This is a genomic window from Enterobacter cloacae complex sp. Mu1197, assembly GCF_040059225.1.
In the GTDB taxonomy this organism is placed as follows: Bacteria; Pseudomonadota; Gammaproteobacteria; order Enterobacterales; family Enterobacteriaceae; genus Enterobacter; species Enterobacter quasiroggenkampii.
On record NZ_CP157375.1, the window covers coordinates 4,517,308 to 4,704,681 of the forward strand.

Sequence of the window (187,374 nt, forward strand, 5' to 3'; positions counted from 1 at the left end):
ACCGCGTAATCGTCGTCGTTCAGGTTAAGAAAATATGCTCAGCTCCACCTCGCTTTATGCAGCAATCGATCTCGGTTCGAATAGTTTTCATATGCTGGTTGTGCGCGAGGTGGCAGGAAGCATACAAACGCTGACGCGCATTAAGCGCAAGGTCCGCCTCGCGGCGGGCCTGAGCAGCGACAATCACCTCTCACCTGAAGCCATGGAACGTGGCTGGCAGTGTCTGCGACTCTTTGCCGAGCGTCTGCAGGATATCCCGCATGCCCAAATCACCGTCGTCGCCACCGCGACACTCCGCCTTGCGGTTAACGCCGTGGATTTTATTGCCAGAGCGCAGGAAATTCTCGGTTGCCCGGTTCAGGTTATCAGCGGTGAAGAAGAAGCTCGCCTGATTTATCAGGGGGTTGCACATACCACAGGGGGTGACGATCGCCGCCTGGTGGTGGATATCGGCGGTGCCAGTACCGAGTTGGTGACCGGCACCGGCGCGCAGGCAACCTCGCTGTTCAGCCTGTCGATGGGCTGCGTGACCTGGCTTGAGCGCTATTTTACCGATCGTAATCTGGGTAAAGAGAACTTCGACGAGGCAGAAAATGCGGCGCGCGAGGTGTTACGTCCCGTCATGGACGAGCTGCGCTATCACGGCTGGAAAGTCTGCGTGGGTGCGTCGGGTACCGTGCAGGCCCTGCAGGAAATCATGATGGCGCAGGGAATGGACGAGCGGATTACGCTTGCCAAGCTTCAGCAGCTAAAACAGCGCGCCATTCAGTGTGGACGCCTTGAAGAGCTGGAAATTGAAGGCCTGACGCTCGAACGCGCGCTGGTTTTCCCGAGCGGGCTGGCTATTCTGATCGCTATTTTCACCGAACTGAACATCCAGTGTATGACCCTGGCCGGCGGCGCGCTGCGTGAAGGTCTGGTCTACGGGATGCTGCATCTGTCGGTCGATCAGGACATCCGCAGCCGTACCCTGCGCAACGTGCAGCGTCGTTTTCTGGTTGATATCGATCAGGCAGGACGCGTATCGCAGCTGGCGTCACGCTTCGCCGATCAGGTCGCTAACGTCTGGGATCTTGAACCACTGAGCCGCGATTTACTGCTGAGCGCCTGTGCGCTCCATGAAGTGGGGCTGAGTATTGATTTTAAGCAGGCTCCTGCTCATGCAGCGTATCTGGTGCGCAACCTGGATTTACCGGGCTATACACCCGCACAGAAAAAATTGCTGGCAACGCTGCTGCTGAACCAGACCAATGCCGTTGATCTCTCGTCTTTGCATCAGCAAAACGCCGTACCGCCGCGCGTGGCCGAACATCTGTGCCGCCTGCTGCGTCTGGCGATTCTGTTTGCCAGCCGCCGTCGCGATGATTTGCTGCCTGCGATCGGCCTGGTGGCCGATGACGAAAAACTGTCGCTGACGCTGCCGGAAAACTGGATTGAACGTCACCCGCTTGGGGCAGAGATGATCGAGCAGGAGTGCCAGTGGCAGAGCTATGTGCACTGGGTGCTGGAAGTGAAGTAATACGCTGAACATTACCGGGTGGCGGCTTCGCCTTACCCGGCCTACTCATCATTATCCTTTCTCTTTGGCTTTTGCCAGCATGGCGCGAATGTTCGCCACGTTAGCCTGCCCCTTGTGCATCCGCTCTTCCGCAGTAATTACTTTGCGTTCCTGCTCCCAGATCAGGTCATCCTGCGGCAGTTCCAGCAGGAAACGGCTCGGCTCCGGGCGGACAAGTTCACCATACTGACGGCGCTCTTTACACAGTGTGAACGTCAGCTCTTTCTGCGCGCGGGTGATCCCCACGTAGGCCAGGCGGCGCTCCTCGTCGACGTTGTCTTCATCAATGCTGCTCTGATGCGGTAACAACCCCTCTTCCATACCAACCAGATAGACATACGGGAACTCCAGACCTTTTGACGCGTGCAGCGTCATCAGCTGTACCTGATCGGCCTCTTCTTCGCTCTCGCCACGCTCCATCATGTCGCGCAGGGTAAAGCGGGTGACGACCTGCGTCAGGGTCATCGGCTCGTCGATTTCAGAGCCCTCCAGCATTTCGGTCATCCAGCTGAAGAGCTGGTTAACGTTCTTCATACGCATCTCAGCGGCTTTCGGGCTGGCCGAGGTTTCGTACAGCCAGGACTCATAATCGATGCCGTGAATGAGATCGCGCACCGCCGCCACCGGCTCGCGCTCCGCGAGACGCTGCACTTCGCCGAGCCAGTGGGTGAATCGCGTTAACGAATCATAGCCGCGACCGGTTAACGTCTGGCTTAGCCCCATGTCGAAGCTGGCGGTAAACAGGCTTTTGTTACGCGTCATCGCCCACTCGCCGAGTTTTTGCAGCGTCGCCGGGCCAATCTCGCGTTTTGGCGTATTCACAATACGCAGAAACGCGCTGTCGTCATCCGGGTTAGTGAGCACGCGCAGATAGGCCAGCAGGTCTTTGATCTCTGGCCGTGAGAAGAACGAGGTCCCGCCCGAGATTTTGTACGGAATGCGGTTCTGCATCAGCATCTTTTCAAAGACGCGCGACTGGTGATTCCCGCGATAGAGGATCGCGTAATCCTTATATTCGGTTTTATTGACGAAGTGATGGGCGATCAGTTCACCGGTGACGCGCTCCGCTTCATGCTCTTCATTATTGGCGCTGAGCACTTTCAGCTCCGTCCCGTAGCCCAGCTCGGAGAAGAGACGCTTCTCAAACACGTGCGGGTTATTGGCAATCAGGATGTTTGCGGCCTTCAGGATACGCCCGGAGGAGCGGTAGTTCTGCTCCAGCTTAATCACCTGCAGCGCCGGGAAATCTTTGCTCAGCAGCACCAGGTTTTGCGGACGCGCGCCGCGCCAGGAGTAAATTGACTGGTCATCATCGCCGACCACGGTGAAACGCGCGCGCTGCCCCACCAGCAGCTTCACCAGCTCGTACTGGCTGGTGTTGGTATCCTGATACTCATCCACCAGCAGGTAACGGATTTTGTTCTGCCAGCGCTCGCGAACCTCTTCATTACGCTGCAGCAGCAGCGTCGGCAGCAGGATCAGGTCGTCAAAGTCCAGCACGTTGCACGCTTTCATGTGCGCGTCGTACAGACCATAGCAGTGGGCAAAGATGCGATCCCGTTCGCCTTTGGCGATCGCCGCGGCCTGGGCCGGGGTCATCAGATCGTTTTTCCAGTTTGAGATCGTCGAGATCAGCTGCTGCAATAGCACCTTGTCATCTTCGATCAGCCCCTCGGTGAGCTCTTTGAGCAACGCCACCTGGTCGGTGTCATCAAAGAGGGAGAAGTTGGACTTCATGCCCAGCGCCGCATACTCGCGCTTGATGATATCCAGCCCCAGCGTGTGGAAGGTGGAGATCATCAGGCCCCGGGCCTCTTTGCGCCCCAGCGTCTGACCGACACGCTCTTTCATCTCACGCGCCGCTTTATTGGTAAACGTCACCGCCGCAATGTGCCGGGCCTGATAGCCACAGCCGCGGATCAGGTGCGCAATTTTGTTGGTGATCACGCGGGTTTTACCGGATCCAGCCCCCGCCAGCACCAGACACGGTCCGGTGACAAATTCGACGGCTTGTTGTTGTCCGGGGTTTAAACGCATAAATGATCACTCAATGAAAGTCAGGAGGGGAGAATAACAGCGTGGTAGTATAGCGAGCCTAATCCATACCACTCAAGGCACGATCATGGCAAAAACAGCAGCAGCACTGCATATTCTTGTTAAAGAAGAGAAACTGGCTCTGGATCTTCTGGAGCAGATCAAAAACGGCGCCGACTTCGGCAAACTGGCGAAGAAGCACTCCATCTGTCCGTCAGGCAAACGCGGCGGCGATCTGGGTGAATTCCGCCAGGGTCAGATGGTACCGGCGTTCGATAAAGTGGTCTTCTCCTGCCCGGTGCTGGAGCCAACCGGCCCGCTGCACACGCAGTTCGGCTACCACGTGATTAAAGTGCTGTATCGCAAATAAAAAAGCCGGGTGGCGGCTACGCCTTACCCGGCCTACATCTTACGGTTTTGTAGGTCGGGTAAGCGAAGCGCCACCCGACAAAGTTGTTAACCCGCTACCGCGATACGCTTCATATCGGTCATGTAGCCACGCAGTTTGTGGCCCACTTTCTCGATCTGGTGGCTGCGAATCGCTTCATTCACATCGCGCAGCTGCGCGTTGTCCACGGCACCTTCTGCAATCGCTTTGCCCAGATCGCCCGTCTGCAGAGTGGTCATAAACTCTTTCAGCAGCGGTACGCAGGCGTAAGAGAACAGGTAGTTACCGTATTCTGCGGTATCAGAGATCACCACGTTCATTTCGTACAGACGCTTACGAGCGATGGTGTTCGCAATCAGCGGCAGCTCGTGCAGTGATTCGTAGTACGCAGACTCTTCGATGATGCCGGAATCCACCATGGTTTCGAACGCCAGCTCAACGCCCGCTTTCACCATCGCGATCATCAGCACGCCTTTATCGAAGTACTCCTGCTCGCCGATTTTACCTTCATACTGTGGCGCGGTTTCGAACGCGGTTTTACCGGTCTCTTCACGCCAGGTCAGCAGTTTCTTATCGTCGTTCGCCCAGTCCGCCATCATGCCGGAAGAGAACTCGCCGGAGATGATGTCGTCCATATGTTTCTGGAACAGCGGCGCCATGATGGTTTTCAGCTGTTCAGACAGCGCGTAAGCACGCAGTTTTGCCGGGTTGGACAGACGGTCCATCATCAGCGTAATACCGCCCTGCTTCAGCGCTTCGGTGATGGTTTCCCAGCCGAACTGAATCAGTTTTTCCGCGTATGCCGGGTCGGTACCCTCTTCCACCAGCTTATCGAAGCACAGCAGAGAACCGGCCTGCAGCATGCCGCACAGAATGGTCTGCTCGCCCATCAGGTCAGATTTTACTTCGGCAACGAAGGAAGATTCCAGCACGCCCGCACGGTGACCGCCGGTCGCCGCTGCCCATGCTTTGGCAATCGCCATACCTTCGCCTTTCGGATCGTTTTCCGGGTGTACCGCGATCAGGGTCGGCACGCCGAAACCACGCTTGTACTCTTCACGTACTTCGGTACCCGGGCACTTCGGTGCCACCATCACCACGGTGATGTCTTTACGGATCTGCTCGCCCACTTCAACGATGTTAAAGCCGTGGGAGTAACCCAGCGCGGCACCGTCTTTCATCAGCGGCTGTACGGAACGCACTACGTCAGAGTGCTGCTTGTCCGGCGTCAGGTTAACCACCAGATCCGCCTGCGGGATCAGCTCTTCGTAGGTACCCACTTTGAAGCCGTTTTCGGTCGCTTTACGCCATGAAGCGCGCTTCTCGGCAATCGCTTCTTTGCGCAGTGCGTAGGAGATATCCAGACCGGAATCACGCATGTTCAGGCCCTGGTTCAGACCCTGTGCGCCACAGCCGACGATGACCACTTTTTTACCCTGAAGGTAGCTTGCGCCATCGGCAAATTCGTCGCGCGCCATGAAGCGGCATTTGCCCAGCTGCGCCAGCTGCTGGCGCAAGTTCAGTGTATTAAAGTAGTTAGCCATGGGTGATACCTCGTGATGTTGTGTGTCTTATTGTTCGGTTCGCGTTTCAGCGAGAATGTACTCACATTACAACAGGAAATTTATTGCGGAAATTGATATATTCACAACGTCACATTGCAATTTTTGCAATGTAAAAAGAGGGAGTGGAATCGGTGGATTTACGCGATCTGAAAATGTTTCTTCACCTGGCGGAAAGCCGTCATTTTGGCCGCAGCGCGCGGGCGATGCACGTTAGCCCCTCCACGCTTTCACGCCAGATCCAACGCCTTGAGGAAGACCTTGGCCAGCCGCTGTTCGTGCGCGATAACCGCACCGTCACCCTCACGGAAGCGGGCGAAGAGCTGCGCATTTTTGCCCAGCAGACGCTGTTGCAGTACCAGCAGCTGCGGCACTCGATTGATCAGCAGGGGCCGTCACTCTCCGGTGAACTGCATATTTTTTGCTCCGTGACCGCCGCCTACAGCCATCTGCCGCCCATCCTTGACCGCTTCCGCGCGGCGCATCCGTCAGTTGAAATTAAGCTCACCACCGGCGACGCCGCCGACGCAATGGAAAAAGTGGTGACGGGCGAAGCGGATCTCGCCATTGCCGGGAAGCCGGAAACCCTGCCGGGCGCGGTAGCGTTCTCGATGCTGGAGAATCTGGCGGTGGTGCTGATTGCCCCGGCGCTGCCCTGCCCGGTGCGTAACCAGGTGTCGGTGGAAAAACCGGACTGGTCGACGGTGCCGTTTATCATGGCCGATCAGGGGCCGGTGCGTCGTCGTATTGAGCTGTGGTTCCGCCGCCAGAAAATCAGCAACCCGTCGATTTACGCTACCGTCAGCGGTCATGAGGCGATGGTGTCGATGGTGGCGCTCGGCTGCGGCGTGGCGCTGCTACCGGAAGTGGTGCTGGAAAACAGCCCGGAACCGGTGCGCAATCGCGTGATGATTCTGGAGCGCAGCGACGAGAAGACGCCGTTTGAGCTTGGCGTGTGCGCACAAAAAAAGCGGCTGCATGAGCCGCTTATTGATGCGTTCTGGACGATATTGCCGAACCACTGAAGCCGGGTGGCGCTACGCTTACCCGGCCTCCACTAGCCTGCCAGGAAGAACCGGAACGCCGGGTTATGGGTTTCGTCGTGACACTCATAGCCCAGCTCGTTCAGCCGCGTTTCGAAATCCGGCTCGTGCTCGCCCAGTTCAAACGCCGCCAGCACGCGGCCGTAGTCGGTGCCGTGGCTGCGGTAGTGGAACAGAGAGATGTTCCAGTGCGTGCCCAGCGTGTGCAGGAACTTGAGCAGCGCGCCCGGCGATTCCGGGAATTCAAAGCTGAACAGGCGTTCTTTGAGCGGCTTCGAAGGACGGCCACCGACCATGTAACGCACGTGCAGCTTCGCCATCTCATCGTCGGAGAGATCGACCACGCTATAGCCGCCTTCATGAAGCAGGTTGAGGATCTCTTTGCGCTCCTCCACGCCACGGCTCAGACGCACGCCGACAAAAATGCAGGCATCTTTGGCATCGGCAAAACGGTAGTTAAATTCCGTCACCGAACGGCCGCCCAGCAGCTGACAGAACTTCAGGAAGCTGCCCTTCTCTTCCGGAATGGTCACCGCCAGCAGCGCTTCACGCTGTTCGCCCAGCTCGCAGCGCTCGGACACGTAGCGAAGACCGTGGAAGTTCACGTTGGCACCGGAAAGCACGTGCGCCAGACGCTCGCCGCGAATGTTGTGCTGTGCGATGTATTTTTTCATGCCCGCCAGCGCCAGCGCGCCGGACGGTTCCGCCACCGCACGCACGTCTTCGAACAGATCTTTCATCGCCGCGCAGATGGCATCGCTATCCACCGTGACGATATCGTCAAGATATTCCCGGCACAGGCGGAACGTTTCGTCGCCAATACGCTTCACCGCCACGCCCTCGGCAAACAGACCGACGCGCGGCAGGTCGACCGGATGCCCGGCATCCAGCGCCGCTTTCAGGCAGGCGGAGTCTTCCGCTTCCACGGCAATGACTTTGATCTGCGGCATCAGCTGTTTGATCAGCACCGCCACGCCTGCGGCTAAACCGCCGCCGCCAACCGGGACAAAGACGCGGTCGAGATGGGCATCCTGCTGCAGCAGTTCAAGCGCCAGCGTCCCCTGCCCGGCAATCACCATCGGGTGGTCGAACGGCGGCACCCAGGTGAACCCCTGCTGCTGCGCCAGCTCAATCGCTTTGGCTTTGGCTTCGTCAAAGTTGGCCCCGTGGAGTAAGACTTCGCCGCCGAAACCGCGCACCGCGTCGACCTTGATGTCTGCGGTAGCAACCGGCATCACGATCAGTGCTTTCAGACCCAGGCGAGCAGATGAGAACGCCACGCCTTGCGCATGGTTACCTGCCGAGGCGGTAATCACGCCGCGCGCTTTTTGCTCGTCGGTCAGGCCGGCCATCATCGCGTAGGCGCCGCGCAGCTTAAAGCTGTGCACCGGCTGGCGGTCTTCGCGCTTCACCAGAATGACGTTGTCGAGGCGCGAAGAGAGTTTTTCCATTTTCTGCAGGGGGGTGGCCTGCACGGCTTCATAGACCGGCGCGCGCAGCACCGCTCTCAGGTATTCCGCCCCCTCAGGGGCGGCGGATAAGGGTTGAGACTCGGCCATCGTTAGCCCCCAAGTTTCGATTTATCGCGCACCGCGCCTTTATCTGCACTGGTGGCAAGGCTCGCGTAGGCGCGCAGGGCGAAGGAGACTTCACGCTGACGGTCTTTCGGCGTCCAGGCTTTGTCGCCGCGCGCTTCCTGCGCTTCACGACGGGCCGCGATCTCCTGGTCGCTCAGCTTGAGCTGAATGCCGCGATTCGGAATGTCGATTTCGATCAGGTCGCCGTCTTCGATGATGGCGATGTTGCCGCCGCTTGCCGCTTCCGGCGAGACGTGACCGATGGAGAGACCGGAGGTGCCGCCGGAGAAACGCCCGTCGGTGATCAGCGCGCAGGCTTTACCGAGGCCCATCGATTTCAGGAAGGTGGTTGGGTAGAGCATCTCCTGCATACCCGGGCCGCCTTTTGGCCCTTCATAACGGATGACAACCACATCGCCTTCCACCACTTTACCGCCCAGGATAGCGTCTACCGCTTCATCCTGGCTTTCGTACACTTTAGCCGGACCGGTGAATTTCAGGATGCTGTCGTCCACGCCAGCGGTCTTCACGATGCAGCCATTTTCCGCAAAGTTACCGTACAGCACGGCCAGACCGCCGTCTTTGCTGTAGGCGTGTTCCAGCGAGCGGATGCAGCCTTCGGCGCGGTCATCGTCCAGGGTGTCCCAGCGGCAATCCTGCGAGAATGCCTGCGTGGTACGAATACCGGCAGGACCGGCGCGGAACATTTTTTTCACCGCGTCGTCTTTGGTCAGCATCACGTCGTACTGGTCCAGCGATTCTGGCAGCGTCAGCCCGAGCACGTTTTTCACGTCACGGTTCAGCAGCCCGGCGCGATCCAGCTCGCCGAGGATACCGATGACGCCACCGGCACGGTGCACGTCTTCCATGTGGTACTTCTGCGTACTTGGCGCGACCTTACACAGCTGCGGCACTTTACGGGAGAGCTTGTCGATGTCGCTCATGGTGAAGTCGATTTCGGCTTCCTGCGCGGCGGCCAGCAGGTGCAGAACGGTGTTGGTGGAACCGCCCATGGCGATATCCAGGGTCATGGCGTTCTCGAATGCCGCTTTACTGGCGATGCTGCGCGGCAGCGCGCTGGCGTCGTCCTGCTCGTAGTAGCGCTTAGTCAGTTCAACGATACGTTTACCGGCATTGAGGAACAGCTGCTTACGGTCGGCATGGGTCGCCAGCAGCGAGCCGTTGCCCGGTTGAGACAGACCCAGCGCTTCGGTCAGGCAGTTCATGGAGTTCGCCGTGAACATACCGGAACAGGAGCCGCAGGTCGGACACGCGGAGCGTTCCACCTGATCGCTCTGCTCGTCAGAAACCTTCGGATCCGCCCCCTGAATCATCGCATCGACCAGGTCGAGCTTGATGATTTTGTCGGAGAGCTTGGTTTTCCCCGCTTCCATTGGGCCACCGGAGACGAAGATCACCGGAATATTCAGGCGCAGGGAGGCCATCAGCATCCCCGGGGTGATTTTATCGCAGTTGGAGATACAGACCATCGCATCGGCGCAGTGGGCGTTAACCATGTACTCCACCGAGTCGGCGATCAACTCGCGCGACGGCAGTGAATAGAGCATGCCCCCGTGGCCCATCGCGATACCGTCATCCACCGCAATGGTGTTGAACTCTTTCGCCACGCCGCCGGAGGCCTCGATTTGCTCGGCAACCAGCTTACCCAGATCGCGCAGGTGCACATGGCCCGGGACGAACTGGGTGAAGGAGTTCACCACGGCGATAATTGGCTTGCCGAAATCGGCGTCGGTCATTCCGGTGGCGCGCCACAGTGCGCGGGCACCCGCCATGTTACGGCCGTGGGTGGTGGTGGCTGAACGATACTTAGGCATGCTTTATTTACTCCCGTCTGACTATGTAATGGGACGGTGCGTGCCGTCCCAAATTTATATTTAGTGATTAACCTGATCCAACCAGCCGTATTTATCTTCTGTTTCGCCGGTGAAGAGACCAAAGAACGCTTGCTGAATGCGTTTGGTGACCGGGCCACAGCGGCCTTCGCCCACCTGGATACCGTCTACGCTGCGTACCGGCGTGATTTCAGCCGCAGTACCGGACATAAACACTTCATCAGCCAGATAGAGGGATTCGCGGGACAGCACCTGCTCGCGCACTTCGATACCGAGGTCTTTCGCCAGCTTGATGATGGCGTCACGGGTGATGCCCGGCAGCGCGGACGAGGTGAATGGCGGCGTAAACAGAATGCCGTCTTTCACTTCAAACAGGTTTTCACCTGCGCCTTCGGAGATGTAGCCATTTACATCGAGCGCGATACCTTCCTGGTAGCCGTGACGGCGCGCTTCGCTGCCGACCAGCAGGGAAGAAAGGTAGTTACCGCCTGCTTTCGCGGCGGTCGGGATGGTGTTTGGCGCAACGCGATTCCAGGAAGAGACCATTGCGTCGATCCCCTGCTCCAGGGCTTCTGCACCCAGGTAGGCACCCCACGGGAACGCGGCAATGATCACATCCGTGGTATAGCCCGCTGGCGGGTTCACGCCCATACCGACGTCGCCCACGAAGACCAGCGGACGAATATAGGCGCTGGTCAGGTTGTTCTTACGGATCACGTCGCGGCAGGCTTCCATCAGCTCATCCACGCTCTGAGATACCGGGAAACGATAAATTTTGGCTGAGTCATGCAGACGCTGCATGTGTTCGCGATGGCGGAACACCACTGGCCCTTTGTGAGAATCGTAGCAGCGGATGCCTTCAAACACGGAGGTACCGTAATGCAGTGCGTGGGACATCACGTGGACCTTCGCGTCCTCCCAGCGAACCATCTCACCGTTGAACCAAATGTAATCAGCTTTTTTTGTCGTCATTTTTTCGTCCTGTCACGCTTAAGCGCGGATTTGTTGTGATGTGGTTGTGCTCTGGCAGATGGCAACATGGGCAACGTCTACCAGCTTTGATAACTGACTAAACAGTAAGTCGACCGACCGCGGGCTGGCAACGGTTAATTCGATACTGATGTTTTGGGCGTCAGTGGCCGTCTCCATATTCATAGAGCAAATCTGAAAACCACGATGACGCACCACACGCAAAACGCGCTCTAAGGTTTCCGGGTTGAAGCGAGCCTGTACGGCGACCTGATGCTGCATCATGATAATTTCTCCATCATTTGTGAGTTACTGGCACCGGGCGGTACCAGCGGCCAGACGTTCTCGAGTTCGTCGATTGAGACATGAAGCAGGTAAGGCCCCTCGCTGTTCAGCATGGTGTCGAGCGCCGCTTCAACCTGATCTTTACGGGTGATGTGCTGACCAGGGATGCCAAAAGCGCTGGCCAGCGTGAGGAAATCGGGGTTATCGGTAAGGGTCGTTTCGCTGTAACGCTCCTGGAAGAACAGCTGTTGCCACTGGCGAACCATCCCTAAACGCTGGTTGTCGAGCAAGACGATTTTCAGCGGCAACTGCTTGCGCTTAACGGTGCCGAGCTCCTGAACGTTCATCATGAAGGAGCCGTCACCGGAGATACAGATTACGGTATCGTTCGGGCGGGCAACCTGTGCGCCAACGGCGGCTGGCAGACCGAAGCCCATCGTCCCTAACCCGCTGGACGTGATGAAATTCTCCGGACGGGTGTAGGTCATGTGCTGCGCTGACCACATCTGGTGCTGGCCGACATCGGTCGTCACCACGCTGTTTGCCGGTTTACGGTCGGACAACTGCTTCAACAGCAACGGCGCGTAGATGGCCTCGCCCGGGTGATCGTAACGCCAGGCGTGTTCAGCGCGCATATCGGCGGTGTGCTGACGCCATGCGTTGATATCCAGCGGCTGCTGCAATGCCGGTAACAGCGCGTTGAGATCGCCCTGCAGCGCGACGTGCGCCTGACGCAGCTTGTTCATCTCCGCCGGGTCGATATCCATATGGATGACTTTGGCGTTCGGCGCAAAGGTATTCAGTTTGCCGGTAACGCGGTCGTCAAAACGGGCACCGACGGCGATGAGCAGATCGCACGCCTGCACCGCCAGGTTTGCCGCTTTAGTGCCGTGCATCCCGAGCATACCCAGATAGTACGGGTAGTCTGCATCTACCGCACCCAACCCTTTCAGCGTGCAGGTGGCAGGCATTTGCGTTACCGCAATAAATTCATGCAGGGCGGGAACGGCCTGCGCCATGCCTACGCCACCGCCCACGTACAGCATCGGCTGTTTTGCCTGCGCCAGCATCTGACGCGCCTCTTCAACTGCCGCATGCGGAAACGCGTCGTCGCTTCGAACGGTGGAGAAGTGCGGCTCCAGTTCGCCGAGTGCGACCTGGATATCTTTCGGGATATCCACCAGAACCGGGCCAGGGCGGCCGGAGCTGGCTACCTCAAATGCTTCAGCCATGACGCGCGGCAGCTCTTCCAGAGACTGAACGAGGAAACTGTGTTTGGTGCAGGCCAGCGATAAACCCAGTACATCGACCTCCTGAAAAGCGTCGGTACCGATGAACGGAGACGCCACCTGCCCGGTGATGGCGACAACGGGAACAGAATCCAGCAGCGCGTCAGCCAGGCCGGTGATCAGGTTAGTTGCGCCAGGGCCTGATGTCGCCATACACACGCCGGTTTTACCGGTCGCGCGGGCGTAACCAATGGCCGCCATCACTGCGCCCTGCTCGTGTCGGCACAAGAGATGTTCCACGCCGCCGTCATACAGTGCATCGTAAATCGGCATAATTGCGCCACCCGGATAACCGAATACTGTCTCGACTCCCTGCGCGCGCAACGCATGTACTACCCACTGTGCCCCATTCATAGTTAGTTCCCCGTCATAAATCGGGAGAAACAGAATTTTGTGCTAGTCGTCATTCTCTGCTCCTCATTTGCTTTTTTTAGTCATAAAAAAACCCCCGGACCTTTCGGTGCGGGGGTCTTAGTTCGTTAAGGCTTGATTTCTAAGCCTTTCCTCGTCCAAGTGCAGCCCCGCACGGTGGGATAATAATCACCACCACGCTAATCACGACCAGGCTAATCACTCGTAGAAGGGCTGTCATTTTCAGTTCTTTTTGCATCTTGTTCGAAGGAATACCTAAAGAGTTATCACAGTTTTCAAATTAAACACAAGATTTATTTATGACGGATTTGGTTAGCCCGCGAATCATATTTCTTAAAAGCGTTGTTTTATATACGGAAATTAGAAAATGAATATTTTTCATTTTTTTACTGTGGTGCTAACCGTCAAAACAGGATTTTTTCGTTGTGCGAGGAGCTTTCCACGATTATGAAATTGTTGCAATGCACCATTAAAATCCCTGAACAAGCGGCGTAGATTCACGAAATGGCACTAAACAAACATAAAGAGCACTGACATAGTCACACCAGGAGGTAGTGCAAATGTCACTGTCAGTTGTTTATACGCGTGCGGCCCTCGGGGTAAAGGCACCGCTTGTTTCCGTAGAGGTGCATTTGAGTAATGGGCTGCCCGGACTCACGCTTGTCGGGTTACCTGAAACGACGGTTAAAGAAGCCAGGGATCGCGTCCGTAGCGCAATAATAAATAGCGGTTATACCTTCCCTGCGAAGAAGATCACCATCAACCTTGCTCCCGCCGACCTGCCTAAAGAAGGGGGACGATACGATTTACCTATCGCAATTGCCCTTCTCGCGGCTTCTGAGCAGCTTAATACGACAAGGCTAGGCTCGTATGAGTTCGTGGGTGAACTCGCGCTCACAGGCGCGCTGAGAGGCGTTCCCGGCGCGATATCGGGAGCGCTGGAGGCCATACGAGCAGGCCGGCAAATCATTGTGGCCAATGAAAATGCATCAGAAGTGAGTCTTATCGCGGAAAAAGGATGCCTCATCGCGGGACATTTACAGGAAGTTTGTGCCTGGCTGGAAGGACGACATGAACTGTCCGAACCGGAGGAGTGTGACGAGGTTATAGCCGACGTCCCGGAGGATCTCAGCGAGATTATGGGACAGGAGCAAGGGAAGCGGGCGCTGGAGATTACGGCCGCAGGTGGACACAATCTTCTGTTGATTGGCCCGCCAGGTACGGGGAAAACGATGCTGGCGAGCAGGCTGAGCGGGTTACTTCCACCGCTCAATAACCATGAAGCGCTGGAAAGCGCCGCCATATATAGCCTCATCAGTTCTGCATCGTTGCAAAAACAGTGGCGCCGTCGTCCTTTTCGTTCCCCACATCATAGCGCTTCACTGACGGCGATGGTCGGCGGCGGGTCTATCCCCGGCCCGGGAGAGATCTCACTGGCGCACAATGGCATTCTGTTTCTCGATGAGCTGCCCGAGTTTGAGCGCCGCGTGCTGGATGCGCTGAGAGAACCTATTGAATCTGGCGAAATACATATCTCGCGCACACGGGCCAAAATAAGCTATCCCGCGCAGTTTCAACTGGTCGCTGCGATGAATCCCAGCCCGACGGGCCACTACCAGGGCAACCATAACCGCTGTACGCCAGAGCAGACGCTACGCTATCTGGGAAAGTTATCCGGTCCGTTCCTCGACCGTTTCGATTTATCTCTCGAAATCCCGCTTCCTCCTCCGGGCCTGCTCAGGCAGACGGGCATCACGGGTGAAAACTCTGCGAAGGTACGCGAGCGGGTGATCGCCGCCCAGGCACGACAGTACACTCGCCAGAACAGGCTAAACGCGCGGCTGGATAATGCCGGGATCCGGCAGTTTTGTGCCCTTAACAGTGAGGATGCAGTATGGCTGGAGGAGACGTTGACGCGCTTTGGGCTATCTATACGTGCGTGGCAGCGTTTGCTAAAAGTGGCCAGAACCATTGCTGACGTGGAGGGATGTACTGACATTGAGAGAAAACACTTGCAGGAGGCGCTGAGCTATCGCGCTATCGATCGTTTGCTACTGCATCTGCAGAAGTTGCTGGCATAAAAAAAGGGGCCGTAGCCCCTTCTTATCATCTTAGTCATCAGACTCGGTGTAGTCTTCTGCACCTTCCATCTGCGGCTTACCGCCAGACAGCGTATGGAAACGCTTTGGACGCTTAATGCGTGCCATATACTTGATCCACACACGTTCCGCTTCAGACTGCGGCTCACGCTCACCACGGCAAACAGAAACAAACTGTTTTTCGTCTTCGGTTGCAGGTTCACGCTTACCCAGATCCAGCTCGTTAAAGGCATAACCATGGCGCTCAAGCAGTTGAGCTTCTTTGATGGTGAAATCGCCGTGACGAGAGAACCCGCGCGGATAATGTTTATTGTCGAAAAAACGATTAGTCGTCGTAAAGCTTTCCGCCATCCTACACGCTCCTAATTCTTTGGCCGAGCTATTTATGGCGCGGAGTATTAGTTACGCTTGACAGAGTGTAAAACAAAACATTTAAATCATAACGACAAATAATTTTGCGGAGAAAGATGTGGATACGGAATTGCTTAAAACTTTCCTTGAAGTGAGCAGAACACGCCACTTTGGGCGAGCAGCGGAAGCCCTTTACCTGACGCAGTCAGCAGTCAGTTTTCGTATTCGACAGCTGGAAAATCAACTGGGTGTGAATCTTTTTACCCGCCATCGCAACAATATTCGCCTCACGCCCGCCGGTGAAAAACTGCTGCCGTACGCAGAAACGCTGATGAATACCTGGCAGGCGGCACGCAAAGAGGTTGCACATACTTCGAGGCATAATGAGTTCTCGATAGGGGCCAGCGCTTCCCTGTGGGAATGTATGCTAAGTCAGTGGCTTACCCGGCTTTATCAATCTCATAGCCACCTGCAATTTGAAGCCAGGATTGCGCAACGGCAGTCGCTGGTTAAGCAACTTCATGAGCGTCAGCTTGATCTTCTGATCACAACCGAAGCCCCCAAGATGGACGAATTTAGCAGCCAGATCGTCGGTCAGTTTGGCCTGGCGCTTTATGCCTCTGAACCGTCGATGATGAAGGCAGACCTGACCTATTTGCGCCTCGAATGGGGGCCAGATTTTCAGCAGCATGAGACGGGATTGATTGCACCTGATGATGTTCCACAGTTAACAACCAGCTCTGCGGAGATCGCCTGTCAGCAACTGCCCTTGCTGAGAGGTTGTACCTGGTTACCTGTTCGCTGGGCAGACACTAAAGCGGGGCTGCATACGGTGTTGGATTCCACCACGCTTACCAGACCGCTGTATGCGATTTGGCTGCAAAACAGTGATAAGCAGTCACAGATAAAAGATCTGTTAAAAACCAATGTAATGGATTGATACATCAGCCAGCAGGAATGCTGGCTGAATAGTAAGAAGAGGCGTTTTTACAGAATTACAGGCAAAAAAAATCCTTTGCCGAAGCAAAGGATTATATATGGCAGGGGCGGAGAGACTCGAACTCGCGACACCCGGTTTTGGAGACCGGTGCTCTACCAACTGAGCTACGCCCCTAAAGTTTTTTGCCATTAAGCCTGCCAGTAAGGCAGGCTTAATGTCTTAATAAGTGGCGGAACGGACGGGACTCGAACCCGCGACCCCCTGCGTGACAGGCAGGTATTCTAACCGACTGAACTACCGCTCCACCGAAGACTGCTTGTAACCACCGGATTAATGCACCGGCTTACTACTTAATTTGATGCCTGGCAGTTCCCTACTCTCACATGGGGAGACCCCACACTACCATCGGCGCTACGGCGTTTCACTTCTGAGTTCGGCATGGGGTCAGGTGGGACCACCGCGCTAAAGCCGCCAGGCAAATTCTGTTAATCTGTATCAAGGCTGAATTTTGATTGTTCGTCTCTTCGCCAAAACAGCTTCGGCGTTGTAAGGTTAAGCCTCACGGTTCATTAGTATCGGTTAGCTCAACGCATCGCTGCGCTTACACACCCGACCTATCAACGTCGTCGTCTTCAACGTTCCTTCAGGAGACTTAAAGTCTCAGGGAGAACTCATCTCGGGGCAAGTTTCGTGCTTAGATGCTTTCAGCACTTATCTTTTCCGCATTTAGCTACCGGGCAGTGCCATTGGCATGACAACCCGAACACCAGTGATGCGTCCACTCCGGTCCTCTCGTACTAGGAGCAGCCCCCCTCAATTCTCCAGCGCCCACGGCAGATAGGGACCGAACTGTCTCACGACGTTCTAAACCCAGCTCGCGTACCACTTTAAATGGCGAACAGCCATACCCTTGGGACCTACTTCAGCCCCAGGATGTGATGAGCCGACATCGAGGTGCCAAACACCGCCGTCGATATGAACTCTTGGGCGGTATCAGCCTGTTATCCCCGGAGTACCTTTTATCCGTTGAGCGATGGCCCTTCCATTCAGAACCACCGGATCACTATGACCTGCTTTCGCACCTGCTCGAGCCGTCACTCTCGCAGTCAAGCTAGCTTATGCCATTGCACTAACCTCCTGATGTCCGACCAGGATTAGCTAACCTTCGTGCTCCTCCGTTACTCTTTGGGAGGAGACCGCCCCAGTCAAACTACCCACCAGACACTGTCCGCAACCCGGATTACGGGTCTACGTTAGAACACCAGCCATTAAAGGGTGGTATTTCAAGGACGGCTCCATGCAGACTGGCGTCCACACTTCAAAGCCTCCCACCTATCCTACACATCAAGGACCAGTGTTCAGTGTCAAGCTATAGTAAAGGTTCACGGGGTCTTTCCGTCTTGCCGCGGGTACACTGCATCTTCACAGCGAGTTCAATTTCACTGAGTCTCGGGTGGAGACAGCCTGGCCATCATTACGCCATTCGTGCAGGTCGGAACTTACCCGACAAGGAATTTCGCTACCTTAGGACCGTTATAGTTACGGCCGCCGTTTACCGGGGCTTCGATCAAGAGCTTCGCGTTGCCGCTAACCCCATCAATTAACCTTCCGGCACCGGGCAGGCGTCACACCGTATACGTCCACTTTCGTGTTTGCACAGTGCTGTGTTTTTAATAAACAGTTGCAGCCAGCTGGTATCTTCGACTGATTTCAGCTCCACCCGCAGGGGCTTCACCTACATATCAGCGTGCCTTCTCCCGAAGTTACGGCACCATTTTGCCTAGTTCCTTCACCCGAGTTCTCTCAAGCGCCTTGGTATTCTCTACCTGACCACCTGTGTCGGTTTGGGGTACGATTTCGTGTTACCTGATGCTTAGAGGCTTTTCCTGGAAGCAGGGCATTTGTTACTTCAGCACCGTAGTGCCTCGTCATCACACCTCAGCGTTAATAAGGTACCGGATTTACCTGGAACCTCCGCCTACATGCTTAAACCGGGACAACCGTCGCCCGGCTAACATAGCCTTCTCCGTCCCCCCTTCGCAGTAACACCAAGTACAGGAATATTAACCTGTTTCCCATCGACTACGCCTTTCGGCCTCGCCTTAGGGGTCGACTCACCCTGCCCCGATTAACGTTGGACAGGAACCCTTGGTCTTCCGGCGAGCGGGCTTTTCACCCGCTTTATCGTTACTTATGTCAGCATTCGCACTTCTGATACCTCCAGCATGCCTCACAGCACACCTTCAACGGCTTACAGAACGCTCCCCTACCCAACAACACATAGTGTCGCTGCCGCAGCTTCGGTGCATGGTTTAGCCCCGTTACATCTTCCGCGCAGGCCGACTCGACCAGTGAGCTATTACGCTTTCTTTAAATGATGGCTGCTTCTAAGCCAACATCCTGGCTGTCTGTGCCTTCCCACATCGTTTCCCACTTAACCATGACTTTGGGACCTTAGCTGGCGGTCTGGGTTGTTTCCCTCTTCACGACGGACGTTAGCACCCGCCGTGTGTCTCCCGTGATAACATTCTTCGGTATTCGTAGTTTGCATCGGGTTGGTAAGCCGGGATGGCCCCCTAGCCGAAACAGTGCTCTACCCCCGAAGATGAGTTCACGAGGCGCTACCTAAATAGCTTTCGGGGAGAACCAGCTATCTCCCGGTTTGATTGGCCTTTCACCCCCAGCCACAAGTCATCCGCTAATTTTTCAACATTAGTCGGTTCGGTCCTCCAGTTAGTGTTACCCAACCTTCAACCTGCCCATGGCTAGATCACCGGGTTTCGGGTCTATACCCTGCAACTTAACGCCCAGTTAAGACTCGGTTTCCCTTCGGCTCCCCTATACGGTTAACCTTGCTACAGAATATAAGTCGCTGACCCATTATACAAAAGGTACGCAGTCACACCACAAGGGTGCTCCCACTGCTTGTACGTACACGGTTTCAGGTTCTTTTTCACTCCCCTCGCCGGGGTTCTTTTCGCCTTTCCCTCACGGTACTGGTTCACTATCGGTCAGTCAGGAGTATTTAGCCTTGGAGGATGGTCCCCCCATATTCAGACAGGATACCACATGTCCCGCCCTACTCTTCGAGTTCACAACCTGTGTGTTTTCGTGTACGGGACTGTCACCCTGTACCGTGCGACTTTCCAGACGCTTCCACTAACACACAAGCTGATTCAGACTCTGGGCTGCTCCCCGTTCGCTCGCCGCTACTGGGGGAATCTCGGTTGATTTCTTTTCCTCGGGGTACTTAGATGTTTCAGTTCCCCCGGTTCGCCTCGTTAACCTATGTATTCAGTTAACGATAGTGTGACGAATCACACTGGGTTTCCCCATTCGGACATCGCCGGGTCAAAGGTTCATATCACCTCGCCGGCGCTTTTCGCAGATTAGCACGTCCTTCATCGCCTCTGACTGCCAGGGCATCCACCGTGTACGCTTAGTCGCTTAACCTCACAACCCGAAGATGTTTCACTTCTGATTGCGAAAATTTGAGAGACTCGAACACACCTTAAAGATGTGTCGTTTCAATTTTCAGCTTGATCCAGATTTTTAAAGAGCAAAACTTCGCAGTGCACCTTTTCAGGTTCACTCTGAAGTTTTCTTGGGTTCGCAGTAAAAGATGGTGGAGCTATGCGGGATCGAACCGCAGACCTCCTGCGTGCAAAGCAGGCGCTCTCCCAGCTGAGCTATAGCCCCATCGTTTTGCAATCTCTGTACCGGTAATTTTTCCTGAGACAAGGCGTGGTAACGCGAAGCATACATCAGTATGTGAGCGTTGCCGCAACGCAGTATCAGGGAAAATTTGGTAGGCCTGAGTGGACTTGAACCACCGACCTCACCCTTATCAGGGGTGCGCTCTAACCACCTGAGCTACAAGCCTGCAGAGATTTTTACTGCTGTTTTTTCATCAGACAATCTGTGTGAGCACTGCAAAGGCAGGTTCTTTAAGGTAAGGAGGTGATCCAACCGCAGGTTCCCCTACGGTTACCTTGTTACGACTTCACCCCAGTCATGAATCACAAAGTGGTAAGCGCCCTCCCGAAGGTTAAGCTACCTACTTCTTTTGCAACCCACTCCCATGGTGTGACGGGCGGTGTGTACAAGGCCCGGGAACGTATTCACCGTAGCATTCTGATCTACGATTACTAGCGATTCCGACTTCATGGAGTCGAGTTGCAGACTCCAATCCGGACTACGACGCACTTTATGAGGTCCGCTTGCTCTCGCGAGGTCGCTTCTCTTTGTATGCGCCATTGTAGCACGTGTGTAGCCCTACTCGTAAGGGCCATGATGACTTGACGTCATCCCCACCTTCCTCCAGTTTATCACTGGCAGTCTCCTTTGAGTTCCCGGCCTAACCGCTGGCAACAAAGGATAAGGGTTGCGCTCGTTGCGGGACTTAACCCAACATTTCACAACACGAGCTGACGACAGCCATGCAGCACCTGTCTCAGAGTTCCCGAAGGCACCAATCCATCTCTGGAAAGTTCTCTGGATGTCAAGAGTAGGTAAGGTTCTTCGCGTTGCATCGAATTAAACCACATGCTCCACCGCTTGTGCGGGCCCCCGTCAATTCATTTGAGTTTTAACCTTGCGGCCGTACTCCCCAGGCGGTCGACTTAACGCGTTAGCTCCGGAAGCCACGCCTCAAGGGCACAACCTCCAAGTCGACATCGTTTACGGCGTGGACTACCAGGGTATCTAATCCTGTTTGCTCCCCACGCTTTCGCACCTGAGCGTCAGTCTTTGTCCAGGGGGCCGCCTTCGCCACCGGTATTCCTCCAGATCTCTACGCATTTCACCGCTACACCTGGAATTCTACCCCCCTCTACAAGACTCTAGCCTGCCAGTTTCGAATGCAGTTCCCAGGTTGAGCCCGGGGATTTCACATCCGACTTGACAGACCGCCTGCGTGCGCTTTACGCCCAGTAATTCCGATTAACGCTTGCACCCTCCGTATTACCGCGGCTGCTGGCACGGAGTTAGCCGGTGCTTCTTCTGCGGGTAACGTCAATTGCTGAGGTTATTAACCTCAACACCTTCCTCCCCGCTGAAAGTACTTTACAACCCGAAGGCCTTCTTCATACACGCGGCATGGCTGCATCAGGCTTGCGCCCATTGTGCAATATTCCCCACTGCTGCCTCCCGTAGGAGTCTGGACCGTGTCTCAGTTCCAGTGTGGCTGGTCATCCTCTCAGACCAGCTAGGGATCGTCGCCTAGGTGAGCCGTTACCCCACCTACTAGCTAATCCCATCTGGGCACATCTGATGGCAAGAGGCCCGAAGGTCCCCCTCTTTGGTCTTGCGACGTTATGCGGTATTAGCTACCGTTTCCAGTAGTTATCCCCCTCCATCAGGCAGTTTCCCAGACATTACTCACCCGTCCGCCGCTCGTCACCCAGGAGCAAGCTCCCTGTGTTACCGCTCGACTTGCATGTGTTAGGCCTGCCGCCAGCGTTCAATCTGAGCCATGATCAAACTCTTCAATTTAAGTTTGATGCTCGTGAATTAAACTTCGTAATGAATTACGCATGTTCACTCAGAGACTTGGTATTCATTTATTGTCCGAAGACATTAAGAATCCATGTCACTTTGAGTGCCCACACAGATTGTCTGATAAATTGTTAAAGAGCAGTGCAACGCGGCTTTCGCTCACCGTTGCGAGGTCCCGTATATTACGTTTTCCTCATTCAGAGTCAAGTGATTATTTTCGCTTTTCTCTGTTGGCGTTCATCTCTGAACCCCGCTAACCCGGCGGCCTGTAAGCCGTTGTTCCGTGTCAGTGGAGGCGCATTATAGGGAGTTCTCAGACGTTGACAACCCCTCTTTTAAAAAAAACTTTCAACCGTCTCTTTTTTGCTCAAAACCGTGCTATAGCGCCAGTTTTTCGAGCGTTTCAAAGCCATAACGGTGTAAAACGGGTAAAAGTTGTTCAGTTTCTTTTGTTAACGCCATACAAAACGCGATATTCGCATCGGTAGATTTCGCATCCGGGGCTTCATGCTCCAGCAACCATGCCGTACGACGGGCAATAGCCGCTCCGGAATCCACCAGACGCGTCCCCTCCGGCAGGACCTCTAATAGCTCTTCCTGGAGTAGCGGGAAGTGGGTACAGCCCAGCACAACGGTATCCGGGGGTTCGGGCATCCTCAGCCACGGACGAAGAATACGACGCAGCTCGTCGAGTGATACCGACTTGCCATGCAGCTTCGCTTCCGCCATCTCCACCAGCTCAGCCGAACCGAGCATCGCAATCTGGCATTCATTAGCGAAACGGTCGATCAGCTCGCGGGTATAAGGACGCTTTACCGTGCCTCGCGTGGCCAGCAAGCCCACAATGCCGTTCGCTGTCAGACGCGCGGCAGGCTTTATTGCAGGGACGACGCCCACAACCGGGAACTGGAATTTTTCACGCAGGGCGGGAAGAGAAACGGTGCTCGCCGTGTTACACGCGATGACGGCCAGCGCAAGGGGATAGCGCTTTTGTACCGCAGTGACGATTTCCACCACGCGCTCGACAATAAAATCTTCGCTCTTTTCCCCATACGGGAAAGCGACGTTATCGAAGGCGTAGATGTAATGGAGATCCGGCAGGAGATGCCGAATCTCATCATAGACCGAAAGCCCACCGACGCCGGAATCAAACACCAGCACGGTGGGACGCGGATTAGAAGGTGTAGCTGCCAGACAAGGTGTATTCCCGTCCTGCAGTTTGGTAGCCATAAACTGTCTCGTAATCTTTATCGAACAGGTTGGCTATTTTACCACGAACTGTAAGGTGTGAGGTGACAGGATACGAAACTGCGACATCCCACAGGCTTACACCGCCCATTTTTACTTTCTCAGACGGGTAAGTACCAAAGTCAGTGTCGTAACGCGTACCGAGATAGTGATAAGTCAGGCTCCAGTCGAAATCATAGATCTGCGTGTCGAGCTGATATTTCACCTGCTGCTTAGCACGACGGTCCAGGAGTTCGTTGGTTGCGGCATTGCGGGCATCCACGTAGTCGTAGCCTACAGTATGCGTCAACGGCCCCGTGTCAAACGATGCTGTTGCTTCCACACCTTTAATGCGTGCTTTACCGACGTTGTAATATTGCTGGAGGTTATTATCGAAGTCGATGAGATTATCAACGTCATTACGGTAGCCAGATACGCGCCAGCTCACGCCTGCCGTCAGGCCTTCAAACGCACCTTCCCACTGTTTGCTCTCTTCTGGATCAAGATGGTCATTGCCATAGAAACCATAGAGTTGACCCAGATTCGGTGCTTTATAGGCCGTACCATAAGAAGCAACGAAACGGTAACCCTCCACGAACTCCCAGGCCGCACTGCTTTGCCAGGTGCCATGACGACCGAACTGAGAGTTGTCATCGCTGCGAACCGCCCCTTCCAGGGTGAAGTCACCAAACTGCTGCAGCCCGGTCAGGTAGACGCCGGTGTTACGCAGGTCGTAGCCGTTGGTCACGTAGTTTGTACCCGGCTCGGTGCTCTGCTTCTGCCAGTCAACGCCCGCGCCAATGTTCCCTTGGCCAACATCAACGGAGTTGAGCCACTGGACATTGTACTGCTTGATTTCATCCAGTGTGGCTGTCGAATCGTAGCGGCCTAAATTCGGGTCGTAGTTATAGTCCTTGCTGTGGCTATAGCTGGTGAGCAGCTGTGAATGGAAGATGTCATCGTTGAAGCGCAATCCTGCATCCCAGGTCTGACTATAGAGCTGACGGGTATCAACCAGTACGTCAGGGGTAAAGGAGCTGTAGTAACCGTCGTAGGCAGTACGGTTGCTGTAGCCAAAGCCGCGAACAAAACCGCTCCACTGGTCTGAGAATGCGTGATCCAGTGCGCCGTAGAGCGTTTTATTCATAAAGCCGTCGCGATCGGTCTGGGCAAGGCCACCATTGTTGCCATCCGCAACCACATCAAACCCTTTGGTATAGGTGTAATCACCCGCAAGCGTGACGCGCGTGCTGTCGCCCAGTGTTTGCTGAGTACTGCCACCATAATTCTGGTAGCCGTGCGAGCCTACGCCAGCATTCAGCGTGGTACCGTCCTTCGCGCGAGTGGTAATAATGTTTACGACGCCGCCGATCGCGTCCGAGCCGTATACCGCAGAACGCGGTCCACGAACATATTCGATTCGCTGTACCAGGGAGATTGGGAACTGGCTGAGATCGGACGACCCCGTGACGCCCGCCTGGTTAAGGCGGATCCCATCAACAAGGATCAGGACGTGGCTGGAGTTGGTGCCACGGATAAAGAGAGAAGAGAGTTGCCCCATCCCGCCATTTTGCGCCGTATCCACGCCGGGCAGGCGACGCATAACATCCAGGAGCGAGGTTGACTGCCAACGGTCAATATCGGCACGCGTAACAACCGTGTTTGCAGCCAGAATAGTTTTTTCAGGTTGTTCAAAACGATTTGCCGTCACCACCAACGAGTCTGCGCTATCCTGCGCCCAGCCCGAAAATGCCGTGACGGACAACGCCGTCAACAGCGATACTTTTTTAATCATTGTTAAAGCATCCACAATATAAGAAGGATGCCGCAGGCCTCATCGATAGCACGCGATGATGAAACCAAATGCGACGTGATCCCGGCAGGTCTTCGGGCTAGGTGGCTATATAAGGATGAAGACTTCCCATTTTCACAGTGTCTACAACGCTCATCCCGCCAGTCTTTACCGCTGCGCGTCAGCTCCAGATTTACACTGGATTCCCTTTTCACTCTCAGGAGACCGGAAACAGAATGCTACAATTAGACACGTATGGATGTCCAGACAGCTATTGGCCATTAAATCTGGACATCCCCTGAACAATCCCTACAATCGCCGCGTAATTCTTTATCACTCAGGACGCATCATGACCCCAGAACACCTCCCGACAGAACAGTACGACGCGCAGCTGGCAGAGAAAGTTGTCCGCCTGCAAAGTATGATGACGCCTTTCAACGCGCCCGTTCCCGAGGTGTTCCGCTCTCCTGTCAGCCACTACCGCATGCGTGCCGAGTTTCGCATCTGGCACGACGGTGACGACCTGTACCACATCATTTTCGATCAGCAGACGAAGTCCCGTATCCGCGTGGACAGCTTCCCGGCAGCGAGTGAGCTCATTAACCAATTAATGACGCTGATAATGGACGGCGTGCGTAACAACCCGGTACTGCGTAACAAGCTTTTCCAGATTGACTACCTGACCACGCAAAGCAATCAGGCGATTGTCTCCCTGCTGTACCACAAAGCCCTGAGCGACGAGTGGCGCGAGCAAGCAGAAGCGCTGCGTGATGCGCTGCGTGCGCAGAACATCAACGTTCACCTGATTGGTCGCGCGACAAAAACCAAAATCATGCTGGATCAGGACTACATCGACGAGCGTCTGCCGGTGGCGGGTAAAGAGATGGTGTATCGTCAGGTCGAGAACAGCTTCACCCAGCCGAACGCTGCAATGAACGTGCAGATGCTGGAGTGGGCACTGAAGGCGACGGAAGGATCAACGGGCGATCTGCTTGAGCTCTACTGCGGTAACGGCAACTTCTCGCTGGCGCTGGCGCGTAACTTCGATCGCGTCCTGGCAACGGAAATCGCCAAACCGTCGGTTGCCGCCGCGCAGTACAACATTGCCGCCAACCATATCGACAACGTGCAGATCATTCGTATGGCCGCAGAAGAGTTCACGCAGGCGATGAACGGCGTTCGCCAGTTTAACCGTCTGGAAGGCATCGCTCTGAAGAGCTACCAGTGTGAGACAATTTTTGTCGACCCGCCGCGCAGTGGCCTGGACAGCGAAACCGAGAAGATGGTGCAGGCGTACCCGCGTATTTTGTACATCTCCTGTAATCCGGAGACGCTGTGCAAGAACCTGGAAACGTTAGGCCAGACGCACAAGGTTGAACGTCTGGCGCTGTTCGATCAGTTCCCGTATACGCACCATATGGAGTGCGGTGTACTGCTCACGGCGAAGTAATGTGGCCTTGTAGGGCAGGTAAGCGAAGCGTCACCTGCCAAAAAAGCCGGATGGCGCTTCGCTTATCCGGCCTACAATGACAAAAACCTTTACTCCGGTAACTGGCTTTTACGGCTACGCATGCGCGAGCCAATCCAGAACACCAGCGCCACAGACAGTACCGCAGGGAAGAAGTTAGAGCCGATATCCGGATACTCCGCGCGCACCACCGTGCTGTACAGCAATACGCCCAGAATAAAGCAGGCGGCGGCCAGCCCCGGTAACCCCACCGGCATGGTGCGGTTCAGGTAGCGTTGATGCAGGCAGTACACCGTCAGCACCAGCGCAATCAGCGGGAAAATCGAAAACGGCACGATGGAGCTAAAAATAGCGGCGAACGTACCATTAATGGATAAGCCAGCGATCAATGCCAGCAACAGCGTCCCTTTATCCTGACCTGACTGTTTCATTACTCACCTTCACTCTTCGGTTTGATGTGCCAGTTTCTCTTGTTCACGGCGATACCAGTAGTACGCGCCTTTGGAGATCATCCTGAGCTGCAATACCAGTCGCTCTTCAAGCTGCTTGCGTTGTTCAATGCTGACATCCAGCGCTTCGGCACCTGCGCTGAAAACAATCGTCACCATCGCCTCGGCCTGTGCTTCGGTAAACGCACGCGGCATATGGTTTTCGAGTTCAAGATAGTCGGCAAGTTCCGCGATGAAGTGCTGAATTTCGCGCGCGACGGCGGCACGAAACGCCGCCGACGTGCCCGAACGCTCGCGCAGAAGCAGACGAAACGCGTTGGGGTTATTGCCGATAAATTCCATAAAGGTCGACACGGAGGTACGGATCACGCTGCCCCCTTTGGCGATACGCTGACGCGCCTGGCGCATCAGCTGGCGCAGCATCAAACCGCTCTCGTCGACCATGGTCAGGCCCAGTTCATCCACATCACGGAAGTGACGATAGAAGGACGTTGGCGCAATCCCGGCCTCGCGTGCGACTTCGCGCAGGCTCAAACTGGCAAAACTTCGCTCAGCACTCAGTTGACTGAATGCTGCTTCCACCAGCGAACGCCGGGTTTTCTCTTTTTGTTGTGCTCTTACGCCCATCACGATAGTTGAATCCTTCCAAAGGCCTGATGGCACTATACCAGAGAATAAAATTAATCTGTTTGCCTGGCTTTGTGAATGATTGTTTACGTGCGGTTTGTGCTCCACTGCCGGAAAAAAGCACAACGATAATTGGGTTACTCTGGCAATGATGTTATGATTCTGTTGCTTTTATGTATAAGAACAGGTAAGCCTTGCCATGCCACATTCCTACGATTACGACGCAATAGTTATTGGTTCCGGCCCCGGCGGCGAAGGTGCTGCTATGGGTCTGGTGAAACAGGGAGCCAGAGTAGCGGTCATTGAGCGCTACCATAATGTCGGCGGCGGTTGCACCCACTGGGGCACCATCCCTTCGAAAGCCCTCCGCCACGCCGTTAGCCGCATTATCGAATTTAACCAGAACCCTCTTTACAGCGACCACTCCCGACTTCTTCGTTCCTCCTTTGCCGACATCCTGAACCACGCGGATACCGTCATTAACCAGCAGACGCGCATGCGTCAGGGGTTTTATGAGCGTAACCACTGTGAAATTTCGCAGGGCAACGCGCATTTTGTGGATGAACACACCCTGGCACTCGAATGCCACGACGGGTCGGTTGAAACCATCACCGCTGAAAAATTTGTGATTGCCTGCGGTTCACGCCCGTACCATCCGGCCGACGTGGACTTCTCGCACCCGCGCGTCTACGACAGCGACTCGATTCTCAGCCTGCACCATGAACCCCGCCACGTCATTATCTATGGCGCAGGGGTCATTGGTTGCGAATATGCGTCGATCTTCCGCGGAATGGACGTCAAAGTAGACCTGATCAACACTCGCGACCGCCTGCTGGCCTTCCTCGATCAGGAGATGTCGGACTCCCTCTCCTACCACTTCTGGAACAGCGGCGTGGTCATTCGTCACAACGAAGAGTACGAGAAGATCGAAGGCTGCGACGACGGGGTGATCATGCACCTCAAGTCCGGCAAGAAGCTGAAAGCGGACTGCCTCCTGTACGCCAACGGCCGTACCGGCAACACCGATTCCCTGCAGCTGGAAAATATCGGGCTTGAAACCGACAGCCGCGGTCAGTTGAAGGTCAACAGCATGTATCAGACCGCCCTGCCGCACGTTTACGCGGTCGGCGACGTCATTGGCTATCCAAGCCTGGCCTCAGCCGCTTACGACCAGGGCCGCATTGCGGCTCAGGCGCTGGTGAAAGGCGAAGCGACGGCGCATCTGATTGAAGATATCCCGACGGGCATCTACACCATCCCGGAAATCAGTTCCGTAGGTAAAACCGAGCAGCAGCTGACGTCAATGAAGGTGCCTTACGAGGTGGGTCGTGCGCAGTTTAAACATCTGGCGCGGGCGCAAATCGTGGGGATGAGCGTGGGTACGCTGAAAATTCTGTTCCACCGCGAGACGAAAGAGATCCTCGGGATTCACTGCTTTGGTGAACGCGCCGCGGAAATCATTCATATCGGCCAGGCCATCATGGAGCAGAAAGGTGGTGGTAACACCATTGAGTACTTCGTCAACACCACCTTTAACTACCCGACCATGGCGGAAGCCTATCGGGTCGCGGCACTAAACGGCCTGAACCGCCTGTTTTAACGCGCTGTCAAAATGGCCATCCATCGCACCACGGATGGCCTCTGCCAGCTGCTCATAGCGGCTGCGCAGCGGTGACCCAGGGCGATAGACCAGGCCAATCGTACGACGCGGCTCTGGTTTAATGCACGGCAAGTAGACCACGCCATCACGTTTACGCTCGTGCGGTACCGCCAGCGCAGGCAGCAGCGTAATACCGCTTCCCGCCGCGACCATATTACGCAGCGTTTCCAGGCTGGTTGCGCGGAAATGGGTATCCTCATCCGCACCCGCTTCGAAGCAGAAGCCCATCGCCTGGTCGCGCAGGCAGTGGCCATCTTCCAGCATCAGCAGCTTTTCACCCGCCAGATCGGCCATCGGCACGCGATCGCGGTTCGCCCACGGGTGATCTTCATAGATCGCCAGCATCATTGGCTCATCGAACAGCGGCACTTCAATAAAGGCTTCACTCTCTTTTACCAGTGCCAGAATGGCGCAGTCGAGCTTGCCGCTGTCCAGCTGTGCCAGCAGCTGATGGGTTTGCGCTTCGTGCAGGTACATTTCGAGTTTCGGGAACGTCTGGTGCAGCATCGGAATGATGTGCGGTAACAGGTACGGGCCAACGGTTGGGATCAGGCCAATATGCAGCGGGCCGGACATGGCCTCCCCCTGCTGGCTTGCCATTTCCTTGAGCACTTTGACCTCGCGCAGCACGGTGCGCGCCTGATCCACCAGCAGAAGACCTGCCTGTGTGAACAGAACCTTACGACTGGTGCGCTCCAGCAGCATCACGCCCAGCTCGTCTTCCAGCTTGCGGATCTGGCCGCTCAGCGTGGGCTGGCTGACGTGGCAGGAATCTGCCGCGCGGCGAAAGTGACGATGCTCGGCTAACGCTACCAGGTATTCAAGATCACGAATATTCATTATTCATCCTCCGTCGCCACGATAGTTCATGGCGATAGATAGCATAGCAACGAACGATTATCCCTATCAAGCATTCTGTTGAATAATACACCACATAGACGAGGCGGCACGTGTTTGACCCTTGACGTCCCCGCACTGTCAGCGAGTTTCTCTCAAAACTCGAACAACTAAAGCCAACGTGAACTTTTGCGGACCCCGTGGTCCGCTTTTTTTTGCGTAAAAAAGCCCAACTCAGGGTTGGGCTGGGGTTTTGTAGGTCGGGTAAGGCGAAGCCGCCACCCGACGTTTCAGGCATCAAATCAGGCGGTTTTTCGCATCCGCAATCGCCTGCGCCACCTGCTTAGGCGACACGCCGCCTTTCGCCGCACGCTTATCCAGGCAGGACTGCAGCGCCAGTATTGGATACACATCATCCCCGATAACCGCGCTGAATTTCTGTAGATCGGCCAGCGCCAGATCTTCCAGCGGTTTACCCTGACGAATGGCTTCCACCACCGCTTCACCGACAATATGGTGCGCTTCACGGAACGGTACGCCCTTCGCCACCAGGTAATCTGCCAGCTCGGTCGAGTTCGCATAGCCCTGCTGCGCCGCTTCCTGACAGCGCGGACGCTTCACCTGAATGCCATCCAGCACCAGCGCGCCCATATGCAGACAGTCCAGCCAGGTGTCGAGCGCGTCGAACAGCCCTTCTTTGTCTTCCTGCATATCTTTGTTGTACGCCAGCGGCAACCCTTTTAGGGTCATCATCATGCCGGTCAGCGCGCCCTGCACGCGGCCACATTTCCCGCGGATCAGCTCCAGCGCGTCCGGGTTTTTCTTCTGCGGCATCAGGGATGAACCTGAGGTCACGCGGTCGGACAGCTCAACAAAGCCCGCTTCGCCAGAGTTAAAGAAGATCAGGTCTTCGGCAAAGCGCGACAGGTGCACCATACCGATAGACGCGTTAGAGAGCAGTTCCAGCACGTGGTCACGATCGGAGACGCTATCCAGGCTGTTGCGGGTAGCGGAGGCAAAGCCCAGCCAGCCTGCCAGCTGTTCACGGTCGATTTCGTAAGCGGTACCCGCCAGCGCGCCGCTGCCCAGCGGGCTGACGTCCAGACGCTTCAGGGTATCCTGCAGACGGCTTTCGTCACGCGCCAGCATCTCTACATAGGCCAGACACCAGTGCGCAAAGGTCACCGGCTGCGCGCGCTGCAGGTGGGTATAACCCGGCATCACCGCGTCCTGATTGTTCTGTGCGGTCTCCACCAGCGCGGTCTGCAGCTGACGGTTAGCCGCCAGCAGTTCGCCAACGGTATCCTTACACCACAGCTTCAGATCGGTGGCGACCTGGTCGTTACGGCTCCGGCCGGTATGCAGCTTTTTACCCAGTTGGCCGACCTTGTCGATCAGTTTACCTTCCACCCAGCTGTGAATATCTTCGGCATCGCTCTGCAGAATTTGCTGCGGATCCAGACGCACTTCTTCCAGCAGATTGTTCAGCGCCTCTTCCAGCTGCAGCTGTTCCTCTGGGGTCAGCACGCCCACCGTCACCAGCGCTTTGGACCAGGCCACAGAGCCGACAATATCCTGTTCGGCCAGGCGGTAGTCGAAGCGCAAAGAGTCGTTGAACTGTTTGAACCGCTGATCCGCTGCCTGTGTAAAACGCCCACCCCAAAGTGCCATAACATGCTTCCTTAATATCTTTGAATTTCATTGCCCGGTGGCGCTGCGCTTACCGGGCCTACAAAACTTTAAATCGATTACGCTAAAATACGCGTGCCAATCGGCGTGCCGTTAAACAGCGCCGGGAGCTGCTCCGCGTGACGCCAGGAGGCGATATCTACCGGGCGACCCAGCGTGCGCGCCGCATCCAGCGCGGCGTTAACTTTGACGATCATGCCGTCGGTGATGATGCCCTGCGCAATCAGCTGCTCGGCTTTCTCTGCCGTCATTTCTGCGATGCGCTGGCCTTTACCGTCCAGAATGCCGCTCACGTCGGAGAGCAGGATCAGGTCCGCACCCAGCGTTGCCGCCAGTGCGGTTGCCGCCTGGTCAGCGTTAACGTTCATCAGCTCACCCTCTTCGGTCACGCCGATAGAGCTCACCACTGGCAGGAACCCGCCTTCCAGCAGCGTGTTAATCAGCTTAGGCGAACCCGGCTGCGCCAGTCCAACATGACCGAGCGCTTCGTCGAGCTGGGTCACTTTTACGCTGTCGCCATCGCCCAGATAGAGGCCAACGGAGGCAATGTGGTGTTTCTTCGCCCAGGACAGCAGGGTTTTGTTCGCCGTACCCGCCAGCGCACCGGTGATAATGTCAATCTGATCCGCAGGCGTCACGCGCAGGCCGTTCTTCTTGATCACCGGCAGGTTGAGCCCTTTCATCAGCTCATCCACCACGCAGCCGCCGCCGTGCACAATCACCAGTGGACGTTGGTGTGATTCGCGATAGTTCACCAGCGCGGTAAACAGACGCTCCAGCGCTTCTTCGCTGTCCAGCAGTACACCACCGAGTTTGATAATTAATGGGTTCATCATCACACCTTAAATAAGAGCCTGCGTTTCCGGGAAACCGAAACGAATATTTGCACACTGCATTGCCTGTGCGGCAGCGCCTTTCAGTAAGTTATCTTCTGCGGCCACCACGATGAGATGCTCACCCTGAACGGCAAAGCCGATATCGCAGAACGGCAGACCGACCACGTTTTTCAGCGCCGGCACGCCTTTGTCGTACAGGCGCACCAGCGGTTTGTCCGCATACGCCTGCGTGAAGACCTCGCTCACCTGCTCTTTGGTCACGCCCGGTTTCAGGCGGCAGGTAATGGTTTCGAGGATCCCACGCGGGAAGCTGCCCAGGTGCGGGGTGAAAATGACGTCCGCGCCCAGATGCGTCGTGATTTCAGGGTGATGACGGTGATTAAACACGCCATACGGCTGAAGGCTCACTTCGCAGAAGCTATTAGAGATCGCCGCCTTGCGTCCTGCACCGCTCACGCCGCTGGTGGCATTGATCACCGGCCACTGGTTCAGATCCAGCAGACCCGCGTCGATCAGCGGCTTCAGGGCAAGCTGCGCCGCCGTCGGGTAGCAGCCCGGAACGGCAATCAGATCCGCTTCTTTCAGTTTATCTGCGCTCCACTCCGCCAGGCCGTACACCGCTTTTTCAAGCAGATCCGGATGCTGATGGGTGAAACCGTAATATTTTTCGTAGAACGCGCCGTCGTTAACGCGGAACGCGCCGGAGAGGTCGAAGACCACGCAGCCAGCCGCCAGGAACTGCGGCGCCAGGTCGTGGCTGACCTCGTGTGCGGTGGCTAAAAACACCACGTCGACGCCGTCAGTAAACTCGCTGATGTCAGACATGGGCTGCAGCGGCAGATCGACCAGGCCCTTAAGCTGCGGATGCAAATCGGAAATTAACTTTCCTGCATCATTGCTTTGCGCTGACACGGTCAAAGCGGTTATGGTCATATGTGGATGGCGATTCACGTAGCTTACAAGCTCTGCGCCCGCATAACCGCTAGCGCCTACAATCAGCGTATTCAACATCGGGTTCCTTTATGCTCAACGTTAATGTATTTTTATTCACATTTATTGCATGAATATTGATACTATCACGACCTAAGGTGTGTCAACAATGAAAATGAACTTACCGCCATTTATCGAGATCTACCGCGCCCTGATTGCCACACCGTCTATCAGCGCAACGGAAGAAGCGCTGGATCAGAGCAATGAGTCTTTAATCAATCTGCTGGCGGGTTGGTTTAGCGATCTTGGGTTTAACGTTGAGGTTCAGCCCGTCCCCGGCACTCGCCACAAATTTAACCTGCTCGCCAGTACCGGAACCGGTGCGGGCGGCCTGCTGCTGGCCGGTCATACCGACACCGTGCCGTTCGACGATGGCCGCTGGACGCGCGATCCGTTCACCCTGACCGAGCACGACAACAAGCTCTACGGTCTGGGCACCGCCGACATGAAAGGCTTCTTCGCCTTTATCCTTGACGCGCTGCGTGACGTGGACGTGACAAAGCTGAAAAAACCGCTCTACATTCTGGCGACCGCTGATGAAGAGACCAGCATGGCAGGCGCGCGCTACTTCTCTGAAAACACGTCAATTCGCCCGGATTGCGCGATCATCGGCGAGCCGACGTCTCTGCAACCGATTCGTGCGCATAAAGGCCATATCTCTACCGCCGTGCGCGTGCTCGGCCAGTCCGGCCACTCCAGCGATCCGGCGCGCGGCGTGAACGCCATTGAGCTGATGCATGATGCCATCGGCCGCATCATGACCCTGCGTGACGATCTGAAAGCACGCTATCACTACGACGCGTTCACCGTGCCGTACCCGACGCTGAACCTCGGCAGCCTGCACGGCGGCGATGCCTCCAACCGCATCTGCGCCTGCTGCGAACTGCACATGGATATTCGCCCGCTGCCGGGCATGACCCTGAGCGATCTCGACGGCCTGCTGAATGAGGCGCTGGCCCCGGTGAGCGAACGCTGGCCGGGTCGCCTGACGGTCTCCGAACTGCATCCGCCCATCCCGGGTTACGAATGCCCGCCGGACCATCAACTGGTCGACGTGGTAGAAAAGCTGCTCGGCCAGAAAACCGACGTGGTGAACTACTGCACCGAAGCGCCGTTTATTCAGACGCTTTGCCCGACGCTGGTTCTAGGCCCTGGGTCCATCAACCAGGCGCACCAGCCGGATGAATATCTGGAAACCCGCTTTATCAAACCCACCCGCGAACTGATTACCCAGGTTGTGCATCACTTCTGCTGGCATTAAAAACTGCCCCTCACCCTAACCCTCTCCCCAAAAGGGAGAGGGAATTTGAACACCCTCTCCCCTTTGGGGAGAGGGCAGAGTGAGGGGGAGTAAATCCCGCGATCTCCGTCACATTTCCATAAGCATCTCTTATCTGACGCAATGCGAATTAAATTTCGTAAATTGCCCACATTTATTCGTTTGCTGAACCGTTTTCGCAGCAATTGACGACGGGGGTTTTACGTGGCTTTATAAAGGGAGATGACAAAATAATGTCCAGAAGATTTTCGCCTGGGCATAAACAAAAATGATGGGGTGACTGGGTTTTTATGAACGAACAATATTCCGCGTTGCGTAGTAATGTCAGTATGCTCGGCAAAGTGCTTGGAGATACCATCAAAGATGCGTTGGGGGAGAACATCCTCGACCGCGTTGAAACCATCCGCAAGCTGTCTAAATCTTCCCGTGCCGGTAACGAGGCCAGTCGTCAGGAGCTGCTCACCACCTTGCAGAACCTCTCTAACGATGAGCTGTTGCCCGTTGCGCGCGCCTTCAGCCAGTTCCTGAACCTGGCCAACACCGCTGAGCAATACCACAGCATTTCGCCAAACGGCGAAGCGGCCAGCAACCCGGAAGTCATTGCCCGCACCCTTCGTAAACTGAAAGACCAGCCCGACCTCAACGAAGCCACCATCAAAAAAGCGGTGGAGTCGCTTTCGCTGGAGCTGGTACTGACCGCTCACCCAACCGAGATCACCCGTCGCACCCTGATCCACAAAATGGTGGAAGTGAACAACTGCCTGAAGCAGCTGGATAACAAAGACATTGCCGACTATGAACGCAACCAGCTGATGCGCCGTCTGCGCCAGCTGATTGCCCAGTCCTGGCACACCGATGAAATTCGTAAGCATCGCCCAAGCCCGGTCGACGAAGCCAAATGGGGCTTTGCGGTGGTGGAAAACAGCCTGTGGGAAGGGGTACCAAACTACCTGCGCGAGCTGAACGAACAGCTGGAAGCGAACCTGGGCTACCGTTTGCCGGTTGATTTCGTGCCGGTTCGCTTCACCTCCTGGATGGGCGGCGACCGCGACGGCAACCCGAACGTTACCGCGGAAATCACCCGCCACGTCCTGCTGCTGAGCCGCTGGAAAGCGACCGACCTGTTCCTGAAAGACATTCAGGTGCTGATCTCCGAGCTGTCGATGGTTGAAGCGACGCCGGAACTGCGCGCGCTGGCCGGTGAAGAAGGCGCCAGCGAGCCGTACCGTTTCCTGATGAAAAAGCTGCGTGGTCAGCTGATGGCCACTCAGGCCTGGCTGGAAGCGCGCCTGAAAGGCCAGCGCCTGCCAAAACCAGAAGGCCTGCTCAGCCAGAACGAACAGCTCTGGGAGCCGCTTTACGCCTGTTATAAATCGCTGCAGGCCTGCGGGATGGGCATCATCGCCAACGGCGAACTGCTCGACACCCTGCGTCGCGTGAAGTGTTTCGGCGTGCCGCTGGTGCGTATCGACGTGCGTCAGGAAAGTACCCGTCATACCGAAGCGCTGGGCGAGCTGACCCGATATCTCGGCATCGGTGACTATGAAAGCTGGTCCGAAGCCGACAAGCAGGCGTTCCTGATCCGCGAGCTGAACTCCAAGCGCCCTCTGCTGCCGCGCAACTGGGAGCCAAGCAACGATACCCGCGAAGTGCTCAACACCTGTAAAGCGATCGTGGACGCACCGAAAGGATCGGTCGCCGCCTATGTGATCTCCATGGCGAAAACCCCATCCGACGTGCTGGGCGTCCACCTCCTGCTGAAAGAAGCGGGAATCGACTACGCCCTGCCGGTCGCCCCGCTGTTTGAAACACTCGACGACCTGAACAACGCCAACGACGTGATGAGCCAGCTGCTGAACATCGACTGGTATCGCGGCTTTATTCAGGGCAAACAGATGGTCATGATCGGCTATTCCGACTCCGCGAAAGATGCGGGCGTGATGGCGGCATCCTGGGCGCAGTATCAGGCGCAGGATGCACTGATCAAAACCTGCGAAAAAGCCGGTATCGAGCTGACCCTGTTCCACGGACGCGGTGGCTCAATTGGCCGTGGCGGTGCGCCAGCACACGCGGCGCTGCTGTCACAGCCGCCGGGAAGCCTGAAAGGCGGCCTGCGCGTGACCGAGCAGGGTGAGATGATCCGCTTCAAGTACGGCCTGCCGGAAGTGACCATCAGCAGCCTGTCGCTTTATACCAGCGCGATCCTGGAAGCGAACCTGCTGCCACCGCCGGAGCCGAAAGCCTCCTGGTGCCACATCATGGACGAGCTGTCGGCTATCTCCTGCGATCTGTACCGCGGCTACGTGCGTGAAAACAAAGATTTCGTGCCTTACTTCCGTTCAGCCACGCCTGAACAGGAGCTGGGTAAACTGCCGCTGGGCTCACGTCCTGCCAAGCGTCGTCCGACCGGCGGCGTAGAGTCTCTGCGTGCAATCCCGTGGATCTTTGCCTGGACGCAGAACCGTCTGATGCTGCCCGCCTGGCTGGGTGCCGGTGCCGCACTGCAAAAAGTGGTGGAAGACGGCAAACAGAGCGAGCTGGAGACCATGTGTCGCGACTGGCCGTTCTTCTCTACCCGTCTGGGAATGCTGGAGATGGTCTTCTCGAAAGCTGACCTCTGGCTGGCGGAATACTACGATCAGCGCCTGGTGAAGCCAGAGCTGTGGGCGCTGGGTAAAGAGCTGCGCGAACTGCTGGAAGGCGACATCAAAGTGGTGCTGGATATCGCCAACGACTCACACCTGATGGCGGACCTGCCGTGGATTGCCGAGTCTATCCAGCTGCGTAACATCTACACCGACCCGCTGAACGTCCTGCAGGCAGAGCTGCTGCACCGTTCGCGTCTGGCGGAAGAAGAAGGGAAAGAGCCGGATCCACGCGTTGAACAGGCGCTGATGGTGACGATTGCGGGCGTTGCGGCGGGTATGCGTAACACCGGCTAATGCTTTACGCCCGGCGGCGCTACGCTTGCACGGGCCTACGATAAGTAGGCCGGGTAAGCGTTAGCGCCACCCGGCAAATTTCGGTAGTCTCCTTATGCATTCCGATATCACCCAGATTTTGACTGACCTGGTGAACCGCACGTTACCGCTGGGTCAGATTCGTTTCTCAGCGCTGGCTGAACACCATCCCCGAACCTCTCCCTGCCTCGGCATTACCCTTGGCACTCCCTGCGAGGCGTTTTTTTCTTTTTTTGGACAAATCACGCATCCTGCGCCTCACGTCCTGCGCATACATTTCGGTAAGCAGCAGCTTACAATCGAGCTACAGCGTGACAATGTGCTCTTACAACAACTCCAGGTTGCCCGACGTGGTCCGCGAACGGGGGCTTTTCTTCTGCAAACGCTCACCGAATTACAGATGCAGCCTGAGGAACAAGACACAGCAAGGCTGGTAGTTTTAAGCCTGCTCAGCCACTGCCGGGATCTGCTTGGCAGTGAAATTCACACCGACAGCCGCAGCCGGGCACTGTTCGAAGCCGTTCGGAGCTATATCGAAGAAAATTATGCCTCTTTGTTAACTCGCGAATCCGTGGCACAGGCGTTCTACATCTCCCCAAACTACCTTTCCCATCTATTCCAGAAAGTCGGCAGCGTCGGATTCAATGAATACTTAACAAAAACGCGCCTGGAACATGCGCGTCAGCTGCTGAAAGGCTACGATCTCAAAATTAAAGATATCGCCACACGCTGCGGATTTACGGACAGCAACTACTTTTGCCGTCTCTTTCGCAAGCACACCGAACGTTCCCCTTCCGAATATCGACGCCAGTACCACAGCCAGCTGATCGCCAAAAAGTAGCATTGTGATCGCTCTCTCACTTCTCTAAGGACATTACATTTGTCCAGTATTTGGCAAAATTGACCTGTATTCGCCGCGCCTGGGTGCGCCGTATCCTTTATTCAACCTTTCTGACTTAAGGAAAAATAATGGAACTGTACCTGGATACCGCCAACGTGGCGGAAGTAGAACGCCTGGCGCGCATCTTTCCCATCGCGGGCGTCACCACCAACCCGAGCATCATTGCCGCCAGCCGTGAATCCATCTGGGACGTGCTGCCGCGCCTGCAACAAGCCATCGGGCCGGAAGGCACGCTGTTTGCTCAAACCATGAGCCGCGATGCCGAAGGCATGGTGGCAGAAGCCAAACGTCTGAGTAACGCCATTCCGGGCATTGTGGTGAAAATCCCGGTGACGGCTCAGGGGCTTATCGCAATTAAAGCGTTGAAAAAAGAAGGGATAACCACGCTTGGCACCGCCGTTTACAGCGCGGCGCAGGGCCTGCTCGCCGCACTCGCAGGGGCGAAATATGTCGCGCCGTATGTAAACCGCGTCGACGCGCAGGGCGGTGACGGCATTCGCATGGTTCAGGAACTGCAGTCCCTGCTGGAACTGCACGTGCCGGAAAGCAAGGTGCTGGCCGCCAGCTTCAAAACGCCGCGTCAGGCGCTGGACTGCCTGTTGGCAGGATGTGAAGCAATCACGCTTCCCTTAGACGTAGCGCAACACATGCTCGGCACACCGGCGGTAGAGTCAGCCATAGAGAAGTTCGAGCAAGACTGGAAAAACGCGTTTGGTAACCTCAACCTCTAAGGGAGAACTGTTATGGACCGTATCATTCAATCGCCGGGGAAATATATCCAGGGCGCTGACGTACTGACCCGTCTCGGCGACTATCTGAAACCGCTGGCCAACCGCTGGCTGGTCGTCGGCGATAAATTTGTGCTGGGTTTTGCCGAAGAAACCCTACGACAAAGTTTTAAAAAAGCTGAACTGCATGCCGAAATCGCGCCATTTGGCGGTGAATGTTCACAAAATGAAATCGATAGGCTGAAAAGACTGGCCGACAGCGCCGACTGCCTGGCGGTGCTGGGTATTGGGGGCGGGAAAACGCTGGATACCGCCAAAGCGCTGGCCCACTTTATGAACGTGCCGGTCACCATTGCGCCGACTATCGCCTCCACCGATGCTCCGTGCAGCGCCCTTTCCGTTATTTACACAGACAGCGGCGAGTTCGATCGCTACCTGATGCTGCCACACAACCCGAACATGGTCATTGTGGATACGAAAGTGGTAGCAGGTGCGCCTGCACGTCTGCTGGCCGCCGGAATTGGCGACGCGCTGGCGACCTGGTTTGAAGCACGCGCCTGCTCGCGCAGCGGTGCGACCACCATGGCCGGGGGTAAATGCACCCAGGCGGCACTGGCGCTCGCGGAGCTGTGTTACAACACGCTGGTTGAAGAGGGTGAAAAAGCGATGCTGGCGGCGGAACAGCATGTGGTGACGCCTGCGCTGGAACGCATTATCGAAGCCAACACCTATCTCAGCGGCGTCGGCTTTGAAAGCGGGGGGCTGGCGGCGGCACACGCTATTCATAACGGTATGACGGCGGTACCGGACGCGCATCACTTCTATCATGGGGAGAAAGTGGCGTTTGGTACCCTGACGCAGCTGGTGCTGGAAAATGCGCCGGTAGAAGAAATTGAAACCGTCGCGGCGCTTTGCCACAGCGTTGGGCTGCCAATCACGCTGGCACAGCTGAACATCAAAGAGGATATTCCGGCCAAAATGCGTCTGATTGCCGAAGCGTCCTGTGCGGAAGGAGAAACCATCCACAACATGCCCGGCGGCGTCACGCCGGATCAGGTGTATGCGGCACTGCTGGTGGCCGACCAGTATGGACAGCGATTCCTGCAGGAGTGGGAGTAATAAAAAAAAGCCGGGTAGCGCTGCGCTTACCCGGCCTACATGGCACTTTAATTTCCAGGCCGGGTAAGGCGTAGCCGCCACCCGGCACAAAGGTTACTTCACGTCAAACCGATCCAAATCCATTACCTTCGCCCATGCGGCAACGAAGTCGCGAACGAACTTCTCATGCGCATCATCGCTGGCGTAAACCTCTGCCAGCGCACGCAGGACGGCGTTAGAACCGAAGACCAGATCGGCGCGGGTGGCGGTATATTTCACTTCACCGCTGGCGCGATCGCTTCCGGCAAACAGCTCATTGGATTCGTCGGTCGCCTTCCACTGGGTGTTCATATCCAGCAGATTCACGAAGAAATCAGTGCTCAGCACGCCCTCACGATTGGTGAACACGCCGTTCTTGCTGCCATCAAAGTTGGCACCCAGCACGCGCAGGCCACCAATCAGCACCGTCAGCTCCGGCGGGGTCAGCGTCAACTGCTGGGCTTTATCAACCAACAGCGACTCCGTGGTGGACACATCCACCTGCGCACGGTAGTTGCGGAAGCCATCGGCAATCGGTTCGAGCAGGTTAAACATCTCGATATCCGTCTGATCCTGACGCGCATCCACACGGCCCGGCGTGAACGGCACGGTGACGTACACGCCCGCCGCTTTTGCGGCCTGCTCAACGCCTACCACGCCCGCCAGGACGATGATATCGGCCAGAGAGGCTTTGTTGGTGGTGCGCTGGATAGCTTCGAGCGCCGGTAACGCGCGAACCGCCGCGGCGTTCACATCCCAGTCACGCTGAGGCGCCAGCGCCAGACGCGCGCCGTTGGCACCGCCACGCTTATCGCCGCCGCGGAAGGTCGATGCCGATGCCCAGGCCACAGACACCAGTTCGCTCACGGAGAGACCCGAGGCCGCAATTTCCGCCTTCAGGCTTTCAATGTCTTCTTTCGTCGGGTTGAACACCGCCTGCGGCAGCGGGTCCTGCCAAATCAGATCTTCTTTCGGCACTTCCGGGCCAAGGTAACGCGATTTTGGCCCCATATCACGGTGGGTCAGTTTGAACCACGCGCGCGCGAAGGCTTCGTTGAAGGCCTGCGGATCGTTCAGGAAACGGCGGGAAATCTTTTCGAATTCCGGGTCAAAACGCAGCGTCAGGTCGGTGACCAGCATGGTCGGCTTGCGTTTTTTTGACGGGTCGAACGGATCGGGCATGATTTCCGGCGCATCAACGGCTTCAAACTGAATCGCCCCTGCCGGGCTGCGGGTCTGCACCCATTCGTATTTGAACAGGTTCTCGAAGAAGTAGTTGCTCCACTGCGTCGGGGTTTGTGACCAGATGACTTCCAGACCGGAGGTAATAGCATCAGCGCCCACGCCCGTGCCGTGCGTGCTGGCCCAGCCCAGGCCCTGCGCTTCAATTGGTGAGGCTTCCGGGTCGGTACCCACGTGGGTGGCTTCACCCGCGCCGTGAGTCTTGCCGAGGGTGTGGCCGCCTGCAATCAGCGCTACGGTCTCTTCATCGTTCATGCCCATGTTGCCAAAGGTAGCGCGAATCGCTGCCGCCGCTGACAGTGGTTCACCGCTGGCGTTTGGCCCTTCCGGGTTCACGTAGATCAGGCCCATTTCGGTGGCGGCCAGAGGACGCTTCGCCAGCGCTTCCGGATCGCGGTGGGTCAGCCAGGCTTTTTCATCACCCCAGTTCACGTCCAGATCCGGTTCCCAGACGTCTTCACGCCCGGCACCGAAACCAAAGGTGCGGAAGCCCGAATTCTCCAGCGCCACGTTACCCGCGAGGATAAACAGGTCAGCCCAGGAGATTTTTTGTCCGTATTTTTTCTTGATGGGCCACAGCAGACGGCGCGCTTTATCCAGGCTCACGTTATCCGGCCAGGAGTTCAGCGGCGCAAAGCGCTGTTGACCGCGTCCTGCCCCGCCGCGCCCGTCAACGGAGCGATAGGTACCCGCGCCGTGCCACGCCATGCGGATAAACAGACCCGCGTAGCTGCCCCAGTCGGCTGGCCACCACGGCTGAGAGTCGGTTAAGAGTGCTTTAAGGTCGCCTTTAAGGGCAGAGTAATCAAGTTTGCTGAATTCTTTGCGGTAGCCGAAGTCTTCACCCAGCGGGTTCGAACGATTGGAATGTTGGTTAAGAAGATCGATACGGAGTTGTTTTGGCCACCAGTCGCGGCTGCCTGTACCTGCGCCCGCGCTGTGATCGACGCCGCCCTGATGGAACGGGCATTTGCCGACTGATGCCGCTTTATTGGTCTCGTCTGACGTGCTCATCGCTATGCTCCCTTTTACAGTGTTACCGTTACGATATACGCCCTTGTTGATAAGGTATAGTTGAGATAATCCACAGATTCGATAGTTAAATCCGTTTAATTTCCCATGGAAAATACATGAGTTTTGTACGTCAAAGGCAGCATTGCTGATATGGCAGGAAAATAAAACCCTTATAAATCAAAAAACCCTCCGAAGAGGGCTCTTTTTTGTTACACGCCTGGTCTAACGCCGAGCGTGTGGCATATGGCGTAACTCATCTCAGCACGGTTCAGCGTGTAGAAGTGGAAATCCTTCACCCCTTCACGACTTAAGATCTTCACCATGTCCATCGCGATGTTTGCGCCCACCAGCTTGCGTGTTTCCGGGTCATCGTCCAGCCCCTCGTACATTTTAGACATCCAGAGCGGAATACGCACATTGGTCATATCAGCAAATTTCTTCGCCTGTTTGAAGTTAGAGACCGGCAAAATACCGGGGATAATTTCAACGTCGATGCCCGCGGAGACGCAGCGGTCACGGAAGCGCAGATAGCTTTCGACATCAAAGAAGAACTGGGTAATGGCGCGGTTCGCGCCGGCATCCACCTTACGCTTGAGGTTAAGCAGATCCGCCTGGGCGCTTTTCGCTTCCGGATGAACTTCAGGATAAGCGGCAACGGAAATATCAAAGTCAGCCACGCCCTTCAACAGCCCGACCAGATCGGCGGCATACATGTCCGGCTTACCGCTGCCCGGCGGCAGATCGCCGCGCAGCGCAACAATATGCCGAATGCCGTTATTCCAGTAATCCTGGGCGATGGCACGCAGCTCGTCGCGGGTGGCGTCGATACAGGTGAGATGCGGCGCCGCTTCCAGACCGGTACGATCTTTGATGCCTTTAATGATGCTGTGGGTACGGTCACGCTCGCCGGAGTTCGCACCATAGGTCACGGAGACAAACTTCGGTTTCAGGCTGCTGAGACGATCGATAGAGCTCCACAGGGTTTGCTCCATTTCACTGGTGCGCGGCGGGAAAAATTCAAAAGAGACGTTAATCTGGCCGTTTACTTCGGCCAGGCTCTGGTTCAGTGCTTCCCGCTGGTTGGCGTGAAAAAAGCTCATACACTACCCCTATCAATCGCGTGTCATTGTCTGTTGTGTTGTGAACTTCTATACGTTTAGACGTCCAGATGTAAAAATGACGGAAAAGCGGAGGGACGTCAATAGAAATAATCAACAATAACGGTGAGGTTTGCTCAGGGAAGATGAGAGAAATTCATGATGGGGGTGAGTGCAGTCTGATGCCCTCACCCTAACCCTCTCCCATAGGGAGAGGGAAATTGATTTTTTACAGCAGCTTAGCCAGACGGTTGATGTCGGACTGGATGGCCCCGGCGGTAACGTCACGCCCGGCGCCCGGGCCGCGGATCACCAGCGGGTTATCGCGGTACCAGCGGCTTTCGATGGCGAAGACGTTATCGCACGGCAGCAGCGCCGCCAGCGGATGTTCAGGACGCACCGCCTCGACACCGACTCGCGCTTTTCCGTTGGCCTCGAAACGCGCCACGTAGCGCAGCACCAGCCCCATCTCGTTCGCGGCTTCCAGACGCTGCACCATCTGCTCGTTAAGTTCTTCGCCATTTTCAAAGAAATGGTCCACAGAACCTTCTTCACAGCCGGCAGGCACCAGCGACTCGACGCGGACGGAATCCGGTTCGATGTCATAACCCGCTTCACGCGCCAGGATCACCAGCTTGCGCATCACGTCTTTACCGGAGAGGTCAACGCGCGGATCGGGTTCCGTTAAGCCCTGCTGCCACGCCTGATCCACCAGGTCGGTGAACGGTACGGTGCCGTCAAACTGCAGGAACAGCCAGGAGAGCGTGCCGGAGAAGATACCGCTCAGCGCCAGAATGCTGTCGCCGCTTTCAATCAGATCGCGCACGGTGTGGTTTACCGGCAGGCCCGCACCCACGGTGGCGTTATACAGCCAGTGACGGCCGGTTTTTTCAAACGCGTCGTGGATCTGGCGGTATTTGTCGGTGCTGCTTGCCCCCGCCAGCTTGTTGGCGCTGATGACGTGGAAACCGTGGCTGGCGAAATCCAGATACTGATCGGCAAGCTGTTCGCTGGCGGTAACGTCCAGCACCACCAGATCGTCATACGGGTGCGCACGCATCCACAGGAACAGCGACTCTTCATCCTGCTCGACGGCTTCATCATTAAAGAAGGCAAGCGCGCGGCTGGCATCCAGTCCTTCGTAGTTCAGCAGGCTGCGGCGGCTGTCCACCACGCCTGCGAGAATGAATTCGAACCCGGTACGCGCCGAAAGCGTGACCTGTTCGCGGGCAAACAGCTCCAGCCAGCGGGAACCGATGTTGCCTTTACCAAACAGCACCAGGCCGATGCGTTTTTCCGCGCGGAACAGGGAGGTATGCAGACCCTGAATCAGGCTTTCGGTTGGCCCTTTGCGCAGAACGGCCACCAGGCTAATGCCCTCTTCCGATTGCCAGGTAAATTCCACCGGCTGGCCTTTCAGCTGCTGCCAGAAGCGGTGGCAGTGCAGCGGGTTACGGGTGACGCCCGCGCCCACCATCGCCACCAGCGCCAGCCCCTGACGCAGGCGAAGCTCGCCCGGCAGGCCTGCTTCATCCAGAATTTTCAGGGCGCTGTCCGCCACTTCTGCGGTATAGCAGAACTGCAGCAGCTGGCGGTCATTGTGAACACCCACGGCCAGCGGACGCACCTGGGCGCGTTTCAGGATCGTGTCGATCTCTTTATGCGCCAGCCTGAAGTCCTGGCCCGCAGGAACCTGGAATTCAATCAGGCAGATGTCGTCGTGGCTGGTGACAATACGCGCCCCGGTACCGGACGCCAGCACGCGCTCAATGCGCGTGGAGCCTTGATCCGGGGTGTAGCTGCAGCGCAGCTGGAGGTCAATATCACTGCCGGAAACCGGCTGCAGGGTGCGCGCGTGCAGCACTGGTGCGGCCAGACGCGCCAGTTCGCTGGCTTCATCCAGGCGCAGCAGCGGCAGCAGGCAGGCATCTTTTACTTTGCGCGGGTCCGCGCTGTAAACACCGGCCACGTCGCTCCAGATGGTGACGCGGGACACGCCCGCCAGCGCACCGATTTGCGTTGCCGAGTAGTCGGAGCCGTTACGGCCCAGCAGCACGGTTTCACCCGCGTTGCTGCGGCTGATAAAGCCGGTAACCACAATGCGTTTACCCGGATGCTGCACCAGCAGCTGTTGCAGCAGCGGGTAGGACAGACCTTCATCCACCTGTGGCTGCGCGGCGCGTTCGGCGCGCAGGAAATCACGCGCGTCGAGCCAGGCGGCGTCCACACCCAGGTGTTGCAGAACCGCAGCCATCAGGCGCGCGGACCACACTTCACCGTGCCCCACCACTTCGGCATACACCGCATCGGTAATGCCGCTATCCAGCAGGGCGGCCAGACGCTCAAGGTCATGCGTGAAGGCGCTGATCAGCCCGTCCGCTACGTCCGCAGGCAGCAAGCCAGCAATCAGCTCGCTCTGGTAACGACGTAAGGACTGTTGCACCTGATGCGCAGAAAGGCGATCGGTCTGGCTCAGTTTCAGCCAGCTAATCAACTGGTTGGTGGTACTGCCCGCCGCCGAGACAACCATCATGTCACCCGGCTGTGAATATTCCGTCATGATCCCTGCGACACGCAGGTAACATTTCACATCAGCAAGACTACTACCACCAAACTTGTGCAGTTGACGACCCTTCGCCCCTGCCTGCGCTATCACACTCATGATTACCCCTTGGCTGCGATCCGGAAGCCATTTTCCAGATCGGCAATTAAATCTTCAGAATCTTCAATACCGGTTGAGATCCGCAGCAGCGTCTCAGAAATACCGGCGGCGGCACGTGCTTCGGGTGCCATTCCTGCGTGTGTCATGGTCGCGGCGTGGGAGATCAAGCTTTCAACCCCACCTAAAGATTCCGCCAGCGTAAACAATGACAGCCCGCTCAGGAAGCGACGCAGCGTTTGCTCGTCACCGTCCAGTTCAAAACTTAACATCGCGCCAAACCCTTTCTGCTGGCGCGCGGCAATATCGTGCCCCTGATTTTCCGGCAGCGACGGATGATACAGCTTCTTCACCAGTGGCTGGGTTTTCAGGAAGTCGACAATCGCCTGAGCATTGCGCTGCGCCACGTCCATGCGCGGCGACAGCGTGCGGATGCCGCGCAACAGCAGGTAGCTGTCGAAGGCGCCTGCGGTGACGCCAATATTATTGGCCCACCATGCCAGTTCGGTGACAACATCCGGATCTTTGGCAATCACCACGCCTGCTACCACGTCAGAATGGCCGTTCAGATATTTAGTGCATGAATGCAATACCAGATCGGCACCCAGTGCGAGTGGGTTCTGAAGGGCCGGACTGAGGAACGTATTATCCACTACACTTATCGCTCCCGCATCCCTTGCGAGCTGACAAATTTTCGCAATATCGACAACGCGCAACAATGGATTGCTTGGACTTTCTACCAGAACCAGCTTCGGTTTCTCTGCCAGCGCCTGTTTCAGGGCCTGTTCGTCGTTTTGATCGACAAACAATACGCGATAACAGCCGCGTTTCGCCAGGCTATCAAACAGGCGATAGCTGCCGCCGTAGCAATCGTGCGGCGCAACCAGCAGGTCGCCAGGTTTCAGGAACACGGTGGTCACCAGGTGAATGGCGGACATCCCCGTGTTGGTTAACACAGCACCTGCGCCACCTTCCAGTTCGGCCAGCGCACGCTGGGTCACGTCACGCGTAGGGTTGCCACGACGCGAGTAATCATGCGCGCGGGGTTCATTAAATCCGGTGAAGTTGTAAGTACTGGAAAGATGAATGGGCGGGACAACGCAGCCGTACTGCTCGTCATCATTTAATCCGCTACGCACTGCGATAGTGGCCTGTTTACGCGTCATGGTGAGGGCTTCCTGGCGAATGAGGTGAAAAGTCAGGCACCAGAGTAAACACTGAAAGTATGGACGTCAATACATCTGGACATCTAAACTTCTTTGCGTATAGATTGAGCAATGCGCAAATAGCCGTTAAAATTATATGCTTTAGTGCACGCTGCAGCGGCAATATCCGTGCCACGGTATCGTCTCTACGGTAAACTAGGCAAGATTGCGGTTCAAAACGGGTGGTTACCGGTTTTGCACCTTTAAATAAATGACTGAGAGGATTAAAGGTATCTCATGGCTGAATGGAGCGGCGAATATATCAGCCCATACGCTGAGCACGGTAAGAAGAGTGAGCAAGTAAAGAAAATTACGGTTTCCATTCCTCTGAAGGTGTTGAAGATCCTCACCGATGAACGTACGCGTCGTCAGGTGAATAACCTGCGCCACGCAACCAACAGCGAACTGCTGTGCGAAGCGTTTCTGCATGCGTTTACCGGTCAACCGTTGCCGAACGATGACGATCTGCGCAAAGAGCGTAGTGACGAAATCCCGGAAGAGGCGAAAGTAATCATGCGTGAACTGGGTATTGACCCGGAGACGTGGGAATACTAACTGCGGTGTGATCCCGCTGAGGTGACTCAGCGGGATAGTTTTTAGAAGTTGTAGCCTAAACCCACGCGCAGACGCGTCTGGCGATCGTCGCTGGTGGCGGTGTTATAGCCGGAAGAGACATTGCCCACTTCGATAAACGGGATCCACGAGTCGATGTTATACGCCACGCGGAAGTTATATTCGTAATCTTCTTTTTTATTGTTATACAGGTCTTCGTTGTCGGCGAATTTATAAATGCCGTTTAACTCGAACATCCAGCTATCAATATTATAACCCAGCCACACTTCCGGACGATAAACCATACGGTCATCTTTACCGTCAGCATTACGGCGAGTGTACTCCGAACGATAACGAAACGCCGTCCACCAGCTGTCATTAATATTATACTGTACGCGCAGATAAGGCTTATAGATGGCCATGTCATCACCCATTTCAACGGCGACGCCCGGCTGCCATATAAAACCTTGCCAGGTAAATTGATAGCTTGCGGTATATTCGTTGCTGTTACTTTCCATATTATTAAGCGCGTCGTTAGACTGCTTGTTATCGGAGCGCGATACCGCCTCAACCGCTACGCCAAAGCCGGTGCCAAAGCGGTGTGACATGTATACACGGTCATAGTTACGCCCATCGTCGTAATACTCGTGTCGGTAATCCACATATCCCGCCTGCGCCGCGCACGATATTAACGGAAGCACAAATAAGACTTGCTTCAATTTCATAACAGTTCCCTCGAAGTAAATGCGCCCTGAAAGCCACCTTGTCGTAATGGCGAATAAGAATGTATGACGGGCGAAGTGTAATTTTACGAAACGAGAGAAACCTTTTAATTTTTGACACACTCATTAAAAGGTGGCAAAGAATTAAAGAAATGAGAGATGCAGTTCACTATCCGTTAAAGAATACATCAGACAAATATTTTAATACAATGATGCGTAATTAGTTATTTTAGATAGAAATATCCAGGTGTGATTTATTCAGAAGGGATATAACAGGCACAAAAAAACCGCCCGTAGGCGGTTTTTTCTGGATGCTTATTTAGCGCCCGGGATGCTGAAACGCTTGTTGAAGCGGTCAACACGGCCACCGGTTGCAACATCACGCTGCTTACCAGTGTAGAACGGGTGGCATTTGCCGCACACGTCCAAGTTCAGATCGTGACCCACGGTAGAGCGGATCTGGATAGAGTTACCGCAAGAACAGTTTGCAGTAATCATTTCGTATTTCGGGTGAATATCTTTTTTCATGGGAGAACCTCAGTTAAGGCCGCGTCGCTCTTCCAGCCCTAACGCCAGACACCACGCGATGTTGATTGTAAGTTCTTTGGCGTAAAGTACACCAAAGGCGGCGAATCATACAGAATTTGACCAACGTATGCAAACTGATCCGCACGCCGCTTTTACTAATGTGTATACTAACGCGCCACTTTTCAAGTCAGGAAGATTCGATGCCCGTCGCTCACGTTGCCCTGCCCGTTCCGCTTCCCCGCACCTTTGACTATCTGCTGCCCGACAGCATGAACGCCAAAGCGGGCTGCCGCGTGACCGTGCCATTTGGCAAACAGCAGCGCGTGGGGATCGTTGTCTCCGTCAGCGATAAAAGCGAACTGCCGCTTAACGAACTGAAATCGGTCGTTGAGGTGCTGGACAGCGAGCCCGTTTACTCCACCAGCACCTGGCGACTGCTGCTGTGGGCGGCAGATTATTATCATCACCCGATTGGCGACGTCCTGTTCCACGCCCTGCCAATGATGCTGCGTCAGGGCAAAAGCGCCAGCCACGCGCCGATGTGGTACTGGTTTGCCACGGAGGAAGGCCAGGCCGTCGACATCAACAGCCTGAAGCGTTCGCAGAAACAGCAGCAGGCGCTGGCGGCGCTGCGTCAGGGGAAAATCTGGCGGCATCAGGTCGACGAGCTTGAGGTCAGCGAAACGGCGCTACAGGCATTAAGAAAGAAAGGGCTGAGCGACCTGGCAAGCGAAGCGCCTGCCCTCAACGACTGGCGGAAGAGTTTTTTCGTTTCAGGGGATCGCCTGCGTCTGAATACCGAGCAGGCCACCGCGGTAGGCGCGATTCATAGCGCCTCCGATCATTTCTCTGCCTGGCTGCTGGCGGGCGTCACCGGTTCCGGCAAGACCGAAGTTTACCTGAGCGTGCTGGAAAACGTGCTCGCTCAGGGCAAACAGGCGCTGGTGATGGTGCCGGAAATTGGCCTGACGCCGCAAACCATCGCCCGATTCCGCGAGCGCTTTAACGCGCCGGTTGAGGTTCTGCACTCCGGCCTGAACGACAGCGAGCGCCTCAGCGCCTGGCTGAAAGCGAAAAACGGCGAAGCGGCGATTGTAATTGGCACCCGTTCGTCGCTGTTCACGCCGTTTAAAAATCTTGGCGTAATCGTGATCGACGAAGAGCACGACAGCTCCTATAAACAGCAGGAGGGCTGGCGCTATCACGCCCGCGATCTGGCCGTCTACCGCGCGCACAGCGAGCAAATTCCTATTGTTTTAGGATCCGCCACGCCTGCGCTGGAAACGCTGCACAACGTGCGCCAGCGTAAATACCACATGCTGCGCCTGACGCGCCGGGCGGGGAACGCCCGTCCGGCCATTCAGCACGTGCTGGATCTGAAAGGCCAGCAGGTCCAGGCGGGGCTAGCGCCTGCGCTGATTACCCGCATGCGCCAGCATTTGCAGGCGGGGAATCAGGTCATTCTGTTCCTCAACCGTCGTGGATTTGCCCCCGCCCTGCTCTGCCACGACTGCGGCTGGATTGCCGAGTGCCCGCGCTGTGATCACTACTACACCTTCCATCAGGCCCAGCGGCATTTGCGCTGCCACCACTGCGACAGCCAGCGTCCGGTGCCGCGCCAGTGCCCGTCATGTGGTTCAACGCATATTGTGCCGGTCGGTCTGGGGACGGAACAGCTGGAACAGGCGCTTGGGCCCTTCTTCCCGGACGTGCCGATTTCGCGTATCGACCGGGACACCACCAGCCGCAAAGGCGCGCTGGAACAACAGCTGGCGGAAGTGCATCGCGGCGGCGCGCGCATCCTGATTGGCACCCAGATGCTGGCCAAGGGCCACCACTTCCCGGACGTGACGCTGGTCGCTCTGCTGGACGTGGACGGCGCGCTGTTCTCGGCAGATTTCCGCTCCGCCGAGCGCTTCGCCCAGCTTTACACCCAGGTTGCCGGACGTGCAGGACGCGCCGGTAAACAGGGCGAAGTGGTGCTGCAAACACACCACCCGGAGCACCCGCTGCTGCAAACCCTGCTGCACAAAGGCTATGACGCCTTTGCCGAGCAGGCGCTGGCCGAACGCCAGACCATGCAGCTGCCGCCGTGGACCAGCCACGTCATCATCCGCGCGGAAGATCATAACAACCAGCAGGCGCCACTTTTCCTGCAGCAGTTGAGAAACCTCCTGCAGGCCAGCCCGCTGGTGGATAACCAGCTGTGGATTTTGGGCCCGGTGCCTGCCCTCGCGCCAAAACGCGGCGGCCGTTTCCGCTGGCAGATCTTGCTCCAGCACCCCTCGCGTATTCGTCTTCAGCATATCGTCAGCGGCGCGCTGGTACTGATAAACACCCTGCCCGAAGCGCGAAAAGTGAAGTGGGTCCTGGACGTCGACCCTATCGAAGGCTGAAGCTGGATCGAAAAATTTAACGCTCCTCACACTTTTTATGAAAATTCTGTAACCGATTCCATTAACTATCTGTAAAAATGGTGATGTCAGAAGTTCGGTGTTCAGGCGAGGAGAAGACGTTGAAGTCCAGGAAAGAGGTTGCGACTGCGACCATGAAAGACGTTGCCCAGAAAGCACAGGTCTCTACGGCAACAGTATCCCGCGCATTAATGAACCCGGATAAAGTCTCCCAGGCGACCCGTAACCGGGTGGAGCAGGCTGCGCTTGAAGTGGGCTATTTTCCGCAGGCAATGGGGCGTAACGTCAAACGCAACGAGTCGCGCACCATCCTGGTGATTGTGCCGGACATCTGTGACCCTTTCTTTAGCGAGATTATCCGCGGTATTGAAGTCACCGCGGCGGAACAGGGGTACCTGGTGCTGATTGGCGACTGCGCCCACCAGAACCAGCAGGAAAAAACCTTCATCGACCTCATTATCACCAAGCAGATCGACGGCATGCTGCTGCTTGGCTCTCGCCTGCCGTTTGATGCCAGCATCGAAGAGCAGCGTAATTTACCGCCGATGGTCATGGCCAACGAGTTTGCGCCAGAGCTGGAGCTGCCGACGGTTCATATCGATAACCTTACCGCCGCGTTCAACGCCGTAAACTATCTCCAGGAGCTGGGGCATAAGCGTATTGGCTGCATCGCCGGGCCGGAAGAGATGCCGCTGTGTCACTACCGTTTGCAGGGCTACGTTCAGGCGCTGCGCCGGACCGGCGTCACCGTCGATCCGCACTACATTGCACGCGGTGATTTTACCTTCGCTGCGGGTGGACAGGCGCTGGAGAAACTTCTGGACCTGCCTGAGCCACCAACCGCCGTATTTTGTCACAGCGACGTGATGGCGCTGGGCGCATTATCGTATGCCAAACGCCGCGGTCTTCGCATACCGAAAGATTTATCCATCATCGGATTCGATAATATTTCGCTTTCGGAATTTTGCGATCCGCCGCTCTCAACGGTCGCTCAGCCGCGCTACCAAATCGGCCGCGAAGCGATGCTGCTTCTGCTGGATCAGCTTCACGGTCAAACAGTTAGCAGCGGCTCACGGTTGCTGGACTGCGAACTGATCGTCCGCGGCACGACCCAGGCATTGACTTAAAGTAAACGTCTTTCGGATACCCTTATCTGGTCAAAGCCCCGCCGCTTAAGTAACATGGCGGACTGACGAACGAATAAATACAGCGAAACGATAGTGGCACAACGAGATTATGTACGTCGCGGCCAGCCGGCACCTTCGCGACGCAAAAAGAGTAGCTCAAGAAAAAAGCAACGTAACCTGCCTGCTGTCTCGCCAGCAATGGTCGCTATTGCTGCGGCTGTAGTCGTCGCCTTTATTGGTGGCCTGTACTTTATCACGCACCATAAAAAAGAAGAGTCCGAGGCGCTTCAGGCCAGTAAAGTCGCCGGAAATGGCCTCCCTCCGAAGCCTGAAGAGCGCTGGCGCTATATCAAAGAGCTGGAGAGCCGTCAGCCTGGGGTGCGTGCGCCAACCGAACCTTCTGCGGGTGGTGAAGTGCAGAATGCGAATCAGCTGACGGATGAACAGCGTCAGCTGCTGGCACAAATGCAGGCCGATATGCGCCAGCAGCCTACGCAGCTGAACGAAGTGCCGTGGAATGAGCAGACGCCGGAACAGCGTCAGCAAACGCTGCAGCGTCGCCAGGCACAACAGCAGATTCAGCAGCAACAGCAGTGGGCACAAACTCAGCCGGTACAGCAGCCTAAGGCACAGCCGCGGGTCACGGAACAGCCGTATCAGCAGCCGACGCGTACGGTGCAGTCTCAGCCTGTCCAGCAGCAGCCGAAAACGCAGCCGCAGAAGCAGGCGGCTCAGCCGTATCAGGATCTGCTCCAGACGCCAGCGCATACCACCGCCCAGCAGCCGAAAACGCAGCAGGCCGCGCCGGTAACGAAAGAGACCGAAGCGCCGAAGCAGACGGCGGAGAAAAAAGACGAACGTCGCTGGATGGTACAGTGCGGTTCGTTCAAAGGTGCGGAGCAGGCGGAAACGGTGCGCGCGCAGCTGGCCTTTGAAGGGTTTGATTCGCGTATTACCACCAATAACGGCTGGAATCGCGTGGTGATTGGTCCGGTCAAAGGCAAAGAAAATGCCGATGGCACCCTTTCTCGTTTGAAAATCGCCGGTCACACAAACTGCATTCGACTCGCCTCCGGGGGTTGAAACCCCCAAATTCCCCCCCATCTATCATTTAATTCAGCCCTGAGCACAGGCTCAGGGCTTCTGTTTCCCGATTCTGTAACCAGGGGGTCTGCTCGTGACAACAATAGTAAGTGTACGCCGTAACGGCCATGTGGTAATCGCCGGTGATGGCCAGGCCACGCTGGGTAATACCGTCATGAAAGGCAACGTGAAGAAAGTGCGTCGTCTCTACAACGACAAAGTGATCGCCGGTTTTGCAGGCGGCACGGCGGACGCCTTCACGCTGTTTGAACTGTTTGAACGCAAACTGGAAATGCACCAGGGTCATCTGGTGAAAGCCGCCGTTGAGCTGGCAAAAGACTGGCGTACCGACCGCATGCTGCGCAAGCTTGAAGCGCTGCTGGCGGTCGCTGATGAGACCGCATCGCTTATCATCACCGGTAACGGTGACGTGATTCAGCCGGAAAATGACCTGATTGCCATCGGCTCTGGCGGCCCTTATGCCCAGGCTGCAGCCCGCGCGCTGTTGGAAAATACCGACATGAACGCGCGTGATATCGCGGTGAAGGCGTTGGATATTGCAGGCGATATCTGCATTTATACCAACCACAACCACACCATCGAAGAATTGACCTCCAAAGCGTAAGGATCTCCCATGTCTGAAATGACCCCACGCGAAATTGTCAGCGAACTGAACAAACACATTATCGGCCAGGATAACGCCAAGCGCTCCGTGGCTATCGCCCTGCGTAACCGCTGGCGTCGTATGCAGCTTGACGAAGAGCTGCGCCACGAAGTTACGCCGAAAAACATTCTGATGATCGGCCCGACCGGCGTCGGTAAAACCGAAATCGCCCGTCGTCTGGCGAAGCTGGCTAACGCGCCGTTCATCAAAGTCGAAGCCACCAAGTTCACCGAAGTGGGCTATGTGGGTAAAGAAGTGGACTCCATCATCCGCGATCTGACCGACTCGGCGATCAAAATGGTGCGCGTCCAGGCGATTGAGAAAAACCGCTATCGCGCGGAAGAGATGGCCGAAGAGCGCATTCTCGACGTGCTGATCCCACCAGCAAAAAACAACTGGGGTCAGGCTGAACAGCAGGCGGAACCGTCTGCTGCACGTCAGGCGTTCCGCAAAAAACTGCGTGAAGGCCAGCTGGATGACAAAGAGATTGAGATCGATCTCGCTGCCGCGCCAATGGGTGTGGAAATCATGGCGCCTCCGGGCATGGAAGAGATGACCAGCCAGCTGCAGTCCATGTTCCAGAACCTGGGCGGCCAGAAGCAAAAAGCGCGTAAGCTGAAAATCAAAGACGCGATGAAGCTGCTGATTGAAGAAGAAGCGGCGAAGCTGGTGAACCCGGAAGAGCTGAAGCAGGACGCTATCGACGCGGTTGAGCAGCATGGTATCGTGTTTATCGACGAAATCGACAAAATTTGTAAGCGCGGCGGCAACAGCTCCGGCCCGGACGTGTCCCGCGAAGGCGTTCAGCGCGACCTGCTGCCGCTGGTTGAAGGCTGCACCGTCTCCACCAAGCACGGCATGGTGAAAACGGACCACATCCTGTTTATCGCATCAGGTGCCTTCCAGGTTGCCAGCCCGTCGGATCTGATCCCGGAACTGCAGGGCCGTCTGCCTATCCGCGTTGAGCTGCAGGCGCTGACCACCGAAGATTTCGAACGTATCCTGACCGAGCCAAACGCCTCAGCCACCGTACAGTACAAAGCGCTGATGGCGACCGAAGGCGTGAACCTCGAGTTCACCGAAGACGGTATCAAACGTATTGCCCAGGCTGCATGGCAGGTGAACGAAACCACCGAAAACATCGGTGCGCGTCGCCTGCATACCGTGCTGGAACGCCTGGTCGAAGATATCTCTTACGACGCGAGCGACCTGAACGGTCAAACCGTTACCATTGACGCAGAATATGTGAGTAAACATCTGGATGCGTTAGTGGCAGATGAAGATCTGAGCCGTTTTATCCTATAATCGCGGTTACTGGATTCTCATCACGTTTAATGGGGGCTAATGCCCCCATTTTTATTGGCTAAATACTTATGACTGACATCAGCCGTACGCAGGCGTGGCTCGAAAGTCTGCGCCCTAAAACACTTCCTCTGGCCTTCGCCGCGATTATCGTCGGTACGGCGCTTGCCTGGTGGCAGGGTTATTTCAATCCGCTGGTCGCCGCGCTTGCATTGATTACCGCCGGCCTGCTGCAAATCCTCTCCAACCTCGCCAACGACTACGGCGACGCGGTGAAAGGCAGCGACAAACCTGACCGTATCGGGCCGCTGCGTGGAATGCAAAAAGGGGTGATTACCCAGGCGCAGATGAAGCGCGCGTTAATTATCACCGTGGTGCTGATCTGTTTATCGGGTCTGGCGCTGGTGACGGTGGCGTCTAAGACTCCCAGCGATTTCATTGGTTTTCTGGTGCTGGGCTTATTGGCCATTATCGCGGCCATCACCTACACCGTCGGCACGCGACCTTACGGTTATATTGGGCTCGGTGATATCTCCGTCCTGGTTTTCTTCGGCTGGCTGAGCGTCATGGGAAGCTGGTACTTACAGGCGCATACGGTGATTCCTGCCCTGTTCCTGCCTGCGACCGCCTGCGGCCTGCTGGCGACAGCGGTGCTCAACATCAACAACCTGCGCGACATCGACAGCGATCGCGAGAACGGTAAAAACACCCTGGCGGTCCGTCTGGGGCCAGTGAATGCGCGTCGCTACCATGCCTGCCTGCTGATGGGGGCCCTGGTCTGCCTGGCGTTGTTTAACCTGATTTCCCTGCACAGTCTGTGGGGCTGGCTGTTTGTGCTTGCCGCGCCGCTGCTGATTAAGCAGGCCCGTTTTGTGATGCGTGAACGTAGCCCGGCCGCCATGCCGCCGATGCTGGAGCGCACCGTAAAAGGCGCGCTGCTGACTAACCTGTTGTTCGTCATCGGGATTGTCTTAAGCCAGACGCTCAGTTAGCTGACAAATATCAATTAACAATTGATGATTTTGCCAACAACGCATTTCGCACGATATACTGAACACATTCGCAGCAACTGAGCGTTAAACCTATGAAATACGATACCTCCGAGCTTTGTGACATCTACCAGGAAGATGTCAACGTCGTTGAACCGCTGTTCTCCAACTTTGGTGGGCGGTCGTCGTTTGGCGGACAGATCGTCACGGTGAAATGTTTCGAGGATAACGGGTTGTTGTACGATCTGCTCGAACAGAACGGCCGCGGCCGCGTACTGGTGGTCGATGGCGGCGGTTCCGTGCGGCGCGCATTGATTGATGCTGAGCTGGCCCGTATTGCCGTGCAGAATGAGTGGGAAGGCCTTGTGGTGTACGGTTCCGTGCGTCAGGTGGACGATCTGGAAGACCTGGATATCGGGATTCAGGCCATCGCGGCCATACCGGTAGGGGCAGCGGGTGACGGTATCGGCGAAAGCGACGTGCGCGTTAACTTCGGCGGCGTGACCTTCTTCTCCGGCGACCATCTTTATGCCGATAATACCGGCATTATCCTTTCCGAAGATCCGCTGGATATCGAGTAATAAAACCGTAAGCGTGGACCATAAAAAAACCGCCAACAGCAATGTGGCGGTTTTTTTGTCCCTCGGGATTCGCGGTCCGTTGGGAGGATTTACAGCTCCACACCAGGGACTTTTATCATACCTCTCAATAAATGGCAGGCAATCCCTTAAACCCTTTATAAAATCCTAATTTTATTTGCACATCTTAACGGCGAGGCTGATGTTAACTATGATGCTGCGTCCCTTTCCGCCATCTCGCAAATGGGCATCGGTCCAGGGAAAGGTGTATTCACAACCGTAAAACAGCCCACACCAGGGCTTGTGTCCACCGACTTATCACCGGTGGTGAACGGTGGAGCGGTTAGCTGCAGGGACCGCATAATGAAACGCTATTTATGTATCGCGTTCATTGTCGCCAGCGTACTCGTTGTAAAGAGTGATGAACCGAATGTGTTCGTTGCTTTTGCTATGACAGCGCAGGACAAGTAGCGTTAAGGCCGCCTCTGGCGGCCTTTTTTATAACTGGCATAAAAAAAGCCGGGTAGCGGCATCGCCTTACCCGGCCTGTTCAGTTCACCCCAATGGGAATCAGACTTCTTCCATACGTCCCAGCAGCGCCTGCAGGCGATCCTGCCAGCCGTTCTGCTGTTCGCGCAGCTGGTTGTTTTCGCGCTCCAGTTCTTCGCGGCCGTGCTGCGCGTTCTGTACTTCCTGCGCCAGGCTGTTGTTCTTCTCTTTCAGCTCTTCAATTTCCATCTGCAGCAGGGTGATGGTGTCAATCGCCTGCTGTACTTTCGATTCCAGTTTCTCAAACACTTCTAAAGACATGATGCTACCTCTCCTGAATTGCAAGGCGACGCTTTAACATAAACGCGCACGACATATACCGTCGATTGTATGGAGCGCGGCGCTCTGTGTCCAGCGACACACCGCGCAGATCGCGGTTTGCAACACTTTTAGGTCTGGTCCTGGTGCGTTCGCGTCATATCCCCCTAAATTGTTAACTCATTCGTTAATGAAATGATTCAGCTCTCATTCCTGTACCGATCCTGTACTGCTGTAAAAATGTGCTTTATGGCGCGAAAACGCTCATTTTATTGACACAGACCACACATTTTGATTTCGATATTTCTCGTTTTTGCTCGTTAACGATAAATTAACACTATGTCTACAGGGCATCGTGGCTGTCACGGGCGGCCATGCTAACAATAAACATCAATTTCTTCAGGATTCCGATTATGAGTCAGACATCAACCTTAAAAGGCCAGTGCATTGCCGAGTTCCTTGGTACCGGGTTGTTGATATTCTTCGGAGTGGGCTGTGTCGCTGCACTGAAAGTGGCGGGTGCCAGTTTTGGTCAGTGGGAAATCAGTATCATCTGGGGTCTGGGCGTGGCGATGGCCATCTACCTGACTGCAGGGGTTTCTGGTGCACATCTTAACCCGGCGGTGACTATCGCACTGTGGCTGTTCGCGTGCTTCGACGGACGCAAAGTTGTTCCTTTCATTCTTTCTCAGTTTGCCGGCGCGTTTTGCGCAGCGGCGTTAGTTTACGGGCTTTATTACAATCTTTTCATCGACTTCGAACAGACGCATCATATGGTGCGCGGCAGTGTCGAAAGTCTGGATCTGGCTGGCATCTTCTCAACCTATCCGAACCCGCATATCAATTTTGTGCAGGCGTTCGCAGTTGAAATGGTGATTACCGCTATTCTGATGGGCGTTATCCTGGCGCTGACCGACGACGGAAACGGCATTCCGCGCGGCCCGCTGGCCCCTCTGCTGATTGGCCTTCTGATTGCGGTGATTGGCGCTTCCATGGGCCCGCTGACCGGCTTCGCGATGAACCCGGCACGTGATATCGGACCTAAAGCGTTCGCCTTTATCGCAGGCTGGGGCGACGTCGCCTTCACCGGCGGCAAAGACATTCCTTACTTCCTGGTACCGCTGTTTGCGCCAGTTGTCGGGGCTGCGCTGGGTGCGTTCAGCTACCGCAAATTAATTGGTCGCCATTTACCGTGCGACACCTGTGTGGAAGAGGAGAAGGAAACGACTTCTACCGCACAACAAAAAGCTTCGCTGTAATCTGACTACGGGACACATACCATGACCGAAAAAAAATATATCGTTGCGCTCGACCAGGGCACTACCAGCTCCCGCGCTGTCGTAATGGATCATGACGCGAACATCGTCAGCGTGTCACAGCGCGAATTTGAGCAAATTTACCCTCGTCCAGGCTGGGTCGAACACGACCCAATGGAGATCTGGGCGTCACAAAGCTCCACGCTGGTCGAAGTGCTGGCGAAAGCCGATATCAGTTCCGACGAGATTGCCGCGATTGGTATCACTAACCAGCGTGAAACGACGATTGTCTGGGAACGTGAAACCGGTAAGCCTATTTACAACGCCATCGTCTGGCAGTGCCGCCGTACCTCTGAGATTTGCGAACAGCTGAAGCGCGACGGCATGGAAGAGTACGTGCGCAGCGCCACCGGCCTGGTGGTTGACCCGTATTTCTCCGGCACCAAAGTGAAATGGATCCTCGACCATGTGGAAGGTTCACGTGAGCGTGCAAAGCGCGGCGAGCTGCTGTTCGGTACCGTTGACACCTGGCTTATCTGGAAGATGACCCAGGGACGCGTTCACGTCACCGACTACACCAACGCCTCGCGTACCATGCTGTTCAACATCAACACCCTGGAGTGGGATGACAAGATGCTGGACGCGCTGGATATCCCACGCGCGATGCTGCCTGAAGTGCGCAAGTCTTCTGAGGTATATGGCCAGACCAACATCGGCGGTAAAGGCGGCACCCGTATTCCTATCGCCGGTATCGCCGGTGACCAGCAGGCGGCGCTGTTCGGCCAGCTGTGCGTCAAGGAAGGGATGGCGAAGAACACCTACGGCACCGGCTGCTTTATGCTAATGAACACCGGCGAGAAAGCGGTGAAATCAGAAAACGGTCTGCTGACTACCATCGCCTGCGGCCCGCGCGGCGAAGTGAACTATGCCCTGGAAGGTGCGGTGTTCATGGCCGGCGCGTCTATCCAGTGGCTGCGTGACGAGATGAAGCTGATCAGCGATGCGTTCGACTCCGAGTACTTCGCGACCAAAGTGAAAGACACCAACGGCGTGTACGTGGTGCCTGCGTTCACCGGTCTGGGCGCACCGTACTGGGACCCGTATGCACGCGGCGCGATTTTCGGTCTGACGCGCGGCGTGAATTCTAACCACATTATTCGCGCCACCCTGGAATCCATCGCCTACCAGACGCGCGACGTGCTGGAAGCGATGCAGGCGGACTCTGGCATTCGTCTGCACGCCCTGCGCGTGGACGGCGGTGCGGTCGCGAATAACTTCCTGATGCAGTTCCAGTCCGACATTCTGGGCACCCGCGTTGAGCGTCCTGAAGTGCGTGAAGTGACGGCGCTGGGCGCGGCGTACCTTGCCGGTCTGGCGGTAGGCTTCTGGCAGAACCTGGACGAGCTGCAGGAAAAAGCGGTGATCGAACGCGAATTCCGCCCGGGCATCGAAACCACCGAGCGTAACTTCCGCTACAGCGGCTGGAAGAAAGCGGTCAAACGCGCCCTGGCGTGGGAAGAGCACGACGAGTAAGACAAACTTACCCCTCTCCCCTTTGGGGAGAGGGGACTTAAAACCCCCCTCCCCACTCTGTGATAAACTTCGTGCAATTCTTTTGATTGCACGAGTACCTCATGAAACGTGAACTTGCTATCGAGTTTTCCCGCGTCACCGAAGCGGCCGCCCTTGCAGGCTATAAATGGCTGGGTCGTGGTGACAAAAATACCGCCGACGGCGCAGCCGTCCATGCCATGCGCATTGTGCTTAACCAGGTCAATATCGACGGCACTATCGTGATCGGCGAAGGCGAGATCGACGAAGCGCCAATGCTCTATATCGGTGAAAAAGTCGGTACCGGCAAAGGTGATGCTGTGGATATCGCCGTCGACCCGATCGAAGGTACGCGCATGACGGCAATGGGTCAGGCCAACGCCCTCGCGGTGCTGGCCGTAGGCGATAAGGGCTGCTTCCTTAACGCGCCGGATATGTACATGGAAAAGCTGATTGTCGGTCCTGGCGCAAAAGGCGCAATCGACCTCAGCCTGCCGCTGGAAGAGAACCTGCGTAACGTCGCCAGCGCGCTGAACAAACCGCTGAGCGAACTCACCGTCACCATTCTGGCAAAACCGCGCCACGACGCCACCATCGCGCAGATGCAAAAGCTCGGCGTGCGCGTGTTTGCTATCCCTGACGGTGATGTTGCCGCCTCGATCCTGACCTGCATGCCGGACAGCGAAGTAGACGTACTGTACGGCATCGGCGGCGCGCCGGAAGGCGTAGTCTCTGCGGCAGTGATCCGCGCGCTGGACGGCGATATGCAGGCTCGTCTGCTGCCCCGCCACGAGGTGAAAGGCGACAGCGAAGAGAACCGCCGTATCGGGGAAAACGAGCTGGCACGCTGCGAAGCGATGGGTATCGAGGCCAACAAAGTGCTGGCGCTACATGATATGGCCCGTAGCGATAACGTGGTCTTCTCGGCGACCGGTATCACCAAAGGCGATCTACTGGACGGCATCACCCGCAAGGGCAATATGGCGACCACTGAAACGCTGCTGATCCGCGGCAAATCGCGCACCATTCGCCGCATCCAGTCTATCCACTATCTCGACCGCAAAGACCCGGACGTACAGACGCACATTCTGTAAAACCGTTTGATCGATAGAGCTTTCCGGCCCAAATGGGCTGGAAATCTCCCCGTTAAGTACGGAAGATAGAACAGAGAAACAGCACAGGAGAAGATCATGGCGGACTGGGTAACAGGTAAAGTCACAAAGGTACAGTTCTGGACCGATGCGCTATTTAGTCTCACCGTGCATGCTCCCGTACACCCGTTTAAAGCCGGGCAATTTGCGAAGCTGGGGCTGGATGTCGACAGCGAGCGCGTGCAGCGCGCCTACTCTTACGTTAACGCGCCTGATAACCCGGATCTCGAGTTCTATCTGGTCACCGTTCCTGGCGGTAAACTCAGCCCGCGCCTTGCCGCCCTTAAGCCCGGCGACGAAGTGCAGATCGTGAGTGAAGCAGCAGGCTTCTTTGTGCTCGAAGAGATCCCGGATTGTGACACGCTCTGGATGCTGGCAACCGGCACGGCCATCGGTCCTTATCTCTCTATTTTGCAGTACGGCAAAGACCTCGAGCGCTTTAAAAACATCGTGCTGGTGCACGCCGCGCGCTACGCTGCAGATCTGAGCTACCTGCCGCAGATGCAGGCGCTGGAGCAGCAGTACGGCGGAAAGTTAAAGATCCAGACGGTGGTCAGCCGTGAAACCGTAGCAGGAATGCTGACCGGCCGCGTGCCGGCGCTTATTGAGAGTGGTGCCCTGGAAGAGGCGGTGGGTTTGCCGCTGAACGCTGAAACCAGCCACGTCATGCTGTGTGGCAACCCGCAGATGGTACGGGACACGCAGCAGCTTCTGAAGGATACCCGGCAGATGACGAAACATCTTCGCCGCCGGCCAGGCCATATGACCGCCGAACACTACTGGTGATCAGCGGTATTTCACCTCAACGGTATCTTTACCGTATTTGTTTTCACTCTGGGTGCCAATAAACGCGCCCAGATCGACAATCATCATCACGAAGATGACCGACGGCAGCAGCCTGCCCACAACCCACGGCAGGATGGACGGCAGCATCGCCCAGTTTCCCGCCACCAGCATCCACGCCAGAATAATCAGAAATGCCCACGCGCCAGATCGTCCGCGATCGTGCAGGCGTTTCACGACGACAGCCGCCGTTGGCCAGAGCAGGCAGACCAGCGCGAAGGCCGCCGTTTGCGTGCTTAGCCATGCGTTATAGGCAACGAAAAACAGAAGCAGCATGGCGACAACCCACGTCACCATCCAGATCCAGAAATCACGGCGTCCAATACGCCCTTTGAATGAAAACAGCCACTGCTGTATGGTCATGTAAGGTTCCTTATTATCATATCGCGCGCATTTTACCCTGGAGTTGTGACCTTTTGACAAGCCGACCAGATATCGTTTTAATCATGAGCACTTACGGCCAGGGGTAATGTTGATGAAAAGTTCGACACATTCTCTTTTCCTGTGTTTAGCGCTGCTCAGCGCGGGCTTTACCCTGCACGCCGCCGAAACCACAGCCCCGACCACCGCACCGTATCTGCTGGCGGGCGCACCGTCGTTCGATCAGTCCATCAGCCAGTTTCGTGAAGCCTTCAATCAGGCCAACCCCACGCTGCCGCTGGATGAGTTTCGTGCCATTGATGGCCCCCGCGACACGCCTACCCTGACCCGTGCGGCAAGCAAGATTAACGAGAATTTGTATGCTTCCACGGCGCTGGAACGCGGGACGTTAAAAATCAAAAGCATGCAAATCACCTGGCTGCCAATACAGGGGCCAGAGCAGAAAGCCGCGAAGGCAAAAGCCCTGGAGTACATGAGCGCGGTCTTGCAGGCGTTTACCCCTGCGCTGACGAAAAAGCAAAGCCAGCAAAAGCTGCAAAAACTCCTCACCGCCGGTAAAAACAAGCGTTACTACGCCGATACCGAAGGCGCGATCCGCTATGTTGTGGCGGACAACGGCGAAAAAGGACTGACCTTCGCTGTTGAACCGATTAAGCTGGCACTATCAGACACCCTTGGCGGGGCGAATTAATGACAAAAAGCAAAGCCTTTCGAGGGAAAATCTCTATACTGATTCACAGACCATGCTGCCCGACAGGGTGGCCATATTCCTTAATTCGCTTATTGAGCGTGGAGAATTGAAATGCGACATCCTTTAGTGATGGGTAACTGGAAACTGAACGGCAGCCGCCACATGGTAAACGAACTGGTTGCGAACCTGCGTAAAGAGCTGGCTGGCGTGACCGGCTGCGCGGTTGCTATCGCTCCGCCGGATATGTACCTGGATCTGGCTAAACGTGCCGCTGACGGCAGCCACATCATTCTGGGCGCGCAGAACGTTGACGTTAACCTGTCTGGCGCGTTCACCGGTGAAACTTCCGCTGAAATGCTGAAAGATATCGGCGCGAAATACATCATCATCGGCCACTCCGAGCGTCGCACCTATCACAAAGAATCCGACGAGTTCATCGCGAAGAAATTCGCCGTGCTGAAAGAGCAGGGTCTGATCCCGGTTCTGTGCATCGGTGAAACTGAAGCAGAAAACGAAGCGGGCAAAACCGAAGAAGTGTGCGCACGTCAGATCGACGCAGTGCTGAAAACCCAGGGCGCGGCAGCGTTCGAAGGCGCGGTAATCGCTTACGAGCCAGTCTGGGCGATCGGTACCGGCAAATCAGCAACCCCTGCGCAGGCTCAGGCGGTTCACAAATTCATCCGTGACCACATTGCGAAAGCTGACGCCAACGTCGCTGAGCAAGTGATCATCCAGTACGGCGGTTCCGTTAATGCGTCTAACGCTGCTGAGCTGTTCACCCAGCCAGACATCGATGGCGCGCTGGTTGGCGGTGCATCCCTGAAAGCGGACGCTTTCGCGGTGATCGTTAAAGCGGCAGAAGCGGCTAAACAGGCGTAATTGCCTTTGTGGCGGGTGGCGCTTCGCTAACCCGCCCTACGGTTCTGTAGGCCCGGTAAGCGTCAGCGCCACCGGGCTTTTTTACAGCCGTCCCAGCAGGCTAAACCACAAGTAATCCAGCGGCAGCAGCACCAGATAGGTCGCTATCGCCAGCGCCAGACAGAGCACCATCCCCGCCCTGGCAGGCACCTTTCCTAACCCCATCGCCACCACGATCGGCGACGCCTGATACGGCAGCAGCGGCGTGGAATAGCCGAGCACCTGAATCATGATCACCGACAGCAGCGGGAAGCCGGTCGCATCCGAGAAGCTTTGCGCCAGGGTGGTATACAGCGCAGGAACGCCGTTGGCGGTCATAATGAAGTTGAGTGCGGTGGTGATCCCGGTCAACGCCAGGAAACTGGTGAACGGCCGGTCTGCATCCAGCGGCATAATGCGGAGCAACGCCTCGCCCACCGCCGTTCCGATACCGGTTTGCGTCACGACGATCGCCAGCCCAAGAATGCCCGCGACGTAAATGCAGGTACGCATATTCACCCCCGCTGAAAATTCTTCCCCGGAGATAAAGCCAACGCGCGGCAGCATAACGATGATTGACGCCGCCAGCCCGGTCCAGGCGGGCCCCACGCCGTGCCAGCTCTCCGTCACCCACATCCCCAGCACCACCGCCAGCAGCCAGGCAAGACGCTTTTCGTCCCGCCCCATAGGCTCAGACGGCGCCTGTTCCTTCGGCGATTTTGGGCTGCCGGGAAAAAGCCAGCAGATCAGGCCAATCAGAATCAGGCCTTTGAGAATGCCCAGCACCGGCGTGTGCAGCAGCAGATACGGGACATAGTTCAGATGGATGCCGTACGAGCCTTCCGCCGCACCGCTCATCACCAGGTTAGGCACGTTAGCGGGCAGAATCGTCGCCGAAAGCTGGAACGTCCCGAACCCTACCGCCAGCGCCAGACCAAACCAGGCGCGGGAGCCGTCGGCGATACCGGCGCGTTTCGCCATTGCGGCGACAATCGGCATCAGCAGCGCAATACGTCCCATATTCGACGGCATCACAAACGCCAGCGCATAGCTCAGCAGCACCACGCTCGCTACCATTAATACCCAAGAGTCGGTGAGCTTTGCCGACAGCGCCCGGGCGGCCCGGTCTGCCAGACCGGTTTTACGGATCGCCACGCCGAGCACGAATCCGCTGAAGACCAGCCAGAAGGCCGACGAAGCAAAACCGCCGAAAATCACCTCCGGCGGGGCAATCTTCGCGGTCATTGCCGCCGTAAAGAACAGCAGTGCGGTGATGAATTCCGGCAACAGCGACGTCGCCCATAGCACGATAGTGACGCCAACGATCAGTGAAGGCAGCAGCAGAGGATACGTTGACCAGAGCGACATACCTGTCTCCTGTAGAATTTTTCAGCAAGTCTACGGCGACAGGCAGGGCGAGTAAACGCTATTTATGGTGGGGTCAATTCAGAATAGCGCATTGATGATCCTGCAGTTCCTCAGCTGACGCGCGGTTAAGCATCAGCAGGTTACGTTCGGTTGCCAGCAACACAAACGAACCATCGGACTGCTGCGCCATCGCCAGGGCAAAGCGCCCCATATGGTCGCGCGCTTCCGGCAGCTCTTCAGCCAGCATTATGAACGGGCTGCGCTGCACCAGTTCATTCTCCGTCACCCGACGAGCAAGATACTCATGCCCTTCCAGCCCGCCGGGAAGCGGCAGCCACTGAGTGCTGATTTCTCCCTGCGCGGCGTTGAGTTTCTCGCGCACGTCCGGGCGCAGACAGGAGATATGAATGTGAAAATGGTTCTGCGTACGCCCTGTCGGCGAGTTAATCGTCAGCGAAATGGCGCTGTCGGGCACCTCGGATCCGCGCTTCAGGGTCATAAAGCTGCGCGACTGCCAGGCCAGCCAGAAAAAGTTCGGCGTGTGCGCTTCGGTCAATAGCGGGCTCTCGGTGCCGTTGATGCGATATGTCGGCATCAGCAGATATTGCAGCGGCCCGTTGCGGTCTTTAAAGACTACATAGCCTGCATCCGTTTTCACCTGCGCACACGGTGCCGGGTTACGATTCTGGATCTGATTCGGCACGCACTGGTCGAGAACGATATGTCGCAACGCATTCGGATTACCCGCTTTCATCCAGTACACGCCGCCAGCGGCAAGGGCGATGACAATGAGGATCAATAAGATAATTTTTTTCACAACGCGTTCCCTGTTTTCAATAGAGGCAAAAGAGTAACGCAAAATGATGACCAAATAAAAAACCCGGCGGATTTCTCACGCCGGGTTACCGTGTCATTGGCTAATGGTTAGCGCTGGCTGATCTGATCGAACGTACCGCCGTTAGAGAAGTGCTCTTTCTGCGCTTTCGTCCAGCCGCCGAACTCGTCATCAATGGTGAAGAGTTTCAGTTTAGGGAAGACGCTTTCGTATTTCTTCGCCACCGCCGGATCGCGTGGACGATAGAAGTTTTTCGCCGCAATTTCCTGGCCTTCTGGCGAGTAGAGATACTTCAGGTAGGCTTCTGCCACCGCTTTGGTGTCTTTCTTCTCAACCACTTTATCGACAACAGAGACGGTCGGCTCAGCCAGAATCGATTCGCTTGGGGTCACGATCTCGAACTTGTCTTTACCCAGCTCGTTAGTGGCCAGCAGGGCTTCGTTTTCCCATGCGATCAGCACGTCGCCAATCCCTCGCTCGACGAAGGTATTGGTGGCGCCACGCGCGCCGGAGTCCAGCACCTCAACGTTTTTATACAGCGCTTTCACGAATTCCTGCGCTTTGGCCTGGTCGCCGTTGTTGTGGTGCAGCGCGTAGCCCCACGCGCCCAGGTAGTTCCAGCGAGCGCCGCCAGAGCTTTTCGGGTTAGGGGTGATGACGGACACGCCTGGCTTAATCAGGTCATTCCAGTCATGGATCTGTTTCGGGTTGCCTTTACGGACCAGGAAAACGATGGTCGAGGTGTATGGCGCGGAGTTATCCGGCAGGCGTTTGATCCAGTTTTTGTCGATACGGCCACGCTCGGCGATCGCGTCAACATCGTAGGCCAGCGCCAGGGTCACCACGTCAGCTTCGATACCGTTGATGACGGAGGTCGCCTGCTTGCCAGAACCGCCGTGAGACTGGCGAACCACGACATTGTCGCCGGTTTCCTGTTTCCAGTGTGCCGCAAACGCTTTGTTGTATTGCTCGTACAGTTCACGCGTCGGGTCGTATGACACGTTCAGTAACTGGATGTCCTTAGCCAGAACGCTGGTCGATGCCAGCAATAATGTTAAACCCACGCCCCATTTATTCATCGCCCAGCTCTCTTGTGTAGTGTTTTGATGAATGCAGCGTGCCAGAAAGCGAATCGAGGATTAAAGAATAAAAAAAGATTGGCTATAACGTAGTGGAATAAAAAAGCGTGCACGCATAAAAAAGCTGGGTGGCGGCTACGCCTTACCCGGCCTACGAGTCGTGCTTTTGTAGGCCCGGTAAGCGCAGCGCCACCGGGCAACAGAGCCAATCAGTACAGTTTTTTCGCGCAGTCCAGCCAGTCACCTTTGAACGGACGCTTCATGTTTTCAATCGCGTCGATGATGTCATGGTGAACCAGTTTTTCGTTCTGAATACCGACGCAGCGGCCGCCGTGGCCCTGCAGCAGCAGTTCGATCGCGTACGCGCCCATACGGGACGCCAGAATACGGTCGTACGGGCCAGGGGAACCGCCACGCTGGATGTGCCCCAGTACGGTGGCACGGGTTTCACGTTTGGTTTCGGTTTCGATGTACTTCGCCAGCTCGTCTACGTCACAGATGTGCTCGGTGATAGCCACGATCGCATGTTTCTTGCCTTTCGCGATGCCAGCTTTGATTTCAGCCACCAGATCTTCACGGCTGAATTCCACTTCCGGAACCACGACAAACTCACAGCCACCCGCAATCGCCGCAGCCAGGGTCAGGTCACCGCAGTAACGCCCCATCACTTCAACGATTGAGATACGCTGGTGAGAAGAAGAGGTGTCACGCAGGCGGTCAATCGCTTCAACAACGGTTCCCAGCGCGGTGAAGTAACCGATGGTGTAGTCGGTGCCTTTGATATCGTTGTCGATAGTGCCTGGCAGACCGATGCACGGGAAGCCCATTTCAGTCAGACGTTTTGCACCCATGTACGAGCCGTCACCACCGATAACCACCAGGGCGTCCAGGCCACGTTTTTTCATGTTCTCGATAGCCACTTCACGAACGTGTTCATCACGGAATTCCGGGAAGCGTGCAGACCCAAGGAAGGTACCGCCACGGTTGATCATGTCAGACACGCTGTAACGGTCGAGCTGAACCATACGGTCTTCATACAGACCCAGGTAACCATCATAGATACCAAAAACTTCCAGACCTTCCGTCAGCGCCGCGCGAACAACCCCACGAATTGCCGCGTTCATGCCCGGCGCATCACCGCCGCTTGTCAACACACCGATTTTCTTAATCATGACTACCTCTGAACTTAGGAATGCAAAATTGAAATCTGTTGCCGGAAGAAACTTATCGACCAACGAATACTGCAAATAGTATATCAATCCCTTCCAGCTGAATTGATTCAGGTCAGACCAAATGGCGGTAATTTATACACAAAATGCTGGCCTGGCTCACTTTTTTACAACGAATTACGAAAGCCCAACATGTCCGGGTACAACCGAGCAGGGATCCTGGTGAATGATGACGTCTGAACCAGGAAAACGCTGCAAAATCGCCTGCTCAACCTGCTCAGCAATCACGTGAGCCTGAACCAGTGGCAGGTTGTCTTCCATTTCAATATGAATCTGAATAAAGCGGGTCGGCCCTGACTGCCGCGTTCGAAGATCGTGCGCACCGCTGACGCCGGGCCAGGCGGTCACGATAGAAAAAATTTCATTGCGTTCTGAGTCCGGGAGGGCGCGGTCAAGCAGTGATTGCACCGCTTCATACCCCATCCGCAGGGCGCTATATAAAATATAGATACCAATCCCTAACGCAAACAACGCATCGGCCCGATGCCAGCCATACCAGGCCAGACCGAGCGCAATAAGAATAGCCCCATTCATCATAACATCAGATTGATAATGAAGCATATCCGCCCGTACGGCCTGACTTTGCGTTTTGCGAACGACCCAGCGCTGGAACGTTACCAGAACAAGTGTGCATATAAGCGCGACAATCGTCACAACGACGCCGACGCCGGGATCGTTCATCGGTGTCGGCGAGACGAGATGCTGAATGCCGGTGAGAAACAGGAACAGCGCAGAACCGGATATAAACATGCTCTGCGCCAGCGCGGCCAGCGACTCCGCTTTGCCGTGCCCAAACGTGTGCTCTTCATCCGCTGGCTGCAGCGAGTAACGCACCACCAGCAGGTTGGTCAGCGAGGCGGCAATATCGACCAGCGAGTCCACCAGCGCCGCCAGAATACTGACCGAACCGGTATACCACCACGCAAAAACCTTAATGACCAGCAAACACGACGCCATGATCGTCGCGGCCATGGCGGCCCGGTTTACCAGTCTTCCATAGGATTGATTCATAAACGCTCCTGTCATGTCATGCCGCTAGTATAACGGAAGCATGGGGAGTCGAAGGGTGAATAAACGGTTAACAAATCAGAATATGGTGCAGAGCCCCCCCTTATGTGGGAGAAGGCAGGAACAGAGAAGAAAGAAAAACAATAACCACTTGTATTAAAAGAATTTTATTTCACCAACCCGTTACATCCAGACTACACATCCGGTTTGATTGTTACGTTGATATGCACCATCGACGACACTGTCACTGCGACTTAGAAAATACTGAATGGATAAGTTGTTTCCGTATCCAATCGCTCAACAGATGCTATTGCATTGTGTCAAACAATAAAAACCTACCACTACTCTGAAAAACCACCACACCATCTAACTCATTGTTCTTTATTAGATTTATAGGATAAGTTAATATTGTTTAATTTCAGCGATATAGTACACTTGATGCTATACATGTTGTACTGGAAAAATTTATCTTAAGAGAATATATATGTCTAATGAACCACTAAAAATTGCGTTTACTGGCGTTTATGATATCGCAAACTATGGAGATCATTTATTTCCGATTATTTTCGATAAAATCATGAAAATGAAAGGTCTGAATATCAAGCTTTATCTTTTCTCACCGGTGGGGGGAACACAAAGCCTATCATTAAATGAGATTGTCTACCCATTAAATGAGATGGAATCATTGCATCTAAAACATAATTTCGATGCAATTATCGTTGGTGGTGGTGGAATATTCCACTATGCAAGCGGGCAACAAAAAATAAAAAGAGACTCGGACGAGTTCGTAGACTACCCGGTGTTTGAAACATGGGTTATTCCTTCGATAGTTGCATACAAACACAACATAAAACTAATCTGGAATCTACTTGGCGGCTACCATGATTTCTCACCATTTTATCAGAAACTTACTCAGGCCTTATGCGACCCAATTGACTATATATCAGTCCGGGACAACTATACTAAAAAAATCCTGACAGATAGTGGCATAGAGGATACATTAATTAACGTATTTCCTGATTCTGCATTTATGATGACAGAATGTATTCCTCATGAACTTATTGAAAAATCGTTAAATAATTTAAGAAACAGCGATAAAGAATACATTGTTTATCACGCAAATAGATTCCTACCCAAAAGTGCAATCCCAGATGTTGTAAAGTCATTAGACTATTTTTACAACTTAGGCTTTGAAATCATCCTGTTACCACTGGCATATACCCATGATGATGAAAGCATTCTTAGAGAGATAAATCAAAACGCAGATTCCCGATATACTCTTTATGAAAAAGAACTCAATATGTACGAAATTATGAGCATGCTGGCAGGTTGCCACGCTTATATTGGTGTGAGTTTCCATGGCGCAATTACCGCAGCCTGTCATGGGAAAAAAGTTGTGGCCTTTGATTATATGCTGAACGGGAAAACTAAAGATCTCTTCAAGATGTTAGATCTTCAGGATTATTACGTAACTGATTCGAATTCCCTATACGAGCGTACAGTACAATGTCACAAAAACATGTCGCCAGTTATTTTAGATGATAAAATAGCATCTCTGCATCAGCACTTTGACACTATTATTGAATTACTCGTATCAACTAAAACGAGAGAAAAAGGAAGTGATAATTTCCTTATTAACTTTTCTAATACCATATCCAATATAAACAAATCTTTCAGTACATTACAATCCGAGTTCAGTCAACTGGATAATCTCAGTAGAGACACCCACATAAAGTATGTAGAGCTACAGGATAAACACGCCGAATTATGTAAGTTGAATATTGAACTGAAGGATAATATCAATACCTTTAGTAGCGCCAACAATGAATTGCAGGATACATTCAACGCCCTTCAACTGCAAAACAAAGAATTATTTAAACAAAAAACCGATGCTGAAAAATGGATTGATGAAATGAAAAAATCAAGGACCTATAATTTTATTAAAACCATTAATAACATAAAATTAAAAATCAAAAAGGCACTCATAAAATAATACAGGGACATGAAAACTCCCTGTAATAGCAACGAGGAACGCTCAATACCATTTTCTCATGATCTGAAGAATCAACAGGCAAAAAAAACCCCCACATCATGTGGGGGAAGACAGGGATGGTGTCTATGGCAAGGAAAACAGGGTTTACTGGTTACTACGGGTACTGCTATTGCTACTGAAAAACGTCGTTTCTGAGCTTCGCTGCATCCGTGCAACCTCACGCAGCTGATCCATACGCTGCTGATGTCTGGTGTTCAAAACCGCTTGCTGCTCGGGCGTTAGCAGGTGGAACATCTGGTTGCGGACCTTCGCCATTTCAACCTGGCGAGCAACCTGTTCCTGTGCCATTTTTTCGGCCTGAGCGCGCACAGCGCTTTCGTCAAAATTTTCTGCGGTGACAAGGCGATGCATTGTCTCCATTTCGCTAACATTAACAGGGGGCTGGTCGTGTCTCGCCCTCTGCATCAGATCTCGCATCTGTTGACGCTGATGTTCGGTTAAACTTATGCCGTCAAACATATGGCTTTGGCTACTGTGCTGCGTTGTGTCCTCTTGTGAGGAACCGTTATCGCTGATGATAGCTACAGCAGCCTGGCTAAACGCACTGAACGCCAGCGTTGAGGCCATGACGGCAGCGGTAACTTTGCGCATCACTTGCTCCCAAAATCTTTCGTGTCGCGATTCAACGAGAGACAGTCTACGATTCAGGCTGCAAACATGCGTCAGGGGGTGTAAAACAACGTAAAGTCATGGATTAGACAGCCTTGATGTCGTAATTTCTGCCTCGGAGGTATTTAAACAATGAATAAAATCCTGTTAGTTGATGATGACCGAGAGCTCACATCCCTTTTAAAGGAGTTGCTCGACATGGAAGGTTTCAACGTCCTGGTTGCCCATGATGGCGAGCAGGCGCTGAGTCTCCTTGACGACAGCATCGATTTACTTTTGCTCGACGTGATGATGCCGAAGAAAAACGGTATTGATACGTTGAAAGAGCTTCGCCAGACACACCAGACTCCCGTTATCATGCTGACCGCTCGCGGCAGCGAACTCGATCGCGTACTCGGCCTTGAGCTGGGCGCGGATGACTATTTACCGAAGCCGTTTAACGACCGCGAACTGGTCGCCCGTATTCGCGCGATCCTGCGTCGTTCCCACTGGAGCGAGCAGCAGCAGAATACCGACAACAGCTCACCTACCCTTGAAGTCGACTCCCTGAGCCTGAACCCGGGCCGTCAGGAAGCGAGCTTTGATGGCCAGACGCTGGAACTGACCGGCACGGAGTTCACCCTGCTGTATCTGCTGGCGCAGCACCTCGGCCAGGTGGTTTCGCGTGAACATTTAAGTCAGGAAGTGCTGGGCAAACGTCTGACCCCGTTTGACCGCGCCATCGACATGCACATCTCTAACCTGCGTCGTAAGCTGCCGGAGCGTAAAGACGGTCACCCATGGTTTAAAACCCTGCGTGGTCGCGGTTATCTGATGGTTTCCGCTTCATGATAGGAAGCTTAACCGCCCGCATCTTCGCCATCTTCTGGCTGACGCTGGCACTGGTTTTAATGCTCGTACTGATGTTGCCAAAACTCGACTCACGCCAGATGACGGAGCTTCTCGACAGCGAGCAACGTCAGGGCGTGATGATCGAGCAGCACGTGGAAGCCGAGCTGGCAAACGATCCGCCAAACGATTTAATGTGGTGGCGCAGGCTGTTTCGCGCTATCGACAAGTGGGCGCCGCCCGGACAACGCCTGCTGCTGGTGACCAGCGAAGGCCGCGTGATTGGCGCCGATCGCAATGAAATGCAGATCATCCGCAACTTCATTGGCCAGGCAGATAACGCCGATCACCCCCAGAAGAAAAAATATGGCCGCGTAGAAATGGTGGGGCCGTTCTCCGTCAGAGATGGCGAGGATAACTATCAGCTCTACCTGATTCGCCCCGCGAGCAGCTCCCAGTCCGACTTCATCAACCTGCTGTTTGACCGCCCTCTCCTGCTGCTGATTGTTACTATGCTGGTCAGCTCGCCGCTGCTGTTATGGCTGGCGTGGAGCCTGGCAAAACCGGCCCGTAAGCTGAAAAATGCGGCTGACGAAGTGGCCCAGGGTAACCTGCGACAACACCCTGAACTGGAAGCCGGACCGCAGGAGTTCCTTGCCGCCGGGACCAGTTTTAACCAGATGGTGAGCGCTCTCGATCGCATGATGACGGCACAACAGCGTCTGCTGTCGGATATCTCGCACGAACTGCGCACCCCGCTTACGCGCTTACAGCTTGGCACCGCGCTGCTTCGCCGCCGCAGCGGGGAGAGCAAAGAGCTGGAGCGTATCGAAACCGAAGCGCATCGTCTGGACAGCATGATCAACGATCTGCTGGTCATGTCGCGCAATCAGCAGAAAAACGCGCTGGTGAGCGAAACGGTGAAAGCCAATCATCTGTGGCATGAAGTGCTGGATAACGCGGCGTTCGAAGCGGAGCAGATGGGCAAATCCTTCACCGTCAACTTCCCGCCGGGTCCATGGCCGCTGTACGGTAACCCCAACACGCTGGAAAGCGCGCTGGAGAATATCGTGCGTAACGCCCTGCGCTACTCGCACACGAAGATTGAGGTGGCGTTCTCGGTGGATAAAGACGGGATCACCGTCATTGTCGACGACGACGGTCCTGGCGTCAGCCCGGAAGACCGCGAGCAGATTTTCCGTCCGTTCTACCGTACCGACGAAGCGCGCGACCGGGAATCGGGCGGTACGGGACTCGGTCTGGCGATTGTGGAAACCGCCATGCAGCAGCACCGCGGCTGGGTGAAAGCCGACGACAGCCCGCTGGGTGGGCTGCGGTTAACGCTGTGGCTACCGTTGTATAAGCGTTCGTAGCTGTTAGTGCCGGGTGGCGGCTTCGCCTTACCCGGCCTACGCTTTACGGAGGACTATTTACCCCACAACCTCCGCGAATTATCCTCGATCTTGCTGCTTAAACGCCGCTTCTGCATCGTTCTTGTCCAGCTGGTCGATAGCCCCGCCGCCGACAGCAGGCGATGATACTGCTCGTCATCAAACGGCATATGCCAGGCAATGGCGCAGGCGTCGTAAACAGACACTTCACTCAGGCGTGATGCCAGCTCAAGCGGCGCATCCGCTGACACCTGCCCAGCCAGCACCACACGGTACAGCCAGCCGGTTTTACCCGCGCTTTGCATCTGAGCCGACATGTCATGAATACCGAAATGGAAGTTGAGCTTGAAGCACGGCGAGCGCGGCTGCGTCACCTGAATCAGGGCATCGCCCCAGCGGTAGATATCACCTATAAACACGTTCTTTTCGGTGAGCCCTTCGGTGGAGAGATTCTCGCCAAACGCGGGGGCGACGAAGAGGTCCGCCTGCTCGGGGAACTCGGTTTTCCAGTGCTGATAGTGCTCGCGCGGGTAGTGGCACAGCGCGCGCTCGGGCCCACCGTGGATCTTCTTTTCGGCCTGCTCGTCGCCCGCAAGCCCAAGGTCGGTTAACGTCAGCTCACCGTCGACCTGAATTTTGGCGATGGCGCTCGGGCGGCTGCCGTCGTACTCCCTTACCTTGCCTGTAAATACATTCACCGGGTAATGCATCGCTGCCTCCATTACGCAGATACAAAAAAAGCGAGCCATCAGACTCGCTTCTCACAGGCGTCAATGCAACCTTATTTTTTAGCGGCGAAACGCGCTGCTGCTTCGTCCCAGTTCACCACGTCCCAGAACGCTTTGATGTAGTCCGGGCGACGGTTCTGGAATTTCAGGTAGTAAGCGTGTTCCCACACGTCCAGACCCAGGATTGGGAAGCCGGATGCGCCAGAGATCGCTTCACCCATCAGCGGGGAGTCCTGGTTCGCGGTAGAAACCACCGCCAGTTTGTCACCTTTCAGAACCAGCCACGCCCAGCCGGAGCCGAAGCGGGTTGCAGCGGCTTTTTCGAATTCCGCTTTGAAGTTGTCAACAGAACCGAAGTCGCGCTCGATAGCCGCTTTCAGGTCGCCCTGCAGGGTGGTACCAGTTTTCAGGCCTTTCCAGAACAGGCTGTGGTTTGCGTGGCCGCCCGCGTTGTTACGCAGCACGGTTTTCTTGTCCGCTGGCAGCTGGTCCAGCTTGGTGATCAGCTCTTCAACAGGCAGGTTAGCGAACTCTGGCAGGCTTTCCAGCGCGGCGTTCGCGTTGTTCACGTAGGTCTGGTGGTGTTTAGTGTGATGGATTTCCATCGTCTGCTTGTCGAAATGCGGTTCCAGTGCGTCGTAGGCATACGGCAGGGATGGCAGTGTATAACTCATAATCCTCTCCATTATTGTCGGGCGGCACAGCTGTTAATGCCGCGTAAGCAGTTGGTTCATTATAGTTAATTAAATGATATTGAAAATGATTATCAATGCCGTAGTTTTTATAAGGTTATTCAGTTTTCGATTAATAGCGGAAATGTGAGTCTGCTCACGCGGTTAACGTGCTGATTGCCATCCAGAACACCTGTGCGGCAACCTTCTGAAGGTTCCCGGACTGCCTAATTTTTACACTCCTCAAGTCGAAGAGAAGCCACTGACGATAAAAACGATGAGGGTGTAAAAATGAATCATGCGATTACGATGGGTATCTTCTGGCATTTGATAGGCGCTGCCAGTGCAGCCTGTTTCTATGCTCCGTTTAAAAAGGTGAGAGGCTGGTCATGGGAAACCATGTGGTCCGTTGGCGGGGTCGTGTCCTGGCTGATTTTGCCCTGGACCATTAGCGCCATGCTGCTGCCCGATTTTTGGGGCTACTTCTCCTCCTTCAGCGCCTCCACCCTGCTGCCGGTGTTCCTGTTCGGCGCGATGTGGGGCGTCGGTAACATCAACTATGGCCTCACCATGCGCTATCTCGGCATGTCGATGGGCATTGGTATCGCGATTGGCATTACGCTGATCGTCGGAACCCTGATGACGCCAGTTCTCAACGGCAACGTCGAGGTGCTTATTAATACTCAGGGTGGGCGGATGACGCTCCTGGGCGTGCTGGTGGCGGTCGTTGGCGTAGGAATTGTGACTCGCGCGGGGCAACTGAAAGAGCGCAAGATGGGCATTAAAGCCGAAGATTTTAACCTGAAGAAAGGTCTGCTGCTGGCGGTGATGTGCGGCATCTTCTCGGCCGGTATGTCGTTCGCGATGAATGCTGCCAGGCCTATGCATGAAGCCGCCGCCGCGCTGGGCGTCGACCCGCTGTACGTTGCGCTGCCAAGCTATGTCGTGATTATGGGTGGCGGCGCGATGGTTAACCTGGGCTTCTGCTTCATTCGTCTCGCAAAAGTAAAAAACCTGTCGGTAAAAACCGACTTCTCGCTGGCAACATCGCTTATCATCACCAACGTGTTACTCTCCGCGCTCGGCGGGCTGATGTGGTATTTACAGTTTTTCTTCTACGCCTGGGGCCATGCCAGCATTCCGGTGCAATACGACTACGTCAGCTGGATGCTGCACATGAGTTTCTACGTACTGTGTGGCGGGCTGGTCGGTCTGGTGCTGAAAGAGTGGAAGAACGCCGGACATCGTCCGGTTGGCGTACTGAGCCTCGGCTGCGTGGTGATCATTATCGCTGCCAATATCGTCGGCCTCGGCATGGCAAACTGATCACGACCCCTTTCGACTGCGATGACGCCACTGTACCGGCGTCATCCCCACCTCACGATTGAACACCACTGAAAAGTAGTTACTGTCTTCAAAGCCGCAGCACATCGCCACATCACTGACCATCCACTCCGTATGCTGCAGGAGATATTGTGCATGGCAGATGCGCAGCTGGCGCAGATAGTGGTTGACCGTCATCCCGGTCAGGGTGCGGAACTGCTGGCGCAACGCGCGCTCGCTGCACTGCTCCTGCTCGCAGAATTTCTCCAGTATAAAGTTTTTATTCAGGCTACCCGCAAGCGTGGTGATGAGCTTATCCAGCAGCGCTTCCTGCGTCGTGGCAGAGGGGTTATCAGTGGCGTAACGATGGCGCTTTAACGTCACCACCAGTTGGGCGAAAAGCAACTCCGCTAGCTGGTTAGAAACGGGGTCGTTCTTCTGGCTCTCCTGCTCCAGTTGAGAAATAACCTGCCGTACCTGAGCCATGCCGTTACTGCTTAAGCGCCAGTGCGGAGAACCCTTAGCATCAAGAAAACCCGGAATGCTTGCGGCCCAGTCTACGTTAAGCCTGAGCCTGTCCGGACAGTAAATAACGTTCTGCAATACCAGGTCATTAACCGAGGCGTAGGAGTGTTTATCCTCCGCGCGAATGTAGAACAGATCTCCGCGCGTGATGCGGTAGGGACGGTCGTTGAGGATGTGCAGGCCGTTACCGCGCCATACCAGCACCAGCTCGCAAAACTCGTGGGTATGTTCGGCAAAGACATCTTGCGGGTAGCGGTCGGCCACCGTCACGGCCTGGCTCGCGGAGGCATAAAAATCATCTTTGCGAAGGATTAACTGAGCAGCCACACCACGACCTCTACACCGAATAACCTGACACTATTAGCTTTTTTGCGGAAATAAAACGGTGACTGCCTTCGCGTTACTGAAGCATCGCGTCTTTCCCCTGACGAATATCACGCGGCGACCAGTTAAATTCCCGGCGAAACAGCGTTGAAAAGTGATTGCTGTCACCAAAACCGCAGCAATAGGCGATATCCGTGACGCTTTCGTCGGTATGACGTAAAAGATGACGCGCTTTGATCAGGCGCAGACGGTTGAGATATCGCTGCGGCGTCATACCGGTATGCTGTTTAAGCTGGCGATGCAGGGTGCGCAGCGACAGTGAAAAATCATCCGCAAGCGTTTCCCAGCAGACATCCTCAGCGAAATGATCTTCCAGCCAGGCCATCAGATGGTTGAGGCGCGCGTTGTTATCTTCCAGCCCTTCCACCAGGCTGCTGCGGCGCAGCAGCACCAGAAGCTGCATAAACAGCAGTTCGCGCGTGGCAATGGCGTGCGTCTCCCGCCCGTCCTCGCTCTTCTCCATTTGCTCCACCAGCTGACGCACCTGCTGCAGGGTGGACTGATTCACGCGCCAGTGCGACGGATAGTGTCCGTCTTGCTCCTGGGGCAACAGCTGATTCAGGCGCGAAAGAAACTGGAACGCATCCGGGGAACGGTAGAGCACATTCGTCAGATACAGGTTGTCGGTATGCTCATACAGGTGCCGATCGTGGTCGCGCACGAAGCACACCGTACCGCCGCTGATGGTATAAGGCTGGCCATTGAAGACATGAATACCTGTCCCGCGCTCAACAATCACAATTTCATGAAAATCATGGTGATGCTCCGGGAACGCGGCCTGTGGAAGCCGTGGCTCAATCGCGACAGGCGCCCCTCCTGAAGGAAAAAAATCCACGCTGTGCAGTACGGTCATAACGGCCTCCACCAATGAAAAATGTTCTCAAAATAGTAATTAAGGCCTTCCGCACTCACCTTCAATTTTTGGCAGTAAATCTCGCAAATGCTGTCCATTTTTCAAGAAACAGGGGGAAAGATCGGGAAATGCGGTCAGCGTCACACTGCCTGAAAATCCCGCCACCACTGGAAACTGTGAACTCCCTCACATTCACCTTTGCTTTCTTGCCAGCGCGAGATTTGGCCTGTCAGTGGTGAGAAGGTGACTTTTTCTTCCCTTTTTTACACTCACCGCTAATGACTTAAGAAAGGACCCGACTATGACTTTTCGCCATTGTGTGGCTGTCGATTTAGGCGCATCCAGCGGGCGCGTAATGCTCGCGAGCTGGGACCGTGAGCAGCACACGCTTGCGCTTCGCGAAATGCACCGTTTCGCCAACTGCCTGCAAAAACAGGACGGTTTTGTGGCCTGGGATATCGATGCCCTGGAGGCGGAGATCCGTATCGGACTGAACAACGTCTGCAACGATGGCATTCGCATCGACAGCATCGGCATTGATACCTGGGGTGTGGACTACGTTCTGCTTGATAGCCATGGCGAACGCGTCGGCTTGCCGGTTTCTTATCGCGACAGCCGCACCGACGGCCTGATGGCGCACGCTATCGCCCAGCTTGGCAAGGACAACATCTACAGACGCAGCGGCATTCAGTTTCTGCCGTTTAACACGCTTTATCAGCTGCGCGCTTTGGTCGAGCAACAGCCAGAGCTGGTCGCGGACGTGGCCCATGCGCTGCTGATCCCGGACTACCTGAGCTATCGCCTGACCGGCAACATGAACTGGGAATATACCAACGCCACCACCACGCAGTTGGTCAACATCAACTCGGATAACTGGGATGAACATCTGCTGGCCTGGACGGGAGCGTCGCCTTCCTGGTTCGGAACACCAACCCACCCGGGTAATGTGATCGGTCACTGGATTTGCCCACAGGGGAACGCAATTCCTGTCGTTGCCGTCGCCAGCCACGATACCGCCAGCGCGGTGATTGCTTCCCCACTTGCGAGCAAAGACGCGGCTTACCTCTCTTCCGGTACCTGGTCGCTGATGGGCTTTGAGAGCAAAACCCCGTACGCCAGCGATGCTGCCATGGCCGCAAACATTACCAACGAAGGGGGTGCCGAAGGCCGCTATCGCGTACTGAAAAACATCATGGGGCTGTGGCTGCTCCAGCGGGTACTGAAAGAGCAGAACATTACCGACCTGCCTGCGCTTATCGCCGAAACCGAGAAGCTGAAGGCCTGCACGTTCCTGATCAACCCGAACGATGAGCGCTTTATCAATCCGGCGCACATGAGCGCCGAAATTCAGGCCGCCTGCGTCGAGGTCGGGCAGCCGGTGCCGTCCAGCCCTCCCGAACTGGCGCGCTGCATTTTTGACAGCCTCGCCCTGCTGTATGCCGACATCCTCAGCGAGCTGGCGAGCCTTCGCGGAAAACCCTTCAGCCAGCTGCATATCGTGGGCGGCGGCTGCCAGAACCAACTGCTGAACCAGCTCTGCGCCGATGCCTGCGACGTCACCGTGGTGGCAGGTCCCGTGGAGGCCTCCACGCTCGGCAATATCGGCATTCAGCTGATGACTCTGGACGAACTTTCCAACGTTGACGACTTCCGTTCGGTGGTGACGGCGAACGCCAGTCTGACCACCTTCACACCCAATCCCTGCCATGAAATTGCTCGCTTTCGCGCGCAGTTTCAGCAAAACCGACTGACTAAGGAGCTTTGTGCATGACAACTCAATTAGAACAAGCCTGGGATCTGGCTAAACAGCGTTTCGCCGCCGTCGGCGTGGATGTCGAAGAGGCGCTGCGCCAGCTCGACCGTCTGCCCGTCTCCATGCACTGCTGGCAGGGCGATGACGTCGCTGGCTTCGAGAACCCAGGCGGTTCCCTGACGGGGGGTATTCAGGCCACGGGTAACTATCCAGGCAAAGCGCGCAACGCGACCGAACTGCGTGCCGACCTTGAACTGGCGCTGAGCCTGATCCCGGGGCCAAAGCGCCTGAATCTGCATGCAATCTATCTCGAATCCGATGAGCCGGTGGCGCGCAACGAAATCAAACCGGAACACTTTAAGAACTGGGTAGAGTGGGCCAAAACCAACAGGCTGGGCCTGGACTTTAACCCGTCCTGCTTCTCACATCCGCTGAGTGCGGACGGTTTTACTCTCGCCCACGCGGACAACGACATCCGCCAGTTCTGGATCGATCACGTGAAGGCCAGCCGCCGCGTTTCGGCGTATTTCGGCGAGCAGCTCGGCACACCGTCGGTGATGAACATCTGGATCCCGGACGGCATGAAGGATATCACCGTCGATCGTCTGGCTCCGCGCCAGCGCCTGCTGGCCGCGCTGGATGAGGCTCTCAGCGAGAAGCTGGACCCGGCGCACCACATCGACGCCGTCGAGAGCAAGCTGTTCGGCATAGGCGCCGAGAGCTATACCGTTGGCTCAAACGAGTTCTATATGGGTTACGCCACCAGCCGACAGACCGCGCTGTGTCTGGATGCTGGCCACTTCCACCCGACCGAGGTGATCTCCGACAAAATCTCCGCCGCCATGCTCTACGTGCCGCGTCTGCTGCTGCACGTCAGCCGTCCGGTGCGCTGGGACAGCGACCACGTGGTGCTGCTGGATGACGAAACCCAGGCGATTGCCAGCGAAATCATCCGCCACGATCTCTTTGACCGCGTACACATCGGCCTCGACTTCTTCGATGCCTCCATCAACCGCATCGCGGCGTGGGTTATCGGCACCCGCAATATGAAGAAAGCCCTGCTGCGCGCGTTGCTGGAGCCTGTCGCCACGCTGAAACAGCTGGAGGCTAACGGTGACTACACCGCACGTCTGGCGCTGCTGGAAGAGCAGAAATCCCTGCCGTGGCAGGCAGTGTGGGAGATGTACTGCCAGCGTAACGATGCCCCGGCGGGCAGCCAGTGGCTGAACAACGTGCGGGCATATGAGAAAGACGTTCTCGCCGCTCGTCAGTAAAAACATCGCCCGGCAGCACGTTGCCTGCCGGGTCTACAGGTAAGAGTAGGCCGGGTAAGCGTAGCGCCACCCGGCATTTTCAAAGGAACCACAGTATGCAGACTATCACCCACTCCTGGTTCATCCAGGGCATGATCAAAGCCACCTCCGACGCCTGGCTGAAAGGCTGGGACGAGCGCAACGGCGGCAACCTGACGCTGCGCCTGGACGACGCGGATATCGAACCTTTCGCGGCCGATTTCCACGCGAAGCCGCGCTATATCGCGCTGAGCCAGCCGATGCCGCTGCTCGCCAACACGCCGTTTATTGTCACCGGTTCCGGCAAGTTTTTCCGTAACGTCCAGCTCGACCCGGAGGCCAACCTCGGCGTGGTGAAAGTGGACAGCGACGGCGCGGGTTACCACATTCTGTGGGGGCTGACGGATGAAGCGGTGCCCACCTCCGAACTGCCGGCGCACTTCCTCTCCCACTGCGAGCGCATCAAGGCGACCAATGGCAAGGACCGCGTGATCATGCACTGCCACGCCACCAACCTGATCGCCCTGACCTACGTGCTGGAAAACAGCGCCGATGTCATCACCCGCAAGCTCTGGGAAGGCAGTACCGAGTGTCTGGTGGTATTCCCGGATGGCGTGGGCATTCTGCCGTGGATGGTACCGGGTACCGACGAAATCGGCCAGGCAACCGCCGTTGATATGCAAAAACATTCTCTGGTGTTATGGCCGTTCCACGGCGTGTTCGGCAGCGGTCCAACGCTGGATGAAACCTTTGGCCTGATCGACACCGCCGAGAAATCAGCGGAAGTGCTGGTGAAGGTGTACGCCATGGGCGGCATGAAGCAGACCATTCCCCGGGAAGCGCTCATCGCCCTCGGCAAGCGCTTTGGCGTGAGCCCGCTGCAATCCGCGCTGGATTTATACGCATAACGCCTTTTCAGGACAAACGTTGATCGTTAAGGAGAATTATCATGAGCTTTATGTTGGCGCTTCCAAAAATCAGCCTTCACGGCGCGGGCGCAATCGGCGATATGGTCAATCTGGTAGCGAACAAGCAGTGGGGAAAAGCGCTGATTGTCACCGACGGCCAGCTGGTGAAGCTGGGCCTGCTCGACAGCCTGTTTACCGCGCTGGACGTCCATCAGATGTCGTATCACCTGTTCGATGAGGTGTTCCCGAACCCAACAGAAGCGCTGGTGCAAAAAGGATTTTCGGCTTACCGGGACGCAGAGTGTGATTACGTCATTGCCTTTGGCGGCGGCAGCCCGATTGATACCGCCAAGGCGATTAAAATCCTCACCGCTAACCCCGGCCCATCAACCGATTATTCCGGCGTCGGCAAGGTGAAAAATGCGGGGGTGCCGCTGGTGGCGATCAACACCACCGCAGGGACGGCGGCGGAGATGACCAGTAATGCGGTGATCATCGACTCCGCGCGTCAGGTGAAAGAGGTAATCATCGACCCGAACATCATCCCGGATATCGCCGTGGACGATGCCAGCGTCATGCTGGATATTCCGGCCTCCGTGACCGCCGCAACCGGTATGGACGCATTAACCCACGCCATTGAAGCCTATGTGTCCGTTGGCGCGCACCCGCTGACCGATGCCAACGCGCTGGAGGCGATTCGCCTGATCAACCTGTGGCTGCCGGAAGCGGTTGATAACGGTCATAACCTTGAGGCGCGCGAGCAGATGGCGTTTGGCCAGTATCTGGCGGGCATGGCGTTTAACAGTGCGGGTCTGGGTCTGGTACACGCCCTGGCGCACCAGCCGGGCGCGACGCATAACCTGCCGCACGGCGTGTGCAACGCCATTCTGCTGCCGATCGTCGAAAGCTTTAACCGCCCGAACGCCATCACCCGCTTCGCCCGCGTGGCGCAGGCGATGGGCGTCGATACCCGCGGCATGAGCGATGAAGCCGCCAGCATGTCCGCCATTCAGGCGATTCGCGACCTGAGCGCTCGCGTCGGCATTCCTGCGGGCTTCAGCCAGCTCGGCGTCACTAAAGCCGATATCGAAGGCTGGCTGGATAAAGCCCTCGCGGATCCGTGTGCGCCATGCAATCCGCGCACCGCCAGCCGCGATGAAGTCCGCGAGCTCTATCTGGAGGCATTATGATCCGCAAAGCGTTTGTGATGCAGGTGAACCCGGACGCGCACAAGGAGTACGCGCGTCGCCACAATCCAATTTGGCCCGAGCTTGAAGCGGTGCTGAAAGACCACGGCGCTCACCACTACGCCATTTATCTCGACAAAGCACGTAACCTGCTGTTTGCGACCGTGGAGATTGAATCGGAGGAGCGCTGGAGCGCGGTAGCGAATACCGACGTCTGCCAGCGCTGGTGGAAACATATGGGCGACGTCATGCCGTCGAACCCGGATAACAGCCCGGTGAGTGCGGAACTTAAAGAGGTCTTTTACCTGGACTGATGTGTTAGCGCTGCCGCCCCCGCGGCGGCGGCAATCTCCTGCCTGCTGCTCAGCGTAAACGCCGACACCACCGTAATCGCCAGCACGAAACAGCCCAGCATCAGATAGGTCTCCTGGAAGCCGATCCGGTCATACATATTCCCGGCAAAAGCGGAGAGAATAATCGCCGCCGACTGTTTGGCAAACTGGAAGCCGATCAGATAGATCGTCGCCGACAGTCGGGTATCAAACACCCCGGTGATGTACTTGAAGGCGCCCACCAGCAGGAACGGGACTTCCAGCGCGTGCAGCATCTTGAGGGCAATCACCTCCACGGCAGTGGTGGCGAACGACGAGCCGATAATGCGCGTCGCCATAATCACCCCGGCGATCAGCAGCGTGTTCTTCGCGCCGATGCGGTTAATGATCCACGGCGAACAGAACATAATGATGGCATTACAAATCTCCCCGGCAGTCGTTGCGAAACCAAAGGCGCGGGTCCCCTCTTGCGGCGTGGCGAAGAAGGTTTTAAAGAAGGTGGCAAACTGCTGATCGAAAACGTCATACACGCAGGCCACGCCAATCACGTAGAGGATAAACATCCACATTCTGCGCTGGCGGAACAGGTTGAACACGGTTTTTGCGGTGATTTGCGGCTGGTTCGCGCCCAGGGCATCCATGACCTGCGCCGTCTGGTTGGGCTTCGGCTTCGCGACCACCAGCAGCAGCATCAGCAGCAATGCCGCTCCCGATCCCATCCAGAAAACATACGACGGATCGATGCCGAACAGGATGCCGCCCGTGGAGGCGCACAAGCCCCAGCCGAGACAGCCAAACATCCGCGCCTTGCCGTATTCAAAGAAGCTGTTGCGGCTCACGCGTTCGATGTAGGCCTCAATCGCCCCCGATCCGGCCGAAAATACAAAACCGATATACAGCCCGCCGCTCAGCGCGCCCAGCCAGATATTGGCTTTCAGCAGCGGCGCGAAGACGTACAGGAAGAACGGTGCGAACAGAACCAGCAGCACCGCGATGATCCACAGAAGGTGTTTTTTCAGCCCCAGCTTGTCCGAAATAACGCCCAGTAGCGGCTGGAACGCGATGGCCGACAGCGAGATGCAGGAGAAGACAATCCCGGTATGGGTTTTATTCAGGCCGATGATGTCCGACAGCCAAATCGGCAGGAACGGAAAGCAGGTGGCCATGATGAAGAAGTAGAGAAAGAAGAACAGCCCGAAGATCCAGAAGTTAGGGTTATCTTTGTGGGTACAGGTTGTTGTGTTCATTATTTTTATCCTCAACGGAGGGCCGGCTGCCCGGCCCGTCGCCTTTACACGCGTTCAACGCCAATCAGAACGGCGGTTTCCGGATCCAGAATCGGCAGCGCAATGCCCGCCTGCATCAGCCACTCGCCGCTCACCGTTTGCGGCGTTTCCATCCACGCTGGCAGCTTGCGCATGGTGTGCCCTCCCTCGCCCGTAATCTGAATATTCGGATGATCGAGCAGCATGACGCGGTACCGCGCGCTAGCCTCCAGTCCCGCCATGCGCAGCGGCATCATCAGGCTGTAATCCGGCATCGCGAGCTGGCTGACCATAAACAGCCCCTGCGCCTTATCTTCGCTCACCATCCCCTGCGCCAGCGTGGTGGCATCCGGCATATCAATACGCCACTGGGTACCATGGTGGATCACCTCTCGCCACTGCTTGTGCAGCGCGGCGTAATGGCGATAGCCTTCGCGCTCCTGTGCGTCCACGGTGAGCGGATCCAGCTCCAGCCCCATATGGCCAAACAGGGCCGTCAACCCGCGAAACTGGATGCTATGCTGGCGGAAGGTGGCGTGACATTTATGATGACCGATATGCGCGCCCATCACCTCCGGCGGGAAGAAGTAGCTCATGCCGCGCTGGATGGTGCTGCGCTCCAGCGCGTCGTTGTTGTCAGACGCCCAGAAGCGGTGGCTGCGGGTCAGTACCTCATAATCAATGCGCCCACCGCCGGAGGAGCACGATTCAAACTCAATGTGCGGGAAGCGCTCGCCCAGCACGTCCAGCAGGCGGTAAAACTGGCGGGTCTGCGCGTCGGCAGCGGCTTTACCGTTGTGTCCCGGCTGCACCAGCTCGCGGTTCATGTCCCACTTCACATAGTCGACCGCATGCTCGCCCAGCAGCCAGCTCATGCGCTCCACCAGGTAATCAAAGGCCTCCGGGATGTTGAGATTGAGCACCAGCTGGTGTCGTCCGGTCGCCTGGGGATAGCCCGGCAGCGCCAGCACCCAGTCAGGATGCGCGCGGTACAAATCGGAATCCGGATTGATCATCTCCGGCTCTACCCAGATGCCAAACTCCATGCCGAGCCGCTTGACGTGGTCGATCACTGGCGTCAGGCCGTTCGGGTATTTTTTCTCATCCAGATACCAGTCGCCCAGCGCCGCATGGTCGTCATTACGGCCTTTGAACCAGCCATCATCAATGATGAAGCGCTCCACGCCCAGCGCGGCAGCCTCGTCGGCCATGCGCATGATGTACTCCGGATCGTGGTTGAAGTAGATCCCTTCCCAGGTATTGAGGTGCACCGGGCGCGGTTTGTTTTCCGGGAAGCGGATGACGTTGTTGCGCAGGTAGCGATGGAACGGCTGGCTCATGCCGTTCAGACCCTGCGTGGAGTAGCTGGCATACAGGCGCGGCGTCCAGAGCGTATCGCCCTCCTCAACCGCCATTTCACCCGGCAGGTAGAGCGCTTCGGCCTGCAGGTAGCGACGACCATCGGTTTTCGCTTCCGCGCGCAGGCGGTGATTACCGCTCCAGCCCAGATGCACGCCCCAGACGTCACCCTGCATTTCGCTGAACGACGGCGTACCGACAATCAGCGCCGGGAAGTGCTCGTGGGAGGTTTTACCCCGGCGGTTTTCAATCACGAAGCTGTCGTGTTCAAGCTTTACGCGGTGCGGCTGGAATTCACGGATCCAGCGTCCGTGGAAGGCCATCACTTCCTGCGCGCGCTCGGCCACCGGCAGCGTGACGGCGAAACGGTCCACCTGCCAGGGGATCGCTTTCAGATTCGTTAAACCGTGACGAACCACCAGCACGCCGCTGGCATCCAGCACCAGCTCGCTGGTCATGCGCAGTCCCGCATGCTCATCTTCGGCGGTTATCGTCAGGGTGTTTACGTCCTGCTGCACCTGGGTGGTTTTGAACACCGGGGAACCGTCCAGCCCCTGGCGATGCCCCTCAATGCCCGGCGAGCCAAACAGGCCATGCCCCAGCTCGGCCATCAGCGTGACCGGGGAGTCGACGTCAAGCCTGCCGTTGGCAACAGGACGCGCGAGCAGAGCAACATCCTGCGGCGAAAAGTGCCGAAGGTGAGGCCCCCAGTAGAGAATTTCGGCGAACGGATGGGTTTTAATCACCACGTCTACCGTCGTGGTTTCGAGACGTAAAACGGAATCTTGCATCAGACATCTCCTGTCATCGGGATGCTCTGAGTGTTGATCCGAAACGTTTCGGATACAAACCAAAACGTTTCGGTTCTGTGATCGGGTTTAAAATTTTGCGCTATTTAAGCCGTCTGGCCCGGAGAGAATTCTGGCTGCCAGAGCACCTGAAGCTGTTCAATATCGTCGCCGTTAATCAGCTGGCGCACCATATCGGCAATCTGTTTCCCGACGCCCTGGCGGGTGGACTGGATCACCGACGCCACGTCAATATCGACGATGCTGTCCTGGGGTAGTCCGTCATAGACCACCAGTGAGACGGCGTTGTCGCCGGATAAACGCCCCATCTGCGCCAGCGCCATCGCCGCGCCGTCGCCATGGGTGTTGCAGTCGGTGATGATGGCCGTGGGCGGCTGCGGCAGGGCAAGCAGTTCTTTCGTGGTGGCATACCCGACGCGGCGCGAAGGCGGCATAGCGCGCAACCATTCGCTGGAAAGCCCGGCTTCCCGCAGGGCGTCCAGATAACCCTGACGGCGCTGGGTGATAAACGCCTGATTGTTGCTTTCGCCAAGTAGCGCGATACGCTGATGGCCTTTCTCGATCAGCCAGCGGGTAGCCTGATGCGTACCGGCGTAGTTGTCGAAATCAAACCACGCGTACGGCTGCGGGAGATGGCTGCGCCCGAGCGCCAGGAAAGGAAAACCGGCCGCCTGCAGTTGCTCAAGACGGGGATCGTGATCCAGCGTGTGTGCCACGATCAGCGCATCCACGCGGCGGCTTTGCACCATGCGCATATAGCTGTGTTTATCGGCCAGATCGTCATCGGCAATCAGCAACAAATCGATTTCATGTCGCGCCAGTTCGTGGCTAATTTCGCCGACCATGTCCATAAATACGCTGTTATTGAGCGGAACAGGATGGACCGGGAACACCAGCCCAACGGCGTCAATTTTGCCCATCTTCAGGCGCCGGGCGAAGGTGTTCGGTCGGTAACCACGGCGCTGGGCCTCTGCTTCCACGCGTGCGCGCGTCTCGGCGGAGACGTCGTCATATCCGTTGAGGGCGCGGCTGACAGTGGTGACTGACAGCCCCAGTTCTTTGGCAATGGCTTTAAGCGACATGAGTTTCCGTATCTCTGTTAGTTTTGTTCCGCCACCAGCAGCGCGTAAGTGTCTGGCTCCAGGGCCTTGAAGATATGCGGCTGATCGGCGGGATAACAAATGTAATCCCCTGCCCCGAGCTCTTCCGCCGCGTCGAGCAGACCGACCAGCGCCCGCCCCTGCGTCACAATAATATGTTCAACCGAGCCCGGTGGATGCGGCTGTGAAATACGGTCTGCTCCCGGTTGGGTCATCAGAAGATAGACATCGCGGCGCGCGCCGGGGGGGCATGCCGCCAGTAAAATGGCTTCATAGTTAGCCTGTCCAGCCACCACTTTTGTCCCTTCACCACGGCGGATCACCTGCGTGGTCGGCAACTGTGGCTCAAGCAAACGGGCGAAAGGAATATCCAGCGCCACGCAGAGCGACCACAGCGTTTCCAGGCTAGGGTTACCGTTGCCGGACTCCAGCTGGGAAAGCGTGGATTTTGCGATCCCGGCACGGCGGGCAATTTCCGCCAGTGAAAGCCCGGTTCGCAGGCGTTCTCGCACCAGACTTTTGGCGATCAGGCTGATCGGCTGCGTCATATAACGGCCTCGCGTTCTATAAAACGAACAAATCGTTCGTCTTGAAAATCAGTTTCGTTGCGTTCATTATAATGGATACACGTTCGATATGGCTAAAAATGTATGAAGCATCATCTCTCTTGTCTGAAAGGCGACACCATAAAAGCAATCATTCTGGTCTGCCTCGCGGTGGGCGTGGTCGGGATGTCCTACGGCTCGCTGGCGATGGCCTACGGTTTCCCGGTCTGGGTGCCGTTTGTGCTCTCCATTACCGTGCTGGCGGGCGCGTCTGAGTTCATGTTTATCGGCATCGTGGCGAGCGGCGGCAATCCGCTGGCGGCTGCGGCGGCAGGTTTGCTGGTCAACGCGCGGCATGTGCCGTTTGGCGTGACGGTGCGTGAGCTGGTGGGCAAGCGCGGTATGAGCCTGCTGGGCTGCCACATCATGAACGATGAAAGCGTGGTGTTTGGCCTGTCGCAAAAAACCGCCGAACAGCGTAAAGCCGCCTACTGGCTGTGCGGCTTAGGCGTTGCCATCATCTGGCCGCTGGGCGCGCTGCTGGGTGCCATGGTGGGCAAACTGTTGCCCGACCCGGAAACCATCGGGCTGGACGCGGTATTTCCGGCCATTCTGCTGGCATTAGTGGTTCCCGCATTTAAAAACCGTACCACGCTGATCCGCGCCTGCAGCGGCGCCGTGTTATCGCTGGCCGCCGTGCCGTTTGCCCCGGTGGGATTACCGGTACTGCTCTCTTTACTCGGTCTTGCCGCGAGGAAAAAATAATGGAAAACATGACGGTCTTTATTCTCGGCATCGCCATTCTTTCTGCCGGAACCTATTTAATGCGCCTTGGCGGCGCCAAACTCGGCAACCGGCTGGCGTTGTCGGAGCGTTCTCAGGCGCTGCTGTCAGATGCGGCAACGGTATTGCTGTTCTCCGTCGCGCTGGCGACCACCTTTTATGAGGGAGAACACTTCGCAGGCATGGCGCGCGTGCTGGGCGTGGCGTTTGCGGTGTTTTTGGCCTGGCGGAAAATGCCGTTAATCGTGGTCATTGTGGCCGCGGCGGTGGTGACGGCATTGCTGCGCGTGGCGGGCATAAACTAAAAAAGCGCCCCGGGGGCGCTCTTTCGACGGTGTGACTCGCTTATTTGTTCAGTTCAGCAGTCATGTGTACGCGGTTACCGGAGAATGCCTGGGTAATTTTGTACGATGATGCGCCCGCTTCCTGAGCCTGAGCCGCGATTTTCGCTTCTGCACCATCAATGGTAGAGGCGGTTGCGGTCACAGTCTGCGCAGCGAAAGAACCGAAAGAAGCAGCCAGAGCGATTACAGCGACAAAAGTTTTGATGCTTTTCATGATTTAAACCCTTTCATTAAGTTGTTTAGGTAAGGCACCGTGCCTTGATGAGATAAATACTAGACCTCATCGCGAACAACTAAAAGCGGAAGGATTTGCTAATATCATTCAAAATTACTGATCAACTATTAATCGCTGAGGATGGGTATAAATCGTCGCCCTTCCCGGCTTGCAGAAGCCCACCAGCGTCAGGTTACAGCGCTCCGCTACCTCTACCGCCAGCGTGGTCGCCGCCGACACCGCGAACAAAATTTCCACACCGCACATGGCGGACTTTTGCACCATCTCGTAGCTGGCCCGGCTGGAAACGAGCGCCGCGCCCTGCTGCCAGACCTGACTTTCACGCGCACGACGACCGAGCAGCTTATCCAGCGCCACGTGGCGACCCACGTCTTCATGCCCACCGGCAATCTCTCCCGACGGCAATACCCACGCCGCCGCGTGCGTACAGCCGCTCAGTTGGCCGATGGGCTGTACGTCGTTGAGATGCTCAAGGGCGGGGTCGAGGTGCGCCAGATTAAAGGTCTGAGTAAACGGCAGTGGCGCAACGGGCTTGCCAATATCGTTAAGCTGCTCAACGCCGCACACGCCGCAGCCGGTACGCCCGGCCAGCGCGCGACGGCGCTCCTTGAGCCCCATAAAGCGGCGGGTGGAGAGTTCGATTTGCACTTCAAGACCGTTGCAGGCCTGGACCACGTCCATGCCGTAGATCTCTTGCGGATGCTCGATGATGCCTTCCGAGAGGGAAAAACCAATGGCGAACAGCTCAAGATCTTTCGGAGATGCCATCATCACCACATGCGAGATGCCGTTGTAAACGAGCGCAACGGGCACTTCTTCCGCCAGAAAATCGGGCGTGGCATCGGTTATGCGGGGCGGTCGGTGTACCGACAGTTCCACAATGCCGGCAGGCAGGGGTGACGAGTGGGGATCACGGTTTTGTTTAGACACAGCGGTATTCCTGAACAACCACGGAAGCGAGCGTGCTATTGCAGCATAAACCACAGGCTGTACGCATAGTATGGATCAACTTTTCGACAACCATTCTCCTACTCATTTAGCAGGGGTGCAACCTGACACCGGCTACATCGCTTTAACATGCAGAGCTGTTAATGTGATCGGTATCACACTTTATAATCAACATGGTGATAATACGTTCACTTTGTATTAACGCCATTAGAACAGCGGTACCGACAATGTGGTATTCTGATGATACCCCTCGTGGAATTGAGGGATTAACGCAAATTTTTCTCCTTTGCGGTCATTCTTCAACCGCGAAGTCAAAACTACATATGTAAGCAATGTCGAAACAAGGAGTGACCCATGCAGGTCAGCAGAAGGCAGTTCTTTAAGATCTGCGCTGGCGGTATGGCAGGCACCACGGCAGCGGCACTGGGCTTTGCGCCCGGCGTAGCGCTGGCGGAAACGCGGCAGTATAAACTGCTGCGCACCCGTGAAACCCGTAATACCTGTACGTACTGCTCTGTCGGTTGCGGGCTGTTAATGTATAGCCTCGGCGACGGTGCTAAAAACGCCAAAGCGTCTATTTTCCATATCGAAGGCGACCCGGATCACCCGGTTAACCGCGGCGCATTGTGCCCGAAAGGGGCCGGTCTGGTGGACTTTATCCACTCCGAAAGCCGCCTGAAATTCCCTGAATATCGCGCGCCGGGTTCCGACAAATGGCAGCAAATCAGCTGGGAAGAGGCGTTTGACCGCATCGCTAAACTGATTAAAGAAGACCGCGATGCCAACTTTGTTGAGAAGAACGCCGACGGCGTCACGGTCAACCGCTGGCTCTCCACCGGGATGCTGTGTGCTTCTGCTTCCAGTAACGAAACCGGTTATTTAACCCAGAAATTTACGCGTGCACTCGGTATGCTCGCGGTCGACAACCAGGCGCGTGTCTGACACGGACCAACGGTAGCAAGTCTTGCTCCAACATTTGGTCGCGGTGCGATGACCAACCACTGGGTCGACATCAAGAACGCCAACCTCATTGTGGTGATGGGCGGTAACGCCGCTGAAGCGCACCCGGTCGGGTTCCGCTGGGCGATGGAAGCCAAAATCCACAACGGTGCGAAACTGATTGTGATCGATCCCCGCTTTACGCGTACTGCGTCAGTGGCGGATTTCTACACCCCTATTCGTTCAGGTACTGACATCACTTTCCTGTCAGGCGTACTGCTGTACCTGATGACCAACGAAAAATACAACCGCGAATACACCGAAGCCTATACCAACGCCAGCCTGATCGTGCGTGAGGATTACCACTTCGAAGATGGCCTGTTTAGCGGTTACGACGCTGAAAAACGCAAGTACGACAAAACCAGCTGGAACTACGAGCTGGATGAAAAAGGCTTTGCGAAGCGCGACACCACGTTGCAACACCCGCGCTGCGTGTGGAACCTGCTGAAAAAGCACGTCTCCCGCTACACGCCGGACGTTGTCGAAAACATCTGTGGTACGCCGAAGGCGGACTTCCTGAAGGTGTGCGAGCTTATCGCCGAAACCAGCGCGAAAGACAAAACCGCGTCGTTCCTGTACGCCCTCGGCTGGACGCAACACTCCATCGGCGCGCAGAACATCCGCACCATGGCGATGGTTCAGCTCCTGCTCGGCAACATGGGGATGGCAGGCGGCGGCGTGAACGCCCTGCGCGGTCACTCCAACATTCAGGGTCTGACCGACCTCGGCCTGCTGTCTCAGAGCCTGCCGGGCTACATGAACCTGCCAAGCGAGAAACAGACCGACCTGCAAACCTACCTGACGGCCAGCACGCCTAAACCGCTGCTTGAAGGCCAGGTGAACTACTGGGGCAACTATCCGAAGTTCTTCGTCTCGATGATGAAAGCGTTCTTCGGGGATAAAGCGACGGCGGAAAACAGCTGGGGCTTTGACTGGCTGCCGAAGTGGGACAAAGGTTACGACGTTCTGCAGTATTTCGAGATGATGCACCAGGGCAAAGTGAACGGCTATCTGTGCCAGGGCTTTAACCCGGTTGCCTCGTTCCCGAACAAGAACAAGGTTGTTGAGTCGCTGTCAAAACTGAAGTTCCTGGTGACGATTGACCCGCTCAATACCGAGACCTCGACCTTCTGGCAGAACCACGGCGAATCGAACGACGTCGATCCGTCGAAGATTCAGACCGAAGTGTTCCGTCTGCCATCGACCTGCTTTGCGGAAGAGAACGGGTCTATCGTTAACTCCGGACGCTGGCTGCAGTGGCACTGGAAAGGCGCGGACGCCCCGGGCATCGCCATGAACGACGGCGAGATCCTGGCCGGTATCTTCTTGCGCCTGCGTAAGATGTACGCGGCAGAAGGCGGCGCGAACCCGGAACCGGTCCTGAACATGACCTGGAACTACTCGACGCCGGAAAACCCTGCGCCAGAAGAAGTGGCGATGGAGAGCAACGGTAAGGCACTGGCGGACGTTATCGACCCGGCCACCGGCACCGTGCTGGCGAAGAAAGGCGATCAGCTCAGTACCTTCGCCCACCTGCGCGATGACGGTACCACCTCCAGCGGCTGCTGGATCTTTGCCGGTAGCTGGACGCCGAAAGGCAACCAGATGGCCAACCGCGATAACGCCGACCCGTCGGGTCTCGGCAATACGCTGGGCTGGGCATGGGCGTGGCCGCTCAACCGCCGCATCCTCTATAACCGTGCGTCCGCTGACCCGCAGGGCAACCCGTGGGATCCGAAGCGTCAGCTGCTGAAGTGGGACGGCGCGAAATGGGGCGGCGTGGATATTCCGGACTACAGCACTGCCGCACCGGGCAGCGACGTTGGGCCGTTTATCATGCAGCCTGAAGGGATGGGGCGTCTGTTCGCTATCGATAAGATGGCGGAAGGTCCGTTCCCGGAACACTACGAGCCGTTTGAGACGCCGCTGGGCACCAACCCGCTGCACCCGAACGTGGTCTCTAACCCGGCTGCCCGTATCTTCAAGGGCGACTTTGAAGCGCTGGGTAAAAAAGACAAGTTCCCGTACGTGGGTACCACCTACCGTCTGACCGAGCACTTCCACTACTGGACCAAGCACGCGCTGCTTAACGCCATCGCGCAGCCGGAACAGTTTGTGGAGATCGGCGAGAAGCTGGCGAACAAGCTCGGGATTGCCCATGGCGATACCGTGAAGGTCTCCTCTAACCGCGGCTACATTAAGGCCAAGGCGGTGGTGACCAAGCGTATTCGCACGCTGAACGTTCACGGTCAGCAGGTGGATACCATCGGTATTCCGATTCACTGGGGTTATGAGGGCGTGGCGAAGAAAGGGTTCATTGCGAACACCCTGACGCCGTTCGTCGGTGATGCGAACACGCAGACGCCGGAGTTTAAGGCCTTCCTCGTGAACGTGGAAAAGGTGTAACGGAGACGACTTATGGCTTATCAATCTCAAGACATTATCCGTCGTTCCGCGACTAACGGTTTCACGCCCGCGCCTCAGGCGCGGGACCACCAGCAGGAAGTGGCGAAGCTTATCGACGTGACGACCTGTATCGGCTGTAAAGCTTGTCAGGTGGCCTGCTCTGAGTGGAACGACCTGCGTGACGAAGTGGGTCACAACGTCGGGGTGTACGACAACCCGGCAGACCTGACCGCCAAGTCCTGGACGGTGATGCGTTTCTCGGAAGTGGAGCAGAACGACAAACTGGAATGGCTTATCCGCAAAGACGGCTGTATGCACTGTGCGGATCCGGGCTGCCTGAAGGCATGTCCGTCAGAAGGGGCTATCATTCAGTATGCCAACGGCATCGTCGACTTCCAGTCCGAACAGTGCATCGGCTGCGGCTACTGCATCGCGGGCTGTCCGTTCGACGTACCGCGCCTGAACCCGGAAGACAACCGCGTCTACAAATGCACCCTGTGCGTGGACCGCGTTACCGTCGGCCAGGAGCCTGCATGCGTGAAGACCTGCCCAACCGGCGCAATCCACTTTGGCTCCAAAGAGGATATGAAAACGCTGGCGGCAGAGCGCGTGGGCGAGCTGAAGACCCGTGGTTACGACAACGCAGGCCTGTACGATCCGGCCGGGGTTGGCGGTACGCACGTGATGTACGTGCTGCACCACGCCGACAAGCCGAATCTGTATCACGGCCTGCCGGAGAACCCGGAAATCAGCGCTACCGTGAAGTTCTGGAAAGGCATCTGGAAACCGCTGGCAGCGGTGGGCTTTGCTGCCACCTTCGCAGCGAGCATCTTCCACTACGTCGGCGTCGGTCCGAACCGCGCGGAAGAGGAAGACGACAACCTGCATGAAGAGAAAGACGAGGTGCGCAAATGAGAAAACGTGACACCATCGTGCGCTACACCGCGCCGGAACGCATCAACCACTGGGTCACCGCCTTCTGCTTCATGCTGGCGGCGATAAGCGGGCTGGGGTTCTTCTTCCCGTCCTTCAACTGGCTGATGCAGATCATGGGGACACCACAGCTGGCGCGCATCCTGCACCCGTTTGTGGGCGTCATCATGTTCGCGTCGTTCATCATTATGTTTTTCCGCTACTGGCACCATAACCTAATCAATCGGGATGATATCTTTTGGGCGAAGAATATTCGTAAGATCATCGTCAACGAGGAAGTGGGTGACACCGGGCGTTATAACTTCGGCCAGAAATGCGTATTCTGGGCGGCGATTATCTTCCTGGTCCTGTTGCTGGTGAGCGGCGTGATCATCTGGCGTCCGTACTTTGCGCCTGCTTTCTCAATCCCGGTGATCCGATTCGCGCTGATGCTGCATTCATTTGCCGCAGTGGCGTTAATTGTGGTTATCATGGTGCATATCTACGCCGCCCTTTGGGTGAAAGGCACCATTACCGCGATGGTGGAAGGATGGGTAACCAGTACGTGGGCGAAGAAGCATCACCCGCGCTGGTACCGTGAAGTCCGCCAGAAACAGGAAAAGTCATCTGAATGAGTATTCGCATAATCCCGCAAGATGAGCTGGGGTCGAGCGAGAAACGCACGGCGGATTATATTCCGCCGTTGTTATTCCCCAGACTCAAGAACCTCTACAACCGCCGCGCAGAGCGTCTGCGCGAGCTGGCAGAGAACAACCCGCTGGGCGATTTTCTGCGTTTTGCCGCACTGGTCGCCCACGCGCAGGAAGTGGTGCTGTATGACCACCCCTTGCAAATGGATCTGACCGCGCGCATCAAAGAAGCCAACGCGCAGGGCAAGCCACCGCTGGACATTCACGTCCTGCCGCGCGACAAGCACTGGCAAAAGCTGCTGCATTCGCTCATTGCCGAGCTGAAGCCGGAGATGAGCGGTACCGCGCTGGCGGTCATTGAAAATCTGGAAAAAGCATCCGAACAAGAGCTGGAAGAGATGGCGAGCGCGTTGTTTGCCTCTGACTTCTCGCTGGTCAGTAGCGATAAAGCGCCGTTTATCTGGGCTGCGCTGTCGCTTTACTGGGCGCAAATGGCGAGCCTGATCCCGGGTAAAGCGCGCGCCGAATACGGCGAGGCGCGCCAGTTCTGCCCGGTCTGCGGCTCTATGCCGGTCTCCAGCATGGTGCAAATCGGCACCACGCAGGGGCTGCGCTACCTGCACTGCAACCTGTGTGAAACCGAGTGGCACGTGGTGCGCATCAAGTGCAGCAACTGCGAACAGACCCGCGATCTGAACTACTGGTCGCTGGAAAATGAAGACGCGGCGGTGAAAGCCGAAAGCTGCGGCGACTGCGGCACTTACCTGAAGATTCTGTATCAGGAAAAAGACCCGAAAGTCGAAGCGGTGGCCGACGATCTCGCCTCGCTGATTCTGGACGCGAAGATGGAGCAGGAGGGCTTTGCCCGCAGCTCGATCAACCCGTTCCTGTTCCCGGGTGAAGGGGAGTAATTCCCTGTGACAGTGCCGGGCGGCACGTGCTTGCCCGGCCTACAATTGATAAGGTAAAACCACCCCGGCAATCCCCTGAAAGTCTTTGGTATTCCGGGTGATTAACGGGCAATTTCTGCTTTGGGCAGTCGCTAAAATAATGGCATCCGGCAGTTTCATGCCATGCTTCTCACGGAGCACGACGCTTCTTTCTGCGATCTCTCGGGTTACATCGATAACCTCAAATGCGCCCATTACCGCCGCGGTTTTCGCTTCGTGGCCATGTTTGCGCGCCCCTACCATGACTTCCATCCATGTGATTAGACTGATTGACCGGTGCGATGCTGTGTTTTCGATCGTATTTGCTGCCTCGACGCGATTGTTGAAAAGGTCGATCAGGATATTGGTATCAAAAACCGCCATGTGTTCCATCACTACCACTCCTCACGCAGCTTGCGCTCATACTCTAAACCATCTTCTTGCTGGTTCCCCCAAAGACCAAGCGCATCACGGATAACGGACGAGCTTTGCTGATCGAGATACTGCTCAATTGCTTCACGCAGTAATTCGGCACGAGGTTGGTTACGCAGCTGTTTGAGGTTATCGAGACGTTGAATAACGTCATCCGACAAATCGATCAGAATTCTGCCCATGTTAAGCTCCGCCAGTAAACTCATATATCACCTCAGTATATCACCATTGTCTATTTTCAAGGCAACATACGCTTTCTCTCAGTAGGGTTAAAGTCCCTGGCAATAGTTAGCCTTCCATTTGCGAGCCGCTTTCCAGATTGTTGCCCTCAACACTATTCTTGTTTTCTTTTGAATCAAACCAGGCTATAAAACTGTTCATCCATACAGTAAAAGGGATTATTCATGGCGCTGGAACAGGGTATTGCACAGCTGGTTCAGGGGTTTATCGCTGCAGGTCGGCCCTCGTCACGTCGCCAGAGCATTGAGGTGCGACGAGCAGGCTATATTGCCAGCACGAGGCTTGCCGGGGAGACCGAAACGCGCGTTCAGGTGGAGACGCTTGTTCTTGAAGGTCTTACCATTCGGGTATTTTCACCTCTCAATGCACCTGAACTATTGCCTGCTGCCATCTACTACCACGGCGGATGCTTTATCAGCGGCGGCTTTGATACCCATGACAACCAACTCCGTCAGTTAGCCTGCTACGGCAACTGCCGGGTGATTGCGATTCAGTACAGGCTGGCGCCGGAGCATACTTTCCCCGCCGCACATGACGATGCGGAAAGAGGTGCCGATCTGGTCTGGCACTATGCGGACAAACTGGGCGTGGATAAAAACCGGATCACCCTTTGCGGAGACAGTGCAGGGGGACATCTTGCGCTGGTAACGGCGCTGCGGCTTAAGGTTAAAGGGCTGTGGCAACCTGCGCAGCTCATTCTCATCTACCCCATGCTCGACGCCACGGCCAGTTTTGAAAGCTATGCCCTCAATGGCACGGATTACATCATCACCCGCGATACCCTACTCAGTGGGTATGAAATGTACCTCGCTGACACCGACCGCCAGCTCCCCGAAGCAAGTCCGCTGTGGCGCGATGATTTTTACGGTCTTCCGCCTGTGCACATTATTACCGCAGAGTACGATCCGCTCTGCGATGAGGGCGAAATGTTGTTCCAGCATCTGACGGAGCAGGGTGTGAAGTGTACCGCTCAGCGCTGGCTGGGCGTCATCCATGGCTTCTTTCAGCTTGGCGGCGTTAGCCAGTCAGCGCGAGACGTTATGCGGGATGTCGCCGGGCGGATTCAGCACGCCCGGGAAGCGTGAACAGGAGATTACTCCTCCTCGTTCCCACCCTCTTCATACGCGCCAAAAGGCTTCGCCGGAAGAACGATATAGGTGCCTTCAAACACCGCGCCCGGTGTTTTATCGCCAAACAGTTCAACCTGCATTTGTACGCGAGCCTTGCGGCCACGAGCCAGACGGTCCAGATCGCCGCCCAGCGACCCCAGATCGGCCACCGCACTCGGCTTGCCGCTGATCGGTGCGCTATAGCGGATGTGAGCATCGGCAAGAATGATGGTGCCACCCAGATGGCGCTCGCGCAGCATCAGCCAGATCAGTCCCCAGCCGGTGAGCGTGGCCAGTGAGAACAGGCTGCCGGCAAACAGCGTGTGGTGCGGGTTCTGATTGCCGGTTTCCGGCATGGTGGTAATAAATTTTTGTCCGGTGTACTGCTGAATGCGCACGCCCATTTTTTCACTGAGCGGGATGTGCTGATACCAGGCCTGCTGGAGCTGTCCGCACCAGTCGGCGCGATGCAGAATATCGTCCAGGGTGGCGATGGGTTTGATCATCAAAAAATGACGAATCGGCGTGGTTTGCGGGGTCGTGATTTCCCCCTGATTCACAAAACCGAGTTTAGCGAAGAACTCAACGGCATCTTCGCGGGCGCTACAGGTGACGCGCTTAACGCCTTCCTGACGGGCGACGGATTCCAGGGTCATCGCCATTAGCGTACCCAGACCTTTGTCCTGCACGGAGGGATGAACCGCCATAAAGCGAATAGACGCTTCGTTATCGGCGTTGATATACAAACGCCCGACGGCCACGAGGTTGCCCTCTTCGTCCATCACCATCTGATGGTGGGCCATTGCGTCCCAGGCGTCGCGTTCAGAGCCTTTTGGCTGATGCAGTGGCTTGCGCAGCATTTCCCAGCGGAACTGGTAATAAGCGTCTAACTCTTCTTCCGTTTGCGGTACTCGAAGGTGATACATAGCTGTACTCTCTCTTGTTACCCGCGGCCATGCCGTAAGTATGCTCATACCTGGAGCCAGAATGTGACGGGGCCATCGTTCACCAGCGATACCTGCATATCTGCAGCGAATCGTCCGGTTTGCGTATTCATTTCCTGCTGGCGACAACGCTCAACAAAGTACTCGTAAAGTGCTTCTGCACGATCCGGCGCGGCCCCTTTGGAGAAACTCGGGCGCATACCGCGCTCGGTATCCGCTGCCAGCGTAAACTGGGAAACCACCAGCACGCTGCCGCCTGCCTGCTGGACGTTCAGGTTCATTTTGCCTTCCGCATCGCTGAAAATACGGTAGCCCAGCACGCGCTCACACAAGCGGTTGGCCTTTTGTTCGTCATCATCCTTTTCGACACCTAACAACACCAAAAGTCCTGGGCCAATTTCACCCGTCACCTCTCCCTCCACGGTGACGCTGGCACGGGTTACGCGCTGTATCAATGCAATCATGGTTGGTCTGCTTCTTGTTGTTTTTCAGCTGCTGCTGCTTTTTTAAGTTCGCGGTATACACCGAGAGTGACAGTTATTTCAGCACCAAGCAAGACGATACACCAGGTCCAGTAGACCCAGACAAACAAAATGGGGATCACCGCCAGCACGCCGTAAATCAGCTGATAGGACGGAAACATGGTGATGTAGAGGGCAAACCCTTTCTTACCGAGCTCAAAGAGCAATGCCGCCACCAGCGCCCCCACGACCGCATCGCGGTTAGGCACGCGCGTGGTCGGCACGACGCTATAGAGCAGCCAGAACGAGAGCCACGACAGGATCAACGGAAAGATGCGAAGCACATTATCAATAGCGCCGTTTAAATCACTCGCCCAGCGCAGGGAGAGCAGATAAGAACTGATTGCAAGGCTCGCCCCGGCCAGCAGCGGCCCCAGCGTGAGGATCATCCAGTACACGGCAAAGGAATAGACCTTTGGCCGCGCTTTTTTACTCCGCCAGATCGTGTTTAGCGCGTTATCGATGGCATACATCAACAGCAGCGCGGTGACGATAAGACCGCACGCCCCCACTGCCGTCATCTTGCTGGAATTGGCAACAAACTGCTCAATGTAGTTCTGGATAACATCCCCGGTTGCCGGAATGAAATTCGCAAAGACAAAATGACGAAGCTGCACGCTGACGTCCGCAAACATCGGAAAGGCGGAGAACAGGGCAAAGATGACCGCCACCAGCGGCACTAACGAGAGCAATGACACGTAGGCAAGGTTACCCGCCAGCGTGGTCATATTGTCCTCATCAATCCGGTGCCAGAGCAGTTTCAGCCAGGCCCGCAGCGGGCGAGTATGGTGCGTGGCTTTTTGATGAACGGTTTTTAGCATAGCTGCTTCGCAAAGTAGTCAGGTATCGTCTCTTTTCCGGTCACCAGAATTGACGTAATACCCAACTGGTTAGCTCCCTCTATATTATCGGCGTTGTCATCGAAAAAGACCGCATCGGCCGCGGTGAATCCCTCTGCCTGCAGAACAGCCTGATAAATTCGCGCTTCAGGCTTACGCATCCCCATCTCCTGCGAGAGATAGATCTTATCCGCCGCCGCCTTAACTTCAGGGTACTCCTCAGGCCAGAACGTGGTGTGCAGACGGTTGGTGTTTGACAGCACAACGACCCGATGTCCCTGCTCGCGAAGCTTATGCATGATGTCGATCACCTCAGGCCGGATGGCGACAAATACGGCCTGCCAGCCGTGTGAAAACTGCTCGTAGCTTAACGGTAGATCCATCTCCTGACAGAAACGTTCAGCGAATTCTTCATCACTAATCTCGCCGCGTTCATGCTGATGGAAGGTCTCACCCATCGCGAAATTTTGCTTTAACGTTGCCAGCGGCACGCGGCTAAAGTCGCTCCATGCACCCAACACGCGATTAAAATCGATATCGACGATGACGTTTCCTAAATCAAAGATATAAAGCATGTTTATCTCCTGCTCGCCGTGGAGAAGTAACTGTAGCGGGAATAAAGAGATTTGACTATGCGTGCGCTCTAAGGTGTGCGATCGATTTTTACGGCGCGTTTTTACGACAGTAAAGTGAAGGGACGTTTGACGCGGCAAAAAGCCAGGCCCCCCGGTACTCATCAATCATCAGGCTCAGGTCCCGACCCGGCGTACGGTAAAAGCCCGGTAGCGTTGCGTTGATATCAGCCTCATCCGCATTATCGGCGAAGGTTTTAACAATACGATCGTTATTTAACACGCGCGCATTCTGATGGTAACTGTAGTGAAAATAGATGGTCCGGTTAACTTCAGACACCGTCTGACCAAATAATTTACCGTTAATGATGGTCGCGCCCTCCCGATGCTGCATTCGCCAGGAAACCGTACCCACAAATCGGTTTTTACCAATCGTCCATTCCACATTTCCCGTGCAGCGTATCGGCGTACTCGACAAATTCGAGTACGCTAACCAGCCGCTGGTAATAACCGCCACCAGAATCGCCCCCAGCAAAATAATACGGTTTCGAAGAGTCATCATTGCTCGTGTGCCCAAAAATAATGGGTGGTACAAAACGCGGCCGCGTCGCGACGTGGATCCTTATTACAGGCAAACGCCGCGATTCGCTCCGTTTTACTGTAGCCGATGAGAAAAACATATCGCTTTTCGGCACACAGGCCAGGGTTATTGTTTAACAAGCGCAAGTAATGGTCCTGCATAGGTTCGTTAGGCGCATAAAAAAGCTGGCAGGCACTGCTGCCCGTAGAAAGTGGAATGTAGTGACTAAACGGCATGTTCTGGTGCTGTTTGTATAATATCCCCCCGTTGATAAGCGCGATCAGCAAAAGCGTTGCGGTCGTTATTATCAGCCAGGCCGGACTCTTCACCGCGGTGCTATCGGCAACGACTGCGTCTTTATTGGCTATTACCGGCTCAGCGCCTGGGATAAATCGTTCAACCTGGGTGGCTTCGGAAAGCATAAGCCCACGACGCGAAATCGTTTTTACCGTATCGCGCGGTAACCCCACCTCAGCCAGGGCGTTGCGTAATGTCAAAATAGCCTGATAAAAGGTATTCGGGGTGGTGACGTCATTGCGCTCACCCCATCCCACTATCATTAACTTATTTTGCGAAATTATTTCTCCGGGATGGGTGACGAGATAGAGAAAACAGAGGTTGGCAGGAAGCTGCAATTGTATCGAGCGCCCGGAAATATGATTTACCAGGGTTTTGTTTTCTGGATCATACTCGACCAACTTGTTAATGAGATACAATTTTCCTTTCCTCAGCAATAACAATACTTAACCATACACACCAAAAAGACATACGTATATTTAACAAGAGTATAGGTCAGAAGGATCAGGACGCGATACCATTCCAACTAAGATTAAAAATAACACATTTGTTTTCAATAGGTTAAGAGATGCTTTTCTTAGGTTTTTCTCATCTAAAACGACATAATGAGATTTCATTACACTTCGCCAGACCAAATAATTATATTGAGCCACAACAAGAGAAAAGACGGTCGTTGCGGCAGAGTAAATAAACGAATCTTTAGCTTTTAGTGCTATTTCGTGAATCTTCCCCTGGGATTTTTTTTGTCGAATAATCTTAAGGGACTGACGAATATTCCTGGAATACGTTGACCAACATATGTCCTTTCGCGATGGCTATGGCCTGACAGAATAGGCATCACCAGGAATTTATATTCTTTATCACTATTTTTCATAAACAAGAGAGGGCCACTGGATATGTTTCAAGATTGACACATTTGCATGGCAGTGAAATATTGACGGTGAAAATAAGACAGGAGTGGACTGGATGATAACATCGTCGCATAAGGTTGTCCGCTGTATAAGCTGTGAATTGTCCTGTCAGTTATATCCAGATAACACAGTACGTTCACAATATTGTGGAAACGCCTCGTTCGCAGTTTGGCCAGGTGATAACCATTTCCTGCAGATTGCAGTAGAAAATAAAATAGTGCGAGGAAATAAGAATCACTTATTACGCGGATTTATATTTGTAGACTTTTCGATGTACAACCTGCGCGCACTTGCCGATCCGCAATGGATTGAACGTCTGGCGAGAACTAACATGAACATTGTGATTATCTCAGACCGCAAGCTGGAAGCATTGGCCAATTATTTTCTCACTCACCGCAGTGAAATAAAGGGAGTTATTTATTCGGATGACAGTGACATTATATTAAAAGAAAAAATTAGCCATCTATTCACCGGGAGACGAGTGAATAGCAGACGCGGCAGTATCTTAAATGCTGTTGAATTCACGTTGCTTAACAGATTTTTGTCAGGAGCGTGCCTTCAGGAGATTATAAAAACAGACGGCATTGATGTTAAAAAAATTTACGTCCATAAAATACGACTTGAGAGGAAGTTAGGTACCAGCATTCATAAAATTCTCGTTTCTATTTTGTAATTTCAACCTGTTTACCTACCCACATTTAATGGTGTGGAGGATGTTCTACGCCTGAAAGAAAGGGGGCAGTCATGCCATATTTAATGAAACACTCACCAGTCGCCGCTGCGATTTCGCTGGCGTTATCGTCAGCGCTATTTACCGCACATGCAGCGATAATAGATTTTGCTAATTTACCCGCTTCCGGAGCGGTAACGGATTTGCCTGCAGAAATACAGGCGATGATACCTGCAACGGCAAACACGAACTTTAGCAAAAATACCGGCGATCCTAACTATGTCTACCAGTACAGCGCCGGTAATATCCCGATCTACGGAGATGGGATCACCCTCGAAGGGCCTGGGGCGGAAGCCTTTGAGCATTCCGTTACCGTTATTCAGAACTCCACGTCCGGCAGTCCGGGGGTGATATTTGGTGACGATCTGACTATTCGCACCCAGTCAAAAGTGGCTGCCAATAATGGTAAAGACGTCGACGGTATTCGTACCCACGGTATGAACACGCCGGACAACCCGGTATTTATCATTACCGGCGACCGCACCCACATTTACGTTAATGGCCAAAGCGGTGACGGCATCAATGCCGGCTACAGCTCCTTCAGCCAGGGATCGCTTGGCTCCGCCAATATTTATGTGGGGGACGATCTTTATATCGAAACCACGGGCAGCACAGGACGCGGGATTAGCGCCTATGCACTGAATGATGCGTCGAAGGCAAAAAATAACGTTATCGTCGGCGATCGTGCCCATATTGTGACGCGTGGTACCTACGCCGAAGGGATCCGCACCAACCAGAGCGGCTCTTACGTTCGTCTGGGAAATGAGGCGACCATCGAAACGTACGGCACATCGGCCTATGGCCTGTATGCGGGCTCTGCGTCAAAAATTGAGCTAGGCAAAAGCGCGACGATTACCACCGACGCGGCCAGTGCCTCCGGGGTTTATTCTACCGGCTCGTCAACTATCACCCTTGATGAAGGTGCCACCATCACGACCAACGGTGCCAGCGCGCATGGCGTCTATGCTTACACCGGTGCGGTGAATCTGGGAGATAACGTCACCATTGCGGTAAACAGCAGTGAGAAAACCAGTAGCTCCGCGCAAGCGCCGCACGGGATGCATGCCTGGTCACGCGGCGTGATAGCCCTCGCGGGTGGTGCAACCATTAGCACCGCAGGCCATCGCGACAACGGTAGCTACGCCCTGAACGCCAGTAACGGCGGGGTAATTGACGCGTCCGCTGGAGGCAAATTCATCCTCAACGGCGATGTCCTTTCCGCGGGCGGCGTCGCGGCCACCAGCACGCTTCCGGCACAAAACAGTACCATTACGCTGACGATGGATGACAACTCCCTGTGGAATGGGGCGTCCTTCATTGAGGGCAACGCCGCGGGTACCGGTACTATCGCACTGACGATGAATGATGCCGTCTGGAATCTGCGCGACAGCTCCACGCTAACCAGACTGACGCTGAATGCGGGCGGTACGATTAATTTTCAGCATGCAGAGGACGCGGCGTGGCAAACGCTGACCATCAAGGATGATTTTATCGGCAACGGCGGCAAGCTGGTTTTCAATACCGTCCTGTTTGACGACACTTCGGAAACGGACAAGCTGATTGTTGAAGGCAACACGTCCGGTCATACCGGGGTGGAAGTGAACAACATTGGCGGTACTGGCGCACAAACCGTAGAAGGGATTGAAATTGTCAGCGTTGGCGGCAACTCTGACGGGACGTTTGAGAAGGCCAGCCGTATCGTGGCGGGCGGCTATGACTATAACGTTGTGCAAAAAGGTAAAAACTGGTTTCTGACCAGCCTGGCCGAGCCCGTTGATCCAGTTGACCCACCGGTCGACCCCGTAGACCCGCCTGTTGACCCCGTGGACCCACCAGTCGACCCGGTAGATCCGCCCGTTGACCCGGTGATTCCGCCGCAAGAGCCGGTCCCACCGCCTGCACCACCGAAAAGCGAGCATCAGTATCGTCCGGAATTTGGTAGCTATCTGGCAAACAGCTATGCGGCAAATACGCTGTTTATGACCCGCCTGCACGATCGTCTGGGTGAAACGCAGTACACCGACATGCTCACTGGCGAGCAGAAAGTGACGAGCCTGTGGATGCGTAACGTCGGCGGTCATACGCGTTTCAGAGACGGCAGCAGCCAGTTAAAAACCACTGCCAATCGCTACGTGCTGCAGTTGGGTGGCGATGTCGCCCAGTGGAGCACCGACGGTCTGGACCGTTGGCATCTTGGCCTGATGGCGGGCTACGGCAACAGTCAGAGCCGGAGCGCTTCCAGCCTGACCGGCTACCACTCACGCGGTGAAGTGAATGGCTATAGTGTCGGTCTGTACGGTACCTGGTACGCAAACGACGCGGATAAAAGTGGCACTTATGTTGATAGCTGGGTGCTGTATAACTGGTTCGACAATAAGGTGATGGGACAGGATCAGGCCACTGAAAACTATCGCTCCAGCGGCGTGACCGCCTCTGTAGAAGCAGGCTATAGCGTTAAGGTGGGCGAAAGCGGCCGCAACAGCTACTGGCTCCAGCCGAAAGCGCAGGCCGTTTGGATGGACGTGCAGGCTGACAACCATCGTGAGCGCAACGGCACGCGGGTGAAAGACGAAACCCAGGGGAACCTGATGACACGTCTCGGCGTGAAGGCCTACATCAGCGGACATAACGCGATTGACGACGGTAAATCACGGACCTTCCAGCCGTTTATCGAAGCGAACTGGATCCACAACACCCAGACCACGCGTATCCGCATGGATGACGTTAGTAATGAGATGCGTGGTACGCGCAATATCGGTGAACTCAAGACAGGCGTAGAGGGGCAGATTACGCCGCAGCTTAGCGTATGGGGCAACGTGGCTCAGCAGATAGGCGACAAAGGCTACAGCGATACGCAGGGGATGCTGGGGGTGAAATACAGCTTTAAATAACAATGTTCAAGCCGCTGTTTACTCAGCGGCTTTTTTTGCTTCAGGCGATATCATCGCCGGTGCTGGCCAGGACGATTTCAACTTTACTGGATTTTAGATGATTTTGCAGAGCCGAGCCAGGCATCTCGTCGGTGAAGAGTGCAGTGGCCTGCGCCACGTTGCCAATTTCCACCGCAGCGGAGGCGGTAAATTTCGTATGATCGGCCGCTAAAAGAATGTGCCGGGAGTGGGCGATCATGGTTTTCACCACGCTGGCTTCATTGACGTCAAACTCCATCATCGCGCCGTCGTGCTCAATGGCTCCCACGCTCGTCACGAGATAATCCGCCCGAAAACCAGACACAAACGCCGTCGCCGCAGGCCCGATAATCCCGCCATTGTGCGGGCGCAGCGTGCCACCTGGCACCATCACTTCAAAACGCGGGTTCTTATACAGAATGTGTGCCACCCGCAGGCTGTTGGTGATAATGCGCAGATGATTATGGTTCAGCAGCGCCCGGGCAACGTGCTCTACGGTCGTGCCGATGGTGATGAAGATGGTGGAGCCATCGGGAATATAGTCCGCAATGGCTTCGGCAATCGCTCGCTTCTCTTCGGTAAGCGAGACTTCGCGCTGTTCGAACGCCATGTTCACCACGCTGGACGCCCTGCCCGCCCCGCCATGATGGCGCGTGATCAGCCCCTGCTCACTCAGCTTGCGGATATCCCGGCGCACCGTTTGCGTGGAGACATCCAGCAGTTGCGCCAGTTCATCAATGTTCATATAGCCGCGATCGGCAATCAGCGTCAGCAGCTGATCGTGACGCGGGTTGCCGGTCAGTTCGGTAAGACTCATGGGCTGTCCTCTGAAAACCATCTCGCCCCGCATTTTATACAAAAAGTGACAAAAAAGAGCGGGTTTGATCACAGTCGGGTATACCTGCACGCCCACCGGGCTTCGTGCATTTCAGCGCTGCGACGGCGCTGGCAAAGCGGACGGCGTCTGTAGTGGACGATTGTTGCCCCAGACTGAAAGCCAGCGCGCCATGGAAAACGTCGCCCGCCCCGGTGGTATCCACCACGTTCACCTCAAAGCCGGGCTGATGGCACAACGTGCTGTCTTCCAGCCAGAAACAGCCGCCTCGCCCCTGCGTAACATACACATGTCCATTTGTGAGCGTTTGTGCTTTTTTCAGTGCATCTTCGGTTTTATCCAGCTGCGTTAAACGCCGCAGCCCCGGCGCGGAGAAGGCCGCGTGGTCGCTTAAGGTAATCAGCTCCGCAATATCCTGTGGGGTAACATCCGCATCCAGCAACGTCGGCACACCTTGCTTACGGGCCAGGGTAAACGCCTGTTTCGCCCCGTCATGCCAGCGCACGTCTGCTAAAACAATATCCCACTGCGAGAAGTCGATTTCATGCAGCCAGTCTGCCGCCGCAGGGAGATCGGGGCTGGGGTAGTTGGCAATCACGCGTTCTCCGCCTGCGTCCACCAGCACCGCCGATTGTGACGATCGGGCACCCTTAAATACGCGCGTGTAACGGGTCTTCACCCCCAGGGATTCCAGCTCCGCGAGCAGCCGTCTGCCGGTATCGTCGTCCCCCACCCGGCCAATAAAATCCACTTCCGCGCCCAGTTTCGCCGCCGCCACAGCCGCAGTTGCCGCCGGGCCGCCCCCCACTTCCGTATAGTCCTTTGCGACATATTTCCCACCTTCCTTTGGTAAGTCATCGAGATACCAGATGCGATCCAGCACGGTAATACCGACACAAACGATGCGAGCCATGGTGATTCCTTCTGCGATTTCTGATGCTTTCATTTTAATTTCATCAAATGTTTAAAAAGTGACCCGTGTCAATTTTTTGACTATAAATTACAAATACGATCAAAAACAGACAACATAAACGCGCAAAAATTGACACGATGTGACAGGAGAGAGGCATGTCAGCAATCGCATTTATCGGTTTAGGACAGATGGGCGCGCCAATGGCGAAGAATCTGTTGATACAAGGTCATCAGCTTAACGTCTTCGATGTGAACCCGCAGGCGGTTCAGGCGCTGGTAGAGAGCGGCGCACGGGCGGTGACAACACCCGCGCAGGCCGCCACGGACGCCGAATTCGTCATCACCATGCTGCCAAACGGCGACCTGGTACGCAGCGTGCTGTTTGGCGAAAACGGCGTGTGCAAAGGATTGTCCCGCGACGCGCTAGTCATTGATATGTCCACCATACACCCACTGCAAACCGACGCGCTGATCCGCGACATGGCTGAACGCGGCTTCAGCCTGATGGATGTGCCTGTCGGACGCACCTCAGATCATGCCATCGCCGGCACGCTGCTCCTGCTGGCAGGCGGCACGGCGCAGCAAATTGAGCGCGCCACTCCGGTATTAATGGCGATGGGCAATGAGCTGATTAATGCCGGCGGGCCGGGCATGGGCATCCGCGTGAAGCTTATCAATAACTACATGAGCATTGCCCTGAACGCTCTCTCGGCGGAGGCGGCCGTGCTGTGTGAAGCACTGGGGCTCTCATTTGATGTAGCGCTGAAGGTCATGAGCGGTACGCCTGCGGGTAAAGGCCACTTCACGACCTCATGGCCGAACAAGGTGTTGAAAGGGGATCTTTCACCCGCCTTCATGATCGACCTTGCGCATAAAGATCTGGGGATCGCCCTCGACGTGGCTAACCAACTCCACGTTCCGATGCCACTGGGCGCGGCCTCCCGCGAGGTTTACAACCAGGCACGCGCCGCCGGGCGCGGGCGCGAAGACTGGACGGCCATTCTTGAACAGGTTCGCGCATCTGCCGGGCTGAAAAAAACACTCTGATACGAAAGGACTGAGGAATGACGATGTACACCCTGAAAGATATCACCCGACCTTCCGGCGGTTTTGCGATGCTGGCCGTGGATCAGCGCGAAGCGATGCGCCTGATGTTTGCTGCAGCAGGCGCGCCGGTTCCGGTAACCGACCAGCACCTGACCGATTTTAAGGTCAACGCGGCAAAAATTCTGTCACCGTACGCCTCTGCCATTCTCGTCGACCAGCAGTTCTGCTATCGCCAGATTGTCGAGCAGCAGGCCGTAGCTAAAAGCTGCGCAATGATTGTGGCCGCCGACGAGTTTATCCCGGGGAATGGTCTTCCGGTCGACAGCGTAGTGATCGACAAGAACGTCGACGCGCAGGCGGTCAAACGCGATGGCGGCAAAGCACTGAAGCTGCTGGTGCTGTGGCGCAGCGATGAAGATCCGCAGCAGCGCCTTGAGATGGTGAAAGCGTTCAACACGCTCTGCCACGATAACGGTCTGCTGAGCATTATCGAGCCGGTGGTGCGTCCGCCGCGTCGCGGTGCCGCGTTTAACCGCGAACAGGCAATTATCGATGCGGCCAAAGAGCTGGGCGACAGCGGTGCCGACCTCTACAAAGTGGAGATGCCGCTGTTTGGCAAGGGCACGCAGCAGGCGCTGCTGACGGCCTCGCAAAAGCTGAATGAGAACATCGCCATGCCGTGGGTGATCCTCTCGTCCGGCGTGGACGATAAGTTATTCCCGCGCGCCGTCAGCGTCGCCATGCAGGCGGGGGCCTCAGGCTTTTTAGCCGGTCGTGCCGTCTGGTCCTCTGTGATTGGCCTGCCGGACACCGAGCTGATGCTGCGTGATGTTTCCGTACCCAAACTTCAGCGTCTGGGTGAGATCGTCGACGAAATGATGGCTCGCCGTTAAGAAAGGACCCGAACATGAAATGGTTTAACACCCTGAGCCATAACCGCTGGCTCGAGCAAGAGACCGACCGCATTCTCGATTTCGGTAAAAACGCCGCCGTACCGACCGGCTTTGGCTGGCTGGGCAATAACGGCCAGGTGCGTAGCGATATGGGCACGCATCTGTGGATCACCGCGCGTATGCTGCACGTTTACGCGGTGGCGGCGAACATGGGGCGTCCCGGTGCGTATGCCCTGGTTGAGCACGGTATTAACGCCCTGAACGGCCCGCTGCGCGACAAGCAGCACGGCGGCTGGTACGCCTGCGTTAACGATGAAGGCGTGATTGATGCGTCCAAGCAGGGTTATCAGCACTTTTTCGTCCTGCTGGGTGCGGCGAGCGCCGTCACCACTGGCCATCCGCAGGCGCGCAGGCTGCTGGACGATGCCATCGAGGTGATTGAGCGTTACTTCTGGAGCGAACAGGAGCAGATGTGCCTGGAGTCATGGGATGAAGCCTTCAGCAAAACAGAAGATTACCGCGGCGGTAACGCCAACATGCACGCCGTAGAAGCCTTCCTGATCGTTTATGACGTGACCCACGACCGCAAATGGCTCGACCGCGCCCTGCGCATCGCGTCGGTGATTATTCATGACGTGGCGCGCAAAGGTGAGTACCGCGTTAACGAGCATTTCGACACTAGCTGGAATCCGATCCGCGACTACAACATTGATAATCCCGCCCACCGCTTCCGCGCCTACGGCGGCACGCCGGGACACTGGATTGAATGGGGCCGCCTGATGCTGCACCTGCGCGCCGCGCTGGAAGCGCGCTTTGAGACCCCGCCGGAATGGCTGCTGGAAGATGCGAAAGGACTGTTCCACGCCACCATCCGCGACGCCTGGGCACCCGACGGGGCCGATGGATTTGTCTACTCCGTGGGCTGGGACGGCAAGCCTATTGTGCGTGAACGCGTGCGCTGGCCAATCGTCGAGGCGATGGGCACGGCCTATGCCCTCTATACCGTGACCGGCGAAGCGCAGTACGAGGCCTGGTATCAGAAGTGGTGGGATTACTGCATCAAGTACCTAATGGATTACGAAAATGGTTCCTGGTGGCAGGAGCTGGACACCAATAACGAAGTGACGACCAAAGTCTGGGACGGCAAGCAGGATATTTACCACCTGCTGCACTGCCTGGTGATCCCTCGCCTGCCGCTGGCGCCGGGCTTAGCGCCTGCCGTCGCCGCCGGATTACTGGACAGTCAGGCTAAATAATAAAGACGGAGTGTTTATGCGTACCCTACACAATATTGACCTGAAAAATAACGAAAGTGGTTTCACCCTGCGCTGGCAGGACCGTCTGATTTTATCCCACTCTGCGGATGTCCCTTGCCTGTGGATTGGCGCAGGTGAGGCGGATATCGAGATGTTTCGCGGCAACTTCAGCATCAAAGACAAGCTCAACGAAAAGATTGCCCTGACGGACGCGACCGTCACGCAGCAAAGCGCGGGCTGGGCGATCCGCTTTACCCGCGGCGATGCGGTAAGCGCGACGCTGCTGGTAGGCGTGGATGCGGAAGGCCGTCTGGAGCTGAAGCTGAAAAATGACGCCGCCAGCCATAACCGCATCTGGCTGCGGCTGGCAGCACAGCCGGAAGATCATATCTACGGCTGCGGCGAGCAGTTCTCTTACTTCGACCTGCGCGGCAAGCCGTTCCCGTTGTGGACCAGCGAGCAGGGTGTGGGCCGTAACAAGCAGACCTACGTCACCTGGCAGGCCGACTGCAAAGAGAATGCGGGCGGCGACTACTACTGGACCTTCTTCCCGCAGCCTACCTTCGTGAGCACCCAGAAGTACTACTGCCACGTGGATAACAGCTGCTATATGAACTTTGACTTCAGCGCGCCAGACTTCCACGAGCTGGCGTTCTGGGAAGATAACGCCACGCTGCGCTTCGAATGTGCGGAAACGTACGTCGATCTACTGGAAAAACTGACCGGACTGCTGGGGCGTCAGCCAGAGCTACCGGACTGGGTGTACGACGGCGTGACGCTGGGCATTCAGGGCGGCACCGAGGTGTGCCAGCAGAAGCTCGACACCATGCGTAACGGCGGCGTAAAGGTGAACGGCATCTGGGCGCAGGACTGGTCCGGCATTCGCATGACCTCCTTCGGCAAGCGCGTGATGTGGAACTGGAAGTGGAACAGCGCGCTCTATCCGCAGCTTGATGCGCGGATTGCGAAGTGGAAAGAGGAAGGCGTGCAGTTCCTCTCCTATATCAACCCGTACGTCGCCAGCGATAAAGATCTCTGCGAAGAGGCATCGAAGCGCGGCTATCTGACCAAAAACGCCGACGGCAAGGACTACCACGTTGAGTTCGGGGAATTCTACGCGGGCGTTATCGACCTGACCAACCCGGAAGCCTACGACTGGTACAAAGAAGTCATCAAAAAGAACCTGATCGAACTGGGCTGCGGCGGCTGGATGGCCGATTTCGGGGAGTACCTGCCGACCGACACCTTCCTGCATAACGGCGTGAGCGCGGAGATCATGCATAACTCCTGGCCTGCCCTGTGGGCCAAATGTAACTACGAAGCACTTCAGGAGACCGGCAAGCTCGGCGAGATCCTGTTCTTCATGCGCGCGGGCTACACCGGCAGCCAGAAGCACTCGGTGATGATGTGGGCGGGGGATCAGAACGTCGACTGGAGCCTGGACGACGGTCTGGCGTCCGTCATCCCTGCGGCGCTGTCGCTGGCGATGACCGGGCACGGCCTGCACCACAGCGACATCGGCGGCTATACGACCCTGTTCGAGATGAAGCGCAGCAAAGAGCTGCTGCTGCGCTGGTGCGACTTCAGCGCCTTTACGCCGATGATGCGTACCCACGAGGGCAACCGTCCAGGCGATAACTGGCAGTTTGACGGCGACGCAGAAACCATCGCGCACTTCGCGCGCATGACCTCCGTCTTCACCACCCTTAAGCCCTACATCAAAGCCGCAGTCGCGCAGAACGCGAAAAGCGGCCTGCCGGTGATGCGTCCGCTGTTCCTGCACTATGAAGACGATGCGCGCGCCTACACGCTGAAATACCAGTACCTGTTTGGCCGCGACCTGCTGGTGGCGCCGGTTTATGAAGAGGGGCGCCGCGACTGGTCGTTCTATCTGCCGCAGGACAGCTGGGTGAATGTGTGGACCGGGGAAACCTGCCAGGGCGGTGACGTGACCGTTGATGCCCCGCTCGGCAAGCCGCCGGTCTTCTACCGCCAGCACAGCGAATGGGCAGATCTGTTTAGCACCTTACGTGATATCTGATAAGGCTCGCCCGCAGGGAAACCTGCGGGCAGACGGAGAACAATAATGAGTCAACATACTTCCGATCCGGCAACCCTACGCCTGCCGTTTAAAGAAAAACTCGCCTACGGGATGGGCGATCTCGGCTCAAACATCCTGCTGGATATCGGCACGCTCTATTTGCTGAAGTTTTATACTGATGTTCTGGGGCTGCCGGGTACCTACGGCGGAATCATCTTCCTGATTGCGAAGTTCTTTACCGCCTTCACCGATATGGGCACCGGGATCATGCTCGACTCCCGGCGCAAGATCGGCCCGAAAGGAAAATTCCGCCCGTTCGTGCTCTATGCAGCGTTCCCAGTGACCCTCCTGGCGATTGCCAACTTCGTCGGCACGCCGTTTGAAATCACCGGTAAAACGGTGATGGCGACGGTGCTGTTCATGCTGTACGGCCTGTTCTTCAGCATGATGAACTGCTCCTACGGCGCGATGGTACCGGCCATTACCAAAAACCCGGACGAGCGCGCCTCGCTGGCCGCCTGGCGTCAGGGCGGTGCTACGCTGGGCCTGCTGCTCTGTACCGTGGGTTTTGTTCCGGTGATGAACCTGATTGAAGGCAATGACCAGCTTGGCTACATCTTTGCCGCCACCCTCTTCTCGCTGTTCGGGCTGTTTTTTATGTGGTGGTGCTACAAGGGGGTGACCGAGCGTTACGTCGAGGCGCAGCCCGCTAACCCGGCGCAAAAACCGGGGCTGCTGCAGTCGTTCCGCGCCATCGCCGGGAACCGTCCGCTGTTTATCCTGTGCATCGCGAACCTGTGCACGCTGGGCGCCTTTAACGTCAAACTTGCCATTCAGGTCTACTACACGCAGTACGTGCTGAACGACCCAATCCTGCTGTCGTACATGGGCTTCTTCAGCATGGGCTGCATTTTTATCGGCGTCTTTATGATGCCCGGCGCGGTGCGGCGCTTCGGCAAGAAAAAAGTCTACATCAGCGGGCTGACGATTTGGGTGGCGGGCGATCTGCTCAACTACTTCTTCGGCGGCGGCTCGGTGAGCTTTGTGGCGTTCTCCTGCCTGGCGTTCTTCGGTTCCGCGTTTGTGAACAGCCTGAACTGGGCGCTGGTGTCCGATACCGTGGAGTACGGCGAGTGGCGCACCGGCGTGCGCTCCGAAGGGACGGTCTACACCGGCTTTACCTTCTTCAGGAAGGTATCCCAGGCGCTGGCGGGCTTCTTCCCGGGGATCATGCTCACGCAGATCGGCTACGTGCCCAACGTGGTGCAAAGCGCCGTGACGGTTGAAGGGCTGCGGCAGCTGATATTTATCTACCCGAGCCTGCTGGCGGTCATCACCATCGTGGCGATGGGCTGCTTCTATAACCTCAACGAGAAGATGTATGTGCGCATCGTCGAAGAAATCGAACTGCGCAAACGTACGGCATAAATGACGTGATAGAGCGCCCTGCGGGGCGCTCTGAGGATCGACCATGACACATAACACTGATCCGTTAACCCTGAAATTGAGCCTGCGAGAGAAGTGCGCCTACGGGATGGGCGATTTTGGCTCGAACCTGATGCTGTGTATTGGCACGCTGTATTTGCTGAAGTTTTATACAGACGAACTGGGCATGCCGGCGTTCTATGGCGGCATTATTTTCCTGGTGGCGAAGTTTTTTACCGCGTTTACCGACATGCTAACCGGCGTACTGCTCGATTCCCGGCGTCACATCGGTGCAAGAGGAAAATTCCGGCCCTTCATTCTTTACGCCTCCGTGCCGGTGGCGCTGGTCGCGACGGCGCAGTTTATGGCCAACGACTTTAGCCTGACGGTGAAAACGGCGCTCGCCACCGTGCTCTTCATGATGTTTGGCCTCTGCTACAGCCTGATGAACTGCGCCTACGGTGCGATGGTCCCGGCCATCACCAAAAACCCGAACGAGCGCGCGCAGCTGGCGGCCTGGCGTCAGGGCGGCGCAACGGTGGGGCTGTTACTCTGCACCGTCGGCTTTATGCCCATTCAGGCGCTGTTCGTCCACCAGCCCTCCTTCGGCTATCTGGTGGCCGCGCTGGTGTTCGTCACTGGCGGTCTGTTCTGCATGTGGTGGTGCTACAGCGGAGTTAAAGAACGCTACGTGGAGCTCACACCCGATCATCATAAGCCCGGCATTCTGAAATCGTTCTGTGCGATTTTCCGCAATCCGCCGCTGCTGGTGCTGTGCATCGCCAACCTGTGTACCCTCGCCGCGTTTAACATCAAGCTAGCGATTCAGGTCTATTACACCCAGTACGTGCTGAACGATCTGCATCTGCTGTCGTGGATGGGCTTTTTCAGCATGGGCTGCATCCTGATTGGCGTGTTTCTGGTGCCCGGCGCAGTGAAGCGCTTTGGCAAGAAACCGGTCTATCTGGGTGGCCTGGCGCTGTGGGCAGTGGGCGACGTGCTGAATTTCTTCTGGGGGACCAGCTCCCTGCTGTTCGTGCTGTTTTCCTGCATGGCCTTCTTCGGCACCGCGTTTGTGAACAGCCTGAACTGGGCGCTGGTGCCGGATACCGTCGATTACGGCGAGTGGAAAACCGGCATTCGCGCCGAAGGGTCGGTGTATACCGGCTATACCTTCTCGCGCAAAATCTCCGCCGCGCTCGCCGGTTTCCTGCCCGGTATTATGCTGACCCAGATTGGCTACGTTCCCCATGCCGTGCAGAGCGCGGGCACGCTGCTTGGGTTGCGTCAGCTTATTTTCCTCTGGCCGTGCGGCCTGGCGATTGTTGCTGCCGTGACCATGGGGCTGTTTTATAAACTCAACGAAGCGCGCTTCGCCTTTATTATCGAGGAGATTGGAAAACGGAAGAAACAAACCGCGAATACCCCTGAGATAACCACCAACAATAAAGCGTCAGCAGTCACTTTATAACAATAAATCCGGCCACTATGTCCTTCCTGTTTATCAGGAGGGAGGCCTTTCTGTACCTGATACATGGACAAATTATGAAAAGAATCATCACTGTACTGATCGTGTCGTCTGTGTCCTGCCCGGTATTTGCCGGGGCCTATGTCGAAACCCGCGAAGCCTACAATACGGCCTCAGAGCTGCACGAGGTGATCCTGCGTGCGGGCTATAACTTCGATATGGGCGCGGGACTGATGTTCACCAACGCCTATAACGTAGGTAAATGGGATGAACTTAAGCACAGCTATAATGAAATCGAGGGGTGGTATCCGCTCTTTAAGCCGACCGACAAACTCACCTTCCAGCCCGGTGGATTGATTAACGACAGCAGCGCAGGGTCCGGCGGTGCGGTTTATTTAGATACCAACTACAAATTTACAGACTGGTTTAATCTGACGTTCCGCTATCGCTATAACCATAACAACTACGATACGCCGGACTATAACGGGCAGATGGATAAGAACGACACGCACGAATTTGCCAACTACTGGAATTTCAAAGTAACGGATGCATTTTTCTACACCTTTGAACCGCACTTTTTCCAGCGGGTGAATGATTACCACAGCAAAAATGGCAAAGACCATCACTGGGAAATTACCAACAAGTTCAGCTATAAAATCGACAGAAACTGGCTGCCGTACCTCGAACTGCAGTGGCTGGACAGGTGGAATGATTACAACCGGGAGCAGTACCGGATCCGTTTAGGGTTACGGTATTCGTTCTAATAAAAAAGCCGCTGATCGCTCAGCGGCTTTTTCGTTGCCGGGTGGCGCATGCGCTTACCCGGCCTACGGATTAACCGTATTAGTCTTCTTTCGCACCGCGCATAGCACGTTTACGATCGTTCTCGGTCAGGTGACGCTTACGGATACGAATTGACTGTGGAGTCACTTCGACCAGTTCGTCATCATCGATGAATTCCAGAGCCTGCTCCAGAGTCATCTTGATCGGTGGAACCAGAACCGTTGCTTCGTCAGTACCGGACGCACGCATGTTGGTCAGTTTCTTACCGGTCAGGCAGTTTACGGTCAGGTCGTTAGAACGACTGTGAATACCGATGATCTGGCCTTCATAAACCTCAGCACCGTGACCCAGGAACAGCTTACCGCGATCCTGCAGACCGAACAGCGCAAACGCAACCGCTTTACCCTGACCGTTGGAGATCAGCACGCCGTTGTTACGCTGGCCCACTTCACCCGGACGAACGTCGTCGTAGTGGCTGAAGGTGGAGTACAGCAGACCGGTACCTGAAGTCATGGTCATGAACTCAGAACGGAAGCCGATCAGGCCACGGCTTGGGATCACGTAGTCGAGACGTACGCGGCCTTTGCCATCTGGATTCATGTTTTTCAGGTCGCCTTTACGCTCACCCAGAGCCTGCATCACAGACCCCTGGTGCTGCTCTTCAACGTCCAGCGTCACGTTTTCGAACGGCTCTTGTTTACGGCCATCGATTTCGCGGAAGATAACTTTCGGACGGGAAACCGCCATTTCGAAACCTTCACGACGCATGTTTTCGATCAGAACAGACAGGTGCAGCTCACCACGACCCGAAACGCGGAATGCATCAGCGTCTTCGGTTTCTTCAACGCGCAGTGCAACGTTGTGCACCAGCTCTTTGTTCAGGCGGTCAAGGATCTGACGAGAGGTAACGAACTTACCTTCTTTACCACAGAACGGAGAGGTGTTGACGTTGAAGAACATGGATACGGTTGGTTCATCAACGGACAGGGCTGGCAGCGCTTCGACGTTCTGCGGATCGCAGATGGTGTCGGAGATGTTCAGTTCACCCAGACCGGTGATAGCGATGATATCGCCCGCTTCAGCGATGTCGCTCTCGATACGCTCAAGACCCAGGTGAGTCAGTACTTTACCAACTTTACCGTTACGGGTTTTGCCTTCGCTATCGATGATAGTGACCTGCTGGTTCGGCTTCACTTTACCGCGCTTGATACGACCAATGCCGATAACGCCAACGTAGTTGTTGTAATCGAGCTGAGAGATCTGCATCTGCAGGGTACCGTCGAGATCGACGTTTGGCGCAGGAACACGGTCAACAATCGCCTGATACAGCGGGGTCATGTCTTCAGCCATGTCTTCGTGGTCCAGACCTGCGATACCGTTCAGCGCAGAGGCGTAAACGATAGGGAAGTCCAGCTGCTCGTCGGTCGCGTCGAGGTTAACGAACAGGTCGAATACCTGGTCAACAACCCAGTCAGGACGCGCGCCAGGGCGGTCAACTTTGTTGATAACAACGATTGGCTTCAGACCATGGGCAAATGCTTTTTTGGTCACGAAGCGCGTCTGTGGCATTGGGCCATCCATTGCGTCAACGACCAGCAGAACGGAGTCTACCATGGACATTACACGTTCAACTTCACCACCGAAGTCGGCGTGCCCTGGGGTATCAACGATGTTGATACGGTAGTCATTCCATTTAATCGCGGTGTTTTTCGCGAGGATGGTAATCCCACGCTCTTTCTCCAAATCGTTGGAGTCCATCACGCGTTCTTGGGTTTCGGCACGCGCATCAAACGTACCGGATTGCTGCAGCAGCTTATCGACCAGGGTAGTTTTACCATGGTCAACGTGCGCGATGATGGCGATGTTACGCAAATTTTCGATCACAACTTTGCCTCAGGCATTTAGAAATAGCGCGTTATTGTACACGGATTAATCGCACTACAAAACAGGATCACAAACATCCCCCGCAAACAAGTATTGCAGAGATGCTTTGTGATCGCTTTCACGGAGCGGTAAAAGGGCACTTTAACGTAAATTGCACCAATATGGTGCTCAATGTTCACATTGAAGCACTATACTGGTGCAACAAATCCATCGTGGTGCAGCCCTTTTGCACTATGGTGCGCATGATAACGCCTTTTTGGGGTGTTTTAAAAGTTGGCACAGATTTCGCTTTATAAAAAATACATGGCACCAGCCAGTACAAACAGAAATTGAAGACCTCGTTACCACGACGACAATGACCAATCTGGAGAGTTAAGTATGTCCGCTGAACACGTTTTGACGATGCTGAACGAACATGAAGTGAAGTTTGTTGATCTGCGCTTCACCGATACCAAAGGTAAAGAACAGCACGTCACAATCCCTGCTCATCAGGTGAACGCCGAATTCTTTGAAGAAGGCAAAATGTTTGACGGCTCCTCCATTGGTGGCTGGAAAGGCATTAATGAATCCGACATGGTTCTGATGCCAGATGCGACCACTGCGGTCATTGATCCGTTCTTCGAAGAACCTACTCTGATCATCCGTTGCGACATCCTCGAGCCAGGCACCCTGCAGGGCTACGACCGCGACCCACGTTCTATCGCGAAACGCGCTGAAGAGTACCTGCGTTCTACCGGCATCGCAGACACCGTTCTGTTCGGGCCAGAGCCAGAGTTCTTCCTGTTCGATGACATCCGTTTCGGTGCGTCTATTTCTGGCTCACACGTGGCTATCGACGACATCGAAGGCGCATGGAACTCCTCCACCAAATACGAAGGTGGTAACAAAGGTCACCGTCCAGGCGTGAAAGGCGGTTACTTCCCGGTTCCTCCGGTCGACTCTGCACAGGACATTCGTTCCACCATGTGTCTGGTGATGGAAGAGATGGGCCTGGTTGTTGAAGCGCACCACCACGAAGTGGCGACGGCGGGTCAGAACGAAGTGGCTACCCGCTTCAACACCATGACCAAAAAAGCGGACGAAATTCAGATCTACAAATACGTTGTGCACAACGTTGCGCACCGTTTCGGTAAAACTGCGACCTTCATGCCAAAACCAATGTTTGGCGACAACGGTTCCGGTATGCACTGCCACATGTCTCTGTCCAAGAACGGCACCAACCTGTTCTCTGGCGACAAATATGCCGGTCTGTCCGAGCAGGCGCTGTATTACATTGGCGGCGTAATCAAACACGCTAAAGCGATCAACGCCCTGGCGAACCCAACCACCAACTCCTACAAGCGTCTGGTCCCGGGCTACGAAGCGCCAGTGATGCTGGCCTACTCTGCGCGTAACCGTTCTGCTTCTATCCGTATCCCGGTGGTGGCATCTCCTAAAGCGCGTCGTATCGAAGTGCGCTTCCCGGATCCAGCGGCTAACCCATACCTGTGCTTCGCAGCACTGCTGATGGCCGGTCTGGACGGTATCAAGAACAAGATCCACCCAGGCGAAGCGATGGACAAAAACCTGTACGACCTGCCGCCAGAAGAAGCGAAAGAGATCCCACAGGTTGCTGGCTCTCTGGAAGAAGCCCTGCAGGCGCTGGACGCAGACCGCGAGTTCCTGACTGCAGGTGGCGTATTCACTGACGACGCTATCGATGCTTACATCGCGCTGCGCACTGAAGAGAACGACCGCGTGCGTATGACTCCGCATCCGGTTGAGTTCGAACTGTACTACAGCGTTTAATTAAGTTGTTTTACCCGGCGTGACAAGCGCCGGGAGTAGTTGCCGTGGAAACTTTTAGCCCATCTCCGGATGGGCTTTTTTCTCCACCAACAATCTGATCTCACGCGCTTTTGTCGCCGAAAACGCTATACTGCACTAAATTAGTGCAAACGACTCCAGGAGACTGCTGAATGGCAACTGGCACGCTGCCCGATGCTGGGCAGATCCTCAATTCTTTGATTAACAGCATTTTGCTGGTCGATGACGAGCTGGCCGTTCATTACGCCAACCCGGCGGCACAGCAGCTGCTTGCCCAAAGCGCACGTAAACTGTTCGGCACCCCACTTCCGGAACTCCTGAGCTATTTTTCGCTGAATATTGGCCTGATGCAGGAAAGTTTACAGGCGGGCCAGGGTTTCACCGATAACGAAGTGACGTTGGTGATCGACGGGCGTTCGCACATTCTGTCGCTGACCGCGCAACGTCTTCCCGAAGGCCTGATCCTGCTGGAAATGGCGCCGATGGATAATCAGCGCCGACTGAGCCAGGAACAGCTTCAGCATGCACAGCAAATTGCCGCCCGAGACCTGGTGCGCGGTCTGGCGCATGAAATCAAAAACCCGCTGGGCGGATTACGCGGTGCGGCGCAGCTTCTGACCAAGGCGCTGCCTGACCCTGCGCTGGCGGAGTACACCAACGTCATCATTGAGCAGGCGGACCGTCTGCGGAATCTGGTTGACCGCCTTCTCGGGCCACAGCAGCCGGGAATGCACGTCACAGAAAGCATCCATAAAGTGGCTGAACGGGTGGTGAAGCTCGTCTCGATGGAGCTGCCGGAGAACGTCACGCTGGTACGTGATTACGACCCAAGCCTGCCGGAACTGGCTCATGACCCGGATCAGATTGAGCAGGTCCTGTTGAACATTGTGCGCAATGCCCTGCAGGCGCTGGGGCCTGACGGGGGCGAGATTATTTTACGCACCCGTACCGCCTTCCAGCTCACGTTACACGGCGTGCGCTATCGGCTTGCAGCCCGAATCGACGTCGAGGATAACGGGCCCGGCATTCCATCGCATCTGCAGGACACCCTGTTCTACCCGATGGTCAGCGGTCGCGAAGGCGGAACCGGCCTGGGCTTATCCATTGCCCGAAGTTTGATCGATCAACACTCTGGAAAAATTGAATTTACCAGTTGGCCGGGACATACCGAGTTTTCGGTTTTCCTGCCGATTAAAAAATAAAGGTGACGTTTATGCAACGAGGGATAGTCTGGGTAGTCGATGACGATAGCTCCATCCGTTGGGTGCTTGAACGCGCGCTCACAGGGGCGGGATTAAGCTGCACGACGTTTGAGAGCGGCAGCGAAGTGCTCGACGCACTCACCACCAAAACGCCCGATGTTCTGCTGTCGGATATTCGCATGCCGGGCATGGACGGGCTGGCGCTGTTAAAGCAGATCAAACAACGCCACCCTATGCTCCCGGTCATCATAATGACGGCACACTCCGATCTGGATGCCGCGGTGAGCGCTTACCAGCAAGGGGCATTCGATTATCTGCCCAAACCGTTTGATATCGACGAAGCGGTGGCGCTGGTTGAGCGCGCGATTAGCCACTATCAGGAGCAGCAGCAGCCGCGCCACGCGCCCGATTTTGGGCCAACCACCGACATCATCGGCGAAGCGCCGGCGATGCAGGACGTCTTTCGCATTATTGGCCGTCTGTCCCGCTCGTCCATCAGCGTCTTGATTAACGGCGAATCGGGAACCGGTAAAGAGCTTGTGGCGCATGCGCTGCATCGCCATAGCCCGCGGGCAAAAGCACCGTTCATTGCCCTGAATATGGCGGCGATCCCGAAGGATTTGATTGAATCCGAACTGTTCGGGCACGAAAAAGGGGCGTTTACCGGCGCAAATACCATTCGCCAGGGGCGCTTTGAACAGGCTGATGGCGGCACGCTGTTCCTGGATGAGATCGGCGATATGCCGCTTGACGTTCAGACCCGCCTGCTGCGCGTGCTGGCGGACGGACAGTTTTACCGCGTGGGCGGCTATGCGCCGGTGAAGGTGGACGTGCGCATTATTGCCGCGACCCACCAGAACCTGGAGCAGCGCGTGCAGGAAGGCAAATTCCGTGAGGATTTATTCCATCGTCTGAACGTCATTCGCGTTCATCTGCCGCCGCTGCGTGAACGCCGGGAAGATATTCCCCGCCTGGCGCGCCATTTCCTGCAGGTAGCCGCCCGCGAGCTGGGTGTGGAGGCCAAGCAGCTTCACCCGGAAACCGATGCCGCTCTGACGCGCCTGGCGTGGCCGGGCAACGTGCGTCAGCTGGAAAATACCTGCCGCTGGTTAACCGTGATGGCCGCCGGTCAGGAAGTGCTGATTCAGGATTTACCGGCCGAGCTGTTTGAAGCGACCGCGCCTGAAAGCAGCACCGGGCATGCTTTGCCGGACAGCTGGGCAACGCTGCTGGCGCAGTGGGCCGACCGCGCACTGCGTTCCGGTCATCAAAACCTGCTGTCTGAAGCGCAGCCTGAGATGGAGCGTACGCTGTTGACCACCGCGCTTCGTCATACGCAGGGCCACAAGCAGGAAGCCGCTCGCCTGTTGGGATGGGGACGTAATACCCTGACGCGCAAGCTGAAAGAGCTGGGAATGGAGTAATATCCGCGCTTGTGTAAAGGTTACTAATTGAGCGCAAATTGCCGTTATTTTGCGCTTTACTGTTCCGATGAGTTTTGTATGATCGTGCCCGGAAATTGGGGGTGAACATCATGCTGGAAACATTCGTGAATATGCTCTCTAGCGGAGCCGCTGAAAGCCACACGCCACAAACCGCCGTTGCGGCGGTGCTGTGCGCGGCGCTGGTTGGGCTGTTTAGCTAGCGAGTTGGCGATGAAAAGCCGGGTGGCGCTTCGCTTACCCGGCCTACATTTCGCACTTTTGTAGGCCGGGTAAGGCGAAGCCGCCACCCGGCATTGCAGTTTAAATTACCCGCGAGAACTGCTGCATACGCGCTTTCTGACGCAGATACGCGTCGAAGCACATGCAGATATTGCGGATCAACAGACGCCCTTTTGGCGTGACCTCAATCGCGCTCTCCGACACATCCACCAGCCCGTCTTTCGCCAGCGGCGCCAGCAGCTTCAGGTCTTCCGCGAAATAATCGCTGAAGTTCAGCGCCCACTGCGCTTCCACATCGCTGAAATCAAGACGGAAGTTGCAGATAAGCGCCTTAATCACATCGCGACGGATACAGTCATCGCGCGTTAATGCGATGCCGCGCCACAGCGCGTTGCCCGTCTCATCAACCTGCTGGTAATACTGCTTCAGTTCTTTCTGGTTTTGCGCGTAGCAGTCGCCGATCATGCTGATGGCGGAGACGCCCATTCCCAGCAAATCGGTATCGCCCTGGGTCGTGTAGCCCTGGAAATTGCGGTGCAGGACCCCTTCGCGCTGAGCGACCGCCAGTTCGTCGTCCGGACGGGCAAAGTGATCCATGCCGATAAACTGATAGCCGGTGTCGGTCAGCGAGGTGATGGTTTCCTGCAGGATATCCAGCTTCTGCTGGGCAGAAGGCAGATCGGCATCTTTGATTTTACGCTGGGCGGCAAACAGCGTCGGCAGATGCGCGTAGTTAAAGACGCTCAGACGGTCCGGGTTGAGTTCGGCCACGCGCTTCAGCGTGAAGGCGAAGCTTTCCGGCGTTTGCTTTGGCAGGCCGTAAATCAGGTCAATATTGGTTGAGGTGAAGCCAATTTCACGCGCATGGTTGAGTAAGGCAAAGATAAAGTCTTCGTCCTGCTCGCGGTTCACCAGACGCTGAACCTCTTTATTGAAATCCTGCACGCCCATGCTCAGGCGGTTGAAGCCTTCGGCGCGTAAGTGATCGAGGACATCCAGCTCAATTTCACGCGGATCGACTTCGATCGAGATTTCAGCGTCGTCGTTAAAACTGAAATTACCGCGCAGAAGCGTCATCAGGCGGCTGATTTGCGCTTTATTCAGATAGGTTGGCGTACCGCCGCCCCAGTGCAGCTGGCTGACGTGACGGCCTTTAAACAGCGGCGCGCGATGCACAATTTCCTGTTCAAGCGCGTCAAGGTACTGGTCGGCTTTATGCTGCTGGCGGGTCACGATTTTATTGCAGCCGCAGAAGTAGCAAAGCTTGTGGCAGAACGGAATATGGACGTAGAGCGACAGCGGACGCTCAGGATAGCGCGCAACAGCCTGCTGAAAATCCCCCTCGCCGAAGGCATCGGAGAACTCCAGCGCGGTGGGGTATGACGTATAACGCGGCCCGGAATAGTTATATTTCTGGATTAGGGCCAAATCCCAGTCGATAGTTGGTGCTGACATGCTCACTCCTTCCGTTGGTGTCGCGTTCGTTTACGGCGGCCCGTTCTGACCCCATTGCGGGCCATCATTCGGGTGCGCAGCCACTTCTGTCGCCGCGACAACCGCCGTAGTTTAACGAATAACCACACCAGATAACATATAACCGGAAGGGTTATAAGCAGGACTATCGTGCCTGCCGGGTGCAAATGTTAGTTTCCACCCTTCAGAAGACGCATCATATCTTCCTGCTTTTCGTCTTCTTCTTCGTCGTCTTCATCATCGTAAGACAGACCCAGCTTCTGCATCAGCTCGTCGATGCGATCCAGTTTGGCATCCACCCATGACTGCTCTTCAGCGGTCAGGGTTTCACCCTCTTCAAGACGTTCCAGCAGCGCGTCCAGGCGCTCATCGTTCTCCAGCAAATCCAGCTCAGCCTGCGGTGAAAGCATAGGTTTCTCGCTCTTTGGTTTGTGCTGCTTAGTGACCGGGGTGTCTGTCACGCCCAGTGGAATGGGAGTTTTACTGCCGATACGAGGATCTTTCTGCTGTTTGCCTTTTGCAGAAGCGCCCGCTGCACCACCACCGTTGGCACGGCTACCCGCAGCATGACCGCGATGTTTTTTGTCGCGTTTGCGGTCGCGCGCTTCCTGGTTCAGTTCTTCGCGCGTTTTGCGGCGTGCTTTTGCAGGGCGTTTCGCGCCCGCAGCGGAGGTTGGTTTTTTCATGATGTTTTATCTTTAAGTCGTTTTCTTCAGTATAGAATTGCGGCGAAATCTAGCAGAAAGCAAGCAAAGAAAAAAGGCGACAGAGCAATCTGTCGCCTTTTTTCCTGACTCACAACCCTTAGCGGGTCAGACATTCCATGTTTGCCAACAACAAACCCTGTTTATCCCTTGGCTAATACCGTCCGTGATACGGTTCCATTTCCTGTTAAAACGCCTCCAGGCGCTGGTCGTCCTGACAATCCTGCGTCTTCGCCTCCTGGCGCTCCTGACCCTAATCCTTAAGTCGATTTCCTGTTGGCTTCCTCGCCCTGACGCACACTTTACCTTGTTCCGTTAAACTAACAAGCAACGAAACGGTATAAAAAGAGATTTTCAGACAATTACCCGAAAATAAGCTTATGATTTAAAACAGTTTGCATTTTTTAACGCCTGCGAATTCTCTGAAATCTCCCATAGCATCACTGGCCGATCTCTCACACCGGTGGGAGCATTCGCCTACAGGGCATAGCAATCAGAAAAGCCTTTTGCCTGCATTCGGGTATAATCCCCCTCAGATTACGATTTTGGAGACGACCACGTGACTACCTGGAACTACCAACAGACGCATTTTGTCACCAGTGCGCCCGATATTCGCCACCTCCCCTCTGATACCGGTATTGAAGTGGCCTTTGCTGGCCGCTCTAATGCGGGGAAATCCAGCGCCCTGAATACGCTGACCAATCAGAAGAACCTGGCGCGTACCTCAAAAACACCTGGCCGTACCCAGCTGATCAACCTGTTTGAAGTCGCAGAGGGCAAACGCCTGGTCGACTTACCGGGGTACGGTTACGCGCAGGTACCCGAAGAGATGAAAATCAAGTGGCAGCGTGCGCTGGGTGAATACCTGGAAAAACGCCTGTGCCTGAAAGGTCTGGTGGTGCTGATGGATATTCGCCATCCCCTGAAAGATCTCGATCAGCAGATGATCGACTGGGCGGTGGCAAGCGATATCGCCGTGCTGGTGCTGCTGACGAAAGCCGATAAGCTGGCAAGCGGCGCGCGTAAAGCGCAGGTGAATATGGTTCGCGAAGCGGTGCTGGCGTTCAACGGCGATGTGCAGGTTGAACCGTTCTCCTCGCTGAAAAAGCAGGGCGTGGACAAGCTGCGTCAAAAGCTCGACACCTGGTTTAACGAGCTGGAACCCGCGACGGAAGCGGAAGAAGAGTAATACCGGGCGCGGCGATGGCCGCGCTTTTTTTTGCCCGAAAGTTTCTTTGCCGCAATAAAAAACGCCCCAGTCATTACTGACTGGGGCGGCTAAAATATTCAGCCAAATCCGATTACGTGAAGTAAAAGGTCTGAAAGATAGAACATCTTACCTCTGTACCCTACGCCGATAACTCTACCCCTTTTTGTGCTGCAGAAAAAGCACTTTTTGTAGTTTTTTTTCATTCTTTACATAGGGAATTCTAATGATCGTCACAAAACGCGCGTTCTTATGTTGCAAACTTACATAAACAGCGCGTTATGCGAAGAACCGTTAGTGAGCCTGATCCCAGTTTTCACCACTTCCCACTTCCACCAGCAACGGCACGTCCAGCGTCATGCTGCTTTCCATCAGTTCGTGGATCTTCTTCGACACGGCGTCGAGGTCGTCCTTGTGCACTTCAAATACCAGTTCATCGTGTACCTGCATGATCATTTTCACGCGCGGTTTCTCTTTCTCGAGCCAGGCATCAACGGCGATCATTGCACGCTTAATAATGTCCGCCGCAGTACCCTGCATCGGGGCGTTGATCGCGGCACGCTCTGCGCCAGCACGGCGCGCGGCGTTGCTGGATTTGATGTCCGGTAAATAGAGACGGCGGCCGTCCAGGGTTTCAACGTAGCCTTTCTCTTTCGCCTGCGCGCGGGTACGTTCCATATATTCCAGCACGCCCGGATAACGCTCGAAGTAGAGATCCATATACTTCTGCGACTCTTTACGCGGAATGTTGAGCTGGCGCGAAAGCCCGAATGCACTCATGCCGTAAATCAGCCCGAAGTTGATCGCCTTAGCGCTGCGGCGCTGTTCGTTGGTTACGCTGTCCAGCGGCAGACCGAAGACTTCGGCTGCAGTCGCCCGGTGGATATCCTTCCCTTCGGCAAAAGCGCTCAGCAGGCCTTTGTCGCGGGACAGGTGCGCCATAATGCGCAGTTCGATTTGCGAGTAGTCCGCCGAGACAATCAGATAATCCTCTGGCGCGATGAAAGCCTGGCGAATACGGCGGCCCTCTTCGTTACGTACCGGGATGTTCTGCAGGTTGGGATCGGTTGACGAGAGACGACCGGTCGCCGCGACAGCCTGATGGTATGAGGTGTGCACGCGGCCCGTTTTCGGGTTGATCATCAGCGGGAGCTTATCAGTGTAGGTAGACTTCAGCTTCGCGAGACCACGGTACTCCAGAATCACTTTTGGCAGCGGATAATCCAGCGCCAGTTCTTCCAGCACCTCTTCAGAGGTTGAAGGCGCACCGCCAGGGGTTTTCTTCAGCGGCTTGATACCCTGCTTTTCAAACAGAATGGTTTGCAGCTGCTTCGGCGAAGAGAGGTTAAACGGCTCGCCTGCAAGCTCATGCGCTTTTTGCTCCAGCTCGGTCAGACGCTGCGCCAGTTCCCCGGAGTGGTTATGCAGCACCGTTGGATCGATTTTCACGCCGTTGCGTTCAATGCGGGACAGCACGGGCACCAGCGGCATCTCAATATGCTGGAACACGTTCAGCGGACCTTCGTGCTTCTGCAGCTTTGGCCACATCTTCAGATGCAGCTGCAGCGTGACGTCAACGTCTTCCGCCGCGTAGCGCCCCGCTTCTTCGAGAGCAATCTGGTTAAAGGTGAGCTGATTTTTCCCTTTACCGGCAATCTCTTCAAAGGTGATGGTTTTGTGCTTGAGCCAGCGGTCAGATAAGGAATCCATATCATGGCGGCCCGCAACGCTGTCCAGAATGTAGGATTCGAGCATGGTGTCGAAGGCGATCCCGCGCAGTTCAATGCCGTAGTTTTGCAGAATACCGCGGTCGTACTTGAGGTTTTGCCCAACCTTAAGCGCCTTTTCGTCTTCCAGGATCGGCTTCAGCAGCTCAAGCACGCGTTCACGGGAGATCTGTTCCGGCGCGTCCAGGTAATCGTGCGCTACGGGAACATAGGCCGCATGACCAGGCTCTGTCGCAAATGACAGACCTACCATATTGGCAGAGATGTTATCGAGACTGTCCGTTTCGGTGTCAAAGGCGAAGACCGGCGCTTTTTTCAGTTTTTCGATCCAGGCAATGAGCTGCGACTCTTCAAGAAGGGTTTCGTAGTTGTCGAAGGAAAGCGCCACAGCTTCTTCTTCCGCCTGCTCTTCTGCATCAACGACAATCGTCTCCTTCGGCTTTGCAGCTGGTTTCGCCCCTTTTGCCTGCAGCCACTTGCCGGCTTCCACGTCAGTGGTCCAGCGCTTGAATTCGTATTTCTTAAACAGACTCAGAAGCTCGTCCGCAGAAGGCTGCTGTACTTCCAGCTGCTCACAGCCTAGCTCCAGTTCGACATCGGTTTTGATGGTTGCCAGCTTATAAGAGAGATAAGCCACCTCTTTGTTCTCTTCCAGCTTCCCGGCCATGGTTTTTGCACCACGGAAGGAGAGCCCGGCGATTTTGTCTGATTCCGCGTAGAGCGTATCCAGCCCGCCCAGCCCCTGAAGCAGCGCCTGCGCGGTTTTCTCTCCTACGCCAGGAACACCAGGAATGTTATCCGAGGAATCGCCCATCAACGCGAGGAAATCGATAATCAGCTCTGGCGGCACGCCATACTTAGTGACGACCTCTTCAGGCCCCAGAATGGTGTTGGTCATGGTGTTAATCAGGGTGATCCCTGGCGTCACCAACTGTGCCATATCTTTATCACCGGTGCTGATCAGCACGGGACGACCCATCTTTTCGGCTTCACGCGCCAGCGTACCGATGACGTCATCGGCTTCAACGCCAGAAACGGCCAGCAGCGGTAGCCCCATGGCTTTTACCATGGCATGCAGCGGCTCTATCTGCGCACGCAGATCGTCAGGCATTGGCGGACGGTGGGATTTGTAATGTTCAAACAACTCGTCGCGGAACGTTTTGCCTTTTGCATCAAAAACGACGGCCGCATGGGTTGGCTGATACTGCAGGATCAGGCTGCGCAGCATATTCAGCACGCCGTACATTGCGCCGGTAGGTTCCCCTGCGCTATTGGTCAGAGGAGGAAACGCATGGTATGCCCGATACAGGTAAGAAGAGCCATCGACGAGAATAAGAGGGTTTTCTGGGATCTGAACCATAATGTCCGTGCCTTTAATCAATTTATGAGTAAAGGATGCCACAGAAGGATGAAAACATCAGTTATTAGCGCCAGATACAGGAAAAGATTTTGCGATCGTGAGGATCGCTCGCAAAAATAAAACTGTGGATAAGTTTGTGAATATTTTCACTTCATATGAATAACAGACGCGAAAAACACATATGAGGTAATATTTAGATCTTAATTATCATGCTGTTATGTTGTTAGATCTTATCTATATGGCCAACTGATGGCAATTTAGTCTATGTGGATATAAGCCTTGATTCGCGCAGAACCCCAGAGAAATCTGCTGCGCCAGGGTAAAAGCCGCCAAATCATCATGTGAAAGCGCCATTCATTCGTTTGTTTTCTGGTAAAATCAGCGCCCAGCGTCGACTAGCCGGTCGCTCACTTACAGCTAACTATTTGAAAAAGCTCATCATGTCGAGATTGCTCGCTGCAATAACATTACTGCTAAGCATCATTTTAACTATCCTGGTGACGATCGCCTGTTCCGTGCCGATCATTCTCGCCGGGATCATTAAACTGCTGCTGCCCGTACCCGTGGTGTGGCGAGCCGTGTCCGCATTTTGTAACTTCATGATGTATTGCTGGTGCGAAGGGCTGGCGATCCTGTTATGCCTTAACCCGCATCTGAAGTGGGATGTCAAAGGGCTGGAGAGTCTCAACAAAAAGAACTGGTACCTGCTGATCTGCAATCACCACAGCTGGGCGGACATCGTGGTGTTATGCGTGCTTTTTCGCAAACACATCCCGATGAACAAATACTTCCTGAAACAGCAGCTCGCCTGGGTGCCTTTTATCGGACTGGCCTGCTGGGCGCTCGATATGCCGTTTATGAAACGCTATTCGCGCAGCTATTTGATTCGTCATCCGGAACGTCGCGGTAAGGATGTGGAGACCACGCGCCGTTCCTGTGAAAAGTTTCGTGCACATCCTACGACCATCGTGAACTTTGTTGAAGGTTCCCGGTTTACGGAAGAGAAGCGCCAGCAAACTCGCTCTCCTTATCAGCACCTGTTGCCGCCAAAAGCGGCAGGGATTGCGATGGCGCTTAACGTGCTGGGAGCACAGTTCGATAAACTTCTTAACGTCACGCTCTGCTATCCGGAAAACGACAGGACGCCGTTCTTCGATATGCTCAGCGGCAAACTGACGCGCATTGTCGTGCACGTCGACCTGGTTCCGATTGACGCTGAACTGCACGGTGATTACGTAAACGATAAGAACTTCAAACGTCGTTTCCAGCAGTGGCTTAATACGCTCTGGAAAGAGAAAGACGAACAGATAGACAAGATAAAATCTTCATACAAAAACGCCGGTCAGTGACCGGCGTTTTTACATCAACGAAATTACTTCTTCTCGACCAGGTATTTCACGGTATCTGCATACTGCTGTACGAAAATATCCATGCTGCTGGTGTCCATGCCCTGCATGTTCAGCTGATATTTGCCGTTAACAAACATCGCCGGAACGCCCTGAAGCTGGAGATCAGCAGCCGCTTTTTCCTGCTGGGCAACCAGTGATTTCACCACGAAGCTGTTCCATGCGGCATCGTACTCTTCACCTTTCACGCCCGCATCAACGAACACTTTACGGATATCCGCAGTGGTCTGAACGGTCTGGGTTTTCTGTACGGCTTCAAACATTGGCGAAGTGATCTTATCTTCCACGCCCAGTGCCATCGCCACCGCCCATGCCTGAGTCAGGTCTTTACCCAATGGGCCCAGGAACTCAACGTGGTACTTGGTCATTTTGGTGCCTTCCGGCAGCTTTTTCTTCACGTTGTCAGAAACATGCAGCACCTGCTCGAACTGATAGCAGTGTGGGCAATAGAACGAGAAGAACTCCAGAACCTGTGGCTCGCCAGCGACCGGCTTGTCCAGCGTGATGAACTGTTTGCCGTCGGTAAACTGCGCAGCAGAAGCGCTAAATGCCAGAATCATACCTGCCAGCGCCAGCCAAATTTTTTTCATGATTAACTCTCTCCTGGGTGTGTCCAATTAATACATCGGCGTTAATTGCAGAGGGGGCTCCTGAAGAACCTTAACCTGCTCAGTAAATGTAGATATCTGGCTACGCCAGTAATCCTCTCCGGTAAGCCACGGGAAATTGCGAGGAAATGCCGGATCGTCCCAACGCCTGATTAACCATGCGAGATAATAAACAAAACGCATCGCACGTAAAGGCTCAATCAGGGCAATTTCGTCTGAATTTAACGGGCTAAATTCTTCATAAGCTTCAATAATGGTTTCAAGCTGCATGCGTTGCTCGGCTTTGTCGCCATTGAGCAACATCCACAGGTCCTGAACCGCTGGCCCCATACGCGCATCATCGAGATCGACAAACAGCGGTCCATCACGCCAGAGAATATTCCCAGCGTGACAATCGCCATGCAGGCGCAGGACGGAAATATCATCGCGCCAGCAGGTTTTCACTGCAGCAATAAGCTTATCGGTGGCGTTGAGGAAATCATCCTTTAGCGCAGCGGGGATCATTGCAGACGTTTCGAATAATTCGCGCGGTTCAAGAAGGTATTCCTGAATCCCCATCGTCGGGCGGGCAATAAAGGCTTTTTTGCGTCCCGTCTGGTGTATACGCCCAAGATAGCGGGCAACCCACTCCATCTGATCGATATTATCCGCTTCAAACTGACGACCACCCAGGCTTGGGAATACTGCGTAGTAATACCCTTCGTGCGTGAGGAGCGTTTGGTTATTAAATTTCAGGGGCGCGGCAACGGGGACATCGTCATCCAGCAGATCGTGAGCAAACTGATGCTCTTCCTGAATTTGTTCAGCGGACCAGCGTTCAGGACGATAGAATTTTACGACGTAGCGCTGACGATCCTCGTCCTGAAATTGATAGACGCGGTTTTCGTAGCTGTTTAACGGTGTTAGCCCGGAATCCACCCGAATACCCTGTTCAAACAGGGCATCCATAATGGTGTCCGGGTGTAATGTCTGGAAAGTAAAAGCCTGGTCGTTCATCCGATCATCCGGAAATTATACGAATGATTCAGGATATCATCTTGTGGCGATTTCGGTGCCGCCGCTTACAAGCTTTTACTCTTTAATTACGCCTCGGGCGCGCAGCAATGCGGTCTTAAAATCTTCCTCATAATCTTTCTGAATACCAGGAATAACAGCATCTTTGGCGGAGTCGCGCATTTTAAGGTGGTAGATCAGGATGTCGTCAGAAAGGTCTGCCAGATCGCCGTCAAAACCTGACTCTTTCGCCAGTTTCTGTAAAAATTGCATCAGATTTAGCTCTGGCTCTTTTTGCCAGGCGGGCTGGAGGAGTTCAATAACTTCATTCAGACGTTTACATTTCATGGTGGTGCTCCTTTCATTTAGAGTGACACGTTAGCAGGGTCAATCCCACAATAAAAGAGGCGATATTCGTGAATGTTAGCCAGGAAATCATCGGGGTCGTTCTGGCAGGCGGCAGAGCAACGCGAATGGGCGGTAAAGATAAGGGGCTTCAGCTTCTTAATGGAAAACCCTTGTGGCAGCATGTCGCCGATACGCTCGCCGGGCAGGTGACGGCAATGGCCATCAGCGCGAACAGGCATATCGACACTTACCGGCAAAGCGGGTACGCCGTTTATCAGGATAGCCTTGAGAATTACCCGGGCCCGCTTGCCGGTATGCTTTCGGTCATGCAACAGTCGCACGGAGAGTGGTTTATCTTCTGCCCCTGCGATAACCCGTTTATTCCCTCCGATCTCGTCGAGCGTCTGTTCCTGCTTCGTGGTACAGCACCTGTGGTTTGGGTACATGACGGCGAGCGTGACCATCCTGCTATCGCGTTGATGCATCGATCGCTAGTGCCTGCTCTGCAGAGCTATCTGGCTGCGGGAGAGCGCAGGGTGATGGTCTTCATGCGTGAGTCTGGCGGCCATTCCGTTGATTTTAGCGATGTGAAATCAGCGTTCGTGAACGTGAATACGCATGAAGATTTGCAGATGATGCAGGAGAAAAAATGATACCTCTTTTAGCCATTTCCGCATGGAGTGGGACCGGGAAAACCACGCTGCTGAAAAAGCTGATACCCGCGCTGTGTGCCAGAGGCCTTCGTCCGGGATTGATTAAGCATAGTCATCACAACATGGATATCGATACGCCAGGAAAAGACAGCTATGAGCTGCGTAAGGCCGGAGCAGCACAAACGATGGTAGCAAGTCCTCAGCGCTGGGCGTTAATGACAGAAACGCCGGATGAGGCGCCGCTGGATCTCGCTTATCTGGTCAGTCGGATGGATCATTCCACCCTGGATCTGGTGCTGATTGAGGGATTTAAGCATGAGGCAGTGCCTAAGATCCTGCTGTTCAGAAGCGATGCCGGGCATGATATGAGCGAGTTAACGCTGGATGAGCATGTCATTGCGGTGGCCAGTGATGTGGTATTGCCACTTGAGGTTCCGGTGCTGGACTTAAATGATGTGGATGGGATTGCGGGCTTTATTGTGACGTGGAGTGCGGTCTGACGTGCCGGGTGGCGGCTTTGCCTTACCCGGCCTGCCGTTTTTTTGGCGTATAAACGCAAAAAGGCCATCCTTTCGGATGGCCTCTTCACTTGTTTGATGCCTGGCAGTTCCCTACTCTCACATGGGGAGACCCCACACTACCATCGGCGCTACGGCGTTTCACTTCTGAGTTCGGCATGGGGTCAGGTGGGACCACCGCGCTAAAGCCGCCAGGCAAATTCTGTTTAATCTGTATCAGGCTGAAAATCGTCTCTGTCTCTTCGCCAAAACACCTTCGGCGTTGTAAGGTTAAGCCTCACGGTTCATTAGTATCGGTTAGCTCAACGCATCGCTGCGCTTACACACCCGACCTATCAACGTCGTCGTCTTCAACGTTCCTTCAGGAGACTTAAAGTCTCAGGGAGAACTCATCTCGGGGCAAGTTTCGTGCTTAGATGCTTTCAGCACTTATCTTTTCCGCATTTAGCTACCGGGCAGTGCCATTGGCATGACAACCCGAACACCAGTGATGCGTCCACTCCGGTCCTCTCGTACTAGGAGCAGCCCCCCTCAATTCTCCAGCGCCCACGGCAGATAGGGACCGAACTGTCTCACGACGTTCTAAACCCAGCTCGCGTACCACTTTAAATGGCGAACAGCCATACCCTTGGGACCTACTTCAGCCCCAGGATGTGATGAGCCGACATCGAGGTGCCAAACACCGCCGTCGATATGAACTCTTGGGCGGTATCAGCCTGTTATCCCCGGAGTACCTTTTATCCGTTGAGCGATGGCCCTTCCATTCAGAACCACCGGATCACTATGACCTGCTTTCGCACCTGCTCGAGCCGTCACTCTCGCAGTCAAGCTAGCTTATGCCATTGCACTAACCTCCTGATGTCCGACCAGGATTAGCTAACCTTCGTGCTCCTCCGTTACTCTTTGGGAGGAGACCGCCCCAGTCAAACTACCCACCAGACACTGTCCGCAACCCGGATTACGGGTCTACGTTAGAACACCAGCCATTAAAGGGTGGTATTTCAAGGACGGCTCCACGCAGACTGGCGTCCACGCTTCAAAGCCTCCCACCTATCCTACACATCAAGGACCAGTGTTCAGTGTCAAGCTATAGTAAAGGTTCACGGGGTCTTTCCGTCTTGCCGCGGGTACACTGCATCTTCACAGCGAGTTCAATTTCACTGAGTCTCGGGTGGAGACAGCCTGGCCATCATTACGCCATTCGTGCAGGTCGGAACTTACCCGACAAGGAATTTCGCTACCTTAGGACCGTTATAGTTACGGCCGCCGTTTACCGGGGCTTCGATCAAGAGCTTCGCGTTGCCGCTAACCCCATCAATTAACCTTCCGGCACCGGGCAGGCGTCACACCGTATACGTCCACTTTCGTGTTTGCACAGTGCTGTGTTTTTAATAAACAGTTGCAGCCAGCTGGTATCTTCGACTGATTTCAGCTCCACCCGCAGGGGCTTCACCTACATATCAGCGTGCCTTCTCCCGAAGTTACGGCACCATTTTGCCTAGTTCCTTCACCCGAGTTCTCTCAAGCGCCTTGGTATTCTCTACCTGACCACCTGTGTCGGTTTGGGGTACGATTTGATGTTACCTGATGCTTAGAGGCTTTTCCTGGAAGCAGGGCATTTGTTACTTCAGCACCGTAGTGCCTCGTCATCACACCTCAGCGTTAATAAGGTACCGGATTTACCTGGAACCTCCGCCTACATGCTTAAACCGGGACAACCGTCGCCCGGCTAACATAGCCTTCTCCGTCCCCCCTTCGCAGTAACACCAAGTACAGGAATATTAACCTGTTTCCCATCGACTACGCCTTTCGGCCTCGCCTTAGGGGTCGACTCACCCTGCCCCGATTAACGTTGGACAGGAACCCTTGGTCTTCCGGCGAGCGGGCTTTTCACCCGCTTTATCGTTACTTATGTCAGCATTCGCACTTCTGATACCTCCAGCATGCCTCACAGCACACCTTCAACGGCTTACAGAACGCTCCCCTACCCAACAACACATAGTGTCGCTGCCGCAGCTTCGGTGCATGGTTTAGCCCCGTTACATCTTCCGCGCAGGCCGACTCGACCAGTGAGCTATTACGCTTTCTTTAAATGATGGCTGCTTCTAAGCCAACATCCTGGCTGTCTGTGCCTTCCCACATCGTTTCCCACTTAACCATGACTTTGGGACCTTAGCTGGCGGTCTGGGTTGTTTCCCTCTTCACGACGGACGTTAGCACCCGCCGTGTGTCTCCCGTGATAACATTCTTCGGTATTCGTAGTTTGCATCGGGTTGGTAAGCCGGGATGGCCCCCTAGCCGAAACAGTGCTCTACCCCCGAAGATGAGTTCACGAGGCGCTACCTAAATAGCTTTCGGGGAGAACCAGCTATCTCCCGGTTTGATTGGCCTTTCACCCCCAGCCACAAGTCATCCGCTAATTTTTCAACATTAGTCGGTTCGGTCCTCCAGTTAGTGTTACCCAACCTTCAACCTGCCCATGGCTAGATCACCGGGTTTCGGGTCTATACCCTGCAACTTAACGCCCAGTTAAGACTCGGTTTCCCTTCGGCTCCCCTATACGGTTAACCTTGCTACAGAATATAAGTCGCTGACCCATTATACAAAAGGTACGCAGTCACACCACAAGGGTGCTCCCACTGCTTGTACGTACACGGTTTCAGGTTCTTTTTCACTCCCCTCGCCGGGGTTCTTTTCGCCTTTCCCTCACGGTACTGGTTCACTATCGGTCAGTCAGGAGTATTTAGCCTTGGAGGATGGTCCCCCCATATTCAGACAGGATACCACGTGTCCCGCCCTACTCTTCGAGTTCACAACCTGTGTGTTTTCGTGTACGGGACTGTCACCCTGTACCGTGCGACTTTCCAGACGCTTCCACTAACACACAAGCTGATTCAGACTCTGGGCTGCTCCCCGTTCGCTCGCCGCTACTGGGGGAATCTCGGTTGATTTCTTTTCCTCGGGGTACTTAGATGTTTCAGTTCCCCCGGTTCGCCTCGTTAACCTATGTATTCAGTTAACGATAGTGTGACGAATCACACTGGGTTTCCCCATTCGGACATCGCCGGGTCAAAGGTTCATATCACCTCGCCGGCGCTTTTCGCAGATTAGCACGTCCTTCATCGCCTCTGACTGCCAGGGCATCCACCGTGTACGCTTAGTCGCTTAACCTCACAACCCGAAGATGTTTCACTTCTGATTGCGAAAATTTGAGAGACTCGAACACACCATTAAGATGTGTCGTTTCAATTTTCAGCTTGATCCAGATTTTTAAAGAGCAAATATCTCAAACATGACTCGTAAGTCAGTTTTGAGATATGACGGCAGGTGACTTTCACTCACGAACCAGCAAGTGGCGTCCCCTAGGGGATTCGAACCCCTGTTACCGCCGTGAAAGGGCGGTGTCCTGGGCCTCTAGACGAAGGGGACACTGAAGTCTCAATCGCAAGACGCCTTGCTATTTACTTTTCATCAGACAATCTGTGTGAGCACTGCAAAGGCAGGTTCTTTAAGGTAAGGAGGTGATCCAACCGCAGGTTCCCCTACGGTTACCTTGTTACGACTTCACCCCAGTCATGAATCACAAAGTGGTAAGCGCCCTCCCGAAGGTTAAGCTACCTACTTCTTTTGCAACCCACTCCCATGGTGTGACGGGCGGTGTGTACAAGGCCCGGGAACGTATTCACCGTAGCATTCTGATCTACGATTACTAGCGATTCCGACTTCATGGAGTCGAGTTGCAGACTCCAATCCGGACTACGACGCACTTTATGAGGTCCGCTTGCTCTCGCGAGGTCGCTTCTCTTTGTATGCGCCATTGTAGCACGTGTGTAGCCCTACTCGTAAGGGCCATGATGACTTGACGTCATCCCCACCTTCCTCCAGTTTATCACTGGCAGTCTCCTTTGAGTTCCCGGCCGGACCGCTGGCAACAAAGGATAAGGGTTGCGCTCGTTGCGGGACTTAACCCAACATTTCACAACACGAGCTGACGACAGCCATGCAGCACCTGTCTCAGAGTTCCCGAAGGCACCAATCCATCTCTGGAAAGTTCTCTGGATGTCAAGAGTAGGTAAGGTTCTTCGCGTTGCATCGAATTAAACCACATGCTCCACCGCTTGTGCGGGCCCCCGTCAATTCATTTGAGTTTTAACCTTGCGGCCGTACTCCCCAGGCGGTCGACTTAACGCGTTAGCTCCGGAAGCCACGCCTCAAGGGCACAACCTCCAAGTCGACATCGTTTACGGCGTGGACTACCAGGGTATCTAATCCTGTTTGCTCCCCACGCTTTCGCACCTGAGCGTCAGTCTTTGTCCAGGGGGCCGCCTTCGCCACCGGTATTCCTCCAGATCTCTACGCATTTCACCGCTACACCTGGAATTCTACCCCCCTCTACAAGACTCTAGCCTGCCAGTTTCGAATGCAGTTCCCAGGTTGAGCCCGGGGATTTCACATCCGACTTGACAGACCGCCTGCGTGCGCTTTACGCCCAGTAATTCCGATTAACGCTTGCACCCTCCGTATTACCGCGGCTGCTGGCACGGAGTTAGCCGGTGCTTCTTCTGCGGGTAACGTCAATTGCTGAGGTTATTAACCTCAACACCTTCCTCCCCGCTGAAAGTACTTTACAACCCGAAGGCCTTCTTCATACACGCGGCATGGCTGCATCAGGCTTGCGCCCATTGTGCAATATTCCCCACTGCTGCCTCCCGTAGGAGTCTGGACCGTGTCTCAGTTCCAGTGTGGCTGGTCATCCTCTCAGACCAGCTAGGGATCGTCGCCTAGGTGAGCCGTTACCCCACCTACTAGCTAATCCCATCTGGGCACATCTGATGGCAAGAGGCCCGAAGGTCCCCCTCTTTGGTCTTGCGACGTTATGCGGTATTAGCTACCGTTTCCAGTAGTTATCCCCCTCCATCAGGCAGTTTCCCAGACATTACTCACCCGTCCGCCGCTCGTCACCCAGGAGCAAGCTCCCTGTGTTACCGCTCGACTTGCATGTGTTAGGCCTGCCGCCAGCGTTCAATCTGAGCCATGATCAAACTCTTCAATTTAAGTTTGATGCTCGTGAATTAAACTTCGTAATGAATTACGTATGTTCACTCAGAGACTTGGTATTCATTTTTCGTCCGAGGACGTTAAGAATCCATGTCACTTTGAGTGCCCACACAGATTGTCTGATAAATTGTTAAAGAGCAGTGCCGCTTCGTTTTCGCTGCGGCGCGGGGTGTGCATATTACGCTTTCCCGCTTCAGAGTCAAGCGTTTATTTTCGCTTTTCTCTGCTGACCCGGCGGCGTGTGTGCCGTTGTTCCGTGTCAGTGGAGGCGCATTATAGGGAGTTATTCCGGCGTGACAAGAGGAAATTTAAAAAAAGTTTCTATCCGTGTTTTTTTTCACCAGCAGCGGTGAAATCAAGCTACAAATTGTTCTATTTGATGTATCTGCAACCACAATCACATTCGAGGTGGCATAATTATCAGCATGAATCTTTAAGGAATAAAAGCGATGCCATTAAGCGCACAACAGCTGGCCGCCCAAAAAAACCTGTCGTATGTGCTGGCAGAAAAGCTGGCTCAGCGAATTTTAGCGGGTAAATATGCCCCGGGTAGCATCCTGCCGGGTGAAATGGAGCTGGGTGAGCAGTTTGGGGTGAGCCGTACCGCGGTTCGCGAGGCGGTGAAAACCCTGACGGCAAAAGGTATGGTGCTTCCACGCCCGCGTATTGGCACACGCGTGATGCCACAGAGTAACTGGAATTTTCTCGATCAGGAGCTGCTCTCCTGGTGGATGACGGAAGATAACTTTCATCAGGTTGTCGATCACTTTCTGGTGATGCGCAGCAGTCTTGAACCTCAGGCATGTCTGCTTGCCGCCACGCTTGGCACGGCAGAGCAAAAAGCGCAGCTTAACGCATTGATGGAAGAGATGGTGTTTCTGAAAAAACACTTCAACCGCGAACGCTGGGTTGAAGTCGATATGGCCTGGCATGAACATATCTATATGATGAGCGCCAATCCGTTCCTCACCTCTTTTGCCTCATTATTCCATTCGGTGTACCACACTTACTTTACCTCTATTACACAAAACGACGTGGTAAAACTGGAATTGCATCAGGCGATAGTAGATGCCATCCAGGAAAGCGATGGGCAGCGAGCCCTGAGTGCGTGCCAGGCATTACTGGCTGCGCCAACCCACCAGCAGGTAAATAAATGACAAAGAAAAAAGCGCGCAGCATGGCCGGATTGCCGTGGATTGCAGCCATGGCGTTTTTTATGCAGGCACTGGATGCCACCATCCTCAACACCGCGCTTCCCGCTATTGCGCAAAGCCTTAACCGCTCCCCGCTGGCAATGCAATCCGCCATCATCAGCTACACCCTGACGGTCGCAATGTTAATTCCGGTTAGCGGCTGGCTGGCCGACCGCTTCGGCACCCGCAGAGTTTTCATGCTGGCCGTAACGCTCTTTACGCTCGGTTCGCTGGCCTGTGCGCTCTCCTCGTCCTTAACGGAGCTGGTTATCTTCCGCGTATTACAGGGCATTGGCGGTGCGATGATGATGCCCGTGGCACGCCTTGCCTTATTACGAGCCTACCCTCGAAGCGAACTGCTTCCCGTGCTTAACTTCGTCACCATGCCGGGACTGGTCGGCCCGATACTTGGCCCGGTACTCGGTGGCGTGTTTGTCACCTGGGCAAGCTGGCACTGGATCTTCCTGATTAATATTCCGATTGGCGTTGCGGGGCTGCTGTATGCCCGCAAATATATGCCGAACTTCACCACGCCAAGACGCAGCTTCGACATGGGGGGCTTTTTCCTGTTTGGCCTGAGCCTGGTGCTCTTCTCCAGCGGGATGGAGTTGTTTGGCGAGAAGATCGTCGCGACGTGGATGGCGCTCTCCGTTATCCTCGCCGGAATTCTGCTGTTCCTTCTTTATATACGTCACGCGCGCCGTCACCCGACGCCGTTAATCTCTCTTGGGCTCTTCAACACCCGAACCTTTTCCGTCGGGATCGCGGGAAACATTGCCTCACGTCTGGGAACCGGCTGCGTACCGTTCCTGATGCCACTGATGCTGCAGGTCGGTTTCGGCTATCCGGCCCTGATTGCCGGCTGCATGATGGCCCCTACGGCGATGGGCTCGATTCTGGCAAAATCGACCGTGACGCAGGTGCTACGCTGGTTTGGCTATCGCAAGACGCTGGTTGGCGTGACGGTCTTTATTGGCCTGATGATTGCGCAGTTCTCGCTGCAGTCCGCCTCGCTTCCCGTCTGGATGCTGATACTGCCGCTGTTTGTGCTGGGCATGGCGATGTCGACGCAGTTCACATCAATGAACACAATCACCCTTGCGGATCTGACCGACGAGAACGCCAGTAGCGGCAACAGCGTGCTGGCAGTCACCCAGCAGCTGTCGATCAGTTTAGGGGTGGCCGTGAGCGCGGCGGTACTGCGATTTTATGAAGGTTTCGACAGCGCGAACACCGTCGAGCAGTTCCACTATACCTTTATCACCATGGGCGCACTCACCGTCGTTTCAGCGCTGGTCTTTATGCTGTTAAAACCGAAAGATGGCCGTAACCTGATAAAAGAACGCCATAAGGCGAAAGCTAAACCGAACCCCGTTCCATCAGAACAGGAGTAAGCTGCAGGCGTTGCTGCTGCAGCGTGGGCTGAGCCATTCGGTGGATCAACACATCGATGGCCAGCTCGCCCAGCTCATCTTTTGGCTGATGGATGGTGGTGAGCGGCGGCGTCATATAGCTGGCCAGCTCAATATCATCGTAGCCGATTACCGCCATATCGTCGGGAACACGCAAACCGGCCTGATATAACGCCTGATAGGCGCCAAACGCCATGGCGTCGTTGCCGATAAACACCGCCTGCGGACGCTGCGGCTGCGCCAGCAGCGTCTGCATCGCTTCAAAACCACCGTGAAACTCAAAATCACCGGTAATACGGTACCCTTCCGGCACGGAAAGGCCCGCCCGCGCCATCGCGGCGAGATACCCTTCCAGACGCAAACGCGCCGGGGTTTTGTCCAGCGGACCGGTAATACAGGCGATGCGGGTATAGCCTTTATCGATGAGATATTGGGTGGCCATATCGCCCCCCAGCAGAGAGTTATCCTGAATAAGATCGCTGGTGCCGTCGAACGGCGCCCAGTCCATCATCACCGTGGGAATGGAGGGGTAGCGCTGGATAATCTCTTTCGAGGGCTGGTGCGTTTCGGTACACAGCAGCAGTAGCCCGTCGACGCGTTTTTGCATCAGCGTTTCCAGGTTACGGTTCATGCGCTGCTCGTCCCCTTCGGTATTGCACAGCACCAGGCTGTAGCCACGCTCGAAGCAGCTGCGCTCCACGCCACGAACCAGCTCAGAATAAAAGGGATTGGTACTGGCGGTGATCAGCATACCGATCGTACGCGTCTGGTTGAGCTTAAGGCTACGCGCCAGCGCAGACGGCGCATAGTTGAGATCTTTTACTGCCGCTTCGACTTTTTCCCGAATCGCCTCGCTGACGAAGCGATCGTTATTAATGACGTGAGACACCGTCGAGGTAGAAACGCCCGCCAGGCGAGCGACATCTTTCATTGTGGCCAAGCGTTACCCCTGCTGACTTAAGAATTCATCGATCTCTTTACGCCACGGAACGGAAGGCTGAGCGCCCTTGCGCGTCACCGCAATCGCGGCAGCCGCATGCGCGAAGCGGATCGCATCATCCATACTCTTGCCTTCCAGCAGCGCGGTCACCAGTGCACCATTGAAGGTGTCTCCCGCTGCAATGGTATCAATCGCCTTCACCTTAAAGCCCGGCACGCGACGGCCTTCACCGTTTACGCTTGCCCATACCCCACGGCTGCCCAGGGTGATGATCACCGTTCCGATGCCTTTGTCGTGCAACGCACGCGCGGCTCGCGCGGCATCGTCATCGTTTTCAACGCGAATGCCCGTCAGCTTTTCGGCTTCGGTTTCGTTCGGCGTGATGATGTCCACCAGCGCCAGCAGCTCGTCTGATAATACACGGGCAGGGGCCGGATTAAGTACGACAGTGGTATGATTTTCATGCGCAATCCTGGCCGCGGCCAGCACGCTTTCAACCGGTGACTCCAGCTGCATCAGCAGGGCCTCGGCCCCGCCAATGATTGCACGTTGCGCTTCTACGCGCTCCGTTGTTAGCGCTGCGTTAGCGCCAGCATGAATACCGATGACATTCTCACCTTCAGCGTTAACGAAAATCAGCGCCACGCCGGTAGACTCTCCCGCGACAACGCTGACCGGTGCGATATCGATGTTGTCGCTCGCCAGCTGCTTGCGTACGCGCTCGCCGGTATCGTCATCACCCGTGCAGGCGATAAACGCAATATTCGCTCCGCTGCGGCCAGCGGCAACGGCCTGGTTTGCCCCTTTACCGCCAAAAGCGACCTGATACTGGCTACCCGTGACGGTTTCGCCCGGTGCAGGGAACGATTCAAGGTTAAGAATGTGATCGGCATTGATACTGCCAAGGACGACGAGGTTACCTGCGGTTTTCATGGTTGGGTTGTCCATCTGAGAGCGCCACCGGTGTTACCCGGTGGCGTATGCCACACTTTTCTTTATTGGTGTCCCTCAGGCCGCCAGTGACGACCTGATTCGCCTTTTACTGCTTGATAACCAGTTTCAGGTCAACAGGGTATTTAGCCTGAACTTTTTCGCCCTTCAGCACTTTGTCGGCTGTTTCAACGCCAGTGGCGCCAATCTGCTCAGGCAGCTGAGCGATGGTCGCAGCCAGTTTGCCATCGTTTACTGCTTTTTCACCATCCGGCGTGCCGTCAAATCCGACAACCATCACATCAGATTTACCTGCAGTCTGCAGGGCACGCAGCGCGCCCAGCGCCATTTCGTCGTTCTGCGCGAAGACCGCCTGTACGTCAGGATGTGCGGTCAGCAGGTTCTGCATGACGTTCAGACCTTTAGTACGGTCGAAGTCCGCAGGCTGGCTGGCCAGTACGTTGAATTTATGCGCTGCAACCGCCTGCTGGAAGCCTTCGCCACGCTCGCGGGCGGCAGACGTACCGGCAATCCCCTGCAGTTCGATAACTTTCGCGCCTTCGCCGGCTTTCTTCGCAATGTAGTCACCCGCGATTTTGCCGCCCAGCACGTTGTCAGACGCGATATGGCTCACCACGTCGCCTTTGGTTGCCTGACGGTCCAGGGTGATCACCGGAATTTTCGCCTGGTTTGCCATCTTCACGGCGTTGCCTACGGCATCAGAATCGGTTGGGTTGATCAGCAGAATCTTGGTGCCACGAACGGTTAAGTCCTGAACGTTAGCCAGCTCTTTCGCCGGGTTGTTCTGTGAATCCAGGACCACCAGGTTGTAGCCCAGTTTATCCGCTTCTTTCTGCGCACCGTCCTTCAGGGAGACGAAGAACGGGTTGTTCAGCGTAGAGACAACCAGCGCGATGGTATCTTTCGCCATGGCGTTAGCACTTACGGTTGCGCTCAGCGCGACAGCGGAAACCAGGGTAGCCAGTTTTTTCATGTTCATATCTAAGATGTCCTGTAGTGTCGTCAGTTACTGTTTTTTGTTGTCTACCAGTACCGCCAGCAAAATCACCACTGCCTTAACGATCATCTGGTAATAGGAGGAAACACCTAACAAATTCAAACCATTATTCAGGAAACCGAGAATCAGTGCGCCGATCAATGTCCCAACAATGCGACCTTTACCGCCCGCCAGACTCGTACCGCCCAGAACCACTGCTGCAATAGCATCCAGCTCATACCCCGTACCCGCCGTCGGCTGCGCGGAAGAGAGGCGCGCCACTTCGATGATGCCCGCCAGTGACGCCAGCAGACCACACAGGGAGTACACGATGACTTTAACTTTATTAACGCTAATCCCGGACAGGCGCGTTGCCGCTTCGTTACCGCCCAGCGCATAGATGTAACGGCCCAGACGGGTATGGTGCAGCATGTACCACGCCGCCAGGAAGACGATAGCCATGATCCAGACCGGGGTCGGGACGCCCAGCGGGCGACCGATACCGAACCAGCCAAACAGATCGGCGTTATCGGTGAAGCCGGTATTAACCGGGCTGCCGTTGGTATAAACCATGGTCACCCCGCGCAGCAGCAGCATCATCACCAGCGTCGCGATGAACGCCTGAACGCGGCCTTTTGCCACAATCACGCCGGTGACGGCACCAATCGCCGCGCCTGCCGCCAGGGCCGCGGCCACGGCCACCAGCGCGTTAACTTCAATCCCGACAAGCGAAGCGGCGATCGCGCCGGTGAGGGCCAGCAGGGAACCGACGGACAGATCGATCCCTGAGGTCAAAATCACCAGCGTCATGCCGACCGCCATAATGGCGTTCACCGACGTCTGCTGCAGAATGTTGAACAGGTTATTTACGGTGAAGAAATTCGGGCTCATGGTCGACACAATTGCGATCAGCACCAGCAGGGCAATCAGCGATTTTTGCTCCATCAGCCACGCCTTTGTGAAATAGCGGCGACCAGAAACAGCCTGGGTTGTCATCTTCTTACTCCTGATTCACGCGATTAAGCTTGCCCACAGCGGCAGCCATCAGAACTTCCTGGGTGGCCTGCTCGCGAGTGAATTCACCGCCGAGATGCCCTTCATGCATGACGATAATACGATCGCTCATGCCTAATACTTCTGGCATCTCGGAAGAGACCAGAATGATGCTCAGACCGTCGGCCTTGAACTGGTTAATCAGCTGATAGATCTCTTTCTTCGCGCCCACGTCCACGCCGCGGGTTGGCTCGTCGAGGATCAACACTTTCGGGCGCGTCATCAGCCCGCGCGCAATCGCCACTTTCTGCTGATTCCCGCCGGACAACAGGCCAATCGCCTGCTCCATCGACGGGGTTTTAACGTTAAAGAGACGGATGAAATCGCTGACCGCCTGCTGTTCATCTTTATGCTTCAGGCTGCCGCCGCTGTGGCTGAAATAGCGCAGCGCGGTGAGGGACATGTTCTCTTTTACCGACATGCCCAGCACTAAGCCGTCGCGTTTGCGGTCTTCGGAGATATAGACGATGCCGTTCGCCAGACCATCCTGCGGGGAGCGGGTGACCACTTCATGGCCGTCGAGGGTGACATAACCGCTGGTGCGCGGCAGTGCGCCGTACAACACTTTCATCAGCTCGGTACGTCCCGCGCCCATCAGGCCCGCCACGCCCAGGATCTCGCCCTGGCGCAGGGTAAAGGTGACGTCGTTCACACCCGGACCGCAGAGGTTGTCCACCTTCAGGCGGATCTCACCCGGCGCTTTATCCAGATGCGGGTACTGATCTTCCAGCTTACGTCCCACCATCATTTCGATGAGCGTATCTTCGGTCAGCGTGGCCACTTCGCGCTCGGCAATAAACTGCCCGTCGCGGAAAACGGTAACGTCATCGCAGATTTCAAAGATCTCTTTCATGCGGTGAGAAATATAGACAATCCCGCGCCCCTGCGATTTCAGCTCGCGGATAACGCGGAACAGGGATTCGGTTTCGGTATCGGTCAGGGCGTCGGTCGGTTCATCCATAATGATGACCTTCGACTCAAAGCTCAGCACCTTCGCGATTTCCACCATCTGCTGATCGCCGATGGAGAGATCGCCGACCAGACGGTCGCTCTTAAAGCGCAGGTTCAGTTTCGCCAGCAGCTTGTCGGCTTCGGAATACATGGTTTTCCAGTCGATCTTGCCGAAGCGGTTCACGAACTCACGGCCGAGGAAGATGTTCTCCGCAATGGTGAGCTGTGGGATCAGGTTCAACTCCTGGTGAATAATGCCGATGCCCGCTTCCTGAGAGGATTTCGGGCCGTTAAAGGTGGTCTCTTTACCCAGCCAGAGGAGCGAACCGGCATCGCGTTGATAGATACCGGTCAGCACTTTCATCATGGTGGATTTGCCGGCGCCGTTTTCACCCACCAGCGCCATTACGCGCCCGGGGTAGACGTTCAGCGCCGCGCCGGAGAGGGCTTTTACGCCCGGGAACGACTTATCGATCCCTTTGAGTTGCAGTAATGCGTCCATGACGGCCTCAGAAGGTGACGCCAGCACAGAGAATGATATTCGCATACGGGGAACACTCCCCGCTGCGAATCACCGCCTGACTGTCTGCGGTTTGTTGTTTGAATTGTTCGTGCGTTGTGTAACGAATTTCGATGGTGTTTCCCTGGTGTTGTTGCAGCTGCTCAAGATGGCTGAGCAACGTTTCGTGGAGTTGCGGATTATGTTGTTTGATTTCCGCCGCGAGAATGGCCGCCTCAACCTGCATCTCCGCGGTCACCACGTCCAGTACCTGCATAAACGAAGGTACGCCCTGCGTTAACGCCATATCGATACGGGTTGTGCTGCGCGGAACCGGTAAGCCTGCATCGCAAACCACCAGCGTATCGGTATGCCCAAGACGGGAAATAACCGATGAGATTTCTGAGTTGAGTACAGTGCCTTTCTTCATTTTCTTGCTCCACTAGCGAAACGTTTCGCTAAAAGAAGTGTAGCCTCAGAAATGTTCAGAAAACCACCATGACGTAACAGATTTGTGATCGACGTCGAAACGTTTCGCTAAGTGAAATATTGATGGGAGAAATTGCCCGCCGGCGCTTCGCTTGCACGGGCCTATGGGTTTGGTAGGCCGGGTAAGCGCAGCGCCACCCGGCATTTTCGAAAGGACTTAAATCTCGACCTGCGTACCCAGCTCTATCACGCGGTTAGGCGGGATCTCAAACTGGTCAGGCGCGCGCAGGGCGTTACGCTGCAGGATCAGGTACAGCTTGCCGCGCAGGCGCAAATACCACGGGCGCTTGCCGATGATCAGCGACTCGTGAGACATAAAGAACGACGTCTCCATCATCCGGCAGCTCAGCCCTTCCAGACCGCAGCGGTGGAACACCTCTTCCACGTTTGGCGTTTCACGCCAGCCGTAGCTCGCCACCACGCGCCAGAATGTCGGGGAGAGCTGCTCGATTTGCACGCGACGCACGTTATGAACGTAAGGCGCATCTTCGGTGCGCAGCGTCAGCAGGATCACGCGCTCGTGCAGCACTTTGTTGTGCTTGAGGTTATGCATCAGCGCGAACGGGATGACGTTCAGGGCGCGAGACATGTACACCGCAGTGCCCGGCACGCGGACCGGCGGAGATTTCTCCAGCGAAGCGATCATCGCCTCCAGAGAATTCCCGTGCTCATGCATGCGCCGCAGCAGGCGGAAACGCTCGCTTTTCCAGGTGGTCATGACGATGAACATCACCAGGCCCAGCGTCAGTGGCAGCCAGCCGCCGGAGACAATCTTGTCGAGGTTCGCGGAGAACAGCGGCACGTCAATACACAGGAAGCCCACCAGAATCATCGCCACGAGGAATTTATTCCAGTGCCAGTTTCGGTACGCCACCGTAGTGGAGAGAAGCGATGTCAGCACCATCGTACCGGTTACTGCAATACCGTACGCCGCCGCCAGGTTGCTGGAATGCTCGAAGCTGACGATAACAATCACAACAGCGAAATAGAGCAGCCAGTTAACGAACGGGATGTAGATCTGGCCCGACTCCATCTCTGAAGTATGGATGATGCGCATCGGCGAGAGATACCCCAGACGCACGGCCTGGCGCGTCAGAGAAAACACGCCGGAAATCACCGCCTGAGAGGCAATGACGGTCGCCAGCGTCGCCAGGATCAGCATCGGCACCAGCGCCCAGTCAGGCGCCAGCAGGAAGAACGGGTTCTTTATCGCTTCCGGATTTTTGAGCAACAGCGCGCCCTGGCCAAAGTAGTTCAGCACCAGCGACGGCAGCACCACAATAAACCAGGCCACGCGGATAGGCAGTTTCCCGAAGTGACCCATGTCAGCATACAGCGCTTCAACGCCGGTAATGGAGAGCACGACCGCCCCCAGCGCAACGAAGGAAACCACTTTGTATTCGAGGAAGAAATGCACGGCCCAGTAGGGGTTCAGCGCATGCAGCACTTCCGGGTTAGCAATAATGCTGCGCAAGCCAAGCGCGGCCAGGATCAGGAACCAGGCCAGCATAATTGGTGCAAACAGTTTACCCACCAGCCCGGTACCGTGCTTCTGGATCACAAACAGCAGCGTCAGCACGATTATCGCCAGCGGGACCACCCACGTATCAAGCTGCGGCGCAATGATCTCCAGCCCCTCTATCGCCGAGAGGACCGAAATCGCGGGCGTGATAACCACCTCGCCATAGAAGAAGCTGCCGCCAATCAGGCCGATAATCACCAGCACGGAGGTCATTCTGGCAGAGGTGTTGCGCCCAGCAAGGGACATCAGGGTCAGGATACCGCCTTCGCCCGCGTTATCAGCGCGCATAACGAAGGAGAGATATTTAACAGAAACCACCAGGATCAGCAGCCAGAAGATGAGGGACAGGAAGCCAAATACGGCATCGCGCTCAACACCAAAGCCAAACTGGCCGGACAGACATTCACGAAGCGTATAAAGCGGGCTGGTGCCAATATCACCGTAGACAACCCCGATCGCCGCAAGCGTTATTGCGGGTAATGATTGCTTATTATCAGTGCTCATAGACTAGTCTTTTCGTTTGAATAACAAATGTGTTCCTGGTCCCTTGGCCCACAAAAAGCGCACAGTATGCACGATTCAATGCAAAATCGTACCCCTAAATGCAACCGCATTAATGTAGCGCAAAGAAAATTGCGCCGCACTTCAGTCTATTACCAGCCCTGACTGAAACGTCTATACTCGCTTCAATTGGCCGCCACGACGGCGAAAGGATGCAAAACTATTATGGCTCACTCACATTTATTAGCAGAAAGAATTTCCCGCCTCAGCAGCGCGCTGGAAAAAGGCCTTTTCGAGCGTAGCCACGCCATTCGCCTCTGTTTGCTGGCGGCGCTGAGCGGTGAAAGCGTGTTTCTGCTTGGGCCACCGGGCATCGCCAAAAGCCTGATTGCCCGCAGGCTTAAGTTTGCTTTTCAGAACGCACGCGCGTTTGAATACCTGATGACCCGCTTTTCCACCCCAGAAGAGGTGTTTGGCCCCCTTTCCATTCAGGCGCTGAAAGATGAAGGGCGCTACGAGCGTTTGACGGCGGGGTATCTGCCTGAGGCAGAAATTGTCTTTCTTGATGAGATCTGGAAAGCGGGACCGGCCATTCTGAACACCCTGCTCACGGCGATAAACGAACGTCGGTTCCGTAACGGCGCCAGTGAAGAGAAAATCCCGATGCGCCTGCTGGTGGCCGCCTCAAACGAACTGCCCGAAGCCGACAGCAGCCTGGAAGCGCTGTATGACCGTATGCTCATCCGCCTGTGGCTGGACAAAGTACAGGATAAGTCTAACTTCCGCTCCATGCTGATCAGCCAGCAGGATGAAAGTGAAAACCCGGTATCTGCTTCGCTGCAGGTGACGGATGAAGAGTATTACCAGTGGCAGCAGGATATTGGCAAAATCACATTGCCGGACGCGGTATTCGAGCTGATCTATCTGCTGCGTCAGCAGCTTGATCACCTTCCTTCTGCGCCCTATGTCTCCGATCGCCGCTGGAAAAAAGCGATCCGCCTCCTTCAGGCCAGCGCCCTGTTTAGCGGCCGCGATGCTGTTGCCCCCATCGATCTGATCCTGCTGAAAGATTGCCTCTGGCACGACGCGGAAGGCATGAATCTGATGCAGCAGCAGCTTGACGTTTTGATGACCGGACACGCGTGGGGACAGCAGGCAATGCTCAACCAGCTGGGGGCGATTGCCCAGCGGCGCATCCAGCTTCAGCAGCAGCAAAGTGATAAAACCGCGCTGAAAGTGAATCGCCTGGGGGGGATGTTCGCCCGCAAACCGCACTATGAATTACCCGCCGAACTCACCAGCCCGACGCTGACCCTGCTGCTCCAGCAGCCGCTCAAGTTGCATGATATGCAGGTGGTGCACGTGACGATTGAGCGCGAGGCGCTGGCGCAGTGGCTGGATAAGGGCGGAGAGATCCGCGGAAAGCTCAACGGCATCGGTTTCGCGCAGCCGCTGAATATGGAAGTCGACAGCAGCCAGCACCTGGTGATCCGCGACGTCAGCCTGCAGGGCTCGCGTCTCGCGCTTCCGGGAACCGCCTCTGACAGCGTTCCCGAAGAGATTAAGCAGCAGCTGGACGCGCTGGATACCGAATGGCACCAGCAGCACACCCGCTTTAGCGAGCAGCAAAAATGCCTCTTTATTCATAGCGACTGGTTAGGTCGCATTGAAGCCAGCCTGCAGGACGTCAGCGCGCAGATTAAACAGGCGCGTCAATGCTAACTCTGGATACGCTTAACGTCATGCTGGCCGTCAGCGAGGAAGGGTTGATCGAAGAAGTGGTCATAACCCTTCTGGCTTCGCCGCAGCTGGCCGCCTTTTTTGAAAAATTTCCGAAGCTCAAAAAGGCGATGACGGACGATCTTCCACGCTGGCGCGAAAATTTGCGTCAGCGCTTCAGGGAGACCGAAGTTCCGCCTGAGTTAACGGAAGAGGTGGCCTGCTATCAGCAGTGCGAGCGGCTCTCAACGCCGCAGTTTATCGTCCAGCTTCCGCAAACCCTGACGTTGCTCGACAAGGTCCACTCCCCGTTTGCCAGCCAGGCCCGGGGGCTAGTCACGGACAACGCCACGTTCACTCCCGCACTGCACACCCTCTTTTTACAGCGCTGGCGTCTCAGCCTGGTGGTGCAGGCCACGACGCTAAACCAGCAGCTGCTGGATGAAGAGCGCGAACAGCTGCTCAGTGAAGTTCAGGAACGCATGACCTTAAGCGGCCAGCTTGAGCAGGTGCTGGTGGAAAATGAGAACGCGGCAGGGCGTCTCTGGGATATGAGCGCCGGCCAGCTCCGGCGCGGGGACTATCAGCTGATCGTCAAATACGGCGATTTTCTGACGCAGCAGCCCGAATTGATGAAGCTTGCAGAACAGCTGGGTCGCTCAAGGGAAGCGAAGTCAGTTCCAAAGAAAGACGCCCCGATGGAAACCTTCCGCACCCTGGTGCGAGAACCGGCCACCGTTCCGGAGCAGGTCGACGGGCTCCAGCAGAGCGATGATATTCTGCGTCTGCTGCCCACGGAGCTGAGCACGCTGGGGATGACCGAGCTGGAGTATGAGTTTTACCGTCGGCTGGTGGAAAAACAGCTCCTCACCTACCGGCTGCACGGCGAAGCCTGGCGTGAGAAAATCAGCCAGCGGCCGGTCGTTCATCAGGATTTTGATGAACAGCCGCGCGGACCCTTCATCGTTTGCGTGGATACATCCGGCTCCATGGGTGGGTTTAACGAGCAGTGTGCAAAAGCGTTCTGTCTGGCGCTGATGCGCGTGGCGCTCGCCGATCGCCGTCGCTGCTTCATCATGCTGTTCTCCAGCGAAGTCGTAGGCTATGAGCTGACGAACCAGCAGGGGATCGAGCAGGCAATCCGCTTCCTGAGTCAGCGTTTTCGCGGCGGCACCGATCTGGCCAGCTGTTTTCGCAGCATCGTTGAGCGGATGCAGGGCGGCGACTGGTACGACGCTGACGCGGTGGTGATTTCCGATTTTATCGCCCAGCGGCTGCCGGATGACGTGATAAATAAAGTGAAGGAATTACAGCGTGTGCATCAGCACCGTTTTCATGCGGTGGCGATGTCCGCCCATGGAAAACCCGGCATCATGCGCATCTTCGATCATATCTGGCGCTTTGATACCGGGTTGCGCAGCCGCCTGCTCAGACGCTGGCAGCGTTAATTACAGAAGAGAGCCGACGCTTTCGCGAACCTGCTGCGGCCAGACGCCACACTGAACCTGACCAATATGGGGCAGCTGAAGCAGCAGCATGGTCAGACGGGACTGGCCGATACCGCCGCCAATCGTCTGCGGCATCTCCCCACGCAGCAGCGCCTGGTGCCACTCCAGTTTGAGACGATCTTCATCACCGGTCACCGCCAGCTGGCGCTTCAGCGCGTCAGCATCCACGCGGATCCCCATAGAAGAAAGCTCGAATGCGTCTTCCAGTACCGGGTTCCAGACCAGAATATCGCCGTTCAGACCGGCAAATTCACCCTCACCGGTAGTGCTCCAGTCATCATAATCCGGCGCACGAACGTCATGGCGCTTACCGTCAGACAGCTTGCCGCCGATCCCAATCAGGAACACCGCACCCAGCTCTTTAGCAATTGCGCGCTCGCGGCCTTTGGCATCCAGATCCGGGAAACGGGTCAGCAATTCCTGGCTGTGCACAAAGTGGATCGATTCCGGCAGGAACGGTGCCAGACCAAACGCTTTGCTTACGGCCGCTTCCGTTGCTTTGATCCCGGCGTAGATCGCCTCAACGGTAGATTTCAGCGTGCCGACGTGACGCTCGCCATCACCCATCACGCGCTCCCAGTCCCACTGGTCAACATAAACGGAATGAATCGGAGAAAGGCGGTCTTCATCGGGGCGAAGGGCTTTCATGTGCGTGTAGAGCCCTTCGCCCGCGCTGAAGTCGTGTTGTCCCAGGGTCTGACGCTTCCATTTCGCCAGTGAATGAACCACTTCGAACTGAGCATCTGGCAGTGTTTTCACTTTCACCTGTACCGCTTTTTCGCATCCAGAGAGGTTATCCTGCGTCCCGTCACCCACGCGGCTGAGGATCGGCGCCTGGACTTCAATCAGCCCAAGCTTCTCTTCCAGCTGGCGGGAAAAATGGGATTTTACGAAACTGATCTGGCGTTGTTTTGCGATGTAAGCGGTTTTCATTATTTATACTCCTGCGTCCTGTTGATATTGATTAAGCAATAGAAATGGCACCTTATTCAATAACCCATCAACAAAAAGCCGCCTTCACTTTTGATTCGATAAAATAAGGCGCTAGAATAGAGTGATTCATTAATCTTCATAAGAAAAAGCTATGGAAAATTATCAGATCGACAATCTCGACCGCGGCATTCTGGAGGCGTTAATGGCCAATGCCCGTACCGCCTACGCCGAACTGGCGAAACAGTTTGGCGTCAGCCCGGGAACCATTCACGTTCGCGTAGAGAAGATGAAGCAGGCAGGGATCATTACCGGTGCTCGCATTGACGTCAGCCCGAAGCAGCTGGGTTACGATGTCTGCTGCTTCATCGGCATCATTCTTAAAAGCGCCAAAGACTACCCTTCCGCCCTGGCGAAACTGAACGCGCTGGATGAAGTCACCGAGGCGTACTACACCACCGGGCACTACAGCATCTTTATTAAAGTCATGTGCCGATCCATCGACGCGCTCCAGCAGGTACTTATCAACAAGATCCAAACAATCGATGAAATTCAGTCCACCGAGACCCTGATCTCCCTGCAAAACCCGATCATGCGTACCATCCGCCCGTGATCGGGCAAATCCATTCCCACATTTTCCACAGGTAGATCCCAGCTCGTTCACAGCGTACAATGGCCGTCTCTTTATCTGGGCGAGCGATCAATGGCGGACATTACCCTTATCAGCGGCAGCACCCTGGGTGGTGCAGAATACGTAGCGGAACATCTGGCTGAAAAGCTGGAAGAGGCGGGCTTTTCCACGGAAACCCTGCACGGCCCGTTGCTGGAAGATCTCCCGACTGATGGGGTCTGGCTGCTGATCACCTCCACGCACGGCGCGGGCGATCTGCCGGATAACCTGCAACCGTTATATGACGAACTGCTGGAACAGCAGCCCGATCTGTCAAACGTCCGTTTTGGCGCAGTAGGGATCGGCAGTCGTGAATATGACACCTTTTGCGGGGCAATAGAGAAAGTCGAAGCCGCTGTGACCTCCTGCGGAGCAAAACAGCTGGGTGAAACACTCAAGATCAACATCCTCGATCATGACATTCCGGAGGATCCAGCCGAGATCTGGCTCGCGGAATGGAAAAATTTACTCAAAAACGATTAAAGATCGCGCGAACAGATGTGGATAACTCAGGGTAAAAGCTCGTATTAACCCGTAGTTATCCAAATAACAACCGTAGCGTCGTTTTTGGCCTGTGTATAAAGTCGCGATCTGATCCCAGCTTATACGGTCCAGGATCACCGATCATTCACAGCAAACGATCCTTTCTAACTGCATGATCTTCTTTGTGAGATCGGACTTATCCACACGGGTTCGCGATCCTAATAAGAGATCACAATAGAACAGATCTCTAAATAAAAAGATCTTCTTTTTAATAGCCCAGGATCCCAATGCTTTCTCGAAAGACTAAAGTTGAGTAGAATCCACGGCCCGGGCTTCAATCCATTTTCATACCGCTTTACGCGAGGCAGACCACCATGTTTTATCAGGATCCTTTTGACGTCATCATCATTGGCGGGGGTCACGCAGGCACTGAGGCCGCAATGGCCGCAGCGCGAATGGGTCAGCAGACCCTGCTTTTGACACACAATATCGACACGCTGGGACAAATGTCCTGTAATCCGGCGATTGGCGGCATTGGGAAAGGACACCTGGTAAAAGAAGTGGATGCACTTGGCGGCCTGATGGCGAAAGCGATCGATCATGCCGGCATCCAGTTTAGGATACTAAACGCGAGCAAAGGGCCTGCTGTTCGAGCGACCCGTGCACAGGCAGACCGCGTACTTTATCGTCAGGCGGTGCGTACCGCGCTGGAGAACCAGCCGAACCTGATGATCTTCCAGCAGGCGGTCGAAGATCTTATCGTTGAGAACGATCGCGTCGTAGGCGCGGTGACCCAGATGGGCCTCAAATTCCGCGCCAAAGCCGTGGTGTTGACCGTGGGGACATTCCTGGACGGTAAAATTCATATCGGCCTGGATAACTACAGCGGTGGTCGTGCTGGCGATCCGCCGTCTATTCCCTTGTCTCGCCGTCTGCGCGAACTGCCGCTGCGCGTTAGCCGCCTGAAAACCGGTACGCCGCCGCGTATTGATGCGCGTACCATTGATTTCAGCGTGCTGGCGCAACAGCACGGTGACAACCCAATGCCGGTCTTCTCATTCATGGGCAATGCGGCACAGCATCCGCAGCAGGTGCCGTGCTATATCACGCATACCAACGAGAAAACCCACGATGTGATCCGCAATAACCTCGATCGCAGCCCGATGTACGCTGGCGTGATCGAAGGGATCGGTCCGCGCTACTGCCCGTCGATCGAAGACAAAGTGATGCGCTTCGCCGATCGCAACCAGCACCAGATCTTCCTGGAGCCGGAAGGGCTGACCTCAAACGAAATTTACCCGAACGGCATCTCCACCAGCCTGCCGTTCGATGTGCAGATGCAAATTGTTCGCTCAATGCAGGGTATGGAGAACGCAAAAATCGTTCGCCCTGGCTACGCTATTGAGTACGATTTCTTCGATCCGCGTGACCTGAAGCCGACCCTGGAGAGCAAATTCATCCACGGTCTGTTCTTCGCGGGTCAGATTAACGGCACCACCGGCTACGAAGAAGCGGCTGCACAGGGCCTGCTTGCCGGCCTGAACGCTGCGCGCTTCTCTGCCGAGAAAGAAGGCTGGGCACCCGGCCGTTCTCAGGCGTACCTGGGCGTGCTGGTTGACGATCTCTGCACGCTGGGTACCAAAGAACCGTACCGTATGTTTACCTCTCGCGCAGAATATCGCCTGATGCTGCGTGAAGATAACGCCGACCTGCGTCTGACCGAAATGGGCCGCGAGCTCGGCCTGGTCGATGACGAACGCTGGGCGCGCTTCAACGAGAAGCTGGAACGCATTGAACAGGAACGTCAGCGTCTGAAAACCACCTGGGTGAATCCGCAGGCGGAAACCGCTGCTGAAGTAAACGCTCACTTAACCGCGCCGCTGTCGCGCGAGGCCAGCGGTGAAGATTTGCTGCGCCGTCCTGAAGTCACCTACGAGAACCTGGTCAAACTGACCGCGTTCGCGCCGGGCCTGGAAGATGCTGAAGCGGCGGAGCAGGTTGAGATCCAGGTGAAGTACGAAGGTTACATCGCGCGTCAGCAGGATGAGATCGAAAAACAGCAGCGTAACGAAAACACGCTGCTGCCGGAAATGCTGGACTACCGCCAGGTGACGGGCCTTTCCAACGAAGTGATCGCTAAGCTGAACGATCACAAACCGGTATCGATCGGCCAGGCTTCCCGCATCTCGGGCGTGACTCCAGCGGCGATTTCGATCCTGCTGGTGTGGCTGAAAAAGCAGGGCATGCTGCGCCGTAGTGCGTAATGCCTTGAAATTGCCCGGTGGCGCTGTGCTTACCGGGCCTACTGAACTCCGTAGGGCGGGTAAGCACAGCGCCACCCGCCACTTAAGTCTCTCAACAGGTATTCACCGTGCTCAACAAACTCTCTCGTCTGCTGGATCAGGCAGGTATTTCGCTCACCGATCACCAGAAAAATCAGCTGGTGGCCTATGTCGATATGCTGAACAAATGGAACAAAGCGTACAACCTGACGTCTGTTCGCGACCCCAACGAGATGCTCGTTCGCCACATTCTCGACAGCATCGTGGTTGCCCCCTGGCTGAAAGGTGAACGCTTTATCGACGTGGGGACGGGCCCTGGTCTGCCGGGTATTCCGCTGTCGATTGTTCGCCCTGAGAGCCATTTCACGCTGCTGGACAGCCTCGGCAAACGCGTGCGCTTTTTACGTCAGGTACAGCATGAGCTGAAGCTTGAGAACATCACGCCCGTGCAGAGCAGGGTAGAGGAGTTCCCGGCAGAGCCGCCGTTTGATGGGGTTATCAGCCGCGCATTTGCGTCGCTCAACGATATGGTGAGCTGGTGCAAACACTTACCTGCGGAAAACGGCCGCTTTTATGCGCTGAAAGGGCAGTTGCCAGGCGATGAGATTGAACAGCTTCCGGACGGTTTTGCTGTCGAGTCTATTGAGAAATTAGAGATTCCTCAGCTCGAAGGTGAACGTCACCTGGTGATAATTAAGCCAAACAATTTTTAAAAAATTAATAAAAAATGTGGAATTCGTGCTGTTCTTATCATGTTAAAAAACAGCACAACTAGCGGGGATTTATCGGGCAGCTTTTAACCTCTGCTTCACTAAGGTTTTTCTTCCGGTTAACGAAGTAACTGTTATTCACCGAGAAGATAGTCATCTGTGAAAATATAAGTCTGCTAAAAGTGGAAGGCAGTAACCAGAACGCAATGTTAATTATTTATTAAGAATGTCAATAAAAGGTTTTTATTGTGTACTGGGCTGTTTTGAAAATAGTTACGACGTTTTGCGTTTAATTTCATAAAGATAAATTTCCGCGATTTGCGCCTTTGATAAATACAACCTTATCGCAAATGTGTGTTTTGTGATCTCGTGCACGCTTTATCGTCAACGTTTTCGCGCTGTTTGCAGTTTTGGTCGAAGGTTGACGCTTTCAGCGAAAGTTAAAAAATAGCGGTGGGGAAAAATATTTAAACATTTATTCACCTTTTCGCTACTTAATGTTTGAAATCACGGGTGCGCACCGTATAATTTGACCGCTTTTTGATGCTTGACTCTGAGCCTTAAAGGACGTTTTATACGACACGCGGCATACCTCGAAGGGAGCAGGAGTAAAAACGTGATGTCTGTGTCGCTCTTGAGTAGAAACGTTGCTCGTAAGCTTCTGTTCATTCAGTTTCTGGCTGTGATAGCAAGTGGACTGCTGTTTAGCCTCAAAGACCCCTTCTGGGGCATCTCCGCCGTGTGCGGGGGTTTGGCGGTTGTGCTGCCAAACGTGTTGTTTATGATTTTTGCCTGGCGTCATCAGGCGCATACACCTGCCAAAGGCCGCGTGGCCTGGTCCTTCGCTCTCGGCGAAGTGTGTAAGGTGTTGCTGACCTTTGCCCTACTGGTGATGGCGCTGGCGGTTTTGAAAGTGGTCTTCATGCCGCTGATAGCAACGTGGGTTTTGGTGCTGGTGGTACAAGTTCTGGCTCCAGCTGTAATCAATAACAAAGGGTAAAAGGCATCATGGCTTCAGAAAATATGACGCCGCAGGATTACATAGGTCACCATCTGAATAACCTTCAGCTGGACCTGCGTACATTCTCGCTGGTGGATCCACATAACCCCCCGGCCACCTTCTGGACGATCAACATCGACTCCATGTTCTTCTCGGTGGTTTTGGGTCTTCTGTTCCTGGCCATGTTCCGCGGTGTTGCTAAACGAGCGACCAGCGGTGTACCAGGGAAATTCCAGACCTTCATCGAAATGATCATCGGCTTCGTCCATGGCAGCGTCAAAGACATGTACCATGGCAAGAGCAAGCTGATTGCTCCGCTGGCGCTGACCGTGTTCGTTTGGGTCTTCCTGATGAACCTGATGGACCTGCTGCCAATCGATCTGCTGCCGTTCATCGGCGAGCACATCTTCGGCCTGCCTGCACTGCGTGTGGTACCGTCTGCGGACGTGAACATCACCCTGTCGATGGCGCTGGGCGTGTTTATCCTGATTCTTTTCTACAGCATCAAAATGAAAGGCGTAAGCGGCTTTGTGAAAGAGCTTACCTTGCAGCCGTTCAACCACTGGGCGTTTATTCCGGTCAACCTGATCCTGGAAGGCGTTAGCCTGCTGTCCAAACCTGTTTCACTGGGTCTGCGACTGTTCGGCAACATGTATGCGGGTGAGCTGATTTTCATTCTGATCGCGGGTCTTCTGCCGTGGTGGTCACAGTGGGTTCTGAATGTGCCGTGGGCCATTTTCCACATCCTGATCATTACGCTGCAAGCCTTTATCTTCATGGTTCTGACGATCGTCTATCTGTCGATGGCGTCTGAAGAGCACTGATTTTTTACCAACACTACTACGTTTTAATTGAAACAAACTGGAGACTGTCATGGAAAACCTGAATATGGATCTGCTGTACATGGCTGCCGCTGTGATGATGGGTCTGGCGGCTATCGGTGCTGCGATCGGTATCGGCATCCTCGGGGGCAAATTCCTGGAAGGCGCTGCGCGTCAACCTGATCTGATTCCTCTGCTGCGTACTCAGTTCTTTATCGTTATGGGTCTGGTGGATGCTATCCCAATGATCGCTGTAGGTCTGGGTCTGTACGTGATGTTTGCTGTCGCGTAGTAGTAGTTTTAAAACCCTAAGCCACAGATATTAAAGAGGTATTGTGCTGTGAACATGAACGCAACAATCCTCGGCCAGGCCATCGCGTTTATTCTCTTTGTCTGGTTCTGCATGAAGTATGTATGGCCGCCTTTAATGGCTGCCATCGAAAAACGTCAGAAAGAAATTGCTGACGGTCTGGCTTCTGCAGAACGCGCTAAGAAAGATTTGGACCTTGCACAGGCCAACGCGACAGACCAGCTGAAAAAAGCGAAAGCGGAAGCTCAGGTTATCATCGAACAGGCTAACAAACGCCGTTCGCAGATCCTGGACGAAGCTAAAGCTGAAGCAGAACAGGAACGTACTAAGATCGTGACACAGGCTCAGGCTGAAATTGAAGCTGAGCGTAAACGTGCTCGTGAAGAACTGCGTAAGCAGGTTGCGATTCTGGCTGTTGCTGGCGCCGAGAAGATCATCGAACGTTCCGTGGATGAAGCTGCTAACAGCGACATCGTGGACAAACTTGTCGCTGAACTGTAAGGAGGGAGGGGCTGATGTCTGAATTTGTTACGGTAGCTCGCCCCTACGCCAAAGCAGCTTTTGACTTTGCTATCGAACACCAAAATGTCGATCGCTGGCAGAATATGCTGGCGTTTGCCGCTGAGGTGACGAAAAACGAACAAATGGCCGAGTTGCTTTCCGGTGCGTTAGCACCTGAAACCCTCGCCGCGTCGTTTATCGCCGTGTGCGGAGAGCAACTGGATGCCAACGGCCAGAACCTGATTAAGGTGATGGCAGAGAATGGTCGTCTCCGTGTGCTCCCGGATGTTCTCGAGCAGTTTGAGCACTTACGTGCCCTTAGTGAAGCTACCGCTGAAGTCGAAGTGACTTCTGCGACTGAACTGAGTGACGAACAGCTTGCGAAAATTACCGCCGCGATGGAAAAACGTCTGTCACGCAAAGTTAAGCTGAATTGCAAAATCGATAAGTCTGTAATGGCAGGCGTAATCATCCGCTCGGGTGATATGGTCATTGATGGCAGCGTACGCGGCCGTCTTGAGCGCCTTGCAGACGTCTTGCAGTCTTAAGGGGACTGGAGCATGCAACTGAATTCCACCGAAATCAGCGAACTGATCAAGCAGCGCATTGCTCAGTTCAATGTTGTGAGTGAAGCTCACAACGAAGGTACTATTGTTTCTGTAAGTGACGGTGTTATCCGCATCCACGGCCTGGCCGATTGTATGCAGGGTGAGATGATTTCCCTGCCGGGTAACCGTTACGCTATCGCACTGAACCTGGAGCGCGACTCCGTTGGTGCAGTTGTGATGGGTCCATACGCTGACCTCGCCGAAGGCATGAAGGTTAAGTGTACTGGCCGTATTCTGGAAGTGCCGGTTGGCCGTGGCCTGCTGGGTCGCGTTGTTAACACCCTGGGTGCGCCAATCGACGGTAAAGGTCCGGTTGAGCACGATGGCTTCTCCCCAATCGAAGTTATCGCACCGGGCGTTATCGACCGTCAGTCCGTAGATCAGCCTGTTCAGACAGGTTATAAGTCCGTTGATGCCATGATCCCAATCGGTCGTGGTCAGCGTGAACTGATCATCGGTGACCGTCAGACCGGTAAAACCGCAATGGCTATCGACGCCATCATCAACCAGCGTGACTCCGGCATCAAATGTGTGTACGTGGCCATCGGCCAGAAAGCGTCCACCATTTCCAACGTGGTTCGTAAACTGGAAGAGCACGGCGCACTGTCTAACACCATCGTTGTGGTGGCGACCGCGTCTGAATCTGCTGCACTGCAATACCTGGCGCCATACGCCGGTTGCGCAATGGGCGAATACTTCCGTGACCGCGGTGAAGATGCGCTGATCGTATACGATGACCTGTCTAAACAGGCTGTTGCTTATCGTCAGGTTTCCCTGCTGCTCCGTCGTCCACCTGGACGTGAAGCGTTCCCTGGCGACGTATTCTACCTCCACTCTCGTCTGCTGGAGCGTGCTTCTCGCGTTAACGCGGAATACGTCGAGAACTTCACCAAAGGTGAAGTGAAGGGTAAAACGGGCTCTCTGACCGCTCTGCCGATCATTGAAACCCAGGCGGGTGACGTTTCTGCGTTCGTTCCGACCAACGTAATCTCCATTACCGATGGTCAGATCTTCCTGGAAACCAACCTGTTTAACTCCGGTATTCGTCCGGCAGTTAACCCGGGTATCTCCGTATCCCGTGTTGGTGGTGCTGCTCAGACCAAGATCATCAAGAAACTGTCCGGTGGTATCCGTACCGCGCTGGCACAGTATCGTGAACTGGCTGCGTTCTCTCAGTTCGCATCCGATCTGGACGAAGCAACCCGTAAACAGCTGAGCCACGGTCAGAAAGTGACCGAGCTGCTGAAGCAGAAACAGTACGCACCAATGTCTGTTGCTCAGCAGGGCCTGGTTCTGTTCGCGGCTGAACGCGGTTACCTCGAAGATGTGGAACTGGCGAAAATCGGTAGCTTCGAAGCCGCTCTGCTGGCTTACGTCGACCGTGATCACGCTCCGCTGATGCAAGAGATCAACCAGACCGGTGGCTATAACGACGAAATCGAAGGCAAGCTGAAAGCTATCCTCGATTCCTTCAAAGCAACCCAATCCTGGTAATCGTCCGGCGGCTTGTCTCAGGACAAGCCGCCTGGCATTGAGGAGAAGCTCATGGCCGGCGCAAAAGAGATACGTAGTAAGATCGCAAGCGTCCAGAACACGCAAAAGATCACTAAAGCGATGGAGATGGTCGCCGCTTCCAAAATGCGTAAATCGCAGGATCGCATGGCGGCCAGCCGTCCTTATGCAGAAACCATGCGCAAAGTGATTGGTCACCTTGCAAACGGTAATCTGGAATATAAGCACCCTTACCTGGAAGAACGCGACGTTAAGCGCGTGGGCTACCTGGTGGTGTCGACCGACCGTGGTCTGTGTGGCGGCTTGAACATTAACCTGTTCAAAAAACTGCTGGCGGATATGAAAGCATGGTCTGAAAAAGGCGTTCAGTGCGATATCGCAATGATCGGCTCTAAAGGCGTCTCTTTCTTTAATTCCGTTGGTGGCAACATTGTCGCTCAGGTGACCGGTATGGGTGATAACCCGTCCCTGTCCGAACTGATCGGCCCGGTTAAAGTGATGTTGCAGGCTTATGATGAAGGCCGTCTGGACAGACTGTACGTTGTCAGCAACAAATTCATTAACACCATGTCTCAGGTTCCAACGCTCACTCAGATGCTGCCGTTACCGGCATCAGAAGATGGCGAGCTGAAGCAAAAAACCTGGGATTACCTGTATGAACCCGATCCGAAACCGCTGCTGGATACCCTGCTGCGTCGTTACGTTGAATCTCAGGTTTATCAGGGCGTTGTAGAAAACCTGGCCAGCGAGCAGGCCGCACGAATGGTGGCGATGAAAGCCGCGACCGATAATGGCGGCAGCCTGATTAAAGAGCTGCAGTTGGTTTACAACAAAGCTCGTCAGGCCAGCATTACTCAGGAACTCACCGAGATCGTCTCGGGGGCCGCCGCGGTTTAACCAGGTTTACGAATTACGTAGAGGATTCAAGATGGCTACTGGAAAGATTGTCCAGGTAATCGGCGCCGTGGTGGACGTCGAGTTCCCTCAGGACGCCGTACCACGCGTGTACGACGCGCTTGAGGTACAGAATGGTAACGAGAGCCTGGTGCTGGAAGTTCAGCAGCAGCTCGGCGGCGGTATCGTGCGTACCATCGCGATGGGTTCTTCCGACGGTCTGCGTCGTGGTCTGGAAGTAAAAGACCTTGAGCACCCGATCGAAGTCCCGGTAGGTAAAGCAACACTGGGTCGTATCATGAACGTATTGGGTCAGCCAATCGACATGAAAGGCGACATCGGTGAAGAAGAGCGTTGGGCTATCCACCGCGCGGCACCTTCCTACGAAGAGCTGTCCAGCTCTCAGGAACTGCTGGAAACCGGTATCAAAGTTATCGACCTGATGTGTCCGTTCGCGAAGGGCGGTAAAGTTGGTCTGTTCGGTGGTGCGGGTGTAGGTAAAACCGTAAACATGATGGAGCTGATCCGTAACATCGCGATCGAGCACTCCGGTTACTCTGTGTTTGCGGGCGTAGGTGAACGTACTCGTGAGGGTAACGACTTCTACCACGAAATGACCGACTCCAACGTTCTGGACAAAGTATCCCTGGTTTACGGCCAGATGAACGAGCCACCTGGAAACCGTCTGCGCGTTGCGCTGACCGGCCTGACGATGGCTGAGAAGTTCCGTGACGAAGGCCGTGACGTTCTGCTGTTCGTTGATAACATCTATCGTTACACCCTGGCCGGTACTGAAGTATCTGCACTGCTGGGTCGTATGCCTTCAGCGGTAGGTTATCAGCCTACGCTGGCGGAAGAGATGGGTGTTCTTCAGGAACGTATCACCTCTACCAAAACCGGTTCTATCACCTCCGTTCAGGCGGTATACGTACCTGCGGATGACTTGACTGACCCATCACCAGCCACCACCTTTGCGCACTTAGATGCAACCGTGGTACTGAGCCGTCAGATCGCGTCTCTGGGTATCTACCCAGCCGTTGACCCGCTGGACTCCACCAGCCGTCAGCTGGATCCACTGGTTGTTGGTCAGGAACACTACGACACCGCGCGTGGCGTACAGTCCCTGCTGCAGCGTTACCAGGAACTGAAAGACATCATCGCCATCCTGGGTATGGATGAACTGTCTGAAGAAGACAAACTGGTGGTAGCACGTGCGCGTAAGATCCAGCGCTTCCTGTCCCAGCCGTTCTTCGTTGCGGAAGTATTCACCGGTTCTCCAGGTAAATACGTTTCCCTGAAAGACACCATCCGTGGCTTTAAAGGCATCATGGAAGGCGAATACGATCACCTGCCAGAGCAGGCGTTCTACATGGTTGGTTCCATCGAAGAAGCTGTGGAAAAAGCCAAAAAACTTTAACGCCTTAATCGGAGGGTGATATGGCAATGACTTACCACCTGGACGTCGTCAGCGCAGAGCAACAAATGTTCTCTGGTCTGGTCGAAAAAATCCAGGTAACGGGTAGTGAAGGTGAACTGGGTATTTTCCCGGGTCACGCACCGCTGCTCACCGCCATTAAGCCTGGTATGATCCGCATCGTTAAACAGTTCGGTCACGAAGAGTTTATCTATCTGTCCGGCGGCATTCTTGAAGTGCAGCCTGGCAGTGTGACCGTTCTGGCCGATACCGCTATTCGTGGCCAGGATCTCGACGAAGCGCGAGCCCTGGAGTCGAAGCGTAAGGCTGAAGAGCACATTAACAGCTCTCATGGTGACGTGGATTACGCTCAGGCGTCTGCGGAGCTGGCCAAAGCGATCGCGAAACTGCGCGTTATCGAGTTGACCAAAAAAGCGATGTAACACCGGCTTGAAAAGCACAAAAGCCAGTCTGGATACCAGGCTGGCTTTTTTTTTCGGCCTTAATTCATGCTGAAAAAGATGTAGAATTTTAAGCATCAAACGTTTTTACTTCTCACTCAAACTACCGTCAGGATGCGTATGTCAAACAGTGCGATGAGCGTGGTGATCCTTGCCGCAGGCAAAGGGACCCGCATGTATTCCGACCTGCCTAAAGTGCTTCACACGCTTGCAGGAAAGCCAATGGTGCAGCATGTCATTGATGCAGCGAATGAACTGGGTGCTAATCAGGTTCACCTGGTCTACGGCCACGGCGGCGATCTGCTTAAAAAGACGCTGAGCGACGACAAGCTCAACTGGGTGCTTCAGGCTGAACAGTTGGGTACAGGCCATGCCATGCAGCAGGCTGCGCCCTTCTTTGCGGATGACGAAGACATTTTGATGCTCTATGGCGATGTTCCGCTGATCTCTGTTGAAACACTGACTCGCCTGCGTGAAGCCAAACCGCAGGGCGGCATCGGTTTATTAACCGTCGTGCTGGACGATCCAACCGGTTATGGTCGTATCACCCGTGAAAACGGCAACGTTACGGGTATTGTTGAGCATAAAGATGCCAGTGAGGCGCAGCGTCAGATTCAGGAGATCAACACCGGTATCCTGATTGCCAATGGCGCGGATATGAAGCGCTGGCTGTCGAAGCTCAACAACAACAATGCGCAGGGTGAATACTATATCACCGATATTATTGCGATGGCGTACCACGAAGGGCGCGAGATTGCGGCGGTCCATCCGGCACGCATCAGCGAAACCGAAGGGGTGAATAACCGTCTTCAGCTTTCCCGCCTTGAGCGTGTTTATCAGTCCGAACAGGCTGAAAAACTGCTGCTGGCAGGCGTGATGCTGCGCGATCCGGCGCGTTTCGATCTGCGTGGCTCATTATCTCACGGGCGTGACGTTGAAATTGATACTAACGTTATCCTCGAGGGTAACGTGACGCTGGGCAACCGCGTCAAAATTGGCGCCGGCTGCGTGATCAAAAACAGCATCATCGGTGACGACTGCGAAATCAGCCCGTACAGCGTGGTGGAAGATGCCCGTCTGGACGTGGCCTGTACTATCGGCCCGTTTGCGCGTCTGCGCCCGGGTGCTGAGCTGCTGGAAGGCGCTCACGTGGGTAACTTCGTGGAGATGAAAAAAGCGCGTCTGGGTAAAGGCTCTAAAGCAGGTCATCTGACCTATCTGGGCGACGCGGAAATTGGCAATAACGTGAATATTGGTGCAGGGACGATTACCTGTAACTATGACGGCGCCAATAAGTTTAAAACGATCATTGGTGATGACGTGTTCGTTGGCTCCGATACGCAGTTGGTGGCGCCTGTTACCGTGGGTAACGGGGTGACTATTGCCGCTGGAACAACCGTAACGCGCGATGTGGCCGAGAACGAGCTGGTATTAAGCCGCGTTCCGCAGGTCAGCAAGCAGGGCTGGAAACGCCCGGTGAAGAAAAAGTAACAACAAGGCGGGTGGCGCTACGCTTACCCGCCCTACGATTGAGTAGGCCTGATAAGGCGTAGCCGTCATCAGGCAAACCCGGGAGAGGAGATAAATATATATCTCCCCCCACAAGCAGTACCCATAAAAATAACCCCACTCTCTACAAGGCTCGGGGCGCCCGGAAAGGGCAAATACAGGTCAGCGACAACGCAGGCATAATGCCTAAATTCGGAATATAAATTATGTGTGGAATTGTTGGCGCAGTTGCGCAGCGTGATATTGCTGAAATCCTTCTCGAAGGTTTACGTCGTCTGGAATACCGTGGTTACGACTCTGCCGGTCTGGCTGTCGTCGATGCAGAAGGTCATATGACCCGTCTGCGTCGTCTCGGTAAAGTGCAGATGCTGGCCCAGGCCGCGGAAGAACATCCGCTGCACGGGGGAACCGGTATTGCGCATACCCGCTGGGCGACGCACGGCGAACCGTCTGAAGGCAACGCGCACCCGCATGTGTCTGAACACATCGTGGTTGTGCACAACGGCATTATCGAAAACCACGAACCGCTGCGCGAAGCACTGAAAGCGCGCGGCTACACTTTCGTCTCTGAAACGGACACCGAAGTGATTGCTCACCTGGTGCACTGGGAGCTGGAGCAGGGCGGCACACTGCGTGATGCGGTGCTGCGTGCTATCCCTCAGCTGCGCGGTGCGTACGGTACGGTGATCATGGATTCCCGCGATCCGTCCACGCTGCTGGCCGCGCGTTCCGGTAGCCCGATGGTTATCGGTCTGGGCATGGGTGAAAACTTTATCGCCTCTGACCAGCTGGCGCTCCTGCCGGTCACCCGCCGCTTTATCTTCCTGGAAGAGGGGGATATCGCCGAAGTGACTCGCCGCAGCGTGACCGTGTTCGATACCAAAGGCGAGCAGGTGAAGCGCCAGGAGATCGAATCTAACCTGCAGTACGACGCGGGCGACAAAGGCGCTTACCGTCACTACATGCAGAAAGAGATTTACGAGCAGCCAAACGCCATCAAAAACACCCTGACCGGGCGCATCAGCCACGGTGAAGTGGATCTGAGCGAGCTGGGTGCAAATGCGAATGAACTGCTCAGCAAGGTTGAGCACATTCAGATCGTGGCCTGCGGCACCTCCTACAACTCCGGTATGGTCTCTCGCTACTGGTTTGAATCCCTGGCGGGCGTGCCGTGTGATGTGGAAATTGCGTCTGAATTCCGCTATCGCAAATCTGCGGTGCGTCGTAACAGCCTGATGATCACCCTTTCCCAGTCTGGTGAAACGGCGGATACCCTGGCTGCGCTGCGACTGTCTAAAGAGCTGGGTTACCTGGGCTCTCTGGCCATCTGTAACGTCCCGGGCTCTTCCCTGGTGCGTGAATCCGATCTGGCGCTGATGACCAAAGCGGGTACCGAAATCGGCGTGGCCTCCACTAAAGCGTTTACCACTCAGCTGACCGTTCTGCTGATGCTGGTGGCGAAGCTGGCGCGTCTGAAAGGCGAAGATGCTTCCGTTGAGCATGACATCGTTCATGGTCTGCAGGCGCTGCCGAGCCGTATTGAGCAGATGTTGTCTCAGGACAAACGCATTGAAGTGCTGGCGGAAGATTTCTCTGACAAGCATCACGCCCTGTTCCTGGGTCGTGGCGATCAGTATCCGATTGCGCTGGAAGGCGCGCTGAAGCTGAAAGAGATCTCCTATATTCACGCTGAAGCCTATGCGGCAGGCGAACTGAAACACGGCCCGCTGGCGCTGATTGACGCCGATATGCCGGTCATCGTTGTGGCACCCAACAACGAACTGCTGGAAAAACTGAAATCTAATATCGAAGAAGTGCGCGCCCGCGGCGGTGTCCTGTACGTCTTCGCCGACAAAGATGCCGGTTTCGCCAGCAGCGACAACATGCACATCATCGAGATGCCGCATGTGGAAGAGGTGATTGCACCGATCTTCTACACCGTTCCGCTGCAGCTGCTGGCTTACCACGTGGCGCTGATCAAAGGCACCGACGTCGACCAGCCGCGTAACCTGGCGAAATCGGTCACTGTAGAATAAACCCTTCAGGCTCCACCTTCGGGTGGAGCTTTTTTATCCTGCCTGGTTTGTTTTTCATCAATCCTTTCTCATTTTTAATAATGACAATTTGTCATCTTCAGCTACTTTTTTCAGTGTCACATAAAGAAAATATTTCTGAAAACAACCTGTCATAAAAGTGGCTAACTCGATGAAAATTAAGCTTTGTTTTGTTTAATTTTAAGTTAAATTTTCATTGTCATAAAACTGTCATAATTCGTACATTTATCTGTCACCTGTTTGTCCTATTTTGCTCATCGTAGCCACTAAACAACGATTTACGAAAATCTTGCAGGAGACATTATGAAAGTTATGCGTACCACTGTCGCAACTGTTGTCGCCGCGACCTTATCTCTGAGCGCGTTCTCTGTATTTGCAGAAGCAAGCCTGACTGGCGCTGGTGCAACCTTCCCTGCGCCGGTGTATGCCAAATGGGCGGATACCTACCAGAAAGAAACCGGTAACAAGGTTAACTATCAGGGTATCGGCTCCTCCGGTGGCGTGAAACAAATTACCGCGAACACGGTTGATTTCGGCGCGTCTGACGCTCCGCTGTCTGATGACAAACTGGCTCAGGAAGGCCTGTTCCAGTTCCCTACCGTGATCGGTGGCGTGGTTCTGGCCATCAACCTGCCGGGCGTGAAGTCGGGCGAGCTGGTGCTGGACGGCAAAACGCTGGGTGACATCTACCTGGGCAACATCAAAAAATGGGATGACGAAGCGATCGCTAAGCTCAACCCAGGCCTGAAGCTGCCTTCTCAGAACATCGCCGTGGTTCGCCGCGCGGATGGTTCCGGTACCTCTTTCGTGTTCACCAGCTACCTGGCGAAAGTGAACGAAGAGTGGAAATCTAAAGTCGGCTCCGGCTCTACCGTTAACTGGCCTACCGGTCTGGGCGGTAAAGGTAACGACGGTATCGCCGCGTTCGTACAGCGTCTGCCTGGCTCCATCGGCTACGTAGAGTACGCGTACGCGAAGCAGAACAACCTGTCCTACACCAAACTGGTTTCTGCCGACGGCAAACCGGTTAGCCCGACCGAAGAGAACTTTGCTAACGCCGCCAAAGGCGCTGACTGGAGCAAATCCTTCGCGCAGGATCTGACTAACCAGAAGGGCGAAGGTGCATGGCCAATCACCTCTACCACCTTCATCCTGGTGCACAAAGAGCAGAAGAAACCTGAGCAGGGCGCTGAAGTGCTGAAGTTCTTCGACTGGGCATACAAAAACGGCGGCAAACAGGCTAACGCTCTGGATTACGCCACCCTGCCGGACAACGTGGTTGAGCAGATTCGCGCTGCATGGAAAACCAACGTAAAAGACAGCAGCGGTAAAGCATTGTATTAATTTAGCATTCTGACGAAAATGGCGGGTGGCGCTTGCGCTTACCCGCCCTACGGTTCCGACTGTAGGCCGGGTAAGCGCAAGCGCCACCCGGCGATTTCGTAAACGCGTTTAACAGAAGAGTAATTTATGGCTGCAACCAAGCCTGCATTTAACCCTCCGGGTAAAAAAGGTGACATGATTTTCAGCGCGCTGGTCAAACTGGCTGCGCTGATTGTGCTATTGCTGCTGGGCGGCATTATCGTGTCTCTGATTTTCTCCTCCTGGCCGAGCATCCAGAAATTCGGTTTCTCCTTCCTGTGGACCAAAGAGTGGGACGCGCCGAACGACATCTACGGTGCCCTGGTGCCAATTTACGGCACGCTGGTGACCTCGTTCATCGCCCTGCTGATTGCGGTTCCGGTAAGCTTTGGTATTGCCCTGTTCCTGACGGAGCTGGCGCCGGGCTGGCTGCGTCGTCCGCTGGGGATCGCCATCGAACTGCTGGCAGCTATTCCGAGTATCGTCTACGGCATGTGGGGCCTGTTCATCTTTGCGCCACTGTTCGCCACGTACTTCCAGGAACCGGTGGGTAACGTCCTCTCTGCCATTCCGTTTGTGGGGGCCCTGTTCTCTGGCCCGGCTTTCGGTATCGGCATTCTGGCGGCTGGCGTGATCCTCGCCATCATGATTATTCCGTACATTGCGGCGGTTATGCGCGATGTCTTCGAACAAACGCCGGTGATGATGAAAGAGTCGGCCTATGGTATCGGCTGTACCACCTGGGAAGTGATCTGGCGCATCGTCCTTCCGTTCACCAAAAATGGGGTGATCGGGGGCGTGATGCTGGGCTTAGGTCGCGCGCTGGGTGAAACCATGGCGGTCACCTTTATCATCGGTAACACCTACCAGCTCGACAGCGCGTCGCTCTATATGCCGGGTAACAGTATTACCTCTGCGCTGGCGAATGAATTTGCGGAAGCGGAATCAGGTCTGCACGTCGCGGCGCTGATGGAGCTGGGTCTGATTCTGTTCGTAATTACCTTCATTGTTCTGGCGATTTCCAAGCTGATGATTATGCGTCTCGCTAAAAATGAGGGAGCACGCTAATGGCCACTCTCGAAATGCAAGCAACTGCTGAACTGGCGGAATCCCGCCGCAAAATGCAGGCCAGACGCCGCATGAAAAACCGCATTGCCCTGACGCTCTCTATGGCGACGATGGCATTCGGCCTGTTCTGGCTGGTCTGGATCCTCTTCTCGACGGTCGTTCGCGGGATTGACGGAATGTCACTGTCGCTGTTCACCGAAATGACGCCGCCGCCGAACACGGCGGGAGGTGGCCTGGCGAATGCCCTGGCGGGCAGCGGACTGCTGATCCTCTGGGCGACGGTCTTCGGCACGCCGCTGGGCATCATGGCGGGCATCTACCTGGCAGAATACGGCCGTAAATCCTGGCTGGCGGAAGTGATTCGCTTCATTAACGACATTTTGTTGTCAGCCCCGTCTATCGTCGTGGGTCTGTTCGTTTACACCGTGGTGGTGGCGCAGATGGAACACTTCTCCGGCTGGGCGGGCGTCATTGCGCTGGCGCTGCTGCAGGTGCCGATTGTGATTCGAACCACCGAGAACATGCTGAAACTGGTGCCGGACAGCCTGCGTGAAGCGGCTTACGCGCTGGGTACGCCGAAATGGAAGATGATCTCTGCGATTACGCTGAAGGCGTCGGTCTCCGGGATCATGACCGGTATCCTGCTGGCGGTGGCGCGTATCGCGGGTGAAACGGCACCGCTGCTGTTTACGTCCCTCTCCAACCAGTTCTGGAGCACGGACATGATGCAGCCGATCGCCAACCTGCCGGTGACGATCTTTAAATTTGCGATGAGCCCCTTCGCGGAATGGCAGCAGCTGGCCTGGGCCGGGGTGCTGATCATTACCCTTTGCGTACTGTTGCTGAACATTCTGGCGCGCGTCATTTTCGCGAAGAAGAAACACGGTTAATTTTTTACGGCGCGGCAGATCGCGGCGCCGAATGAGGAAATGAGTCAATGAGTATGGTTGATACTGCCCCGGGTAAGATTCAGGTTCGTGATTTGAACTTCTACTACGGCAAATTCCATGCCCTGAAGAACATCAACCTGGATATCGCAAAGAACCAGGTCACGGCATTTATCGGTCCGTCCGGCTGCGGGAAATCCACGCTGCTGCGTACCTTTAACAAAATGTATTCGCTCTATCCGGAGCAGCGCGCTGAAGGGGAAATCATCCTCGACGGCGAAAACATTCTGACCCAGGCTCAGGATATCGCCCTGCTGCGCGCGAAAGTGGGGATGGTGTTCCAGAAACCCACGCCGTTCCCGATGTCCATTTATGACAACATCGCCTTTGGCGTTCGCCTGTTTGAAAAGCTCTCCCGTGCCGATATGGATGAGCGCGTGCAGTGGGCTTTGACCAAGGCCGCATTATGGAACGAAACCAAAGATAAGTTGCACCAGAGCGGGTACTCTCTCTCCGGTGGTCAGCAGCAGCGTCTGTGCATTGCGCGCGGTATTGCGATTCGCCCGGAAGTGTTGCTGCTGGATGAGCCTTGTTCAGCGCTGGACCCGATCTCAACCGGTCGCATTGAAGAACTGATCACCGAGCTGAAGCAGGATTACACCGTGGTTATCGTGACCCACAACATGCAGCAGGCTGCACGTTGTTCCGATCACACGGCGTTTATGTACCTGGGTGAATTGATTGAGTTCAGTAACACGGACGATCTGTTCACTAAGCCCGCGAAGAAACAAACCGAAGATTATATTACTGGCCGCTACGGTTGATTTGCCTTAGTGCATGTGGAGAAACCATGGACAACCTCAATCTTAATAAACACATTTCCGGCCAGTTCAACGCAGAGCTGGAAAGCATTCGCACCCAGGTGATGACCATGGGCGGCATGGTCGAGCAGCAGCTTTCTGATGCGATTACGGCGATGCACAACCAGGACAGCGAGCTGGCGAAGCGCGTCATTGAAGGCGATAAAAACGTCAACATGATGGAAGTGGCTATCGACGAGGCCTGCGTGCGCATTATCGCGAAGCGTCAGCCGACGGCGAGCGACCTGCGTCTGGTGATGGCGATCATCAAAACCATCGCCGAGCTGGAACGTATCGGCGACGTTGCGGATAAAATCTGCCGTACCGCGCTGGAGAAGTTCTCTCAGCAGCATCAGCCACTGCTGGTCAGCCTGGAGTCGCTGGGCCGTCACACCGTGCAGATGCTGCACGACGTGCTGGATGCCTTTGCGCGTATGGATCTGGACGAAGCGGTGCGTATCTACCGCGAAGACAAGAAGGTCGATCAGGAGTATGAAGGCATCGTGCGTCAGCTAATGACCTACATGATGGAAGATTCCCGCACGATCCCAAGCGTACTGACGGCTCTGTTCTGCGCGCGCTCCATCGAGCGTATCGGCGACCGCTGCCAGAACATTTGCGAATACATTTTCTACTTCGTGAAGGGTCAGGACTTCCGTCACGTGGGCGGCGACGAGCTGGACAAGCTGCTGGCGGGTAAAGATCCGAAAGAGTAATGTTTGTGGCGGGTGGCGCTAGCGCTTACCCGCCCTACTTGCCCTGTAGGCCGGATAAGCGTTAGCGCCATCCGGCTTTGTTTTTTCAGCGAGTAATATCCCACCCGCGGGCCTTCCACAGCACGGGTAGCTGCGCCAGATCGGTGAAGGTCGTGACTTTGGGATGATCGATCGGCTTGTTGTGCGGGTCGGCGCAGAAGTAAAACACCTCCATTCCCGCATCAATCCCCGACTGCGCGCCCGCAGACGAGTCATCCACCAGAATGCAGTTCTCTACGTTAACGTTCATCGCCTTTGCCGCATGGAACATCAGTGCCGGGTCCGGCTTCCAGCGCTGGATATCGTAGCCGCTGAACAGTTTTTCCGGGAAGTGGTGCAACATCTCAAGCTTGCCCAGCGAGTGCTGCATTTTGCTGACTGGACCGTTGGAGACCACGCAGATCGGCACCGTCATCGCATCCAGCAGCGCGTTTGCGCCCGGAATCACCTCCAGCTCCGAATCGAACAGGCGTGCAACCTCGGCGCGGTAGACCGGTTCCAGAGCCGCTTTCTCCAGAACGACGCCGTGTTCTTCGTTAATGATGTCGATGATCTCGTAGAGCTTCACGCCCTTAAAGCGTTTAAACACCTCTTCGAGTTCCAGCGTAATGCCAAATTCCTGGAACATGGCCACATACGCGCGGGAACAAATGACCTCACTGTCGACCAGCGTACCGTCGCAGTCGAAAAATACCGCTTCAATTCCGGACATGCCTTTCCCTTTTAACCAGTTTAACGTTTACGTACGGCAGTTCGCCGGAACGCAATCGTTGCCGTATAAGCAAATTCAATGAAAAAAGTATCACGTAACCGCCACTATTGTCGCATTTTGGTATAGGATAGCGACGAATTTTCCCTCCTTGTTCGGAAATTGATGATGAGTCAACAACACACTACCCAGACATCTGGTCAGGGTCTGCTTGAGCGCGTGTTTAAACTGCGCGAGCACGGCACGACGGCACGCACCGAAGTGATCGCCGGTTTCACCACCTTCCTGACGATGGTCTATATCGTTTTTGTTAACCCTCAAATTCTGGGCGTTGCTGGCATGGATACCAGCGCCGTCTTCGTAACAACCTGTCTGATCGCGGCCCTTGGCAGCATTCTGATGGGCGTGTTCGCTAACCTGCCGGTCGCGCTGGCACCGGCGATGGGCCTGAATGCGTTCTTTGCCTTCGTGGTGGTTCAGGCGATGGGTCTGCCGTGGCAGGTGGGTATGGGCGCCATCTTCTGGGGCGCGGTTGGCCTGCTGCTGCTGACCATTTTCCGCGTGCGTTACTGGATGATTGCGAACATCCCCGTGAGCCTGCGCGTGGGCATTACCAGCGGTATCGGTCTGTTTATCGGGATGATGGGGCTGAAAAACGCCGGTGTTATCGTGGCGAACCCGGATACGCTGGTGAGCATCGGTCACCTGACCTCTCATAACGTGCTGCTGGGCGTGCTGGGCTTCTTTATCATCGCGATCCTGGCTTCCCGTAATATTCATGCGGCGGTGCTGGTGTCCATCGTGGTGACCACGCTGCTGGGCTGGATGTTGGGCGACGTTCACTATAACGGCATCGTTTCCGCGCCACCGAGCGTCTCTACCGTTGTTGGTCATGTTGATCTGGCGGGTTCCCTGAACCTGGGCCTGGCGGGCGTGATTTTCTCCTTCATGCTGGTGAACCTATTCGACTCTTCCGGTACGCTGATTGGCGTGACCGACAAAGCTGGTCTGGCTGATGAGAAAGGGAAATTCCCGCGCATGAAGCAGGCGCTGTTTGTGGACAGTATCTCCTCTGTGACCGGCTCATTTATCGGAACCTCGTCTGTTACCGCTTACATTGAATCCTCTTCCGGCGTGTCCGTGGGCGGCCGTACCGGCCTGACGGCGGTTGTGGTGGGTATTCTGTTCCTGCTGGTGATCTTCCTCTCGCCACTGGCGGGCATGGTGCCTCCGTACGCGGCGGCGGGTGCGCTGATCTACGTGGGGGTGCTGATGACCTCCAGCCTGTCTCGCGTGAAGTGGGATGATTTAACCGAAGCGGTGCCGGCGTTTATTACCGCCGTGATGATGCCGTTCAGCTTCTCGATTACCGAAGGTATCGCGCTGGGCTTTATCTCTTACTGCGTAATGAAGATCGGTACTGGCCGCTTCCGCGACCTCAGCCCATGCGTGATTGTTGTGGCGCTGCTGTTTGTACTGAAGATTGTGTTTATTGACGCGCACTAAGGTGCGGTTTGTGGTGTCAGGTGGCGCTTCGCTTACCTGACCTACTGACGAGTATAGGCCCGGTAAGCGCTAGCGCCACCGGGCTTTTTTATCAGGCTTTAACCCGCTTAATATAATCCCCGAACGCCGTCAGCTGGCCAGAGAGATGGTCGCGCGTGCTCTGATCCACCACCTCACCCGTTTGCGGGTCGACCTTGTTCTGAATCACTCCGCCCATAAATTCCGGCTTGTTCATCACCATCGCATCGAGGAAGACCAGGATCTGACGCAGGTGATACTGGCAGCGCGCGCCGCCAATCGCGCCCATGGAGCTGGTCTGGATCAGCACCGGTTTGCCTGACAGCGGCTGCTCAGGTAAACGGGACAGCCAGTCGATGGCATTCTTCAGACCACCGGGTACAGAGTAGTTGTACTCTGGCGTGACGATGACCACGCCGTCAGCCTGGCGGATCTGTTCGGCCAGCGCCTCAACGCTCTGCGGGAACCCTTCTTCCTGCTGTACGTCAGCATCATAAAGCGGAATATCGCCAATAGACGGCAGGGCGCTAATTTCCATACCTGCAGGCGCCAGCTGTGGCAGCGTGCGGGCTACCATCCCGTTAAATGAACCTTTGCGCAGGCTTCCCAGTAACGTAACGACTTTCAACGTATCAGACATGATTACTCCTGTTTCATCATGATGACCCTGATTGGATCAGCTTAGGGTAAATGCTTTTTCTGCCGGTAAACTGGTTAATCGCATCAGACGTGCGGCGGGCTCGTTGGCGCGCTCGGGCACATCAGGAAGGCTACGCCATCCCTGTTGACTGTCAAATTCCCAGATTTTCATGCGTTCGATGGCGGGGGTCACCGCGATGGACCAAATGAGCACATCCTCAGCGTCGCAGAGCGCTTCTACCAGCGTGGCCTGGGTGGCGCGCAGACGTCCGGAGCCTGGCAACAGCTGCAGCAGGCTGGCGTCGTCTGAGGCGCATCCGCAGAGCTTACGAATGCTCTGGCGCAAGGTAATAAGCTGCGCTCTGGCTTCGACAGGATCGTTCTGGTTGCGTACCCACAGCTTCTCATTGCTGGAGAGCGGATAGTCTTCATGCGCATTAGCGCCATGGAAGCTGCGCGTCGCACGCTGAAGTTCCATATCGAGCCCACAGTCTCCCTCGGTGGTCAGCGCGACGCCAATGATATTGCCCGTGTAGGCAATGGAAAAACGAGGGAGATCCGGGTCAGAAAAGACCGGACGGCCTTCTGGCTGGGTAATGATATCCGGCAGCTCGCTGGTGCCGTACAGCATAAACAGCAGTTCCGCGAGAAGCGCCCGGGACGCTAAAAACCGCGACCTGCGGTGCTCCGGAAGCGTGAGTGCTTCACGGTGACAGGCTGAAGAAATTCTTGCCGATACGAGACGTCCTTCTGTCAGTATCCCTCTTGCAAAGTGCGTAGCCATTTTTCGCTCCTTGATAATGGTCGTAATCGGTTAAACGGTTACATGATTATCGCTTAACTTGCCTCCTGTTTTAATCAGTAAATGGGCGTAAGAGAAGCCTTAGGACCGAACTTTACATTTTCTTAGGCAAAAATTGGATCGCTCGCACCGTACAGCGCCTTGATGGTCTCCCGCAGCCAGAGGATTTTTGGATTATGGCTGTTCCGCTTATGCCAGATCAGCGTGAAGGGCACGGTCAATTTTTCCGCCTGCTCCTCATCAATCGGAATGGGAAGGGCGATCAGCTTCCGCTGGTGGAGTTCATTGTAGTGGTGACAGTAGTGCGGGGCGGTGGCGATATAGTGATGGCCGGGCTGCGCCGCCATAAACATCGCCTGTTCGAAGCCCGGCAGGCTCATGGCGATCGTGCGCTCGCGTCCCATCTCCTTTAGCACCTCATCCAGCGCCCAGGTATCGCTGCGTTCCCAGAAGATGCTGATATGGGGATAGCGCAGGAAGGTCTCCAGATTCCACTCTTGCTGAAGCGCCGGATGATCCTCGCGCAGATAGACGCAGGGGCGGTCGCTGAACAGGATTTCGTAGTCGATAAACCACGGCATCAGCTTAAGCAGCTCGCGGGATCGCGGATGCGTTTCACGCCCGGTGAAGCCCAAATCCACCTCGCCACGCGTAATCGCGTCCAGCGAGTCGTAATCCCACTGGCGCATTTTCACCGTCGCCTGCGGATAGCGCTGGTTCACCTGCTCCAGCAGGGTATTGAAGCGGATCAGCATCAGCGGCGTTTCCGCGGCCAGCACGAACGTCAGCCCGCCCGGAGAGTCATGGTGGAATTTATCGAGGATCTGGTTGCCGATTTGCATCCAGTCAGCCAGATCCTGCTCCAGGCTCACCGTCAGCGGCGTCGGCAGCAGCCCTAGCGGCGTTTTGACAAACAGCGGATCATCGAACCAGTCGCGCAGCTTAGCCAGCGATTTGCTCACCGCTGACGGCGTCACGTTCATCCGCTTCGCCGCTTTGGTAACGCTGCGCTCCTGCAGCAAAAGCTGCAGGCACAGCAACAGGTTAAGATCGAGACTGCTGATGGGCTTCTTCATAGTGCGCCGCGGGCTGGATGACCATAAGTAAGGTAATGCAGACTATGCTACAGCCAATCAGAACCCCGATCAGCATATTCAGCGCGTTAAGCCCGATGACCGCCGCCAGCCAAATCCACAGCGACGAGCCGCAGACCTGCGCGATACCCAGCACCGAGCTGGCCACGCCTGCCCGCAGCGAGAAGGGACCAAGCGCCTGGCTCATCGCCACGCCAAAGCCAACCGAGAACCCGGCGCAAATGAGCGTAATGCCCACCAGCATCACCGCATGTGAGCTGGAAGTCGCCAGGATCGCGCCTGCGGCGAGGAATAAAACTTGTGAGGTCAGCATCAGCGTGCGCTGGCGGAAGATATTCAGCGCAAACGGGGTGGAGAACGACACAGCCATACTGACCAGAGCGGTTAATGCCATCACCGTGGAATACTCACCGCGATCGAAGCCCATGGTTTCCATCAGCAACACCGGGGAAACGTTTACATAGGTCAGGATCACCGCCACGCTTAACGTGGTCACGGCCAGACGGCTGAGGAAAAAGCGGTTGAGAAGCTTCTCTGCCGGGTGAATGGTTGCGGTATGGCCGGTATTCTGCGAGCCAGGGTGGGTCTCTTTTAGCACAGCGATCGACAGGATAAACACCAGCGCGCCCATCGCCGCCATGGTCCAGAACAGGCTCTGCCACGGGAATTTCAGCATGATCAGATAGCCCACGACCGGGGCCAGCACCGGGATGATGCAGGTAATGCCGTTCAGCATCGACAGCACTTTGGCGCGACGCTGGGCGCTTAAGGTGTCGCGCAAAATGGCAAACGCCACCACGTAGCAACCGCCCGCCCCGATGCCCTGGATAAAGCGCCCGGTCAGAAACACGGTGCTGTTTTGCGCCTGTGAGCAAAGAAGGGACGCCAGGGCAAAAACGATGGCTCCGGCGATAGCGACAGGCTGACGGCCTGCTTTATCCGCGATCTTCCCGGCAAAGACCATCGACGACGCCATCCCCGCGAGGTAGGCCGAAAACGCAATATGCAGCTGCGCTTCGCTGGCGCCCAGATCGCGGGCGATATGCGGTAATCCCACCAGATACATATCAATACCGGACGGATAAAGCAGAACTAATGCGAAACTACAAAACAGAAAACGCGCCATAAACCCCCCATAGATGCAGGCATGCAGGATAGGGGGTGAAAAGGGAATAGGCGAGTTGCCATTTGGACAATGGTGATTTCCCTGGAGGAAATCACCATGGATTAGCGGGAATTACTTACCAATACAGAAGCTCGAGAAGATCCGTCCCAGCAGATCGTCCGACGTAAACTCCCCGGTGATCTCGCTCAGATTCTGCTGCGCCAGACGCAGCTCTTCCGCCAGCAGTTCACCCGCCCACGCGCCGATCAGCTGCGCTTTACCCTGAACGAGATGGTTCGCCGCCTCTTCCAGCGCCTGCAGGTGACGGCGACGCGCGAGGAAGCCGCCTTCCATGCTGGTGTCAAAGCCCATGCTCTGCTTGAGATGGTTACGCAGGTCGTCCACGCCTTCACCGGTCCGCGCCGACAGGCGAATAAGTGAGTGACCATTCACATCGCTGATACCGAGCGTTTCGCCGGTCACGTCCGCTTTGTTACGCACCACGGTGATCGGCAGTTTTGCCGGCAGACGGGCGATAAAGTCTGGCCAGATCTCCGCCGGGTCAACGGCGTCGGTCGTGGTGCCGTCCACCATAAACAGCACGCGGTCGGCCTGTTCGATCTCCTGCCAGGCGCGTTCGATACCGATGCGCTCAACTTCGTCGCTGGCATCGCGCAGACCGGCGGTATCGATGATGTGCAGCGGCATGCCGTCGATGTGGATGTGCTCGCGCAGCACGTCGCGAGTGGTACCGGCAATGTCGGTCACGATTGCCGCTTCACGGCCCGCCAGGGCGTTCAGCAGGCTCGATTTCCCGGCGTTAGGGCGTCCGGCAATCACCACCTTCATCCCTTCGCGCAGCAGGCTGCCCTGGCGCGCTTCGGCGCGAACGGCGTCGAGATCGGCCATCACCTGGTTGAGCTGGGCTTCAATTTTACCGTCAGAGAGAAAATCGATCTCCTCATCCGGGAAGTCGATAGCCGCTTCCACGTAGATGCGCAGGTGAGTAAGTGCTTCCACAAGGTGATTCACACGCGCGGAGAATGCCCCCTGCAGCGAGTTCAGGGCGGAGCGGGCCGCCTGTTCAGAACTGGCGTCGATCAGGTCTGCAATCGCCTCCGCCTGCGCCAGGTCGAGCTTGTCGTTGAGAAAGGCACGTTCGGAGAACTCGCCCGGCTTCGCAATGCGCAGGCCCGGCAGGGTCAGGATCCGTTTTAACAGCAGGTCGAGGATAACCGGGCCGCCGTGGCCCTGTAGCTCCAGTACGTCTTCACCGGTAAAGGAGTTCGGGCCGGGGAACCACAGCGCAATGCCCTGGTCCAGCGGCGTGCCGTCGGTATCTTTAAACGGCAGGTAATCAGCGTAGCGCGGCTTTGGCAGCTTACCCAGTACCGCTTCGGCCACCTCGCGCGCCTTCAGGCCGGAGATGCGCAGAATGCCTACACCACCGCGTCCCGGTGGGGTTGCCTGGGCGACGATAGTGTCGTTATGGCTCATGGTTGCTCTCGTTCAATACAAATAAAAAAGGCGGTCAATCGACCGCCCTTATTTTAGCGTTAACTTATCGGATCAGGACTTTTTCTTTTCGCGGCTATGCAGGCCACGTTTTTCCAGACCACGGTAAATCAGCTGCTGCTGGATAATGGTCACCAGGTTGCTGACGATATAGTACAGCACCAGACCTGACGGGAACCACAGGAAGAACACGGTGAAGATGACCGGCATAAAGGTCATGATCTTCTGCTGCATCGGGTCGGTCACGGTGGTCGGCGACATCTTCTGGATGAAGAACATCGTCACGCCCATCAGGATCGGCAGGATGTAGTACGGGTCCTGTGCGGACAGGTCATGGATCCACAGTGCGAACGGCGCGTGGCGCAGCTCAACGGAACCCATCAGCATGTAGTACAGCGCAAGGAAGATTGGCATCTGAATCAGCAGCGGGAAGCAACCACCCAGTGGGTTCACTTTCTCTGCTTTATACAGGGCCATCATCTCCTGGCTCTGACGCTGTTTGTCATCGCCCAGACGCTCACGCATTGCCTGAATCTTCGGCTGCAGCATGCGCATCTTCGCCATGGAGGTGTACTGCGCTTTAGTCAGCGGGTACATGATGCCACGAACGATGAAGGTGATAACGATGATGGAGAAGCCCCAGTTACCCAGGAAGCTGTGGATGAACTTCAGCAGCTTAAACAGCGGCTGAGAGATGAACCACAACCAGCCGTAATCCACGGTCAGATCCAGGTGCGGCGCAACAGCGGCCATTTTGTCCTGAATTTCCGGGCCGACCCACAGGGTGCTGGCCAGCTTACCGGTTTGACCCGGCTGTACCAGAACCGGCTGAGATTTGTAGCCGATGGCTGCAAGACCGTTACCCAGGTTCGCGGTATAGAAGTTGTTGGTACCGTCGTTATTTGGCACCCACGCCGTTGCGAAATACTGCTGCAGCATCGCCACCCAACCGCCTTTAGCGCTGACGTTCAGGTTTTCGTTATCGGCAATGGTGTCGAATTTGTATTTCTCGTACTTCGCGTCAGGCGTGGAGTACGCCGCGCCACGGAAGGTATGCAGCGCAAAGTTGCTGCTTCCGGTGTCACGGTGTGACGGCAGATTGATGGACTGCTTCAGCTGGCCAAAGGTCGACAGCTCCAGCGGTTTCGCACTGGCGTTCTGTACGCTGTAGCCCACGTTCACCGCATATTCACCGCGCTTCAGGGTGAAGGTTTTGGTGAAGGTGTTGCCTGCGGCGTCGGTGTACGTCATCGGGATCACGAGTTCGTTCTGACCATCAGCCAGCACAAAGGTGTCGTTCTCGACGTTATACAGTGGACGCGCACCGTTAGCCGGGTTATCCGGGCCATCACGACCGGTCAGGCCGCTCTGCGCCTGGTAGATAAACTCAGGCGTGGTTTCCAGTAACTGGAACGGTTCGTTAGACTTCAGCTCTTTCGGGTAGGTTAACAGCAGCGCCTGCTCAACATCACCACCACGGGTGTTGATAGTCAGCTCAAGCACATCGGTCTTAACCGTAATCTGTTTCCCCTGGCCACTGGCCGGTACGCCCTGGTCGGCGGCGCTACCCGCTGCGGTGGTCGTTGTCTGCGTGACCTGCTGTTGTGGTTGAGGATTTTTATCCTGCTCCCACGCCTGCCAGATCATGAAAGACACGAACAACAAAGCGATGATAAGAAGATTGCGTTGCGAATCCATCGTTAGTGTTCTCTGGTATCAAAGGGTCCTGGGGGGACGGGGTCGTCTCCACCTGGGTGTAAAGGGTGGCATTTTAATACGCGTTTCACCGTCAACCAACTGCCTTTTATCACTCCAAACCTGCGCAATGCCTCAATTCCGTAGCTTGAGCATGTTGGTGTGAAACGGCAGTGCGGCCCGAGTAGCGGACTAATCAGGCGTTGATAGACCCGAATGAGGGCTATCAGGACCCGTGAGCCAGGCGACAGTGGCGGCGCCATAATTTTTCCAACGCTTCCGAGAGAGCACGGTTATCGAGGTTGGCAACCCCTTTCTTCGCCACCACCACGAAATCCATTGAAGGCAGTTCGTGCTGACGTAAACGGAAGCTTTCACGCGTCAGACGTTTAATCCGATTGCGTTCATGCGCACGCTTAACATTTTTCTTGGCGACTGTGAGACCGATGCGGGGATGCCCCAGCGAATTTTGGCGGCCGAGGATGGTGATTTGCGGCGTGCCAGCCCGTTGTGGCTGCTGGAAGACGAAAGTGAAATGAGCGGGAGTTAACAAACGTAACTCCCTGGGAAATGCTAGCTTAACCACTCAGGGGTTAGCTTTATTACTTGGAAACGGTCAGACGAGCGCGGCCTTTAGCACGACGACGTGCCAGAACCTGACGACCATTTTTAGTAGCCATACGAGCACGGAAGCCGTGAGAACGGTTGCGCTTCAGTACAGACGGTTGAAAAGTGCGTTTCATGGCGATTTCTACCTAAACTTGAATAAATTCACTGACTTTTGCGTATACCCGAACGAGTTTCGAACGACTAACGCCTCAGCGTGGGTGATTAAAGAGGCCGGATTGTAATAATTGTACACTCCGGAGTCAATTCTCTTTCCTTATTTCCCGCGTATTTCCGCACGTTTTCGCGTGGAAAATGAGCAACGGACGACGCAGGAAGATGAGCATCACGCGCCGGGTCGAGGATTATACGGGCTCACCGACAAAGCGCAAGGATCGTCCCGGATCTTCGTTAGATCATTTAAGCAATAAATTGTCTGTGCTCATTAATTTTTCCAATATGCGGGCTAAATCGTGGGGCACTCGCGCCAGGATCGTTTACACTTAACCGGTTTCTGATCTTCCTGTGGATAAATCGGGAAGAATCTGTGAGAAACAGAAGATCTCTGGCTCAGTTTAGGCTATGATCCGCGGTCCCGATCGGGATCCCAGGATCTTGGTCAGGATAAATTGCAGATAGCAATTCGCACGTCCCCCTTTACACAGGGTCATGCCGATGTGCGCCAACAATCATGAATATTCAATAGTTTTCTTTTATTGTTCGAGTGGAGTCCGCC

General features: G+C 55.4%; 162 protein-coding genes, 5 tRNA genes, 6 rRNA genes and 1 riboswitch (1 of these 174 only partly in view). Of the genes, 85 read left to right on the top strand and 88 right to left on the bottom strand.

Features of this window, described 5'->3' with window-relative positions; all coding sequences use genetic code 11:
• Positions 1-28, top strand: partial view of an ATP-dependent RNA helicase RhlB gene (rhlB, locus tag ABFV38_RS21300; RefSeq protein ID WP_021242834.1) — the end only. Its footprint begins 1,241 nt before the window's first position; the window shows 28 of its 1,269 coding nt (coding positions 1,242-1,269); its start codon lies off the left edge, out of view; it ends in the stop codon at positions 26-28.
• Between the two features lie 6 nt (positions 29-34).
• A complete protein-coding gene (gene gppA / locus ABFV38_RS21305; RefSeq protein ID WP_063622989.1) occupies positions 35-1,519 on the top strand; it encodes a guanosine-5'-triphosphate,3'-diphosphate diphosphatase in 1,485 nt (494 codons plus the stop codon).
• A 51-nt stretch (positions 1,520-1,570) separates the two neighbouring features.
• On the opposite strand, the gene rep is transcribed toward gppA, so the two are convergent.
• Positions 1,571-3,595 (bottom strand): DNA helicase Rep, encoded by a 2,025-nt coding sequence (gene rep, locus ABFV38_RS21310; protein WP_008501569.1) that lies wholly within the window; start codon positions 3,593-3,595, stop codon positions 1,571-1,573.
• Between the two features lie 85 nt (positions 3,596-3,680).
• Between rep and ppiC the strand changes: the two genes are divergently transcribed.
• The gene (gene ppiC / locus ABFV38_RS21315) at positions 3,681-3,962 is read left to right on the top strand and encodes a peptidylprolyl isomerase PpiC (RefSeq protein ID WP_008501570.1); all 282 of its coding nucleotides are present in this window, start codon (positions 3,681-3,683) and stop codon (positions 3,960-3,962) included.
• A gap of 86 nt (positions 3,963-4,048) precedes the next feature.
• On the opposite strand, the gene ilvC is transcribed toward ppiC, so the two are convergent.
• Positions 4,049-5,524: a ketol-acid reductoisomerase gene (gene ilvC / locus ABFV38_RS21320; RefSeq protein WP_021242831.1), complete on the bottom strand. Its 1,476-nt coding sequence runs from the start codon at positions 5,522-5,524 to the stop codon at positions 4,049-4,051.
• 152 nt (positions 5,525-5,676) lie between these two features.
• Between ilvC and ilvY the strand changes: the two genes are divergently transcribed.
• On the top strand, positions 5,677-6,567 hold the full coding sequence (gene ilvY, locus ABFV38_RS21325; protein WP_008501572.1) for an HTH-type transcriptional activator IlvY: 891 nt from the start codon (positions 5,677-5,679) through the stop codon (positions 6,565-6,567).
• A gap of 32 nt (positions 6,568-6,599) precedes the next feature.
• Here the strand turns inward: ilvY and ilvA are convergent, their stop codons facing one another.
• The 7 genes from ilvA to ilvL all read right to left on the bottom strand — a co-directional run bounded on the left by ilvA (position 6,600) and on the right by ilvL (position 13,150).
• Positions 6,600-8,144 (bottom strand): threonine ammonia-lyase, biosynthetic, encoded by a 1,545-nt coding sequence (gene ilvA, locus ABFV38_RS21330; protein WP_348958012.1) that lies wholly within the window; start codon positions 8,142-8,144, stop codon positions 6,600-6,602.
• 2 nt (positions 8,145-8,146) lie between these two features.
• Positions 8,147-9,997 (bottom strand): dihydroxy-acid dehydratase, encoded by a 1,851-nt coding sequence (gene ilvD / locus ABFV38_RS21335; RefSeq protein WP_045909248.1) that lies wholly within the window; start codon positions 9,995-9,997, stop codon positions 8,147-8,149.
• A gap of 60 nt (positions 9,998-10,057) precedes the next feature.
• Positions 10,058-10,987: a branched-chain-amino-acid transaminase gene (gene ilvE / locus ABFV38_RS21340; RefSeq protein WP_023309654.1), complete on the bottom strand. Its 930-nt coding sequence runs from the start codon at positions 10,985-10,987 to the stop codon at positions 10,058-10,060.
• 18 nt (positions 10,988-11,005) lie between these two features.
• Entirely contained in the window at positions 11,006-11,269 is a 264-nt protein-coding gene (ilvM, locus tag ABFV38_RS21345; RefSeq protein WP_006179206.1) for an acetolactate synthase 2 small subunit, read from the bottom strand.
• Positions 11,266-12,912, bottom strand: coding sequence for an acetolactate synthase 2 catalytic subunit (gene ilvG, locus ABFV38_RS21350; RefSeq protein ID WP_348958014.1), 1,647 nt, complete (start codon positions 12,910-12,912; stop codon positions 11,266-11,268). Before ilvG ends, ilvM begins: the two co-directional genes overlap by 4 nt.
• 2 nt (positions 12,913-12,914) lie before the next feature.
• Positions 12,915-12,965: a peptide IlvX gene (ilvX, locus tag ABFV38_RS21355; RefSeq protein ID WP_166792073.1), complete on the bottom strand. Its 51-nt coding sequence runs from the start codon at positions 12,963-12,965 to the stop codon at positions 12,915-12,917.
• A gap of 86 nt (positions 12,966-13,051) precedes the next feature.
• Positions 13,052-13,150 (bottom strand): ilv operon leader peptide, encoded by a 99-nt coding sequence (gene ilvL, locus ABFV38_RS21360; protein ID WP_001311244.1) that lies wholly within the window; start codon positions 13,148-13,150, stop codon positions 13,052-13,054.
• Positions 13,151-13,490: 340 nt separating this feature from the next.
• Here ilvL and ABFV38_RS21365 point away from each other — a divergent pair, with 340 nt between their 5' ends.
• On the top strand, positions 13,491-15,011 hold the full coding sequence (locus tag ABFV38_RS21365) for a YifB family Mg chelatase-like AAA ATPase (RefSeq protein ID WP_348958016.1): 1,521 nt from the start codon (positions 13,491-13,493) through the stop codon (positions 15,009-15,011).
• A 30-nt stretch (positions 15,012-15,041) separates the two neighbouring features.
• Here ABFV38_RS21365 and ABFV38_RS21370 read toward each other — a convergent pair whose 3' ends face one another.
• Entirely contained in the window at positions 15,042-15,380 is a 339-nt protein-coding gene (locus ABFV38_RS21370; protein ID WP_008501577.1) for a DUF413 domain-containing protein, read from the bottom strand.
• A gap of 118 nt (positions 15,381-15,498) precedes the next feature.
• Between ABFV38_RS21370 and hdfR the strand changes: the two genes are divergently transcribed.
• Positions 15,499-16,320 carry an HTH-type transcriptional regulator HdfR gene (gene hdfR / locus ABFV38_RS21375; protein WP_235403363.1) on the top strand — a complete coding sequence of 274 codons (822 nt, stop codon included), beginning with the start codon at positions 15,499-15,501 and terminating at the stop codon, positions 16,318-16,320.
• Positions 16,321-16,418: 98 nt separating this feature from the next.
• Here the strand turns inward: hdfR and ABFV38_RS21380 are convergent.
• The 9 genes from ABFV38_RS21380 to btuB all read right to left on the bottom strand — a co-directional run bounded on the left by ABFV38_RS21380 (position 16,419) and on the right by btuB (position 24,838).
• Positions 16,419-16,494 (bottom strand) — tRNA-Trp (locus ABFV38_RS21380).
• Between the two features lie 53 nt (positions 16,495-16,547).
• Positions 16,548-16,624, bottom strand: a tRNA-Asp gene (locus ABFV38_RS21385).
• Positions 16,625-16,680: 56 nt separating this feature from the next.
• A 5S ribosomal RNA gene (gene rrf / locus ABFV38_RS21390) occupies positions 16,681-16,796 on the bottom strand.
• Positions 16,797-16,868: 72 nt separating this feature from the next.
• Positions 16,869-19,773: ribosomal RNA gene (locus ABFV38_RS21395) — 23S ribosomal RNA — on the bottom strand.
• A gap of 170 nt (positions 19,774-19,943) precedes the next feature.
• Positions 19,944-20,019: transfer RNA gene (locus ABFV38_RS21400), tRNA-Ala, on the bottom strand.
• A gap of 107 nt (positions 20,020-20,126) precedes the next feature.
• Positions 20,127-20,203: transfer RNA gene (locus ABFV38_RS21405), tRNA-Ile, on the bottom strand.
• A gap of 70 nt (positions 20,204-20,273) precedes the next feature.
• Positions 20,274-21,813: ribosomal RNA gene (locus ABFV38_RS21410) — 16S ribosomal RNA — on the bottom strand.
• Together the 16S, 23S and 5S rRNA genes with 4 tRNA genes alongside form the textbook arrangement of a ribosomal RNA operon.
• A 381-nt stretch (positions 21,814-22,194) precedes the next feature.
• On the bottom strand, positions 22,195-23,046 hold the full coding sequence (gene murI, locus ABFV38_RS21415; RefSeq protein ID WP_235404358.1) for a glutamate racemase: 852 nt from the start codon (positions 23,044-23,046) through the stop codon (positions 22,195-22,197).
• On the bottom strand, positions 22,991-24,838 hold the full coding sequence (btuB, locus tag ABFV38_RS21420; RefSeq protein ID WP_045909132.1) for a TonB-dependent vitamin B12 receptor BtuB: 1,848 nt from the start codon (positions 24,836-24,838) through the stop codon (positions 22,991-22,993). Before btuB ends, murI begins: the two co-directional genes overlap by 56 nt.
• A gap of 65 nt (positions 24,839-24,903) precedes the next feature.
• Positions 24,904-25,080: riboswitch (cobalamin riboswitch) on the bottom strand.
• Between the two features lie 104 nt (positions 25,081-25,184).
• On the opposite strand from btuB, the gene trmA reads away from it, so the two are divergent.
• The gene (gene trmA, locus ABFV38_RS21425) at positions 25,185-26,285 is read left to right on the top strand and encodes a tRNA (uridine(54)-C5)-methyltransferase TrmA (RefSeq protein WP_348958019.1); all 1,101 of its coding nucleotides are present in this window, start codon (positions 25,185-25,187) and stop codon (positions 26,283-26,285) included.
• 89 nt (positions 26,286-26,374) lie between these two features.
• On the opposite strand, the gene ABFV38_RS21430 is transcribed toward trmA, so the two are convergent.
• Both ABFV38_RS21430 and fabR read right to left on the bottom strand, forming a co-directional pair.
• A complete protein-coding gene (locus tag ABFV38_RS21430; RefSeq protein WP_008501783.1) occupies positions 26,375-26,734 on the bottom strand; it encodes a YijD family membrane protein in 360 nt (119 codons plus the stop codon).
• Positions 26,735-26,743: 9 nt separating this feature from the next.
• Positions 26,744-27,382 (bottom strand): HTH-type transcriptional repressor FabR, encoded by a 639-nt coding sequence (gene fabR, locus ABFV38_RS21435; protein WP_008501784.1) that lies wholly within the window; start codon positions 27,380-27,382, stop codon positions 26,744-26,746.
• Between the two features lie 196 nt (positions 27,383-27,578).
• On the opposite strand from fabR, the gene sthA reads away from it, so the two are divergent.
• Positions 27,579-28,979, top strand: a complete 1,401-nt coding sequence (sthA, locus tag ABFV38_RS21440) for a Si-specific NAD(P)(+) transhydrogenase (protein ID WP_348958020.1) — start codon at positions 27,579-27,581, stop codon at positions 28,977-28,979.
• On the opposite strand, the gene oxyR is transcribed toward sthA, so the two are convergent.
• The 4 genes from oxyR to argC form a co-directional block, all read right to left on the bottom strand.
• Positions 28,953-29,879, bottom strand: coding sequence for a DNA-binding transcriptional regulator OxyR (oxyR, locus tag ABFV38_RS21445; RefSeq protein WP_044597477.1), 927 nt, complete (start codon positions 29,877-29,879; stop codon positions 28,953-28,955). The genes sthA and oxyR overlap by 27 nt on opposite strands.
• 294 nt (positions 29,880-30,173) lie before the next feature.
• Positions 30,174-31,547, bottom strand: a complete 1,374-nt coding sequence (argH, locus tag ABFV38_RS21450; RefSeq protein ID WP_235404362.1) for an argininosuccinate lyase — start codon at positions 31,545-31,547, stop codon at positions 30,174-30,176.
• 77 nt (positions 31,548-31,624) lie between these two features.
• Positions 31,625-32,401: an acetylglutamate kinase gene (argB, locus tag ABFV38_RS21455; protein WP_086374972.1), complete on the bottom strand. Its 777-nt coding sequence runs from the start codon at positions 32,399-32,401 to the stop codon at positions 31,625-31,627.
• A 6-nt stretch (positions 32,402-32,407) separates the two neighbouring features.
• Positions 32,408-33,412, bottom strand: a complete 1,005-nt coding sequence (gene argC / locus ABFV38_RS21460; protein WP_048028410.1) for an N-acetyl-gamma-glutamyl-phosphate reductase — start codon at positions 33,410-33,412, stop codon at positions 32,408-32,410.
• Between the two features lie 88 nt (positions 33,413-33,500).
• Here argC and argE point away from each other — a divergent pair, with 88 nt between their 5' ends.
• The 5 genes from argE (at position 33,501) to ABFV38_RS21485 (ending at position 40,378) form a co-directional block, all read left to right on the top strand.
• Complete coding sequence (argE, locus tag ABFV38_RS21465; protein WP_348958021.1) at positions 33,501-34,652, top strand: acetylornithine deacetylase; 1,152 nt, start codon at positions 33,501-33,503, stop codon at positions 34,650-34,652.
• Between the two features lie 308 nt (positions 34,653-34,960).
• The gene (ppc, locus tag ABFV38_RS21470; RefSeq protein ID WP_008501791.1) at positions 34,961-37,612 is read left to right on the top strand and encodes a phosphoenolpyruvate carboxylase; all 2,652 of its coding nucleotides are present in this window, start codon (positions 34,961-34,963) and stop codon (positions 37,610-37,612) included.
• A 94-nt stretch (positions 37,613-37,706) separates the two neighbouring features.
• Entirely contained in the window at positions 37,707-38,471 is a 765-nt protein-coding gene (locus tag ABFV38_RS21475) for an AraC family transcriptional regulator (RefSeq protein WP_235404369.1), read from the top strand.
• Between the two features lie 128 nt (positions 38,472-38,599).
• Complete coding sequence (gene fsa, locus ABFV38_RS21480) at positions 38,600-39,262, top strand: fructose-6-phosphate aldolase (protein ID WP_157189876.1); 663 nt, start codon at positions 38,600-38,602, stop codon at positions 39,260-39,262.
• Between the two features lie 12 nt (positions 39,263-39,274).
• The gene (locus ABFV38_RS21485; RefSeq protein ID WP_348958024.1) at positions 39,275-40,378 is read left to right on the top strand and encodes a glycerol dehydrogenase; all 1,104 of its coding nucleotides are present in this window, start codon (positions 39,275-39,277) and stop codon (positions 40,376-40,378) included.
• 93 nt (positions 40,379-40,471) lie between these two features.
• Here ABFV38_RS21485 and katG read toward each other — a convergent pair whose 3' ends face one another.
• The 4 genes from katG to metB form a co-directional block, all read right to left on the bottom strand.
• Positions 40,472-42,652: a catalase/peroxidase HPI gene (katG, locus tag ABFV38_RS21490; RefSeq protein WP_348958026.1), complete on the bottom strand. Its 2,181-nt coding sequence runs from the start codon at positions 42,650-42,652 to the stop codon at positions 40,472-40,474.
• 209 nt (positions 42,653-42,861) lie between these two features.
• Positions 42,862-43,752, bottom strand: coding sequence for a methylenetetrahydrofolate reductase (metF, locus tag ABFV38_RS21495; RefSeq protein ID WP_024909186.1), 891 nt, complete (start codon positions 43,750-43,752; stop codon positions 42,862-42,864).
• Between the two features lie 226 nt (positions 43,753-43,978).
• Entirely contained in the window at positions 43,979-46,411 is a 2,433-nt protein-coding gene (locus ABFV38_RS21500; RefSeq protein WP_008501797.1) for a bifunctional aspartate kinase/homoserine dehydrogenase II, read from the bottom strand.
• A gap of 2 nt (positions 46,412-46,413) precedes the next feature.
• Entirely contained in the window at positions 46,414-47,574 is a 1,161-nt protein-coding gene (gene metB, locus ABFV38_RS21505) for a cystathionine gamma-synthase (protein WP_235402820.1), read from the bottom strand.
• 276 nt (positions 47,575-47,850) lie between these two features.
• Here metB and metJ point away from each other — a divergent pair, with 276 nt between their 5' ends.
• Complete coding sequence (metJ, locus tag ABFV38_RS21510; RefSeq protein WP_003862042.1) at positions 47,851-48,168, top strand: met regulon transcriptional regulator MetJ; 318 nt, start codon at positions 47,851-47,853, stop codon at positions 48,166-48,168.
• A gap of 41 nt (positions 48,169-48,209) precedes the next feature.
• Here metJ and ABFV38_RS21515 read toward each other — a convergent pair whose 3' ends face one another.
• Positions 48,210-48,890 (bottom strand): oligogalacturonate-specific porin KdgM family protein, encoded by a 681-nt coding sequence (locus tag ABFV38_RS21515; protein WP_235402821.1) that lies wholly within the window; start codon positions 48,888-48,890, stop codon positions 48,210-48,212.
• Positions 48,891-49,202: 312 nt separating this feature from the next.
• Positions 49,203-49,415 (bottom strand): 50S ribosomal protein L31, encoded by a 213-nt coding sequence (gene rpmE / locus ABFV38_RS21520; RefSeq protein WP_003862040.1) that lies wholly within the window; start codon positions 49,413-49,415, stop codon positions 49,203-49,205.
• A gap of 200 nt (positions 49,416-49,615) precedes the next feature.
• Here rpmE and priA point away from each other — a divergent pair, with 200 nt between their 5' ends.
• From priA to rraA, 7 genes are all read left to right on the top strand, one after another.
• Positions 49,616-51,811: a primosomal protein N' gene (gene priA, locus ABFV38_RS21525; protein WP_348958030.1), complete on the top strand. Its 2,196-nt coding sequence runs from the start codon at positions 49,616-49,618 to the stop codon at positions 51,809-51,811.
• Between the two features lie 119 nt (positions 51,812-51,930).
• Positions 51,931-52,956 carry a DNA-binding transcriptional regulator CytR gene (cytR, locus tag ABFV38_RS21530; RefSeq protein WP_021242811.1) on the top strand — a complete coding sequence of 342 codons (1,026 nt, stop codon included), beginning with the start codon at positions 51,931-51,933 and terminating at the stop codon, positions 52,954-52,956.
• Positions 52,957-53,049: 93 nt separating this feature from the next.
• A complete protein-coding gene (ftsN, locus tag ABFV38_RS21535; RefSeq protein WP_032635441.1) occupies positions 53,050-54,039 on the top strand; it encodes a cell division protein FtsN in 990 nt (329 codons plus the stop codon).
• 94 nt (positions 54,040-54,133) lie between these two features.
• On the top strand, positions 54,134-54,664 hold the full coding sequence (hslV, locus tag ABFV38_RS21540) for an ATP-dependent protease subunit HslV (RefSeq protein ID WP_008501802.1): 531 nt from the start codon (positions 54,134-54,136) through the stop codon (positions 54,662-54,664).
• A gap of 9 nt (positions 54,665-54,673) precedes the next feature.
• On the top strand, positions 54,674-56,008 hold the full coding sequence (hslU, locus tag ABFV38_RS21545; RefSeq protein ID WP_023309685.1) for an HslU--HslV peptidase ATPase subunit: 1,335 nt from the start codon (positions 54,674-54,676) through the stop codon (positions 56,006-56,008).
• A 68-nt stretch (positions 56,009-56,076) separates the two neighbouring features.
• Positions 56,077-56,997 (top strand): 1,4-dihydroxy-2-naphthoate polyprenyltransferase, encoded by a 921-nt coding sequence (gene menA / locus ABFV38_RS21550; protein WP_235402822.1) that lies wholly within the window; start codon positions 56,077-56,079, stop codon positions 56,995-56,997.
• 92 nt (positions 56,998-57,089) lie between these two features.
• Positions 57,090-57,575 (top strand): ribonuclease E activity regulator RraA, encoded by a 486-nt coding sequence (gene rraA, locus ABFV38_RS21555; protein ID WP_348958033.1) that lies wholly within the window; start codon positions 57,090-57,092, stop codon positions 57,573-57,575.
• 567 nt (positions 57,576-58,142) lie between these two features.
• On the opposite strand, the gene zapB is transcribed toward rraA, so the two are convergent.
• Positions 58,143-58,382 carry a septal ring assembly protein ZapB gene (gene zapB / locus ABFV38_RS21560; RefSeq protein ID WP_010436935.1) on the bottom strand — a complete coding sequence of 80 codons (240 nt, stop codon included), beginning with the start codon at positions 58,380-58,382 and terminating at the stop codon, positions 58,143-58,145.
• 410 nt (positions 58,383-58,792) lie between these two features.
• Here zapB and ABFV38_RS21565 point away from each other — a divergent pair, with 410 nt between their 5' ends.
• The 4 genes from ABFV38_RS21565 to fpr all read left to right on the top strand — a co-directional run bounded on the left by ABFV38_RS21565 (position 58,793) and on the right by fpr (position 63,123).
• The gene (locus tag ABFV38_RS21565; protein ID WP_014885705.1) at positions 58,793-59,638 is read left to right on the top strand and encodes an MIP/aquaporin family protein; all 846 of its coding nucleotides are present in this window, start codon (positions 58,793-58,795) and stop codon (positions 59,636-59,638) included.
• 21 nt (positions 59,639-59,659) lie between these two features.
• The gene (gene glpK / locus ABFV38_RS21570) at positions 59,660-61,168 is read left to right on the top strand and encodes a glycerol kinase GlpK (protein WP_014885706.1); all 1,509 of its coding nucleotides are present in this window, start codon (positions 59,660-59,662) and stop codon (positions 61,166-61,168) included.
• Between the two features lie 101 nt (positions 61,169-61,269).
• On the top strand, positions 61,270-62,280 hold the full coding sequence (gene glpX / locus ABFV38_RS21575; protein ID WP_111967934.1) for a class II fructose-bisphosphatase: 1,011 nt from the start codon (positions 61,270-61,272) through the stop codon (positions 62,278-62,280).
• A 96-nt stretch (positions 62,281-62,376) separates the two neighbouring features.
• Positions 62,377-63,123: a ferredoxin--NADP(+) reductase gene (fpr, locus tag ABFV38_RS21580; protein WP_348958035.1), complete on the top strand. Its 747-nt coding sequence runs from the start codon at positions 62,377-62,379 to the stop codon at positions 63,121-63,123.
• Here the strand turns inward: fpr and ABFV38_RS21585 are convergent, their stop codons facing one another.
• Positions 63,124-63,543, bottom strand: coding sequence for a DUF805 domain-containing protein (locus ABFV38_RS21585; RefSeq protein ID WP_023293600.1), 420 nt, complete (start codon positions 63,541-63,543; stop codon positions 63,124-63,126).
• Positions 63,544-63,655: 112 nt separating this feature from the next.
• Between ABFV38_RS21585 and ABFV38_RS21590 the strand changes: the two genes are divergently transcribed.
• Together ABFV38_RS21590 and tpiA are read left to right on the top strand one after the other, a co-directional pair.
• On the top strand, positions 63,656-64,252 hold the full coding sequence (locus ABFV38_RS21590; RefSeq protein WP_045909117.1) for a DUF1454 family protein: 597 nt from the start codon (positions 63,656-63,658) through the stop codon (positions 64,250-64,252).
• A gap of 111 nt (positions 64,253-64,363) precedes the next feature.
• Positions 64,364-65,131, top strand: coding sequence for a triose-phosphate isomerase (tpiA, locus tag ABFV38_RS21595; protein ID WP_111967932.1), 768 nt, complete (start codon positions 64,364-64,366; stop codon positions 65,129-65,131).
• Positions 65,132-65,212: 81 nt separating this feature from the next.
• Here the strand turns inward: tpiA and ABFV38_RS21600 are convergent, their stop codons facing one another.
• The 5 genes from ABFV38_RS21600 to fieF all read right to left on the bottom strand — a co-directional run bounded on the left by ABFV38_RS21600 (position 65,213) and on the right by fieF (position 70,671).
• Positions 65,213-66,517, bottom strand: coding sequence for an SLC13 family permease (locus ABFV38_RS21600; protein WP_348958037.1), 1,305 nt, complete (start codon positions 66,515-66,517; stop codon positions 65,213-65,215).
• A 73-nt stretch (positions 66,518-66,590) separates the two neighbouring features.
• On the bottom strand, positions 66,591-67,334 hold the full coding sequence (locus ABFV38_RS21605) for a CDP-diacylglycerol diphosphatase (protein WP_048226875.1): 744 nt from the start codon (positions 67,332-67,334) through the stop codon (positions 66,591-66,593).
• 107 nt (positions 67,335-67,441) lie between these two features.
• Entirely contained in the window at positions 67,442-68,431 is a 990-nt protein-coding gene (locus ABFV38_RS21610) for a sulfate ABC transporter substrate-binding protein (RefSeq protein WP_024909198.1), read from the bottom strand.
• Positions 68,432-68,640: 209 nt separating this feature from the next.
• Complete coding sequence (pfkA, locus tag ABFV38_RS21615) at positions 68,641-69,603, bottom strand: 6-phosphofructokinase (protein ID WP_008501816.1); 963 nt, start codon at positions 69,601-69,603, stop codon at positions 68,641-68,643.
• A gap of 174 nt (positions 69,604-69,777) precedes the next feature.
• Positions 69,778-70,671, bottom strand: a complete 894-nt coding sequence (gene fieF, locus ABFV38_RS21620; RefSeq protein WP_045909114.1) for a CDF family cation-efflux transporter FieF — start codon at positions 70,669-70,671, stop codon at positions 69,778-69,780.
• A gap of 481 nt (positions 70,672-71,152) precedes the next feature.
• On the opposite strand from fieF, the gene ABFV38_RS21625 reads away from it, so the two are divergent.
• On the top strand, positions 71,153-72,661 hold the full coding sequence (locus ABFV38_RS21625) for a polysaccharide pyruvyl transferase family protein (RefSeq protein ID WP_348958041.1): 1,509 nt from the start codon (positions 71,153-71,155) through the stop codon (positions 72,659-72,661).
• Positions 72,662-72,805: 144 nt separating this feature from the next.
• Here the strand turns inward: ABFV38_RS21625 and cpxP are convergent, their stop codons facing one another.
• Entirely contained in the window at positions 72,806-73,312 is a 507-nt protein-coding gene (gene cpxP, locus ABFV38_RS21630) for a cell-envelope stress modulator CpxP (RefSeq protein WP_045909112.1), read from the bottom strand.
• 150 nt (positions 73,313-73,462) lie between these two features.
• Here cpxP and cpxR point away from each other — a divergent pair, with 150 nt between their 5' ends.
• Positions 73,463-74,161 (top strand): envelope stress response regulator transcription factor CpxR, encoded by a 699-nt coding sequence (gene cpxR, locus ABFV38_RS21635; RefSeq protein WP_006179159.1) that lies wholly within the window; start codon positions 73,463-73,465, stop codon positions 74,159-74,161.
• Positions 74,158-75,531: an envelope stress sensor histidine kinase CpxA gene (gene cpxA / locus ABFV38_RS21640; RefSeq protein WP_014885717.1), complete on the top strand. Its 1,374-nt coding sequence runs from the start codon at positions 74,158-74,160 to the stop codon at positions 75,529-75,531. Before cpxR ends, cpxA begins: the two co-directional genes overlap by 4 nt.
• Before the next feature lie 53 nt (positions 75,532-75,584).
• Here the strand turns inward: cpxA and yiiM are convergent, their stop codons facing one another.
• Both yiiM and sodA read right to left on the bottom strand, forming a co-directional pair.
• Positions 75,585-76,259, bottom strand: a complete 675-nt coding sequence (gene yiiM, locus ABFV38_RS21645; RefSeq protein ID WP_045909111.1) for a 6-hydroxyaminopurine reductase — start codon at positions 76,257-76,259, stop codon at positions 75,585-75,587.
• A 71-nt stretch (positions 76,260-76,330) separates the two neighbouring features.
• The gene (gene sodA, locus ABFV38_RS21650; protein ID WP_003861999.1) at positions 76,331-76,951 is read right to left on the bottom strand and encodes a superoxide dismutase [Mn]; all 621 of its coding nucleotides are present in this window, start codon (positions 76,949-76,951) and stop codon (positions 76,331-76,333) included.
• Positions 76,952-77,239: 288 nt separating this feature from the next.
• Between sodA and rhaT the strand changes: the two genes are divergently transcribed.
• Positions 77,240-78,274: an L-rhamnose/proton symporter RhaT gene (gene rhaT, locus ABFV38_RS21655; RefSeq protein ID WP_069719784.1), complete on the top strand. Its 1,035-nt coding sequence runs from the start codon at positions 77,240-77,242 to the stop codon at positions 78,272-78,274.
• Here rhaT and rhaR read toward each other — a convergent pair whose 3' ends face one another.
• Both rhaR and rhaS read right to left on the bottom strand, forming a co-directional pair.
• Positions 78,275-79,123, bottom strand: coding sequence for an HTH-type transcriptional activator RhaR (gene rhaR, locus ABFV38_RS21660; RefSeq protein WP_045909109.1), 849 nt, complete (start codon positions 79,121-79,123; stop codon positions 78,275-78,277).
• A gap of 73 nt (positions 79,124-79,196) precedes the next feature.
• The gene (rhaS, locus tag ABFV38_RS21665; RefSeq protein ID WP_048028386.1) at positions 79,197-80,033 is read right to left on the bottom strand and encodes an HTH-type transcriptional activator RhaS; all 837 of its coding nucleotides are present in this window, start codon (positions 80,031-80,033) and stop codon (positions 79,197-79,199) included.
• A 301-nt stretch (positions 80,034-80,334) separates the two neighbouring features.
• On the opposite strand from rhaS, the gene rhaB reads away from it, so the two are divergent.
• The 5 genes from rhaB to rhaM all read left to right on the top strand — a co-directional run bounded on the left by rhaB (position 80,335) and on the right by rhaM (position 85,487).
• Positions 80,335-81,804: a rhamnulokinase gene (gene rhaB / locus ABFV38_RS21670; RefSeq protein ID WP_196353165.1), complete on the top strand. Its 1,470-nt coding sequence runs from the start codon at positions 80,335-80,337 to the stop codon at positions 81,802-81,804.
• Positions 81,801-83,060: an L-rhamnose isomerase gene (rhaA, locus tag ABFV38_RS21675; protein ID WP_045909105.1), complete on the top strand. Its 1,260-nt coding sequence runs from the start codon at positions 81,801-81,803 to the stop codon at positions 83,058-83,060. Before rhaB ends, rhaA begins: the two co-directional genes overlap by 4 nt.
• A gap of 95 nt (positions 83,061-83,155) precedes the next feature.
• Positions 83,156-83,986 carry a rhamnulose-1-phosphate aldolase gene (rhaD, locus tag ABFV38_RS21680; protein ID WP_348958045.1) on the top strand — a complete coding sequence of 277 codons (831 nt, stop codon included), beginning with the start codon at positions 83,156-83,158 and terminating at the stop codon, positions 83,984-83,986.
• Between the two features lie 41 nt (positions 83,987-84,027).
• Positions 84,028-85,176, top strand: a complete 1,149-nt coding sequence (fucO, locus tag ABFV38_RS21685; RefSeq protein WP_063622916.1) for a lactaldehyde reductase — start codon at positions 84,028-84,030, stop codon at positions 85,174-85,176.
• On the top strand, positions 85,173-85,487 hold the full coding sequence (gene rhaM, locus ABFV38_RS21690) for an L-rhamnose mutarotase (protein ID WP_348958047.1): 315 nt from the start codon (positions 85,173-85,175) through the stop codon (positions 85,485-85,487). The genes fucO and rhaM overlap by 4 nt, the downstream gene beginning before the upstream one ends.
• Here rhaM and ABFV38_RS21695 read toward each other — a convergent pair.
• The 4 genes from ABFV38_RS21695 to ABFV38_RS21710 form a co-directional block, all read right to left on the bottom strand.
• The gene (locus ABFV38_RS21695) at positions 85,475-86,752 is read right to left on the bottom strand and encodes an MFS transporter (protein ID WP_111967923.1); all 1,278 of its coding nucleotides are present in this window, start codon (positions 86,750-86,752) and stop codon (positions 85,475-85,477) included. The two genes, rhaM and ABFV38_RS21695, sit on opposite strands and share 13 nt — an antisense overlap.
• 44 nt (positions 86,753-86,796) lie before the next feature.
• Complete coding sequence (locus ABFV38_RS21700; protein ID WP_348958049.1) at positions 86,797-88,920, bottom strand: alpha-galactosidase; 2,124 nt, start codon at positions 88,918-88,920, stop codon at positions 86,797-86,799.
• A gap of 104 nt (positions 88,921-89,024) precedes the next feature.
• On the bottom strand, positions 89,025-90,020 hold the full coding sequence (locus ABFV38_RS21705; RefSeq protein ID WP_048226829.1) for a LacI family DNA-binding transcriptional regulator: 996 nt from the start codon (positions 90,018-90,020) through the stop codon (positions 89,025-89,027).
• 17 nt (positions 90,021-90,037) lie between these two features.
• On the bottom strand, positions 90,038-90,586 hold the full coding sequence (locus ABFV38_RS21710) for an XRE family transcriptional regulator (protein ID WP_023309744.1): 549 nt from the start codon (positions 90,584-90,586) through the stop codon (positions 90,038-90,040).
• A 102-nt stretch (positions 90,587-90,688) separates the two neighbouring features.
• Here ABFV38_RS21710 and ABFV38_RS21715 point away from each other — a divergent pair, with 102 nt between their 5' ends.
• Positions 90,689-91,348, top strand: a complete 660-nt coding sequence (locus tag ABFV38_RS21715; RefSeq protein ID WP_348958052.1) for an AzlC family ABC transporter permease — start codon at positions 90,689-90,691, stop codon at positions 91,346-91,348.
• Complete coding sequence (locus ABFV38_RS21720) at positions 91,348-91,671, top strand: AzlD domain-containing protein (RefSeq protein WP_008501826.1); 324 nt, start codon at positions 91,348-91,350, stop codon at positions 91,669-91,671. Before ABFV38_RS21715 ends, ABFV38_RS21720 begins: the two co-directional genes overlap by 1 nt.
• Before the next feature lie 40 nt (positions 91,672-91,711).
• On the opposite strand, the gene ABFV38_RS21725 is transcribed toward ABFV38_RS21720, so the two are convergent.
• Together ABFV38_RS21725 and fdhD are read right to left on the bottom strand one after the other, a co-directional pair.
• Positions 91,712-91,924, bottom strand: a complete 213-nt coding sequence (locus tag ABFV38_RS21725) for a DUF1471 domain-containing protein (protein WP_021242795.1) — start codon at positions 91,922-91,924, stop codon at positions 91,712-91,714.
• 114 nt (positions 91,925-92,038) lie between these two features.
• The gene (gene fdhD / locus ABFV38_RS21730; protein WP_348958055.1) at positions 92,039-92,875 is read right to left on the bottom strand and encodes a formate dehydrogenase accessory sulfurtransferase FdhD; all 837 of its coding nucleotides are present in this window, start codon (positions 92,873-92,875) and stop codon (positions 92,039-92,041) included.
• A 372-nt stretch (positions 92,876-93,247) separates the two neighbouring features.
• Here fdhD and fdnG point away from each other — a divergent pair, with 372 nt between their 5' ends.
• Genes fdnG through fdhE form a run of 4 tightly spaced genes read left to right on the top strand, consistent with a single transcriptional unit; the run spans position 93,248 to position 98,771 of the window.
• Entirely contained in the window at positions 93,248-96,298 is a 3,051-nt protein-coding gene (gene fdnG / locus ABFV38_RS21735) for a formate dehydrogenase-N subunit alpha (protein WP_348958057.1), read from the top strand.
• Positions 96,299-96,310: 12 nt separating this feature from the next.
• Positions 96,311-97,213 carry a formate dehydrogenase subunit beta gene (gene fdxH / locus ABFV38_RS21740; RefSeq protein ID WP_008501831.1) on the top strand — a complete coding sequence of 301 codons (903 nt, stop codon included), beginning with the start codon at positions 96,311-96,313 and terminating at the stop codon, positions 97,211-97,213.
• Positions 97,210-97,845: a formate dehydrogenase cytochrome b556 subunit gene (gene fdoI, locus ABFV38_RS21745; RefSeq protein WP_348958059.1), complete on the top strand. Its 636-nt coding sequence runs from the start codon at positions 97,210-97,212 to the stop codon at positions 97,843-97,845. Before fdxH ends, fdoI begins: the two co-directional genes overlap by 4 nt.
• Positions 97,842-98,771 (top strand): formate dehydrogenase accessory protein FdhE, encoded by a 930-nt coding sequence (gene fdhE / locus ABFV38_RS21750; protein ID WP_008501833.1) that lies wholly within the window; start codon positions 97,842-97,844, stop codon positions 98,769-98,771. Before fdoI ends, fdhE begins: the two co-directional genes overlap by 4 nt.
• 39 nt (positions 98,772-98,810) lie before the next feature.
• Here the strand turns inward: fdhE and ABFV38_RS21755 are convergent, their stop codons facing one another.
• Positions 98,811-99,182 (bottom strand): type II toxin-antitoxin system VapC family toxin, encoded by a 372-nt coding sequence (locus ABFV38_RS21755; protein WP_080347348.1) that lies wholly within the window; start codon positions 99,180-99,182, stop codon positions 98,811-98,813.
• Between the two features lie 2 nt (positions 99,183-99,184).
• Positions 99,185-99,427: a ribbon-helix-helix protein, CopG family gene (locus ABFV38_RS21760; RefSeq protein WP_045909092.1), complete on the bottom strand. Its 243-nt coding sequence runs from the start codon at positions 99,425-99,427 to the stop codon at positions 99,185-99,187.
• A 198-nt stretch (positions 99,428-99,625) separates the two neighbouring features.
• Between ABFV38_RS21760 and ABFV38_RS21765 the strand changes: the two genes are divergently transcribed.
• Complete coding sequence (locus ABFV38_RS21765; RefSeq protein ID WP_348958062.1) at positions 99,626-100,546, top strand: alpha/beta hydrolase; 921 nt, start codon at positions 99,626-99,628, stop codon at positions 100,544-100,546.
• 8 nt (positions 100,547-100,554) lie between these two features.
• Here the strand turns inward: ABFV38_RS21765 and fabY are convergent, their stop codons facing one another.
• The 6 genes from fabY to ABFV38_RS21795 all read right to left on the bottom strand — a co-directional run bounded on the left by fabY (position 100,555) and on the right by ABFV38_RS21795 (position 104,742).
• Positions 100,555-101,496 carry a fatty acid biosynthesis protein FabY gene (gene fabY, locus ABFV38_RS21770; RefSeq protein ID WP_023309755.1) on the bottom strand — a complete coding sequence of 314 codons (942 nt, stop codon included), beginning with the start codon at positions 101,494-101,496 and terminating at the stop codon, positions 100,555-100,557.
• A 44-nt stretch (positions 101,497-101,540) separates the two neighbouring features.
• Positions 101,541-101,978 carry a D-aminoacyl-tRNA deacylase gene (gene dtd / locus ABFV38_RS21775; protein WP_008501836.1) on the bottom strand — a complete coding sequence of 146 codons (438 nt, stop codon included), beginning with the start codon at positions 101,976-101,978 and terminating at the stop codon, positions 101,541-101,543.
• Positions 101,975-102,856 carry a virulence factor BrkB family protein gene (locus ABFV38_RS21780; protein WP_045909090.1) on the bottom strand — a complete coding sequence of 294 codons (882 nt, stop codon included), beginning with the start codon at positions 102,854-102,856 and terminating at the stop codon, positions 101,975-101,977. Before ABFV38_RS21780 ends, dtd begins: the two co-directional genes overlap by 4 nt.
• The gene (gene yihX / locus ABFV38_RS21785) at positions 102,850-103,449 is read right to left on the bottom strand and encodes a glucose-1-phosphatase (RefSeq protein WP_045909089.1); all 600 of its coding nucleotides are present in this window, start codon (positions 103,447-103,449) and stop codon (positions 102,850-102,852) included. Before yihX ends, ABFV38_RS21780 begins: the two co-directional genes overlap by 7 nt.
• Positions 103,450-103,537: 88 nt before the next feature.
• Positions 103,538-104,008, bottom strand: a complete 471-nt coding sequence (locus ABFV38_RS21790; RefSeq protein ID WP_045909088.1) for a hypothetical protein — start codon at positions 104,006-104,008, stop codon at positions 103,538-103,540.
• Positions 104,005-104,742, bottom strand: a complete 738-nt coding sequence (locus tag ABFV38_RS21795) for a transcriptional regulator (protein WP_348958065.1) — start codon at positions 104,740-104,742, stop codon at positions 104,005-104,007. The genes ABFV38_RS21790 and ABFV38_RS21795 overlap by 4 nt, the downstream gene beginning before the upstream one ends.
• 547 nt (positions 104,743-105,289) lie before the next feature.
• On the opposite strand from ABFV38_RS21795, the gene ABFV38_RS21800 reads away from it, so the two are divergent.
• Positions 105,290-105,907 (top strand): transcriptional regulator, encoded by a 618-nt coding sequence (locus ABFV38_RS21800; protein WP_045909086.1) that lies wholly within the window; start codon positions 105,290-105,292, stop codon positions 105,905-105,907.
• A 71-nt stretch (positions 105,908-105,978) separates the two neighbouring features.
• Positions 105,979-108,855 carry an autotransporter outer membrane beta-barrel domain-containing protein gene (locus tag ABFV38_RS21805; RefSeq protein WP_348958068.1) on the top strand — a complete coding sequence of 959 codons (2,877 nt, stop codon included), beginning with the start codon at positions 105,979-105,981 and terminating at the stop codon, positions 108,853-108,855.
• A 40-nt stretch (positions 108,856-108,895) separates the two neighbouring features.
• Here the strand turns inward: ABFV38_RS21805 and ABFV38_RS21810 are convergent, their stop codons facing one another.
• Positions 108,896-109,690 carry a DeoR/GlpR family DNA-binding transcription regulator gene (locus ABFV38_RS21810; protein WP_069719770.1) on the bottom strand — a complete coding sequence of 265 codons (795 nt, stop codon included), beginning with the start codon at positions 109,688-109,690 and terminating at the stop codon, positions 108,896-108,898.
• A gap of 34 nt (positions 109,691-109,724) precedes the next feature.
• Positions 109,725-110,621, bottom strand: a complete 897-nt coding sequence (locus ABFV38_RS21815) for a sugar kinase (RefSeq protein ID WP_348958070.1) — start codon at positions 110,619-110,621, stop codon at positions 109,725-109,727.
• Between the two features lie 155 nt (positions 110,622-110,776).
• Here ABFV38_RS21815 and yihU point away from each other — a divergent pair, with 155 nt between their 5' ends.
• The 7 genes from yihU to ompL all read left to right on the top strand — a co-directional run bounded on the left by yihU (position 110,777) and on the right by ompL (position 119,514).
• A complete protein-coding gene (gene yihU, locus ABFV38_RS21820) occupies positions 110,777-111,667 on the top strand; it encodes a sulfolactaldehyde 3-reductase (RefSeq protein WP_348958072.1) in 891 nt (296 codons plus the stop codon).
• Between the two features lie 17 nt (positions 111,668-111,684).
• Positions 111,685-112,560 carry a sulfofructosephosphate aldolase gene (gene yihT / locus ABFV38_RS21825; RefSeq protein WP_348958074.1) on the top strand — a complete coding sequence of 292 codons (876 nt, stop codon included), beginning with the start codon at positions 111,685-111,687 and terminating at the stop codon, positions 112,558-112,560.
• Between the two features lie 14 nt (positions 112,561-112,574).
• Positions 112,575-113,816 carry a sulfoquinovose isomerase gene (yihS, locus tag ABFV38_RS21830; protein ID WP_063622903.1) on the top strand — a complete coding sequence of 414 codons (1,242 nt, stop codon included), beginning with the start codon at positions 112,575-112,577 and terminating at the stop codon, positions 113,814-113,816.
• A gap of 16 nt (positions 113,817-113,832) precedes the next feature.
• Entirely contained in the window at positions 113,833-115,857 is a 2,025-nt protein-coding gene (locus ABFV38_RS21835; RefSeq protein ID WP_348958076.1) for an alpha-glucosidase, read from the top strand.
• 45 nt (positions 115,858-115,902) lie between these two features.
• The gene (locus ABFV38_RS21840) at positions 115,903-117,285 is read left to right on the top strand and encodes an MFS transporter (RefSeq protein ID WP_348958078.1); all 1,383 of its coding nucleotides are present in this window, start codon (positions 115,903-115,905) and stop codon (positions 117,283-117,285) included.
• Between the two features lie 43 nt (positions 117,286-117,328).
• On the top strand, positions 117,329-118,753 hold the full coding sequence (locus ABFV38_RS21845; protein WP_348958080.1) for an MFS transporter: 1,425 nt from the start codon (positions 117,329-117,331) through the stop codon (positions 118,751-118,753).
• 74 nt (positions 118,754-118,827) lie between these two features.
• Entirely contained in the window at positions 118,828-119,514 is a 687-nt protein-coding gene (gene ompL / locus ABFV38_RS21850) for a porin OmpL (protein ID WP_003861929.1), read from the top strand.
• Between the two features lie 79 nt (positions 119,515-119,593).
• On the opposite strand, the gene typA is transcribed toward ompL, so the two are convergent.
• Positions 119,594-121,417, bottom strand: a complete 1,824-nt coding sequence (gene typA, locus ABFV38_RS21855; RefSeq protein ID WP_023331638.1) for a ribosome-dependent GTPase TypA — start codon at positions 121,415-121,417, stop codon at positions 119,594-119,596.
• Between the two features lie 378 nt (positions 121,418-121,795).
• Between typA and glnA the strand changes: the two genes are divergently transcribed.
• The 4 genes from glnA (at position 121,796) to ABFV38_RS21875 (ending at position 126,070) form a co-directional block, all read left to right on the top strand.
• A complete protein-coding gene (glnA, locus tag ABFV38_RS21860; protein ID WP_008501856.1) occupies positions 121,796-123,205 on the top strand; it encodes a glutamate--ammonia ligase in 1,410 nt (469 codons plus the stop codon).
• Positions 123,206-123,375: 170 nt separating this feature from the next.
• Positions 123,376-124,425: a nitrogen regulation protein NR(II) gene (glnL, locus tag ABFV38_RS21865; RefSeq protein ID WP_032644301.1), complete on the top strand. Its 1,050-nt coding sequence runs from the start codon at positions 123,376-123,378 to the stop codon at positions 124,423-124,425.
• An 11-nt stretch (positions 124,426-124,436) separates the two neighbouring features.
• Complete coding sequence (glnG, locus tag ABFV38_RS21870; protein WP_023309765.1) at positions 124,437-125,849, top strand: nitrogen regulation protein NR(I); 1,413 nt, start codon at positions 124,437-124,439, stop codon at positions 125,847-125,849.
• Between the two features lie 110 nt (positions 125,850-125,959).
• Positions 125,960-126,070: a YshB family small membrane protein gene (locus tag ABFV38_RS21875; RefSeq protein WP_032622955.1), complete on the top strand. Its 111-nt coding sequence runs from the start codon at positions 125,960-125,962 to the stop codon at positions 126,068-126,070.
• A 100-nt stretch (positions 126,071-126,170) separates the two neighbouring features.
• Here ABFV38_RS21875 and hemN read toward each other — a convergent pair whose 3' ends face one another.
• Together hemN and yihI are read right to left on the bottom strand one after the other, a co-directional pair.
• Positions 126,171-127,544, bottom strand: a complete 1,374-nt coding sequence (gene hemN / locus ABFV38_RS21880; protein ID WP_348958084.1) for an oxygen-independent coproporphyrinogen III oxidase — start codon at positions 127,542-127,544, stop codon at positions 126,171-126,173.
• Positions 127,545-127,732: 188 nt separating this feature from the next.
• On the bottom strand, positions 127,733-128,248 hold the full coding sequence (gene yihI, locus ABFV38_RS21885; protein WP_014885763.1) for a Der GTPase-activating protein YihI: 516 nt from the start codon (positions 128,246-128,248) through the stop codon (positions 127,733-127,735).
• Between the two features lie 577 nt (positions 128,249-128,825).
• Between yihI and yihA the strand changes: the two genes are divergently transcribed.
• A complete protein-coding gene (gene yihA / locus ABFV38_RS21890; RefSeq protein WP_048226811.1) occupies positions 128,826-129,455 on the top strand; it encodes a ribosome biogenesis GTP-binding protein YihA/YsxC in 630 nt (209 codons plus the stop codon).
• Between the two features lie 312 nt (positions 129,456-129,767).
• Here the strand turns inward: yihA and polA are convergent, their stop codons facing one another.
• Positions 129,768-132,560 carry a DNA polymerase I gene (gene polA / locus ABFV38_RS21895; protein WP_348958087.1) on the bottom strand — a complete coding sequence of 931 codons (2,793 nt, stop codon included), beginning with the start codon at positions 132,558-132,560 and terminating at the stop codon, positions 129,768-129,770.
• Positions 132,561-133,000: 440 nt separating this feature from the next.
• Between polA and ABFV38_RS21900 the strand changes: the two genes are divergently transcribed.
• Complete coding sequence (locus tag ABFV38_RS21900; protein WP_024909221.1) at positions 133,001-133,909, top strand: acyltransferase; 909 nt, start codon at positions 133,001-133,003, stop codon at positions 133,907-133,909.
• A gap of 23 nt (positions 133,910-133,932) precedes the next feature.
• Here the strand turns inward: ABFV38_RS21900 and dsbA are convergent, their stop codons facing one another.
• The 3 genes from dsbA to ABFV38_RS21915 all read right to left on the bottom strand — a co-directional run bounded on the left by dsbA (position 133,933) and on the right by ABFV38_RS21915 (position 135,915).
• Positions 133,933-134,556, bottom strand: a complete 624-nt coding sequence (dsbA, locus tag ABFV38_RS21905) for a thiol:disulfide interchange protein DsbA (protein WP_045909081.1) — start codon at positions 134,554-134,556, stop codon at positions 133,933-133,935.
• A gap of 27 nt (positions 134,557-134,583) precedes the next feature.
• A complete protein-coding gene (locus ABFV38_RS21910) occupies positions 134,584-135,570 on the bottom strand; it encodes a serine/threonine protein kinase (RefSeq protein WP_348958090.1) in 987 nt (328 codons plus the stop codon).
• 75 nt (positions 135,571-135,645) lie between these two features.
• Positions 135,646-135,915 carry a YihD family protein gene (locus ABFV38_RS21915; protein WP_008501866.1) on the bottom strand — a complete coding sequence of 90 codons (270 nt, stop codon included), beginning with the start codon at positions 135,913-135,915 and terminating at the stop codon, positions 135,646-135,648.
• Positions 135,916-135,983: 68 nt separating this feature from the next.
• Between ABFV38_RS21915 and mobA the strand changes: the two genes are divergently transcribed.
• Positions 135,984-136,568 (top strand): molybdenum cofactor guanylyltransferase MobA, encoded by a 585-nt coding sequence (mobA, locus tag ABFV38_RS21920; RefSeq protein WP_045909079.1) that lies wholly within the window; start codon positions 135,984-135,986, stop codon positions 136,566-136,568.
• Positions 136,565-137,068: a molybdopterin-guanine dinucleotide biosynthesis protein MobB gene (gene mobB, locus ABFV38_RS21925; RefSeq protein WP_104949827.1), complete on the top strand. Its 504-nt coding sequence runs from the start codon at positions 136,565-136,567 to the stop codon at positions 137,066-137,068. The genes mobA and mobB overlap by 4 nt, the downstream gene beginning before the upstream one ends.
• Before the next feature lie 98 nt (positions 137,069-137,166).
• On the opposite strand, the gene rrf (ABFV38_RS21930) is transcribed toward mobB, so the two are convergent.
• From rrf (ABFV38_RS21930) to ABFV38_RS21945, 4 genes are all read right to left on the bottom strand, one after another.
• Positions 137,167-137,282: ribosomal RNA gene (gene rrf / locus ABFV38_RS21930) — 5S ribosomal RNA — on the bottom strand.
• A gap of 70 nt (positions 137,283-137,352) precedes the next feature.
• Positions 137,353-140,257: ribosomal RNA gene (locus ABFV38_RS21935) — 23S ribosomal RNA — on the bottom strand.
• A 182-nt stretch (positions 140,258-140,439) separates the two neighbouring features.
• Positions 140,440-140,515 (bottom strand) — tRNA-Glu (locus tag ABFV38_RS21940).
• A gap of 85 nt (positions 140,516-140,600) precedes the next feature.
• A 16S ribosomal RNA gene (locus ABFV38_RS21945) occupies positions 140,601-142,140 on the bottom strand.
• 453 nt (positions 142,141-142,593) lie between these two features.
• On the opposite strand from ABFV38_RS21945, the gene ABFV38_RS21950 reads away from it, so the two are divergent.
• Together ABFV38_RS21950 and mdtD are read left to right on the top strand one after the other, a co-directional pair.
• Entirely contained in the window at positions 142,594-143,301 is a 708-nt protein-coding gene (locus ABFV38_RS21950; protein ID WP_024907901.1) for a FadR/GntR family transcriptional regulator, read from the top strand.
• Positions 143,298-144,731 carry a multidrug transporter subunit MdtD gene (gene mdtD / locus ABFV38_RS21955; RefSeq protein WP_045909349.1) on the top strand — a complete coding sequence of 478 codons (1,434 nt, stop codon included), beginning with the start codon at positions 143,298-143,300 and terminating at the stop codon, positions 144,729-144,731. Before ABFV38_RS21950 ends, mdtD begins: the two co-directional genes overlap by 4 nt.
• On the opposite strand, the gene rbsR is transcribed toward mdtD, so the two are convergent.
• From rbsR to kup, 7 genes are all read right to left on the bottom strand, one after another.
• A complete protein-coding gene (rbsR, locus tag ABFV38_RS21960; protein WP_074180468.1) occupies positions 144,697-145,689 on the bottom strand; it encodes a ribose operon transcriptional repressor RbsR in 993 nt (330 codons plus the stop codon). The two genes, mdtD and rbsR, sit on opposite strands and share 35 nt — an antisense overlap.
• 3 nt (positions 145,690-145,692) lie before the next feature.
• A complete protein-coding gene (rbsK, locus tag ABFV38_RS21965) occupies positions 145,693-146,622 on the bottom strand; it encodes a ribokinase (RefSeq protein WP_348959445.1) in 930 nt (309 codons plus the stop codon).
• A 106-nt stretch (positions 146,623-146,728) separates the two neighbouring features.
• On the bottom strand, positions 146,729-147,619 hold the full coding sequence (gene rbsB / locus ABFV38_RS21970; protein ID WP_008503498.1) for a ribose ABC transporter substrate-binding protein RbsB: 891 nt from the start codon (positions 147,617-147,619) through the stop codon (positions 146,729-146,731).
• 27 nt (positions 147,620-147,646) lie between these two features.
• Positions 147,647-148,612, bottom strand: a complete 966-nt coding sequence (rbsC, locus tag ABFV38_RS21975; protein ID WP_021242657.1) for a ribose ABC transporter permease — start codon at positions 148,610-148,612, stop codon at positions 147,647-147,649.
• A gap of 4 nt (positions 148,613-148,616) precedes the next feature.
• Complete coding sequence (gene rbsA, locus ABFV38_RS21980) at positions 148,617-150,122, bottom strand: ribose ABC transporter ATP-binding protein RbsA (RefSeq protein ID WP_111967614.1); 1,506 nt, start codon at positions 150,120-150,122, stop codon at positions 148,617-148,619.
• Between the two features lie 7 nt (positions 150,123-150,129).
• A complete protein-coding gene (gene rbsD / locus ABFV38_RS21985) occupies positions 150,130-150,549 on the bottom strand; it encodes a D-ribose pyranase (RefSeq protein ID WP_008503495.1) in 420 nt (139 codons plus the stop codon).
• 216 nt (positions 150,550-150,765) lie between these two features.
• A complete protein-coding gene (kup, locus tag ABFV38_RS21990; protein WP_008500202.1) occupies positions 150,766-152,634 on the bottom strand; it encodes a low affinity potassium transporter Kup in 1,869 nt (622 codons plus the stop codon).
• 222 nt (positions 152,635-152,856) lie between these two features.
• On the opposite strand from kup, the gene ravA reads away from it, so the two are divergent.
• Positions 152,857-154,353 carry an ATPase RavA gene (gene ravA / locus ABFV38_RS21995; RefSeq protein WP_032675673.1) on the top strand — a complete coding sequence of 499 codons (1,497 nt, stop codon included), beginning with the start codon at positions 152,857-152,859 and terminating at the stop codon, positions 154,351-154,353.
• A complete protein-coding gene (gene viaA / locus ABFV38_RS22000; RefSeq protein ID WP_348958093.1) occupies positions 154,347-155,798 on the top strand; it encodes an ATPase RavA stimulator ViaA in 1,452 nt (483 codons plus the stop codon). The genes ravA and viaA overlap by 7 nt, the downstream gene beginning before the upstream one ends.
• On the opposite strand, the gene asnA is transcribed toward viaA, so the two are convergent.
• Positions 155,799-156,791, bottom strand: coding sequence for an aspartate--ammonia ligase (asnA, locus tag ABFV38_RS22005; protein ID WP_045909354.1), 993 nt, complete (start codon positions 156,789-156,791; stop codon positions 155,799-155,801). It lies immediately after the preceding gene.
• Between the two features lie 151 nt (positions 156,792-156,942).
• On the opposite strand from asnA, the gene asnC reads away from it, so the two are divergent.
• From asnC to phoU, 20 genes are all read left to right on the top strand, one after another.
• Positions 156,943-157,401, top strand: a complete 459-nt coding sequence (gene asnC / locus ABFV38_RS22010) for a transcriptional regulator AsnC (protein ID WP_008500198.1) — start codon at positions 156,943-156,945, stop codon at positions 157,399-157,401.
• A gap of 90 nt (positions 157,402-157,491) precedes the next feature.
• The gene (mioC, locus tag ABFV38_RS22015) at positions 157,492-157,941 is read left to right on the top strand and encodes an FMN-binding protein MioC (protein ID WP_008500197.1); all 450 of its coding nucleotides are present in this window, start codon (positions 157,492-157,494) and stop codon (positions 157,939-157,941) included.
• Between the two features lie 374 nt (positions 157,942-158,315).
• A complete protein-coding gene (mnmG, locus tag ABFV38_RS22020; protein WP_014072433.1) occupies positions 158,316-160,205 on the top strand; it encodes a tRNA uridine-5-carboxymethylaminomethyl(34) synthesis enzyme MnmG in 1,890 nt (629 codons plus the stop codon).
• A 107-nt stretch (positions 160,206-160,312) separates the two neighbouring features.
• Positions 160,313-160,936, top strand: a complete 624-nt coding sequence (gene rsmG / locus ABFV38_RS22025) for a 16S rRNA (guanine(527)-N(7))-methyltransferase RsmG (RefSeq protein ID WP_045909355.1) — start codon at positions 160,313-160,315, stop codon at positions 160,934-160,936.
• 616 nt (positions 160,937-161,552) lie between these two features.
• Complete coding sequence (gene atpI / locus ABFV38_RS22030; protein WP_008500194.1) at positions 161,553-161,933, top strand: F0F1 ATP synthase subunit I; 381 nt, start codon at positions 161,553-161,555, stop codon at positions 161,931-161,933.
• Positions 161,934-161,941: 8 nt separating this feature from the next.
• The gene (gene atpB / locus ABFV38_RS22035; protein WP_008500193.1) at positions 161,942-162,757 is read left to right on the top strand and encodes a F0F1 ATP synthase subunit A; all 816 of its coding nucleotides are present in this window, start codon (positions 161,942-161,944) and stop codon (positions 162,755-162,757) included.
• Between the two features lie 49 nt (positions 162,758-162,806).
• The gene (atpE, locus tag ABFV38_RS22040) at positions 162,807-163,046 is read left to right on the top strand and encodes a F0F1 ATP synthase subunit C (RefSeq protein ID WP_000429386.1); all 240 of its coding nucleotides are present in this window, start codon (positions 162,807-162,809) and stop codon (positions 163,044-163,046) included.
• Positions 163,047-163,094: 48 nt separating this feature from the next.
• Positions 163,095-163,565 carry a F0F1 ATP synthase subunit B gene (atpF, locus tag ABFV38_RS22045; RefSeq protein WP_003862370.1) on the top strand — a complete coding sequence of 157 codons (471 nt, stop codon included), beginning with the start codon at positions 163,095-163,097 and terminating at the stop codon, positions 163,563-163,565.
• 14 nt (positions 163,566-163,579) lie between these two features.
• Positions 163,580-164,113 carry a F0F1 ATP synthase subunit delta gene (gene atpH, locus ABFV38_RS22050; RefSeq protein WP_008500192.1) on the top strand — a complete coding sequence of 178 codons (534 nt, stop codon included), beginning with the start codon at positions 163,580-163,582 and terminating at the stop codon, positions 164,111-164,113.
• A gap of 12 nt (positions 164,114-164,125) precedes the next feature.
• Positions 164,126-165,667, top strand: a complete 1,542-nt coding sequence (atpA, locus tag ABFV38_RS22055; RefSeq protein ID WP_003862367.1) for a F0F1 ATP synthase subunit alpha — start codon at positions 164,126-164,128, stop codon at positions 165,665-165,667.
• A 51-nt stretch (positions 165,668-165,718) separates the two neighbouring features.
• Complete coding sequence (gene atpG / locus ABFV38_RS22060) at positions 165,719-166,582, top strand: F0F1 ATP synthase subunit gamma (RefSeq protein WP_024907886.1); 864 nt, start codon at positions 165,719-165,721, stop codon at positions 166,580-166,582.
• A 31-nt stretch (positions 166,583-166,613) separates the two neighbouring features.
• Positions 166,614-167,996, top strand: a complete 1,383-nt coding sequence (gene atpD / locus ABFV38_RS22065; protein ID WP_003862362.1) for a F0F1 ATP synthase subunit beta — start codon at positions 166,614-166,616, stop codon at positions 167,994-167,996.
• Between the two features lie 20 nt (positions 167,997-168,016).
• A complete protein-coding gene (locus ABFV38_RS22070) occupies positions 168,017-168,436 on the top strand; it encodes a F0F1 ATP synthase subunit epsilon (protein WP_003862360.1) in 420 nt (139 codons plus the stop codon).
• 138 nt (positions 168,437-168,574) lie between these two features.
• Entirely contained in the window at positions 168,575-169,945 is a 1,371-nt protein-coding gene (glmU, locus tag ABFV38_RS22075; RefSeq protein ID WP_126535069.1) for a bifunctional UDP-N-acetylglucosamine diphosphorylase/glucosamine-1-phosphate N-acetyltransferase GlmU, read from the top strand.
• Positions 169,946-170,169: 224 nt separating this feature from the next.
• Positions 170,170-171,999 carry a glutamine--fructose-6-phosphate transaminase (isomerizing) gene (glmS, locus tag ABFV38_RS22080; RefSeq protein ID WP_021242665.1) on the top strand — a complete coding sequence of 610 codons (1,830 nt, stop codon included), beginning with the start codon at positions 170,170-170,172 and terminating at the stop codon, positions 171,997-171,999.
• Positions 172,000-172,320: 321 nt separating this feature from the next.
• On the top strand, positions 172,321-173,361 hold the full coding sequence (gene pstS / locus ABFV38_RS22085; RefSeq protein WP_032675678.1) for a phosphate ABC transporter substrate-binding protein PstS: 1,041 nt from the start codon (positions 172,321-172,323) through the stop codon (positions 173,359-173,361).
• A 126-nt stretch (positions 173,362-173,487) separates the two neighbouring features.
• Positions 173,488-174,447 carry a phosphate ABC transporter permease PstC gene (gene pstC, locus ABFV38_RS22090; protein ID WP_023309793.1) on the top strand — a complete coding sequence of 320 codons (960 nt, stop codon included), beginning with the start codon at positions 173,488-173,490 and terminating at the stop codon, positions 174,445-174,447.
• The gene (gene pstA, locus ABFV38_RS22095) at positions 174,447-175,337 is read left to right on the top strand and encodes a phosphate ABC transporter permease PstA (RefSeq protein WP_024907882.1); all 891 of its coding nucleotides are present in this window, start codon (positions 174,447-174,449) and stop codon (positions 175,335-175,337) included. Before pstC ends, pstA begins: the two co-directional genes overlap by 1 nt.
• 47 nt (positions 175,338-175,384) lie before the next feature.
• Positions 175,385-176,158: a phosphate ABC transporter ATP-binding protein PstB gene (pstB, locus tag ABFV38_RS22100; protein ID WP_008500183.1), complete on the top strand. Its 774-nt coding sequence runs from the start codon at positions 175,385-175,387 to the stop codon at positions 176,156-176,158.
• Positions 176,159-176,184: 26 nt separating this feature from the next.
• Positions 176,185-176,910 (top strand): phosphate signaling complex protein PhoU, encoded by a 726-nt coding sequence (gene phoU, locus ABFV38_RS22105; RefSeq protein ID WP_008500182.1) that lies wholly within the window; start codon positions 176,185-176,187, stop codon positions 176,908-176,910.
• Positions 176,911-176,995: 85 nt separating this feature from the next.
• Here phoU and yieH read toward each other — a convergent pair whose 3' ends face one another.
• Positions 176,996-177,661: a 6-phosphogluconate phosphatase gene (gene yieH / locus ABFV38_RS22110; RefSeq protein ID WP_348958097.1), complete on the bottom strand. Its 666-nt coding sequence runs from the start codon at positions 177,659-177,661 to the stop codon at positions 176,996-176,998.
• 165 nt (positions 177,662-177,826) lie between these two features.
• On the opposite strand from yieH, the gene adeP reads away from it, so the two are divergent.
• On the top strand, positions 177,827-179,164 hold the full coding sequence (gene adeP, locus ABFV38_RS22115) for an adenine permease AdeP (protein WP_021242668.1): 1,338 nt from the start codon (positions 177,827-177,829) through the stop codon (positions 179,162-179,164).
• 91 nt (positions 179,165-179,255) lie between these two features.
• Here adeP and ABFV38_RS22120 read toward each other — a convergent pair whose 3' ends face one another.
• From ABFV38_RS22120 to rpmH, 9 genes are all read right to left on the bottom strand, one after another.
• Positions 179,256-179,822: an NADPH-dependent FMN reductase gene (locus ABFV38_RS22120; RefSeq protein ID WP_014833835.1), complete on the bottom strand. Its 567-nt coding sequence runs from the start codon at positions 179,820-179,822 to the stop codon at positions 179,256-179,258.
• Between the two features lie 36 nt (positions 179,823-179,858).
• Entirely contained in the window at positions 179,859-180,605 is a 747-nt protein-coding gene (locus ABFV38_RS22125) for a phosphopantetheinyl transferase (RefSeq protein ID WP_167214820.1), read from the bottom strand.
• Positions 180,606-180,727: 122 nt separating this feature from the next.
• Positions 180,728-181,699 (bottom strand): HTH-type transcriptional regulator YidZ, encoded by a 972-nt coding sequence (gene yidZ / locus ABFV38_RS22130; RefSeq protein ID WP_045909359.1) that lies wholly within the window; start codon positions 181,697-181,699, stop codon positions 180,728-180,730.
• Positions 181,668-182,843, bottom strand: coding sequence for an MFS transporter (locus tag ABFV38_RS22135; protein ID WP_325842174.1), 1,176 nt, complete (start codon positions 182,841-182,843; stop codon positions 181,668-181,670). Before ABFV38_RS22135 ends, yidZ begins: the two co-directional genes overlap by 32 nt.
• 111 nt (positions 182,844-182,954) lie before the next feature.
• Positions 182,955-184,319 (bottom strand): tRNA uridine-5-carboxymethylaminomethyl(34) synthesis GTPase MnmE, encoded by a 1,365-nt coding sequence (gene mnmE / locus ABFV38_RS22140; protein ID WP_021242672.1) that lies wholly within the window; start codon positions 184,317-184,319, stop codon positions 182,955-182,957.
• A 72-nt stretch (positions 184,320-184,391) separates the two neighbouring features.
• On the bottom strand, positions 184,392-186,035 hold the full coding sequence (gene yidC, locus ABFV38_RS22145; RefSeq protein ID WP_023617679.1) for a membrane protein insertase YidC: 1,644 nt from the start codon (positions 186,033-186,035) through the stop codon (positions 184,392-184,394).
• A gap of 2 nt (positions 186,036-186,037) precedes the next feature.
• Positions 186,038-186,295: a membrane protein insertion efficiency factor YidD gene (gene yidD / locus ABFV38_RS22150; protein ID WP_001307474.1), complete on the bottom strand. Its 258-nt coding sequence runs from the start codon at positions 186,293-186,295 to the stop codon at positions 186,038-186,040.
• Positions 186,259-186,618, bottom strand: coding sequence for a ribonuclease P protein component (rnpA, locus tag ABFV38_RS22155; RefSeq protein WP_348958100.1), 360 nt, complete (start codon positions 186,616-186,618; stop codon positions 186,259-186,261). The genes yidD and rnpA overlap by 37 nt, the downstream gene beginning before the upstream one ends.
• Positions 186,619-186,634: 16 nt before the next feature.
• Complete coding sequence (rpmH, locus tag ABFV38_RS22160; protein ID WP_000831330.1) at positions 186,635-186,775, bottom strand: 50S ribosomal protein L34; 141 nt, start codon at positions 186,773-186,775, stop codon at positions 186,635-186,637.
• Positions 186,776-187,374: the final 599 nt, after the last annotated feature.

Excerpts from the sequence above, each read along its gene's own strand:
- pstA (WP_024907882.1), top strand. The coding sequence starts at position 174,447 with ATGGCCACTCTCGAAATGCAAGCAACTGCTGAACTGGCGGAATCCCGC.
- gppA (WP_063622989.1), top strand. The coding sequence starts at position 35 with ATGCTCAGCTCCACCTCGCTTTATGCAGCAATCGATCTCGGTTCGAAT.
- atpH (WP_008500192.1), top strand. The coding sequence starts at position 163,580 with ATGTCTGAATTTGTTACGGTAGCTCGCCCCTACGCCAAAGCAGCTTTT.
- dsbA (WP_045909081.1), bottom strand. The coding sequence starts at position 134,556 with ATGAAAAAAATTTGGCTGGCGCTGGCAGGTATGATTCTGGCATTTAGC.
- ABFV38_RS21810 (WP_069719770.1), bottom strand. The coding sequence starts at position 109,690 with ATGAGTCTTACCGAACTGACCGGCAACCCGCGTCACGATCAGCTGCTG.
- ABFV38_RS21625 (WP_348958041.1), top strand. The coding sequence starts at position 71,153 with ATGTCTAATGAACCACTAAAAATTGCGTTTACTGGCGTTTATGATATC.
- fsa (WP_157189876.1), top strand. The coding sequence starts at position 38,600 with ATGGAACTGTACCTGGATACCGCCAACGTGGCGGAAGTAGAACGCCTG.
- btuB (WP_045909132.1), bottom strand. The coding sequence starts at position 24,838 with ATGATTAAAAAAGTATCGCTGTTGACGGCGTTGTCCGTCACGGCATTT.
- ABFV38_RS21705 (WP_048226829.1), bottom strand. The coding sequence starts at position 90,020 with ATGTCGCTTAAAGCCATTGCCAAAGAACTGGGGCTGTCAGTCACCACT.
- ABFV38_RS21565 (WP_014885705.1), top strand. The coding sequence starts at position 58,793 with ATGAGTCAGACATCAACCTTAAAAGGCCAGTGCATTGCCGAGTTCCTT.
- yidD (WP_001307474.1), bottom strand. The coding sequence starts at position 186,295 with ATGGCGCCGCCACTGTCGCCTGGCTCACGGGTCCTGATAGCCCTCATT.
- ABFV38_RS21875 (WP_032622955.1), top strand. The coding sequence starts at position 125,960 with ATGCTGGAAACATTCGTGAATATGCTCTCTAGCGGAGCCGCTGAAAGC.
- rbsK (WP_348959445.1), bottom strand. The coding sequence starts at position 146,622 with ATGAAAACCGCAGGTAACCTCGTCGTCCTTGGCAGTATCAATGCCGAT.
- rhaB (WP_196353165.1), top strand. The coding sequence starts at position 80,335 with ATGACTTTTCGCCATTGTGTGGCTGTCGATTTAGGCGCATCCAGCGGG.
- murI (WP_235404358.1), bottom strand. The coding sequence starts at position 23,046 with ATGGCTACCAAACTGCAGGACGGGAATACACCTTGTCTGGCAGCTACA.
- dtd (WP_008501836.1), bottom strand. The coding sequence starts at position 101,978 with ATGATTGCATTGATACAGCGCGTAACCCGTGCCAGCGTCACCGTGGAG.
- rpmH (WP_000831330.1), bottom strand. The coding sequence starts at position 186,775 with ATGAAACGCACTTTTCAACCGTCTGTACTGAAGCGCAACCGTTCTCAC.
- glmS (WP_021242665.1), top strand. The coding sequence starts at position 170,170 with ATGTGTGGAATTGTTGGCGCAGTTGCGCAGCGTGATATTGCTGAAATC.
- priA (WP_348958030.1), top strand. The coding sequence starts at position 49,616 with ATGCCCGTCGCTCACGTTGCCCTGCCCGTTCCGCTTCCCCGCACCTTT.
- fabY (WP_023309755.1), bottom strand. The coding sequence starts at position 101,496 with ATGTATCACCTTCGAGTACCGCAAACGGAAGAAGAGTTAGACGCTTAT.
- ABFV38_RS21365 (WP_348958016.1), top strand. The coding sequence starts at position 13,491 with ATGTCACTGTCAGTTGTTTATACGCGTGCGGCCCTCGGGGTAAAGGCA.
- ABFV38_RS21780 (WP_045909090.1), bottom strand. The coding sequence starts at position 102,856 with ATGCTAAAAACCGTTCATCAAAAAGCCACGCACCATACTCGCCCGCTG.
- ABFV38_RS21695 (WP_111967923.1), bottom strand. The coding sequence starts at position 86,752 with ATGAACACAACAACCTGTACCCACAAAGATAACCCTAACTTCTGGATC.
- ABFV38_RS21500 (WP_008501797.1), bottom strand. The coding sequence starts at position 46,411 with ATGAGTGTGATAGCGCAGGCAGGGGCGAAGGGTCGTCAACTGCACAAG.
- phoU (WP_008500182.1), top strand. The coding sequence starts at position 176,185 with ATGGACAACCTCAATCTTAATAAACACATTTCCGGCCAGTTCAACGCA.
- ABFV38_RS21815 (WP_348958070.1), bottom strand. The coding sequence starts at position 110,621 with ATGGCTCGCATCGTTTGTGTCGGTATTACCGTGCTGGATCGCATCTGG.
- ABFV38_RS21800 (WP_045909086.1), top strand. The coding sequence starts at position 105,290 with ATGATAACATCGTCGCATAAGGTTGTCCGCTGTATAAGCTGTGAATTG.
- ilvM (WP_006179206.1), bottom strand. The coding sequence starts at position 11,269 with ATGATGCAGCATCAGGTCGCCGTACAGGCTCGCTTCAACCCGGAAACC.
- rhaD (WP_348958045.1), top strand. The coding sequence starts at position 83,156 with ATGCAGACTATCACCCACTCCTGGTTCATCCAGGGCATGATCAAAGCC.
- pstS (WP_032675678.1), top strand. The coding sequence starts at position 172,321 with ATGAAAGTTATGCGTACCACTGTCGCAACTGTTGTCGCCGCGACCTTA.
- cpxP (WP_045909112.1), bottom strand. The coding sequence starts at position 73,312 with ATGCGCAAAGTTACCGCTGCCGTCATGGCCTCAACGCTGGCGTTCAGT.
- atpI (WP_008500194.1), top strand. The coding sequence starts at position 161,553 with ATGTCTGTGTCGCTCTTGAGTAGAAACGTTGCTCGTAAGCTTCTGTTC.
- atpD (WP_003862362.1), top strand. The coding sequence starts at position 166,614 with ATGGCTACTGGAAAGATTGTCCAGGTAATCGGCGCCGTGGTGGACGTC.
- ABFV38_RS21485 (WP_348958024.1), top strand. The coding sequence starts at position 39,275 with ATGGACCGTATCATTCAATCGCCGGGGAAATATATCCAGGGCGCTGAC.
- yihT (WP_348958074.1), top strand. The coding sequence starts at position 111,685 with ATGACGATGTACACCCTGAAAGATATCACCCGACCTTCCGGCGGTTTT.
- ABFV38_RS21760 (WP_045909092.1), bottom strand. The coding sequence starts at position 99,427 with ATGAGTTTACTGGCGGAGCTTAACATGGGCAGAATTCTGATCGATTTG.
- yiiM (WP_045909111.1), bottom strand. The coding sequence starts at position 76,259 with ATGCATTACCCGGTGAATGTATTTACAGGCAAGGTAAGGGAGTACGAC.
- rhaA (WP_045909105.1), top strand. The coding sequence starts at position 81,801 with ATGACAACTCAATTAGAACAAGCCTGGGATCTGGCTAAACAGCGTTTC.
- kup (WP_008500202.1), bottom strand. The coding sequence starts at position 152,634 with ATGAGCACTGATAATAAGCAATCATTACCCGCAATAACGCTTGCGGCG.
- atpE (WP_000429386.1), top strand. The coding sequence starts at position 162,807 with ATGGAAAACCTGAATATGGATCTGCTGTACATGGCTGCCGCTGTGATG.
- menA (WP_235402822.1), top strand. The coding sequence starts at position 56,077 with ATGACTGACATCAGCCGTACGCAGGCGTGGCTCGAAAGTCTGCGCCCT.
- ilvA (WP_348958012.1), bottom strand. The coding sequence starts at position 8,144 with ATGGCCGAGTCTCAACCCTTATCCGCCGCCCCTGAGGGGGCGGAATAC.
- pstC (WP_023309793.1), top strand. The coding sequence starts at position 173,488 with ATGGCTGCAACCAAGCCTGCATTTAACCCTCCGGGTAAAAAAGGTGAC.
- glpK (WP_014885706.1), top strand. The coding sequence starts at position 59,660 with ATGACCGAAAAAAAATATATCGTTGCGCTCGACCAGGGCACTACCAGC.
- ilvL (WP_001311244.1), bottom strand. The coding sequence starts at position 13,150 with ATGACAGCCCTTCTACGAGTGATTAGCCTGGTCGTGATTAGCGTGGTG.
- ABFV38_RS21910 (WP_348958090.1), bottom strand. The coding sequence starts at position 135,570 with ATGAACGACCAGGCTTTTACTTTCCAGACATTACACCCGGACACCATT.
- mnmG (WP_014072433.1), top strand. The coding sequence starts at position 158,316 with ATGTTTTATCAGGATCCTTTTGACGTCATCATCATTGGCGGGGGTCAC.
- glpX (WP_111967934.1), top strand. The coding sequence starts at position 61,270 with ATGAAACGTGAACTTGCTATCGAGTTTTCCCGCGTCACCGAAGCGGCC.
- oxyR (WP_044597477.1), bottom strand. The coding sequence starts at position 29,879 with ATGAATATTCGTGATCTTGAATACCTGGTAGCGTTAGCCGAGCATCGT.
- ilvG (WP_348958014.1), bottom strand. The coding sequence starts at position 12,912 with ATGAATGGGGCACAGTGGGTAGTACATGCGTTGCGCGCGCAGGGAGTC.
- glmU (WP_126535069.1), top strand. The coding sequence starts at position 168,575 with ATGTCAAACAGTGCGATGAGCGTGGTGATCCTTGCCGCAGGCAAAGGG.
- metB (WP_235402820.1), bottom strand. The coding sequence starts at position 47,574 with ATGACGCGTAAACAGGCCACTATCGCAGTGCGTAGCGGATTAAATGAT.
- rhaM (WP_348958047.1), top strand. The coding sequence starts at position 85,173 with ATGATCCGCAAAGCGTTTGTGATGCAGGTGAACCCGGACGCGCACAAG.
- ABFV38_RS22135 (WP_325842174.1), bottom strand. The coding sequence starts at position 182,843 with ATGGCGCGTTTTCTGTTTTGTAGTTTCGCATTAGTTCTGCTTTATCCG.
- ppc (WP_008501791.1), top strand. The coding sequence starts at position 34,961 with ATGAACGAACAATATTCCGCGTTGCGTAGTAATGTCAGTATGCTCGGC.
- trmA (WP_348958019.1), top strand. The coding sequence starts at position 25,185 with ATGACCCCAGAACACCTCCCGACAGAACAGTACGACGCGCAGCTGGCA.
- polA (WP_348958087.1), bottom strand. The coding sequence starts at position 132,560 with ATGGTTCAGATCCCAGAAAACCCTCTTATTCTCGTCGATGGCTCTTCT.
- pfkA (WP_008501816.1), bottom strand. The coding sequence starts at position 69,603 with ATGATTAAGAAAATCGGTGTGTTGACAAGCGGCGGTGATGCGCCGGGC.
- ABFV38_RS22120 (WP_014833835.1), bottom strand. The coding sequence starts at position 179,822 with ATGTCTGATACGTTGAAAGTCGTTACGTTACTGGGAAGCCTGCGCAAA.
- atpA (WP_003862367.1), top strand. The coding sequence starts at position 164,126 with ATGCAACTGAATTCCACCGAAATCAGCGAACTGATCAAGCAGCGCATT.
- asnA (WP_045909354.1), bottom strand. The coding sequence starts at position 156,791 with ATGAAAACCGCTTACATCGCAAAACAACGCCAGATCAGTTTCGTAAAA.
- mioC (WP_008500197.1), top strand. The coding sequence starts at position 157,492 with ATGGCGGACATTACCCTTATCAGCGGCAGCACCCTGGGTGGTGCAGAA.
- yieH (WP_348958097.1), bottom strand. The coding sequence starts at position 177,661 with ATGTCCGGAATTGAAGCGGTATTTTTCGACTGCGACGGTACGCTGGTC.
- rhaT (WP_069719784.1), top strand. The coding sequence starts at position 77,240 with ATGAATCATGCGATTACGATGGGTATCTTCTGGCATTTGATAGGCGCT.
- ABFV38_RS21600 (WP_348958037.1), bottom strand. The coding sequence starts at position 66,517 with ATGTCGCTCTGGTCAACGTATCCTCTGCTGCTGCCTTCACTGATCGTT.
- cpxR (WP_006179159.1), top strand. The coding sequence starts at position 73,463 with ATGAATAAAATCCTGTTAGTTGATGATGACCGAGAGCTCACATCCCTT.
- adeP (WP_021242668.1), top strand. The coding sequence starts at position 177,827 with ATGAGTCAACAACACACTACCCAGACATCTGGTCAGGGTCTGCTTGAG.
- ABFV38_RS21585 (WP_023293600.1), bottom strand. The coding sequence starts at position 63,543 with ATGACCATACAGCAGTGGCTGTTTTCATTCAAAGGGCGTATTGGACGC.
- rbsB (WP_008503498.1), bottom strand. The coding sequence starts at position 147,619 with ATGAACATGAAAAAACTGGCTACCCTGGTTTCCGCTGTCGCGCTGAGC.
- ppiC (WP_008501570.1), top strand. The coding sequence starts at position 3,681 with ATGGCAAAAACAGCAGCAGCACTGCATATTCTTGTTAAAGAAGAGAAA.
- ilvE (WP_023309654.1), bottom strand. The coding sequence starts at position 10,987 with ATGACGACAAAAAAAGCTGATTACATTTGGTTCAACGGTGAGATGGTT.
- rbsC (WP_021242657.1), bottom strand. The coding sequence starts at position 148,612 with ATGACAACCCAGGCTGTTTCTGGTCGCCGCTATTTCACAAAGGCGTGG.
- yidZ (WP_045909359.1), bottom strand. The coding sequence starts at position 181,699 with ATGAAGAAGCCCATCAGCAGTCTCGATCTTAACCTGTTGCTGTGCCTG.
- hslU (WP_023309685.1), top strand. The coding sequence starts at position 54,674 with ATGTCTGAAATGACCCCACGCGAAATTGTCAGCGAACTGAACAAACAC.
- yihX (WP_045909089.1), bottom strand. The coding sequence starts at position 103,449 with ATGCTTTATATCTTTGATTTAGGAAACGTCATCGTCGATATCGATTTT.
- ABFV38_RS22070 (WP_003862360.1), top strand. The coding sequence starts at position 168,017 with ATGGCAATGACTTACCACCTGGACGTCGTCAGCGCAGAGCAACAAATG.
- hemN (WP_348958084.1), bottom strand. The coding sequence starts at position 127,544 with ATGTCAGCACCAACTATCGACTGGGATTTGGCCCTAATCCAGAAATAT.
- ABFV38_RS21900 (WP_024909221.1), top strand. The coding sequence starts at position 133,001 with ATGTCGAGATTGCTCGCTGCAATAACATTACTGCTAAGCATCATTTTA.
- tpiA (WP_111967932.1), top strand. The coding sequence starts at position 64,364 with ATGCGACATCCTTTAGTGATGGGTAACTGGAAACTGAACGGCAGCCGC.
- glnA (WP_008501856.1), top strand. The coding sequence starts at position 121,796 with ATGTCCGCTGAACACGTTTTGACGATGCTGAACGAACATGAAGTGAAG.
- yihI (WP_014885763.1), bottom strand. The coding sequence starts at position 128,248 with ATGAAAAAACCAACCTCCGCTGCGGGCGCGAAACGCCCTGCAAAAGCA.
- zapB (WP_010436935.1), bottom strand. The coding sequence starts at position 58,382 with ATGTCTTTAGAAGTGTTTGAGAAACTGGAATCGAAAGTACAGCAGGCG.
- rraA (WP_348958033.1), top strand. The coding sequence starts at position 57,090 with ATGAAATACGATACCTCCGAGCTTTGTGACATCTACCAGGAAGATGTC.
- argB (WP_086374972.1), bottom strand. The coding sequence starts at position 32,401 with ATGATGAACCCATTAATTATCAAACTCGGTGGTGTACTGCTGGACAGC.
- ABFV38_RS21370 (WP_008501577.1), bottom strand. The coding sequence starts at position 15,380 with ATGGCGGAAAGCTTTACGACGACTAATCGTTTTTTCGACAATAAACAT.
- asnC (WP_008500198.1), top strand. The coding sequence starts at position 156,943 with ATGGAAAATTATCAGATCGACAATCTCGACCGCGGCATTCTGGAGGCG.
- ABFV38_RS21845 (WP_348958080.1), top strand. The coding sequence starts at position 117,329 with ATGACACATAACACTGATCCGTTAACCCTGAAATTGAGCCTGCGAGAG.
- ABFV38_RS21590 (WP_045909117.1), top strand. The coding sequence starts at position 63,656 with ATGAAAAGTTCGACACATTCTCTTTTCCTGTGTTTAGCGCTGCTCAGC.
- ABFV38_RS21725 (WP_021242795.1), bottom strand. The coding sequence starts at position 91,924 with ATGAAAAGCATCAAAACTTTTGTCGCTGTAATCGCTCTGGCTGCTTCT.
- ABFV38_RS21805 (WP_348958068.1), top strand. The coding sequence starts at position 105,979 with ATGCCATATTTAATGAAACACTCACCAGTCGCCGCTGCGATTTCGCTG.
- pstB (WP_008500183.1), top strand. The coding sequence starts at position 175,385 with ATGAGTATGGTTGATACTGCCCCGGGTAAGATTCAGGTTCGTGATTTG.
- rbsD (WP_008503495.1), bottom strand. The coding sequence starts at position 150,549 with ATGAAGAAAGGCACTGTACTCAACTCAGAAATCTCATCGGTTATTTCC.
- argC (WP_048028410.1), bottom strand. The coding sequence starts at position 33,412 with ATGTTGAATACGCTGATTGTAGGCGCTAGCGGTTATGCGGGCGCAGAG.
- ABFV38_RS21755 (WP_080347348.1), bottom strand. The coding sequence starts at position 99,182 with ATGGAACACATGGCGGTTTTTGATACCAATATCCTGATCGACCTTTTC.
- metF (WP_024909186.1), bottom strand. The coding sequence starts at position 43,752 with ATGAGCTTTTTTCACGCCAACCAGCGGGAAGCACTGAACCAGAGCCTG.
- rep (WP_008501569.1), bottom strand. The coding sequence starts at position 3,595 with ATGCGTTTAAACCCCGGACAACAACAAGCCGTCGAATTTGTCACCGGA.
- ABFV38_RS21610 (WP_024909198.1), bottom strand. The coding sequence starts at position 68,431 with ATGAATAAATGGGGCGTGGGTTTAACATTATTGCTGGCATCGACCAGC.
- fieF (WP_045909114.1), bottom strand. The coding sequence starts at position 70,671 with ATGAATCAATCCTATGGAAGACTGGTAAACCGGGCCGCCATGGCCGCG.
- ABFV38_RS21765 (WP_348958062.1), top strand. The coding sequence starts at position 99,626 with ATGGCGCTGGAACAGGGTATTGCACAGCTGGTTCAGGGGTTTATCGCT.
- sthA (WP_348958020.1), top strand. The coding sequence starts at position 27,579 with ATGCCACATTCCTACGATTACGACGCAATAGTTATTGGTTCCGGCCCC.
- ABFV38_RS21430 (WP_008501783.1), bottom strand. The coding sequence starts at position 26,734 with ATGAAACAGTCAGGTCAGGATAAAGGGACGCTGTTGCTGGCATTGATC.
- katG (WP_348958026.1), bottom strand. The coding sequence starts at position 42,652 with ATGAGCACGTCAGACGAGACCAATAAAGCGGCATCAGTCGGCAAATGC.
- rbsA (WP_111967614.1), bottom strand. The coding sequence starts at position 150,122 with ATGGACGCATTACTGCAACTCAAAGGGATCGATAAGTCGTTCCCGGGC.
- fdxH (WP_008501831.1), top strand. The coding sequence starts at position 96,311 with ATGGCTTATCAATCTCAAGACATTATCCGTCGTTCCGCGACTAACGGT.
- rpmE (WP_003862040.1), bottom strand. The coding sequence starts at position 49,415 with ATGAAAAAAGATATTCACCCGAAATACGAAATGATTACTGCAAACTGT.
- ABFV38_RS21720 (WP_008501826.1), top strand. The coding sequence starts at position 91,348 with ATGGAAAACATGACGGTCTTTATTCTCGGCATCGCCATTCTTTCTGCC.
- cpxA (WP_014885717.1), top strand. The coding sequence starts at position 74,158 with ATGATAGGAAGCTTAACCGCCCGCATCTTCGCCATCTTCTGGCTGACG.
- yihU (WP_348958072.1), top strand. The coding sequence starts at position 110,777 with ATGTCAGCAATCGCATTTATCGGTTTAGGACAGATGGGCGCGCCAATG.
- ABFV38_RS21475 (WP_235404369.1), top strand. The coding sequence starts at position 37,707 with ATGCATTCCGATATCACCCAGATTTTGACTGACCTGGTGAACCGCACG.
- argH (WP_235404362.1), bottom strand. The coding sequence starts at position 31,547 with ATGGCACTTTGGGGTGGGCGTTTTACACAGGCAGCGGATCAGCGGTTC.
- yihS (WP_063622903.1), top strand. The coding sequence starts at position 112,575 with ATGAAATGGTTTAACACCCTGAGCCATAACCGCTGGCTCGAGCAAGAG.
- ABFV38_RS21715 (WP_348958052.1), top strand. The coding sequence starts at position 90,689 with ATGAAGCATCATCTCTCTTGTCTGAAAGGCGACACCATAAAAGCAATC.
- argE (WP_348958021.1), top strand. The coding sequence starts at position 33,501 with ATGAAAATGAACTTACCGCCATTTATCGAGATCTACCGCGCCCTGATT.
- ABFV38_RS21790 (WP_045909088.1), bottom strand. The coding sequence starts at position 104,008 with ATGATGACTCTTCGAAACCGTATTATTTTGCTGGGGGCGATTCTGGTG.
- viaA (WP_348958093.1), top strand. The coding sequence starts at position 154,347 with ATGCTAACTCTGGATACGCTTAACGTCATGCTGGCCGTCAGCGAGGAA.
- ompL (WP_003861929.1), top strand. The coding sequence starts at position 118,828 with ATGAAAAGAATCATCACTGTACTGATCGTGTCGTCTGTGTCCTGCCCG.
- ilvC (WP_021242831.1), bottom strand. The coding sequence starts at position 5,524 with ATGGCTAACTACTTTAATACACTGAACTTGCGCCAGCAGCTGGCGCAG.
- mobB (WP_104949827.1), top strand. The coding sequence starts at position 136,565 with ATGATACCTCTTTTAGCCATTTCCGCATGGAGTGGGACCGGGAAAACC.
- mnmE (WP_021242672.1), bottom strand. The coding sequence starts at position 184,319 with ATGAGCCATAACGACACTATCGTCGCCCAGGCAACCCCACCGGGACGC.
- atpB (WP_008500193.1), top strand. The coding sequence starts at position 161,942 with ATGGCTTCAGAAAATATGACGCCGCAGGATTACATAGGTCACCATCTG.
- atpG (WP_024907886.1), top strand. The coding sequence starts at position 165,719 with ATGGCCGGCGCAAAAGAGATACGTAGTAAGATCGCAAGCGTCCAGAAC.
- ravA (WP_032675673.1), top strand. The coding sequence starts at position 152,857 with ATGGCTCACTCACATTTATTAGCAGAAAGAATTTCCCGCCTCAGCAGC.
- fucO (WP_063622916.1), top strand. The coding sequence starts at position 84,028 with ATGAGCTTTATGTTGGCGCTTCCAAAAATCAGCCTTCACGGCGCGGGC.
- ABFV38_RS21840 (WP_348958078.1), top strand. The coding sequence starts at position 115,903 with ATGAGTCAACATACTTCCGATCCGGCAACCCTACGCCTGCCGTTTAAA.
- fpr (WP_348958035.1), top strand. The coding sequence starts at position 62,377 with ATGGCGGACTGGGTAACAGGTAAAGTCACAAAGGTACAGTTCTGGACC.
- fdhE (WP_008501833.1), top strand. The coding sequence starts at position 97,842 with ATGAGTATTCGCATAATCCCGCAAGATGAGCTGGGGTCGAGCGAGAAA.
- rhaS (WP_048028386.1), bottom strand. The coding sequence starts at position 80,033 with ATGACCGTACTGCACAGCGTGGATTTTTTTCCTTCAGGAGGGGCGCCT.
- sodA (WP_003861999.1), bottom strand. The coding sequence starts at position 76,951 with ATGAGTTATACACTGCCATCCCTGCCGTATGCCTACGACGCACTGGAA.
- fdoI (WP_348958059.1), top strand. The coding sequence starts at position 97,210 with ATGAGAAAACGTGACACCATCGTGCGCTACACCGCGCCGGAACGCATC.
- yidC (WP_023617679.1), bottom strand. The coding sequence starts at position 186,035 with ATGGATTCGCAACGCAATCTTCTTATCATCGCTTTGTTGTTCGTGTCT.
- ABFV38_RS21710 (WP_023309744.1), bottom strand. The coding sequence starts at position 90,586 with ATGACGCAGCCGATCAGCCTGATCGCCAAAAGTCTGGTGCGAGAACGC.
- ABFV38_RS21835 (WP_348958076.1), top strand. The coding sequence starts at position 113,833 with ATGCGTACCCTACACAATATTGACCTGAAAAATAACGAAAGTGGTTTC.
- ABFV38_RS21700 (WP_348958049.1), bottom strand. The coding sequence starts at position 88,920 with ATGCAAGATTCCGTTTTACGTCTCGAAACCACGACGGTAGACGTGGTG.
- glnG (WP_023309765.1), top strand. The coding sequence starts at position 124,437 with ATGCAACGAGGGATAGTCTGGGTAGTCGATGACGATAGCTCCATCCGT.
- mdtD (WP_045909349.1), top strand. The coding sequence starts at position 143,298 with ATGACAAAGAAAAAAGCGCGCAGCATGGCCGGATTGCCGTGGATTGCA.
- glnL (WP_032644301.1), top strand. The coding sequence starts at position 123,376 with ATGGCAACTGGCACGCTGCCCGATGCTGGGCAGATCCTCAATTCTTTG.
- ABFV38_RS21950 (WP_024907901.1), top strand. The coding sequence starts at position 142,594 with ATGCCATTAAGCGCACAACAGCTGGCCGCCCAAAAAAACCTGTCGTAT.
- ABFV38_RS21915 (WP_008501866.1), bottom strand. The coding sequence starts at position 135,915 with ATGAAATGTAAACGTCTGAATGAAGTTATTGAACTCCTCCAGCCCGCC.
- ABFV38_RS21515 (WP_235402821.1), bottom strand. The coding sequence starts at position 48,890 with ATGAAATTGAAGCAAGTCTTATTTGTGCTTCCGTTAATATCGTGCGCG.
- ilvD (WP_045909248.1), bottom strand. The coding sequence starts at position 9,997 with ATGCCTAAGTATCGTTCAGCCACCACCACCCACGGCCGTAACATGGCG.
- ABFV38_RS22125 (WP_167214820.1), bottom strand. The coding sequence starts at position 180,605 with ATGGCTACGCACTTTGCAAGAGGGATACTGACAGAAGGACGTCTCGTA.
- metJ (WP_003862042.1), top strand. The coding sequence starts at position 47,851 with ATGGCTGAATGGAGCGGCGAATATATCAGCCCATACGCTGAGCACGGT.